The following is a 196,512-nucleotide window of genomic DNA, read 5'->3' on the forward strand; positions in this document are numbered from 1 at the left end:
ACCTCTAACACGCTGGCCTGTAAGCCGTTGTTCCGTGTCAGTGGAGGCGCAGTATAGGGATTTTCTGGCGGCTGACAAGTTTTTATTGCAAATAAATTACCGAGCGTCTTATTTTTAACCAAAAGAATAAAAAGAACACAACAGTCGATTAATAATCACCCAGATATAGCCAGAAAACAGCAGACGCCCATCACAAAATTGAGATACGGGATGCTATTCTTGCTGCACCGCAGGCAGATTTCTGCTGGCTTCCAATTAAAAAAGGACGACCAATGATAAAATCCGCGCGCAGTATGGCCGGACTTCCGTGGATCGCCGCCATGGCGTTCTTTATGCAGGCGCTTGATGCCACCATTCTCAACACCGCTCTGCCCGCTATCGCCCATAGCCTGAACCGTTCACCGCTGGCCATGCAGTCAGCCGTTATCAGCTACACCTTAACCGTCGCCATGCTGATTCCCGTCAGCGGCTGGCTGGCCGATCGCTTCGGCACACGTAAAGTGTTTATCGTTGCCGTCTTCCTGTTCTCTTTTGGTTCCCTGGCCTGTGCGCTATCAAACTCGCTGGGCATACTGGTGATCTCTCGCGTTATCCAGGGCGTCGGCGGCGCGATGATGATGCCGGTGGCGCGGCTGGCCCTGCTGCGGGCCTATCCGCGCAGCGAACTGCTGCCGGTACTCAACTTTGTCACCATGCCCGGGTTGATTGGCCCGGTACTGGGCCCTCTGTTGGGCGGTGTATTGGTCACATGGGCAACCTGGCACTGGATATTTCTCATCAATATCCCGATTGGGATTCTCGGCATTATCTATGCGCGCAAATACATGCCGGACTTCACCACCCCAAAACGACGGTTCGACCTGCTGGGCTTTCTGCTGTTCGATCTTGGACTGGTTGGGATCTCAAGCGGCATCGAGCTGTTTGGCGAGCGGGTCGTCTCCAGCCTTATCGCATTGAGCGTACTGGTCGGGGGTATTCTCCTTCTTCTTCTATATATAGTGCACGCCCGCCGCCACCCTTCTCCGCTGCTGCCGCTGCCGATGTTTAAAACCCGCACGTTCTCCGTCGGCATCATTGGTAATATCGCCTCTCGTCTGGGAACCGGCTGTATTCCTTTTCTTATGCCGCTGATGTTACAGGTTGGCTTTGGCTATACCGCACTGATCGCCGGATGCATGATGGCCCCGACGGCGCTGGGATCGATTCTGGCAAAATCGCTGGTCACAAGAGTTCTGCGCTGGTTTGGTTATCGTAAAACGCTGGTCGGTATCAGTGTGATTATCGGCGTGTTGATTGCGTCGTTTTCCCTGCAATCAGCGAGCTGGAGCGTGCTGGCAATGTTAATCCCGCTGTTTATTCTCGGGATGGCGATGTCTACCCAGTTTACGGCGATGAACACCATCACCCTTGCGGATTTAACCGATGCCAATGCCAGCAGCGGCAATAGCATGCTGGCGGTAACGCAGCAGCTGGCGATTGGTTTTGGTGTAGCGGTTAGCGCGGCGGTCCTGCGCTTTTATGAAAACTTCGATGGCACAACCTTCCAGCACTTCCACGCCACCTTCCTGACGATGGGCGTCATTACCGTGATTTCCGCGCTGGTGTTCCTGCTGTTGAAACCAGGAGACGGCCGCAACCTGATCAGCGACCGCGATAAAAAGAAGAAGGCTTAGCGTTCCCCCACCGAGGCGCGCGCCATAAGTTCCGGTGTCAGTACCAGCAGCTGCTGGCTGGCATCGGGGCTACTCAGCCGGTGCAGCAGAGTATCAATCGCCAGCTCACCCAGCTCGTCTTTCGGCTGATGGATAGTGCTCAGAGGCGGGGTCATATAGCGCGCCAGCTCAATATCATCGTATCCCATCACCGCCATATCCTGCGGAATGGTCATCCCGGCCTGGAAGAGCGCCTGATAAACGCCAACGGCCATAGCATCATTACTGGTAAATACCGCCTGAGGTCGCGGGTCCAGGGTTAACAGCTGCTGCATGGCGTTGAAGCCACCTTCAAACTCAAAATCACCGTCAACAATATATCCGGGCAGGATCGGTAACTCCGCCGTGGCCATCGCTCGCTGATAGCCTTCAAGGCGCAGGCGCGCTGGCGTTTTATCCTGAGGGCCGGCAATACAGGCAATGCGGGTATAACCGCGGGAAATCAGATGCTGAGTGGCCATTTCACCGCCCAGCAACGAGTTGTCCTGAATAATGTCACTGCCGCCTTCAAACGGTGCCCAGTCCATCATGACCGAAGGAATAGAAGGATAGCGGCCAAGGATCTCTGCTGAAGGCAGATGGCTTTCGGTGCACATGATTAGCAAACCATCAACGCGCTTTTGCAGCAGCGTTTCCAGGCTCCGATCCATACGGTCCTTATCCCCTTCGGTATTACACAGAATCAGACTGTATCCGCGCTCATAGCAGCTGCGTTCAACGCCACGAACCACTTCCGCATAAAACGGGTTGCTGCTGGCGGTCAGCAGCATGCCGATGGTGCGGGTCTGATTCAGCTTCAGGCTGCGTGCCAGCGCCGACGGCGCATAGTTCAGCTCGCGGATTGCCGAAGTGACCTTCTCTCGGATCGTCTCGCTGACGAACCGATTGTTGTTAATCACGTGGGATACGGTAGAGGTTGAGACGCCCGCAAGCCGGGCGACATCTTTCATTGTGGCCACGTTTACCCCTGCGATTGCAAGAAGCTGTCGATCTCTTCACGCCAGGGTACTGAAGGCTGAGCACCGTGGCGCGTGACGGCAATAGCCGCAGCAGCATGAGCAAAGCGCACCGACTCGGCCATCGGCTTTTTCTCCAGCAGTGCGGTAATCAGCGCACCGTTAAACGTATCGCCGGCAGCAATCGTATCCACCGCCTCTACGCGGAATCCTGGAATACGCTGGCCGTTGCCCTGCTCGCTCAGCCACACACCGCGGCTACCGAGGGTGATCAATACCGATTCAATCCCTTTAGCATGCAGCACTGCCGCAGCCTTCGCCGCATCCTCATCGGTTTTTACAGACACGCCAGTCAGGATCTGCGCTTCTGTTTCATTTGGGGTAATCATATCCACCAGCGACAGCAGTTCATCGGAAAGCGCCGTTGCCGGGGCCGGATTCAAAATAACCCGGGTCTGATTCTGATGGGCAATGCGCGCAGCGGCCAGCACGCTGTCCAGCGGCGACTCAAGCTGCATCAATAATGCGTCAGCGCCGGCAATCACCTGCTGATGCTGAGCCACACGCTCCGGCGTCAACGCCGCATTCGCACCGGCATAAATGCCGATGGTGTTTTCACCTTCGCCATTGACAAAAATCAGCGCCACGCCGGTAGACTCACCCTCAACGGCAATAACCGGAGCCACATCAATACGATCGTCCGCCAGCTGCCTGCGGATACGTTCACCAATATCGTCATGCCCCACGCAGGCAATAAAGGAAATATCCGCGCCGCTACGTCCGGCAGCAACGGCCTGGTTCGCCCCTTTTCCACCAAATGCGACCTGATACTGCTTCCCGATCACCGTTTCACCCGGGCGCGGGAACTGCGCCAGATTAAGAATGTGATCTGCGTTGATGCTGCCAAGAACAGCCAGTTTTCCGGTATTTTTCATAGGGGGAATCGTCCAGATAAGTGCGCCACCCGAGGGTGGCGCGTGCCATGCTTTTCTTTGATTTATTTGGTAACCAGCTTCAGGTCTACCGGATTTACCGCGTCGACTTTCTGACCTTTCAGCACTTTATCAGCGGTTTCTACACCGATAGAGCCGATCTGCTCCGGCAGCTGAGCAACGGTCGCGGCCAGTTTGCCGCCTTCAACAGCCTTCACCCCATCAGGCGTGCCGTCGAAGCCCACAACCACCACACCAGATTTACCGGCAGTTTGCAATGCGCGTAATGCACCCAGCGCCATTTCATCATTCTGGGCAAACACCGCCTGTACATCTGGATGTGCGGTCAGCAGGTTCTGCATCACGTTCAGACCCTTGGTGCGGTCGAAATCGGCTGGCTGGCTGGCGAGGATATTAAATTTATGCGCATCGGCGGCCTGTTTGAAGCCTTCACCACGCTCACGCGCGGCTGACGTACCGGCAATTCCCTGCAGTTCGATAATTTTTGCGCCATCACCCAGCTTCTCAGCAATAAATTCACCGGCCTGCTTACCACCTGCGCGGTTGTCAGAAGCGATATGGCTGACAACCTTGCCCTGCGTCGCGACGCGGTCAAGGGTGATCACCGGGATGTTCGCCTGGTTAGCCATTTTCACCGCATTGCCCACCGCATCGGAATCGGTTGGGTTAATCAGCATAACCTTGGTGCCGCGAACGGTCAGGTCCTGCACGTTCGCCAGCTCTTTCGCCGGGTTATTCTGTGAATCCAGCACCACCAGGTTATAGCCCAGCTTATCGGCTTCTTTCTGCGCCCCATCTTTCAGCGAGACAAAGAAGGGGTTGTTCAGCGTGGATACCACCAGCGCGATAGTGTCTTTTGCCAGCGCATTGGTGCTCAGGGTCGCGCCTAACAGTAAGGCCAGTGCAGTCAGTTTTTTCATGTTCTTAATCCTGTAGGGTAATCAGTTATTTACTGCTTTTGTTGTCTACCAGCACCGCCAGTAAAATCACTACAGCTTTGACGATCATTTGGTAGTAAGAAGAAACACCGAGCAGGTTCAGCCCGTTGTTGAGGAAACCAAGGATCAGCGCACCGATCAGCGTTCCCATAATACGTCCTTTGCCACCAGCGAGGCTGGTCCCGCCGAGTACAACGGCCGCAATCGCATCCAGCTCATAGCCGGTTCCCGCCGTTGGCTGTGCGGAAGAAAGGCGCGCGACTTCAATGGTTCCGGCTAGCGCGGCCAGCATGCCGCACAGTGCATAAACGGTGATTTTTACCCGATTCACGCTGATGCCTGAAAGACGGGTCGCCGCTTCGTTACCACCCAGCGCATAGATATAACGACCCAGACGGGTGTGATGCAGCATGTACCATGCGGCAAAGAAGACAATTGCCATCAGCCAGACCGGCGTTGGGATACCCAGCGGGCGGCCAATACCGAACCAGCCAAACAGATCCGCATTGTCGCTAAAGCCGGTATTCACCGGGCTGCCGTTGGTGTACACCATGGTCACCCCGCGCAGCAGCAGCATCATTACCAGCGTGGCGATAAACGCCTGAACCTTGCCTTTCGCGACAATCGTACCGGTAATACCGCCGATCAGGGCGCCCAGCGCCAGCGAAGCGGCAACCGCCACCAGCGCATTCACTTCCAGGCCAACGATCGATGCCGCCACCGCGCCGGTCAGCGCCAGCAGCGAACCAACGGACAGATCGATGCCCGAGGTCAGGATAACCAGCGTCATCCCCACGGCCATAATGGCGTTAACCGAGGTCTGTTGCAGAATATTGAACAGGTTCGCCACGGTGAAAAAGTTCGGGCTCATGCTGGAGACAATGGCGATCAGCACCAGCAGTGCAATCAGCGATTTCTGTTCAAGCAGCCATGCCTTACTGATCAGGCGGCGTGAAGGGATTGTTTGCGTACTCATAGTTATGCCAGCTCCGCGCTGTATTGTTTGCCTACTGCCGCCGCCATCAGAATTTCCTGCGAGGCGTGTTCAATCGGGAAGTCACCGCTCAGGCGACCTTCGTGCATCACCAGCACGCGGTCGCTCATGCCCAGCACTTCCGGCATTTCAGAAGAGACGAGGATGATACTCAGCCCCTCTTCTTTAAACTGGTTAATTAGCTGATAAATCTCTTTCTTCGCGCCAACGTCCACGCCGCGAGTCGGTTCATCCAGGATCAGCACCTTAGGTCGGGTCATCAGGCCACGGGCGATAGCCACCTTCTGCTGATTCCCGCCGGAAAGCAGGCCGATAGGCTGATTCATCGAAGGGGTTTTAACGTTAAACAGCTTGATAAAGTCCCCGACGGCCAGCTGCTCTTCACCGTGCTTCAGACGACCGCCGGTATGGCTGAAATACTTCAGGGCGGTCAGCGACATGTTCTCTTTTACCGACATCCCCAGCACCAGACCATCGCGCTTGCGGTCCTCAGAGATATAGACGATACCGCTAAGCAGCCCTTCTTCTGGCGAACGCGCTACTACCGCTTTGCCGTCCAGGGTTACGGTTCCGGCTGAACGCGGCAGCGCGCCGTACAGCACTTTCATTAATTCGGTACGGCCAGCGCCCATCAAGCCCGCCACGCCAAGGATCTCTCCTTTACGCAGAGTAAAGCTGACATCATCAACGCCGGAACCGCTCAGGTTTTCCACCTTCAGGCGAATATCACCCGGTGCTTTGTCCAGGCGCGGATACTGCTCTTCGAGCTTGCGGCCGACCATCATTTCGATCAGCGACTCTTCGCTTAACGAGTTGACCTCCCGCTCGGCAATAAACTGACCATCGCGGAAAATAGTCACGTCATCGCAGATCTCAAAAATCTCTTTCATGCGGTGGGAGATATACACAATGCCGCAGCCCTGCGCCTTCAGCTCGTTGATCACGCGAAACAGCGAGGCGGTTTCCGTATCGGTCAGCGCATCCGTTGGCTCGTCCATAATGATGACTTTAGATTCAAAGCTCAGCACTTTGGCAATCTCAACCATCTGCTGATCGCCGATCGACAGATCGCCCACCAGTTTGTGGCTGCTGAACCGCAGGTTCAGACGTTTCAGCAACGCGTCCGCCTTCTCGTGCATCGCTTTCCACTGAATACGGCCAAAGCGGTTAACGAACTCGCGACCGAGGAAAATATTCTCCGCAATACTTAGCTGCGGGATCAGATTAAGTTCCTGGTGGATAATGCCGATACCCGCTTCCTGCGACGCCTTCGGCCCGTTGAACGTTGTTTCTTTACCCAACCACTCAAAGCTACCGGCATCGCGAGCGTAGATCCCGGTCAGGACTTTCATCATGGTGGATTTACCTGCACCGTTCTCCCCCACCAGCGCCATGACGCGGCCAGGATAAACGGCAAGTGCAGCCCCCGACAGCGCTTTCACGCCGGGGAAGGATTTCTCAATGCCTTTCAGTTGCAGTAAAGGTTGCATAACGGCCTCAGAAGGTCACGCCAGCGTTAAGGATGATATTCGCATACGGAGAGCACTCCCCGCTGCGAATAACAGCCTTACTACGTTGTGTTTGTTGTTTGAACTGTTCGTGACTGATGTAGCTGATACTAATGGTATTACCCTGGTGTTGTTGCAAGGATTCAAGCAGGGCGATCAGTTCACTGTGGAGCTGCGGATTGTGCTGCAAAATCTCCTCCGCAAGGATGGCACTCTCAACCTGCATTTCTTCAGTGACCGTTTTGGTTACCTGCAAAAAACTGGGAATACCGTGAGTCAGCGCAAGATCGATGCGCTGCGGGCCATGCGGGACAGGCAGGCCAGCATCGCCGATGGTCAGGCTATCAGTATGTCCCAGGCGGGAAACCACGGACGAAATATCAGAATTCAGTAAGGTGCCTTTTTTCATCTTTCACTCCAGAGCGAAACGTTTCGCTGACTGCAGTTTAAGCAACGGCCAGGGGAAAACAATCGCCAGATCGTGAAAATGTGATCGCCATCGAAACGTTTCGCTGTCGTTGCACAAAGATGAATTTACGGCGTCAAAGAGGCTTCAGAAAGAAAGTTAGGGGGATTTTGATATGAATGATTGCCTTGCGGAACAGCGCGAGATAATCCTCCAGCAAACAGCATTATCCGCCGATGCTGGAAGAATAGTTTATCGCTCGCACTGCCGGGAATGAGTCAGCCTTACTGACTGAGTTTTCTGATCTGCTTCACATCCAGCTCAAGGGAGTTAAAGTCTTTATCCAACTTGCCCTGAAGTTCGACATTATCTTTCGGGCCGACGGTCTGGCCTTCCCAGCGCTTGTGGTCAATCTCTACCGTCATAGTGCCGGTGGCATCGCGAAACAGATAGTCTTCATCCCCGATACGCTTTTCGATATTGCCGCGCATCGTTACCCAGGCGTCGTCTTTCATATCCTGCGCCTGTTTTACGGTCACCATCGTACCATTTGGCCCGCTAAAGCCCCCTTTCTGTAGGACGGAGGTCGGCGCATTCGGGTCGACAAAGCCGCCTCCCTGTACGGCCAGAACCGGGGTAGAAATCAGAGCGGTAATCGCCAGTAATGCAGCTGTTTTTTTCATGTTCATCTTTATCACCTTTCTTCCTGAACGGAGGCAGCGTTCTACTGCCGGAGGGTCTCTGAACGTGATTAAAACAAACGCTTCTTAACAGGATCTTAAGGGACTTCAGCTGATGAGTTTATTTCTGCTTATTGCGTAAATTCAGGCAATTTCGCCGATTGTCCCTGTACAAGCGGCATCCTCATTCCGTATAAATCGCTAACAGCCAAGGATAAGCCGATGAGAATTTTACTGATTGAAGACGATCGCCTGATTGGCGACGGGATAAAAGCCGGACTGGGCAAGCTGGGGTTTAGCGTTGACTGGTTTACTGAGGGAAATGATGGCCTGCTCGCCCTCAGCGCAGCACCCTACGATGCCGTGGTGCTGGACCTCAGCCTGCCGGGGATCGATGGCCTGGAGATCCTGCGCCAGTGGCGCCAGGAGGGCCGCGATGAGCCGGTGCTGATCCTGACCGCCCGCGATGCCCTTGAGCAGCGGGTCGAAGGCCTGCAGCAGGGGGCAGACGACTATCTGTGCAAGCCTTTTGCCCTCACCGAAGTGGCGGCACGGTTGCAGGCACTGATCCGCCGACGTCACGGCCAGCTACAGCCTACGCTCCAGCACGGCGGTGTGATCATGGAACCCGCTTCCCACAGCGTCACCCTGGACGGCAAACCGCTGGAGCTGAAAGCGCGCGAGCTGGCGCTGCTGGAGCTGTTTCTGCTCAACCCGGGTCGAGTGCTGACCCGCGCCCGGCTGGAAGAGAAGCTCTACGGCTGGGATGAAGATGTCTCAAGCAATGCGGTAGAGGTGCATATCCATCACCTGCGCAAAAAGCTGGGCAGCGAATTTATCCGTACCGTTCACGGCGTTGGCTACACGCTGGGGGCGCTATGAAAAAAAGAAGCCTGCGCCTGCGCCTGCGCCTGACGGTCGGTTTTCTACTACTGAGTATTCTGTGCTGGGGAGCGGCCGCAGTGGGCGGCTGGTGGCAAACGCGGCACAACATCAACCAGCTGTTTGATACCCAGCAGATGCTGTTTGCTAAACGACTGGCGGCGATTAATCCTGAACGACTGAGTAACGATCCCCTCACCCTGCCAAAAACTAAAAAGCTGCTGCGCCATCATCGCGGCGATCAGGAAGATGATGCGCTGGCCTTCGCCGTGTTCAGCCGCGAAGGGAAAATGCTGCTCAATGACGGTGATAATGGCAAAGATTTCCCCTTTAGCTATCAGCGCGACGGCTTTACCGACGGCAGATTAAAAGATGATGACGATATGTGGCGGCTGGTGTGGCTCACCACGGCGGACGGCCGCTATATCGTGGCAGTGGGCCAGGAGTGGGAATACCGCGATGATATGACTCGCGATCTGGTTCACGCCAGCCTCAGCCCCTGGCTGCTGGCGCTGCCGGTGATGCTGCTACTGATGCTTTGGCTGGTCAGCCACGAACTTAAACCCCTCAAGTACATCGCGCAACAGCTCCGCCAGCGGGCGGCGGATGATGCCGCACCGCTCGAAGCTGAGCGCGTCCCACAGGAAGTTCGTCCCCTGCTGGACGAGCTTAACCAGCTGTTTGCCCGCATCGGTGCGATGCTGCTGCGCGAGCGGCGCTTTACCTCCGATGCCGCCCACGAACTACGCAGCCCGCTGGCGGCGCTAAAGGTCCAGACCGAAGTGGCACAGCTGGCCCACGACGATACCGCTGCGCTCAGCCACGCACTGAGTAATCTGGATATCGGTATCGATCGCGCCACGCGGCTGGTGGATCAGTTGCTGATCCTCTCGCGGCTGGATAATGGCCAGGATCTGCAAAAACAGTCGCTGGAAATGCAGTCTCTATTGCAGCAGGCCGTGGTCGAGCACTATGAACAGGCGCGGGAAAAAGGAATCGATCTCAGTCTGGATGCACCGGAAGAACCGCTCAGACGACTGGCAAACCCGCTGCTGCTGGCTCTGCTGGTGCGCAATCTGCTGGATAACGCTATCCGCTATGCGCCAGAGGGTAGCCAGGTGGCACTGGCGCTAACAGAGAACAGCCTGACGATAAGCGATAACGGCCCGGGTATTCCGGCAGATCTGCTGCCGCGCATCGGGGAGCGTTTCTATCGTCCTCCCGGTCAGCAGCAGTCCGGCAGCGGCCTGGGATTATCGATCGTTCATCATATTGCCCGGCTGCACGGTATGGGGGTTACGCTGAAGAATTGGGATGAGGGTGGATTAGTCGTGACGGTGTGGCTGTAGGGCGCGGTCATGTTCAGACCGCGCCCGTTCATCATATTTCGACCTGCGTACCCAGCTCAATCACCCGGTTAGGCGGGATTTCAAACTGATCCGGCGCGCGCAGGGCGTTCTTTTGCAGCATCAGGAACAGCTTACCGCGCAGCCGCAGATACCACGGTCGTTTACCGATAATCAGCGATTCGTGGGACATAAAGAACGAGGTTTCCATCATCCGGCAGCTCAGCCCTTCCAGACCGCAGCGGTGGAAGATCTCCTCGACGTTTGGCGTTTCGCGCCAGCCGTAGCTGGCCACCACGCGCCAGAAGGTCGGGGAAAGCTGCTCAATGGTCACGCGTTTCACATTATGCACGTACGGCGCATCTTCGGTACGCAGCGTCAGCAGCACCACGCGTTCATGCAGTACCTTGTTATGCTTAAGATTATGCAGCATGGCAAAGGGGATCACGTTCAGCGCGCGCGACATATACACTGCGGTTCCTGGCACCCTGACCGGCGGCGATTTCTCCAGCGAGGCGATCATCGCCTCCAGCGAATTGCCGTGCTCATGCATACGGCGCAGCAGGCGGAAGCGTTCGCTTTTCCAGGTGGTCATAATTACAAACATCACCAGCGCCAGCGCCAGCGGCAGCCAGCCGCCGGAGAAAACCTTCACCAGGTTGGCCGAGAACAGTGACACATCAATACACAGCATGGCCACGAGGATTAGCAGCGCCAGATAGCGATTCCAGTGCCAGTTCTTGATCGCCACTGTTGTACACAAAATGGCCGTCAGCACCATGGTACCCGTCACCGCAATACCGTAGGCCGCAGCGAGGTTGCTTGAGTGCTTAAAGCCGATAATCACGATGACCACGGCAACAAACAGCAGCCAGTTGATCACCGGAATATAGATCTGGCCAGATTCCTGCTCTGAGGTGTAAACAATACGCATCGGCGGTAGATAGCCCAGACGCACGGCCTGACGCGTGAGTGAGAATACCCCGGAAATCACCGCCTGAGAGGCGATCACCGTGGCCAGAGTCGCCAGCAGCAGCAGCGGGATCAGCGCCCAGTCAGGTGCCAGCAGGAAGAACGGGTTTTTGATGGCTTCAGGATGTGCCAACAGCAGCGCACCCTGGCCGAAATAGTTCAGCACCAGCGAAGGCAGCACCACAATAAACCACGCCAGTCGGATAGGGAATTTGCCAAAGTGGCCCATATCAGCATACAGCGCTTCCACCCCGGTAATCGCCAGCACCACGGCACCCAGCGCAAAGAAGGACACGGTTTTATATTCAATAAAGAAGTGAACCGCCCAGTAAGGATTCATCGCCTGCAATACGTCAGGGTGATTGATAATACTGCGGGCACCCAGCACCGCCAGTACGATAAACCACACCAGCATCACTGGCGCAAACAGCTTACCCACAATGCCTGTACCGTGTTTCTGAATCACAAACAGCAGAGTCAGCACCGCGATGGCCAGCGGGACGATATAGCTGTCGAGCGACGGCGCGGCAATCTCCAGCCCTTCTATCGCCGACAGTACCGATACCGCCGGGGTTATCACCACTTCGCCATAGAAGAAGCTGCCGCCAATCAGGCCCATAATCAGCAGGATTGCGGTTGCCCGCCCGCCGGTATTGCGCCCGGCCAGCGACATCAGCGTCAGAATACCGCCCTCACCGGCGTTATCCGCGCGCATGACGTAGGTGATGTACTTGAGGGATACCGTCAGGATCAACAGCCAGAAGATCAGGGAGAGGAAACCAAATACCGCATCGCGCTCTACGCCAAAGCCGAACTGTCCCGACAGACATTCGCGCAGGGTATACAGCGGGCTGGTACCGATATCACCGTAGACCACGCCGATTGCGGCAAGAGTAACGGCACCAAGGGACTGCTTTTTGTCAGAGCTCATAGGTTAATCTTTTGTTGCAGCCGGCCAGCGCGGGATTGCGCACAGTTTACCTGGCTATCAAAAAGCGCACAGTATGCATGATTCATCACGAATGCCTATTGTTTATTGACGGGATATCGCCCAAACGGAACTCACTTCAATGGCCAGTGTCACCCTTTGATAATAAAAAAGCTGACTGCTATCAACTCTTTCAAGCATCATAGTCAGTAGTGTTTGCGCTCGCCAGCCACGATGCTGGCCTGACCGTAGAAAAAGGATGGATGTTTGATTATGGCCCAGTCTCACTTACTGGCGGAGCGTATTTCCCGCCTGAGCAATGCGTTAGAGAAAGGACTTTACGAACGCCATCACGCGATTCGGCTCTGCCTTCTTGCCGCGCTATGTGGCGAAAGCGTTTTTTTACTCGGGCCGCCGGGCATCGCCAAGAGCCTGATCGCCCGACGCCTGAAGTTTGCTTTTCAGCATTCCCGCGCCTTTGAGTATCTGATGACCCGCTTCTCAACGCCGGAAGAGGTGTTTGGCCCGCTGTCCATTCAGGCATTGAAGGATGAAGGCCGCTATCAGCGCCTGACCAAAGGCTACTTGCCCGATGCGGAAATCGTCTTCCTGGATGAGATCTGGAAAGCCGGCCCGGCAATCCTGAATACTCTGCTGACCGCCATTAACGAACGCCGTTTCCGCAACGGCGACAACGAAGAAAAAATCCCGATGCGGCTGCTGGTGACCGCCTCTAACGAACTGCCGGAGGCGGACAGCGGGCTGGAAGCGCTGTATGACCGCATGCTGATCCGCCTGTGGCTGGATAACGTCCACGAGAAGCAGAATTTCCGCAGCCTGCTGACCCACCAGCAGGATGAAAATCAGAATCCGGTGGCGGAATCACTGTGCATCAGCGACGAGGAGTATCTGGCCTGGCAGCAGGGCATTACCAAAGTTAACCTGCCGGATGATGTCTTCGAGCTGATCTTCCAACTGCGCCAGCAGTTAGAAAATCAGCCAGAAGCGCCGTATATCTCCGACCGCCGCTGGAAAAAAGCCATTCATCTGCTGCAGGCCAGCGCCTTTTACAGCGGGCGCAATTCTATCGCGCCGATCGATCTGATCCTGCTGAAAGACTGCCTGTGGCATGACGTGAATTCGATGAAACTGCTGGATCGCGAAATTGATAATCTGCTGACCCAGCAGGCGTGGCAGCAGCAACCGATCCTGATCAAACTCCAGCAGATTAACACCCGCCGCCTGGCGCTTCAGCAGCAGCAGAGCGTGGAGCAGGCCATTCGCCTGGAGAAACACGGCGGGATGTTCAGCCGCAAGCCGCATTTCGAGCTGCCCGCCGCGCTGTCGGCCGATGAGCTGACCCTGATGCTGCAAAAGCCGCTGACGCTGCATGATATGCAGGTTACGCACGTGACTCTGGCCCGCGAGGCGCTGCATCACTGGCTGCAAAAAGGGGGAGAGGTACGCGGCAAGCTGAATGGCATCGGCTTTGCGCAGATGTTGGATCTGCACGTGGATGCTCAGGAGTGTCTGACGCTGCGTGATATCAGTCTGCAAAGCACGCGGCTGATGCTGCCCGGTAAACTCCAGCAGGCGCTGCCGGAAGAGATTATTCAGGCGCTGGATGAGCTGGATACCCAACTTCGTGCCCAGCGCACGCTGTTCAGTCAGCACCACCGCTGTCTGTTTATCAGCGATGACTGGCTGGCTCGCGTTGAGGACAGCCTGCAGCAGGTGGCCGAACAGCTGAAGCAGGCGCGGCAGTGATCTCACTCGATACGCTGAGTATGTTGCTGACCATCAGCGAAAACGAGCTGATCGAAGAAGTGGCCATCGCCATGCTGGCCTCGCCAAAGCTGGCCGCTTTTTTCAAAAAATTCCCGGGGCTGAAAAATGCCCTGACTCGCGATTTGCCCAACTGGAAAGCAGGCGTGCTGCAACAGCTCAAATCGACCCCGGTTCCCGACGACGTGGCCGAAGAGTTCAGCCGCTTCCAGCACTTCAAGACGCTTAACTCCCACGAATTCAGCGCGCAGCTGCCCGCTTTGTTACAGTGGCTGGATGCCAACCACTCGCCCTTTGCAGAGAAAGCCCGTCACCTGGTGGAGCATACGGAGATCGGTCATCTGAGCCCGGCTCAGCAGACGCTGTTTCTCCAGCGCTGGCGGCTGAGCCTGACCCTGCAAACCCTGTCGCTGAACCAACAGCTGCTGGATCAGGAGCGCGACAAGCTGCTGGCCGAGCTACAGCATCGAATGGCGATGAGCGGCCAGCTGGCCCCGGTGCTGGCCAGCGATGATGACGCGGCGGCTGGCAGGCTGTGGGATCTCACCCGCAGCTCGCTACAGCGTGAGGATTATCAGCTGATTGTGCAGTACGGTGATTTTCTGGCGGGGCAGCCCGAGCTGATGAAACTGGCCGAACAGCTTGGCCGCAGCCGCGAAGCCAAAGCCGTGCAGGCGGAAGAGGCGCCGCTGGAAGCCTTCCACCAGCTGGTGCGCGAACCGGAAAGCGTACCGGAAGAGGTCAACGGACTGCATCAAAGCGATGATATCCTGCGCCTGCTGCCGCCGGAGCTGGCTACCCTCGGCATCAGCGAACTGGAATTCGAGTTTTACCGGCGGCTGGTGGAAAAGCGCCTGCTGACCTATCGCCTGCAGGGCGAGAGCTGGCACGATAAGATCACCGAGCGGCCCGTCGTTCATCAGCATCATGATGAGCAACCGCGAGGACCCTTTATTGTCTGCGTCGATACATCCGGATCGATGGGTGGATTTAACGAGCGCTGTGCAAAAGCCTTCTGTCTGGCGCTGCTGAAAGTGGCGCTGGCGGACAACCGCCGCTGCTACATTATGCTGTTCGCGCATGAAGTCATCGGCTATGAACTCACCGCCGGAGACGGTATCAGCCAGGCGATCCGTTTTCTCAGCCAGCGCTTTCGCGGCGGCACCGATCTCGCCGCCTGCATGGACGAAGTATTAAAAAAACTCAGCAGCAGCCCGTGGCAGGATGCCGATGCGGTGATCCTCTCCGATTTTATCGCCCAGCGCCTGCCGGAAGAGCTGGTTAAACGCGTTCGCGATCATCAAAATCGCCAGCAGCAGCGTTTTCATGCCGTTGCCATGTCCGATCATGGAAAACCGGCCATCATGCGCATCTTCAACCATATCTGGCGTTTTGACACCGGACTAAAAAGCCGCCTTCTGCGCCGCTGGCAGCGCTAGTCCTCTTCCCTCAGCCCTTTGCGCAAAATACGGCAAACCTTATTTGCTATAGTCATATATCGGCTTTAGCCAATCGGCAGATGGGAGCATTACGTGACAGCACAACAACAGCATCAGAGCGGGCTTCCCGCACCAACCCGCACGCTACTTCTTGACGGCAGCGACCCGGAACAAAAACGCCAGCAGCTGCTCGCTTACTTCCGCCAGACCTGGGAACTCTACGAGCGCCTGTTTGACTGCCTGGCCGATGAACGGGCGTATTACAACAAAGCGATCCCGCTGCGCCATCCGCTGATCTTCTATTTTGGCCATACCGCCACCTTCTACATTAATAAACTGATGGCAGGCAGGCTGATTGACGCCCGAGTTGATGACCGGATCGAAGCCATGATGGCGATCGGCGTTGATGAAATGAGTTGGGACGATCTGGATAACAGCCACTACAGCTGGCCGTCGGTCAGCGAACTGCGTGACTATCGCGGTAAGGTTCGTAGCCGGGTAGAGCAGTTTATTGCAGAGATGCCGCTGTCGCTGCCAATTGGCTGGGAAAGCCCGGCGTGGGTGATCCTGATGGGGATTGAACACGAGCGCATCCATCTGGAAACGTCCAGCGTACTGATTCGCCAGCTGCCGATCGAATGGGTTAAACCACAGCCCCACTGGCCCGCCTGCCCCGAAGCCCGCCACGATCGTCTGGCGGTGCCGGAAAATTCGCTTATTGCCGTCGCCGGTGGCCGCGTCACCCAGGGCAAAACCGACCCGACCTACGGCTGGGACAACGAATACGGCACGCAGGTCAGTGAAGTGAAGCCCTTCCGCGCCAGTAAAATGCTGGTCAGCAACGCCGAGTTCTTCACCTTCGTCGCGGCAGGGGGCTACCAGCAGTCGCGCTGGTGGGATGAAGAGGGCGAAGGCTGGAGGGCGTTTTCCAAAGCCACGATGCCGACGTTTTGGGTCGGCAGCGCCGGGCAGCCGGATAACCTGCGTCTGCGGTTGATGACGGAAGAAGTGCCGATGCCGTGGGACTGGCCCGCCGAAGTGAACCAGCTGGAGGCCGCGGCCTTCTGTCGCTGGAAAGCAGAGGAAACCGGTAAGTCCATCCAGCTTCCGGCAGAAAGTGAGTGGATGCTGCTGCGCGAACAGGTCGCCGGCGATCAGCCCGACTGGGACACGGCGCCGGGCAATATTAATCTGGCCTACTGGGCCTCTTCCTGCCCGGTCGATCGCTTCAGCCAGGGGGATTTCTTCGACCCGATCGGCAACGTCTGGCAGTGGACCACCACGCCGATTAACGGCTTTGAAGGGTTTCGCGTGCATCCGCTGTACGACGATTTCTCCACGCCAACCTTTGACGGCAAACATGCGCTGATCAAAGGCGGCAGCTGGATCTCCACCGGTAACGAGGCGCTGAAATCTGCGCGTTATGCCTTCCGCCGCCACTTCTTCCAGCATGCGGGATTCCGCTACGTCGTCTCCAGTCATCAGGAAACCATGGCGCAAAACCCGTACGAAACCGACACCATGGTATCGCAGTATCTGGATTTCCAGTACGGTCCGGAATATTTCGGCGTGGCCAACTATGCACGCGCGCTGGTGGAAATCGCCTGCGGGCTGACGGATAAACGGCAGCGCGCGCTGGATCTCGGCTGTGCCACAGGACGCGCCAGCTTTGAACTGGCACGCCATTTCGAGCAGGTGGTGGGCATGGACTACTCGGCGCGTTTTATTGACGTCGCGCTGCAGCTGACCGGTGGTGAAGACTTCCGCTATGTCACCCAGGAAGAGGGCGATCTGGTGGAGTATCGCCAGGTCAGGCTGAAAGACTTTGGTCTGGACACTCAGCAGGCCAGCCGCATTCAGTTCGTACAGGGCGATGCCTGCAATCTGAAGCCGCAGCCGGAACACTACGATCTGGTCCTGGCCTCTAACCTGATCGACCGGTTACGCCAGCCCAAACGCTTCCTGCAGGATATCAGCGGCATGATCCGCAGCGGCGGCATACTGATGCTCTCCTCACCCTATACCTGGCTGGAGGAGTATACGCCGAAGGAAAACTGGCTTGGAGGAGTCCGTGAGAACGGGGAAGCCCTGACCACTTACCAGGCACTGCAACGACTGCTGGCGGCGGATTTTGAAGAGATCGCACCCGCACAGGACATTCCGTTTGTCATTCGCGAAACGGCGCGTAAATACCAGCATACGCTGGCGCAGCTGACGCTGTGGCGTAAACGCTGATCTCCCCTACCCCGCAGGCATCCCACTGCCTGCGGTTTATTTCAATCGATTGCCATCGCCTTCACGATCCCGCACAGTAACGCTATTCCAGGCACCCGCTAATAACTATGGAGCCACTATGCCCGAAAACATGCAGCCCGATAATCTCGATCGCGGCATTCTGATCGCCCTGATGGACAACGCCCGTACCGCCTACGCCGAGCTGGCAAAACAGTTCAACGTCAGCCCAGGAACCATCCACGTGCGCGTAGAAAAGATGAAGCAAGCGGGGATCATTAAAGGCACGCGGGTTGAAATCGATCCGAAGCAGCTGGGCTACGACGTCTGCTGTTTTATCGGCATTATTCTCAAAAGCGCGAAGGATTATCCTTCTGCACTTGCCCGTCTTGAAGCGCTTGATGAAGTGGTGGAAGCTTATTACACCACCGGACATTACAGTATTTTTATCAAGGTGATGTGCCGATCTATTGATGCGTTACAGCAGGTACTGATCAACAAGATCCAGACGATTGATGAAATTCAGTCCACGGAAACGCTGATCTCGCTACAGAACCCAATCATGAGGGCAATTAAGCCCTGATCGGGCGCTTATCCTCCCTCCCCGCGGCAACTTCCGGGCGATCCTGTGAATCATTTTATGCACAGATGTTTTCCTGAGTGCTTAATGTGGTATCCGCATAATATCCCTACTTACCCACAGGTAGATCCCAGCCTGATCACAGAGTACAATGCCCACCTTTGTGACTCAGGGACCCATCATGGCCGACATTACCTTAATCAGTGGCAGCACCCTAGGCAGCGCGGAATACGTTGCCGATCATCTGGCAGAGAAGCTGAACGAGGCCGGTTATACCACCGAGACGCTGTATGGTCCGGAACTGGATGAAGTGAAGCCTGAAGGGATCTGGCTGGTGGTGAGCTCTACCCACGGTGCAGGTGAACTGCCTGAAAATATCCAGCCGTTCTTCGATGCATTAAAAGAACAACAGCTGGATCTGAGTAACCTGCGTTACGGTGCAGTAGGCATTGGTAACCGTGAATACGATCTGTTTTGTGGTGCCATCGATCAGTTTGAGACGTTGCTAAGTTCTCTGGGCGCTAAGCGTATTGGCGATTGCCTGAAAATCGACGTCCTTGAGCACGAGATTCCGGAAGATCCTGCCGGTGTTTGGGTGGAAACCTGGAAAGAGTTGATCTAAATATCACCTCGATCGGGCTGAGATCGACGGTTAGATCCGTCCGATCGGCGTTTTTCAGCCCGTGAGTTTTGTAAATTATGTGCTTTTTCGCCTGGTTTATCAGCATTCATCTGTGGATAAACATGCTTAAATCACGGTAATAACCGGTTGTTATCCCAAGAACAACTTCATACCTTGCCTGGGGCTGTGCATAACATAGTATTTTGATCCCAGCTTATACGGATCGGGATCACCGATCATTCACAGCTAATGATCCTTCCTAATCGATTGATCGTTATCAGCAAAAAGCGCTTATCCACAGACCAGGACGATCCTAATAGAAGATCTAATAAAGAGATCTTTAAATAAAAAAGATCTTCTTTTTAATACGTGAAGATCCCGCCGCTTTCCCCATCGTCTAAAGTTGAGTAGAATTCACGCCCCAGGCAACGATCCCTTAATCGCACAAACCGCGAGGTGCAGTACCATGTTTTATCCAGATCCCTTTGACGTCATCATCATCGGTGGTGGTCATGCGGGAACCGAAGCTGCAATGGCGGCTGCCCGTATGGGTCAACAAACCCTGTTATTAACCCACAACATCGATACGCTCGGGCAGATGTCCTGCAATCCGGCGATCGGGGGTATCGGGAAAGGACATCTGGTTAAAGAAGTGGATGCACTGGGTGGGCTGATGGCCCATGCCATTGACCAGGCCGGTATTCAGTTTAGGATACTAAACGCCAGCAAAGGGCCAGCCGTCAGGGCAACCCGCGCTCAGGCCGATCGCGTGCTGTATCGGCAGGCGGTTCGCACTGCGCTGGAGAACCAGCCAAACCTGATGATCTTCCAGCAGGCGGTTGAGGATCTGATTGTTGAAAACGATCGCGTCGTCGGTGCCGTTACCCAGATGGGCCTGAAGTTCCGTGCGAAAGCCGTGGTGCTGACCGTCGGGACATTCCTCGATGGCAAAATCCATATCGGACTGGATAACTACAGCGGTGGCCGTGCCGGCGATCCGCCATCCATTCCGCTGGCGCGCCGCCTGCGTGAGCTGCCGCTGCGCGTTAACCGTTTAAAAACCGGCACGCCTCCGCGTATTGATGCCCGCACGATAGATTTTTCAGTGCTGGCAACCCAGCACGGTGATACGCCGATGCCGGTCTTCTCGTTCATGGGCAATGTGGCTCAGCATCCGCAGCAGGTGCCGTGCTACATCACCTACACCAATGAGAAAACCCACGATGTGATCCGTAACAACCTCGATCGCAGCCCGATGTATGCCGGGATCATCGAAGGGATCGGTCCTCGTTACTGTCCGTCGATCGAAGACAAAGTGATGCGCTTTGCCGATCGTAACGCGCATCAGATCTTCCTGGAACCTGAAGGCCTGACCAGTAATGAAATCTATCCAAACGGCATCTCCACCAGCCTGCCGTTCGACGTACAGATGCAGATCGTCCGTTCCATGCAGGGGATGGAAAATGCCAAAATCGTGCGTCCTGGCTATGCCATCGAGTACGATTTCTTTGACCCGCGCGATCTGAAACCGTCGCTGGAAAGTAAATATATTCAGGGCCTGTTCTTTGCCGGACAGATTAACGGCACCACCGGTTATGAAGAAGCAGCCGCTCAGGGACTGCTGGCAGGTCTGAATGCCGGTCGCTTCTCTGCGGATAAAGAGAGCTGGGCACCGCGCCGCGATCAGGCTTACCTTGGTGTGCTGGTTGACGATCTCTGCACGCTGGGTACCAAAGAACCGTACCGCATGTTTACCTCTCGTGCTGAATACCGCCTGATGCTGCGTGAAGACAACGCCGATCTGCGTTTGACCGCTGCCGGTCGCGAGCTGGGACTGGTTGATGACGCCCGCTGGGCGCGCTTCAATGAAAAACTGGAGCGCATCGAACTGGAACGTCAGCGCCTGCGTGATATCTGGGTTCACCCGAAATCCGCGACCGTTGATGAGATCAATACGGTTATCAGCGCGCCTCTGACCAAAGAGGCCAGCGGAGAAGATCTGCTGCGTCGCCCGGAAATGACTTATCAACAGCTGATGACGCTGAGCACTTTCGCCCCGGCGCTCAGCGATGAGCAGGCCGCAGAGCAGGTTGAAATTCAGGTTAAATACGAAGGCTATATTGCACGTCAGCAGGAAGAGATCGACAGACAGCAGCGTAACGAAAACACGTTGCTGCCGGTGGAGCTGGATTATCGCCAGGTCAGCGGTCTGTCCAACGAAGTGATCGCCAAGCTCAACGATCACAAACCGGGATCGATCGGTCAGGCTTCGCGTATTTCCGGCGTCACGCCTGCGGCGATTTCCATTCTGCTTATTTATCTTAAAAAGCAGGGACTGCTGCGTAAAAGCGCGTAACGACATAAACAGGGGCGGATGCCATCCGCCCCTGCCCGGCATTTCTGCTGCCGTAAATCTTAATTTTCTGGACCATCGCCTGTGATCAACAAACTTTCCGCCCTGCTTAAGAGCGCCAACATTTCACTGACCGATCTGCAAAAACAACAGCTGATTGGCTACGTGGACATGCTGCACAAATGGAATAAGGCCTATAACCTGACCTCCGTCCGCGATCCTGAACAGATGCTGGTCCGCCATATCCTCGACAGTATCGTGGTAGAACCGCATCTGAAAGGTGAACGTTTTATCGATGTGGGTACCGGCCCCGGGCTTCCCGGCGTTCCGCTGGCTATTGTGCGTCCTCAGGCTCATTTCACCCTGTTGGACAGCCTGGGTAAACGCGTGCGTTTTTTGCGTCAGGTGCAGCATGAACTGAAACTGGAGAATATTACTCCGGTTCAGAGCCGGGTTGAAGATTTTCCTGCTGAACCCCCGTTTGATGGCGTGATTAGTCGCGCATTCGCATCGTTGAACGATATGGTCAGCTGGTGTCATCATCTGCCTGGCTCTGAGGGGCGTTTCTATGCGCTGAAAGGCCTGCTACCCGAGGATGAAATCGCTGCGCTACCGGTGGGATTCGTTGTCGAAAAAATCGCTTCCCTTGCCGTTCCTGAACTGGAAGGCGAGCGCCATCTGGTGGTCATTTCGCCAAAGGGCTGACTTTTTAAGTGAAAAAAACCGCCACTTTTGATGCTGGCGGTTTTTTTTTCGCCATTTTTACCCTTTTGAGAGACGCATATTCAGGGTACTATCAGTTAATAACCACTGGTTTTGTATGATTTTTTTGTGCATTTGAGGGGATACGCTCGTCGCTGAGTTTTAGCCGGTCATCTTTTTTTATTTTTTTCGGACCAATCAGCCTGGACGGAGCTGTTGCTATAGCGTTAAATCAGAGCGCGGAAACGCACTGACAACTTCGTTTACATTTAACGCCCTGTTCACAATTTATTATCACAACGATCACCTTATCCATGGCATTTTAGATAGAGAATAGTCACGTGAGAAAATATATCTTCTTAATAAATTCTCGTAAGTAATGGCTTTGAAGTTGTTAAATATTTGCTGGCGATGTCAATAAGCGGTTTTAATCAAGATAACAGACTGTTTTACTAATAGATCTATTGTAAATTATTGATGTTTAATGTTTTGTTTGGGTTGGTGTAATAATTATTAGCATCAATCTTGTTTCTATATCCTAAATGATATTACTAATTTGTGATCTTCCGCACGCTTTGTGAGCAAAATAGCTCCTGTATTTCAGAAAAATGGACGAATCAGGTGGAAGTCATTTGTTTTGGAAAATAGGCCGCTGGAAAGAATTTTAAATAATTGTTCACCTTTTCTCTACTTATCCATTGAAATCACAGGTGCGCCCCGTATAATTTGCACGTTTTTTGCTGCTTGACTCAAATGAGTAAAGGCAGTTTTATACGACACGCGACATAGCCCGAGCGGGGCAGGAGAATTTCAGCGTCATGTCAGTGTCCCTTTACAGAGTAAAATTTGCCCGAACCGTGCTGATGTTACAGCTGGTGACATTCGTCTTAATCGGTGCGCTGTTTGCCCTTAAAGATTTGACCTGGGGCGTGTCCGCTCTGTTAGGTGGACTGGCAGCCTGGCTGCCAAACATGCTGTTTATGATTTTTGCCTGGCGCCACCAGGCGGGACATGAAGTAACAGGTCGGCTTGCCTGGACGTTCGTCTTCGGCGAGGCGCTGAAAGTGGTCGTTACTATTCTCATGCTAATCGTGGCGCTGGGTGTGTTTAAGGCGGTGTTTACGCCGCTGGGACTGGCCTGGTTATCGGTGCTGATTGTGCAAATCGTCGCACCGGCTGTAATCAACAACAAAGGGTAAGGGCATCATGGCTGCAGGAGAAATCTCTACGCCGCAAGAATACATAGGTCACCACCTGACGCACCTTCAGTTGGACCTGCGTACCTTCGAGCTAGTGAATCCGCACGACGCTCCGGCGACGTTCTGGTTATTAAATATCGACTCCATGTTTTTCTCTGTGGTGCTGGGACTGGTATTCCTGGTGCTGTTTCGCCAAGTCGCGAAGTCAGCCACCAGCGGTGTACCGGGCAAGTTACAGGCCGCTATCGAGTTAGTTGTTGGCTTTGTTGACGACAACGTTCGCGATATGTACCACGGCAAAAGCAAACTTATCGCTCCGCTGGCCCTGACGATTTTCGTCTGGGTATTCCTGATGAACTTCATGGATCTGCTGCCAATCGATCTGTTGCCATACATTGGTGAACATGTCTTTGGGCTGCCAGCATTGCGTGTGGTGCCTTCCGCAGACGTGAACGTTACGCTGTCGATGGCGCTTGGCGTATTTATTTTGATTCTGTTCTACAGCATCAAGATGAAAGGCATTGGCGGCTTTAGTAAAGAGCTGACTCTGCAACCCTTCAACCACCCCGTCTTTATTCCGGTCAACCTGATTCTGGAAGGTGTGAGCCTGCTGTCCAAGCCTGTTTCTCTGGGTCTGCGACTGTTCGGAAACATGTACGCGGGTGAATTGATTTTTATCCTGATTGCCGGCCTGCTGCCGTGGTGGTCACAGTGGGTTCTGAATGTGCCTTGGGCCATTTTCCACATCCTGATCATTTCGCTGCAAGCTTTCATTTTCATGGTCTTAACGATTGTCTATCTGTCGATGGCATCTGAAGAACACTGATTTTTTTCTCAACACTACTGCGTTTTAACTGAAACAAACTGGAGACTGTCATGGAAAACCTGAATATGGATCTGCTGTACATGGCTGCCGCTGTGATGATGGGCCTGGCGGCAATCGGTGCTGCGATCGGTATCGGCATCCTCGGAGGCAAATTCCTGGAAGGCGCCGCACGCCAACCGGATCTGATTCCTCTGCTGCGTACGCAGTTCTTTGTTGTAATGGGTCTGGTGGATGCAATCCCAATGATCGCCGTTGGTCTGGGTCTGTACGTGATGTTTGCTGTCGCGTAAATAACCGATTGTTTATCGCCGGCGCAGGTCAGCGATAAACGGCTTCTGCCGCTGTAAAGGCGGCAGAAAAAGTTAACTTAATAAGAGGCATTGTGCTGTGAACATTAATGCAACAATCCTCGGCCAGGCCATCGCGTTCATCCTGTTTGTCCTGTTCTGCATGAAGTACGTATGGCCGCCGCTGATGGCCGCTATCGAAAAGCGCCAGAAAGAAGTATCTGAAGGCCTTGCTTCCGCTGAACGTGCCAAAAAAGATTTGGATCTCGCGCAGGCTAATGCGACCGACCAGCTGAAAAAAGCGAAAGAAGACGCTCAGGTAATCATTGAGCAGGCGAACAAACGCCGTGCGCAGATCCTGGACGAAGCGAAAGCCGAGGCTGAACAGGAACGTAACAAGATCGTCACCCAGGCGCAGGCTGAAATCGACGCCGAGCGTAAACGTGCACGTGAAGAGTTGCGTAAGCAGGTCGCGATGCTGGCTGTTGCCGGCGCCGAGAAAATCATTGAACGTTCCGTGGATGAAGCTGCTAACAGCGACATCGTAGATAAACTGGTCGCTGAACTGTAAGGGAGGGGCTGATGTCTGAATTTACTACCGTAGCTCGCCCCTACGCTAAAGCCGCTTTTGACTTTGCGGTTGAGCATCAAAGTGTCGATCGCTGGCAGCAGATGCTGGCGTTTGCCGCCGAAGTGGCTGGCAATGAACAGGTATCAGAACTTCTTTCCGGCGCTCTGGCGCCGGAAGCGTTGTCTGGCGCGTTCATCGCAATCTGTGGTGACCAACTCGACGAAGCCGGCCAGAACCTGATTAAGGTTATGGCTGAAAACAAACGTTTGCCAGCACTTGCCGATGTATTGGATCAGTTCATCCAACTGCGTGCCGCACATGATGCGACCGCCGAGGTTGAAGTTATCTCTTCTTCTACATTGAGTGACGCGCAGCTGACCAAAATCAGCGCAGCGATGGAAAAACGTCTGTCACGCAAAGTTAAGCTGAATTGCAAAATTGATAAGTCTGTAATGGCAGGCGTAATCATCCGTGCGGGTGATATGGTCATTGATGGCAGCGTACGCGGCCGTCTTGAGCGCCTTACCGACGTCTTGCAGTCTTAAGGGGACTGGAGCATATGCAACTGAATTCCACCGAAATCAGCGAACTGATCAAGCAGCGCATTGCTCAGTTCAATGTAGTGAGCGAAGCTCACAACGAAGGTACTATTGTTTCTGTAAGTGACGGTATCATCCGCGTCAACGGCCTGGCCGATGTGATGCAGGGTGAGATGATTGCCCTGCCGGGTAGCCGTTACGCTATCGCACTGAACCTGGAGCGCGACTCCGTTGGTGCAGTAGTGATGGGCCCATACGCTGACCTCGCCGAAGGCATGAAGGTTAAGTGTACTGGCCGTATCCTGGAAGTTCCGGTAGGCCGTGGCCTGCTGGGCCGCGTGGTGAACACCCTGGGTGCACCAATCGACGGTAAAGGCGCTATCGACAACGACGGCTTCTCGCCGATCGAAGTGATTGCACCTGGCGTTATCGATCGTCAGTCCGTTGACCAGCCTGTACAGACCGGTTACAAATCTGTCGATGCGATGATTCCAATCGGCCGTGGCCAGCGTGAGCTGATCATCGGTGACCGTCAGACCGGTAAAACCGCAATGGCGATCGATGCGATCATCAACCAGCGCGATTCCGGCATCAAATGCGTTTACGTTGCTATCGGTCAGAAAGCTTCTACCATCGCTAACGTGGTGCGTAAGCTGGAAGAACACAACGCGCTGGCTAACACCATCGTTGTTGTTGCAACCGCATCTGAGTCTGCTGCTCTGCAATACCTGGCACCCTACGCCGGTTGTGCGATGGGCGAATACTTCCGTGACCGCGGTGAAGACGCGCTGATCGTATACGATGACCTGTCTAAACAGGCCGTTGCTTACCGTCAGGTTTCCCTGCTGCTGCGCCGTCCACCGGGCCGTGAAGCATTCCCAGGCGACGTGTTCTACCTCCACTCCCGTCTGCTGGAGCGTGCTTCCCGCGTGAGCGCCGACTACGTTGAGCGTTTCACCAACGGTGAAGTGAAAGGTAAAACCGGTTCTCTGACCGCGCTGCCAATCATCGAAACCCAGGCGGGTGACGTTTCTGCGTTCGTTCCGACCAACGTAATCTCGATTACCGATGGTCAGATCTTCCTGGAAACCAACCTGTTTAACTCTGGTATTCGTCCAGCGGTTAACCCGGGTATCTCTGTATCCCGTGTTGGTGGTGCAGCGCAAACCAAGATCATCAAGAAACTGTCCGGTGGTATCCGTACCGCTCTGGCACAGTATCGTGAACTGGCTGCGTTCTCTCAGTTCGCATCCGATCTGGACGAAGCAACCCGCAAACAGCTGAGCCACGGTCAGAAAGTGACCGAGCTGCTGAAACAGAAACAGTATGCGCCGATGTCCGTAGCGCAGCAGGGTCTGGTGCTGTTTGCTGCCGAGCGCGGCTTCCTGAATGACGTCGAACTGGCGAAAATCGGTAGCTTCGAAGCGGCACTGCTGGCCTTCGCGGATCGCGATCACGCTGAGCTGATGGCTGATATCAACCAGTCTGGTAACTATAACGGCGAAATCGAAGAGAAGCTGAAAGGCCTCCTCGAGACGTTTAAAGCAACCCAGTCCTGGTAATGTCTGGCGGCTTGTCCCTTAGGGGGCAGGCCGCAAGGCTTTGAGGAGAAGCTTATGGCCGGCGCAAAAGAGATACGTAGTAAGATCGGCAGCGTGCAAAACACGCAGAAGATCACCAAAGCGATGGAAATGGTCGCCGCCTCCAAAATGCGTAAATCGCAAGAACGCATGGCGGCCAGCCGTCCTTATGCAGAAACCATGCGCAAAGTGATTGGTCACATTGCGTTAGGTAATCTGGAATACAAGCACCCTTACCTGGAAGAGCGCGCCGTTAAACGCGTTGGCTATCTGGTCGTATCTACCGACCGCGGGCTTTGTGGTGGTTTGAACATTAACCTGTTCAAAAGATTGCTGGCGGATATGAAAGGCTGGGCGGATAAAGGCGTTGAGAGCGATCTCGCCATTATCGGTTCCAAAGGCCTGTCATTCTTCAGTTCTGTCGGTGGCAACGTGGTTGCTCAGGTAACCGGAATGGGCGACAAACCTGCCCTCTCCGACCTGATTGGCCCGGTCAAAGTGATGCTGCAAGCATACGATGAAGGCCGTCTGGACAAGCTGTTTATTGTCAGCAACAAATTTATCAACACCATGTCTCAGTCTCCACAGATCGAACAGCTGCTGCCGTTACCTGCAGCCGATGATTCGGAAGGCGTTGTGAAGAAGAGCACCTGGGACTATCTGTATGAGCCCGATCCGAAAGCGCTGCTGGACACGTTACTGCGTCGCTATGTCGAATCTCAGGTTTACCAGGGTGTTGTAGAAAACCTGGCCAGCGAGCAGGCCGCGCGAATGGTGGCGATGAAAGCCGCAACCGACAACGGCGGAAACCTGATCAAAGAGCTGCAGTTGGTATACAACAAGGCTCGTCAGGCCAGCATCACCCAGGAACTTACCGAGATCGTCTCGGGGGCCTCCGCGGTTTAACCAGGTATACCCTGCTGCGTTTCGAACCGGTGGGGTATAAACGAATTAGGTAGAGGATTCAAGATGGCTACTGGAAAGATTGTCCAGGTAATCGGCGCCGTAGTTGACGTCGAATTCCCTCAGGACGCAGTACCACAAGTGTACAGCGCCCTTGAGGTTAAAAATGGTGATGCTCGTCTGGTGCTGGAAGTTCAGCAGCAGCTGGGTGGTGGCGTGGTTCGTACCATCGCTATGGGTTCTTCAGACGGCCTGAAGCGCGGTCTGGAAACCGTTGACCTTGAGCACCCGATCGAAGTACCGGTAGGTACTGCAACACTTGGCCGTATCATGAACGTGCTGGGTGAGCCAATCGATATGAAAGGCGATATCGGCGAAGAAGAGCGCTGGGCGATTCACCGCGCGGCACCTTCATACGAAGACCAGTCAAACTCTCAGGAGCTGCTGGAAACCGGTATCAAAGTTATCGACCTGATGTGTCCGTTCGCTAAGGGCGGTAAAGTGGGTCTGTTCGGTGGTGCGGGTGTAGGTAAAACCGTAAACATGATGGAGCTGATCCGTAACATTGCGGCTGAGCACTCAGGTTTCTCCGTATTTGCCGGTGTGGGTGAGCGTACTCGTGAGGGTAACGACTTCTACCACGAGATGACCGACTCTAACGTTATCGACAAAGTATCACTGGTTTATGGCCAGATGAACGAGCCACCAGGAAACCGTCTGCGCGTTGCGCTGACCGGTCTGACCATGGCTGAGAAGTTCCGTGACGAAGGTCGTGACGTACTGCTGTTCATCGATAACATCTACCGTTATACCCTGGCCGGTACTGAAGTATCAGCACTGCTGGGTCGTATGCCTTCTGCGGTAGGTTATCAGCCAACGCTGGCGGAAGAGATGGGCGTTCTGCAGGAACGTATCACCTCTACCAAGACCGGTTCAATCACTTCCGTACAGGCCGTTTACGTTCCTGCGGATGACTTGACTGACCCATCACCAGCCACCACCTTTGCGCACCTTGACGCAACCGTGGTACTGAGCCGTCAGATCGCTTCCCTGGGTATCTACCCGGCGGTTGACCCACTGGATTCTACCAGCCGTCAGCTGGATCCACTGGTTGTTGGTCAGGAACACTATGACACTGCGCGTGGCGTTCAGTCACTGCTGCAGCGTTATCAGGAACTGAAAGACATCATCGCCATCCTGGGTATGGACGAACTGTCAGAAGAAGACAAACTGGTGGTAGCACGCTCTCGTAAGATGCAGCGTTTCCTGTCCCAGCCATTCTTCGTGGCAGAAGTATTCACCGGTTCTCCGGGTAAATACGTGTCGCTGAAAGATACCATCCGTGGCTTTAAAGGCATTATGGAAGGCGAGTTCGACCATCTGCCAGAGCAGGCTTTCTACATGGTTGGTTCCATCGAAGAAGCCGTGGAAAAAGCGAAGAAACTGTAATTTTTACCCTGAGTCATTCAGGCTGCAGCAATGCGGCCTGAAGTATGACGGGTTAGTTTCTCAGGAGGTTAATTATGGCTATGACTTTTCACCTGGACGTTGTCAGCGCAGAACTGCAAATGTTCTCCGGTCTGGTACAAAGCATCCAGGTATCAGGTAGCGAAGGTGAGCTGGGTATTCGCCCAAACCACGCCCCGCTCCTGACTGCCATTAAGCCTGGTATGGTTCGCATCGTTAAGCAGCACGGTGACGAAGAGGTGATTTACCTCTCCGGCGGCGTGCTGGAAGTGCAGCCTGGCGCGGTTACCGTGCTGGCTGACACCGCGATCCGTGGTACCGACCTTGATGAAGCGCGCGCGCTGGAAGCGAAACGCAAAGCTGAAGAGCATATGAACAGCTCTCACGGCGATGTTGACTTCGCGATCGCGTCGGCAGAACTGGCGAAAGCCATTGCTAAGCTGCGCGTCATTGAGTTGACCAAGAAAGCGATGTAACTCAGGTTTAAGCTGCAGAATGCCAGTCAGGAAACTGACTGGCATTTTTTTTGCCTGCCGTTTGAGATTTCCACCGTTCTGAAAGCTAATTTCGGGCCAAGAAAAATGTAGTATTCTTAGCGCTAAACCGCTTTACTTTCCTCATCAAAACAAGAATCAGGATGTCTATGTCTACCAGCCCGATGAGCGTGGTGATCCTTGCCGCTGGCAAAGGAACCCGCATGTACTCCGACCTGCCAAAAGTGCTGCACCTGCTGGCCGGAAAACCGATGGTTCAGCACGTTATTGATGCCGCTAAGGTGTTAAACGCGCAGCAGATTAATCTGGTTTACGGTCACGGTGGCGATCTGCTGAAAAGCACGCTGGATGATGCCTCGCTGAACTGGGTGCTCCAGGCCGAGCAGCTGGGAACCGGGCACGCGATGCAGCAGGCTGCACCTCATTTTGCCGATGATGAAGATATTCTGATGCTGTACGGCGACGTGCCGCTGATCTCGGTGGATACCCTGCGCCGCCTGCAGTCGGCTAAACCCGAAGGCGGCATTGGCCTGCTGACGGTGATCCTGGATAACCCGACGGGATACGGTCGTATCATCCGGGAAGGTGGCAATGTGGTTGGCATTATCGAGCAAAAAGATGCCGCGCCGGAACAGCTGCAGATCAATGAAATCAACACTGGTATCCTGATCGCCAATGGTGCCGACCTCAAGCGCTGGCTGAGCAAGCTCACCAATAACAACGCCCAGGGTGAATACTACATCACCGATATCATTGCGCTGGCGCATCAGGAAGGCCGCCATATTGAAGCGGTGCACCCTGCCCGCACCACGGAAACCGACGGCGTCAACAATCGCCTGCAGCTGGCTACGCTGGAACGCGTTTATCAGGCCGAGCAGGCGGAAAAGCTGCTGCTGGCCGGGGTGATGCTGCTTGATCCGGCACGCTTCGATCTGCGCGGTACGCTGGAGCACGGGCGTGATGTAGTAATTGATACCAACGTAATTATTGAAGGCCACGTTACCCTGGGTAACCGGGTTAAAATCGGCAGCGGCTGCGTGATTAAAAACAGCGTTATCGCCGACGACAGTATTATCAGCCCGTACACCGTCATTGAAGACGCGCAGCTGGCCGAAGCCTGCACCGTCGGGCCATTCGCCCGCCTGCGTCCGGGAAGCGAGCTGGCAGAAGGTGCCCATGTCGGTAACTTTGTTGAGATGAAAAAAGCACGCCTCGGCAAAGGCTCCAAGGCGGGTCATCTGAGCTATCTGGGCGATGCCGAGATTGGTACAAACGTCAATATTGGAGCAGGTACAATCACCTGCAATTATGACGGCGTAAATAAGTCGAAAACTATCATCGGTGATGATGTGTTTGTCGGCTCGGATACCCAGCTTATCGCTCCGGTTACAGTCGCTGACGGCGCCACTATCGCTGCCGGAACGACTATTATGAAAGACGTGCCCGCAGCGGGACTGGTCTACAATCGGAAAGAGCAGCAGCTGAACGCCAGCTGGCAGCGCCCGGTAAAGAAAAAATAGGTTTTCAACGGGCTGGGGTTCTCCTCTGCCCGATATAAAAAGCAGTAAACATAAAAATAATCCCCACTCTCTACAAGGCTCGGGGAACCGGTATACACCGGAAAATCAGGTCAGAAGACAACGCTGATGGCATACGAAATGCCATTAAGTCAGGAAAATTTACTATGTGTGGAATTGTTGGTGCTGTAGCGCAGCGTGATATTGCAGAAATCCTGCTTGAAGGCCTGCGTCGCCTGGAGTATCGCGGTTATGACTCCGCCGGTCTGGCCGTTGTTGACCAGCAGGGGCATGTGACCCGTCTGCGTCGTTTAGGTAAGGTCGTTAACCTGGCCGAAGCGGCGGAAGAAACGCCGCTGGTGGGGGGAACCGGTATTGCTCATACCCGCTGGGCAACTCACGGAGAGCCGTCGGAGGCCAATGCGCATCCGCATATTTCCGACCATATCATCATTGTTCACAACGGTATTATCGAGAATCACGAACCGCTGCGCGAGCTGTTGATCGAGCGCGGCTACACGTTTGCTTCCGAAACCGACACGGAGGTGGTTGCCCATCTGGTTCACTGGGAGCAGAAACAGGGCGGATCGCTGCGCGAGGTGGTGCTGCGCACCATTCCTCAACTGCGCGGTGCCTACGGCATGGTCATTATGGACAGCCGCGATCCGTCTACGCTGGTAGCGGCACGCTCCGGTAGTCCACTGGTGATTGGTCGCGGTGTGGGTGAGAACTTCATCGCCTCCGATCAGCTGGCGCTGCTGCCGGTCACTCGCCGCTTTGTTTATCTGGAAGAAGGCGATATTGCTGAAATCACCCGCCGTGACGTGATCATCATCGATCGCGACGGCAATACGGTGAAACGTGCGGAAATTGAATCCAACGTGCAATATGACGCCGGTGATAAAGGGATTTATCGACACTATATGCAGAAAGAAATTTATGAACAGCCCGTCGCGATCAAAAACACCCTGAGCGGGCGTTTCAGTCACGGCGAGGTGGATCTCTCCGAGCTGGGGCCAAATGCCGATGCGCTGCTGGCCAACGTTGAGCATATCCAGATTGTAGCCTGCGGCACCTCCTATAACTCCGGTATGGTGTCACGCTACTGGTTTGAATCGCTGGCTAACGTACCGTGCGACGTGGAGATCGCTTCTGAGTTCCGCTACCGCAAATCGGCGGTGCGTAAAAACAGCCTGCTGATCACCCTGTCGCAGTCCGGTGAAACCGCCGATACGCTGGCGGCGCTGCGTCTGTCAAAAGAGCTGGGCTACCTGGGATCGCTGGCCATCTGCAACGTGGCGGGTTCTTCACTGGTTCGCGAGTCGGATCTGGCGCTGATGACCAAAGCCGGTACTGAAATTGGCGTGGCCTCCACCAAAGCGTTCACCACCCAGCTGACCGTGCTGCTGATGCTGGTGGCGCGCGTGGGCCGCCTGAAAGGTATCGACCCGCAGGTTGAGCACGATATCGTGCATGCCCTGCAGGCGCTGCCGAGCCGCATTGAGCAGATGCTGTCGCAGGATGAGCTGATTGCCGAGCTGGCGGAAGATTTCTCTGATAAACAGCATGCGCTGTTCCTCGGCCGTGGCGATCAGTATCCGATCGCCATGGAAGGGGCACTCAAGCTGAAAGAGATCTCCTACATTCATGCGGAAGCCTATGCGGCGGGCGAGCTGAAGCACGGCCCGCTGGCGCTGATTGACGCCGACATGCCGGTGATCGTGGTGGCGCCAAACAACGAACTGCTGGAAAAGCTGAAGTCGAACATTGAAGAAGTTCGTGCGCGCGGCGGGTTGCTGTACGTGTTTGCCGATGTGGATGCCGGGTTTGCCAGCAGCGAAGGGATGCGGATTATTCCGCTGCCGCACGTTGAGGAGGTGATTGCACCGATCTTCTACACCGTACCGCTACAGCTGCTCTCGTATCACGTGGCCTTGATTAAGGGCACCGATGTCGATCAGCCGCGTAACCTGGCGAAATCCGTCACCGTAGAATAATTTCTGTTCCGCCGTCTCTGTTTACAGATCCCGGCTAAAATATAATCCAGCCTGCTGACCCTCAGCCGGCTGGATTTTTTTTATCTTTCGGCAGCGGGATTATTCGGACGGGTTGCAGGAGCAGGACATGTTACTGAAAAAGTTGATGGCGATACTGATGGGGCTGGGCGGGCTGTTAGGCCTCTCTGGCGGCGTACAGGCAGCGCGTCCACCGCAGCCTGCAATGGATGCACCGGGGGAGTGTCGAGACAGCGCCTTTTTACAGCAGCATCCGCTGACGGAAACTCTGCGTGCCGAGCCTTTTGTTATTTTCTACACCCGCAGCGGCGACAATGCGCCACCGCTGGAGGACACCACCGGCAGCGGCACGCCGGACTACGTCAAAAACGTGGCGATCCAGCTGCTGGCCGCCAATCAGTATTACCAGCAGATGCTGCGGTTAACCCCACCGCTGGAACAACCGCGCTACAGACTGGCTAAAGCGATCCACGTTTATCTGTTTAATTTGCCGCGCGGTAACGGTATGGCCTTTGACGAGGTGACCAGAGTAAAAGGGGAAGATGGCAACTGGCTGCCGTGTGCATTAACGATCCGCATCAGCTCTAAGCTCAATCAACCGCTCAATCCTACCCCGGCCCACGAACTGTTTCACCTCTATCAGTACGGCTACACCCAGTTTAAAGTCGGCTGGCTGCTGGAGGGCATGACGCGCTGGATCGAATCCGCGTTTAACGGCGAGATTATCATGTCGAAAAAACTACAGGCGCGGCCGCCGCTGAAAGGCGCTGAACTTTATGCCCTGCGCTACTCCGCCTGGCCTTTCTGGCAGCGCCTGGCCAGGGAGAAATACGGCACGGTCACGCTATCGCCGGAACTTGAGGCGGTACGCTATCTTGACGGCAATCCGGTCTTTCGCACCACCACGCTGCCCGGCGGAGAGGCGCTGGAGCCTTTGCTTACCCGACTTCAGGAGTTAAGTCAGGAACAGTCGCGACAGGCGAATCTGCCCTACTATCAGTGGCCGGAAAAACTTCAGCAGTCACACCAGTTTGACGATGTTATCTGCCAGGCTATGGAAGGCATTGAGTGTTCTCAGCCGTAATAAACGTGAATGTCCCTTCGCGCAATATCTCATCAGGTATTGCGCGTTAATTCAGCGCCGCTGATTTAAACTCCGTTCGTAACGCCTCAGGGTGTATGTCATAAAAGTGTCATATTTCGTACATTTTACTGTCACCAAACTGTCCTATTTTGCCTCCAGCAGCAAACATTAATCAGATAAACACAGCACTGGCCTGACTTTTAATCCCGTGGAGGGAACATGACACTGATGCACAAAACCCTGGCTCAATTCGTCGCCGTAACCCTGTCTCTGAGCGCGGTTTCTGCCATGGCAGCCACCAACCTGACCGGCGCTGGCGGTACTTTCCCGGCTCCGGTTTATAACAAGTGGGCTGCGGAGTACAACACCGCAACAGGTACTCAGGTTAACTATCAGGGGATCGGTTCCTCCGGCGGCGTTAAGCAGATCATTGCTAAAACCGTAGATTTCGGTGCGTCTGATGCGCCGATGAAAGACGAAGACCTTGATAAAAATGGTCTGTTCCAGTTTCCGACAGTTATTGGCGGCGTGGTACTGGCGGTTAATATTCCTGGTATCAAATCTGGCCAGCTGATCCTTGACGGCAAAACTGTTGGCGACATCTACCTGGGCAACATCAAAAAGTGGAACGACGCGGCGATCACCAAGCTGAACCCGGGCGTGAAACTGCCGGACTCTGACATCAACGTGGTTCGCCGCGCTGACGGTTCCGGTACCTCTTTCGTGTTCACCAGCTACCTGTCTAAAGTGAACAGCGACTGGAACAGCAAAATCGGTAAAGGCAGCACCGTTAACTGGCCGGTAGGTCTGGGCGGTAAAGGCAACGACGGCGTAGCTGCATTCGTACAGCGTCTGCCGGGTTCAATCGGTTACGTAGAATACGCTTACGCCAAGCAAAACAGCCTGGCGTACACCAAGCTGGTGGATGCGGATGGTAAAGCAATCGAGCCAGGCGAGAAGAGCTTTAGCGATGCTGCTAAAGGCGCAGACTGGAGCAAATCGTTCGCTCAGGATCTGACCTTCCAGAAAGGCGACAACGCGTGGCCAATCACCTCTACCACCTTTATCCTGGTGCACAAAGAGCAGGCTAACGCTGAGAAAGGCGCAGCCGTACTGAAGTTCTTCGACTGGGCTTACAAAAACGGCAGCAAAACCACCGCTGGCCTGGACTACGCTTCACTGCCTGAGTCAGTGGTCACGCAGATCCGCGCAGCATGGAAAGCGAACGTGAAAGACAGCTCCGGTAAAGCTCTGTACTAAGCTTCGGCTGACTATCCCAGGGGTCAGGTTCGCCTGACCCGATACTTATCCGCAGTATCAAAATCGAGAAGACTATGGCTGCAACCAAGCCGACATTCAAAGCCCCCGGCAAACAGGGTGACATTATTTTCGGTGCGCTGGTAAAACTGTCCGCGCTGATTGTTCTGCTCCTCCTCGGTGGCATTATTGTTTCCCTGATATTTTCCTCCTGGCCCAGCATCCATAAATTTGGTTTCTCCTTCCTGTGGACCAAAGAGTGGGATGCGCCTAACGAACAATTCGGTGCGCTGGTTCCGATTTACGGCACCATCGTCACCTCTGTTATTGCCCTGATCATTGCTGTTCCGGTGAGCTTTGGTATTGCACTGTTCTTGACCGAGCTGGCTCCAAACTGGCTGCGCCGCCCTCTTGGCGTGGCAATTGAACTCCTGGCGGCAATCCCAAGTATCGTTTACGGCATGTGGGGCCTGTTTATTTTCGCGCCGCTGTTCGCGAAATACTTCCAGCAGCCGGTCGGTGATGTTCTGTCCAACATCCCGATTGTGGGTGCGCTGTTCTCCGGCCCGGCATTCGGTATCGGTATCCTGGCGGCGGGTATCATCCTGGCGATCATGATCATTCCGTATATCGCCTCGGTGATGCGCGACGTCTTCGAGCAGACGCCGGTGATGATGAAAGAGTCCGCCTACGGCATCGGTTGTACCACCTGGGAAGTCATCTGGCGCGTCGTCCTGCCGTTCACCAAAAATGGCGTGATCGGCGGCGTGATGCTGGGTCTGGGGCGTGCGCTGGGCGAAACGATGGCGGTGACCTTTATTATCGGTAACACCTACCAGCTCGACAGCGCCTCGCTGTTTATGCCGGGCAACAGTATTACCTCGGCACTGGCTAACGAATTTGCTGAAGCCGAGTCCGGCGTGCATACCGCTGCGCTGATGGAGCTGGGGCTGATTCTGTTTGTGATTACCTTCATCGTACTGGCCTGTTCCAAGATGATGATTATGCGTCTGGCGAAAAGTGAAGGAGCGCGCTCATGACCACGATGGAAATGCAGGCTCGCGCTGAGCTGGAAGCGTCGCGCCGTAAAATGCAGTCCTGGCGTCGGACCAAGAACCGTATCGCCCTTACCCTGTCGCTGCTGACCATGGCATTTGGCCTGTTCTGGCTGGTGTGGATCCTGTTCGCCACAGTGACACGCGGCATCGACGGCATGTCTCTGTCGCTGTTTACCGAAAACACCCCTCCGCCAAACACGGCGGGTGGCGGCCTGGCTAACGCCCTGGCGGGCAGCGGCCTGTTGATTTTCTGGTCAACCGCGTTCGGCACACCGTTGGGCATTATGGCGGGGATTTATCTGGCCGAGTACGGCCGTAAGTCCTGGCTGGCTGAAATTATCCGCTTTATTAACGATATCCTGCTCTCAGCACCGTCGATTGTGGTGGGCCTGTTCGTCTACACCATCGTGGTGGCGCAGATGCAGCACTTCTCCGGCTGGGCCGGTGTGGTTGCGCTGGCGCTGTTGCAGATCCCTATCGTTATCCGTACAACGGAAAACATGCTCAAGCTGGTTCCTGACAGCCTGCGTGAAGCGTCCTACGCGCTGGGTACGCCAAAGTGGAAGATGATTTCGGCGATTACGCTTAAAGCGTCAATCTCCGGCATCCTGACCGGCGTGCTACTGGCGATTGCCCGTATTGCCGGGGAAACCGCCCCGCTGCTGTTTACATCACTGTCGAACCAGTTCTGGAGTACCGACATGATGCAGCCGCTGGCGAACCTGCCGGTGACCATCTTTAAGTTCGCTATGAGTCCGTTTGCCGAATGGCAAAGCCTGGCCTGGGCGGGTGTGTTGATTATTACGCTGTGCGTACTGTTACTTAACATCCTGGCACGCGTAGTTTTCGCCAAGAGTAAACATTAATTAAGCAGCGCGGCTGCGGCGGCGCGGACTAAGTGAGAGCAAAATGATTAATACTTCCGCTAAGATGATTCAGGTTCGCGATTTGAACTTCTATTACGGAAAATTCCACGCGCTGAAGAACATCAACCTGGATATTGCGAAAAACCAGGTTACCGCGTTTATCGGTCCGTCCGGCTGTGGTAAATCCACCCTGCTGCGTACCTTTAACAAGATGTTTTCTCTTTACCCGGAGCAGCGTGCGGAAGGCGAAATCCTGCTGGATGGCGACAACATTCTGAATGCCAGCCAGGATATCGCCCTGCTGCGTGCCCGTGTTGGGATGGTGTTCCAGAAGCCAACGCCGTTCCCGATGTCCATCTATGACAACATCGCCTTCGGCGTGCGCCTGTTCGAAAAGCTGTCGCGTGCCGATATGGATGAGCGCGTGCAGTGGGCACTGACCAAAGCCGCGCTGTGGACGGAAACCAAAGACAAGCTGCATCAGAGCGGTTACAGTCTGTCCGGCGGCCAGCAGCAGCGCCTGTGTATCGCGCGCGGCATCGCGATTCGCCCGGAAGTCCTGCTGCTTGATGAGCCTTGCTCAGCGCTGGACCCGATCTCAACCGGCCGCGTTGAAGAGCTGATTACCGAGCTGAAACAGGACTACACCGTGGTGATCGTGACCCACAACATGCAGCAGGCCGCACGCTGCTCCGATCACACTGCGTTTATGTACCTGGGTGAACTGATTGAATTCAGCGATACCGATACGCTGTTTACCAAGCCGGCCCAGAAGCAAACAGAAGATTACATTACCGGCCGCTACGGCTGAAAACAGGCAGTTACCCTTGCCAATTTGCGGTGGCGGACGGTCCGCCCCCAAACTGACTGCGTTCTTAACGCCTGTTTTAAACAGGTCTGGAGTTTGAGATGGAAAGCTTAAATCTGAACAAACACATCTCCGGCCAGTTCAACGCCGAGCTGGAGCATATTCGTACCCAGGTGATGACCATGGGAGGAATGGTGGAGCAGCAGCTGACTGACGCCATTACCGCCATGCATAACCAGGATGGCGAGCTGGCCAACAAAGTGATTGAAGGCGATCACAAGGTCAACATGATGGAAGTGGCGATCGATGAAGCCTGCGTGCGTATCATCGCCAAACGTCAGCCGACCGCCAGCGACCTGCGCCTGGTCATGGCGATCATCAAAACCATCTCCGAGCTGGAACGCATCGGTGACGTGGCGGAGAAGATCAGCCGTACCGCGCTGGAGAAATTTACCCAGCAGCAGCAGCCGCTGCTGGTGAGCCTGGAATCACTGGGCCACCACACCATTGAGATGCTGCACGACGTGCTGGATGCCTTTGCGCGTATGGATCTGAATGCGGCAATTGAAATTTATCGCGAAGATAAGAAGGTTGACCAGGAATATGAGGGCATCGTGCGCCAGCTGATGACCTATATGATGGAAGACCCACGCACCATCCCAAGCGTGCTGACCGCACTGTTCTGCGCGCGCGCCATCGAGCGTATCGGTGACCGCTGCCAGAATATCTGCGAAATCATCTTCTACTTCGTGAAGGGCCAGGATTTCCGCCACGTCGGCGGCGACCAGCTGGATAAACTGCTGGCCGGTGACGACAGCGGCAGCAATCCTGCCTGATAATCAGCGGGGCCGCCAATCGCGGCCTCGCTTTTCCTCTGCTCGCATCTTCATACTGCCGATCTGGTTTTTTTCCGCTGCCGACATTCTCCCCGGCTGTTCTTTTTTTGTTCTACACCTTGTCTGCGACGGCCTCACTGAAGTTTCATTTCTCCGCCAAAGCGTAACCGACGACAACGCTTTTGCCCCACCCGCTGCCCGGCAGATGCAACCGGATTTATTTCAGGTATATACTTGGCGCACAATTTGAACGATATGGCTTTGAAATAATGTCTTCTTCTCCTTCTGCTAAACGTGGCGTGACGCCGGGTAAAGCGATGGTTGCCGCGGTCAGCGGCTATGCAATGGATGGTTTTGACCTGCTGATCCTCGGCTTTATGCTGCCGGCGATCAGCGCCTCGCTGGTGCTTAACGCGTCTCAGGCGGGGTCTCTGGTGACCTGGACGCTAATCGGTGCGGTGATCGGTGGAATTGTCTTTGGTCACCTCAGTGACCGGCTGGGTCGTATACGCGTACTGACCTTCACCATTCTGATGTTCTCGGTGTTTACCGGACTTTGCGCCGTGGCGCAGGGTTACTGGGATCTGCTGGCGTATCGCACCCTGGCCGGTATGGGGCTGGGCGGTGAGTTCGGCATCGGTATGGCGCTGATCGCCGAGGCCTGGCCCGCCAACAAACGTAACCGCGCCTCGGCGTGGGTGGGTATGGGCTGGCAGCTCGGCGTACTGCTGGCGGCGTTTATCACCCCATTCCTGCTGGACATTATCGGCTGGCGCGGCATGTTCCTTGTCGGCTTGCTGCCTGCGCTGGCCTCATTTGCCATCCGTCGCGGCATGGGCGAACCGGAAGCCTTTACGAAGCATGTGGACGTAAACCAGGGGCTGTCGTTCCCGGCGCGCATCCGGCTGCTGTTTGCCGACAGAGCCACTTCGAAAGCCAGTATCGGTATTTTTATCCTCTGTTCGGTGCAAAACTTCGGCTACTACGGGCTGATGATCTGGATGCCGAGCTACCTCTCCTCCAGCTTCGGCTTCTCGCTGACCAAATCTGGCCTGTGGACGGCGGTGACCGTGGTGGGCATGACCTTCGGCATCTGGCTGTTTGGCCTGCTGGCGGATCGCTTCGCGCGCTGGAAAATTTTCCTGATTTATCAGGTTGGCGCAGTGGTGATGGTGGTGGTTTATGCCCAGCTGCGCGATCCGACGGTGATGCTGTTTACCGGCGCGCTGATGGGGATGTTCGTCAACGGTATGATTGGCGGCTACGGCGCGCTGATCTCTGACACCTATCCGGTGAAGGTGCGTGCAACCGCGCAGAACGTCCTGTTCAATCTGGGCCGTGGCGTCGGCGGCTTTGGTCCGCTGGTAATCGGCCTGCTGGTGGGCCAGTGGTCGTTTACCGCCGCGATTACTCTGCTGGCGCTGATCTACCTGCTGGATATCTTCGCCACCCTGTTCCTGCTGCCGAAAAAGCAGGGCAGCGAGGATGTGCTGGGAGCGATTGGCTGATACTGGCCTGGCCCGGATGCGATGACCGTCCGGGCCGAGCGGGTCTGTCGCGTAGAGATCCGCGTTTCACACGGCTGCAGCAGTTCCCCGCTCAGATTGCAGACTCTCACTCCCTTGCTGTTCCGTTAGCGTACGTATTTACATGATGCATAACGTTTCCCTTCAGATTTAATGGGCTGCCGACGATGCGACCAGCCGCTGAAAGGCGCGGCCCTGGCTGTCGAACAGGTAGCAGCACTCTACCGGCAGGCCAACGCCAACGGTATCTCCCACCCGGATCGTTGAGCGTTCGGGATTGCGCACGACCCAGGGTTCACTGACGTTGCCGTTATCCAGATAAAGGTAGGTTTCGTTGCCCATATGCTCAACAAACATCACTTCGCCCTGATATTCACACTGCGCCAGGTTGCCACCGCGGATATGTTCCGGGCGAATACCGATATTGACGCTTTGCCCCTCGGCTTCGGGCGGCGTCGCGATGGGCAGCACCAGTGATTTACCGTTATCCAGCTCCACCACGCTCTGCTGTTCTCCGGCGCGGCGCAGAACCGCCGGGATCAGATTCATTTTCGGTGAGCCAATAAACTGGGCGACAAATTCGTTGGCCGGATGGTCGTACAGCTCCAGCGGCGTGCCAACCTGTTCAATATTTCCCTTATTCAGCACGACGATGCGGTCGGCCAGGGTCATGGCTTCCACCTGATCGTGGGTGACATAAATAATCGTCGAGCCAAGCCGCTTGTGCAGCGAGGCGACCTCCATCCGCATCTGCACGCGCAGTGAGGCATCGAGGTTAGAGAGCGGTTCATCGAACAAAAACAGCCGGGGTTCGCGCACAATCGCCCGGCCAATCGCCACGCGCTGGCGCTGACCGCCGGAGAGATCCTTCGGTCGCCGCTCCAGCAGCGGTTCCAGCTGCAGGATTCCGGCGGTTTCATGCACTCTGCGCGCGATGTCATCCGCCGGATGGCCCGCCAGCTCCAGCGCGAAGGCCATATTCTTGTACACGCTCATATGCGGATAGAGCGCATAGGATTGGAAGACCATGCCGATGCCGCGTTCTGAAGGGCTGTCGTCGTTCACGTAGCTACCGTCGATGTACATGCCGCCGCCGCTGATCTCCTCCAGGCCAGCGATCATGCGCAGCAGCGTGGACTTGCCGCAGCCGGAAGGCCCGACCACCACCATGAACTCGCCGCTGTTAATCTGAAGATCCAGTGACTTAATGACTTCCGCTTTGTTGCCGTAGCGTTTTTGCAGGTTTTTCAGCGTTAATTGCGCCATATTCTCTCCACTCAGCATTTGCGATGGCTAGACGGAGCGCCGCGGCGCCCCGTCCAGGGCTTATTTCAGGTAATCAAGCCACGGGCTTTGACGCGATATCATCACGTTCACCAGTTCAGGAATGGCGCGGCACTTGTCGTTAACCGAATCCACCAGCAGCGCCTGAATCACCAGATCGCGCGAGCCGTTAAGAATTGCCTCTGCGGTCAGATCGTGGATACCAATCTGGTTGCACAGCAGCCCGGCGATGCCGGACGGAACCTCAACCGGAATGCCATGGATGCCTTTACGATCGATAATCGCCGGGACTTCCACCGCGATAAATTCCGGCAGCTGTTTGATAAAGCCACGGTTGGGAATATTGACCGCGGCCTCTTCGTAACCGGAATCGTTGATAATCCCCTCCATGATTGCCACCACCCGCTCTTTCATCTTTAGTTCGATCGATGGCTGAACGTGGCCGAGGTAGTTACGGTAGAAGGTATAGAAGTCGAGGATACCCCGATGATCGCTGACCTCGCTGGCCCAGCGAATGTACTCGCCGAAGTGGCTGTCGCTGGTGATCGGCAGATAATTAAACTTCTGCAAAATTTCCTTAAACAGCGTGCGGTCCGCCCACTCCCAGGCGCTGTCCCGGCCGCCCAGCGCGGCGCGTTCGGTAGCGCCTTCCGTTTCCAGCACTTTTCCGTGGATGCGGGTGTAGGCCAGGATATCGCTGTAGCCCGGCAGGCGGGAGAAATAATCCGGCGCTTTCGCACGAACATCGGCATAGGCATCCTCGCCGCTGTCCTTGTAGCGCGCTTCCAGCAGCACGCTGAAGTGGTTAAGCCCCCCCGCTCGCAGGCTGAGATTATCAAAGGATGTTCCTAACATTTCCGGCAGATAGCGCTCCAGCGAGGCGATTTCGTGGCACATGCCGACAAAGTTCAGCTCCGGGAAGCGGCGATTTACGGTGGTACAAATGCGGCTCATCGGGTTGGAGTAGTTAAATACCCAGGCCTGCGGGCAGATATCGGCAATATCGGCGCAGATATCCAGAATCGGCGGGATGATGCGCAGCGAGTGGAACAGGCCGCCGGGGCCGCCGTTTTCGCCGTACACCTGCTGAATGCCGTACTGCTGCGGGATCTGCCAGTCGAGATCCCACAGCGCGAAGCGATCGCCCACTTCAATAGAGATAATCACAAACTCCGCGCCGCGCAGGGCTTCCCGGCGGTCGGTGGTGGCGCTGATGATAAAGGGCAGATCTTCATGGGCAATAAAATCACGTGCGGTTTTTTCCGTCACCGCCAGCGCGGCAGGATTGATATCGAGCAGCACGATCTCGCTGCCGTACAGCGTGGTACTCTGGAAAATATCCCCGAGCGTGCCGTAGCCGAACTGTGCACTGCCCGCACCCACTAAAACGATTTTTGTAGCCATTTGCTTATCTCCTTGAGGTAAATCGACATTAGCCTTTAACTGCGCCGTTAGTTAATCCGCTGACGATGCGGCGCTGGAACAGCAGCACCAGTCCGACGATCGGCAGCGTGACGATGACCGAGGCCGCCATGATGGTGCCCCACGGAAGTTCATATTGAGAGGCACCCTGTAGCATGCCGATAGCGACGGGCACGGTGCGTTTGCCGCTGGAAATTACGAAGGTCAGCGCGAACATGAACTCATTCCATGCGCCGATAAACGCCAGCAGCCCGGTGGTAACCAGCGACGGCCCCATAATGGGGGCGAAAACGCGGGTGATAATGGTCCAGGTACTGGCACCGTCGACGATTGCCGCCTCTTCCAGCTCCACCGGGATAGCGCGCATAAAGGTGGTCAGCACCCAGACGGTAAACGGCAGCGAGAAGGTGGTGTAAGAGAGCACCAGCGCGCCCAGTGAGTCGTACAGGCCCATAAAGCGCACCAGCTCGAACATGCCGGAAAGCACTGCCACCTGCGGAAACATCGAAACGCAGAGGATGGTAAACAGCAGGTATTTGCGGCCGCGAAAGCGGATGCGCGCCAGCGCAAACGCGGCGGTGATGGAAACCAGCAGGCACAGGCCTACCGTCAGGGTCGCCACCGTTATCGAGTTCAGCAGGCTGCGGGCAATGCCGCTTTCCATCAGTGCATTCAGGTAGTTGCCCCAGTTCAGCCCGTCCGGCAGATAGCTGACGCGAAACAGGTCTTTCCCCTCGCGCAGCGAGGTGACAATGGCGTAATAAAACGGGAACAGGCAGAGAATACTGGCCAGCGCCGCGCCGGAAAAAATCAGCGCCTTATGGCCCATTCGCTGCTGGTGACGGCTCAGTTTCATTTGTCTTCTCCGTTATTGAAGCGGCCCGCCGCCAGGAAGCAGGCGGCGATACCCGCGACCATCATGAACACCAGTACCGAGGCGGCAGAGCCGGAACCCATCTGCTGATAGCTGACCATCAGATCGCGGGCATAGCCGGAGACCGATACCGTGGCTTCGCTGTTGGAGGTCAGGACGTAAATCAGGTCAAACACCCGCAGCGCATCCATCACGCGGAAAATCAGCGCAACGATCATCGCGGGCATAATCAGCGGCAGCGTAATGCGGCGGAAACGCTGCCAGGCGTTGGCCCCGTCAACCCGGGCGGCTTCATACAGATCGCCGGGGATCAGCTGCAGCGCGGCCAGCAGCATCAGCGCCATAAACGGCGTGGTTTTCCATACGTCGGCGATAATCACCGCCCACATCGACAGATTCGGTTCTGCCACCCAGGCCAGCGGCGTACTGATAACGCCCAGTTTCAGCAGCAGGTCGTTCACCACGCCGTACTGATCGTGGAACATCCAGCCCCACATCTTGGCGGAGACGATCGTCGGGATAGCCCAGGGAACCAGAATGGCGGTGCGCACCAGGCCCTGACCGCGAAACTTCTGGTTCATCAGCAGCGCCAGCAACATGCCGAACACCAGCTCCAGCGATACCGAAATCAGGCTGAAGCGCAGCGTATTGCCCACCGCCAGCCACCACTGCGGATCGGCCAGGATGCCGAAGCGATGGCCGCCGTCGGCGAAGTCGAGGTAGTTAGCGAAGCCGACGAAACGATAATCGTCCGGCGTATCCAGCATGGCATCGGTGAAGCTGTAGAACAGGGTGCGTAACAGCGGCCATCCTGCCACTGTCGCCAGCAGCAGCATAGCGGGTGCCACCAGCAGCCAGGCCACGCGGCTGCGACGCTGTTGATGATTCAGTTTGCTGCGTTTCGCCGAGGTTACCGCGTGCGGCTCCGGCGTTGCCGTCAGGGATAAGGAACGCGTTTCATCTTTCATCGTGCAGGCTCCGGTAGGTTTACAGGGCGATATCAGCGCCACTCTCTGGCTTTGATTCTTTCCAGGCGCTGCTGCAGACCAGCGACTGCCGTTGCGCCATCGCTGCTGCCGCGAAGCACATTAAAGGTGGCGTTGTAGATCGCCCGGGAAACCTGGGCGTACTGGCGTTTGGTCTGGGTGGCCGGGCGCGGAATGGCCCTGGCGATTATCTCCTTAAAGCTGGCCAGATAGGGCACCTGGGCCAGCACCTGCGGATCGTCATACAGTGCGATGCGCGACGGCGGCCAGCCCATCAGCGTCAGCCCTTCGCGCTGCGATTTGGCATCGCTGACGATTTTCAGCAGTTCGAAGGCGGCATCGGGGTTTTTGGTGTAGGCGCTGATCGCCCACTGCCAGCCGCCAAGTGTACTGAGTGAACGACCTTCATCGCCTGCGGGCAGCGGCATCAGGCCCACTTTGCCCTTGATTGCGCTGCTGCTGTCCTGGGTCAGAACCCAGGCGTACAGCCAGTTGCGCATAAACAGCGCATCGCCGTTCTGGAATACCGCGCGTGACTCCTCTTCCATGTAGCCCAGCGCGCCGCGCGGCACGATGTTGCCGATCCAGCCCGCGGCTTTATCGAGCGCCTGCGCCGCCTGCGGGTTATTGATGGTGATCGCGCCGTCCTGGGTAATGAAGTCGCCACCGCTCTGCGAAGCCACCCACTCCAGCGCGTTGCAGGTCAGCCCCTCGTAGGATTTGCCCTGAAACACCAGGCCCCAAAAGTTTTTATGCCCGGCCTCGCGTTCCTGCTGCTGAATGCGCGTGCTGATGCGGGCCATCTCATCCCAGGTTTTTGGCGGCTGTTCGCCGTAGCGCTCAAGCAGGTCTTTGCGGTAATAGAGCGCGCCGGTATCCAGAAAAGCGGGTACGGCTTTGACCCGACCGTTAACCACGTTGTTTTGCCAGGCGGAGGGGAAGAAATCGTCGCGCATCGAGCCGACGCGATCGGTGAGATCCAGCAGGTGCTTGTTCAGTACGCCGATCCACACGGTATCCGCCTGAAACAGGTCGATGGCGCTGCTGTCTTTCGCCGCAAACAGCTGTTGAAACAGCGACAGCTTTTCATCCGAGGCGCGGGGGAGATCGATAAATTCCAGCGTATGGCCGGTTTGCGCTTCAAAGCGCTGCTTGATGTCATTACAGAACTGGCGGCCTTCCCTGCTGGGTGGGCACTCCATACGCAGGGTATCGGCCAGGGTGGGAGCGGATAGCAGCGCCGCCGCGCAGACAAGCAGGCTCGGAATCACTTTTCTCATGACGTCCTCTCAGTTAGCGGCCGGGTGCCGTTACCGGACAAGCTAGCGAAAGCGGATCATTGAAGGAAATCGATTTAATTGGCTATGCTATAGAAAATATCTATGTCACTTGCGGAAAATATGATCGTGGACAAAATTTTACGTCAGTTTATCGAAGTCGCGATGTTGGGAAATGTGAGCCATGCGGCAAACAAACTTTGCCTGAGTCAGCCCACGCTGACCCATAACATGAAGAAACTGGAAGAGAATTTAGGCGTGCAGCTGCTGGAGCGCACCTCAACCGGGGTGAATACCACGGAATTTGGTGAGCTGCTGCTGGAGCAGGCCCAGATGATGCAGCGCATCTACGATAACACCCTGATTAAGCTGGCTTCGATAAAAGCCCGACAGGGGCAGAGCCTGCGGATGGGGGCGGGACATGCCTGGTGGTATATGTTCGTTCGCGACAGCTTTAACGCCTATCGCACCCTGCATCCCACGGTCAATATTCATATCGATCTCGGCAATCACCTGCGCCTGATGGATCTGCTGCTGGGGGGCGATATCGATCTGTTTATCGGCCATGAAATCAAAGGATTGAATCCGAAGGCGGGCATCAGTTTTCTGCCGCTGTTCAGCACGCGCGATAGCATGTTTGTCCGCGGCGGGCATCCGCTGCTGGGCAGGCCGGTGGAGGAGTACGAGCTGCTGGGATACCCCTATGTGGAGCTGACGCCGGACGAGAGCCGCTACCAGCATATGATGGATGATATGCAGCACAAAAGGCAGGCGCGTAATCGTCTGCACCTGGCCGAACGGGTGATCTGGTCTACCAGCTCAATGATGTCGGCGGTGGATATGATTAACGACTCTGACGCAATGATGCTGAACTACCCTTCCTGCATGGCGGGGTATTTTGCCCGGTATGGTCTTGAGCCTTTGCAGCTGGCAGAAGAAAGCCAGCCGTGTACGGTCGGCATCTATTTGATGCGGGAAAAGGCCGATGCGCCCCATGTGGTGCAAATGCAGGAGCTGTTACATCAGTTCCTTGAACCGGTTCGCCATCTGGTGTCGTAGCTACTTTTCACCGACCAGCTCGATCAGCGCCTGATACAGCGGCCGCGCCTGGCCCGGCCCCATCACCAGCTGGAACTCAGTAAGCTGCGGGGCAAGGGTGACCTCCAGCAGCGCTCTGACCGGGGGCTGCTGCTCAATCAGCTGCCGGTCAATTTGGGTGTTATCGTGCAGTTTTAACCGAACGCGGCTGGCGCAGTAGCGCAGTGCGGCGACGTTATCCGCGCCGCCGAGTGCCGCAAGTACGGCGGTAGCAAGTCGTTGGTTTTCCATATTCTCTCCTGGCCGATGCCTTTGCTGTAGCAGCATAGGGTCAGGGAGGGGATGAAGTGAAATTGATTTATTCCGGCCGGATATAGACAGTTTCTATATCCGGCGCTGGCCCGGCCGCTAGCGCGTCAGCTGCCAGCCTTTTTCACGCCACAGGGCGGGAAGCTGCGCCATATCGGTAAATACGGTGACCAGCGGATGGTCGATAGCGGGATTGTGCGCGTCCGCGCAGTAGTAAAATACCGGAATACCGGCGGCGATCCCGGCATTTGCCCCGGCTTCGGAGTCATCCACCAGGATGCAATGCTCAATCGGGATGCCCATCTGCTGCGCGGCGTGGTGCATCAGCTCCGGCTCGGGCTTCCAGTGCTGGATATCGTAGCCGCTGTAGAGGCGATCGCTGAAAAACGGCAGCAGCCCGGTCAGGCCCAGCGAGTGCTGCATTTTCGGTACCGTACCGTTGGATACGACACACATTGGCACCTGAATGCTTTCGACCAGCGCTTTAGCGCCGGGGATCGCCTTCAGTTCCCGATCGAACAGTCTTGCTACTTCGGCGCGATAGGCCGGTTCAAGCACCTCAACCGGGGTGGTCAGGCCATGCTGTTCGCAGACATCGGCCACGATGTCATACAGTTTTACGCCTTTATATTTCTCGAACATCTCCTGCAGCGAAAGCGTAACGCCAAACTGCGCAAAGGTATTCACATAGCCCTGGGTACAGAGCACTTCGCTGTCTACCAGCGTTCCATCACAATCAAAAAATACACACTCCACTGACATCTGTGCGTCCTTCAGGTCGGTTAGGCTTTCTTTTCTACTTTACGCGACTGTAGCAGGATTGCGACTGCAAATGTCAATTACGGTTAATGGTAGTGATACGACGGCGAAAACAGCGCAATCGGTTGCGAAAAAACCGGTTACCCCCCATCCAAAACGCATCATTATGGGGTAGGATAGCCGTCGACATTTTTCTCCGTTTCTGGAAACACATAATGACTAATCCCGGTTTGTTACAACGGATTTTTAAATTGCAGGAGCATGGCACCACAGCACGCACTGAGGTGATTGCCGGCTTCACCACGTTTCTGACGATGGTGTACATCGTTTTTGTTAACCCGCAGATTCTCGGCGTGGCCGGCATGGATACGCAGGCGGTGTTTGTCACCACCTGCCTGATCGCCGCAGCCGGTAGCATCCTGATGGGGCTGGTGGCTAATCTGCCGGTTGCGCTGGCACCGGCAATGGGCCTGAACGCCTTCTTTGCCTTCGTGGTGGTGGGTGCGATGGGCATCTCCTGGCAGGTCGGTATGGGTGCGATCTTCTGGGGCGCGACCGGCCTGCTGCTGCTGACCATTTTCCGCGTGCGCTACTGGATGATCTCGAATATCCCGGTCAGCCTGCGTGTGGGCATCACCGCCGGTATCGGGCTGTTTATCGCGATGATGGGCCTGAAAAATGCCGGGATCATCGTGCCTAACGAAGCCACGCTGGTCAGCGTCGGCAATCTGACCTCGCACAGTGTGCTGCTGGGTGCGCTGGGCTTCTTTATCATCGCGATTCTGGCATCCCGCAATATTCACGCGGCGGTACTGGTGTCCATCGTGGTGACCACCGGGATTGGCCTGGCGATTGGTGATGTGAAATACACCGATATTTTCTCTGCGCCGCCGCCGGTTACGTCGGTGCTGGGCCAGGTGGATCTCGCTGGCTCACTGAATATCGGTATGGCCGGGATTATCTTCTCCTTTATGCTGGTCAACCTGTTTGACTCCTCCGGCACGCTGATCGGCGTTACCGATAAGGCCGGTCTGACCGATGAAAAAGGCACATTCCCACGCATGAAGCAGGCGCTGTACGTTGACAGCATCAGCTCGGTAGCCGGTTCATTTATCGGTACTTCCTCCGTGACTGCCTACATCGAAAGCTCTTCCGGCGTGTCCGTCGGCGGGCGCACGGGGCTGATGGCGGTCGTCACCGGAATTCTGTTCCTGCTGGTGATGTTCCTGTCTCCGCTGGCCGGCATGGTGCCCGCCTATGCGGCAGCCGGTGCGCTGATTTACGTTGGCGTACTGATGACGTCCAGCCTTGCACGCGTGAAGTGGGACGATCTGACCGAAGCCGTCCCGGCCTTTGTCACCGCCGCGATGATGCCGTTCAGCTTCTCGATTACCGAAGGGATCGCGCTGGGCTTTATCTCTTACTGCGTGATGAAGCTGGGAACCGGCCGCTGGCGTGAAATCAGCCCGTGCGTGGTCGTGGTGGCGCTGCTGTTCGTGCTGAAGATTGTCTTCGTAGACGCACATTAAGCGCTCTGCAACAGCAGGGTGGCCTTGTGCCACCCTGCTATCAGGAATAGTAGTGCTGCTTCTCGGCGGGCAGACTGGTTAAACGCAGTGCCCGTGGCCCCATATTTAACGAATAGACGTTAATACTCTGCAGTGAATTCCACCCTTCAGTATCGTCATACTCCCACAGCTGTAGCCGATCGGTTCCCGGAGAGAGCGCGCAGGACCAGACCATCAGCGCTTCCACATCACAGATAGCCTGAATATCGGCCAGCGTTGAAGAACGCAGCCTTCCCGAAGCGGGATGCAGGCGCAGGGCATCAAAACCACCGTTACCTTCTCCGGTCATCTTCAGAATACTTTGGCGTAGAGTCCAAATCTGGGTACAGGCTTCAGACGGATCGTTCTGGGCGTTAATCCAGGCTTTTTCACCGGATGAAAAAGAGTGCAGGTACTGCTCTAAAGTCTGGCGGCTGTGCGCGCGAACAATTTCCATATCCAGACCGGCGCGGCAGCCCTCTTCCGCCAGCAGAACACCCACCACATTACCGGCATAGGAGATGCTGAAATCAGGAAGGTCGGGATCGGAAAAACAAGGGCGCCCGCCCTCAGCAAGGCGGATATCAGGGAGCTGGGGGATGCCGTAGACCCGCAGCATCAGTTCCGCCAGCAGCGTTCTGGCCGCGAGGTAGCGGCGTCGACGTCTCTCCGCCAGACTGGCTGAATGCTCTACCAGCTGCAGCGGAAGTCGGTGAACCTGTGCTTTCGTCTGGACAAGTGTCCATCGTGCAAAATGACTTGCCATCTGTCACTCCATGAAAATGGTCGGGTAATCATCAACTCTATTGTAAGAATAATCCTACGAATTTTCACCCGCGATTCCCTTAACGGGGCGAAATTCGGATTAATATTATTTCTCCTGGGGTTAAACCGAGAAGATCAATACGTAATAGGAAAACAGCCAGATAATCATCGCTTTTAATGCCATTTTCACAGCATAAACACCACAAACCCGCTAAATCTTGATCATTCCCCGCTATATCCTTCCGTTGAACACCTGCTGCTGCATTTGCAGCATCTAAACAACATTTATGCTGCAAATGCAGCATTTTCTCTCAGGGTTTTTAAGTCTAATTAACTGAATTAAAAGGAAAATAACCATTTCCAACTTTGGCACGCATTCTGCTTACGTTCTTATAACTTAAAGGTTGGTTTGTATATTTATAAATTGCAAATAGTTATATGAGAAAGCGGCAAAGCGATCGAAAGCGCTGCTGACCAGGAGAGAAATATGTCGTTATCAGAACTATCCCCGACCTCGCTGGCGGCACTGCGACAATCGCCGTTAGCGGGTTACTCAGCCGAAACGGCCAGAGCCAGAAAGCCGGGCGCATCGCTACAGCTTTCTGGTATTTCGCTCTCATTTGGCGGGGTTAAGGCCTTAAGTGACGTCTCGCTGCGGGCGGAACCTTCATCGTTAATGGCGATTATCGGCCCGAATGGCGCGGGGAAAAGCACCCTGCTGAATGTGATTTCCGGTATTTACCGGCCCGATCGCGGCGAGATCGGTCTTGATGAGCATCGTTTTCGTTCAATTCGCCCGGAAAAGCTCGCCAGTGCGGGCGTGTCTCGGACCTTCCAGAATCTTGCGCTGTTTAGCGGCCTTTCAGTGGTCGATAACATTTTGCAGGGGCTGGCACACCGTCGGGAAACATCTCTGCTGAGCGAGGTTTTCGGACTGCGGCGCGCACGGCATGAGAGTGCCAGTCAGCTTCAACAGGCGCAGGCGGTGATGAATTTTTTCGGTCTGGATGCGGTGGCATCGCGCCTGACGACCAGTTTGTCCTACGGCATGCAAAAACGCGTTGAGCTGGCGAGAGCGCTGGTTGCCCACCCTCGCCTGTTGCTGCTCGACGAACCGATGGCGGGAATGACGCTGGCGGATAAACAGCAGCTTAGCGAGCTTATTCGCGAGATACGCCGCCATTTCGGCACCACCATTTTGCTGATCGAGCACGATATTGCGGTGGTGATGAGCCTGTCCGATCGCGTTGTGGTACTGGAGTACGGGCGTAATATCGCGACGGGAACGCCGGATGAGATCCGGCAAAATCCGGCGGTGATTGCCGCCTATCTGGGTTCAGCGGCGGAAACTACCGCACCGGGAGCCCGAGGATGAATATTGACTGGCTGTTCCTGATTGAAGTTAGCGTCGGTGGCCTGCTGTCGGGGGTGATGTATTCACTGGTCGCGCTGGGGTTTGTGCTGGTCTACAAAAGCTCCGGCGTCTTCAACTTTGCCCAGGGTTCGATGCTGCTGTTCTCGGCACTCACCTTCGTTTGCCTGATCGAACGCGGCTGGACGGTATGGGCGGTGCTTCCCATTACCCTGGTGGCGATTTCGCTGCTCGGCATGCTGATTGAATTCTCCGTGCTGCGGCCGTTAGTGAATCAGCCGCCGATCGTGCTGTTCGTTGCCACGCTTGGCGTGTCGTACATCATCGAGGGTGCTGCACAGCTGTTGTGGGGAACGCAGGTTCACGCACTGGACCTGGGCATCGACGACACGCCGTTTGAAGTTGGCGGCGTGCTGATCAGCCAGTTCGATCTGTTTGCCGCCGGCGTTGCCGGGTTGATGGTACTGCTGCTGAGCCTGTTCTTTCGCTATACGCACACCGGACTGGCGTTCCGTGCGGTGGCGGATGACACCTTTGCCGGGCTGGCGGTAGGCCTGAATATTGGCCGCCTGTGGGCGGTGGTCTGGGCGGCGGCAGGGATTGTCGCGCTGGTTGCCGGGCTGCTGTGGGGGGCAAGGCTGGGCGTACAGTTCTCACTGTCTCTGGTGGTTCTGAAAGCGCTGCCGGTTCTGGTACTGGGCGGATTTGATTCGGTGGCCGGGGTGATCGTTGCCGGGCTGCTGGTTGGCCTGATCGAAAAGCTGGGATCGGTGTATCTCGGTCCGCTGCTGGGCGGCGGAATCGACAGCTGGATCGCCTACGCCGTAGCGCTGCTATTCCTGCTGATCCGTCCTGCGGGCCTGTTTGGCTCCCACCGCTTATCGAGGCTGTAACGATGTTGACTCTCTCACCGGACGTTCGTCGTACCCTGCCTCGCCTCAGTGCTGGCGGGATTATTCTACCCGCCGTGGCGTTTATTCTGCTGCCGCTGATCGGTAACGAATACCTGTTTGATGCGGTACTCACGCCGTTCCTCGCGCTGTCGCTGGCTGCGCTGGGGCTGAACGTGCTGGCAGGCTATACCGGGCAGATCTCCCTCGGCAGCGCCGCCTTTATGGCGGTGGGTGCCTACGCCGCGCTGAATCTGATTGGTCGCCTGGACCTGCCGCTGCCGTTGGTGTTACTGCTGGCAGGCGGTATCAGTGCACTGCTGGGACTGATCTTCGGCCTGCCGAGCCTGCGGCTCAGCAGTTTTTATCTGGCGATTTCTACCCTGGCGACGCAGTTCTTTGTCCAGTGGGCGCTGAACAACTTTAGCTGGTTTTCGATGAACAGCGCGTCCGGCGTGGTATCGGTGGCTCCGCTGCACCTGGGTGCGTGGATCATCGACAGCTCCGAGCGTCGCTATCTGTTTACCCTGACGGTGGTCAGTTTGTTGACCTGGCTGGTCTGGCGGCTGGTTAACAGCTCGGCCGGGCGCAACTTTATCGCCGTACGTGACAACCCGCTGGCGGCGAGAGCGATCGGTGTACCGGTGCTGCGAACCCGGATGATCGCCTTCGGCTTCTCCTCTTTTATTATCGGCATTGCCGGCGTGCTGTGGTCATTCACCTATCTGCGCAACGTCGAACCGGCGGGTTTCAATCTGGATCGCTCATTCCAGCTGCTGTTTATCATCATTATCGGGGGATTAGGCACGGTTCGCGGCGCGTTTCTTGGCGCGGCGCTGCTGACGCTGTTTCCGCTGCTGCTTTCCCGGCTTGGCGCATGGCTGTTTGGCCAGCAGGTGGATTCCGGCGTGCTGGAGCTGGTGCAGAACATCATTGTCGGCGTTTTGCTGATCGGGTTCCTGATTGCCGAACCAAAAGGGCTGGCGGCGCTGACGCAGCGGCTGGCGTCGTACTTCACCTCGCGGAGAACATCATGACTGACCGTAACGCGCTGCTTGAGGTAGCGCACCTCAGCGCCCGCTATCAGCGCCATATCGTGGCACTGGAGGATATTTCGCTCACCGTTGGCGAAGGGGAAATTGTGGCGCTGCTCGGGCGCAACGGCGTAGGGAAATCGACCACCCTGCAGGCGATCTCACACCTGCTGCCCGCGCGTCGCGGTGAGGTCAGCGCGGGCCGCGTGCTGTGGCGCGGCGCGGATATTACCGCCGAAGCCCCGCACCGGCTGGTGAAGCGCGGCATCGTCCCGGTACTGGAAGGGCGGCACTGCTTTGTGTCACTGACCCTGGAAGAAAACCTGATCGCCGGGGCGCTGGCACGTTCGGCCTCCCGGGCGGAGATACGCCAGGGACTGGAGGAGATCTATCAGATTTTTCCACGGCTGAAGGACAAACGACAGCTAGCCGCCGGGCTGGCTTCCGGCGGCGAACAGCAGATGGCGGCCATCGGCCGCGCGCTGATGGCGAAACCCCAGCTGCTGCTGCTGGACGAACCCTCAATGGGCCTGGCTCCGCTGATTGTTGAAGAGATTTTTGCGGTGCTGACCCGCCTTAACCAGCAGCAAAAGCTATCGATTCTGGTAGCGGAACAGAATTCCACGGTGGCCTTACGCCATGCCCATCGCGCTTATGTGCTGGATACCGGCAGCGTGGCGCTTTCCGGTGATGCGCAGGCACTAAGCCAGCAGGAAGACGTACAGAGAATTTATCTGGGATTTTCAGCATAACTTTTATACAGGAGAATACCGATGAGTACGCTTCAGACCGAAGACGCAGTAACCGCCTCTCAGCCACATCCTACCAATACTACACCGCGTGGCGTGCCGGGCTATCCGCGCCCGGCGCAGCCCGCGCATATTATTCAGAGTGATGAAGAGGCGATCCGCGTGGCTACCGAACTGGCCGCGCAGTTTGTTCTCACCGCCGCCGAGCGCGATCGCGACCGCATCCTGCCGATTACCGAGCTGAACGCGTTTTCTCAGAGCGGGCTGTGGTCGATCAATGTGCCGAAGCGCTTCGGCGGCCCGGAGGTCTCCTACGCCACGCTGGCGAAGGTGGTGCAGATCATTGCCGCCGCCGATCCGTCCATTTCGCAGATTTCCCAGAACCATCTTGGCGTGGTGGCGGCGATCCGCACGGTCAGCGATGAAGCACAGCAGCGCGAACTGTTTGCTCAGGTGCTGAGCGGCGTGCGCTTTGGCAACGCCTTCTCTGAGTTTGGCAGCAAGCGCGCGGCGGATTTCGAAACGCGCTTTGTTGATGACGGCGATCATGTGCTGGTGAGCGGCAAGAAATTCTACTCCAGCGGTGCGCTGCTGGCGCATCTGGTGCCGATCGTGGCGCTCGATGACCAGGGCCGGGCGTGGTACGCCATTGCCGACCGCGATGCGCCGGGGCTGACGGTAATCGACGACTGGTCTGCCTTCGGCCAGCGCACCACCGCCAGCGGCACCGTGCTGCTGGATAACGTGCGGGTGCCGAAAACCCATCTGGTTCCCGGCTATAAAGGCTATGAAGCGCCCAGCGCCGACGGCGCGATTTTCCAGATTGTGCAGGTGGCGATTGACTCCGGTATCGCCGAGGCGGCCATTAACGAAACCATCCGCTTCGTGCGCGAGAAATCACGCCCGTGGGTGGACAGCGGGTTGGATCGCGCCTCCGACGATCCTTACACCATTCAGCGCGTCGGCGATCTGACGCTGCGGCTGCACGCCGCCGAGGCGCTACAGGAAAAAGCGGGCCTGTGGATCGATCGCGCGGTGGCAGAACCGACGGCGGATAACGTGGCAAAAGCGCAGATTGCCGTGGCGGAAGCCAAGGTGCTGAGCACGGAAATCGCCATTGAAGCAACCAACCGCCTGTTCGAACTGGCGGGCACGCGTTCCACGCTTGCCGAGCACAACCTCGATCGTCACTGGCGCAACGCCCGTACCCATACGCTGCACGATCCGGTGCGCTGGAAGTACGCCATCCTCGGCAACTACGCGCTGAACGGGGTCAATCCACCGCTGCACGCCTGGAGCTGACGGTTTCGCCGGGCAAAAATAATTCTACTAATAACAGGGCATGAAAATGGTGAAAATGAAGGTGATATCGCTTACCCGGCTTCTCGTCGGGGTTACGCTGCTGCTGGCGCAGCTCTCGCTCGGCGCCAGGGCGGATGAACAGTATTTCCCGTTACAGAGCTATCGCGTCGGGCCTTATGCCGCCGCGGGCAGCGGCTTCTTTGGCGGGTTTATTGACTACTTACAGCTGATTAATCAGCGTGACGGCGGAGTTAACGGCGTCAAGCTTACCTGGGACGAGTGTGAAACCCAGTATGAAGTGGAGCGTGGCGTTGAGTGTTATAAACGCCAAAAAAGTAAGCCCGGCGTTGCCGCCTGGAACCCGCTTTCCGTGGGTATTGCCTATGCGATGATCGATGACGTCACCCGCGATAAAACGCCGCTGATCACTATCGATCATGGCCGCACCGATTCGACCGATGGCCGCGTCTTCCCGTATGTTTTCCCGCTGCTGCTTAACCCGTACAGCGAAACGTCGGGGATCATCAAATTTATCGGCACCCGTCTCGGCGGCCTGGACAAACTGCAGGGTAAAAAAATTGTCGTGCTGTACCACGGTTCGCCGTACGGCAAGGAAACCATCCCGATTTTTGAGCTGCTGGCGAAAAAATACGGCTTTGAAGTACAGCAGATCGAAGTGCCGCATCCGGGCAACGAACAGCAATCACAGTGGCTGACCATTCGCCGTGCGAAACCGGATTACGTGGTGCTGCGTGGCTTTGGCGTGATGAACCCGGTGGCGCTGAAAACCGCACAGAAGGTTGGTTACCCGGCGGATCACATTATCGGCAACGTCTGGTCGAACTCCGAAGAGGACGTGATCCCGGCCGGGAATGCGGCGAAGGGCTATATCGCACTGACCACCCAGGCATCCGGCTCGGTGTATCCGGTGGTGAAAGAGATTATTGATAAGGTCTACGGTGCCGGTAAAGGGAATCTGCAGGATCGTAAACGCATCGGCAGCGTCTATCATAACCTCGGCATCGTTAACGGCATTCTGAACGTTGAGGCGATTCGTATCGCGCAGCAGAAGTTTGGCCACCGCACGCTGACCGGCGATGAAATCCGCTGGGGCTTCGAGCATCTGCAGCTTGATCCTGCCCGTGTGGAAGCGCTGGGTGCCAAAGGCCTGTTCCACTCGATTAACGTGACCTGTGAGGATCACGAAGGCCAGGGCCGCGTGACCTTCCAGCAGTGGGACGGCAGCCAGTGGAAAGTGATTAGCGACTGGATTTCACCGGACTGGGCGCTGCTGCGTCCGATCATCGAGAAATCCGCCAGCGCCTACGCGAAGGAAAACAATATTACCCCGCGTAACTGCCAGGCTGAGAATTAATTATTGATAAAAACCTGCATTAACAGTCCGTTAATGCAGGTCAGTAAATGCTCACTTTGGGATGTAACTTACACGCTATAGCGGGTGAACTAAATCTTAACGGCTATAGCGTGTAATTTTTGTATTCTATTAATTACTTACCAATACAGAAGCTGGAGAATATCCGCCCCAGCAGGTCATCGGAGCTGAATTCCCCGGTGATTTCACTCAGGCTTTGCTGCGCCAGACGCAGTTCTTCCGCCAACAGTTCCCCTGCCCAGGCCCCAAGCAGCTGATGTTTGCCCTGCTGCAGATGTTCTGCCGCCAGCTCCAGCGCCTGAAGATGACGGCGACGAGCGAGGAATCCGCCTTCCATATTGCCCGAAAAGCCCATACTGGCCTTCAGATGCTCGCGCAGCACGTCCACCCCTTCGCCGGTGCGGGCGGAAAGGCGAATAAGTGAGTGACCGTTTACTTCTGTAATTCCCAACGTCTCACCGGTCTTATCGGCTTTATTACGTACCACGGTGATCGGCAGCGCGTCCGGCAGGCGGGCAATAAAGTCCGGCCAGATCTCGCCCGGTTCCGTTGCATCCGTGGTGGTGCCGTCGACCATAAACAGCACGCGATCGGCCTGTTCGATCTCTTTCCACGCACGTTCGATGCCGATGCGCTCAACTTCGTCGCTGGCTTCACGCAGGCCCGCAGTATCAATGATATGCAACGGCATGCCGTCGATATGAATATGCTCGCGCAGCACGTCACGCGTGGTGCCGGCGATATCGGTGACGATGGCGGCATCGCGACCGGCCAGCGCATTAAGCAGGCTTGATTTACCGGCGTTGGGGCGGCCGGCGATCACCACCTTCATCCCTTCGCGCAGCAGACTGCCCTGGCGCGCTTCGGCGCGTACGCCGTCGAGATCGGCAATCACCTTGTGCAGCAGCGCTTCAATTTTACCGTCGGAGAGGAAGTCGATCTCTTCATCCGGGAAGTCGATGGCCGCTTCCACGTAGATCCGCAGGTGAGTAAGTGCTTCCACAAGGTTGTTCACGCGGGTGGAGAAAACGCCCTGCAGCGAGTTAACGGCCGAGCGTGCTGCCTGCTCGGAGCTGGCGTCGATCAGGTCGGCAATCGCTTCCGCCTGGGCCAGGTCCAGCTTGTCGTTGAGGAAAGCACGTTCGGAGAACTCACCCGGATTGGCAATGCGCAGTCCGGGCAGCGCCACGATGCGTTTCAGCAGAAGGTCGAGGATCACCGGGCCGCCGTGGCCCTGCAGTTCCAGCACATCTTCGCCGGTAAAGGAGTTAGGGCCGGGGAACCACAGCGCGATACCCTGATCCAGGGTGCTACCGTCGGCGTCGCGAAACGGCAGATAGTCGGCATAGCGCGGCTTGGGCAGCTTGCCCAGCAGCAGCTGTGCCACTTCCGCCGCTTTGCTACCGGAAACGCGCAGAATACCTACGCCGCCGCGTCCTGGCGGGGTTGCCTGGGCAACAATCGTATCGCTATGGCTCATGGTTAACTCTCTTTTGATGCAAAAAAATAAGGCGGTCTGAGTGACCGCCTTAGTGTAAACAGTGTGTTCGTTATTGGCACGCGGCAACCGTAAAAAGGCTGCCCCGTGTTTTTACTCTTACGCTTTCTTCTTGTCGCGGCTGTGCAGGCCGCGTTTTTCCAGGCCGCGATAAATCAGCTGCTGCTGGATAATGGTCACCAGGTTACTGACGATGTAGTACAGCACCAGACCTGAAGGGAACCACAGGAAGAACACGGTGAAGATGACCGGCATAAAGGTCATGATCTTCTGCTGCATCGGATCGGTCACGGTGGTCGGCGACATCTTCTGGATGAAGAACATCGTGATACCCATCAGGATCGGCAGGATGTAGTACGGGTCCTGCGCTGACAGATCGTGTATCCACAGTGCAAACGGCGCATGACGCAGTTCTACCGAGCCCATCAGCATGTAGTACAGGGCCAGGAAGATTGGCATCTGGATAACCAGAGGCAGACAGCCGCCCAGCGGGTTAACCTTCTCAGACTTATACAGCGCCATCATTTCCTGACTCATGCGCTGTTTGTCATCGCCTAAACGCTCACGCATCGCCTGAATCTTCGGCTGCAGCATGCGCATTTTCGCCATGGAGGTGTACTGCGCTTTAGTCAGCGGGTACATGATGCCACGAACGATAAAGGTGATAACGATAATCGAGAAGCCCCAGTTACCGATGAAGCTGTGCAGGAATTTCAGCAGCTTAAACAGTGGCTGAGAGATAAACCACAGCCAGCCGTAGTCTACGGTCAGATCCAGGTGTGGGGCAATCGCCGCCATTTTGTCCTGAATTTCCGGGCCAACCCACAGCGTGGCTTTCAGCTCTTGCTGAGAACCTGCCGCGATAGTCACCGGTGCAGACTTGAAGCCAACTGCCGCTACGCCGTTACCCAGGTTGCTGGTGTACAGCGTGTTGCTGCCAGCGGTCTGCGGTACCCAGGCCGTTGCGAAGTACTGCTGCAGCATCGCCACCCAACCGTTGGTGGTGGTGGTGCTCAGGTTTTCGTTTTCGCTGATCTTATCGAATTTATACTTCTCGTAGTTGGTCTCACTGCTGGAGTAAGCCGCGCCACGGAAAGTATGCAGAGCAAAGTTGTTGCTGCCGGTATCACGATGCTTAGGCAGATCGATAGTCTGTTTCAGCTGACCGAACATCGACACTTCCAGCGGCTGCTGGCTGGCGTTGTTGATCTGATAATCGACGCCTATAGCGTATTCACCGCGTTTCAGCACGAAGGTCTTGGTGTAGACCGCGCCGTTTTCAGCGGTAAAGGTCAGTGGGATACGCAGTTCGTTCTGACCATCGGCCAGTTCGAAGCTATCCTGAGAAGCCGTGTAAAGAGGACGACCGCCGTTTGCCGGATTATCCGGGCCGTTACGACCGGTCAGGCCGCTCTGCGCCTGGTACAGGAAATCAGGGGTGTTTTCCAGCAGCAGGAAAGGCTTATCGGAACCCAGTGAGTCCGGATAGGTCAGCAGCTGTGCCTGGTCAATATCACCACCGCGAGTATTAATGCTTAAAGACAGGACATCGGTCTTAACGGTGATCGTTTTGCCCTGGCCGCTGGCAGGAACACCCTGATTAGCGACATCACCCGCTGCTGTCGTGGTCTGCGTGGTCTGGGTTTGCAATGGCTGAGGATTATTATCCGTCTGCCAGGCTTGCCAGATCATAAAAGACACGAACAGAAAAGCGATGAGAAAGAGATTGCGTTGCGAATCCATCGTTAATGTTCTCTGGTATCAATGGTTGTTTGGCGGTACCGGATCGTCGCCACCTGGGTTCAAAGGGTGGCATTTTAATATGCGTTTCATCGTCAACCAACTCCCTTTTATCACCCCAAACCTGCGCAATGCCTCAATTCCGTATTGCGAACAGGTAGGATGAAATCGGCAGTGAGGTCCCAGTAACGGGCTGATTACGCGCTGATAGACGCGAATCAGCGCGATTAGGAACCGCGAGCCAGGCGACAATGGCGGCGCCATAATTTCTCCAACGCTTCCGTCAATGCCTTATTATCCAGGTCAGCGACCCCTTTCTTCGCCACAATCACAAAATCCATTGCGGGAAGTTCATGCTGGCGCAGGCGAAAGCTTTCACGGGTCAATCGCTTGATCCGATTACGCTCGTGCGCACGCTTAACATGTTTTTTTGCGACGGTAAGACCGATGCGGGGATGCCCCAGCGTGTTCAGGCGGCCGAGAATGGTGATTTGCGGCGTGCCAGCCCGTTGTGGCTGCTGGAAGACGAAAGTGAAATGAGTGGGAGTTAACAAACGTAACTCCCTGGGAAATGCGAGCTTAACCACTCAGCGGTTAGCTTTTATTACTTAGAAACGGTCAGACGAGAACGGCCTTTAGCACGACGACGTGCCAGAACCTGACGACCATTTTTATTTGCCATACGAGCACGGAAACCGTGTGAACGGTTACGCTTCAGTACGGACGGTTGAAAAGTGCGTTTCATGGCGATTTCTACCTAAACTTGAATAATTTCACTTAGTGACGCGTTAACTGGCCCGAAAAACCGACCGACGCCTCAGTGTATCTTTAATAAAGAGGCGGGATTGTAATAATTGTACAGTCCAGAGTCAATTTACTTCGCGTGAAAACCGCGCCCTGATTGCCCGTTTTGACCCGCAAAAACAGCCATAAGGGCCACGGCGCAGCACGCCGGGGCAAGAATTATACGGCCTCCGTTAAAAAGCGCAAGGATCGTGCAGGATCATCTCGCGATCCCGTTACATTGTTTTTGCGGCAATAACGTGATGGCACCATTAAATTTCACTGAATGCAGACGATCCTGAATGTCTTTTGCGCAAGGTGGCGTAAACTAATCTGCGTTGTATGCGCCTGTGGATAAATTGGATCAAAACTGTGTAGAAAGTGAAGATCTCTGCGACGGTTTACGCTATGATCCGCCGTTCCGCTAACGATCCTTCGGGTCGTCTTGCTAACCGCATGCTTCCAGGATGCCGGGCTAGAGTGGAGTAACCGTAGATAACGGTTCGCATGCGTCTCATCGGCATGCGTCAACAATGATGAAATTATCGCTTCAGCGCCCTTATTTTTTCTTATCGAATTTTTTTTCGAGTGGAGTCCGCCGTGTCACTTACGCTTTGGCAACAGTGTCTTGCCCGTTTGCAGGATGAGCTACCTGCCACAGAATTCAGCATGTGGATACGCCCCTTGCAGGCCGAACTGAATGACAACACGCTGGCATTATATGCACCAAATCGGTTTGTACTCGACTGGGTTCGGGATAAATACCTGAATAATATCAATGCACTGCTAAATGACTTCTGTGGGCCGAACGTTCCGCTGTTGCGTTTTGAAGTGGGCAGCAAACCGGCGGTACAACCTGTCAGTCAGCCGGTCATGGCCAGCGCGCACGCCAGTGCGCCGGGTACAAGCAGCCGCGCGGCTCCGGTTCGCCCAAGCTGGGACAGCGTACCTGCACCGGCGGAACTGTCATACCGCTCTAACGTCAATACCAAGCACAACTTCGACAATTTCGTTGAGGGTAAATCAAACCAGCTGGCGCGCGCGGCGGCGCGTCAGGTGGCCGATAACCCCGGCGGCGCATACAACCCGTTATTTCTGTACGGCGGTACGGGCTTAGGTAAAACGCACCTGCTGCATGCGGTCGGCAACGGCATTATGGCGCGCAAGCCCAATGCCAAAGTGGTGTATATGCACTCCGAGCGTTTCGTACAGGACATGGTAAAAGCATTACAAAACAATGCGATAGAAGAATTTAAGCGTTACTACCGTTCGGTCGATGCGCTGCTGATCGATGATATCCAGTTCTTTGCCAACAAAGAGCGCTCTCAGGAAGAGTTCTTCCATACCTTTAATGCGCTGCTGGAAGGTAATCAGCAGATCATTTTGACCTCGGATCGCTATCCGAAAGAGATCAATGGGGTAGAAGATCGTCTTAAATCCCGCTTTGGCTGGGGCCTGACGGTGGCGATCGAGCCGCCTGAGCTGGAAACCCGCGTGGCGATTCTGATGAAAAAAGCAGATGAGAATGACATCCGCCTGCCGGGTGAAGTGGCATTCTTTATTGCCAAGCGTCTGCGCTCTAACGTCCGCGAGCTGGAAGGGGCGCTGAACCGCGTTATCGCCAATGCCAACTTTACCGGGCGTGCCATCACCATCGACTTCGTCCGTGAAGCGCTGCGTGACCTGCTGGCGTTACAGGAAAAGCTGGTCACTATCGACAACATTCAAAAGACGGTTGCCGAATACTACAAAATTAAAGTGGCCGATCTGCTGTCTAAACGGCGATCCCGCTCGGTAGCCCGCCCGCGCCAGATGGCGATGGCGATGGCGAAAGAGCTGACCAACCACAGTCTGCCGGAGATCGGCGACGCTTTCGGGGGTCGTGACCATACCACCGTGCTACATGCCTGCCGTAAAATTGAGCAGCTGCGTGAAGAGAGTCACGACATTAAAGAAGATTTCTCAAATCTAATCAGAACATTATCTTCCTGACTATGAAATTTATTGTAGAACGTGAGCGTTTGCTTAAACCATTACAGCAGGTCAGCAGCCCGTTAGGCGGCCGCCCTACTCTGCCGATCCTTGGTAACCTGCTGCTGCAGGTCGATGAAGGCACCCTGCGGCTGACCGGTACCGATCTTGAGATGGAAATGGTCGCGCGCGTGGCGCTGACTCAGGATCATCAGCCTGGCGCCACGACGGTTCCGGCACGTAAATTCTTTGATATCTGCCGTGGCCTGCCCGAAGGCGCGGAGATCACCGTGATTCTGGAAGGTGACAGAATGCTGGTGCGCTCCGGCCGCAGCCGCTTCTCACTTTCAACTCTGCCCGCCAGCGACTTCCCGAACCTGGACGACTGGCAGATTGATGTCGAATTCACCCTGCCGCAGGCGACCATGAAGCGCCTGATCGAAGCCACGCAGTTTTCGATGGCGCATCAGGACGTTCGCTACTACCTGAACGGTATGCTGTTTGAAACCGAAGGCGAAGAGCTGCGCACCGTAGCCACCGACGGACACCGTCTGGCGGTCTGTTCAATGCCGGTGGGTCAGTCTTTGCCAAACCATTCGGTGATCGTGCCGCGTAAAGGGGTGATTGAACTGGTTCGTCTGCTCGACGGTGGCGATACGCCATTACAGGTGCAGATCGGTAGCAACAATATCCGCGCGCACGTTGGTGACTTCATCTTCACCTCGAAGCTGGTTGACGGCCGTTTCCCTGACTATCGCCGCGTACTGCCGAAAAATCCGGACAAAACCCTGGATGCCAGCTGCGATCTGCTGAAGCAGGCATTTTCCCGTGCGGCGATTCTTTCCAACGAAAAGTTCCGTGGCGTGCGTCTGTATATCAGTGAAAACCAGCTGAAAATCACTGCCAACAACCCTGAACAGGAAGAAGCAGAAGAGATTCTGGACGTGAGCTACGGCGGCACCGATCTCGAAATCGGCTTCAACGTCAGCTACGTGCTGGACGTTCTGAACGCGCTGAAGTGCGAGAACGTGCGTCTGCTGCTGACGGATTCGGTTTCCAGCGTGCAGATTGAAGATGCAGCAAGCCAGAGTGCGGCCTACGTTGTTATGCCGATGAGATTATAGAGAATATCGGCCTGGCTTACTTGCCATTCTGGTCCCGTGCAGTGCTCGCCCTTGGTCACATACTTCAGTATGCTCCCAAGTTCTGTGCGCTGGCCGTAACCAGACTGGCTGCGCCGCCGACGGCCTGGATCGAATATGTCAGGTAAAATCCCCTTCACGCTGGATTCGTTATGGCTTTAACCCGCCTTCTTATTAAAGATTTTCGTAATATCGAAAATGCGGATCTGACGCTGGCCCCGGGGTTTAATTTCCTTGTGGGCCCCAACGGCAGCGGCAAAACCAGCGTGCTGGAAGCGATCTATACCCTTGGCCACGGTCGTGCGTTTCGCAGCCTGCAGGCCGGGCGGGTGATCCGCCACGATCAGGACGCCTATGTGCTGCACGGCCGTATTGCTGGCGCTGAACGCGAGATCTCGGTTGGCCTGACCAAAAATCGTGCCGGCGACAGTAAAGTCCGTATTGACGGTAGCGACGGCCATAAAGTGGCCGAGCTGGCGCAGATGCTGCCGATGCAGCTGATCACGCCGGAGGGGTTTACCCTGCTGAACGGCGGGCCGAAATTTCGCCGCGCCTACATCGACTGGGGCTGCTTCCACAACGAGCCGGGCTTTTTTAATGCCTGGAACAACCTTCGCAGGCTGTTAAAGCAGCGCAACGCCGCGCTGCGCCAGGTGACGCGCTACCAGCAGATTCAGGCATGGGACCGTGAACTGGCCCCGCTTGCCGAGCAGATAAGCGCATGGCGTTCGGCCTACAGCGAAGCGATTGCCGCCGATATCAATACAACCTGTGCGCAGTTTTTACCCGAGTTCGAACTGAGTTTCTCTTTCCAGCGCGGCTGGGATAAAGAGAGCGACTACGCGGAACTGCTCGAACGTCAGTTCGAGCGCGATCGCGCACTGACCTATACCGCCACCGGCCCGCACAAAGCGGATTTCCGCATTCGTGCCGAAGGGACGCCGGTGGAAGATTTACTCTCACGCGGCCAGCTAAAGCTGCTGATGTGCGCCCTGAGGCTGGCGCAGGGTGAGTTTCTCACCCGACAGAGCGGGCGTCGTTGCCTGTATCTGATAGATGATTTTGCCTCTGAGCTGGATGAGACGCGTCGACAGCTGCTGGCGTCGCGTTTGAAAGCCACTCAGGCCCAGGTTTTCGTTAGTGCCATTGGTAGTGAACATGTGTTCGATATGGCTGACGAAAAGGGCAAGATGTTCCACGTGGAACAGGGTAAAATAGCGGTTCAACCTGAAGATTAAATGAGCGAGAAACGTTGATGTCGAATTCTTATGACTCCTCAAGTATTAAAGTTCTTAAAGGACTTGATGCTGTACGCAAGCGCCCTGGTATGTATATCGGCGATACGGATGACGGTACCGGTCTGCATCACATGGTCTTCGAGGTCGTGGATAACGCCATTGACGAAGCACTCGCCGGCTACTGCTCCGATATTGTTGTTACCATTCATGCCGATAACTCTGTTTCCGTGCAGGATGATGGCCGCGGGATCCCGACCGGCATTCACCCGGAGGAAGGGGTTTCCGCTGCCGAAGTGATCATGACCGTGCTGCACGCAGGCGGTAAATTTGATGACAACTCTTATAAAGTTTCCGGCGGTCTTCACGGCGTGGGTGTCTCAGTGGTTAACGCCCTGTCTGAAAAGCTGGAGCTGACCATCCGTCGTGACGGTAAGGTTCACCAGCAGATCTACGTGCACGGTGAGCCGCAGGCTCCGCTGAGCGTCACCGGCGAAACCGAACTCACCGGTACTCGCGTGCGCTTCTGGCCAAGCCACCAGACCTTTACCAACGTTACCGATTTCGAATATGAGATCCTGGCTAAACGCCTGCGTGAGCTCTCCTTCCTGAACTCTGGCGTGTCGATCAGGCTGGAAGATAAGCGTGACGATAAGAAAGATCACTACCACTACGACGGCGGTATTAAGGCGTTTGTGGAGTATCTGAACAAGAACAAAACCCCGATTCACCCAAATGTGTTCTATTTCTCTACTGAGAAAGATGGCATTGGCGTGGAAGTGGCGCTGCAGTGGAACGACGGTTTCCAGGAAAACATTTACTGTTTCACTAACAACATTCCACAGCGCGACGGCGGTACACACCTGGCCGGCTTCCGTGCGGCGATGACCCGTACGCTGAATGCCTACATGGATAAAGAAGGCTACAGCAAGAAAGCCAAAGTCAGCGCCACCGGTGACGATGCGCGTGAAGGCCTGATTGCGGTCGTGTCGGTGAAAGTGCCGGACCCTAAATTCTCCTCGCAGACCAAAGACAAGCTGGTTTCCTCCGAGGTTAAATCGGCGGTTGAACAGCAGATGAACGAACTGCTGAGCGAATATCTGCTGGAAAATCCGGGCGATGCGAAAATCGTCGTCGGTAAGATTATTGATGCTGCGCGTGCGCGTGAAGCCGCACGCCGTGCCCGTGAGATGACCCGTCGTAAGGGCGCGCTGGATCTGGCAGGCCTGCCGGGCAAACTGGCCGACTGTCAGGAGCGCGACCCGGCGCTGTCTGAAATTTACCTGGTGGAGGGTGATTCTGCGGGCGGTTCAGCCAAGCAGGGTCGTAACCGTAAAAACCAGGCGATTCTGCCGCTGAAAGGTAAAATCCTTAACGTGGAAAAGGCGCGCTTCGACAAGATGCTCTCTTCGCAGGAAGTCGCGACGCTGATCACCGCGCTGGGCTGCGGCATTGGTCGCGATGAATATAACCCGGACAAACTGCGCTATCACAGCATCATCATCATGACCGATGCCGACGTCGATGGTTCGCATATCCGTACGCTGTTGCTGACTTTCTTCTACCGTCAGATGCCGGAAATCATCGAGCGTGGCCACGTGTATATCGCACAGCCGCCGCTGTATAAGGTGAAAAAAGGCAAGCAGGAACAGTACATCAAAGACGACGAAGCCATGGACCAGTACCAGATCGCTATCGCTCTTGATGGCGCCACGCTGCACACCAACGCCAATGCGCCTGCGCTGGGCGGTGAGCCGCTGGAGTCGCTGGTGGCTGAATTCAACAGCACGCGCAAAATGATCAAGCGTATGGAGCGCCGCTATCCGGTAGCGCTGCTGAATGCGCTGATCTACAACCCAACGCTGAGCGATCTCTCTGCGGAAGCGGCGGTGCAAAGCTGGCTGGATACCCTGGTGACCTGGCTGAACGAGAAAGAGCAGCACGGCAGCAGCTACGTTGGTGTGGTGCGTGAAAACCGTGAGCTGCATATCTTTGAGCCGGTGGTTCGCATCCGTACTCACGGTGTGGATACCGATTATCCGCTGGATACGGAATTTATGCTGGGCGCGGAATACCGCAAAATCTGTACGCTGGGTGAAAAACTTCGCGGCCTGATTGAAGAAGATGCCTACATTGAGCGCGGCGAGCGCCGCCAGCCGGTTGCCAGCTTCGAGCAGGCAATGGACTGGCTGGTGAAAGAGTCACGTCGTGGCCTGTCCGTACAGCGTTATAAAGGTCTGGGTGAAATGAACCCGGAACAGCTGTGGGAAACCACCATGGACCCGGACAGCCGTCGTATGCTGCGCGTGACGGTGAAAGATGCGATTGCGGCCGATCAACTGTTCACCACGCTGATGGGTGATGCGGTTGAGCCACGTCGCGCCTTTATCGAAGAAAACGCCCTGCGGGCGGCAAACATCGATATCTAAGAACCGACGCAGGGGCGGCTTGTTTCAGGCCGCCCCTGAATAACCGTTCTGCCTCTGCCTTAATTCTTTTTCTGCAATTTTCAACCATTCGCTGCATCCAAACACGTCCGTCAGCGTTCGCCATTTTTTCCGCAATTCACCGTGCCGGTAACTAACTGTGTAACCTGCTGGAGATCGCCAGCTGAATCGCGCTAGCATGGAACAAAACAGAAGCTAAGGAGTGTGGCATGGCGATTAAATTAATAGCGATTGATATCGATGGGACGCTGCTTAACCCGCAGCACGAAGTGACCCCCCGGGTGAAGGCGGCGATTGAAGCGGTGCGTGATAAAGGCGTGGCGGTGGTGCTGGCAACCGGGCGACCGTTCCTCGGCGTACAGCGCTACCTGCGCGAGCTGGGCCTGGAGCAAGAAGGCCAGTACTGCATCACCAACAACGGCGCACTGGTGCAAAAAGCGAACGATGCCAGCTGCGTGGCTGAAGTGCCGGTGACCTTCGATGACTACCTCTACTATGAGCAGATGTCCCGCGAGCTGGGGGTAAACTTCCAGGCGCTGACCCAGAGCCACCTCTATACCGCCAACAAAGATATCAGCCGCTATACCGTTCACGAAGCGGGCCTCACTGGCATGCCGCTGCGCTACCGTACCGTGGAAGAGATGGACCCAACGCTTATCTTCCCGAAAATCATGATGATCGATGAGCCTGAACTGCTGGACGCGGCGATTGCCCGCATTCCTGCTGAAGCTTACGAACGTAACACCATCATGAAAAGCGCGCCGTTCTTCCTGGAAATCCTCAATAAAGAGGTGAACAAAGGGGCCGGCGTTAAGCTGCTGGCGGAGCTTCTTGGCTTGCAGCGCGACGAACTGATGGCGCTGGGCGATCAGGAAAACGACCTGGCGATGCTGGAATTTGTCGGTACGGGCGTGGCGATGGGCAATGCGATTCCGGTGGTGAAAGAGATCGCCCAGTTCGTAACGACATCCAATCGTGAAGACGGTGTCGCCGTGGCGATTGAGAAATTTGTTCTGTAAAAGGGCTGCCCGATGAGTGAACAACAGATCACCTTCGCCCCCCGGCATCATCAGCTGACCAACATAAACGTCTGGACCGCCGACAGTCAGTGGCTGGTCTATGACGTGCGCCCTTCCGGGGCGTCTTTTACCGGCCTGACTATTGAGCGGGTCAACGTCAGCAGCGGCGCGGTGGAGGTGCTGTATCAGGCGCGGGACGGTGCGCACGTTGGCGTGGTAACCGCCAGTCCTGATCTTCCGCCGCGCTACGTCTGTATTCACGGGCCGGAGCATCCTGACAGCCTGTGGAAATATGATTTTCATCATCGGCGTGGGGTGATTATTCAGCACGGCGTGGCGGAGAATCTGGACGCCTGCGATATTACGCCACCCTTCACGCCCGGCGCGCTGCGCGGCGGTTCTCACGTCCATGTGTTCAGCCCGGACGGCAGCCGCTTAAGTTTTACCTACAACGATCACGTGATGCATGAGTGGGACAAAACCCAGGATTTACGCAATGTTGGCGTTGCCGTACCGCTGCATGCGGTGTGCCCGCCGAAGCGTCACCCGCGTGAATACGACGGCAGCCACTACTGCGTGCTGGTCAGTCAGACCACGCCAACGCCGCAGCCGGGCAGCGATGAGATCAATCGCGCTTATGAAGAGGGATGGATTGGCTCCCGGGGTTATCAGCGGGGCGCGCAGCGGCAGCGCTGGGCGCTGGCCTTTATTGGCGATACGCTGGCGGCAAACGGTGAGAAGGTGGCGGAAGTGTTCGTCGTCGATCTGCCGGAGGATAACGCTGATTTTGCCGTTCCGGGGGCCTTTCCGCTGGAAGGTACAGCAACGCGGCTGCCTGCTCCGCCTGAGAGCGTACAGCAGCGGCGCGTCACCTTTACCCATCATCGCCGCTATCCCGGTCTGGTCAGTACGCCGAGGCACTGGCTGCGCAGCTCACCGGATGGCAGCGTGATTGCCTTCCTGATGAAGGATGATGACGGTGTGGTTCAGCTATGGACGATTTCGCCGTTGGGCGGTGAGCCGCGACAGGTGACTCGAGCGGAGACCGATATTCAGTCGGCCTTCAGCTGGCACCCTGACGGCGGTAGCCTGGCATTTATCTGCGATAACAGCGTAACGCTCTGTTCGCTGGAAACGGGAAAACTGCGCCGTATTACCCCGCGCAGTGAAACCGCACCCTCAGCGGATGCGGTAGTATTTTCCCCCGACGGGCAGCGCGTAGCTTACCTGCGCAGCCGCGACGGGTATCAGCAGATCTTTATGGCGTCGGTGAGTTAGCGGCCATCGGGGCCGCCTGCGACAGTCCGTCGGCGGTCCTGTTTTGCTGTTCGCTACGGCGCACGCGCTCACGCGGGGAGTCCGTATCATCGGTACGATAGTAATCCCACGGCAGCAACAGCGTATCCATCACCGCAGAAAACGGTAAATCAATCGCCGCCAGCGGCTTCATCGCCCAGCTGCTGTCATCATCGGTCAGCACGCTGGCGCTGGCGCGGGTGCCGGGGTAGTAGCCCTGGCTGGGGCCGGTATGGGTCATGACGCTGGAGCAGCCGCTGGTTGCGCCAAGCGAGGCGCAGGTAAGCAATCCTGCAGCGGTATACTTCTTTAATGCCTTCATCATTTACTATCCCTTCAGTCGTTGCAGCCTGCTGAGATCTGTCGTCAAACGCGGGGGGATACCGGTCCACTCTTACGGTGGCTGGCACAAAGGCCGACGAACTCATCCCTGAGTGTATGACATTCAGTGCGATCGGGTTAAAAAAATTGCAACTTACCCTTGAAAGCGTCACCCATGTCACCATTTTACTACTACGGTCAGTGAAGTACCTGCGCCGACAGGGCGGTACTTACTGAGCCAGCGACTCGTCCATAGTGGAGAGTCGATATCTTAATAACTCGCTGTATATCAGGAGCTTAAACATGCGTAATTTCGACCTTGCCCCACTGTATCGTTCATCTATCGGCTTTGACCGTCTGATCAACCTGCTGGAAACCAGCCAGGGTCAGGGGAACAACGGCGGCTACCCTCCCTACAACGTGGAGCTGGTGGCGGAAAACCACTATCGTATTACGATTGCCGTGGCCGGTTTTGCGGAAAGCGAGCTGGAGATCACCTCCCACGACAATTTACTGACTGTTCGCGGCTCGCATCCTGAAGAGCAGGAACAGCGCACCTATCTGTATCAGGGCATCGCGGAACGTAACTTTGAGCGTAAATTCCAGCTGGCGGAGCACGTCCACGTGCGGGATGCTCGCCTGGAGAATGGTCTGCTGTACATCGACCTGGAACGCGTGGTGCCGGAAGCCAATAAACCGCGCCGCATTGAAATTCTGAAATAATGCTGATGCAGGGGCCGCCGTTAAGCGGCCCCTGTTGTTTATGCTTCGCTTCTCGCTCGCTCTATCTCTTCCGCCAGAATCGCCACGCCCCGCTCAATCACTTCGCTATCCGGAACGTAGTTCATGCGCATGCACTGATGCGTGTGAGGCCACTCAGCCTCCAGCCCCGGGAAGAAGAAATGCCCCGGTACCATCAGCACGCCGCGCTGCTTCAGCCGCTGATAGAGAACCTCAGTCGAAATCGGCAGGTCCTTAAACCACAGCCAGAGGAAAATCGCGCCTTCAGGTTTATGGATCAGGCAGCGATCTTCAGGCAGATAGCGGCGAATAACCGCGATCGTCTGCTTAACGCGTTCCTGATAGAAGGGCTTAATCACTTCTTCCGACAGCCGCAGCAGATCGCCACGTTGAATCATCTCATGCGCCATGGCCGGGCCAATACTGCCGGGGGCGAGGCTGATAATCCCGTTCATATTGCTGATGGCCGAGATCACCTTCTCATCGGCGATGATGATGCCGCAGCGCGAGCCCGGCAGCCCCAGCTTGGACAGACTCATACACAGAATGATGTTCGGATTCCACAGCGGGCGCGCTTCACTGAAGATAATGCCCGGGAAAGGAACGCCGTAAGCATTATCAATCAGCAGTGGAATATCGTGCTGCTGCGCCAGTGCGTCCAGTTTCAGCAACTCGTCATCGGTAATCACGTTACCGGTGGGATTGGTGGGTCGGGAGACGCAGATCAGGCCGGTATCTTCGCCGATATGCAGATGTTCAAAGTCCACGTGATACTTGAACTGGCCTTCCGGCAGCATTTCGATATTCGGTCGAGCGGAGACAAACAGGTCCTCATCCAGACCGGCATCGGCATAGCCAAGATATTCTGGAGCCAGCGGGAAAAGTACGCGCTTTTTCTGGCCGTCAGTGCGATGCCCGGCATACAGGTTAAACAGGTAGAAAAAGGCGCTCTGGCTGCCGTTGGTCAGGGCAATATTTTTCGGCGAAATCTGCCAGCCCTGCTCTTTACTGAGCAGCTCCGCCAGAGAGTTCAGCAGGGTACTTTTACCCTGCGGGCCGTCGTAGTTGCACAGCGCATCCGTCAGCTTGCCTTCATCGTGCATCTGCTGCAAAAGCTGATGGAAATAGTCATTCATTGCGGGGATCTGCGCGGGATTACCGCCGCCTAACATCACCGTACCCGGCGTGCGTAAACCCTCACCCATATCTTCCATCAGGCGCGTAATGCCTGAGTGGCGCGTAAATTTGTCACCGAAAGCCGAGAAGCTCATACCCTGTTAATCACTTGTTATTCACTAAGGGTGACCACCTTAACGCTGGCACTGGTGTGATGCAATATTCGTGCATCAGGGACCGCACGCGGGTGGGATAGCCCATGTCCAAATCATGATTTTCCACTGGTCCTGAAAGAATTGGCTGAATCGTTAAGTCTGAAGCGATGGGGGATTTGCTCTGTGTCGCAGTAATTAATGATAAACCGGACGCCTGATACAATTTTTAGTGAGTAATAGCACGTTTATCCGACTAAAATTGACCAAAAGTCCATGCGGTGATGATTGTCACATTTTTCTCCCGCGCTGGTTTGTAGTCTTGACGCGGTCAAAGCTAAATCAATTCAGCAAAAGGGATAATACGATGAAGAAAAGACTTCTGGCAGGGGTAATTACGGCGTTAATCTGCGGTCAGGCATCGGCGCAAAGCTGGCTGCTGACGGATGCTGAAACCAGTGTGGAAAAGGGAAACTGGCAGGTAAACAGCCAGCAGCTGAAGCTATCCGGTGAGAACTTCAGCATTCAGCAAAAAGTCCTGCACGGCGGCAAGCAGGAAGGCTCGAAAGTGCTGACCATTACCAGCAAAAACGGCCTGACCATCGCCCTCAGCCCGACGCGAGGCATGGATCTGCTGCATGTTAACGGTCACGGCGTGCGCCTTGGCTGGGATTCCCCGGTCGATGAGGTCGTCAATCCGGCTTACATCAATCTGGAAAGCCGCAACGGTCTGGGCTGGCTGGAAGGGTTCAACGAAATGATGGTGCGCTGTGGCTTTGAGTGGACCGGCCACCCGGTCACCAAAGATGGCGTGATTTACACGCTGCACGGCAAAGCGGGTAATACCCCGGCTTCAAAAGTTGAAGTGATCGTCGATGAAAAAGCACCGCATGAAATCCGTATTCGCGGTCTGCTGAAAGAAACCACCTTCAAAAAAGCGAAGCTCGAAACCTGGACCGAGCTGCGTTACGTGCCCGGCTCTGACTCCTTTACCGTGCACGATGTGCTGACCAACCACGCGGACTATCCGCACGATTACCAGATTATCTACCACAGCAACTTCGGTACGCCGATCCTTGAGAAAGACGCACGCTTTATCGCGCCGCTGAAGTCGGTTTCACCGTTTAACGACTACGCGAAGAAAGGTCTGAACGACTGGAATGTTTACGGCGCGCCGACCAAAGATTTCGACGAGATGGTGTTTAACCTCACGCCGAAAGCCGACGAAAACGGTAAAACCGTGGCCGCAGTGATTAACAGTAAGGGCGATAAGGGCGCATCAATTGAGTTCGATATCAAACAGCTGCCGCTGCTGACCATGTGGAAAAACACCGATACGCAGAAGCAGGGTTACGTGACCGGGATTGAGCCGGGTACCAACTATGCCTATCCGGTGACGATTGAGAAAGAGCAGGGTCGCGTGAAGCAGTTGCAGCCAGGGCAAAGTACCGAGTTTACGCTGACCTATTCTCTGCTGAAGGATGCCAGCGCGGTGCAGCAGGTTGAGCAGCGGGTGCAGAAAATCCAGGGTGATGAAACCGTAGCGATTAGCGAGACGCCGATCGCGACAGAGTGATGAGTTTGTAGCGTTACGGGGCATCTTGTCGCTTCACGTTTAGCGCATCGGTTAACGCGACGAGAGTCCTCTCTCGCTTCAGGATTTGTGCATCGGTTAACGTGACGAGATGCTTTCATCGCTTCTGGATCGGAGCATCGGCGACCGTTACGGGGCATAACGCCGGGACGTCGTGAACCCAGTCCCTGGGGACTTGGATGCCGCGTCCCTGCGGCATACACCCGGCTTATCTGCCCCGCAACGTTCTCCTTTCAAGCGAATTGATTGCTGCTTTCTCGTCACGTTTACCGTTAAGGTTTTGGTGTTGCTGCTTTCTCGTCACGTTTACCGTTAAGGTTTTGGTGTTGCAGTTTTCTCATCATGTTTACCTTTCAGGCGATGATGCAGCAGCTTTTCAGAGCATTAGCTTCTCAGGCTAATCTGTTGTGGTACAGCCGAACATAATCATACTGAGCACTTTTCCTTCATTTATCAGCCAGCGTGATACCGGGTGATCTCTTCGCAATTTCAACCAGAAAAACAAAGCTTTGAAGCTGGAAGAAACAGACTTTAAAACAGCAACACCTTAGTTTACGGGCAATCGGGGATGGACGGGTTAGCGGACCGTCCGAGCACAGGGAAGTACGAGGCCGAGCGCACATGGACGTGGCAGCGGGTCCGCGTTCCGGCCAGCCCCGATACGCCAGGCACTAAAACCTGACGCGACCTGAACAGCAACACCTCAGTAAACAGGCAATCGGGGTTATCCGGACAAGCGGACCGTCCGAGCACAGGGAAGTGCGAGGCCGAGCGCACATGGATGTGACAGCGGGTCCGCGTTCCGGATATCCCCGATAAGCCATGCGCAGAACGTGCAGCAACTCGAACCCACCCGCGATCTGGACCCATCCGCAGCCCGATCCCCCACCCCCTATTCACTAAATATCATCAGTATCGCCCCGGAAAAAATCACCACCCCGACAAAAAACAACACAATCGCCACCGCTGAATGATCCTTCTTCATCTTATCCTCCTCAGAACCACTGGCCGAAACGACGGATATAAAGACGCTTCATGCCCTGTGCAACCAGGCAGTAGCCCAGCAGCGTGGCCAGCAGCCATGGGAAGTAGCTCCACGGCAGCGGCACCAGCCCGACGGCGTGGCCCAGCGGCGAGAACGGGATCAAAATCCCGGCAACCATCACCAGCCCGGTCGCCAGCATCACCGGCAGCGCGGCGCGGCTCTGAATAAACGGAATTTTGCGCGTGCGCAGCATATGTACCACCAGCGTCTGCGACAGCAGCCCCTCAACGAACCAGCCGGACTGGAACAGCGCCTGGCTTTCCACGCTGTTAGCGGCGAACACTGTCCACATCAGCCAGAAGGTGGTGATATCGAAAATGGATGACGTTGGCCCAATCCACAGCATAAACCGGCCGATATTCTTCGCATCCCAGCGGCGCGGCTTGCGCAGAAACTCTTTGTCCATTTTGTCCCACGGCAGCGCCAGCTGGGACAGGTCATACATCAGGTTTTGCAGCAGCAGATGGATCGCCATCATCGGTAAAAACGGAATAAACGCGCTGGCCACCAGCACCGAAAAGACGTTGCCGAAGTTAGAACTGGCGGTCATGTTCAGGTATTTGATAATGTTGCCGAAGGTTTCGCGCCCGGTCATCACGCCCTGTTCCAGCACCAGCAGGCTTTTTTCCAGCAGGATGATATCCGCGGATTCTTTGGCAATATCCGTGGCGGTATCCACGGAGATGCCGATATCCGCCGCCCGCAGTGCCGGCGCATCATTAATACCGTCGCCGAGGAAGCCCACCGTATGTCCGTTGTGCTGCAATGCCTGCAGTACGCGGGTTTTTTGCTGCGGCGTCAGGCGGCAGAACAGCGTACGCTGCTCAACCAGCAGGTAGAGTTCATCATCGCTGAGCTGGGCGATTTCACTGCCGCACAGCGGTTCACCCGGCTCCAGACCCACGTCCCGGCACACTTTGCTGGTAATAATCGCGTTATCGCCGGTCAGTACTTTCACCGTCACGCCGTTTTCGTGCAGGGCAGCAATGGCTTCTGCCGCGCTTTCCTTCGGTGGATCGAGGAAAGTCAAAACGCCGCTGATAATCAGTTCGCGCTCGTCATGGATACTTAGCGGCAGTGAGATCGGGCTGCCTTCAATAGCCCGCCAGCCGACCACCAGTACGCGGAAGCCCTGCTGGTTATAGTTCTCTGCCTGATCGCGAATGCGTTGACGCGCGGCCTCATCCAGCGGGCGGATTTCGTCGCCGTCGCGCCAGTAGCTGGAAACCGCCAGCATTTCGTCCACCGCGCCTTTGCAGACCAGCATCTGCTGCTGGTTCTGGTCCGCCAGCAGAATCGACAGGCGGCGGCGTTCAAAATCGAACGGCAGCTCGTCAATTTTGCGATAGCGCCACAGGTCGTTGACCGCCATATTGCCCTGGCTGAAGGCCAGAACGGCCTTGTCCATCAGATTTTTCACGCCGGTCTGATGGCGGCTGTTCAGCCACGCCAGCTGTAGTACGCGTTCGTCGCTGCGGTCGTGCAAATCCAGGTGGTGAGACAGAATGATGCGATCCTGAGTCAGCGTGCCGGTTTTATCGCTGCACAGCACGTCCATTGCGCCGAAGTTCTGGATGGCATTGAGCCTTTTCACCACCACTTTCCGCCGCGACAGGGCAATCGCGCCTTTCGCGAGGTTAGAGCTAACGATCATCGGCAGCATTTCCGGGGTCAGCCCCACCGCAACCGCCAGAGCAAACAGCAGCGCATCGCTCCAGTCACCTTTGCTGTAGCCGTTGAGCAGCAGGACGATCGGCACCATGACCAGCATAAAGCGGATCAGCAGCCAGCTGACGCTGTTGACCCCGCGATCGAACGCCGTTTGCGGGCGCTTACCCAGCAGTGAAGTTGCCAGTGAACCAAACCAGGTATGGCCGCCGGTAGCTACCACCACCGCCGTTGCGCTACCGCTGGCCACGCTGGTGCCCATCAGGCAGATACCGGGCAGGCTGAGCAGCTCCTGTTCACTGAGCGGTCCGGCAACGTTCGGGCTGCTTTGGGTGTCATATTTCTCAATCGGTAACGCTTCACCGCTCAGCGCCGCCTGGCTGACAAACAGGTCGCGCGAGGCCAGCAGGCGCACGTCGGCCGGGATCATATCGCCCGCCGACAGCCGTACGATATCGCCCGGTACGACCTGCTGTAGTGGGATTTCCATCTCCATCGCTTCACTGTGCGCATGGCTGCGTCGAATCACCGTGGCAGTCGTGCGCACCAGGGATTTCAGCGCTTCCGCCGCTTTGTTCGTGCGGTATTCCTGCCAGAAACGCAGTAAGCCGCTGAGGCTGACCATCACCAGCACAATGATCACGCCGGTCAGGTCGGTATCTTCACCGCGATTCAGAGGCAGCACATAATCGGTAACAAAACTGATGGCCGCCAGCGCGGTCAGCACCCAGATAAACGGATTATTGAACGCCTGCACCAGCTGTATTGCTGCTGCCGGGGCTTTTTCGCTGGCAACCTGGTTGGTGCCAAAGTGTTCCAGGCGTTCTGCGGCATCCTCAAAGGTCAGCCCGTGGCGTTGAGTATTAAGTTGAGCGAGGGTGTGTTCCTGGCTCCGGCTGGCTGCGCTGGCGATCGCCAGATCGCGTGCCTTTTTCAGATCGGCGTGATGCATTTTCATCTGCCTGCTCCTTGAATGACGTTTTTTTTACGTGCAGGAGAATGCCCCTGCAAACGAGGTTTTTTCAGTAAATTCAGGGAAGGAGGCGTGGCAGGCAGACGGAAAGGAGAAGAAACGTTAGTGCGTTATCCTCCCGTGTTCATCCTGCCATCGCCTCTCTCGTGACGGAGGTTCTTTCATCGTGTGCTCCTGGGTTAATCTGCCGCGCAGCGAAAATCGCTGGTACAGCAGAGGGATGCTCTGATAGCCAGGCACGCAGCTATGCCGCTGGCGAAGACCAGATCGAATGAAATTGATTTACGGGATGAAACAGCTCGGAAGAGAGTTGCAGCATGGCCCGCCGTTTTTACGGCAGGCACACATTAAACGGAGTGGACCTGCCTTCAGTAATGTTCAGGTAAAGGGTGACTGTCCAATGAAATGCAGGCTCCGTTAGTAATTTGCCGAGATTCTAATCGCCGGGCTACGTAATGTAAACCCGGAGATTAATTACGGGAAGTAATAAAAATTATAAAAATAACATGATGATTTTAAGGTAAAAAAATTAATTTAGCGTAAAAAAAGGGCCGATTTTTTCCTAAACTGTTTATCAACGAATGTACAAAACGTCATTTTATGACGTAGATGAAGGGTAAATCGTCCGCATCCAGTTTTCATCCGGGCGATCGGGATAACTGATTAATGCCTCCCGCCTGACCGACCTGGAAACGGTGGTCAGCCATCCGCCATCACGCCAGACAAACGCTTCCTGGACGGCACACCAGCTGGCTGAAAAATGCAGGTAGCGGCCTGCGATGCGCAGGTCATCATCGCTGAAGGGCTGCGGCGATTTGCCGCTTCGCTGCCGTTTACCCTGCTCGCGGGCGAATTCGCAGAGTGGTACCAGCTCCGGCGGCAGGCTGAATTCGGGATCGTCTTCATCGATATTTGCCAGCATCACACCGGCCTCCTGCGCGGCATCCACCATCACCCGCAGTGCGAGCTTCGCCCAGTCGTTACTCAGACGACGGCGAAAAACTACAGCCGCCCCCACCCGTTTGCGTGCAAGCCCTTCCTGACTGGGAGGCAGCCATTCGTCATGCCAGCTCTCAACCTTCATCTTTCCACTGTTCAGCAGCGGCTTCAACGCTGGATTACCCTGCAAAATTCGCATATTTTCATTGGCCTGCCGTACAACATCGGCCATCTCGTCCGGAGTTTCGGCAGGTAAGTAAGTGAACTCCGGCTGGCTGAGGAACTGGTGCTCTTCTTCCTGCGGATTGTAGCCCCCGCCAATATCCGAGTGCGCGCCGGGGAGAATCAGCTCGGGATACTCAGGCGCAATGCTTTGCAGGCAGAAGTTGTAGCGATACTCATGTGCTGCCGCAATTTGAAAGACCCGGTGCGCAATGCCAGGGGGTAATGACAGTTTCAGACTCCCGTCGTGCGGGCTGTGGGGATCGAATGCGTTGGCCATATTCGCAATACCGGCCACACCGTCGAACAGTCCGATAAAGCGAGTCTCGATCGCCGGGAGAGCGCGATCTCCCCGCTCTTTTAAGCCTTCAACAATAGCTGCGGTCAGTAGCGGATCTCGCCCTGCAACACGATTAGCAAAGTGGCGCGCCGACGCCGCACCACGGCTGAAGCCGAAAAGGTCGAATGTCAGCCGGGTAATCTGCCCTTTTTCTTTATCCTGGCGTATTATTTTCTTTAGCTCAGCAGAGAGTGCGGCAATCGCCTCATCCGTTTTGGCAATAATGCCACTTTTCCCTTCACCAATCGCAAAACCGCTAATACTGTCCGCATCACCGGAATGTGTACCGGTCCCACTGATATATAAACCTGCCTGAGATTCAGCCTGGTCGCCCCTGGAAGATTTATAGAGAGTAAACAGCCGATAAATATTGGTGTAATACTTATCATAACTGCTGCGTGAGATATCACCGGGTCTTGCCCCGTTAATTGTCTGCGAAAAGCAAGATTCATCATGGGTATGTTTACTGTATATATCCATGCGTTTCATGGTGTTATAAGCGTTATTCCCGCTGCCGTCGAAAAAGATCCCTATCGAAAGCACTCTGCTGCGATGTTTATCGGATAGGGCGGAATGCGCGCTGTTCAGGACAGAAGTATCACTGCGAGTAATTTTATCCATAATAACCTTTCCCTGGTGATTGTTGATATTTACTACAGATTTTTTATGCCGTCGGAGAATGTATTTTAATTAAAAGCGGATCGGCATTAATTGACTTAAATTATAAATAAGCCATCTGCATAGAAAAGAGACGGTGAATGTGAGGTGAGAAGTAGTCAAAAACCCTGGATAAAGGTCACTTTTTGGCCAAAGAGGGGCGTTTATCACTGGTTCCTAACTTTTATTTGCCATTTTTTGGTGATTAACTCTAAAAAACATTTCATTTTCCCTGACATGTTCTCGCAAATATCGCATATTAAACATTATCCTCTTTTCCCGTAGGATCTATAAACTCACTGCGCACTTTCACCATTGAATGCGATTAAACCTCTGCGTAAGATTCTTTTTCGTTTATTAGAATAAAGAAACAATTATGCAAGCCTCCATCGCTCCATCTATCGCCGCTGAAGACGCTGCACCCGTAAACTCCCGTAGTAAAGTGGTGGTTGCTTCTCTGGTCGGTACGGCTATCGAATTCTTCGATTTCTATATTTATGCTACTGCGGCGGTGATCGTCTTCCCGCATATTTTCTTCCCGCAGGGTGATGCCACCGTGGCCACGCTACAGTCGCTGGCGACCTTTGCTATCGCTTTTGTGGCCCGCCCGATCGGCTCTGCGCTCTTCGGTCACTTCGGTGACCGCGTTGGCCGTAAAGCCACGCTGGTGGCCTCGCTGCTGACTATGGGGATCTCTACCGTCATCATCGGCCTGCTGCCGAGCTACAATAGCATTGGCGTGTTTGCTCCCATGCTGCTGGCGCTGGCGCGTTTTGGTCAGGGTCTCGGCCTGGGCGGCGAGTGGGGCGGTGCTGCTCTGCTGGCTACTGAAAATGCGCCTGCGAAAAAACGCGCGCTTTACGGCTCATTCCCACAGCTCGGCGCACCGATCGGCTTCTTCTTTGCCAACGGCACCTTCCTGCTGCTTTCCTGGCTGCTGACCGATGAGCAGTTTATGAACTGGGGCTGGCGCGTACCGTTCGTACTCTCTGCCGTGCTGGTACTGATTGGTCTGTACGTTCGCGTCTCGCTGCATGAGTCGCCGGTGTTTGCCAAAGTCCAGAAAGAGAAAAAGCAGGTTAAAGTGCCAATCGGTACGCTGCTGAGCAAGCATCTGGGTGCGACCGTGCTGGGCACCTTTATCATGCTGGCGACCTACACCCTGTTCTACATTATGACCGTGTACTCCATGACCTATGGCACAACACCGGCTCCAAACGGCCTGGGTATTCCGCGTAATACCTTCCTGTGGATGCTGATGGTTGCGGTGATTGGTTTTGGCGTGATGGTGCCGATTGCCGGTATGCTGGCCGACCGCTTTGGTCGTCGTAAGACGATGATTGTGATTACCCTGATGATTATCGCTTTCGCGCTGATCTTCCCTTCCATGCTGGGTTCAGGTAATCAGGCGCTGGTGATGGCGTTCCTGCTGTGCGGTCTGAGCATTATGGGCCTGACTTTCGGCCCGATGGGTGCGCTGCTGCCGGAGCTGTTCCCGACCGAAGTACGCTATACCGGAGCCTCGTTCTCCTACAATTTGTCGTCAATTTTAGGGGCATCCGTAGCGCCGTATATCGCCACCTGGTTAGCACACACCTATGGCCTGTTCTACGTTGGCGTTTACCTGGCTTCCATGGCGTTCCTGACGCTGCTCGCGCTGATTAAATGCCGCGAAACCCGTCACGAATCACTGTTTGATTAAATCTTCCTGGCGGTTATGCCGCCTGAAGCACGCATCAACCGTCTTCGCCGCCACTTGACCGTGGCGGCGATTTTTTTCGCTTTTTGTCCGCAGCCTTCCTTGCTTCCTCTGACTAAAACGCGTCACGCTGCATTGGCTATTTCCCCTTCATCTGCCCAAGGACCTTCGTACACTGATTCTGATCGTTCTCGCTGGGGGAAATGAGCGCCAGCAGCGCCGCAGCCGGAGCGACCACTGCACCCAGCGCTACCGCAGCAGCACCGCGAGCAATCAACGGGCCTGCTTTCACCCCCGCATCAGGATTTTTAAAGGTGCCGCGCACGTACAGCGGCGAGCGCAGGGTGATAATACGGATGCCTTTACTTTCCGGATCGATTGACAGATCCAGGCGTTCGTTAGCGAAGTTGGTGGTGCCGGTAATATTGATTACCGCATTTTCGGTATCGAAGACAAACAGCCGCGATGAGGCCAGCCCGTTTCTCACCTGCAAATTCGCCGCCGCGCAGTTGATCTTCACTTCATCATCGCCAAACAGTTTGCCCACCACGTAGTTGCCGACGTTAAGCCCGACAATTTCCATCAGGCTGCGGCTGATCAGACCATCGTTCATCAGCAGCTTCAGATCGCCGTTACTGGTGGCCAGCAGGTCGGCCACCGAATTTCCCCGTCCGCTCAGCGTGGCATCACCGTTCAGCTGCCCCAGCGCGCTTTGCATCGCCTGCACGTCAGGGAACAATTGACGTAGCTTGAGGCTGCGGGCATGCACATCGGCCCGCCCCTGTAGCGGCGTTTTATCCCCTTCCAGATGGATGGTTGAGTTTATCGTGCCGCCCGCCATGCCGAAGCGCAGCGGATCGAGGCGCAGATCGCCGTTTTTCAGCTTCAGGTGGGTAGACAGATCGCTGAGCGGCAGCGAGCTGCCGTGTTCGATGCGTTTGCCGCTGAAGCGCACATCCGCATCCATCACGCTCCAGCTTTTACTGTCGAACTTATCATGCGGCAGAACGCGATCGGCGGGCTGCGTGGAGGCTTCGCCGCGTTTCTTTTTCGCCTGCTCGGTTTTCTCACTGCCTTTACCCGAGTTCACGCCGATTAACGGACCCAGGTCGGCCATCCGCAGCTGGCGCGATTCCAGTTCACCCTCCAGTTTTGGCCGCGGCTTCGTCTGGCTGTAGGTGAGCGAGCCACGAATATCACTGTCGCCGATATGACCATTAAAGTTCTGATAGCGGAACACCGCACCGCCTTTCTCGCGGAAACGGGCGCTGAGGTGGCCGTCGGTCTCATACGGCGGGGTATCCGGCAGCAGCACGCCGGTCAGGCCGTAGAGGTTCGCCAGCGTGTCGCCGGAGAAGCGCAGCCGAAGGTCAACGCCGCCGGGAGACATTGGATTCTGGATGGTTCCCGCCAGGCGAACCCGGGTTGTTCCGCTGCGTACGTCGGCCTGCACCGGGAACGGCGTTGTCTGGCTGCGCAGTGAGAGCATGCCGCCAATCTTGCCTTCGCCGGTCAGTTTTTCCCTGTTATAGGTGCCGCTGGCCTGCCAGCCAAAGACAAAGTCGGCCGCGCCCTTCTGTTTGTCATCGCCTCCCGCCAGCTGGGCGTAGGGCACGGGTTTACCCAGCGGATCGACCGTTACCTTAACGTCGGCTTTGTTAATCGCGTCGCGGTAGCCGATGGTTCCCTGGTCAAAAACGATATTGTCCAGACGGAATGACCAGGCGGAAGGCGGCTGATTCGGGTCTTTGCTTTCGTTGCCGGCCAGGTTAAAGGTCCAGTTGTTCTTGCCGTCAGCGGTTTGTACCAGCTTCGCCTGCGGCTGCTGTAGCTTGATCCACGGTAGCCACACTTCTTTTCCCAGCAGCGCCAGTGGCGAAATCGACGCATCAACGCGCTCAAGATGCGCCATGGTCAGATCGGGGATTTCCGGCGGGTTGCCCAGCATAATGTCCTGAGCATGAATATGTGGCCACGGTACCCAGCTGCGCCAGCCCGGCTCGCTGCGGTTGCGTTCCCAGGCGACGCCCAGATCGCCACGGATGGCGAACGGACGGTTAATTTCCTGCGAAACCTTGCGGTTGATCGTCGGCTTTAAACGGTTCCAGTCGAACGTGGCAATCAGCACTACCAGAGCCACCAGTAGTACGACCAGCACGCCGATGGCCCAGCTGATTATTTTCCCGGTACGCGACATTCGCTTCTCCTTCCCTTTTTTAGGCTTATGTAAAGATAGCCCAGGGGGGAGGATCTGGCATCCGTGGGAGCGGCGGCACGCGTGAACGCAATAATTAAACTGATATCACAATAAAAATAAAACATCGTTTTAAATATTGACTGGGCAGCTGCGGGCGGCGAGACTGGATAAAAAATTTCCTACGGGCCGAGAAAAATGACGCAACAGAAAATTGCCGTAATAGGCGAATGCATGATTGAGCTTTCCCAGCGCGGCAGCGATATGAGCCGGGGTTTCGGCGGCGATACGCTGAATACGGCAGTCTATGTCGCCCGCCAGGTACAACCCCAGGCGCTGCGCGTGGACTATGTCACCGCGTTAGGGAAAGACAGCTTCAGCAATGAAATGATTGACGCGTGGCAGAGCGAAGGATTGCACACCGACTTGATCCAGCGGCTGGAGAACAAGCTGCCGGGACTGTACGTGATTGAAACCGATGCCCAAGGCGAGCGCACCTTCTGGTACTGGCGCAACGATGCCGCCGCCCGCTTCTGGCTGGATGGCGAGCAAGCCGATGCGATCTGCCAGCAGCTGGCGCACTATGACTACCTCTATCTGAGCGGCGTCAGCCTGGCGATCCTCAGCTCGCAGAGCCGCGAAAAACTGTATGCCCTGCTGGCTGCCTGCCGCGCTAACGGTGGCAAAATTATCTTCGATAACAACTATCGCCCGCGCCTGTGGCAAAGCCAGGAAGAGGCACAGTCGGCCTGGCAGGCAATGCTGGCCCATACCGATATCGCGTTCCTGACGCTGGATGATGAAACGCTGCTGTGGGGTGAGGCTGATAGCGCCGAAGTGATTCGCCGTACCCGCGCTGCGGGAGTGCAGGAAATCGTGATTAAACGCGGGGCCGATGCGTGCCTGGTGGATACGGGCGTGGAGCCGCTGCTGGAGATACCTGCAGTGCGGTTGTCGGCCGATAGCGTAGTGGATACCACCGCCGCAGGGGACTCGTTCAGCGCGGGCTATCTGGCGGTGCGCCTGACCGGCGGCAGCGCAGAAGAGGCTGCTAAGCGCGGACATCTGACGGCCAGCACGGTGATCCAGCATCGCGGTGCGATTATTCCTCGCGACGCGATGCCGGTAGGAACGCAGGGTAATTAACTAAACCGGCTGCCCACCATTCCACCGTTCAGCAGGCAGTACCGACGGGGTTATCACCTGAACCGTCGGGTGCGGAAGGCGATCTCGATTGCAGTGAAGCCCGTCAGCGGCTGTAGGCGGGCACTGCCAGCAGCCAGCTGGCTCGCAGGGCATCGAGCGTTGCACCGCGGGCGGCACCGGTTCCGGGCAGCGCCCAGTCAGCCCGTTCGATTTGCTGCCGGTAGCGCTGGCTTTGCAGCTGGTTATCCGCCTGTACCAGCAGCGGAATCAGCCTCACGCCAATATGATCGAGGCTGGGGTAAGGCCAGTGCTTCGCGCCGTCGCTCCAGGGTGCCATAAAGTCCAGCGCGGTTAACAGCCCGGAACCCTGCGGCGTCCGGTAGCGCCATAAATCCCCCGACCCGTTCTTACCGACAACGGTCGCCAGCGCGCTCAGCGCCTGCAGGTTAAACCAGCTGTAGTGAAACGAGCGTGCGCGCGCCAGTTCCAGAGGCTGACGGCCGTCGGCGGTCAGCTGACCGGCCATCCGCCTCTGCGCCTGCTGGAACATCTGGCGGATGACGTCAGGTCGCTGAACGTACCAGGCAATGCCTGCCACCTGCGCGCTGTACCAGCTGCCGTGGTTATTCTTCGCCGCCGCCTCGCCCCGGCCCTCGCGGCTGGTCAGCAGCCACTGGAGATAATCGTTCATCCAGCGCTGCATCTGCTGTTCGTCCTTTTCCTGCCACCCCGGAGCCTGCCGCAGCATGATTAGCGAGTCAACAATGCGGGTGGCGAAGTAGCGGCCGTCCAGCACGCCGGTGTGCCGCCCGTCGGCGATGCCCGGCACGCCCTGGGCATACTCCAGATTGGGGTTCATGCGCGTTGCCGGGTTAATAAACCAGTGGCGCATCAGCGCGATGGCTTTATCCGCATAACGCCGGTCGCCGGAGAAATACCAGGCGAGGGTCAGCGTTTGAACACTGGCGGTAAACGACGCCAGCCGCACGCCGTCGCTTTGCTCATTTTTACTTGCCGGATTAACGTGACCATCGCGCCTGACCCAGGGCAACCCGTCCGGTTTATTGCCGTCCGGCCACCAGTAGGCGCTGAGGCTCAGGTAGTCATGTTTTGACCCGCTGGGCGGAGTCATCCCTTTATCGGTGACGCTGAGCAGCGGTTGCTTCAGCGCTTTATCTGCCGCGCGATGCAGCGCCTGCCAGGCGGCGAGCGTCGGTTCGGGTGCCTGTTGCTGTAATAAACGCTGGCGGTTCAGTACCAGGTCGCTGTCGTTAATGAAGGCATATTCCTGTGCGCAAAGCGCGGGGGAGAACGCTGAGAGGATGAGCAGCAGGAACGGAATCGCCCCGCGTAAAGAAAAAGGGCGGCCCTGAAAGGCCGCCCTGCGGTTACTGCGCTGGCGCATCCGTTGCTACCGCCGGGTCGGCTGGCGTTGCGGGGGCCTGAGGCGCGGCGTCAATCGGCTTCATAATTTTCTGCCAGCTTTCCTGTAGCTGCCCGGCATTAATTTCCGGTTCGCCCTGCGGCTGCATCAGCATCATGGTGATATCCTGGGTCAGCTGCTGGCGCAGTTCCTGGTTCAACATGTCCAGCGTCAGGCCGGAGAGAAACGCCTGGCGCAGCTTCTGGTACTGTTCCGGAGCGATATCCACCACCGCATTCTGCTGCGAGCGCAGGCGCTGGCTCATCAGCACGTCGGTATCGGTGCGGGCATAGGTGGCAAACAGCTTGTTCAGCTCGGTATTTTTCTGCGCCATCAGCGTATCAAATTCCTGCTGCGTCAGGCCGTTGTCACGCACGTTAGCCATCTCTTTGGCGATCAGGTCCAGGTTGCTACTGAGTGCCGCGTTGTCCGAATCAATATTGATGGCGCACTGGGCGCGCTGATACAGCACGCGGCAGTCAAAGCCGACCTGTACACCCTGAGCTTTATTCTCGCTTAGCACGCGCTGAACGTGCCAGAACAGCGCTTCGCGCGCCAGATCGCCCTGCCAGTAGCGCTGTAAATTCTGCGATTCCCGGATTGGCATCCAGGGATTATCCCAGACCAGAGACAGGCGGTCCTGGCCGAGTGCCGGATTGACCAGATTTACCGGCTGCGGCGGCAGTGGAGAAAGCGTTGGCAGCGGAGCGGGCTGCTCACGTTTGCCTTCCAGCGGCGAAAACACTTTGTTGATCTGCTCGGCCAGGCTGCGGCTGTCAACGTTGCCGACAACAAACAGGGTCATCGCATCCGGGGTATACCACTGTTTATAGAATGCATTGAGCTGGGCCAGATCGACTGGCACCTTCACCGCTGACGCCGGGTCGTGGCCGAGCAGCGTGGAGCCTTTCAGCCGGTAGCGCCACCAGACATCCTGAGTATTACCGGGCCAGGTACCGATGGGATCGTCGGCATTCAGCGCCGTATTCACCACCTCAGTATTGATGGTCATTTTATCCACGGTCGCGGCCAGCCAGTTCAGGGCCTCTTTCACCATTTCCGGGCGGTTATTAGGCAGACTGAGATTATAAACCGTGTAGTTATACGAGGTGATGGCTGGAGGGAGTGGATGCTGTGGATCGATGCTTTGCTGCCAGAGAGAACGCTGCTGAGCGGGTTCAAGAGCGGCGTTGTGCACCAGCGCCAGACGTGGCAAAAGGTGGCTGTAGCCGATTTGCTGGGCGCTTTCAACCAGCGATCCGGTATTCACCAACAGGCGAATTTCAATACGATCGCTTGGTCGCTGAGGTGTTGTTAATAACTGCCAGCTGAAACCGTTATCCAGTTTTCCCTGCTGCCAGGCGGGATCGGGTTGGAGAGTTTCAGCCTGTACCGTGCAGCTGGCCGCTGCCAGTACTACCCCACCAATCAAAAGACGAATTTTGGTGCCCTGCATGTGAACCCCTACTCAATCACAAACCAAAAAGAATCACTGGTGATCTGTTACCTGCTGCCCGCGACGTTTCAGCCGGTCAAAAACCCCTGGGAAGCCGCTGTATTTTAAAGGAACAGCTTGTTAGACCACGCATCGGCGAGGATGTCACACAGCGTAGAAAAAAATCATAAAAAAAGCATTGGAGGTTATTATGCAAATGCCCGCCGCGAGGGCAAGTCGCGGTGGGCATTTCAGTGAAATTTTAATAAATTAAGTGCTTAATTAGCGCTATCAGAGAGATTTTTTTGACTCTTACCGGCGTTAAGCGTCGATTTAAGCTGTTTCTCATCCAGCTGGCCGACCCATTTTGCCACCACTACGGTGGCCACACCGTTACCCACCAGGTTGGTTAAGGCGCGGGCTTCCGACATAAAGCGGTCGATGCCGAGGATAAGCGCCAGACCGGCGACCGGAAGATGCCCTACTGCGGATAGCGTTGCTGCCAGCACGATAAAGCCGCTGCCGGTCACGCCTGCGGCGCCTTTGGAAGAGAGCAGCAGCACCACCAGCAGGGTAATCTGATGGAAAATATCCATATGACTGTTGGTGGCCTGGGCAATAAATACCGCCGCCATGGTCAGATAGATCGATGTCCCGTCCAGGTTGAACGAGTAGCCGGTGGGGATCACCAGCCCAACGACGGATTTTTTACAGCCAAGCTTCTCCATTTTATCGAGCATGCGCGGCAGCGCCGATTCAGAGGAGGAGGTACCCAGTACGATCAGCAGTTCTTCTTTGATATAGGCAATAAACTTGAAGATATTAAAGCCGACCACGCGGGCAATTAAGCCCAGCACGATGACCACAAACAGCACGCAGGTGATATAGAAACAAACGATCAGCTGGCCCAGCTGTACCAGCGAACCGACGCCATATTTACCGATGGTAAAGGCCATTGCGCCGAATGCGCCAATTGGGGCGAGGCGCATAATCATATTGATGATGCCGAAAATAACCCGCGAGAAGCTGTCAATAAAGTTGAATACCAGCGTACCTTTATCGCCCAGGCGATGGAGTGCAAAGCCAAACAGCACGGCGAACAGCAGAACCTGCAGAATATTACCGCTGGCAAATGCGCCAATAACGCTACCGGGTATCACATCCAGCAGGAAGGCAACAATGCCCTGCTGTTCTGCCTGCTGGGCATAGACCGCCACGGCTTTCGCATCCAGTGTGGAAGGATCAACGTTCATCCCGGCACCTGGCTGCATCACGTTGACGACGATCAGACCGATGATAAGAGCGATAGTGCTGACCACTTCAAAGTAGAGCAGCGCGACCGCGCCGGTGCGGCCCACGGCTTTCATGCTTTCCATACCGGCAATACCGGTTACCACGGTACAGAAGATCACCGGAGCAATAATCATCTTAATAAGCTTAACGAAGCCGTCACCCAGGGGCTTCATTTGCGCACCCAGTTCGGGATAGTAATGGCCCAGCAAAACGCCGATAGCAATGGCGGTCAGTACCTGAAAATACAGGCTTTTAAACAGGGAAAGTTTCATAAAATATCCGTTATCGGCGGGAATTCGATAGGGCGAAAATAACACCCGGGTAACGGGATTGATATAACCGGAGGGAATACGGGGTCAGCCATAACGCAAATTTATGAACTGAATCACTTCAGCAGAAGATTCCTATAACCTCAGGTAAATTAACATTCTTCACGGTGATTTATCACTTTTCCAAGGGAAAAATAATAACGGTCGAACTGGCCTCGCGGTAAAGGTTCCGAATAGAGATAACCCTGACCGATATAGATATCACGCGCCAGCAGCCAGTCACGCTGTGCTTCGGTTTCTATCCCTTCCGCCACCACTTCCAGCTTGCTGATAGCGGCTATCGACGCCACAATTCGCACCATCGTGTCATCATCCGGCAGCGCAGACACAAAGCTGCGGTCGATTTTAATTTTGCTGATCGGCAGGGATTTAAACTGATTCAGCCAGTTCAGATTGGCATAGCCCATACCAAAATCATCCAGCGCGACGGAAATCCCCGCCTCATGCAGCGCCTGTAACAGATGCAGCGCGTGGTCAGACTCGCCTACCTGTGCGGTTTCGGTGATTTCCAGCACCAGGCTGCCGGGAGTAATGTTATGCCGATCGATATGTTCGCGCAGATGGGTAACCATATCGGCATCGCGCAGCTGAATCGGCGACAGATTAACGCTCAGTGTCAGCTCTATGCCCCGGTGCTGCCAGTCTGCCAGCAGGCGACAGGACTCCTCAAAGACCCAGCGCCCAAGGGCATTAATCACGCCGATCTCTTCTGCATTAACAATCAGGTCGCTCGGCAGGCACCAGCTGCCGTCCGGCTGCTGCATGCGCAGCAGGGCTTCTGCACCAATCACTTCGCCGCTGCGCATATCGATCTGCGGCTGGAGCCAGAGGGCAAACTTACCCTCTTCGATCCCTTGCAGAATGTCGAATTCCTGGGTCAGGCGCTTCTCGGCTTTTTCCGCCAGCTCAGAATCAAAGAACAGGATCTGATTTTTGCCCTGATGGCGGGCGGACATCATTGCAGAGACGGCACGCCCCATCAGCTCAGTGGCGTTCTGCCGGGTTTCCGCTCGCTGCGCCATACCGATGCTGACGTTGGGCCTCAGCTGCATATGCTGAAGACTGACCGGTTGATTAAGTGTTTGTAACAGGCTGTTCGCCAGCCGCAGCGCGCGGAACGGGTTATCCGCCTGTTTGACCAATAAAGCGAAGTCACAGTTGGACAGCTGCGCCAGCACCGTTTGTTCATCAATGCAGCCGCGGATTTTATCCACCAGCGTAAGCGTTAGCACATCCCGTTCGCTGTCGCTGACGATGCCGTTGGCGTCCAGCAGCGTCTCAATGCGCAGCACCAGTACGGTGAAGACACCACCGCCTTTCACCGATCGCAAATGCTGTTCCAGCAGCGCCAGGAACAGGGTTTTATTCGGCAGATCGGTGAGCGAATAATGCGTGCTCAGTCGGCTGATGTCCTCGTTCATCGCCCCCAGCGTTAGCTGGTTACGGTTGTAATTGCGGATCAGCAGGCCGATTTCATCGTTGCGGTGGTAGCGTGGCAGCGCCAGCTGGTGGTTCAGCAGTTCCTGCGGCGTGAGGTCCTGTAGATCCTGGGCGATTTTACGCACCGGGCGAACGATCAGGCGATTGATACACCAGCTGATAGCGACAGAGAGGATCAGGGCCAGCAGCAGGAAGGTGGTGACCATGGTTGCAACGGCGCTGAGGATAAACTGATACACCCGCCAGGAGTCGGCCTGCAGGATCAGCAGCGCCAGCGGTTTAGGATTCGCCGGTTCCACGGAGTAGAGCGGCACGGTGATCTGCACCGGCAGTTCAAACAGAGTAGCGATAAACTGCGGTACCGGTTTTTCCGGCTCGAAATCGGTATGCAGCGCCTGCAGGCCGTTGGGCAGCACCACTTCGGCACGCGCCAGGATTCCCGCCGGTCGCAGGGAGTTGAGGATGAATTCAGCCTGGGGGATATCCGCTTTCAGCACCGCCTGAGACAGCGGCTGGCGCACCGTATGGGCAACATTTTCCATTTGCTGGGCGTAGTCAATTCTGCGCTGCTGCACAAAGTGGAAAAGCTGTATAACGATAAAGATGCAGATGGTGACGACCGCAACGCCCGACACCGTTGCCATTTGCTTAATCGTTAGTGAACGACTGACGCGCAAGCCTGTTCTCCAAAGCCTGAATCCCCGGATTCATGGCGCATAAGGCAAAAAACTGCCCTGAGTATATCCTATGGCAACCGCTTGTTAAGCTATCACGCTCTGCGACTATCGGTTTAAGCGTTTTCCGATCGTTTTCCTCTCCGTCGCGGAAAGGCGACTGGCTCCTGAGAGCCAGTTACTGCTGCTGTTGCAGAAATGCCAGCCAGGTCAGCAGATGCAGGCTGGAGGAGTAGTAATCTTCGTTACTGCTCAGCGCATCGTTGAGATAACCGGTTTCATTCAGCGTTAAATCGCGCACCGACAGCAGGCCACCGGCCATATTGTACGGGGCTTTCTCGCCGCTTAACACATCGATCCATGCCGGTGTTTGCAGACGCTGGAAACCACCCCAGAAGCGCTGGAATGGGACCAGTTGAGGATTCTGCGCGTCGTACCAGTGCAGATAGAGCGGGATGCGGATGGCATCATAGCTAAAGCGCGGCGGCCAGGCTGCGGCCGGGGCAAAGGTGCCGTCGGCGTTCAGTGCTACCCAGTCCAGCGGCAGATTCGTATCGCCAAACCGCATTTGCGCCAGCAGCTCCATCCCGTCACTAATCAGCTGATTCCACACCTGAAGATGGCTGCGCCGCGCAAAGTCACGCCATGCCGGAAACACAAAGTAGGAAGGATTCAGGATCACGTAGCTGTTTTTATTGAAGCCCTGCGCGCCCGGCAGCATCACCGTGTAGCCGCCAAACGGGATAACGTTCTGTGCCAGAATGGCCCGCTGAATGGCGTCTGACGCTTTCAGGTAGGCCTGAACGTGCCATTTTTCCCCTGCCTGCTGTAGCGCCCACGCAATAAGCACATCACCATCGGAGGCATTGTTTTTATCCGCCACCGGGTCAGCCTGGGTCGGAATATAGCGCCAGTAGAACAGGCCATTGTTCGGGTTTTTTAGCGTGTTTTGCGTCCAGTTCCACAGCTTGTCAAAACTGGTGCGGTCGTTGTATTGCACGGCCATCAGCATGGCGTAGCCCTGCCCTTCCGTGTGGCTGACGTTTTTGTTACCGGTGTCCTGAATGCGACCATCACTGGTCATAAAGCGTGTCTTAAAACTGCCCCAGCCGTCCGCAGCAAAGGCCTGGGTACATCCCAGTGCCATTACCAGCATAATTACCGTCGCCCTCAACATCGCAATCATCGTATCACTCAGGCCTTATAGCGGAAGCGGAGTGAAACATCGCTGGTCGCTTCCACGCTCAGTGAAACGCGATCGTATCCTCCCTGCTCACGCAGCCAGCGGGCGTACAATCCGGTCAATACTGCGCTCAGAGCAAGATGCCACTGATGCAGCGGCAGTGCGCCATCTGCTACAGGCAGCGCCAGATGTTCAATAATCATTGCGCTTTCGGAAGGCTGAATGTCGATAAAGCCCCAGTTAAAGCGCGCCAGCACCTGGTTAATCTGCTTTTCCAAATCGCCAACGGTCGCCGCTTTACCCAGCGGGTAACGGCCCGCGAGGCTGTCCCCCATCTGCTGCAGGAAAGCCTGGCTTTCACGCTCGCCGGCATTGCCCATCATGCCGCCGATCATCACGCTCAGCAGGTCAAACCAGCCTGGCTGACACTGCTGCTGACGATAATATTGCAGGGTACGATCCTGTAACTGGCTCATGCTTATTGACTACCTCCCAGCATGTAACGGAAATAAAGTTGCGCCGTGCTTTCGTTATATTCACCAAAGGTGTCATAACCCAGCTGACCACCGACGGTGATATTTTTATTAATCTTGTAATCCGCACCCGCATGAAGATTATAGCCAACTCCGCTCTTACTGCCGCCGGAATAGTAGGCTTCTTTCGCAAAACCAGCAGTAACTGCTGATTCCAGCGCGGATTGCCACTCAGGATTGTTCGGATAATAGGCGCTGCGATCCTGGGTATAGGCCTGATAACCCGCCGAACCGCCGATGCGCACGCTCAGATCGTCATAGCTTTGCGAGTAGTCGATCGGGAAGGCAACGCTGACGAAGTTTTGCGGGCTGAAGTAGCCGCCCTGACCGTAGCTGTAGTAGCTCAGGTTCTTTTTGAAGTCCATCCAGCTCAGGCTGATACCGGTTTTCAGTTCGCGATCGTCGTAATGGTACGGACGAACGTAGGCACCGGCGTTGGCGACCAGGCTCTGGTTGCTGGCCACGTTTTCACCCAGATAGCTGTATGCCCCTGCACCGACGTAGAATCCGGCATCGCCGTCGTCATAGCTTAACAGGGCGTTACCGCCGTTTTTGGTCACCCGCCCCCAGTTGCTGCCGGAGAGCTTATCCTGCACGCCCACATAGGAGAGCAGACTGTCGGTGACGGCACGACGTTCCCCGGTCAGGATCAGCGTCAGGTAGTCGGTCAGCTTCGGTGCCCACTTCACGCCACCGACCATGGTGCTCAAGTCCTGGCCCAGCGGGGTACTGCCGAGGTCGATCTTATAGCTGGTGCCGGTCAGCGCCAGGTTCAGCTCAACGCCGCTGGCGTTCTGCGAGTCGCTGGTGCCGGTACTGGCACTGTCAACGCTCGGTTTACGCGTGGAGGCGATGAGATAGTTTTTCAGCGCCGTGTTGTTGTTCAGGCTGGTCAGGTTTTTCAACCCGGTGGCAGTCAGCGGGTTTAAATCTTCGAATTTCACACCATCCAGCGCGGTCAGCGCGGTGGCAACGCCCGGATTGGTGGTATTGAACGTCGCCAGGTCGGTCGCGTTTAAGCCACTGAGATAGGTCTGCTCGCTCTCAATCGTGCTGACCAGGTTACCGATAGCCTGTTCGGTTGCGCCGGAGCCGAGGCGACGATAGGCATCGCCGCTGGCGCTGCCTGCGCTGAGATTAATCGGCGTAACGGTAAAGTCAAAGTGCGCATCGCCCAGCGGTGAACTGGTCCAGGTCAGCGGCGCTTTGGCTTCGGTCAATTTACTGAGACCATTCTCGCCGTCGCGGCTGCGGATCTGTACCCCGGCCTGCATCCAGGTTCCGGTGTCTTTTTCCAGATCGGCCATCATGGTATCAATCTGGGCCAGCGTCTGGTTTTCTCTTAACAGCGGTGCATTACCCATGGTGAAGGTGGCGCCCGGAATATCGCGGTAATCACGATAGGTCGGCGACAGCTGCCACGGCATGGTTTTACCGTAGGTAGACGGTGAAGGACGCGGCGACAGCGTGGTGCGGTTGATAAACGGGTTGTCTGACATCGCCAGACCGCCAATCCCCGCGCTGCTGCCGGTATCGGCGCCCGAAAGCCCGATCACCTTGCCACGTGCGGTGCGCAGGTAGCTCAGCGCTTCGTTATGGTCGCCGTCGGCATTCGCCACGCGAGCCAGCAGCAGCAGGCGCTCAGGTGACTGCTGACCGCGCAGGCCGGTACTCAGTGAGCGCGCGCGTGGGACATCGTTCAGCGCCAGCGCCACGTTGATAGCGCCTTCACGCGCATCCTGATTCGGCGTATCGCGCGTCATCAGGTAGTCATAGACCACGCCGGCTTCTTTGTTCATTTTGCCGGACTGATAGAGCCGCGCCATGGCAAACATCAGGTCGGTGTTCTGCGGATCTTTCTGCAGGGCGGTAATCAGTTTGTCGTAGGCCGCAGCGTACTGTTTTTGCTCGCGCAGGCGGTCGACTTCATTGATCACGCCGCCGTTGCGAATACCGGCCAGCTGAGTTGGCGTACTGCGCGACTGGATTTCCGGGCTGCTGAGGAAGCTCTGCGCCTCGGCACCTAATCCTGCCTGCTCAAGTACGGCGGCCTGTGCGGCATAGTCCCCGGCATTGCCCTGCACGCCACGGCGCATGTTGCCGCGTACTACCGACACGGCGGTGCTCATATCGCCCGCCTGGGCCAGGGCTTTCGCCAGATTACCAGCATCGGACGGGCTGGACGGCGGGTTGGCTGCCAGCACTTTCAGCGTATTGGCGGCGGCGGCACTGTTGCCCTGCGCCAGGTACTGTTTTGCCACATCCATCTGCTGATTAAAGCTGGCCCGCTGTGCCAGCGTGCGCATATCGGCGTTCTGGCTGCGGGCCGGAATACGCGACAGCAGGCTGTTGGCCTGTGCCCACGATCCCGTTTCGCTGGCAAACAGCGCGGCGGCGTAAACTTCGTTGCTGGAGGCACCGTTGCGGTAAGCGGGCTGCATGACGCCTGCGGCCTGAGCCGAATTGCCCTGCTGCTCATAGATACGCGCCAGATCGAGGCGCAGCCACGGATCTGACGGGAAGCGCTGCATCCCCTGCTGGAGGATCGACACCGCACGCTGCGGGTTACCCGCGGCCAGCGCCTGCTTAGCCTCGTTACGCACCGGATCGCTGGTGGCGACCGGGCGCGGCGTGACCGCAGCGCGAACGCTGGCTGGCAGTGAGGCCAACAGCGTATTGGCTTCCGCCGTACGATTCTGCTGACGCAGCACGTAGAACAGGCCTTCTTTCGCCGGGCGGTTGTCAGGCTCGGTTGCCAGCACGCTGCGGAAGGTCTGTTCCGCCTGATCGAGCTGGTTGCTGCGGCGCAGCGCATCGCCACGGAACAGTTTGGCGGAAACGCCTTTTTCACCGGCGGCCTGAGTCAGTGGCTCACTGAGCGACAGCGCCTGTGCGGTATTGCCGGATTTCAGCGCCTGCTGGGCGGTAGCCAGCTGACCATAGAAGCGGGCATCATCCGCCTGCTGCTGACGCTGCTGGCTGTTATTGCCGCCCAGTTTGGCCGCACGCTCAAGGTAGTCGGCGGCCTGAGTATAATTGCCGTTGCGCTGGGCAACGTAGCCCAGACCGGCCAGCGCATCCGCATCTTCCGGGTTAACCTGAAGTACCTGGTCGAATGCGTTTTGCGCGCCGGAAACGTCGCCGCTGTTCAGTGCGTTAAAGCCCTGACCTTTGGTTTCTCCACCGACGTTTTTACGGTAGTAGGCCATCACCGCCGTATCCTGCGGATGGCGCTGCTGGTAGTTCTGATACAGCGCATCATCGGTCGGTTTCGGGCCCAGCCACAGCAGCGCCTGGCGCAGCGAGCGGTCGGCATCCGGATTCGCCGGAGCCATCGTTTCCAGCGACTGCAGGCCTTCACGACGGGTGGATTCCTGATAGGTCAGAGCTTTGGCCAGCGCCAGTTTGGCGGCGTTGTCCTGTGGGTTCTGGGCGCTGAACTGGCGCAGGTTATCGATCGCCTGCGGCAGCATGTTACGGTCACCGGCCATCGTCAGATAGTATTCCGCCGCCACGCTGGCAGGCGGCTGGTTGCCGCTGAACGTGTTGCGCCAGGTTTGCAGCGCGGCGGCGGTGTTGCCGGTGCGCGCCTGCTGGCGGGCCAGCGACAGCTGTGCTGCCGGAATCGACTGCATCTGGCGGGCGTTATCCAGCTCAACCAGACGCGGGTCCTGCGGCGACACTTCACTCAGCCTGGTACGCCATTTGGTCATGCCTGCGGTGTCGCCGTTCTGCTGCGACCACAGGGCCATCAGATACATCGCCTGGGTGTTATTGCCGTCCACCATCAGCACTTTCTGTAACGCTTCACGCGCCAGATTGTCGTGCGATTTCTGATGCCAGTAGTTTGCCTGGTCAAAAAGCGCCTGAACGGCCGGGTTGTTATCAGCCGCCATCAGCGGGAAGGAGATGACCGACAGCGCAAGGCTGCCGCCGATCATCCAGCGATGGCGAATTCTGGCGCTTAACTGTGTGAGTTGTGTTTTCATCATTCTTTTTTCTCGCCAGAGGAACGGGATGATTTCGGTGGATGCAGGCGACGCCATGAGTGGCGTTTCAGCAGCACGTAGGTACTTAATCCCACTAATGTCGAACACAGCAGTGCCACAAGGGCCATCAGAACGGAGTGCTGGTTGGCATACCAGACCACCATCATGTACCACGGCATTTGTCCGCTGGGGAACTGGGCGCCAACGCGGAAGCTGCGCACACCGGTTTCATCCGTAATGATAGCCGTATCGCCGCGAATACCGGCGTTGATGCGCTGCAAGGTTAAATCGTTGCTCAGGCGGTTCAGCTGATCGTCGTCGGTCGCGATGGTCATCACCACCAGACGGCTGCCGTTCCACGGCGAGCGATAGCTGACAAACCCACGCCAGTCTTCGTTAGAAGACAGATAGCGGTCGGCATCCAGTGATTGCCGTGACCAGTCGCCGGTCAGCCAGCTGCGCAGTTTTTCCAGCGTTCCCTGCACTTTCACGCCCAGCGTATGGCCGTGAACTTCATACGGTGAAGCGGCCAGAATCGACTCGTTGAAAGCAGTTTGACCGAGCGTGGACACCGCCAGGACATCGCTGTTTTCCAGACGTTCGCGCATGGCTCCGCCGCCAGGTACGCCGAACACCACGTTGTTGTAGGCCAGCGCTACGCCGGTGGCATTACCGGAACGTCCGGCCATGTTTAACAGCGCGCTGATTTCGGCATTAGCCGGCTTCTCAGGCAGCATCAGTACGGTCTGAGAATAGTCAGCCAGACGCGAGAACGGGAACGAGGCACCGACGAAGTAGGAGAGGTTCGGCAGCATCGCGAAGTGGCGCGTGTGGCTCAGATCGATCGAGGAGTCTTCTTCGATTCGGCTCTTAATATTGTTGTTGGTCAGAACGCTACAAGGTGCGTTGGCCTTCGGTTTGATATTGAAATAGAGCTGCAGCTGGTTATCACCGTAAATCAGATACGGGTCCAGTTTCAGCGTGTATTTCTCCTGGCGTGCGTCGCCGCCCAGGCGGTGCCAGATATTTTCCAACAGCCCGAGTTTATTGACCGTCAGATTACGCAGGAAGGTGCCGTTCAGGGTGACGTTAAGAACGGAGTTATCTTCATCAATCCAGTTTTCAGACGGGAAACGATAGTTCAGCTGCAGCGGCAGCGTATCGCCGTCCCACAGGAACAGATCCGGTGCCGCGCGGAAGTTAACCCGCAGCGCGTCATGCCAGATGCCGTTGGCAGTCAGGTTCTGATCCTGGCGCAGCAGCTCGCTCAGGCGAACCGGGCGCTCGGTATTAATCCAGCGCGGAGCGTCATAAGGTTTACGCAGCGGCAGCGTTTGCTGACCTACTTCCAGCTGGGCGCTGTCTACCTTCATTGGCTGTAACAGACGGGTTGCCGCCTGGCGCAGTTGCAGGTCGTCTTTACCGACGACCAGCAGCAGCTTGTAGACCGGGTTGTCCGGGTTATCGACGATTTTCACCAGCGGCACGCTGGTTTCCGGCAGCGTCAGGCTGGAAATCACTTCACCCGGGTGGCCGAACACCACGCCGTTTTTCTCCGGCAGCTGGCCGCGCAGCACCGGGAAGGTAATCCCACGGTAGTCCGCCTGAATGCCCAGCCACGACGCCAGGATTGCCGCCGCGCTGACTTCGCCCGGCTGAATATTTTCGCCAAACGCCATAGCGACGCTGGAGGAGTTCATCCGCAGCGGATCGAGGAACGGCCGCGGGAAATTGCTCAGACTGGTGCCGATGTTCAGCTGCTGACCTTCCAGCGACAGCGTGGTCGTTGGCAGGATCGTCACCTGGTACTGATCTTCGCTGTCGCGCTCGCACAGGAGCTGGTCAGCATCGTTAATTTTGAAGCTCAGGTTGTTGTTTGAGACCACCATCGCCGCGGGGATATCCAACTGATAGTCTTCACTTTCTTTATCCGACGCGCTCAGCGGCAGTGTACCCAGAGGCTGACCGTTCATCATCAGCTGCAGCGAGGTATTACGCGCCGCCAGCGCGGAAGAGACCTTCAGCGACAGATTCAGACGCGCATTGGTGATCACTTCATCGCCCGGCAGCGTAAAGGTGATACCGGACTGCAGCTGGCCACCGGTCAGCAGCACGCCCTGCGGCTGGCCCATCTGTGCAACCGTCACCGTGCTGGAGAGCGGCTGATTCAGGGAGACCATCGGTGAGGTATTAGCAGGCGGTGCAGGAAGCGGAGGCAGCCCCGGCAGCTCGGCCACCGATCCCGGCGGCAGCGCAGGTTCGTTGCCCGCAGGCAAGCCGTTTTCCGCGCCCGTTGCCGGTGCTGGATTGTCTGATGCCGCAGCGGGCTGATCGTTCTCTTCAGCTTCTGCGCCGTTACCCTGGTTGGCAGGAACAAAGTTATTCAGTAAGTTGCCAAACTGCGAATTGTTGTTGGCCGTATCTGCGGCGTTGAGGTTGCTCAGTGTCAGCGCAGTACTCAGGCACAGTGCGCGAAGTATCAATTGCTTCATGCCACTCCATCCTTCTCAGCATGCATACGGCGCTTTTTATTCGCGCGGCGATCTTTCCAGGTCAGCCAGAACAGTTCGAATACTGTACGAATGATATTCACCAGCGAGCGCAGCGGATTATCTTTTGGCCCTTCCGGTTTCAGCCAGGCATCGGCGCGGGACAGCACCACGCGCACCAGCTCACGGCGGCGCGACAGCGGAATATCCTTAAACTGGAAGCGCAGCACGCCGGAATCAGCGCTGATCAGATGAACCGGAATCGAGATAGCGCCGGAGTGCAGCATCAGTTCGATCTCTTCAATTTCATCATTCTCGAAGCGCTGATCCGGAGCGGTCAGCTGTGCGCCGCCCATCGACAGGTTGATGGTGTGGCAGCGTGAGGAGATACCGCTGGCATAGTGCACAATTGCCGGGATATTCACGTCGATACGAATGGTTTTACGTACCTGCTTGGTTTCGCGCGCCACGGCAATCGCCGCCATCAGTATCACCAGGCTGAAGGTGGCCCAGCCGACGTTCAGCGCAATAACGTAAGGGTCTACGCCGAAGTAGTCGTGAGCGGTGGCGCGTACGATGCCGCTGATCACCCCGGCTGCCAGCAGCAGGGCACAGATCACGTGTGGGCGTACGATGTTGAAGTCGAAGAAGCCGACGTCCAGCAGGCCGCCTTTATCCGTTACGTTAAACTTACCGTGCTTCGGCGAAATCATCGTCAGCAACGTCGGGATCACCAGGTGGAATGCCATCACCGTTTCGTAAATTTCACCCCAGAAGGTGGCGCGGAAACGGCCATTCATACGGGAGTTCACGTACAGCGACAGCACCAGGTGCGGCAGCACGTAGGCGAAGATCAGGCTGGCCGATGAGTGAATAATGTTCAGGTTAAACAGCAGGTAGGCCAGCGGCGCCGTCAGGAACACCACGCGCGGCAGACCGAACTGGAAGTGCAGCATGGCGTTGAGGTAGCACAGGCGCTGCTGCCACTTCAGGCCACGGCCCAGCAGCGGGTTGTCCACGCGGAAAATCTGCGTCATGCCGCGCGCCCAGCGGGTACGCTGAACGATATGCAGACCCAGGCGCTCGGTAGCCAGACCGGCGGCCAGCGGGATGGCCAGAAACGCGGAACCCCAGCCCAGTCGCTGCATTTTTAATGCGGTGTGCGCATCTTCGGTCACGGTTTCCACCGCAAAACCATTGATCTCTTCCAGCGCGGAACGACGAATAACGGCACAGGAACCGCAGAAGAACGTTGCGTTCCAGTTATCGTTACCCTGCTGTACCGGGCCGTAGAACAGCGCGCCTTCGTTAGGGATTTCGCGAGCGGCTTTCAGGTTACGTTCAAACGGGTCCGGCGAGTAGAAATAGTGCGGCGTTTGCAGCAGCGCCAGCTTGTCATCTTTCAGGAAGGCACCCACGGTGGCCTGCAGGAAGGTGCGGGTGGCTACGTGGTCACAGTCAAAGACGGTAATCAGTTCACCCTTGGTGATTTTCATCGCGTGGTTCAGGTTACCGGCCTTGGCGTGGCGGTTGTCGTCGCGGGTGATATAACCCACGCCGACGTCGGCGGCGAAGCGGGCAAATTCGCTGCGCTTGCCGTCATCCAGTAGGTAGATCTTCAGCTTGTCGCGCGGGTAGTCGATACACTGTGCGGCCAGCACGGTGTCGCGAACCACATCAAGGCTTTCGTTATAGCTGGGAACGTAAACGTCCACCGTCGGCCAGAGTGAAATATCATCGGGCAGCGGTTCAATCGTGCGTTTAAGCGGCCAGGAGGTCTGCAGGTAGCCGAGAATTAAAATCAGCCAGACGTAGAGTTCGGCGATAAACAGGCCGATACCCAGAATCGCTTCCACTTCGGAATTGAAGTGCAGGGTTTCGGTAGCGCGCCAGTATATATAGCGGGTCGACATGATCGCGGAAAGAAATACCATGATCAGCGAGACCGGCTTGCTCTTAATAAAGCCCAGCAGGAACACAATACCGATGGAAATCAGACCAAAGGTATATTGTTTCTGGCTATCCATCGGGGTGATAACGATTACCGCCGCAACGGGCAGTAAGATGAGTAAGAGCAGATAAAACAGGACTTTATTCATAAGTCATCCTGAACACGTGTGGGTATAATTCTTCGTGGCGCATTTCACCACGCGTCTTCAGGCATCCGTGCCAGGTTCCTGTGACCCGCTCTAGCGAGACTGAAGCGGCGCATGCATCTCGCCGTCGCCGACTTTAATATCAAGCAGCGCGGAAAGACGTTTACCGATCAGCTCGATATCGAATGCGGCAGCGGATACGGAACTGAAATCAAAAATAGACTGCTGTGAGGCGTTGGCTTCAGCCACGCTTTCATCACGGTTTACTACACCGATAAGCCTGTCGCCCAGGCGCTGCTGCATAAACAGCGTCACATCGCGGCTGATATTGCGGCGACTGTCGCTCTGGTTCAGCACAAAATAGTGGCCTTTACGATGATTCAGGGCGCTGCCAATCAGTTTTTCATTTTCCACCTGCGGCAGCAGCGACAGCGAAGCCGTGTCGGCCAGCATCACCACCAGGTGCATATCGGCCAGTGCCGCCATGGCTTTCAGCGCCGGGCCAGGGCCCGGAGGGAAATCAGCGATAATCACCAGACCGGGATAGTTCAGTACGGTGTTCAGGCCCCGGATAATAAAGTTCGGATCGTGGGTCAGATTATCTTCGAACTGCATACGCTGCTGTTCGGTTACATCACCGTAAGGCAGAACAAAGATGTTCCCGCCGGTGGTGAGAATGGACTGGCTCCAGTCGGAAGATTCGGCAGATTTGGCAACAAAGCCGCGTCCGTCCGACAGCGGTACACCAAAATGCAGACGCAGCGCATTCTGCACGTCAAAATCGATCGCCAGCACTTTGCTACCGTTGCGGGCAAGCGCGTGTGCAAGGTTGGCTGCCATGGTGGTTTTACCCACACCGCCTTTAGGGGAACAGACGCAAACTAACGGCATGAGGCAATTTTCTCCAGCAGGGATTGTAATGGCATCTCTTTAGAAACGATCTGTTCAGCCGAGCCGTGTGCCGGGCTGAATAACTGTTTATAGCTGATATTTGAAGATGTTGCCGCAGGCTGCGCGTGCGGCTGTATCGCCTGGCTACTGGCAAAAAGCGGCGAGGTTGCTGGCGGCTGCGACTGATACAGCGGTTGCGGCGAAACCTGCTGGGACGCATAGTACGGCTGCTGCACAACCTGCTGTGGCTGATACTGTGGCGGCACCTGCTGCGGATGCGGCTGATACTGCGGTGCGGCAACCTGCTGAGGCGGTGGCGCTACCGGCGGCGACTGCAGCAGTGCATTCAGCTGTGGCTGTACAGGCGGAGGCGGCAGCGGGAAGCCTGATTGCAGCAGGGGCTGAGCGTTCGGCTGTGTTGGCTCCGGCTGCTGTTGTAACAGCGCGTTGAGCTGCGGCGCAGTGGGCTGCTCAAGCGGAGCATCAGGCTTTTTCTGCGCAGTGTTTGGCTGTGACTTCGCCAGCTGATCGAACAGCGAGCCTGACGCCTGAGCAACAGACTCCGGACGCAGATCGGCGACTTTGGTCAGCTGTACCGCTGGTTTCGCTGGTGCAACAGGCGGAACTTCCGGCTGCGGCGTAACGGGTGCGGATGCTTCAGGCGGCGTGCCTGGCTTCAGCGATGATGAAATGCTATCGAATAACGATGCGCCCACCGATGGCGTGCGGTCCTCCAACGCGGAGAATGACGGCAACGGTTGTGCGGGCGCAGCGGCTACCGGCGGAGCCAGCAGCACCGACGGATCGATAGGCTGAGGTGCAACAACATCAATCCTCTGACTCTTATCCAGCACCGGGTCGGTACCATCACTGAGCAACTGCTTGATAATGGCCCAGTTTGAGCTGTCAGAATGGAGTGACTGCTCGGACATATCTTTGAATTCGATGTGGTTTGTTTGCGTCTTTTCTTTAAAACGCTGCAAGTCATCATAACTTTTCATAGAAGCGATCGCGCAGAAGGAGGATTTCCCGGCAATATAACACACTCTTTTTGAAATCGTCAGATTAATCTCAGCGCGCAGTTTACTGATTTTCAATCAGTAAATTAACGGGTTACTAGCAAAATTATTTATTGCCAACGTCACTTATCATAATAGTGACTATGTTATTAAACTGGATAATTTTACTGGATTAAGGGCTTTCATTTCACAAACTTGAAATAGCTTAAAAATAGTTATTAACTTCTTTTCCTTAATTTTCCTTTGGATTATTAAGGTTATCCGTTAACTCGTTCTCAGTATTGGAAAAAAAAGAGACTTCCGATTAAACGACTCTTTTACTTATCTTAAGTGTTTAAGGTGGGTACAGTTTCAGCGTTGTTAAAAAGAAAGCGGAGCTAATCTCCGCTTTTGCATTATGACCGTTTTCAGGCAGCCGGTTCGCTCTCATCCTGTTCAACGGCGAAGCAGGCGACCTGCTGACCGCCCCAGGATTTTAGCTGCGGCTGTAGCTGGGTGCAGGTGCCAAGCCGCCGACGGCAGCGGGCGTTAAACGCACATCCCGGCGGTGGATTCAGCGGGCTGGGCAGCTCGCCGGTCAGTTTGATACGCTCGCGCCGATCGTCCGGGTTAAGACGCGGCGTGGCGGAAAGCAGCGCCTGAGTATAAGGATGCCGCGGATTAGCGAAAATCTCCTCTTTGGTTCCCTTCTCTACGCAGCGTCCCAGATACATCACCATTACTTCATCGGCGATGTGCTCTACCACCGACAGATCGTGAGAGATAAAGATGTAGGAAAGCCCCAGCTCCTGCTGCAGGTCCATCATCAGATTCAGGACCTGCGCGCGGACCGACACATCCAGCGCGGAGACCGGTTCATCGGCAATCAGCACGTCCGGGTCAAGCATCAGGCCACGGGCAATAGCAATACGCTGGCGCTGGCCGCCCGAGAACATATGCGGATAGCGATCGTAGTGCTCCGTTTTCAAGCCCACTTTCGCCATCATCGCCAGGGTTTTCTCCCGGCGCTCGGCTTTAGTCAGGTTGGTATTGATTACCAGCGGCTCTTCCAGGATCTGGCTGACTTTTTTACGCGGGTTGAGCGAGCCATACGGGTTCTGGAAGACAATTTGAATCTTCTGCCGCCGCATCTGCTGCGCCTGCGGGTCGTGCTTCAGCAGGTCCTGTCCCTGATAGAACAGCTGGCCTTCGGTCGGCGTTTCAATCATCGTCAGAAGGCGGCCCAGGGTGGATTTACCACAGCCGGACTCCCCCACCACCGCCAGCGTTTTACCGCGTTCGAGGTTAAACGATACGCCGTCCAGCGCTTTCACCAGTCGTTCCTGGCCAAACAGGCCTTTTTTAACCGGGTAATGTTTCTTCAGATCGATCGCCTGCATCAGCAGGGTCGGATTCGTTCCTTCAGGCTTCATAAGTAGGTCTCCCGGCATCATCCAGTGGGAAATGGCATTTGGACTGACGCCCTGCAAGATCGCGCAGCGGCGGTTCTTCCGATCGGCAGCGGTTGGTGGCGTACGGGCAGCGTGGATTCAGCAGACAGCCGTTGGGCCGGTCATATTTACCCGGCACGACGCCCGGCAGCGAGGCCAGTCTTGCCTTGTCGGTGGAAAATTCCGGCAGTGCGCGCAGCAAAGCCTGGGTGTAGGGATGGCGCGGTGCTTTAAAGATATCCACCGCTTTACCGGTTTCCACCACCTGCCCGGCATACATCACAATGATGTGCTGCGCGGCTTCGGCGACCAGCGCCAGATCGTGGGTGATGAGGATCAGCGCCATATTTTCCTGGCGCTGCAGATCCAGCAGCAGCTCGATGATCTGCGCCTGAATGGTCACATCCAGCGCGGTAGTCGGTTCATCGGCAATCAGCAGCTTAGGTCGACAGGCAATCGCCATCGCGATCATCACGCGTTGACTCATGCCGCCCGACAACTGATGTGGATAGACATCCAGCCTGGAGGCCGGATCGGGGATACCCACCTGGTTCAGCAGATCGATCGCGCGCTGGCGGCGGGTACGGCGATTACCGCCCTGATGCACCTTTATGGCTTCCATAATCTGGTAGCCCACGGTGTAGCAGGGGTTCAGGCTGGTCATCGGGTCCTGGAAGATCATCGCGACCTCCGAACCCACCAGCTGGCGGCGCTCTTTCTCGGAAATCTGCTGCAGGTTGCGCTGATCGAAGACCAGCTGATCTGCCATGACCTTACCGGGATAGTCGATCAGCCCCATGATTGCCAGTGAACTGACGGATTTACCGGAGCCGGACTCGCCGACGATACCGACCACCTGCCCCTGTTCAACCTGGTAGCTGATGCGGTCTACGGCGCGGAACGGTGCTTTTTCGTCACCGAAATGCACCGAGAGTTTATCTACAGTTAATAGTGCCATCTCGCTGCCTACTGTTTGAGTTTCGGGTCAAGAGCGTCGCGTAAACCGTCGCCCATCAGGTTGAATGCCAGTACCGTCAGCAGAATGGCAACACCGGGGAAGGTGACCACCCACCAGGCACTTTGCGCATACTGCAGTACGTCGGAGAGCATGGTGCCCCACTCCGGCGTAGGCGGTTGCGCCCCCATACCCAGGAAACCCAGCGCGGCCATATCGAGGATCGCGTTGGAAAAGCCAAGAGACGCCTGTACGATCAGCGGTGCCAGGCAGTTCGGTAAGATATTGATAAACATCTGGCGCATCGCCCCTGCCCCCGCCACGCGCGAGGCGGTAACGTAGTCACGGGTCACTTCCACCAGTACCGCCGCGCGGGTCAGGCGGATATAGTGCGGCAGGGCGACAAAGGTCAGCGCCAGCGAGGCGTTGACAATTGACGGGCCAAAGATCGCCACCAGCACCAGCGCCAGCAGCAGGCTTGGCAGTGCCAGCATGATATCGACCAGGCGCATAATCGCCGCATCAATCGCACCGCCGACGTAGCCGGCAATCAGGCCGAAGACCACGCCCATAATCAATGACAGAACCACCACCAGGCAGCCGACCAGCAGCGACAGGCGTGCGCCGTACATCAGGCGGGAAAGAACATCGCGGCCAACATCATCCGTACCAAGAAGGTACTGCCAGCTACCGCCTTCCTGCCAGGCCGGCGGGCGCAGCAGCGCGTCGCGGAACTGCTCTGCCGGTGCATGCGGTGCCAGAACGTTGGCAAAAATAGCGATTAAAATCATTACGACGACGTAAACCAGGCCGATCACCGCGCCTTTGTTACGCTTAAAGTAGTGCCAGAATTCCTGTAACGGGGTCATCGGCTTGGGTGCAGCAGGGACGCTGCCCGGATCTACAACAGACATAGTGGCCCCTTATTTCTTGTGGCGTATGCGTGGATTGACCACGCCGTAAAGCACGTCGACCAGCAGGTTAACGAGGATAATCAGCGTGGCAACCATCAGCACGCCGCCCTGGACGACCGGATAATCGCGGCGCTGGAGTGCGTCGATCAACCAGCGACCCAGGCCTGGCCAGGAGAAGATGGTTTCGGTCAGGATTGCACCGGCCAGCAGCGTGCCGACCTGCAGGCCGATCACCGTGACCACCGGCAGCATCGCGTTGCGCAGCGCGTGGACGATAATCACCCGCATCGGGGTCAGCCCTTTGGCGCGCGCGGTGCGGATATAATCCTCGCCCAGCACTTCCAGCATCGCCGAACGGGTCATACGCACAATCACCGCCAGCGGAATGGTGCCCAGCACCACGGCAGGCAGGATCATATGCATCACGGCATCAATAAAGTCGCCCGGCTCGCCCCAGATCAGGGTGTCGATCAGCATAAAGCCGGTCAGCGGCAGCGTGTCGTCGAGGAAGACCGTATCGCTGATGCGCCCGGACACCGGGGTCAGGTTGAGCTGCACCGAAACCAGCATGATCAGCATCATGCCCCACCAGAAAATCGGCATGGAATAACCGGTCAGGGAGATACCCACCGCGGTATGATCGAAAATTGAACCGCGTTTAACCGCGGCCAGCACGCCAACGGGGATACCAACGATCACCGCAAACAGCATGGCGCAGATGCCCAGTTCCATTGTCGCTTTGAAGCGCGGAACAAATTCGTCCCATACCGGAATGCGGCTTTTCAGCGACATACCTAAATCGCCGTGCAGCACGTTCCAGACATAGGTGAAGTATTGCTGCCAGAGTGGCTTATCCAGACCAAGCTGGGCCAGCAGCTGAGCGTGACGTTCAGCGGAGATCCCGCGTTCACCTGCCATAATCAGCACCGGGTCGCCGGGGATCATGTGGACAAACGCGAAAGTTAACAGGGTGATACCAATAAACGTTGGGATAACGAGTCCCAGCCGTCGGAGTATGAACTGCAGCATATTCCGTACTCTCTTCTGTTTCCCGCCGGTCTTAGCCTGCGGGATTATTATTGCTCACATCTTGTAGCCGGGTAGACCCGGCCACGACGCAGCGAACTGCGCCTTGACCTGAATAAACAAGGATTAAGCGGGCTTCGAAACATCGAAAGGGGTTGAACAGCCACCGATGCGGCTCTTCAACCCCTCATCGGGTTCGTTACTCGGCGATATCAACCTGGGCAAAGTAGTGTCCGCCCAGTGGATCAACCACGTAGTTGGACACTTTTTTGCTCACTGGCTCATACACGGTTGAGTGGGCAATGATCAGTGCCGGAGCCTGGTCATGCATCACCACCTGAGCCTGCTTGTACAGTTCGATACGCTTGTTGTGATCCTCAGTCGCACGGGCAGGCTGAATCAAATCTTCAAACGATTTGTCACACCAGCGTGAATAGTTCGAACCGTCTTTGGCTGCCGCACAGCTGAACAGGGTGGCAAAGAAGTTATCCGGATCTCCGTTATCACCGGTCCAGCCCATCATCACGGTCTGGTGTTCACCGGCTTTCGCGCGCTTCAGATACTCGCCCCACTCATAGGTGACGATCTTGGCCTTCACGCCAATCTTCGCCCAGTCGCTCTGGATCATTTCCGCCATGCGGCGAGCGTTCGGGTTATATGGACGCTGTACCGGCATTGCCCACAGATCGATGGCAAAGCCATCGGCCATGCCAGCTTCTTTCAGCAGCGCTTTGGCTTTTTCCGGGTCGTAGGCGTAGTCCTTCACGGCGTCGTTGTAGCCCCACATGGTTGGTGGGATCAGGTTTTTCGCCGCCTGTCCTGCACCCTGGTAAACCGCGTCGATGATCGCCTGCTTGTTCACCGCCATGGTCAGCGCCTGGCGAACTTTCAGGTTATCCAGCGGCTTTTTCTCAACGTTAAACGACAGATAGCCGACGTTCAGACCCGGCTGCTCCATCAGGTTGATTTTGGTGTCCTTCTTCATGCTGGCGATGTCAGCAGGATTTGGATACGGCATCACCTGGCATTCGCCTTTCTGCAGCTTGGCGTAGCGCACCGATGCATCAGGGGTGATGGAGAACACCAGGCGGTCAATCTTCGGCTTCTCGCCCCAGTATTCCGCGTTGGCTTTATAGAGAATGCGTGAATCTTTCTGGTACTGCTGCAGCTGGAACGGACCGGTACCGACCGGGTTAAGATCGACTTTTTCCGGCGTGCCCGCTTTCAGCATGTTGTCGGCATATTCCGCAGACAGAATAGAGGCAAAGTCCATTCCCAGGTCGGCGAGGAACGGCGATTCGGGGCGGGTCAGAACGAAACGTACGGTGTTGTCATCAACCTACTCAATTTTGCTGATCAGGTTAGGCATATCCATGCCTTCAAAGTATTCGTAGCTGCCGCCGGAAACGCCGTGATACTTGTTGTTTTTATCCAGCTGGCGTTCGAATGTGAAGACCACATCGTCGGCGTTAAAGTCACGCGTCGGCTTAAAGTCTTTGGTCGTTTGCCACTTCACGCCCTTACGCAGATGGAAGGTATAAGTTTTGCCATCTTCACTGACATCCCATTTTTCCGCCAGAGCCGGGTGCAGTTCGGTGGTACCGATGGTGAATTCCACCAGACGGTTATAAATCTGGCGCGAGCTGGCATCGTAGGTGGTACCGGAAGTAAACAGCTGAGGGTTAAACCCTTCCGGCGATCCTTCAGAACAATAAACCAGGGTTTTCGCCTGTACGCTGGCGGCCATCATTAGTGCGATCGCGCTGAAACCGACCTTCAGCATCCCGGATTTAGTCAGGGAAATACTCATGCTTAGCTCCAATAGTGATGTGATGTTGTGTGTTGCGTGCCGACCGATAATTTTTTTGTGTGGTCTGGCGTAATGCCTTGCGGCGTCAGTCCTGGGAGCGGAGTTTGCGGTTTCCATACGATTGAGAAACCTTCAGACAAATCTCCTTACCTTTTGTGCTGGGGTTTCAATTTGTCAACAGTTTCAAGGAACGTCAATACAATCGTAGTGTATTTACGCAGAGTGTGAGAAACCGCATGCAAATATTAAAAAAACAATTAGCTCTATTTTGCGGATTAAAAACTTATGACTTCGTCACAAAACCAGATTAATCGCTAAATACGATGCTGATATCCAGCGGATCGCGTTGAGAAAAAACCTTTAAAATAAACCGAATAACCCCGTCTGTGGCGCGATAAAATTATCCATATGGCTATCTTATAGATAAATATGCTGCAACGGCCCGGTGAAAAATCGTCGTTTAACGTGAATCGGACATCAACATAATTCGTCGCGAATTAAGCTTTTATTTTTATGTATAACATGATGTTAGGTTGTTTTTATGTCGGACTTAATGCGGGTTGAAACGGTGGATAATTTTGCAACAGTAGAGTTTTATGTTGGGGGTGGGGAGATTGTCGGTGACTTCTTGCCTGTAACGGTAGTGGCGTTCGCGGGCGGGTCCCGGCTCTGATCGGCTGGTCCTCGCGCCACGCGCTGCGTGGTTCCCTCACGCCGTTCGTCAGCCTGTCGGACCGCCGCAGACGGGCCGTCCTGGCCCGGCTGCGGCTTTTGGCCGCGTCCATGCGGCCAAATCCTGGCTTCCTCGCTTCGTTCAGCGCTGTGGATTGCCGGTTCAGAGCCGGAACCCGCCCGCTCTGCGGATTTAGCGTCGTTTGTTTTAAATGTCGGCCTGGTATTTGAATTGGGGGTGGCGTACTGGGGGAAAGGTCGATCTGGCGGTTTTACTGGCAGGGTATTCAGGTGTGGGGGTAGTAACGGGCAGGATGTTCTCCTACCCGATTAAGCTGCAAATCGATGAAAGCCAGCACCACGCCGGTCCGTCGACGTGATTGAGTTTTGGGTAACCTAAGCCAGAGGGGCTTATTTTGCCGTACTGCCCTCTGCTACTGCTTTCGGGTCGGCACACCAGTTATTCGCCTGCTTAATACCGCCGTTGGGTGAGGTATAGCCCAGGCAACCCATAATGGTATCGAACAGCTCTACATGGCGATGCGTTTTGCCCGCGTGTTGCTGCTCCTGCAGGCGTTCAAATGCACTTTTGTTGTTGGCATCAGCCAGATACTTGTCCGACGCCCAGACAATCATCGGCACGCGGAACTGCTCCGGTGGGGCCATATTGCGCGGCGTGCCGTGCAGGTGCATGTTGTCGCTGATGGATTCACCGTGATCCGAGGCGTAAAACACGATGGCTTTCTTATCGCGCAGCTGGTCGAACACGCTGTCCAGTACCGTATCGGTATACAGCACCGAGTTGTCGAAAGCGTTAATCAGCATGGCTTTACTGCATGTGTCATCCACCCCCATGCATTCCGGCTGATAGCGCGCGTACTCACGTGGGTAACGCTGCGAGTAAAGATAATGGGAGCCTTTGGTGTGCAGCACCACCAGATGTTTCCCCTGTGGATGGCGATCGATTGATGCCTTCAGCTCCGGGATCAGCAGCATGTCATCCACCGACTTGCCCTGATTACGCTGCTCGGAGCCAATCTGCTCGCGGAAAACATAGTTGTCGGCGTCGGTATTGTTGTAGAACCATACCTCACTCTGCATAGCGAACAGCTCAGAGCTGAATCCTAACTCTTTCAGCACGGCGAAGACGTTCTGTTCTTTCAGCGTGCGTCCCGGGTTATCCATGGTACCGCCCTCGCGAACGAACATGCAGCGCAGGGAAAGCTTGGTGGCGGTATCACAGGATTCGCCACGGAAGGCGACCAGATTTTTTTCATGGGAGAGTTTCGGTGTGGTATCTCGCTCATAGCCCAACAGGCCCATGTGGTCCCAGCGCGTGGTTTCACCGATCACAAATACCACGTAGGTGTCGTCCAGACCCGCAGGCGGCGCAACGTAGCTAAACTTCTTCGCCGGATCGAGCAGGTCATCATGCTCCATCTTTTCATCGTAGCTGGTATAGGCAAACAGCCCCAGCGCGGAAAGCCAGTTTGACGGCAGATAAGAGTGAGCCACGACGCCACCGTAGCTTGGCAGGTCAATATTGGTCAGTTTCTCGTTGGCGCTTTGCAGCTTATCGAAATAGCGAATCGGCAGCCAGACCAGAGCGACGGCCAGCAGCAGCGCCAGCAGCGGTTTAATACGCTGGCCTGGGGTTTTGATTTGTTCCAGCAGCGTCATTCGTTGTTTATTGGTCCAGATCAGCACCAGCGGCACGATGCTGACCAGCACCATCCACAGAATAAAGTGATATCCCACGACCTCTTTCGACAAATCAACGTCGGTAGTCATGACCGACGCGACAATCCCATAACCAATAACCACGTTGAAGAAGGTCATGTAATAGCTGGCCGAAACGGATATCAGCACCAGCAGGGTCGCGGTAACGCGATAGAACCATTTCCCACCCAGCGACAGCAGGCGCATCAGGAAGAAAGTGAGCAGAACCGCTGCGGTCACTTCCGCCAGTGCGGAGAGCCACTGCATGGGTTTAAAACTGGAGAACAGAGGATCAAAGCGTCGGTAAAATACTGAAATATTTAAGAAAATACCGATATAAACGGCCAGCATCAGAGATGACTTTTGCTGGGTAAGCATTCTAATATAATTCATTGGGATTTTAGTCCTGGCATGACCTAAACAATTTCTATACACATTCTGAACATTTATCAGACCCTGGTGCTGTCAGAGAGTTCGGAAAAAACCTATAAACCTAAATTCCCTTTTATAAACAAACTATTCTTACAGCATAAATGCCGATACAGATGACCATGGCCGATCGTTAATCATGCTGAGTGATGGCATTCTGTTAACTAACAATTCAGCCGATACAATCGCCTCTTTCGAAGTCAATCGGGGAAAATCACCATGCATACACTCGAAGAACGTGCCCGGCGGTATGCCACTAAAGCGCATGCGGCGGCTGGACAGAGACGCAAGTATACCGATGAACCCTATATCGTCCACCCCGAAGCGGTAGTGGAACTGGTTCGCAGCGTCAGTGATGATGAAGAAATGCTGGCTGCCGCCTGGCTGCATGATACCGTTGAAGATACTCCCGGCACACTCGGTGATATTAAAGCGCGTTTTGGTGAACGGGTCGCTTCTCTGGTTTCTATGCTCACAAACAGCGGAAATATTCCCGGCCAGAACCGTGCCGCGCGAAAAGTCGCTCACTTTCGTCATACGGCTGAGGCGTCACCGGATGCCCAGACGATTAAGCTGGCCGACATTATCGACAATACTCGTTCTATTATTCATTTCGATCCGCATTTCGCCCGTATCTATCTGGTTGAAAAGCGCGTGCAGATAGCCTTACTGACCGCTGGAGATCAAACGCTATGGCAGTCCGCCAATCGAATTATTGAACAGGGTATCCATCAGCTCGGCCAGCCACCTTACAATGTTTCCGACGACTGGTTTGCTCTTCAGGAAGCGAAATATCGATAAGTATTGATAACCAGCGGACACAGATTCCGTTTCTAAGCAGGCGGCTACCCTGGCATTCTGTGCGATTGTATGGTCCACGGCATAGAATGCCAGGAATTCTGATTTCACATCTCTATAATTGCCCGCAGCTTAGTTTACCGGGGGCAATAATGTCTGAAGATCTGCTTACAATTAGAAATAAAATTGGTGTTTTTTTTATCTTTGCAGCATTTCTTAGTGCGATGATGGGATTAGTATTTATTGATGTGGTCTGGATGAGTGATGAGATGCATGAAGCTTCATTTACGGAAATCACTCAGGAATTAATACTGGGTGCGATTGTATTTTTGTTTATTCTTCATGCCAGAGATTCTGTGGATCAGCAGCCGATACGAATTCTGGTCGCTGGCTTTTTCGCCTGTATGTTGATTCGTGAGCTGGATTTTTTGTTTGATAAAATCAGCCATGGAAGTTGGTTTTGGTTTGCTCTGGCAGTTACGGTTGTTTCACTTATCGCTGCGCTCAGGCACCCTCGTTACCTGATTTCGGGCCTGGCTGATTTTATGCGACATCCTGCCTGGGGAATGATGGTGGCCGGCATGCTCACTATCCTGGTGTTTTCACGCCTGTTTGGTATGAATGAGTTATGGCGGCATCTGATGCCAGATGGTTATAACCGCACGGTGAAAAACATGGCAGAAGAAGGGAGTGAACTGCTGGGATATACCCTGTGTCTTTTTGCTACGTTCGGGTATTTATTCACCGAAAAGAAAAAGTAAAAGAAAGATTGATCGCGCAATTAAGATGGCTTTTTAAACATGATGCTTGTTAAATGTGCGATCAATTATATCGACTGTACTGTATCAGAGTAAACTGTATTGTTTTGTCCTGTAATTATCAAAAAATCATATTGGTTATTTTTTTTAATAACATTAAACTATAAAATATCCATGGGTTTCAACAAATAATAAGGTAGGTTGATTTTTATGTTGCAAGCTGCGGAATATTCGCAACGCATTCACCTTTAGTCTGGTGATAGATACCTGATTGAGTCTTTACTTTTGATATTTTTTCAGCTTTACCTGCAATTCTGACCTCCTCAACCTTGATCTGATGGCATAAGCGGCGCGTACCCTGAGCTTTTACCTTTCTTGTCTGGCAGATTATGACGTCTGTCTTACGTAAAATATAAGACAGCTGGAAGGATGCCCTGCGCTCGGTAATAGCAAAGACGTCAGAAACTTGTTTATGTCCAATCCACGTTTTCTGCATCAGACCCCATAATGCGATAAGAACATATAAAGGCTGGTCGGCATGCTCACTTAATTCCGCAGGCACACGGCCACCGTCATGATTGCTCTGTTTTACCACCTTGGTTGTTCCCTTATCGGGAGAAATAACGTTTTCGTCTTTACTCATAATCATGTCGTCCCTGTTTGATAAGAAATGTACACTACCGATGAGATTCAAGGCTCATTTTTTCACGTGAAAATGGGAAAAATGGGCAAAGAGTATTTGCCCAACCCGCAGTGACACAGAAAAAATAACTATACGCAGCTAAAAAAATAGTTCCCCATTGCTAAAGTTAGCAATGGGGAGAGGGTTTACCAGGAATAATTCACGCCCACGTTTGCCTGCCATGGACGCTCAAGGTTGTCGCCAGTGGTATAGTTGAAGCTGGCATAACCGCCGACATTTTTCATCAGTTGAACTTCAGCACCGCCGCCAATCTGGAATGCAGCACCATCGATGCTGTTATTCATATTAACGTTGTTCAGTCTCACTTCATTGCTATCAGCAAATTCGTTGAGCGCTGCCATGTGCAGGTAAGGTTTGATATAGCCTTGATTCAGTTCGAATGTATAACCCACATCCGTACCGATTTCGCCTACCATTGATTTGAAATCGTCGCCATTTACAACCATGCCGTTATTCATGGTGTAGTGTGCGCCATCAATGGCACGACCGGTCGCTTTCACATACGGTTCAGCAAAGTAACCGCTGTCTTCCCAGGCATAACCCAGTTTCATACCCAGGCCATAGCCGTTGGTAGAGAAGTCAGAACGTGAACGTTGACCATCCAGAGTACGGGCATCGCCGCTGTTACTGAAATGATTGTACTGCGCGGACGTATCAACAAAGATGCCATTTTCGAAGCGACGAGACAGATAGAACTGTGCGCCGTAGCTATCGAGATCGCCGCTGCTGTTCATCACGTCAAGATCGGAACGCGCTGACGAGAACGCCACACCGGCTAACCAGCTGCCGCCATTCTTCGCATCAAACAGGTTATCAACGCCCAGCATAACGCCGTTGGTATTTAACTTATACCCAGCACCGGCTGACGTTGTATTGTGGTTTTCTCCACCAAAGTAAGAGATCCATACACCACCGTCATCCCTGGCGTGGCGTGAAGCATTCATATGCTGGTTAAGTGCATCCGACTCCATGCTGGCAACATTCACCTGCGCGGCCGCCATGCTTAATGCTGTTGCCGCGCTGTTTGACAGGTGGCCATTATTTTTAAAATAAACGTTACGTTCGTCGTGCACTTTGTCATTCAGAATGTCCTGAACGTCATACTGGTAAACACCCAGCTCGGTGCGGCCAATGAAGTGCGCATCGCTGCCTTTATCCAGATAGTTGACGAAGCTGTGAGGATTCACGCCATTAACGCGGTCGCGATCGGCAACGTAGCCGTCTTTGACATAAGGTTCTACGCCAGAGTTAGCGATTTCCAGACGGTACTCACCCTTTGCTGTGCCTTTAACCTGAACTGAACCATAGGTGTAATCACCACCAATGTTGAGCAGCGGCTCGGCTACGGCTTTACCCACGGTGATAACCGAAGTCTGATAATGGCCAGCACTGTCTTTGTCCTGGTTCAGATTACCATGAACGATAACGCGTGCAGCGCCCAGGTCTTCATAACGGCCGCGATCGCCCAGCGTTGCAGTGTCGTCTGCCAGGTTGATCAAATTCAATGATGAGGCAGAAAGGTTCATGTCATGAACGTCGCTGATTGCCAGACCGCCATCAGCCGTTGCAGCGGCATTCCACACTGCGCCGTTTTTAACGTTCATGTCCGGGTTCCATGAAGATACCAGGGTATCGTCAGGACGAGAAATGTTAGTAATACCGCCGACTTTACCATTCAGCGTACTGTGGTTCAGGTTAACGGTAACCGGCGTCCACGCATTGCTGGCATTCACCAGAATGGTATTGCTGACGCTGCTGACGGCGTTTTTATAGATGGAAGACGCAGACAGTGAAGCATCAATTGCCCCCTGTGCCAGAACCACCGGCGCTTTCGCATCGGTCACGTCGGTCAGTTGAACAACGTAGCCAGTGGCACCGCGAGCGGTGATGTCACCGTTTACCACGGTATTGTTGGTCAGATTCAGCGTGGTGCCGTTGTGTTCACGATCCATAACCTGCGTATTAGTAATGCTGGCACCGCTTGCAACATAGTCGCCGGTCTTCGCATCACGCACTACGGTTACGTTGATCGTTGGCGTATAGCCGTCGTGGGTCAGATTCACGTTGCCATTCAGCGTTGAGCTATTCACATCCACGCGGTTAGCATGACCGGACATGTCCAGTGCTGAACCTGCGTTGTTTACCCCAGCGGACAGCGTTGAATTGTTGGTCACGGAGACAAATAAACCAGAACCGGAGATGGCTACCGCAGTGGATTTGCTGTCGGCATCGCGGCTGTAGTTGCCGTTATTTTTATGGCTACCGTCGTAGTTATCATCCTCACGAACCGCAGCGATATTTTTTGCCGTGATCTGAGCGTTATCTAAAACAACGTTTGGCGTTTTAGCAACCTGATGGGTCAGCGTCTGATTCGCAGCAATATGGTTACCGCTGCTGTCAACCGCGTAATTCATGCTGCTACTGTTAATGCTCAGGCCGGTCGCTGAAGGACGCATGGTATAGACATGCTCTTCACCTTGAACATTTCCTGAAGGATTAACCGGCACGGAATCCGTATTAAGCGTGTTATCGATAGTGGTATTTTTAATCACCAGAGCATCGCGAGCGCGATCGTGCGTAGCGGTTTCCTGCAGATTACCGTCTACGGCGACTGCTGCGACGCTTTGATTCAGGCTTTTCACCTGAGAATATACAGCTGCGTTTTGCAGGCCAAAAACACCGCCGGTGCGATCGACCGGGCTGATATAAACGTCAGAGTTACGATCGAGCGCGATAACTTTGCTGACGGTTAAAGGAATTTTATTTCCTGCAGTATCAAGTTCAAATGTGCCGTCGGCTTTTTTCTGATACTGAATAGCGCCGCTGGCATCACGTTGATAAAGCGTTACGCTCTGTGTTTTTTGATAGCGATTATTCGCGGTGCCCATTTTCAGGCCATCAACGACACCAACCGGAACAGAATAACCGTCCGCTGCTGTGGCTTTTGCCAGACGCTCACCATGTACGGCACGCTGGTAATCTTCGAAAATAATGTAGTTGGCATCGCCTGGCAGGCTTGGAACGGCCGAGTTCAAATAGTCTTTGTAACCGCTGCTGTTTACCAGAGCGTGAAAACCCTGAGTATTCGTATTAATGGCAACCCATTCACTACCGGTAAGGGTGTTATTGACAATCGGAAGGTCGCTTCCGCCAATAAATACGACACCGCCGCCAGTATATTGACCCTGGGCATCATGGCTTAACGCAGCCTTGTCTTTTACTGCGACAGAAGATGACGTGGTGGCGGAAAACGCTGGGGTACTAAGGCTGACGATAACTGAAGCCGCCAGAACACTCAGCTTGAAACTTTTTTTTCTCATCACTGCAATTCCTTTTATAATAAACAATTGAACAGTTCGCCTCACTGGCTCCTGTTTTATTTCATTAATTTTTAAGCATAAAACCTCACACCAGAAATAAAAAATTATCTCAGCGGAAAACTAATTACAGATTTAACTCAGAAGAAAATATATCCCTTCAAATTATCCTCCATGAAAATTAACAGAATATTACGAATCGTGTTGATTGCAGCTAACAACTGTAAAGAAAAAAATAGTAATCATGTTGATAAATATCTCTCATCGACAGCGCAATGAAAATGATATTAAAAAATCAACCTAAAAAACCTTAATTACAGGATAGGGATGAAAATAACACTTAAGTCTCATTGTTAATCGACTGGTAGAGTTAAATGTCGTTTTTAAATCTGAAATAAGTTTTATTTGTTACTTTCAAGCTTGGAATTTGAGTGGATATTAATTGATTGATCGTTAAATTCACGTGTAGATAAGGGTATGTATTAAAAGAATTATAAATGGAAAAGGTTTTTTTATGAGCTTGAAACGGTGAAAATGTCGGAGAGCTATTAAACTCTCCGGCGGCGGAATTTTATCTGAAATTATTAGAAGTTCAGTTCCAGCGTGGTTCCAATTGCGCGTTCGCGAAGCGTAATTGGCGTATTTCTGTCATTCGAACTAATACTCAAACTGTGATCGTTATCAAATAAGTTCTGCGCATACAGCGTTGCACGACCATATTTGAAGGTATAAGCCAGCTGCGCATTAGAAACCCAGTATGGAGAAATGCGGCCACGATTATCATTATCATAGGCTGAATAATAAGATCCGCTGAACTTCACGTTACCGCTCAGCTCAACGCCCGGCAGCAGCATATATTTCGCGCCCACGTTAGCCGTATAGCCCGGTGCTCGTGGCAGAACATTGCCTTCGTTGGTGCTGCCGTTAAACTCTTTGATCTTGGTTTTCAGCAAGCCAACGGAGGTATTCATTTCAAAATCAATGCTCGGCTTCCAGATAGCGCCAAACTCTGCACCATAGGTCACCACTTTGTCCGCATTGTCGATAATCGATGAGCCTGATGACAGCGTATACGGCAGCTGCATATTTTTGTAATCGTTATAGAACACGTTACTGGTCAGATCGAGGTCGGCCGCATCAATGTGGTGACGGGTATACAGTTCATAGTTCCAGACGTATTCCGGATCGTAGGTGTAGGTGACCACCGGCGTGGCGAAGGTGATGCCCGCACCACCGGCGTTATAACCGCGAGCGATTTTGGCACCGAAGGTCTGGCCTTCGATCGGCTTCCATGCCACGTCCAGTTTCGGCAGGAAAACGTTGTAGGTTTCATCGAAATTCACTGCGGATGCACCACCGCTACCAACGCGGCGGCGATGTTCGCGTTCCAGGCGGCTGGAGGCGGTGACATCAACCTGTTCGGTCAGCGCATAGGTCAGTTCGGCGAAGGCCGATGAGGTTTTGGTTTCATCCTTGAAGAAGCTGCCGCCGTAAAGGTACACATCCTCATCCTGGCTGGCGGTGAAGTAGTTCAGTCCGGCCAGACCGCGCCAGACGTTATCTTCGGTGGCAAAGTTCACCAGTGGCGACATCTGGAATTCATGGCCATCGACGTTAGCACTGACGTTGCTGGCGTAGGTATGGCGATGCTGATTGAACGCGGTATACAGCGCTTTGTTCGACAGACGCAGCTGTTCCGACTGATCCCAGGAGATATCCCAGATCGTGCTGTTGTACTGGTTCTGGAAGACCGGACGGCGGCGATCGTAGCGGGCAACGGTGTTGGTTTCCGGGCTGAGCGCTTCGTTCTGTGGTGCGATGCTGTCAAAGTGGTTGACCGTCAGCTTGGTGCTCAGTTCGCGTAGCGATGACGGGTTATACAACAGCTTCATACGCGCGGTGTTGGTTTCAACCTGCTTCACTTTCCCCGGATAGGGATCGTAATCAATCAGGTCGACGGTACTCTGGCGGCGCTGGCGATCGAGGCTGACGCGGAAGGCCAGTTCATCTTCGATCAGTGGACCGGAAACCATGGCGGCTGTTTGCGAGGCGTGTTGATTACCGATACCGCCTTTTACCGCACTTTCCCATTCAAACGACGGATCGCGCGTGGTCATTACCACCGCACCAGCAATGGCGTTACGTCCCTGCACATAGCTCTGTGGGCCGAGGAAAACTTCGGTACGGTCCACATCCCACAGCGACTGGCTGCCGAATGCCATTTCGTTATAGCTCAGCGAACGGCCATCGACGGACATGTTGATACGCGGGCGTGAACCGGTGAAGAATGCGGTCGCACCAGTTGCCGGACCGGAACCGTCTAAACCGCGAATGGTGGGCAGATCGTTACCCGGGCCGACATCGGTAATGTTCGGGATCATCTGCATGATGTCGCGAATTTCCACTGCGTGCGGCAGGGAATCGATTGCGTCCTTGTCGTAGACTTTGACGCTGGAGCCGGTGTCATAGATGGAGCGGTTGGTCTTCTCACCGGTGACGATCATCGTGTTATCAACGGCGGTTTCGGTAACGTTCTCTTCAGCTGCTGCTGCATTCCCTGCGCCTGAGACGCATAAGCCAATTAACAGCGATGAAAATGTCCGTTTGAAAACCCGTCCTGCCACAAGTTGGTATTGAGCCTGAGTCTGCTCGGCCATGTGTCTTTCTCCTTTCCCAGATGCGCACTGCTTTTATTGTTTTTACGAGGGTGAAACGACAATAACATTCACATTACTAATGACTTTATCGGCCATCCTGGCTTTTGGTTATGTAATATCTACACTGACTTTCTGCGAAAATAATAGTCACTCTGGTAAATTATGCTTTTTAACCATGATGTTAACGCGCCATCAAGCGATGTGGCTGAGAAGTGACCACTATGAGGTAAGTAATACCGCGCTAAAAAATCGTCAAAAATAATAATGATTTGCATATGTTAATGCAAATCATTATCAAATGTAACAAAAGTAAATTTTGGTTTTATATGCCGGGGAATGATTCTGTTGCAGTGATTTGTACTGAATATGGTTTAGATTTGTCGGGTGCGGGTCAGCAGCCAAAGCAAATAGATCCCGCCAATAATTCCGGTCATGCGTCCAACGGGAACGGTGATCCCTACAGGCATTATCTGGGTGAAGAGATCGGCCAGAATCAGCAGGCAGGCACCCATTAATGCGGCCCCCATCACCGGCACTCCCCGCCCGGCTGTCAGGCGAACCACCAGTTGCGGAGCAGCCAGCGCCACAAAGGCTATCGGTCCGGTAGCACTGGTTGCCACTGCCGCCAGCATTACGCCGGCAAACAGCATCAGTAAGCGCATACGTTCAACCGGAACGCCTAACTGACGGGCCAGGTCATCGCCCATCTCCATTAAATTCAGACGGTGTGCCCCAAGCAGGACCAGCGGCAGTAGTACGATCACACCGACAATCACCGGAATAGCATGATCCCAGCTGCGTGCGGCGGTAGTACCTGAAAGCCACAGATTTGCCATGATGGAATTATCGAGATCGCCTTTAACCAGCAGTAATCCGTTGAATGCACTGAGGATCGCGCCTACACCGATGCCGGTAAGAATCAGCCGGTAGCCCCGTACCGCGCCTCCCTGGCGTGCCAGCAGGTAGACCAGCAGTGCCGTCAGCATGCCGCCCGCCAGCGACCAGATCACGACCTGTAGCGTTCCGCCATCAAACAGCACAATCTGCATGATGGCCCCGCTGGCTGCCCCCGTGGTAAAGCCGATAATGTCAGGGGAACCCAGCACATTACGCGAAATTGACTGGAAAATTGCCCCGGAAACACCGAGTGCCGCCCCGACAAATAGCGCCACCAGCACTCTCGGCAGGCGAATATTGCGGATAACGTGGCCGAAAATCCCCTCCTCCACGCTGCCGGACAGTGCAGCAAGCACCTGCGGAATGCCAATCGGCAGGCGGCCGACGGTCATGGCATAACAGCCCAGTATGAGCGCCAGCACCAGCAGGCAACAGCACACCAGCAGATTGCGCAGTGACAGGCGAAGTGAAAATTGCCGCCACTGCCAGACGCGACCTGTGATCGGCAGATCCTGATTCTTCATGCCTGTACCCTCTTCCAGCGTCTTACCAGCCAGATAAATACCGGTCCGCCAAGCAGCGCGACCATAATGCCTACGCTGACTTCTCCGGGATATCCCACCAGACGCCCAAGCGTATCTGCCGCCATCACCAGAATGGCCGAAATCAGCATCGCCCAGGGCAGCAGCCAGCGGTGATCCGCGCCGGAAAATGCCCGGGCGAAGTGCGGCGCGGTCAGTCCGATAAACCCGATCGGTCCGGCGGCGGCGGTTGCCGATCCTGCCAACAGCACAATCGACAGCGCCGCCAGCAGCCAGATGCGCAGCGGATTCACTCCGAGGGATTTGCCCAGATCGAGGCCGAGAGCCAGCGTATCCAGTGCCGTCGCAAGGATAAGCGCCAGCACCACGCCGGTTAAAACCAGCAGCGACACTGGCAGCAGCACCGCATAGCCTCGCCCTTGTAGTGAGCCGACAACCCAGTGGCGAAACTGGTCAAACACGGCTTCATCGCTGTTAACGGTAATCAGCTGAGTCAGTGCCAGCATCACAATCGACAGCGCAGCCCCGGCCAGCACCATCCGCACCGGGTTGTTGCCGCGCAGGCCACCCAGTGCACATACCGCACCGCCGGTCAGTGCAGCACCTCCCAGGGCGAACCAGATGTACTGATTGATATCGGACAGCCCGAGAAAGGCGATCGCCATAACGCTGGCGAGCGTGGCGCCGGCATTCACGCCGAGGAGACCCGGGTCGGCCAGCGGATTGCGGGTTAGCGCCTGCATTACCGCACCGGCCGCGCCCAGCGCCACACCAACAACCAGCCCGAGCAGCGTGCGCGGTACCCGTAAATAGTGCACCAGCAGATGTTCACTATTACGTGGATCAAAATGTACCAGCGCCTGCCAGGTGGTCGCAGGTGAAATCGCCCGGGTACCGATAAACATGCTGCTGATGGTCAGCAAAACCAGCAGCAGCATGCCCCAGAGCAAACCGCTGCGGCGAAAAGCCGGACTGAAAAGTTGATTCATTGCCCGCTGGCTGCCGGGGTTTTTGCGAAGTTTTTCACCACGTCACGCACGATCTCACTGGCACTGTAGTAGTCAATACGGAAGGAGTTGATCCCCAGACTGTAAACCCGCTTCGTTTGCACCGAAGGCAGATTCGCCAGCATCGGATCGCGAAGAAAAGCATCGACCCGCTCCTGCGGCGCGCGCAGCAGGAAGGTGGTGGCCGCAGTCAGCTGGGTCAGATTCTCGTAGGTTGCCCAGACAAAATCATTCTGCGCTTTGACCGTGGTTTGCCAGGCCGGGTTCGGATCTTCCATTTTAAAGCCGAGTGATGCCAGCAGGCTGCTGTGCACGCCTCTTGCCGTAGCGATCGGGTTAGGGATACCGGGGCCGTTATAGCTGATGATATTGGCCTGTCCCGGTGGGACGGTAATTTTTTCCCGCGCCTGCTTTACGAGGCCGTCAAATTCGGTAATGCGCGCACTGGCTTCTTTTTCCAGTCCGCCCGCATCGCCCAACAGCGTCGCCAGTTCCTGCCAGGTTTGTCCACCGTAGTCAACGACGATCGTTGGTGCAATCTGGCGGAAGTCCGCCAGCTGCGCCTTGGCGGAATCCGCTCCGCCGGTGGAAACCACAATCAGATCCGGGGTGACTGCGTACGCCTGTTCAAGATCGACGGTACCCGCCGACCACAGTTTTTCCAGCTTGCGCTCTGCCGCTACCGTTTGCCACTGCGCGTACCAGTCGCCGTTCACGCCGGTGGCGCTGCCCGCCAGCGGCGCATCAATGGCCAGCAGCGTGCCGGTCACGGTGACCGATGTGGAAAGAATACGCTTGGGTTTCGCCGGGATGGTCGTGGTCGTGCCATCCGCATTGTGGAACTGGCGCGGCCAGCCTTTTTCACCTTCAGCCTGGCTGGAAAAAGCCGTTATCAACAGCACCAGAGATAATAAGTATCGCAAATTTAGTTTAATTTTTTTCATATATCCCTTCACTTGTAAGGACTATTTTGCACAGCACACGCTGCCCTGCGCCATTGCGTATTCATAAAACGACGGGCAGTATATTCCGCACGCACATCTACAACAACATCAGTAAATGCAAGGATATAAGGAGAATGGAGTGAATAATAACAGGCAGCTCTGCGTCGGGTTATCGCTTGCTGTAACCTGGCTAACCGGCAATGGATGGCGCCGAAATGACAGTGACGTAGAGTCAATTTACTCAAGCGAATTTTATGTTGATATCGCCCGGCGCGCCGAAGCAGCAAAGCTCGATTTCCTGTTCCGCCCCGATGCGATGTGGCTATCACGCCAGGCGGTGGTTGAATCTCCAGCCTTCAGCAGCGTTGATCCTACTCTGCTGATGGCATCCATTGCCGCGCACACCAGCCGTATCGGGCTGGTTTCCACCGCCTCAACGACGTTCATGCCGCCCTACGTGGTGGCGCGCCAGTTCCAGTCGCTGAACCAGCTCAGCCGGGGCCGCGCAGGATGGAACGTGGTGACCTCACTGGCCGGGAATCTGAATTTTGGCCTCAGCGAAATGCCTCCGTCGGCGCAGCGCTATGCTCAGGCGCTGGAATTCACCGAGGTGGTGCGCAAACTTTGGCGCAGCTATCCGGCAGAGGCGCTGCGCATCGATCGTGAAGCGGGCGTGTATGCCGATTTCGATAAAGTGGTGCCGATCGATCATCAGGGTGAGCACTTCAGCGTTCAGGGCCCGCTTAACGTGCCCGAATGGGACGGCCCGCGCATTCCGCTGTTCCAGGCGGGGGCTTCCGATTCCGGCCGTGACTTTGCAGCCCGCACCGCCGATGCCATTTTTGCCGCCACGCCTGATATCGCTGCGGGCGTAGAGCTGCGCAACGATCTGCGGCGCAGGGCGGTGGCGCACGGGCGCAGCGCTGATGATATCCGCCTGATGCCGGGCGTCAGTCTGTATCTGGGCAATACCCGGGAGGAGGCGCAGGAACTTTACCGCGCCACGCAGGAAGGGCTGGACCCGGAGCGCAAATTCGCCCGCGCCAGCGAGCTGCTCGGCATTAACCTGCGCGAGCTGTCGCCGGATACCCGCATTACGCCGGACATGCTGCCACCGCCGGGGAAAGTATTCAGCCAGACACACGCCAATCTGCTGCGGCGGCTGATCGAGCGCGAGCAGCCGCTGTTGCGCGATCTGATGACGCGACCGGAGGTGGTTGGTTCCGCCTACTGGCAGGTTATCGGCACGGTGGAAGATGCGGTACGTGAAATCCGTGAACGCTTCGAGGCCGGTGCGCTGGACGGTATCATCGCTATTCCGGGCGGTTCGCCGGGCTGCATGGATCTCACCCTCAGCCAGCTGATGCCGCGCCTGAGTGAAGAGGGCCTGCTGCGCCGCGAGTATTCATCCACAACGCTGGCCGGGCATCTTGGGATTGGTTGAGTGTTATCGGACTGTCGCTTCCCGGCAGTCCGTTTTTTGTCGTATAAACGTCACGTTTCGGCAATAAAAACGTCATTCCGCACGGCGAGGATAGGGCTCTTATTTATTGCCTGGATCTGCTGCACGATGTCCCTTAAAACGTTGCCAAATCCGCTTTCCCAGCCGCAGCGGTTGGCGCTGGGCGAGGCTGGAATTCTTTACCAGCCCCCTGCCTTACGCTCGCCTGGCCCCGCCGACAGCACCCTGCGATTTGGCTTGATTGCCGATCCTCAGTATGCGGATGCCGATCCCGATGTGGAAAATAACCTCTATTACCGCCATGGGCTGTGTAAGCTTTCCTCGGCCATTAGCGCGCTGAACGATCTGTCACTCGATTTTGTTGCCACCCTGGGCGACCTGGTCGATCGCCAGTGGTCAAGCTACAGCGAGCTGCTGCCGCGCTATGATGCACTGCACCATCCGCATGTCGCGGTGATCGGCAATCATGATGCACAGGTGATTTCCGAGCATCTGGCCGCGCACACTCCGCCGCTGGGCCTGCCGAAAAGCTATTACCACTTCCGCCTCAGCGGCTATCGCTTTCTGGTCATCGATGGCAACGACATCAGCCTTTACTGCAACGCGGGCAACGGTGACGACCTGCAGCAGGCTCGTGAACAGCTTGATGAACTGATTGCGCAGCAGCAACCGCAGGCCCAGCGCTGGAACGGTGCGGTCGGCGAGAAGCAGCTGGCGTGGATTGAGCAGAACCTGCAACAGGCGCAGGCGCTGGGGGAAACGGTTATTGTGTTTGGTCACTATCCGCTGGCTCCGCTGAAAAAACACATTTTGTGGAACGGTGAAGCGGTGGCGGATCTGCTGTGCCGCTATCAGGTTCGCGCCTACTTCGCCGGTCACGATCACCGTGGCGGCTATTACCGGCGCGGGAATACTGATTTTATTACTCTGAAAGGGATGCTCGACGGCCCGGATAACGTGCCTTTTGCCGTTGCCGAACTCAACGGGAACAGGCTTATCATCACCGGTTTTGGTGGTGAAATCAGCCGTATCCTGCTACTAAGCCACAGCGAGCCGCTGCACGAGGTGGATAGCGAGAGCCGTCTGTAAAATCCGGGTCAATTATGTGATAGCCTGTCACGAACTTAACCCGGAATATTATCGTCATGAAAGAATTACCGCCTGCCGTGCAGCCGCTGATGGCCGGTTCCCGTGAAGGATTACAGGCCCGCATCGCGGAAGATCTCGCACTGCTGCTGCGGGTGTTGGAAATTTACGATCGACGGACCGTTGCCGAGCATTTGCAATCGGTTGGCGGTGACGGCTGGACGCGTGAGTCGGTAAGCCGCTGGATAAGCGGAAAATCCGCCGCACAGGCATTAACCGCAGCGGAAGTCAGCGCGCTTGAGGCCATGCTGCCGCAGCCACCGTCGCATCATCCCCACTATCCGTTCCGCTTTATCGATCTCTTCGCCGGTATCGGGGGCATTCGTAGCGGCTTTGAGGCGATTGGCGGTCAGTGTGTGTTCACCAGCGAGTGGAATCCGCACGCGGTAAGAACCTACCGGGCTAACTGGTTTAACGATGAGCACGAGCACACGTTTAATACCGATATCCGTAAGGTCACGCTGAGCGATAAACCCGAGGTGGCCGAAGCGGAAGCCTATGCCCATATCGATCGGCAGATCCCCCAGCACGATGTCCTGTTAGCGGGCTTTCCCTGCCAGCCGTTTAGCCTGGCGGGCGTCAGCAAAAAGAATTCCCTCGGCCGTGCGCACGGTTTTGAATGTGATACGCAGGGCACACTGTTCTTTGATGTGGCGCGAATTATCGCCGTCAAAAAACCGGTAATCTTCGTGCTGGAGAACGTAAAAAACCTGAAAAGCCACGATAAAGGCAAAACGTTTCGCGTGATTATGCAAACGCTGGATGAGCTGGGCTACGACGTCGCTGATGCTGATGTTAACGGTGCGACCGATCCCAAAATCATCGACGGCAAACATTTTTTACCGCAGCACCGCGAGCGTATTGTGCTGGTGGGATTCCGCCGCGATCTTGGCCTGGCAAAAGGCTTTACCCTGCGCGATATTGCGAAGTTCTATCCGCCGCAGCGCCCCGCCTTTGCCGATCTGCTGGATAAACAGGTTGAGAGCAAATACATCCTGACGGTAAAGCTGTGGGAGTACCTCTACAACTACGCCAAGAAGCACCAGGCTAAAGGTAATGGTTTTGGTTACGGACTGGTGTCACCCGCCGATCGGCAGGTTGTTTCGCGCACCCTTTCCGCGCGTTACCACAAAGATGGTTCTGAGATCCTGATCGACCGGGGGTGGGATAAAGCGCTGGGCGAGAAAGCGTTCCACGATGCGGCCAACCTTGAACACCGCCCGCGCAGGTTAACGCCGCGTGAGTGCGCTCGCCTGATGGGCTTCGAAAAGCCGGGGGAAAAGACGTTTCGTATTCCGGTGTCGGATACCCAGTCCTATCGTCAGTTTGGGAATTCGGTGGTGGTGCCCGCTTTCGCTGCCGTGGCCCGGCTGCTGGAGCCGGTGATTTTGCAGGCGGTGAAGAAAACTCGCGCTGCGGAGAAAACGGCGGGATAAACGGCCGGAAAGCGGATCTGTAACGGCGCGGAAAGCGGATATGTCCCCTTTCCGGCCATGTTCTTACCTCTCCGCCGTTTTTGACGTTACTCCTTCCGCGGCGATGGTGCTTACTGCCAGGTAAGGTAGTTACGCTGAATGGCAATCTGGTCAGCGATATATTTGGCGTCGTGCCATACGCCCCAGATAAATGACGAACCGCGCCTGGAGAGCCACGGTAAACCGAGGAAATAAACCCCGGGTTCCGATGATACGCCGCGCTGATGCTGCGGTTTGCCCTGTGCATCACAGGCATTAACGTTCAGCCAGCGATAATCCGAGGTAAAGCCCGTCGCCCAGATAATCGTGGTGATGTTGTTTGCGGCCAGATTCAGCTGGAGTTCCGGTGAGGTCATACAGGCAGGCGCCGGGCGAATGATCCGCGCCTGCGGCTCTTCCGGCAAATCCTGACCGTTGCGTGTGACCCACTCATCTGCGGCATCGAGCAGGGAGAGGTAGTTTTCATCCCCGCGCACGATGTTCTGCGCCAGATCGTTTTCAAATTCCACCACACCGTTGGCAAAACGCTTCGTGCGGCCTACCAGCCTGACCCCTTCCTCCGCCAGCTTGCGGAAATCAACCGTATGGCCGCCGTTAGCGCCGCTGACGGCGATCGTCACATGTTCTTTGCCCGGCTCCGTGGTCGCTTTATCCCACAGGCCAAGCACCCCTAACCACCAGCAAAAATCGCGCCCGCGATAGCTGCGCGGCGGCCGGTCGTGCGGACCAACGGAAAGATAGACTTCTTTCCCGGCGCGATTCAGTTCCTCGGCGATCTGCACACCGGATGAACCCGCACCGACAATCATCACGGCTCCCTCCGGGAGCTGCGCGGGGTTGCGATAATGTGCCGAATGCAGCTGCGTCAGTTCTGCGGTCTGCGGTGCAATGGGCGGAATGGCCGGGCACTGGAACGGGCCGGTAGCCACCACCAGATGGCGGGCTTCAAACACGCCGGCGGAGGTTTCTACACGAAAGCCGGGTTTGCTAATGTTGCGATCGACACGCCGCACCTCTACACCGGTGCGAATGGGGGCATTGAAGCGGCTGGCGTAGGCTTCCATATAGTCCGCCACGCGCTCTTTAGGTACAAAGCCATCAGGGCTGATACCGGAAAACTCCATGCCGGGAAAGCGGTCGTGCCAGGCGGGGCCATTGGCGACCAGTGAATCCCATCGGCCGGTGCGCCAGGCTTCAGCAATACGATTTTTTTCTAACACAATGTGGGGGATGTCCAGCCGCGTCAGGTGTTCGCTCATTGCCACACCTGCCTGACCGGCACCGACAACCAGCGTATCAATGAAGGTTATTTCTGGCGTCATCTCTCTATCCTCAGGCTTATGGAATCGTCAAATGCAGCCTAGGGAGCGAATCAGAGACGGTAAAATATTATTAAGTTCATCATTGACGATAAATTAACGATTCAGGCAGCGGGAGTTCGTTTCTGCTCAATGTTATCCATATGTCTCAAGTGTTGAAATTTCGTTAAATCACCACTGGTTTGCCCTGCCAAGTTTTTTCATTCTCTCTGACCATAAACTTACTAATTTACCCGTCGAAAAAAGAGTGCGCATTATCGCCTCAATAAAAAAACGATGCGTCGACGCCTCGAAATCCCCTGCACTTTCTGACATTGGAGCCTGCTATGTCGCCAACAGAAACATCGCCCCCGCTGATTGAGAAACACACCATCGGTTATGTTCCCCCGGCCGATCGTCACGGTAAAACCCGCGATCTGTTTACCCTGTGGTTTGGCGGAAATATCGCTCCGCTGCCGATTGTCACCGGCGCACTGGCCGTTCAGCTTTTTCATCTGAACTTGCTGTGGGGCGTGGTGGCCATTCTGGTCGGCCATCTCGCTGGCGGTGCGCTGATGGCGCTGCACTCCGCACAGGGGCCGCAGATGGGGATTCCGCAAATGATTCAGAGCCGTGCGCAGTTCGGCTCGCTGGGTTCTTTGCTGGTGGTGTCGATTGCCGGAGTGATGTACGTCGGTTTTTTTACCTCGAATATCGTCCTGGCCGGTGAGTCGCTGCACGGCATCGCTCCCGGCGTACCGCTGACGGTCGGGATTATCATTGGTGCCGTGGGGTCCGGGATAATCGGCATTATCGGCTACCGGTTTATCCACGTGCTGAACCGCATCGGGACCTGGGTGCTGGGGATCGGTATCGTGCTGGGCTTCGGCTATATCTTTAGCCATATCCATACGGCGGATTTCCTGACGCGCGGCGGATTTTCACTTTACGGCTGGCTGGCAACGGTATCGCTGGCGGCGCTGTGGCAGATCGCTTTTGCCCCCTATGTTTCCGATTATTCCCGCTATTTGCCGGAAAATGTGTCCGTAGCAGGTACGTTCTGGGCGACTTACTGGGGATCGACGCTCGGCTCCAGCCTGTCATTTATCTTTGGTGCCGTGGCGGTACTGGCGACCCCGCCGGGCCTGCAAACCATGGACGCCGTCAGGGCTGCCACCGGTGCGATTGGGCCACTGATGCTGGTGCTGTTTTTGCTGAGCGTGATCAGCCATAACGCCCTTAACCTGTACGGCGCGGTGATGTCGTTAATTACCCTGGTGCAAACCTTTTTCTGGCGCTGGATACCCGGCAGTAAAAGCCGGGCCGTGCTGTCGGCAATCGCCCTGGTGATCTGCTCGGTGGCGGCGATCTTTGCCTCGGCGGATTTCATCAGCCACTTTGTGGATCTGGTACTGGCTCTGTTGGTGGTGCTGGTGCCCTGGACTGCGATCAACCTGATCGATTTTTATGCCATCCACAAAGGCAACTACGACATTAGCTCCATTTTCCAGGTGGATGGTGGGATTTATGGCCGCTATAACCCGCAGGCACTGCTGGCTTACGGCATCGGCATTGTGGTGCAGATCCCCTTTATGAATACCCCGCTCTATGTTGGCCCCGTTTCCGCGTGGATTAATGGTGCGGACCTCTCCTGGCTGATCGGCCTGCTGGTGACCTCACCGCTTTATTACTGGCTGGCCAGCCGCAACAGCGCGTATCGCCGCAGGCAGCAAAGCTACTGCCGACCCGCCTGAATTTTCCACCGGCCGCGTTATGCGGCTTCATTTACCCGTTTTACAGGAGTTAAAAGATGAGCAAACCGACGCATACCCGTATTCGCATGTTCAATACCAAAGTGACCTATCCGAATCAGAGCCTGGATAACGATCTGTGCCAGGCGGTGCGTGCAGGTAATACCGTTTACGTGCGTGGCCAGGTAGGTACCGATTTTTCCGGGGCGCTGGTGGGGCTGGGCGATCCGCGCGCGCAGGCGGAGCAGGCGATGAAAAACGTGAAACAGCTGCTGGAAGAGGCGGGAAGCGATCTGTCGCACATCGTCAAAACGACCACGTATCTTATCGATCCCCGCTACCGTGAGCCGGTCTATCAGGAAGTTGGAAAGTGGCTGAAGGGCGTTTTCCCTATCTCTACCGGACTGGTGGTATCTGCACTGGCGCAGCCGCAGTGGCTGATGGAAATTGATGTCATAGCCGTTATTCCGGATGAGGAGGCGCTGTGACCTTTTCAATCGCGGCGCGCTGTAGTGAAACCGGGCAGTTTGGCGTGGCCGTCAGCTCCTCCAGCATGGCGGTGGGCGCTCGCTGTCCGTGGGTACTGAGCGGGGTCGGTGCAGTATCCAGCCAGAACATCACCCTGCCCGCTCTTGGCCCGGAAATCCTCGCGGCACTGGATCAGGGGGCGACCGTGTCTGGAGCGTTAGATGATGCACTGGCCCGTGACGCACACTGCCAGTATCGCCAGGTGACGGTGATTGGGCGCGATGGCCACACCGCCATATTTAGCGGCAGCCAGACGCTGGGTGTGCATCATGCGGTTCAGGGGAAAGCGTGCGTGGCGGCGGGAAATATGCTGGCAGGGAAACAGGTGATCGTCGCTATGGTCAGCGCATTTGAGAAAAGCCAGGGTTCACTGGCAGAGCGCCTTATCCTCGCGATGGAAGCGGGGCTGGCGGCGGGAGGAGAAGCTGGCCCGGTCCATTCCGCCGCGCTGAAAGTGGTGGGCGATCAAAGCTGGCCGCTGGTTGACCTCAGAGTTGACTGGGCGGATGCTGCTCCATTGGCCCGGCTGAACGATCTCTGGCGCGCCTGGCAACCTCAGGCGCAGGACTATCTGACGCGCGCACTCGATCCGCGCCAGGCCCCCGGCTATGGGGTTCCCGGCGATGAGTAGCCCGGTACGCGATTTACTGGCGCAGCTGCTGGCGTTCGATACCACCAGCCGTGAATCCAATCTTGCGCTGATTCACTTTGTTCAGAGCTGGCTGGCGGAACACGGCGTGGCGTCCCGGCTGCTGCATAATGACAGCGGCAGCAAGGCGAATCTCTACGCGGTGATTGGCCCCGATACAGCGGGTGGCGTGATGCTCTCCGGCCATACCGATGTGGTGCCGGTCGAGGGTCAGACGTGGAACGTGCCGCCGTTTGCGCTGACGGAACAGGAAGGCCGCTATTACGGGCGCGGCAGCACCGATATGAAGGGATTCCTCGCCTGCGTGCTGGCCTCGGTACCGGCATTTGTTGCCGAACCGCTGCGACTGCCGTTGCACCTGGCATTCTCCTACGACGAAGAGGTCGGCTGCCTGGGCGTGCGCAGCCTGACGGACCTGCTGGCTGATGCGGCCAGTAAACCGGCGTTGTGCATTATTGGCGAACCCACTGAAATGCGGCCGGTTTACGGCCATAAGGGCAAAGTGGCGATGCGCTGCGACGTGCGCGGCCACGCCTGTCATTCCGCCTATGCACCGCAGGGGGTGAATGCGATTGAGTATGCTACCCGGCTGATTACCCGGCTGATGGATGAGGGTGACCAGCTGGCCGAGGTGCAGGACAGCCGTTTCGATCCAGCCTTCAGCACCCTGCAGGTTGGTACGATTTCCGGCGGCACAGCGTTAAATATCGTGCCGCAGTCCTGCCAGTTTGACTTTGAAATCCGCCATCTGCCCGATGCCCCGGCTGACGCGGTCATTGAGCGGATCGCACAGTATGCGCAGTGCGAGCTGTTACCCGCTATGCGGCAAAAAGCCGACGGCTGTAGCATCACCTTTCAGCCGCTCAGCCAGTATCCCGGTTTGCTGACTGATCCCACGTGTCGGTTCGCCAGCCTGCTGGCCGAATGGTGCGGCTGCGACCGTTTCAGTACCGTTGCTTTTGGCACGGAAGGCGGATTATTTCATCAGGCGGGTATGACTACGCTGGTTTGCGGTCCGGGTAGTATGGAACAGGGGCATAAACCGGATGAGTTCATCAGCGTGGAACAGATCGATGCCTGTATGAAAATGCTGGGTAATCTGACCCAATGGCTGCGCGCCTGAACGGCGCGCTGTCCCGTTTACAGCATGCCCGGTAGTTCGGCTTTGCAGTATTCCACGAACAGTCCGGCGGGTTTGGTCAGCCGATCGCCAGCCAGCCAGGCGGCGGCCAGCCCGGAACCCTCCACCTCATCTTTCAGCTCCACCATGGCCAGCGGCTTCCCGTCGTAGCTGGACTTGCCACTCGGGCGGGTTACCAGCACGGCAAAACCAAAACCGTGGCCAACCATACCGCGCACCATTTCAATCGATGGCGAGCTAAAGACAATATCCGGCGTGATGCCTGCGCGGGTAAACAGGCTGATAAAGTAGTTACGGCTGGGCTGTACATCCAGCAGGATCATCGGTTCATCGGCCAGTTCAGACAGGGAAACCGCACTCTGCTGCGCCAGTCGGTGCGCCGCAGGCAGCAGAATGTACGGTTTCCTTGGTGCGACCAGCGGTTCCACGCTCAGGCTGTTGTCGAGATCGTGCTGATAGAGCAGCGCCACGTCGAAGCGGCCTGCGGCCAGCCCCTGCAACAGTTCGTGCTGCTCGCCGTCGCGGATCATAATCTCCACGCCGGGATACAGAGCCTTAAAGCCGTGGATCAGCTTTGGCAGAATCAGTGGAGCGACCGTTTCAAAGCAGCCGATATCGATTTTACCCGCCACAATGTCCGTATCGGCCAGCGCATTTTGCTCAAACTCATGGGCCATTCGCAGCAGCCTGACCGCCTTACGATGAAAACGGGTACCGGAAGGCGTTAGCGACACGCCCTGTGCGTGATGGCGAATAAAAAGCTGTACGCCGAAGCTCTCTTCCAGAATCTTTATTGCCGTTGAGATCGACGGCTGTGCGATAAATAATTTGCGGGAAGCTTCCGCCACGCTGCCACATTCAACCGTCGTGACGAAATACTTCAGCTGGCGCAATGTGTAGTTTGCCATAGACCATCCTTATTCGTTCTCAGGATCATATCCGGCAAAATGGCGGCGATAAAGCGTTTATCTGTGTTGAACTTCACGTATTTTGCAGTCAGTTTTAGCGATTTGTATGAGTGCGTGATTGTCAAGGACAACTCCTGACATTGCGGCGGCGGCGACATTATTGTTATCTGATAAGCGGATAAATCATGCCCGGGACCGGGCATTTAACTTGTGCAAAGAGACTCAATGAACGCTGAAATAACCCTGCCCCTGCGGCAGCAGAATAGCAATATTCTTCGCCTTGCCACCGCTCAGGCGCTGGCGGGTGCGAATGCGGTGGTGTTCTATACGACGGGGGCGATTGTCGGTAATAGCATTGCACCGGACAGCACGCTGGCTACCCTGCCGCTGACGATTTTTGTGCTGGGGATGGCCGCCTGTATTTTACCTCTCGGCGCGTTTGCCCGTCGGCATGGCCGCAGAGCGGCCTTTCTGCTGGGCACCGGTACCGGAGTGATCACCGGCCTGGCTGCCGCACTGGCGGTGGTCATAGGTTCGTTCTCTCTGTTTTGCCTTGCTGCGTTTATGGGCGGGGCCTATGCGGCGGTAGGGCTGTCATTTCGTTTTGCGGCCACCGATGGCGTGGGCAAAGAACGGCGGGCACGGGCGCTTTCGCTGGTGATGGGCGGCGGCGTGGCGGCGGGCGTTATCGGCCCGATGCTGGTGACCGGCACGATGGATCTCTGGCCGCCGCATACCTTCGCGGTGACCTTCATTGCCCAGGCGCTGGTGGCTGCGATTTCCGCCCTGGTGCTCTCCGGCGTGAAGTCGGCCGAGCCGGTGGCGCAGAATAAAGCTGGGGCCGCTGGTCGCCCGCTGGCTGAAATTATTCGCCAGCCGGGTTTCACCCGCGTGGTGTTTACCGGCGCGGTTGCCTATATGGTGATGAACTTTCTGATGACCGCTGCGCCGCTGGCGATGCATATGCACGGCATCTCGCAGGAGGCCTCCAACCTGGGCATCCAGTGGCACGTGATTGCCATGTACGCGCCGGGTTTCTTTACCGGCGGGCTGATTAGCCGCTTCGGTGCTTCTCGCGTTGCCGCCGCCGGGCTGGTGATTACGGCTCTTTCTGTGCTGGCCGGGCTGGCCGGAACGGAGATTGGTCATTACTGGGTGTCGCTGATCCTGCTGGGCGTTGGCTGGAACTTTGGCTTTACCGGTGCTTCCGCGCAGATCGTTGATTTCCATCGCCCCGAAGAGAAAACTCAGGTGCAGTCGCTGAATGATTTCATCGTTTTTGGCGTGATGATTATTGGTTCATTTTCTTCCGGTGCGCTGCTGCATCTTTTCGGCTGGAATGCCGTGCTGTGGGGATCGCTGGTGCCGGTAATAGTGGCGCTGCTGACGCTGATATCGATAAAAAAACGCGGATAACCAGGAAAACACGGATAACGATTAAGTTGCAGACAGGCAGACAGGCAGACAGGCAGACAGGCAGACAGGCAGACAGGCAAGCAAGGCAGGCAACCGCTCAGCAGCGGACAGGCTGAGCGCCTGCCCGCTGGCGAACGTGAGTGTTACCAGATGCCCACGATTTTCATCCATGCGCCGCCGGCCAGCAGCCAGATGGCGATAGACACGATCGATACCAGGAAGCTGACGCCCCACCACTGGCCGGTAGAGTTATAGCCGGAGCCGAACAGTGCCGGGCCGGGGCCGCCGGAGTACTGGGTCAGCCCCATCGACAGATTGGAGGTGTAGCCCAGCGTCAGCGCGGCCAGCAACGGCGGCACGCCGACCGAAACGGACACCGCCAGGAAGGCCAGATACATCGCGGAAATATGTGCCATCGCCGAGGCAAAGAAATAGCGGGTGTAGAAATAAACCAGAATCAGCACCAGGAACACCAGCAGCCAGTCAAAGTGGCCGATATAACCGACGATGCCCTTGGAGATCCAGGCAATCATGCCGTATTTGTTCAGGGCGTTGGCCATCATCACCAGCACAGCGAACCAGAACATCGTATCCCACGCCGTTTTCTCTTCAATAATGTTCTTCCACGACATGATATTGGAGAGCAGCAGGATAACCAGGCCAATAAAGGCCGACAGCGTGGCGGGGATCTGGAAGAAGATATCGCCCGCGGTCCACAGCACGATCAGCAGCACGAAGTCGAACGCCAGAATTTTTTCGGCAAGGGACATCGGACCCATTTTGCGCAGTTCTTCCCGTGCGATGCCCGGTATTTCCGGCGTTTTTTTCAGTTCCGGTGGATAAATATAATAGAGGCACAGAGGAATAATCAGCAGCGTCAGCAGACCGGGTACGATGGCACCTAAGAACCAGATCCCCCAGTTAACCTGAATCCCCTGGCTGGCAGCCAGCTCGGCAATCAGCGGGTTCCCGGCCATCGCCGTCAGGAACATTGCGCAGATAATGGCATCAATCTGCGACACACAGATCATCAGAAACGCCCCGGCCTTTCTGGCCGTTGGCCCTGGCTCGGACTGGTATGCGGTGGCAATCGACTGGGTGATGGGATACATAATGCCGCCGCCACGCGCTGAGGCGGAAGGAATGCCCGGGCCGAGTACCATATCGGACAGCGCCAGACCGTAAGCCACGCCGAGCATGCTGTGTCCGCATTTCGAGATAAACCACAGCGCGATGCGCCTGCCCAGCCCGGTTTTAATCACCGCGCGGGAGATAAACATGGCGATACCGATCAGCCAGATCGTGCCGTTGGCAAAGCCGGACAGCGCGGCTACCTTGCCGTTGCCGCCGCCGGAGATCGGCGTGAGCCCGGTCATAGCCGAGACGACCAGCGCCACCATGGTTACCGCGCCCATCGGCATCACTTTTAAAATAATCGCCAGGATGGTCGCGGCGAAGACCGCAAACATATGCCACGCAACAATATCCAGCCCGGTGGGCGGTGGCATAAACCAGATTAGCAGGCCCACAAAGAGCGTGAAAACGCCCTTCCACAGTGGAAATGCCAGTTTTACCTGCACTTGTTCAGTCATCATTATTTCCCTTTATTTTCCCCTACCTCCTTTTTGAACAAAAACAGGCATGCACATCTTGATGGATATCAAGAATGGTAATTAATCCATCTTAATTTACTTATTACGGGGGGAGGTGAAGCTTATCCTGCCCCGGCGGGAGCAGGATAACGGGGTTTATGCAACGCTCAGATTCTGCGTTTTATAGCGCTGCAGCTTATACAGCGTGGCTGCCGCCGCGACCAGCGCCGGTACGCTGAGGAACATCAGGATACTGTCGGCCTGCCACTGCTGAGAAAGCAGCTGGGCACTCATCATGGTGCCTGCCACGCCGCCAAAGCGCCCGACGCCCTGCATCCACGCAATTCCCGTTGCGCGGCAGTGGGTTGGATAAAAGGTGGCCGCCAGGGTTTGCAGGCCCGACTGTGCGCCGTTCATGGTAATGCCCATCAGGAAGATCAGCCCGCCGAACAGGACGATATGGTTGTTCTCAAAGCCCAGCGCCAGCGCAAACAGCATGGTCAGAGCAAAACCGGTCATCACCACCTTGTGTGCTTCCCATCTGTCCATCATCCAGCCCGCCAGCAGGATCCCCGCCGTGCCGCCGAAGGTAAACAGCGAGGTCAGCCAGGCCGATTCCGCCAGTGGATAGCCCATCCCCAGCATCAGCGTCGGCATCCAGCTCAGCAGCACGTAATAGATCACCAGTCCCATAAAATAGGTCATCCACAGCATCAGCGTACCGGTCAGCCACGGCTGACTGAACAGCTGTGCCACGCTGCCTTTTTTGCCGGTGGTACGTTCTTCATCGAGATAAAAATGTGTCACCTGCGCCAGACTCCCGGCAATAAACCGCTGGGCAATGCGCCGGATTTGCACAATGTCTTTACCGCGATGCACCAGGAATTTGACCGACTCCGGCAGGAACAGAACCAGCAACACGGTGAGCGCCAGCGGCGCAATCGCTCCGGCCAGCAGCACACTGTGCCAGCCATAGTTAGGGATCAGCCAGGACGAAATCGCCCCGCCGCCCGCCGCACCCAGCGGAAAGCCACAGTACATGGTGTTGATTGCCATAGAACGACAGCGCTTCGGGGCAAACTCAGAGACGAGCGTAATCGCATTCGGCATTGCTGCACCCAGCCCGAGGCCGGTCAGAAAGCGCCACAGCGTCAGCGTATTCAGCGTCTGCGCATAGGCGGTTCCCAGGCTGGCAAGCCCGAAGAACAGGCAGGAGAAAACCAGCACCTTTTTACGCCCCAGACGGTCCGAGGCCGGCCCGGCGATCAGTGCGCCGATGGAAAGCCCGAGCAGCGCGGCGCTTAATACCGGCCCGAGGTCCTGCCTTTTAATTCCCCAGTCGCTGGACAGCGTGGGGGCGATATAGCCCATCGCCGCCGTGTCGAACCCGTCGATGGCGAGGATCAGAAATCCCAGGATGATAATCACCCAGTGAAAGCGTGAAACCGGTGCTTCGTCGATTGCCTGCTGGATATTCACTTTACCCGAATAAACCATGTAACCCCCGCCCGTTGTGATGTTGCCAGTGTATGTCTTCTGTTCATGTACTTTCCTGTATATACATTTGCAATCGGCACAAAAAATTGTCAAATCGACTTAGCGTAAGTGTTAAGTAGTCGTTGTTTTTGGATGAAAAATGGACGGTTGATGAGGCTGGGTAGATTCGTATGATCCGGATTGACAGACCAGCAGAATTTACAGTGTATTCAAAGAGAGGCGATTTTTAGGCGATATAAAACATGCGGTTAGAACTATTTTTTGCTCATTCCTTCCCACTCGGACAAACCGGCAATATCCTTCTCGCCCTCTGCTTCTTTTAAACGGCGCTGTTGATCAGAAAAGTGAACGTATTCTTGCCGGGCTTTTTCATCTGCCTGTTTCTTCGTCATTGCACCTGTGCCTTGTAATATGTCACGGTCGTTAAACTGCAGGAACTGATCCAGTTTTTCCTGCCAGTCCTGCAAGAATACCTGCTGCCGACGACGAGCCTGATCTTCAGCAAAATCCAGCCACATATTGACCACCCGATTGAGTTCGCTGACTTCTGTCTGGCTCAGGTAATTTTTTGCCACAGTTACATCACTCTTACGAACTTCATCGCCTTTGAAGCTGGTTAATCCCATATGCGGTTGGCTGGAATCAGAACGCAGATGGATAAGTTCAGCCGCAGTAAAACCGGTGCAGGCAAAATGCAGCTTGTTCTGAATGGTTTGAAAAAAATGAGCGGTTTCTTTGTGAGACGGTTGGTAGTCGGCAGCTAACGAAAATATTTCCCTGACTCGCAGATAAACCCGGCGTTCACTGGCGCGAATATCACGGATGCGTTCCAGCATCTCATCGAAATAGTCGGGTACGGTGGAAGTGCCGATGGATGGATTTTTCAGCCGCTCATCATCCATAACAAACCCTTTTATCAGGTATTCCTGGAGGGTTTGCGTGGCCCACTGACGGAACTGCTTACCACGAGTAGAGCGAACGCGATAACCGACGGCGAGTATCGCGTCAAGATTGTAGTGTTCTAACTCTCTGGCTACTCGCCGGTTTCCTTCCTGTCGAACTATCCGGTATTTCCGGATGGTTGAATTTCGGTCAATCTCGCTTTCAGTAAACAGATTAACTAAATGCTCGTTAATGGTGCGCACATCTTTGCCGTACAGTTCAGCTATCGCTGCTTGCGTTAGCCAGAGCGTATCGGACTCAAAGCGACATTCAACACGCAAGCGCCCATCGCTGCTGGCGAAGATCAAAAATTCGCCTGCAGGAGAGTGTGTGATGGGATCGTTGCTCATGTCGCCTCCGCTACGCTGAAAAATGTCTGATTAGAGGGTTAGTATGCCAGAGATGCTGACCGAAAATTACCGTACGAGCGTATCCATTTTGCGCGAGGCCTCCCAGCCAGGAGATGCAATACCGCGTTGGTTACATTGCGGCCAAGCGGAAAGATGTGCTAACCGGGAAAGTGGTATTACTGAGATAACAGGCGGGTTTAAGAGATACGGATTGGCGGAAGATCACAGGAGTCGAACCTGCCCGGGACCGCTGGCGGCCCCAACTGGATTTGAAGTCCAGCCGCCTCACCGGAGACGACGATCTTCCTTTTAATACAGAAGCGCGGCGAGTATACCATCGGTGATACCCTTATAAAAACCATGGTTTCATTAAATAAGATGTCTGATGTCCCGCAGCGGCAGCAACGTGTCCGTTTCTGACCTTCTTTCCCCCGCTTATCCTTGCCATCATAGGGTTATTCCCCTCAGGCAAGGAGTCCGAAAATGACCGATACCGTTTTACTGGTAATTGACGCGCAGCAGTCGTTCTATCATCGTGGCTATCAGCAAACCCCGGAAACGCCCGCGTTTGAACAGGCGCTGAGCAGGCTCATTGCGGGCTGTCAGCAGAAAGAAATTCCGGTGGTGGACGTGCTGCATGTGGAAACCGAAGGCCCGTTTTCACCGGCGTCCGGCCTGGTGGTTCGCCTGCCGTTTCTGACCCATCAGGCGGCGCACGCCGTGAAAAAGACGGTACATAATGCGCTGACGGAATCCGGTCTGCTACAGTGGCTGGAGCAGCGGCAGGTAAAGCACGTGATCGTGAGCGGTATCCGTACCGAGCAGTGCTGTGAAACCACCGCGCGCGTGGCGTCGGACCTCGGCTACCGCGTGACGTTTGTGACGGAAGCGACGCTGACGTTCCCCATTACCCATAACGGCATTACGCTCAGCGTGGCGGATTTGCGCCACCGTACCGAAAGCGTGCTGATCGATCGCTTCGCCGCGATCCGCACGGTGGAGGAGTGCCTGCAGGAGCTTGCATAATATGACGATTCCGGTGTGGTTTCTGACCCTGCCCGGTGTGATGACCCTCGATCTGACCGGCCCGGCGGAGACGCTGAAGCTGGCCGACGGGGCCTTCAGCCTGCACTATATTGGCCCCGATGAAACCGTGCTGAGCTCAACGGATATGGCCATCAGCCGCATCCAACCGCTGCCGGAAACGTTACCCCCCGGCAGCCTGTTGGTGGTGCCGGGCGTGCAGGACTCTTCGGTATGGTTTGACACCCCGCAGGCGATTGCCGCTCGTAACTGGCTGATGCGCATCCAGCCCGCGATTCACGCCCGGCATATTACCCTGATCTGCGTCTGCTCCGGCTCGCTGCTTGCCGCCCGCGCCGGGCTGATGCACGGTGTGGAATGCACCACCCATCATGAAGTGATCGCACGTCTCAAAAACGCCGAACCTGCCGCTATCGTGCGGGAAAATCGCATCTTTATCGAAGATCGCGGCATCTGGACCAGCGCGGGGATTACCGCCGGTATCGATCTGTCGCTGCATCTGATTAACCGCCTGTGTGGCTCGCAGATGGCGCTGAACGTGGCGCGGGAAATGGTGGTCTACTTCCGCCGCTCGGGGGATGATCCGCAGCTCTCGCCGTGGCTGCGCTACCGCAACCATATGCATCCGGCCATTCACCGCACCCAGGATCTGCTGATCCAGCAGCCGGAGCAGGAGTGGTCGCTGGATGATATCGCCGAGCGAGTCCACGTCAGCGCGCGCCATCTGACGCGGCTGTTCCGCCAGCATCTCGGCATCAGCGTACGTGAGTATCACGAGCAGCTGCGACTGGCGATTGTCCAGCAGCGTCGCCAGCAGGGCGAAGGCAACGAGCAGGCGGCGCTGGCGGCAGGATTTTCCTCCTCCCGCCAGCTACGCCGCGCGCAGCAGCGCTGGCAGGCGGACTAGCTTACAAGGTGATGTTTATCGATGCGCTGCAGGCCAATGGCCAGCAGCAGACTGCCGCCGAGGGTGATGGCAAACACCAGCGGGATGTCGATCAACGGATAGTCGGTATTATCCAGCCCGTGGGTGCGCATATAGTGGATAAACAGCGCGTGGAAGCCGTAAATCGGCAATGAATAGCGCGAAATGGTGGCTAAAATCGGCAAAGGACGGTCGTTTAGCGTGTTTTTAAACAGCACCAGCAGACTGACGGCGGCAATAAACACCGCCGGGCCGCAGTAGAGATACCAGGTGTCGGCGAAGGCGCCGTTAATGGCGAACTGGCGTTTGGTGCCGAAGGCAATCACCAGCACGCAGACAATGAAGGTTATCGCCGCCAGCCAGCTTACGCCCCGCCTGTCGGTTTTCATCGTGCCGATGGCCCGACCGGTCAGCGCGTACAGCAGATAGTAGATGGAATCCCCGTTGATATAGAGGTTTACCGGCAGCCAGTGAAAGCGGGCGATCGAACCGTCGACGGTATTCGGGTTTGCCAGTACCGCCAGCACCAGAATGACAATCGCCATATAGCCCGCGCTAACCGGTTTCACCTGAATCAGCGGTGAAAACATATAGATGGCGATAATCGCGAAGAAAAACCACAGATGGTAAAAGATCGGTTTTTGCAGCAGGTTTTTCACCGAGGTGACTTCATTAATTGGCGTCAGCAGGGTGATATAGGCCAGCGCAATCGCGCTGTAGAACAGCAGGCACAGCACTACGCGCAGGAAATGGCGCTTCTGCGCGCTGCGCTCGCCGAAAAACAGGTAGCCGGAGATCATAAAGAAGATCGGCACGCACACCCGGGATGCCGAGTTCAGCAGATTTGAGAGATCCCAGCTGTGTTCGCCGACCGACATCCCGGTGGTCACGTACCAGGTGGTGGTGTGGATCATTATCACCATCAAACACGCTACCGCGCGTAAATTATCTATCCAGCCAATTTTCTGCATTATTTCAATCCTGTTTGCCGGGAAAAAATCCGTATCGATGCCCGCTAAGCCTGGCCAGGGGAACGGACTTCAACAACCCGACGAGCAAAAACTCGGAACAGGACGAACAAAATGTGTGGCATCGCCGACAAAAGCAGCGAATTCGATTAAATCACCGCCGTTATCATTACCATTTTGGTAATCAACCCGGTCAAAGGGTATACTGACGCCCACTTTTTTAACCACTCGTATCGCGTGCGAAATCAACATGCAAAAGTTTGATACCAAGACTTTCCAGGGCCTGATCCTGACCTTACAGGATTACTGGGCGCGCCAGGGCTGCACCATCATCCAACCGCTGGATATGGAAGTGGGCGCTGGTACTTCTCACCCGATGACCTGCCTGCGGGCGCTGGGGCCAGAGCCAACGGCGGTGGCCTACGTGCAGCCGTCGCGCCGCCCTACCGACGGCCGCTACGGTGAAAACCCGAACCGCTTACAGCACTACTACCAGTTCCAGGTGATCATCAAGCCGTCACCGGACAACATTCAGGAGCTGTACCTTGGCTCGCTGAAAGAGCTGGGCATGGACCCGACCATCCACGATATCCGCTTCGTGGAAGATAACTGGGAAAACCCAACGCTGGGTGCCTGGGGTCTGGGCTGGGAAGTGTGGCTGAACGGCATGGAAGTGACGCAGTTCACCTACTTCCAGCAGGTTGGCGGCCTGGAGTGCAAACCGGTTACCGGCGAAATCACCTACGGTCTGGAGCGCCTGGCTATGTACATCCAGGGCGTGGACAGCGTTTACGATCTGGTGTGGAGCGACGGTCCGCTGGGTAAAACCACCTATGGTGACGTGTTCCATCAGAACGAAGTGGAGCAGTCCACCTATAACTTCGAATACGCCGACGTCGATTTCCTCTTCGCCTGCTTCGAGCAGTACGAGAAAGAGGCGCAGAGCCTGCTGGCGCTGGAAAAACCGCTGCCGCTGCCTGCCTACGAGCGTATTCTGAAAGCCGCACACAGCTTTAACCTGCTGGATGCCCGTAAAGCCATCTCCGTCACCGAGCGTCAGCGTTATATTCTGCGTATCCGCACCCTGACGAAATCCGTGGCCGAAGCTTACTACGCCTCCCGCGAGGCGCTGGGCTTCCCGATGTGCAATAACAAGAAATAAGAGGCAGCCATGACTGAAAAAACCTTCCTGGTGGAAATCGGCACCGAAGAGCTGCCTCCGAAAGCCCTGCGCAGCCTGGCGGAGTCCTTCGCGGCTAACTTTACCGCTGAACTGGATGCCGCAGGCCTGGCCCATGGCGACGTGAAGTGGTTCGCCGCACCGCGCCGCCTGGCGCTGAAAGTCGCCAGCCTGAGCGCCGCGCAGCCGGATCGTGAAGTGGAAAAACGTGGCCCGGCGATTGCCGCCGCGTTTGATGCCAACGGCGTGGCCACCAAGGCTGCCGAAGGCTGGGCACGCGGCTGCGGTATCACCGTCGATCAGGCCGAGCGCCTGAGCACCGACAAAGGTGAATGGCTGGTGTACCGCGCGAAAGTGACCGGTGAAAGCGCGCAGGCGCTGCTGCCGGCGATGATCGCTACTTCACTGGCTAAGCTGCCGATTCCGAAACTGATGCGCTGGGGCGCGTCTGACGTGCAGTTCGTGCGTCCGGTGCATACCGTGACCATCCTGCTCGGCGATGAGCTGATCCCGGCCACCATTCTGGGTATCGATTCGGCGCGCACTATTCGCGGCCACCGCTTTATGGGCGAGCCGGAATTCACCATCGATAACGCCGACCAGTATCCGGCGATCCTGCTGGAGCGCGGTAAAGTGCAGGCGGATTTCGAAGCCCGTAAAGCGACGATTAAAGCCGATGCAGAAGAAGCTGCCCGTAAAATCGGCGGCGTTGCCGATCTGAGCGAAAGCCTGCTGGAAGAAGTCACCTCCCTGGTGGAGTGGCCGGTGGTGCTGACGGCGAAGTTTGAAGAGAAGTTCCTCGCGGTTCCGGCTGAAGCGCTGGTGTACACCATGAAGGGCGACCAGAAGTATTTCCCGGTGTACGACAACGCAGGCAAGCTGCTGCCAAACTTCATTTTCGTGTCGAACATTATTTCGAAAGATCCGCAGCAGATTATCTCCGGTAACGAGAAGGTGGTGCGTCCACGCCTCGCCGACGCCGAGTTCTTCTTCAACAGCGATCGTAAGCGTCGTCTGGAAGATAACCTGCCGCGTCTGGAAACCGTGCTGTTCCAGAAAGAGCTGGGCACCCTGCGCGATAAAACCGACCGCATTCAGGCGCTGGCCGGCTGGATTGCTGCCCAGATCGGCGCGGATGTGAATCATGCGACCCGCGCTGGCCTGCTGTCCAAGTGCGATCTGATGACCAACATGGTGTTCGAATTTACCGACACCCAGGGCGTGATGGGCATGCACTATGCGCGTCACGATGGCGAAGCCGAAGACGTTGCGGTCGCGCTGAACGAGCAGTATCAGCCGCGCTTTGCCGGTGACGAGCTGCCGTCTAACCCAATTGCCTGCGCGCTGGCGATTGCCGATAAGATGGATACTCTGGCCGGGATTTTCGGCATTGGTCAGCATCCGAAAGGCGACAAAGACCCGTTCGCTCTGCGCCGTGCCGCGCTTGGCGTGCTGCGTATTATCGTCGAGAAAAACCTGCCGCTGGATCTGCAAACCCTGACGGAAGAAGCGGTGCGCCTGTACGGCAGCAAGCTGTCTAACGCTAAGGTCGTGGACGAAGTGATCGACTTTATGCTGGGGCGTTTCCGTACCTGGTATCAGGAAGAAGGCCACAGCGTGGATACCATCCAGGCCGTGCTGGCGCGTCGTCCGACCCGTCCGGCGGATTTCGATGCCCGCATGAAGGCAGTGTCTCACTTCCGTACGCTGGAAGCCGCAGCCACGCTGGCCGCCGCCAACAAGCGCGTCTCTAACATTCTTGCCAAGTCCAGCGAACCGCTGAACGACAGCGTGCAGGCCGTGCTGCTGAAAGAGAATGAAGAGATCAAGCTGGCGACCTACGTGTCTGCATTGAGCAGCAAGCTGCAGCCTTACTTTGCAGAAGGCCGCTATCAGGAAGCGCTGATCGAGCTGGCTGAGCTGCGCGAGACGGTGGATAACTTCTTCGACAAGGTGATGGTGAATGCCGACGATCAGGCGGTGCGTATTAACCGTCTGACCCTGCTGGCTAAGCTGCGCGAGCTGTTCCTGCAGGTTGCGGATATCTCCCTGCTGCAGTAAGTCGCTACCCTAAGAGGCGGGCCATCGGTCCGCCTTTTTTATCGCACAGACACCCCGCCTTACAATTCCACCTTGCCCCTGAGGCTCCATTTCCTTACCCTGTGCGGTTTTTGCCATTCAGGTTAAGACAGTTATGCAATCCTTTGGATACGCTGCCAAAGCAGCCAACACCCCTCTCGAACCCTACGAATTCAAGCGCCGCGACCTGCAGGCTGGTGATGTCCATATCGACATCCACTACTGCGGCGTCTGCCACTCGGACCTGCATATGGCGCGTAACGAATGGGGCGTCAGCCAGTTCCCGCTGGTGCCGGGACACGAAATCGTTGGGCGCGTTGTCGCCACCGGCAGCGACGTTACCGCGTTTAAAGCGGGCGATTTGGTGGGGGTGGGCGTGATGGTCGACTCCTGCGGCCACTGCGCTCAGTGCCACGGTGGTGAAGAGCAGTACTGCGAAGAAGGCTTTACCGCAACCTATAACAGTGAAGAGAAAACCATCGGCGGTATGACCTTCGGCGGTTACTCCGACAGTATCGTGGTCGACAGTAAATTTGTCGTCTCCGTTCCGGATAACCTGGAACTGAGCGCGGTAGCACCGCTGCTGTGCGCCGGTGTGACCACGTGGTCACCGCTTCAGCACTGGAACGTGCAGCCGGGCCAGCGTGTGGGAATTATCGGGCTGGGTGGTCTGGGCCATATGGCGGTGAAGCTGGCGAGCGCGCTGGGTGCCGAAGTGGTGTTGTTTACCACCTCACCGGCGAAAGGTGCCGATGCGCTGCGCCTGGGTGCCAGCCAGGTGGTGGTGTCGAAAGATGCAGAGCAGATGGAGAGCGTGAAGAACAGTCTGGATATGATCCTCGATTGCGTAGCCGCACCGCACGATCTGGACCCCTACCTCAATGCGCTGAAAACTAACGGCCATCTGGTTCTGGTCGGCATTCCTGACTCCCCGCATAAGTCACCCAACGTCACACCCATTGTGTTCAAACGCCTGAGTATTTCCGGCACTTCGATCGGCAGCATCAAGGAAACCCAGCAGATGCTAGATTTCTGCGGCCAGCACAATATCGTGTCGGATGTGGAGGTGATTTGCCTGGATCAGGTGGAGGAGGCGTTTGAGCGGATGCTGAAGGGTGATGTGAAGTACCGTTTTGTCATTGATATGAAAGCGGGACGCTAAGACTCTCCTGCATAAAACCCGCCCTGTGGCGGGTTTGTTTTTTCGTTCTTTTATCTTTCCAGCAACTGTCGTCCCAGATACGGATTCGAATGAATCAACTGCATCAGCTTCTGTGCGCTGCCTGACGGTTTGGTGCGTTGTGATTCCCAGCTTTTTACTGATGAAACGCTGACGCCCATCGCCAGGGCAAACTCATCAATCTGCATGCCGCTGATTTCCCTGATCCGTCTCGGTTCCGGCATCGCTGCTTCACTTTCTGTCATCGCGCCAGCCCGCACCACATCACGCGTTAACACGATTTGTTCCAGGCTGGAGAGTAATTCAAGCATTGGATCTTTTGTTTCCATAAGCACACACCTCATTAAACTCACTTAATGTGAACAACCAGAGGAGTAGAGCCTCAAGCTCAGGCTCAGAATACTGGCGGACATCAACCGCTGGAAAACTGCAGGGCAGCACAGGGAAACGCCAGGAGCTTAAGTATTAGACTAATCCTGGTGATTCAGGTCATATTTTTTAATTATTTTTTTGTTTTGCTTTGCAAAAAATGAAAGGCGTTAACTCCGTTTTGTTAGTTGTCATTGGCTTAGGTCGCATAAGCCGGGCTTACCTGTCACAGTCTTGCCAATCAGCCAATCAGCCAATCAGCCAATCAGCCAATCAGCCAATCAGCCAATCTGCATCGGCAATGATTGATACTCGGCGGTCACATCAACGATCGCGCTATCCTTCGAAAACGAGTTCGACTATCCTTCATTCAGGATTTATCTTCTTCACAACCCGCAAGATAGTTAACAGGAGTTTTTTCCATGACCAAAGGACCTGCACGCATCTGGATGCGTTTGCTGGTGCCGTTTATGGCGCTGTTTCTGGTGCTGCAGCTGACCGGCTGCGGTGATAAAGAAGCCGACCAACGCAAGGCGTTTATCGATTTTCTGCAAAATACGGTGATGCGCAGTGGTGAGCACCTGCCTTCGCTGAGCGAAGATCAGAAGCAGAAGTTCGGCAACTACGTTAGCGACTACGCCATCATCTACGGTTTTTCTCAGCAGGTGAACAAGGCGGTTGATTCCGGGCTAAAACCGGTGGTGGATGAGCTTTCGGCCATTCGTACTCCGCAGGACTATCTGACCCGCCGCGATTCACTGCGCCAGGCCAGCGGCTCTCTGGGCGTATTGAATCAGCAGATCCAGACCGCTAAAACCCAGGCCGACAGCAGCAAAGCCACGCTGAAACAGCCGGAAGATCTGAAAACCGTCTATGACAATGTCTTTAATAAAGTGGTGACGCAGCCGGCGGACGCATTAATGCCTCTGCTGCCTACCCTACAAACGCTGAGCCAGGATGTGATCCAGGTCGGTGATTTCCTGCAGCAGCAGGGAACGCGCGTCAGTTTTAACGGCTCGGCGGTGCAGTTCCCCACGCAGGAGCAGGCATCCGATTACAACACGTTAATGAGCAATCTGAGCATGAATGCGCAGGCACTTAATCAGGCGCAAAGTGTACTAAACAGCGTTCAGTAATAGATGAGGTAGGGGAATCGTCCTGCCCCGCTTAATTTTATTCTTCACGATATGAAAAAGGCCACATTGCTGTGGCCTCGATTTTTACCCATTCACGGGAATATAGTGAATGTTACCAGCAGCCGTTTGCCCATGCGTTAGCTGTTTCTTTACCACCGGCACCCTGGTCGTCAACAATTTTGATCGGTGCTCTGCATACGCTTGGCTCTGTCGCAGCAACCATACGATAATCCATACCGCGATATCGTGGGTCGACCTGGGAATAAAGCCTGGCAACTTCCATCAATGACTGAAGATGCGTTGCTGTTGCGCGCTCTTCATGCATGCCTAAAACGCCGCATCCTGCACCGCTAACCTGTGAAAGTTCTGAAGTGGTTAGTTCACGAAGGCTCATTTTTTTAATCTCCCTATTTCTATTTTTTTTCGATATTAGCGCTGACTTGAAGTCAACGCGCCAATATTAAAATTAATTTATATAAATAGCATCGCATCCATAATTGGATGGAGTTAATGACTGACTTTTATTAAAAATGGATAGAAGTTTCATAGCGGTTAATATCTAAATGTTAATGGAAATATTATGCGCCTTATGGCACTAATTAGATTATTTAAAAAACGAGACTCATATTTTCAGATCGGGATTAGCGTTTTCCTTTCAACATATCAAGGCACGATATTACCGTTTGCGGCGCTGTTTGCTACAGACCTGACTCCGGTCCTGATGAGCTAAGCTTTTAAGTCGGAATAAGGGATTTTCGCAAAAAAAATTTCTTGTGATCTAAATCACACTTTGGAAACAAATATGGCTTTTAACTATGTGATGAAAATCACATTTTTTAGCCGATTAAGGCTTTTAAGTGAGCCGTGCTCTTTTTTTACACAGTAAAAATGTGATCATTATCACTAAATAAACCCCTATCCCCATTCATTTATAGTGATCTTGATCACATATTATTGTGCGACTACGCAGCGTCATATTCGCGTGATAGAGTCCGCTTGCATACAGTGATACTGACGGCTTTTTCGCCGTAACCGTCTTCAAACAACATCAGCGCGCTCTCTTACATGGTCAGCGCGTACCAATAAGAGGTGTGCTTTTATGTCCTCATCAGATATCAAGATCAAGGTTCAGAACTTTGGTCGCTTTCTGAGTAATATGGTAATGCCAAATATCGGGGCATTTATTGCCTGGGGTATTATCACCGCGCTGTTTATTCCAACCGGATGGCTGCCAAACGAAACGCTGGCCAAGCTGGTTGGCCCAATGATTACCTATCTGCTGCCATTGCTGATCGGTTATACCGGTGGACGCCTGGTCGGTGGCGATCGCGGTGGTGTGGTTGGTGCCATTACGACTATGGGCGTGATCGTTGGTGCTGATATGCCAATGTTCCTCGGCTCAATGATTGCCGGCCCGCTGGGCGGCTGGGCAATCAAAACCTTCGACCGTCAGGTTGATGGTAAGATTAAAAGTGGCTTTGAAATGCTGGTTAACAACTTCTCTGCCGGTATTATCGGCATGCTGTTGGCGATCCTGGCATTCCTGGCTATTGGCCCATTGGTTGAAGGCCTGTCGCATATCCTTGCCGCCGGCGTGAATCTGATGGTGCAGAATAACCTGCTGCCGCTGACCTCTATCTTTGTTGAACCGGCAAAAATCCTCTTCCTGAACAATGCGATTAACCACGGTATCTTCTCGCCGCTGGGTATCCAGCAGGCCAGCGAAGCCGGTAAGTCCATCTTCTTCCTGATTGAAGCGAACCCGGGCCCGGGCATGGGCGTGCTGATGGCCTATATGTTCTTCGGCCGGGGCAACGCAAAACAGTCTGCCGGTGGCGCTGCGATTATCCACTTCCTGGGTGGTATTCATGAGATTTACTTCCCGTATGTGCTGATGAATCCACGCCTGATCCTGGCCGTTATTCTTGGCGGTATGACTGGTGTCTTTACCCTGACCCTGCTGAACGGTGGGCTGGTTTCACCGGCATCTCCGGGTTCAATCCTTGCCGTACTGGCGATGACGCCTAAAGGGGCCTACTTCGCTAATATCGCGGCGATTGTAGCTGCCTTCGCCGTGTCCTTTGTGGTTTCAGCCGTTCTGCTGAAAACCAGCAAGGTTAAAGAAGAAGACGACATCGAAGCGGCAACACGTCGTATGCAGGAAATGAAAGCCGAATCAAAAGGCCAGTCAGCAACTGTCACCGGTGCCGATGCACTGCACTCTGATTTATCCCACGTGCGCAAAATCATCGTTGCCTGTGATGCGGGTATGGGTTCCAGCGCGATGGGTGCGGGCGTACTGCGTAAGAAAGTGAACGATGCGGGTCTGAGTAATATCTCGGTGACCAATACGGCGATTAACAGTCTGCCGGGTGACGTCGATCTGGTGATTACTCATCGCGATCTGACGGAACGTGCGATGCGCCAGGCGCCTCATGCGCAGCATATTTCCCTGACTAACTTCCTCGACAGCGGCCTGTATAACGATCTGACCGCACGTCTGGTTGAAGCCAACCGCAGCGCTGAACATCGCGAGAAAGTGAGCACCACCCTCAGCGACAGTTTTGATGAAGGCCAGGAGCATCTGTTCCAGCTGACCGCCAGCAACGTGTTTCTCGGCAACCGTGCCAGCGACAAAGAGCAGGCCATTCGCTTTGCCGGCGAGCAGCTGGTGAAAGGCGGTTACGTTGAGCCGGAATACGTTGAAGCGATGCTGGAACGTGAAAAACTGACGCCAACCTACCTGGGTGAGTCGATTGCCGTGCCGCACGGTACCATTGCCGCTAAAGACCGCGTGCTGAAAACCGGCGTGGTATTTTGCCAGTATCCGGAAGGCGTACGCTTCGGTGAGGAAGAAGACGACATCGCTCGCCTGGTGATTGGTATTGCTGCCCGTAACAATGAGCATATCCAGGTAATTACCAGCCTGACCAATGCCCTTGACGATGACAGCGTGATTGCCCGACTGGCGACCACGACCAGCGTGCAGGAAGTGTTGGATCTGCTGTCCGGTAAGACCAGCGCCTGATTCAGCGAGTGGTGATGTATTTCCGTAAGGGCCGGGCATGCCCGGCCTTTTTTGGATCGATTCCTGAATAATTTAAGTGGGTAATATCATGAAAGCTTTACATTTTGGCGCGGGTAACATTGGCCGGGGATTTATTGGTAAGCTGCTGGCCGACGCCGGTATTCAGCTGACGTTTGCTGATGTAAACCAGGTTGTACTGGACGCAATTAATGCTCGCCATGAGTACCCGGTTCACGTGGTGGGTGAACAGGCACAGGTTGAGGTAGTAAAAGGTGTGAATGCAGTTAACAGCACCAGCGACGATATTGTCGACCTGGTGGCTGAGGTTGATATCGTTACCACGGCGGTTGGTCCACAGATCCTCGAACGCATTGCCGGCGGCATCGCAAAAGGGTTGGCCAAACGCAGTGATAACGCTAATTCCCGTCCTCTGAATATTATCGCCTGCGAAAACATGGTTCGCGGTACTACACAGTTAAAAGGCCACGTGCTGAAAGCGCTACCCGAGCAGTATCATGCCTGGGTTGAAGCGAACGTGGGCTTTGTGGATTCCGCCGTTGACCGCATCGTTCCGCCTTCTGAAGCGGGCAGCAGCGATCCGCTTGAAGTGACGGTAGAAACCTTCAGCGAATGGATTGTCGATCAAACCCAGTTTAAAGGACCACTGCCTGCTATCCCGGGTATGGAGTTGACTGACAATCTGATGGCATTTGTTGAACGTAAACTGTTCACGCTCAATACGGGGCATGCCATTACCGCTTACCTTGGACAGCTGGCGGGGCATAACACCATTCGTGAAGCGATTCTTGACCCACAGGTGCGTACGGTGGTTAAAGGTGCAATGGAAGAAAGCGGTGCGGTGCTGATCAAGCGTTACGGATTTGAAGCGGATAAGCACGCGGCATATATCCAGAAAATCCTGGGCCGTTTTGAAAACCCCTACCTGAAAGATGACGTTGAGCGGGTGGGTCGCCAGCCGCTGCGTAAACTCAGCGCCGGGGATCGCCTGATTAAGCCAACGCTGGGTACGCTGGAATATCAGCTTCCTCATGATAACCTGGTAACCGGAATTGCCGCCGCGCTGCGTTATCACAGTGAGCAGGACCCGCAGGCGCAGGAACTGGCAGAGCTCCTTGCGAAGCAGGATGTCGCGGCCACGCTGGCGCAGATCTCTGGCCTTGATGCCAATAGTGATGTGGTTAAGGCCGTAGTGAAAGTCTGGAGCGCTATGGCATAATGCCGGTGAACGCGCTCCTCAGGGACGAACAATCAGGGCACAGCTCCACCGCTGTGCCCGCGCTGGCACTACTCCGTCATACGATGAATGATATGCAGGCACTCATGGAACAACCTCAGGCTTTTGAAAACAGAGTGCTGGAGCGCCTTAACGCCGGGCGATCGGTAAGAAGTTTTTTGATCGCTGCCGTCGAATTGCTGGCAGAGGCGATTAATATTCTGGTTATCCAGGTGTTCCGTAAAGATGACTATGCCGTAAAGTACGCGGTAGAGCCGCTGTTACACGGCGATGGCCCGCTCGGTGAGCTGTCTGTTCGTCTTAAGCTGATTTATGGCTTAGGGATGATTAATCGTAGTGAATATGAAGACTGTGAGCTGCTCATGGCGCTGCGTGAGGAGCTGAACTATGATGGCCATGAATACCGTTTCACTGATGATGAAATTCTGGGTCCTTTTGGTGAACTGCACTGCGTAACCCCTCTTCCTCCTCGCCCTGACTTCGCCATCGAAGATGCGGAACTACGCAATATGCAGCAGTTGCGCTACCAGCAGGTGGTGCGCTCAACTATGGTCCTGTCGCTCACCGCGTTGATTTCGTTGATAAGCCAGAAACAGGCCTTCAAAAAATAACCTCTCTTTACCCGCTTTACACCGGTTTGGTGTATCCTTTGCAGCAATGAATCATTGTTACGGTTAATCGTTATGAAAGAACAAGTACAGTCAGAAATTAAAATCCTTAGTGACAAGCTGGATGCTCTTAATCACAAAGAACCTGGCCTGCTGGCATCGGGCGACAGCGAAAAACTGGGTGAACTACTGAATGAGAAAGACAAACTGACCGCTGAGATCGAACGTCTGCGTAATGTGCGGGCAGAGAAGCTGAGTAAAGAAGCTCAGCAGTTGAAAAAGCTGCCCTTCAGCCGGGCTATCACCAAGAAAGAGCAGGCTAATATGGGGGCGCTGAAAAAGAGCGTACGTGGCCTGATTGTCGTACATCCCACTACTGCTTTGGGCCGCGAAATGGGCCTTAAAGAGATGACAGGGTTTGCGAAGTCTGAGTTTTAAGAACACTGCCCGGACTTAGCTCCGGGTATCTTAAGTCAACGGTTTTTTCATCTAAAACAATTGGTTGATGAAATCAAACTTCCTTAAATATCCTCATAAACTCTCACCTTTTGCGCTTTTGTATTAAAAAATTTCCTCATTAGCCCATTTTTTCTCAAAAACCAGTTTCATTATCTGTTAACGGTGTTTCCCATAGTGCTAAATTCTGCTAAACGTCATCTGTACGGTTAAAGGACATCGCAAATTAAATGCATAAAAGAGACTAAATCCGAAATTATTATTTCGTTTTTAAAGTTCCAGAGATATATATCGAATTCTGGTGAATGTATTTTTTCTCTTCAAATGAAGAACTGGATTTGCAATAATTCTTTTCAACGAGCAACCACTGGTGGTTATTTATCCGTGACTATAGATGTCATGTAATATTAGTCATGCATAGGTTCGTTAAATATTTTCTCTGAAAGAATTCAGTGCAAGATGTTCTTTTGCATTCTTGAAAACGGACAAAAGATATCTTCATATCAATAAAGGAATAGTGTAATGGAACTGAAAAAAATCGTACTTGGCGTTGCTTTAGCTATGGGTGCTGCTACTTTTGCTCAGGCTGCTGAAGAGCCAGTAACTCCAACCGACCAGGGTAGCGGTACTGTAACCTTTAAAGGTTCTATTATTGATGCACCTTGTTCTATCGTTGGTAATAAAGATCAGTCTGTTGAAATGGGACAGATCTCTAACTCAGCGCTGGCTAATGGCGGTACTTCAGTCCCTGCGAGCTTCAAAATCGAACTGGCAAACTGTAATCTGGCAGATAAATATAAAACTGTTAGCGTTACCTTTACCGGTGCCGAAGGTAAAATTGAAAACTCTCTGGGTATGAGCAAAGCGACTGGTGCCAGCATCATTATGCAAGATGGCGCGAGTAACAAAATCAAGCTGGGTACCCCTACTGCACTGCAGACTCTGGCAAACGGTTCTAACACCCTGGCCTTCTCCGCTTATGTACAGGGCAACCCGGGTGAAACCGTTCAGCTGGGTCAGTTCGATAGTATCGCTAGCTTCACCCTCGCTTATCAGTAATATTCATTATTGATGAAGAGTACATGTGGGGGATAACTCCACATGTACTGATTTAATCTGCGATTATTGGATTTCCTCTATGTTCAAGAAAATAAGCATTTTAGTTTTATTGTTGAACATGAGTGCTGTCAGCCAGACTTGGTCCTCTGATATGGGATCTGGGCGCGTAAAGATGGCTGGTAGCATCATTGATACGGCCTGTGAAATTGATATTAACAGTATCGATCAAACACTTGATATGGGCGTAGTCCCGATTGGCCGAATTATTCGAGATGGTTATAGCTTAAAAAAAAGCATCACTATAAATCTGGTAAAATGCATTTTAAATAAAAATGATGAAAATTTAAATCAGTGGAAATATTTCACGATAACTTTCGATGGTATGAATGATGAAGGATTATTTAACATCGAGGGCGATGCAAAAGGTATTGCATTAAGAATAATTGACAGTGATGGAAACGTTGCAAAGCCAGGAGCGCCGCTTCCTTCTGGTGAGCTTAAGTCGGGAAAGATGTCACTTAACTATTCTATTCAGCTTGTGAGCAACCATAAAGCACTGCACGCTGGTGAGTACAATTCCATAGTTAAATATAAAATGGACTACTACTAATCCGCGTTATCCTTTCGATAAATTAATCCTTTGCTGAAATGAATATTCGGCATGGCGCAGAACCATTGATGTAGATGACTCTATGGCGCTGAATGGAATAAAAAAGGTCAGGGAATGATGACGCCATATTATTTTAGGTCTTTTTCTACACGCCCGCATATTCTGGGATTAATCATTAGTTGCATCATCAGCGGCGCTGTCTTTCCCGCTAAATCCCAGGACTTCAATTTTAACGTCGATGTACTCGATGTTGACGATCGTAAAAATATCGACCTCAATCAGTTTTCCCGTGCTGGTTTCGTTATGCCGGGTGATTACATCATGTCCGTCAATATTAACAAGCAGCAGCTGAGAGAACAGCCAGTTAGCTTTTATGCTCCGGATAACGATCCTAAAGGCAGTGAAGCCTGTATTACACCAGAGCTGGTAGAGCAAATTGGCCTGAAGCCACCAATGAAGAACAAACTGACCTGGTGGCACAATGGACGCTGCCTGGTTGCTGACAGTCTGAAAGGAACGGTGGTTAAAAGCGATCTGTCCGTATCGACGGTTTATCTCAGCATTCCGCAGGCTTACCTGGAATATACCTCTGATGACTGGGACCCGCCCTCGCGCTGGGACAATGGTATTCCAGGGCTGTTGTTCGACTATAACGTCAATGCTCAGGGACAACGCCAAAGTAAGGGCGGAGAAAAGAGTTATGATGTTAGTGGCAATGGTACCGTAGGTGCCAACTTTGACGTATGGCGTTTTCGTGCCGATTGGCAAAGCCGTTACAATCATCAGTCAGGTAATGGAGCATCTAACAAGATGACCTGGGACTGGAGTCGTTATTACGCCTACAGGACCATAGCTCGTCTTGGAGCAAAACTGACGTTGGGTGAGAACTACCTCAACTCTGATATTTTTGACAGCTTCCGTTTTACCGGCGCTTCGCTGGCAACCGATGATGCGATGCTGCCGCCCAATCTACGTGGCTATGCGCCAGAAGTTACCGGCGTAGCGAAAACTAACGCAAAAGTCATTATCACTCAGCAAGGGCGTGTGTTACAGCAAACTCAGGTCGCATCTGGTCCATTCCGTATTCAGGATATTAACGATGCGGTTACCGGTAAATTAGATGTACGCGTTGAAGAGCAGGATGGAAGCGTGCAGGAATTTTCGATCAATACGGCGAACATTCCTTATCTGACTCGTCCAGGAACAATCCGTTACAAAATTGCATCTGGTCGCCCTACAGACTGGCGACATCATGCTAATGGACCGATGTTTGGTTCCGGAGAGTTCTCTTGGGGTATTAATAACGGCTGGTCTTTATATGGCGGTGGTGTATCCGACGGCAGATATAATGCTCTTGCATTAGGTATTGGTCGCGATCTGTTATTCCTTGGCGCTCTTTCATTTGACGCAACGCAATCCAGGGCAAAATTGCCTCATAGTGATGAGCTATACTCGGGCGGTTCATATCGCTTGAGCTATTCGAAGCGCTTTGATGACTACGATAATCAGGTGACCTTTGCGGGATATCGCTTCTCGCAGAAAAACTACATGAGCATGAGTGAATATCTCGATGCCAGAATAACCGGAGTCCGCACGCAAAACAGTAAAGAGATGTATACCATCTCCTTTAACCAGCAGTTCCGTGATACTGGCGTTAGTGCGTACCTTAATTATAACCATCAGACATATTGGGACAGACCAGATAACGATCGCTACGATATGACAGTGTCAAGCTATTTTGACTTAGGTCGCTTAAAAAACTTAAGTCTGTCATTAACTGCTTTCCGAAATAAATATAACGGTCATACTGATGACGGGATGTACTTGTCGCTATCATTACCGATCGGCACCGATGCCAGCCTGAGCTATAACGGCAGTTGGGGGCGTTCTGAAAATACAAATAAAGCGAGCTATTACAGACGGATCGATGAACATAACAACTATCAGGTCAGTAGTGGACTATCACACAGTAAGGCGCTGGCAAGTGGTTATTATACTCATGAAGGTGATATTGCCCAGATTGATGCTAATGCCACTTATCAGGAAGGAGAATACAGCTCGGTCGGATTGAGCGTCCAGGGTGGGGCAACTGCAACACTGAAAGGTGCAGCATTGCACAGAACCAGTATTATTGGGGGAACCCGTATTCTTCTGGATACCGATGGTGTGGCGGATGTTCCAGTTAGTGGTTATGGCGCAACGAGCTCGTCTAACCGCTTCGGAAAAGTTGTAATAGCTGACGTGAGTAATTATTACCGAAACAAACTTAGAATCGATCTCAATAAGTTACCAAAGAATTCTGAAGCTATTCGTTCTGTCACTCAGGCGACCCTGACTGAAGGCGCAATTGGTTATCGTAAATTCGAAGTTATTTCTGGGGAAAAAGCGATGGCGGTACTCCGTCTGGCAGATGGGTCTACACCGCCATTTGGTGCCACCGTCAGAAATAGCAGAAATCAGAGCGTCGGGATTGTTAATGATGGCGGTAGCGTATATCTGTCTGGCATTAAAGCAGGTGAAACCATGAAAGTATTCTGGGATGGCAAAGAAAAATGTGAATTGTCACTGCCTAAGAATCTGTTAATCAGCGAAGAGACAAATTTACTGTTGCCATGCCACATGGTGGCTGGTAACAAAAAATAGATGAGATGAGAAAATGAAACAAAAAATTATTATGGGGCTGGTACTGGCTCCATTGATGATCCAGTCTGCATTTGCGGCTATTGCGTTAGATCGTACCCGCATTGTATTTGACGGTGGCCAAAAATCGGTGAGTCTTAGCGTCAGTAACGAAAATAAACAGCTGCCCTATCTGGCTCAGGCATGGCTTGAAGATGAGAAAGGTAACAAAGTTTCTTCGCCATTAACTGTATTACCACCAGTTCAGCGCATTGAGCCTGGTGCTCAAAGCCAGGTTAGGATTCAGTCGGTAGGCGCAGAAAAGAGCCTGCCCCAGGAACGCGAATCGCTGTTCTATTTTAACCTGCGAGAGATTCCACCACGCAGCGATAAGCCAAATACACTGCAAATCGCACTCCAGACACGTGTAAAACTCTTTTACCGTCCTGCTGCGCTGATGATTCAGGGCAACAGCACACCGTGGCAGGAAAAACTCACGCTGACTCGCCAGGGAGATCGTTATGTGGTTAATAATCCGACGCCATACTATGTCACTCTCGTCGATGCCAGTAGTCGCGTGAAGGGACCGTCTGCAAAAGACTTTGAAGCCGTAATGATTGCTCCAAATGGCCAGGCTCCGATTAAATCAGGTGCAGCAGTATTAGGCGATAGTCCGGTATTAACTTATATCAATGACTACGGTGGGCGCCCTCAGCTGAAATTTACCTGTAGTGGCATTACCTGCAAGGCGACGCCGATTAAATCTTAATAACGGATCTAAAGAATAAACTGCGGGATAAGGAGATCAGGTGTGCAAAAACAGCAGAGAAAAATAAATTGCAGCCCGTTGGTACAGAATGAAAGGCCCTCTCATTCAATCAGGTGCGCCGTTGCGTCTGCAATTTTTGCTGCATGTACTTTATATCATCCTGCCATTCTGGCCGCGGATAACTGGGAGGTAGATGGTGCACATGGCGAAATACACGTTCACGGTTCGCTAACGGAAAGTGCCTGCCGTTTGGCTACCAGCTCTGCCTGGCAAGATATCTCCATGGGAAATATAGGAACTGCACAGCTACGACATATCGGTGAACGTGGTAAAGCCGTGAGGTTTGAGATAAAGCTGGAGGATTGTGCATCTTCTGCTTCAAGAGTGAGCGATAGCTTCACGGGCAACGTCAACTGGAGCAACAGGCAACCATCCGTTTCCATTAGCTTTAAGGCTCCTTTGGACCCTGATAATCCGGAGTTGATTCAGGTCAACGGAGCCAGCGGATTGGCATTACGACTTAAGGATATGCTCGGAAGAGATGTCCGTGTTGGTGGCCATGCCACTCCTTTACAACTCACACCGGGGAATAATCAGTTAGTCTATATAATCGCCCCCGAGCGTACGCGTGCAAGCTTAGTTGCCGGTAACTGGTGGTCACTGATTAATGTTGGACTGGATTACCAATAATCAGATAACAAGGAAAGTAATGATGAATTTATTGAAAAATGGCACCGCATTCGCACTGGCTATTTTATTATGTAATCAGGTTAACGCTGCAGATAATTTGAAGTTTACCGGAACGTTAGTTATTCCACCACAATGTACTATTGGTGTGGATGAAACCGGATCACAGATCGTTATTGCGTTCCCAGGTCGTATGCCTATTAGTAAAATCGATGGGGTTAATTTTATGCAGCCTGTTCCTTATAAACTAAAATGTGGTAACGGTACTTCAGGTTTGGATCTGCAGTTAACGCTGGTTGGGAGCGGTGCCTACGGTGATGGTGTCATCAAAACCAATCTTGGCGATCTTGGAATTCAAATTTATTATGGTAGTGGTGGTTCGAAGACTAAATTTAGCCTGAACAAACCTATTGATATTAATTATAATAGTCAACCGGAAATATGGGCGGTTCCTGTGAATAAATCTGGAGGGACATTAACGGATGGTAATTTTGAAGCAACGGCTACATTAAAGGCTGAATATCACTAACAGGAGCTGGCTGGATGAAAAGATATCTCAGACTTAGCCGATCTTTTTTATATACCAGCCTGCTGATATCGACCTTATCAGCTGGTTCATCTGCATATTCTGTAGAGGATAGTAGCGGTGCAGACAATCTGCGCTTTTCGGGGCAGTTAGTTGCTCAGCCCTGTATCATAGATCAGGGTAATGAGTCGCTTAGTCTTAATTTTGATTCAGTTATTGAAAAGTCACTTTATATTTACGGGCGATCATACTCTCGCCAATTCAGTCTATTACTGTCTGAGTGCGATTTGAGCGTAGGCAAGAATGTAAGAATATCTTTCGATGGACAGAGAAGCACTGCACTGCCTAACCTCCTTGCGATAACGGAAGGGGGGAAAACATCAGGTATTGCGGTTGGGCTTGAAACGGCTGATGGTTCATCTCTTCCGCTCGGTAAAAAGACTTCGGATTACCAGCTGAAAGAGGGAAGCAATGAAATTTACTTTAAAGCATACGTTCAGGCGGAACCGGAAGCCATAAATAAAAAAAACATTGTTTTGGGGCCATTTACCGCTGTTGCAACATTTTATCTTGAATATGAATAATCCAATTGACCAATGATTTTGGTAATGACATGACAGTAGAAATGAAATCCCTTCTGCATTAATTATTCTTTCCAAGTTGTGTGTTGGCTGAGTGTCTTGACATTGATTTTTAAAAACATTAAAAAGATGCTCAGCAACACTTTCCTTTTTCACAGTTGATTTTTCTAGTTAAAACAGTAGGTTTCACTCAGTATCCACAGATGGACTTTTACTTAAAAATATGTCATTAAGTAAGAAATTAAATTCCGCCATTAAAATAAAAAATAACCTCTTGCGACGCTCTAAACCATCAATAAAATATGTGCGATATATTATATCGCAGTTTATGTATTAATGACGGCTTGCTTTTTTTATTAAATTCTCTGAGATACAATCCCAACGATTGCCATCAGGAGATAGCAGGGTGGTTGTTGAGATTAAATAACAACTTCTCGGGTTAGGGATAACATCAGGATCTATTTATGAAAAGAAACCATTTAACAGTTGTCATCAATGACCTTAATCGCTTTTTTGCTGAAGGGCTAATGAATTGCATCAGTGATAATTCATCATCAATGGGGCTGAATGTAGAGTTTACCGACTGCGTTTTTAACAGTCGGGCCAAACTAATATTTTTGTCTGCGGACACAGTATCGGTTGCGAATCTTCACTATTTGAATCGTAGATTGGCTTCTCGCGCATTAAGCGTGTTTATCATTCATGATGCCACATCGAATAATACAGCAAGCACATTGAAAATCAGTAAGTTAAATCAGTATACTTCGTTATACAGAGATCAGGCCGTTGATGATTTTGCTAAAGCTATCCGTAATTACCTTGAGCCACAATCTGATTTGCGCAACATTTTAATACCGCCTTGTTCAGTACGTTCTAAAAACAATCTTACCAGGCGTGAGACGGAGATACTGCGTTATCTCGCTCGTGGTATTAGTAATGGTGCGGTGGCCCGTTTTCTTCACATCAGTGAAAAAACAGTAAGTGCCCATAAACGAAATATTATGTCTAAGCTGAACATGATTCGTCCTGCCGAGCTGAACTATTGGCTTCTTCAGGAAGGGTGGTGTGAATCATGGCGTTCCCGTGAAAAATAACTGAGATATTCATGATTAAAACATCTTCCAATTTATTTTTGTATGCAAGAAATAATGTAATATTATTTTTTGCATTTTTTTTATTGGGTTGTCAGACCACATCAAACGCAGGTAAATCGATGGTCCGTTCATCATCCAATACTGCACAAGTGCAATCTGCCACCGCTGGTGCTACATCTGCTTCCTCTGCTAGTGATAGCGGAAAGCCGGTGCTTGCCCGGCAGAATAGCAATGCGGAGACGCACAGCGAAAAATATCAGACGGAAAGTGAAAAGCTACAGCAGTGCCAGTCTCAGTTGGATGCACTGAAAGTGATGAGCCCGGCGCAGTACACGCGTATGCGTAATTCTTTCGACTACCTGATGAATGGCGCTGCTCAATACGCTAACCTCCGCCAAAAGATTAATGCCGATACGCAGGACACGGTAGATGCGTTATATCGATATCGCGCTAATCTGCTGTGTGCCCAGATCGCTCAAACTCTATTGGATGGACTGACGCGCCGAGGTGAGGCCCGCCGATGAACCGTAAGCCAGGCGCATTCCCTTTCGTTCATTCCCAGATTGCGTTGCTCATATTCAGTTTGATGGTTGTTGGCCGTCCAGCCTATGCCGAGCCGAATGAAGCACCAGCGGTTCTTCAGTTTGCGCGTAAGTATAAACAAGAACAGGTCGATACTCCGCGGTACAAACCCGCCAAAAAAGCGCCTAAACCGAAGCGTAATCGGTCGTCTGTGCCTAAAAAACCTGTACTTGCACCCGTAGTCAATCAGGCTCTGATGACTGAGTCTGAACGGCGTCAGCTATTACAGTTGAAAGCGCATGTTGCCCAAAAAGAGCACGAGATTGCGGCGCAAAGTCAGACTATTCAAAAACTCGAAAAGCAACTTTCGACACTCCAGCAGGCTTCTGATAAAGCGTCTGCTGCAGCCGCTGCTATTCCAGTGGCTTCACCGCAAGATCTGAAGATGGCTCAAAATATGATTGAGAGCCTCTACAGGGCATTTACTTTACGTCCCGCATCTGACGCTCTTGCTGAAAATCTGAAGCAGGCTAATCAACGGGCGGCAGATGCCCAACTTGCAGAATCTACGATGCAAGAAAAGCAAAAAGAGTTGAAATTACAGCTTGATGATTTACAGAGTAAAATCGTGGTTCTCAAGAAGAACAATGCTCAGATGCAGGACGTACGTGAAACATCGCTGAATGCCAGGCTTGAAAAGCTTAACAAGCAAAACGATCTGCTGGAATCGGACCTTGCTGCAAGCCGTCAGAAATCATCACAGGCGTTGGCACAGGTTCAACAACTTGAAGCTTCCATGCGCAAGTTAGAGAGCGAGAATAAGCAGTATGCTGACGATAATAAACAGCTTATGTCGCAGATCTCCAACCATGGCAGTGTGAGTGATACGCTTGAAGGATTCAAAAAACAGCAGAATAAACTACAGGAGGAGTTGGCTTCCCGGCAGCAGCAACTCGCCGGTTTAGAAAATGAAAAGCAACAACTGCTGCAACAGCTGGCGGCTGCTCCTACGCCTGCCCAATTTTCCGATAGTCAGCAGCAGGTTACTAAGCTGAAAAATCAGTTGGATGTCAATGTCCAGCGACTTCAGGAACAAGAGCGCAGCGCGACTGAACAGGCTAAATCAAGCAGCGAAATGCTAATCGCTGAGAAAAAAGTAGCGGATGATAAGATCAAAGCTCTACAGGAGAAACTTGCCGCATCCCAAATTCAGCAAGCGACTCTGGAATCAGAGCGGAAACAACTTCAGCAAAAGCTGCAAAACAGTCTGCTTAGTGAAGAGGCAAATAGCGCAGCGATCGCCGTGCAGCTTAAAGAGCTGCAGGATAAATTGACCACCGCCCAGCAGCAGCAAACGGTTTTGTTGGCAGATAAAGAAAAACTTCAGCGTCAGCTTGAACATGCCCCCACCTCTGCGCAGTTGGCCGACAGCCAGCAGAAGGTGAAAGCCCTGCAAGGTGAGCTGGATGCCAGCGCTATACAGCTTCAGAAAAAGGAAATCAGCGCCAGCCAACAGGTGAAAGCTAGCAATGTCATTCTGCTGGCAGAGAAGCAATTGGCTGATAATACAATTAAGGCGCTTCAGGAAAAACTGGATGCATTACAGGTTCAGCAGACGGCTCTGCTTGCTGAAAAACAGGAATTCCAGCAGAAGCTACAAAGCGATCTTAAGGGGAATGAGGCAAGTCATGCCGCTCTTGTTATGCAATTAAAAGAGCTGCAGGGCAAACTGGTTTCAGCCCGGAAACAGCAAAGCGCTATTCAGTCAGAGAAAGATAAATTACAGCACCAGTTAGATAACGCACCTGGTGCGGCTCAATTGGCTGACAGTCAGCTTAAAATAAAAGCCCTTCAGGGACAGTTAGATACTGCGTTGATGCTGCAGAAAAAAGCTGTTACGACCGGCGGAGAGGCGGCCAAAAATGATGATTCAAAACTCACCGCAGAGAACAAGGTGGCAGAGAATAAGATTAAGGAGCTGCAGCTAAAACTGGATGCAACTCAGGCCGAGCTTACCGAAGCGACAAAACAGAGTGTTTCATCCAAAGCTAAAGGCTTGCTGGAGATTAACTCTGAAACGCTGAAGAAGAAATCAACCCGTGAGGCATATGCAATAGGTGTTTCTCTTGGAACAGAGATTCTCCAGCTCCAGGCCGAAAACCGTAACTGGGCATCAACGGATAGCGATAAACCGAGCGTTCTTGCTGGGATCATCGATTCCTTCCAGGGGAAGGAAAAGCTTCCTCCAGCTGAGTTGCATAAGGCATTAATGAACATCAGCGAACGGGTGAAATCGGGTCGTGAGAAGTACATGGGCGATTTAGACAAGTCGACTAAAAACTTCATGGCTAATTTTACCAAACAGAAGAATGTCAAAAAAAGTGAATCTGGTTTTTGGTATCGTCTCGGGTATACGGGAGATACGCCTATTCCTTCGGGCGCAACAATTGATGTCGTTGTAAAAGAGAGTCTGGCCAATGGCATGGTTATTGAGGATATGGATGCTAAAGGTATTGTGCTGACTCAGCCGATATCAGCATTCCCGCCGGTATTCCGCGAAGCGTTGTCAAAGCTTAAAAACCATGGGTCTATTACCATTGTTGTTCCGCCTGCGCTGGCGTATGGTGATAAAGGATATCCGCCTAAAGTACCGCCTAATGCAACTATGGTTTATGATCTGCGCGTTTCAGATGTTTATCCAGAAAATGCGAAAAAGTAATGTTGGTGCAGATTTTTTAATTGGGTATATAAAAACGCATTCAGTAGAACTGAATGCGTCATTTTGTTTTGAGTTAACCCGTGAATGAGTCGGTTTTATTCCAGTAAAGACTCTTCCGCTGTTTAACGGAAGTAATAACGCCTTCTTTTTCCAGCTTGATTAAAATATGCCGTGCATTATAGATGCTGAGTTCAGATCTGTCGGCGATATCTCTGGTACTGGCATATGCCGTGACATCATCATTTGAATCACTTTCTTTAAAAAAATCATGAAGTGCATTGATAACACGTTCTACGGATGTTGCTCTTTGAAAACCCCTGGTGGATTCAATCATTTTATAACTCCTTCTTAGTAAACCCGGCTCCTGCCGATTAATAAAAAACAAACCCCCTGATAATCAAGTAGTTCAATGATAACTTTTGTTTTCATAAATCAAAACTTAATATCAATTAGTTAAAAATTACATAACAATAATCCAATTTTTTAATTTATTTCAGCATTATATTCTGTCTTTTGGTTAAAAATGTAATTTATTAAGAACATTAGCTCGCAAAATTAAGATGTGGCATTACTTAAAAACCTAATGATTAAATGAATGATCCTTATAAGTAAGGCGTTAAGAATGTCAGGTGAGATTGTTTTGGTCCTGAAAGAAATGATACTCATGAATATATCAATGAACCCTCACATACAGATACCTAATGAAATACTCAATAAATAATTTGGTGGAGTTTGATGCTTGCGCTGGAATGCTGATTCTGTTAGGGGAAGAAAATATCCCAGTACAGCTTTCAAAACCTGGCTGCAGGCTTTTAAATGAACTGGTTACTCATTCGGGTATTACGTTAACACGTGATGAGTTACTACAAAATGTTTGGGGAAATCACGGATTGAGCCCCTCCAGTAACAATCTTAGTAATCATATCAGCTTTCTGAGAAAGATTTTTTCACAGCTGGGGATGGAGGATATCATCATTACCTCCCCAAGAGAGGGGTTCAGGCTTGAAGCTGAGGTTCTGATAGTCATCGACAGTCAGTGTAGGCAAGAAGAAAGAATTGAAGAGGAGGAGGAGGAAGATAGTTTTACGGAATTAAAGCCTGATACCAGAGAAGGTAAAATAAAAAGATTTCAACGCTTCATAAATATTTTCATTAGACGAGAAATTTTTAATATCAATTTCATTATTCTGGCAGTCATTTTATTCTCGTTGGTTATTATAACGTCCCGTTTCCCGAATGGTTTTTTCTCCAGAGATAAAAGCGCATTTTCTTCAGTTGGGCTGTGCCATGTTTTTGATTTAGAATCAGGTAGGGAAATTGTCGATAAGAATAAAATGGATATCGTTAAGAAAATCATCAATCAAAAAAACATTAACTGCGTTAATAAAAAAAGTCACATTTATCTCAAGACGACTCAATTTACAAATGATGCAGAGCATAATCAGCAGGCGGCTTTTCTTGTGCAATGCTTCTCTGACCAGAGAGAAAATAAATCGAAGTGTGAGAACTATCTTTCACTAACCATACATAAACCATGAAGAAAATACTTTTTTTCTGCTTCGCTGCTCTATGTTTAATTGCGGGAGGCATTATCATCCCGGGCAAAAAAAATACCTATTTTGCTAATAATAAGCTGGTGCTTTCCTGTAGCGCGAAGGTGGATATTGAGATAAGACAGCCTGATGCATTGGCACATATGGAGGGGCGTCTGAGCCTGACCACGTTGGGCAGCAAAAGGCTGGCATTACTGTATACCGGTCGTCTGGTTGCACCTGAGGGGCGCTTCATATTGAGCAGAACACTGCTAATGGATTACCGTTATCATCCTGAAAACCACGTACTGGAACTGTCCTGGGGCCAGAGTATTGTCAGTGAGACAGATACGGTTCCGGATGAGGTTTTTTATCGTAACCTGATGAAGAGCCGATCTTTTATCCTGTATCTGACGCGATTTAATCAACATGCATGGCTGGTTTCGGGGCTGACTACCCCGCTGTATGTTTGTAATGATGAATGAAAAAACGGTTTACTGCGCAAGGCATATAAACCGTTTTATTCTGGCCAGGGTGGGTCCGTCAGTCGCTACTGCCGACGCTGAACGTAGGTTATCGCCAGCGCAACCGCCAGCACCAGGCCTTTAATAATATCCATGGCATAGTAGGGAACGGACAGCATCACCAGGCCGTTTTGCAGCACGCCGAGGATTACCGCTCCAAGCAGGGTTCCCAGCGCGTTTGGCTTCCCGGCACCGGCCAGAGAAAGCCCAATCCACGCTGCGGCAACGGCATCCATTAAGTATCCACCGCCGGCGTTAACCTGCGAAGAACCGATACGGGAAGCCAGCAGAATGCCACCCAGCCCGGCCAGCAGCGAGGCGATAACGTACGCTACCACGCGATAACGGTTGGTACGAATACCGGACAGGCGTGCAGCCTCCGGATTACCACCGATGGCGTACATACGGCGTCCGTGCTTGGTAAGGGAGAGCAGCAGCTGCGCCAGCACCGTCACCACCAACATTACGATAACGATAATTGGTACCTGGCCCAGCAGCGAGAACACCGCCGGAATGGTGCCTTCGGCCATATCACCGCTTGGTAACACCATGTTTTCGGTAATGGAGCCGCCAAAGCTGTAGGTCATCGCCACACCCTGCACCACAAACAGACTGGCGAGCGTGGCCAGCATGTCAGGGATCTTCAGCACGACGATCATAAAGGCGTTAAACAGGCCAACCAGCGTACAAAGCAGCAGCGTCAGTGCAATCGCCGCCGTGGGGCCGAATCCGTACCAGACGAAAAAGGAGATCACCAGCGAGTTGGCCAGCGATGCGGTTGAGCCGACGGAGAGGTCAAAACCGCCGATAGTCAGCGATATCGATACGCCAATCGCAATCACCGTCACGATAGCGATAGATCGCAGAATATTGATGATGTTACTCGGTTCCAGGAAACTGTCTGACGCCAGGCCAAAACCGATAATCAGCGCCGCTACCGTCAGCAACATTCCCCACTTATAGAGAAAATCAAACAGCTGGTGCCGGACAGATGCTGTCGGCTTGAGGGAAATTTCTTTGCTGCTCACGCAGGTGTTCCTCCGGTGGAATAAAGTAAAAGTGTTTCTTCATCGGTTTCACTGGCGGCCATTTCGGCCACAATGCGCCCGTCCCACAGTACGCAGATGCGGTCGCACAGTCCGACCAGTTCGGCAAATTCGCCGGAGGCATAAATCACCCCTCTACCCTGGCGAGCCAGTCCGTCGATCAGTTCAAACAGGTCTGTTTTTGCTTTGATATCAACGCCCTTTGTCGGCTCGTCGAAAATCAGCACGTCGGCATCGTTTCGCAGCCATTTACCAATCGCCACTTTCTGCTGGTTACCGCCGGACAGGCGGCGCAGCGTTTGTCGCGGGCCGGTGGTGCGAATACCCAGCCTGTTGATGACCTCTTCCGCACAGCGCCATGCCTGGCGATGGCCGAACAGGCTCCAGCGGGAAAAGCTGTTGTCGGCGCTGACGCTAAGATTCATCACCACCGATTCATCAACAAAGATGCCCTCTTTGCGCCGCTCCTCGGGGATCAGCGCCATGCCCTTTTCAACGGCGGCATGGGGCGTTGAAGGCTTCCATGGCCTGCCGTGCAGCTCGCCGCGCGTAACCCGGCTGGCGCTGGCACCGAACAGTGCCTTGCACAGCTCGGTTTTCCCTGCGCCCGCCAGTCCGGCAATGCCCAGGATCTCGCCCTTACGCAGCGTCAGCGTAATATCCTTCAGCAGCTGTTCATCGTGCAGACCGTCAATATGCAGCAGGATCTCCTCGCTGAACGGTGGGCGGCGCGGTGGATAGATGTCGTCCAACTGGTGGCCAAGCATTTTTTCCACAATCTGTTCGCCGCTCAGATCCTGCATGGGTCCGCTTTCAATCAGCTCGCCATCGCGCAGCACCGTCAGGCGATCGCAGATCGCTTTCAGTTCGTGGATGCGGTGCGAGATAAACACCACGCCAATCCCGCTGTCCTGTAGCCGACGAACCACCGCAAACAGACGTTCACTTTCGTGCTGGTCGAGCGGTGCCGTTGGTTCGTCCAGAATCAGGAAGCGGCAATGATGCGATAGCGCACGGGCCAGTAAAATCTGCTGTTTTTCCGCCAGCGTGCAGTGCTCAACCTTACGGCGGACATCAATCTGCACATCCAGCTGTTCCAGTAGCGCGCGAGCCTGGCGGCGCATTGCGCCCCAGCGATACAGCTGGCCGCCTTCGGCCAGCCGGTCCAGCATGATGTTTTCCGCCACGCTCAGGCCGGGGACCAGCGCCACGTCCACTTCCTGCTGAACCAGGTGAATGCCCAGCTGTTTGGCATCGCGTGGGGATCGAATGGTTACCGGTTGCCCATCGAGCAGAATTTCACCGGTAAAGTGATCGTAGGCTCCTGACAGGACGGCCATCAGCGTTGATTTACCGGCCCCGTTTGCACCGGTCAGTGCATGAACAGAGTGTCCCTCGAGGGTCAGGTCGACGGATTTGAGTGCCATAAAGCCGCCAAAAGCGATGGAGATATGGCGCATTTCAAGGCGATTTTGCGCGGTCACAGGCGTGTATTCTCTGGCTAATCAATGAGGGTGCGCTGCATTTTTTAATGAATTATCACGGCAGGCAACAAACGAAAGAGCATAAGCTAACACAAAATCCTATTAGCCATCCAGATGTCCATATATAACGGAGTTAAGCGCTGACCGATGGATGATTATCAGTATGTAAAATCAGATAAATGCAATTAACCAGCATTTTTATATTTTTGCGTGCGGAGGGATGAAGGTAAACTGACGGGAAGCAGGCTAAACATCGGCAAAAAAAACCGGCAACGCATCGCGTCACCGGCTTTTATCACGCCTGCGGCAAATTACTTCGCAGCAGCGAACAGGGCAGCAGCCTGATCCCAGTTAACCACATCCCAGAATGCTTTGATGTAGTCAGGGCGTTTGTTCTGATATTTCAGGTAGTAAGCGTGTTCCCACACGTCCAGACCGATGATTGGCGTACCGGATGCACCGGAGATCGCTTCACCCATCAGCGGGCTGTCCTGGTTAGCAGTAGAAACGACCGCCAGCTTGTCACCTTTCTTAACCAGCCACGCCCAGCCTGAACCGAAACGGGTGGTTGCTGCTTTTTCGAATTCCGCTTTGAACGCGTCAACGCTGCCGAAATCTTTTTCGATAGCCGCTTTCAGATCGCCGCCCAGCGTGGTGCCGGTTTTCAGACCTTTCCAGAAGAAGCTGTGGTTAGAGTGGCCACCGGCGTTGTTACGCAGTGGGCCTTTCTTATCCGCTGGCAGCTGGTCCAGTTTAGCGATCAGTTCATCAACAGGCAGGTTAGCGAATTCAGTACCTTCCAGCGCAGCGTTAGCGTTGTTAACGTAGGCCTGGTGGTGTTTGGTGTGATGGATTTCCATCGTCTGCTTGTCGAAATGGGGTTCCAGCGCATCGTATGCGTAAGGCAGGGATGGTAGTGAATAACTCATGTTCATCATCTCCATTAATATCAGGGGGTGCCAGTACGGCACCGGGTAAGCAGTCGGATCATTATAGTTAAATAAATGATCGGGAAAAGGGTTATCAATGCCCCGAACAAAGTAAGGGTATCGTTCGCAGCCGCTAAGATGCACGGGTTATAGCATTTCGCCGCAGAGTTACAATGAAATGATCTAAGGGAAATTTAACCCGGCAGGCAGGGGATCTGGCCGGTTTGATCCGGCCAGCAGAGCGGTAAACTAACGGGCGAGCGCCGCCAGCGACTTGTCCAGCGCACCGACCAGCCAGTCGATGTCGCTTTCCTGAAATGCCAACGGTGGGCGCAGCTTCAGCACATTGCCGTAAGGCCCGGCTACTGAAGTCAGAACATGGTTGTCGCGCAGCATTTCGGTAACGTCCAGCGCCAGCGGCTTGTTCGGGGTTTTGCTGGCTTTATCCGTCACCAGCTCAAAACCGATAAACAGCCCGGCACCACGCACGTCGCCCACGCACTCGTACTTCTCTTTCAGCGTTAACAGTTCCGCTAACAGTTTCGCGCCCACCACACGGCTGTGTTCCTGTAGCTTTTCTTCTTCAATCACCTTCAGCACCGCCTGCGCTGCGGCCATCGCTACCGGGTTGCCGCCAAAGGTATTGAAGTAAGGAATATCGTCACTGAACGCGGCCAGCACATCACTTTTGGCCAGCAGGCCGGAAACCGGAATGCCGTTACCCATCGGTTTACCGGTGGTGATCACATCCGGCACCACGTCATGGCGGGCGAAGCCCCAGAAGGTGTCCCCGGTACGGGCAAAGCCGGGCTGGACCTCATCGGCAATAAAGATACCGCCGTTCTTATGCACCACGTCAACGGCCTGCTTCAGGAAGCCTCTCGGCCCTGGCAGCACGCCGTCGGAGGAGAAGATGGAATCGGCAAGGAAGCCGGCGAACTTGATGCCGTGCGCGGCCATATCGTCGATCTGCTTCTGAATTTCAGCGGCGAACCAGGCACCGAGATCGGGGCTATTAACGCGATAATGATCCGGCGGCGGCACCAGACGGGTGGTTGCTGCGAGCGGCTGCCCACTACCCAGCGCCGGAGAAGCGCCGGAAGTCAGATCGCTGGTACCGTGATAGGCTTCCTGACTGACGATAATGCCGGTTCCGCCGCTGTATGAACGCGCAATACGGATTGCCAGATCGTTGGCCTCCGAACCGGTACACATATACATGGCGCGGTCGACGGCGGCCGGTGCGGTGGCGAGCAGCTGTTCGGAGTAATCAAGGATCGATTCGTGCAGGTAACGGGTGTGGGTATTCAGCTGCTGCATCTGCTGATATACCGCATCAATCACCGCCGGGTGGCAGTGGCCAATGCTGGCAACGTTATTGTAAACGTCGAGATATTTGTTTCCCGCCGCATCCCACAGATACTGTCCCTTACCTTTCACCAGATGCACCGGCTTGCGGTAGAACAGGCGGTAGGATTCGCCCAGCACTTTGCTGCGCTTATCGGTCAGTTTACGCACGTCGGCATCCAGCCCGTCAGCGTGCTCGGCTCGAAAACTGTTGGTATCCATGATGGTTGAACGTGTAGCCATTGATTGCTCCCGTTACAAAAATGAGGTTTGCCCGGCGGCAGGCATTCAGTGATGTCTGGGGATTATCATGGCAACTTTTTCGACAAATGCAACAAAATACACAAACGCAATAAAATACACATGCAGAGTATCGCATTGTCAGTTAGGCTATGACGGTGAGTTATCGTCAGGAAATCAGAATTATGCTGCAGGAAACACGCTTACATCGCATCCGCGCGCTGCTCAGTACGCTGAATCAGGTAAGTACCGAGCGAATCATTAAAGAGCTGGGTATCTCCCGGGAAACGGCCCGTCGTGACATTATCGAGCTGGAAGCGCAGGGCATGGCGCGCCGGGTACACGGCGGTCTGGTCGCCCTGGACGCCGCACCGGAACCGCCGCTGACCGTGCGCAGTGCCTCCATGGCAAAAGAAAAGCGGGCGATTGCCCGAGCGGCAGTGCAGCTTTTACAGCCCGGGCAGACCCTGTTTATTGATGCGGGCAGCACCACCACCATGCTGGCCGAAGAACTGCGTTCGATGTCCGGCCTGACGATTATCACCAACAGCCTGAATGCCGCGCTAAAGCTCAGTGCAGCGGAAGAACACGAGACGCTGAACAACGAGGTGATCCTGCTGGGCGGCAGCATGCGGGCGGGGGCGCAGGAGACGCGCGGTGAGCTGACGGTCAGTGAAATTTATCGTTATCGTGCCGACCTGGCGCTGCTGTCGCCGGTGGGCGTGGACGCCAGGCAGGGGGCCAGCAGCTTCCATCCGCATGAGGCGGCCATCGCCAGAGCGATGACCGAACAGGCTGGCGGTCTGATCCTGCTGGCCGACCACACGAAAATCGGCATCAGCAGCCGTATAAATTACGCCAGCATCCAGCAGATCGGTACGCTAATCAGCGATCAGGGTGCCGCCGCACTGCCTGCACTGGCGGCCTTACAGCAGAAACTTCCGCAGGTTCTGCTGGTTTAACTCAGCCGCCGATCAGCCGCTGCGGGTGGGTATACACCATCGCGCGGCCGGGTTTGCTGAAGCCGACCAGCGTCAGATTGCTGCGCTGAGCCACTTCAACCGCCAGTCGGGTCGCGGCGGAGACGGCAAACAGGATCTCCACGCCGCACATTGCGGCCTTCTGCACCATCTCATAGCTGGCGCGGCTGGACACCAGCACTGCGCCCGCACCCCAGTCCGCCCGGCTGCGCAGGCCAAGCAGTTTATCCAGCGCCACGTGGCGGCCAACATCTTCACAACCGGCGGTTAAATTGCCGTCAGGCCGTATCCAGGCGGCAGCATGAGTGCAGCCGGTCAGCTGGCCGACCGGCTGGAAGTCACCCAACTGACGCAGGGCCGTATCAAGATGGTTGAGGTTAAAGGTCTGGCTGAACGGCAGAGCGTCGATGGGCTTGCCGATCGCTTCCAGCTGCTCCACGCCGCAGACGCCGCATCCGGTACGCCCGGCCATCGCCCGGCGGCGCTCTTTCAGCCCCATAAACCGGCGGCTGGACAGTTCAACGTGCACTTCAATCCCTTCGCAGGCGGGCTGAATATCGATGCCATAAATCTCCGTCGGGCTGCTGATAATCCCTTCTGATAACGAGAAACCTATGGCGAATGCTTCCAGATCTTTCGGCGTGGCCATCATCACGACGTGGGAGATGCCGTTATACACCAGCGCCACCGGAACCTCTTCCGCCAGCCAGTCCGAACGGGAGTGTTGCAGGCTGTCTCGCGGCCACACCTCAGCTAAACCGGCCCCGATAACCTCTGCCGATTTTGTGTCGATATTGTGCTGTTTTTCGCTCAATCTGTTTTATCCTTAACCAACAACCACACGGTTAATGTGGTAACATTGCGACCGTATGCGTTTAAACTGAGGCAATTGTGAACCTCTGAAGGAAGCGCCGCAAAAATAATTGAGCAACATCGATACAGGAAGAATGCGATGAATGTCAGCAGAAGACGTTTTTTTAAAATCTGCGCGGGAGGGATGGCAGGCACCACGGCTGCCGCTCTGGGATTTGTCCCGACTGCTGCGCTGGCGGAGAGCCGCCAGTACAAGCTGTTACGCGCTCGTGAAACCCGCAACACCTGCACCTACTGTTCCGTTGGCTGCGGCCTGCTAATTTACAGCATGGGCGATGGCGCAAAAAATGCCAAACAGTCAATATTTCACATTGAAGGTGACGCGGACCATCCGGTTAATCGCGGTGCGCTCTGCCCGAAAGGCGCTGGCCTGCTGGATTACATTCACAGCGACAGCCGCCTCAAATACCCCGAATATCGCGCACCCGGCTCCGACAGCTGGCAGCGCATCAGCTGGGATGAGGCCTACGATCGCATTGCTCGCCTGATGAAAGACGATCGCGATGCTAACTTTATTGCCCGCAATGAAGACGGCGTCACGGTTAACCGCTGGCTGAGTACCGGCATGCTGTGCGCTTCCGCCTCCAGCAATGAAACCGGCTATCTGACGCAGAAAATCACCCGTTCGCTCGGCATGCTTGCCGTCGATAACCAGGCGCGCGTCTGACACGGACCTACGGTAGCAAGTCTTGCTCCTACGTTCGGTCGCGGTGCGATGACCAATCACTGGGTCGACATCCGCAATGCGAATCTGATTATTGTCATGGGTGGCAACGCCGCTGAAGCGCATCCGGTGGGATTCCGCTGGGCGATGGAAGCCAAAATCCATAACAACGCCAAACTTATCGTTATCGATCCGCGCTTCACACGAACCGCGTCGGTCGCTGATTTCTATACGCCTATCCGTTCCGGCAGCGATATTACTTTCCTGTCCGGCGTTCTGCGTTACCTGATCGAACATGATACCGTCCAGCATGAATACGTCGCGTCCTACACCAATGCCAGCCTGCTGGTGCGGGAAGACTTCAGCTTTGAAGACGGCCTGTTCAGCGGCTATGACCCGGAAACGCGCATCTACGATAAGAGCAGCTGGAACTATCAGCTGGATGGCGAGGGCTATGCCCTGCGCGATCCTACGCTACAGCACCCCCGCTGCGTGTGGAACCTGCTGAAAACGCACGTCAGCCGCTATACGCCTGAAATCGTGGAGCGCATCTGCGGCACGCCGAAAGCGGATTTCCTGAAAGTCTGCCAAATGCTGGCCGAAACCAGCGTCCGCGATCGTACCGCGACCTTCCTCTATGCCCTGGGCTGGACGCAGCACTCGGTGGGTGCGCAGAACATCCGCACTATGGCGATGATCCAGCTGCTGCTTGGCAACATGGGTATGGCGGGCGGCGGCATTAACGCCCTGCGCGGCCACTCCAATATTCAGGGATTAACCGACCTTGGCCTGCTGTCGCAGAGCCTGACTGGCTATATGAACCTGCCTTCCGACAAACAGGCCACGCTGCCCGCTTATCTGGATGCCAACACGCCAAAAGCGCTGCTGCCGGGCCAGGTGAACTACTGGGGCAACTATCCCAAGTTCTTTATCAGCCTGATGAAGTCCTGGTGGGGCGATAAAGCGCAGGCGGAAAACAACTGGGGCTTTGACTGGCTGCCGAAGTGGGATAAAGGCTACGACGTGCTGCGCTACTTCGACATGATGCACCGTGGCGAAGTGAACGGCTATCTGTGCCAGGGCTTTAACCCGCTGGCCTCCTTCCCGCATAAAAAGAAAGTCAGCGAGTCGCTGTCGAAGCTGAAATTCCTGGTGGTTATCGATCCATTAAATACCGAAACCTCGACCTTCTGGCAGTCCCACGGCGAGTTTAACGATGTGCATCCGGCTGATATTCAGACGGAAGTGTTCCGCCTGCCGTCAACCTGCTTTGCAGAAGAAGACGGATCGATCGTCAACTCGGCGCGCTGGTTGCAGTGGCACTGGAAGGCGGCGGACGGTCCGGGCGAAGCGCACAACGATGGTGAAATCCTGGCCGGTATCTACTCGCGTCTGCGCAAGCTCTACGCCAGCGAAGGCGGCGCACTGCCGGAGGCGGTGCTGAACATGACCTGGGATTACCTGACGCCGGATTCACCGGCATCGGAAGAGGTCGCGCAGGAGAGCAACGGCCGCGCGCTGGTCGATCTGGTCGACGACAAAGGCACCGTGCTGGTGAAAAAAGGCCAGCAGCTCAGCAGCTTTGCACAGCTGCGTGCCGACGGCACCACGGCCAGCGGCTGTTGGATCTTTGCCGGCAGCTGGACGCCGGAAGGCAACCAGATGGCACGGCGCGATAACAGCGATCCGTCCGGTCTGGGCAATACGCCGAACTGGAGCTGGGCGTGGCCGCTTAACCGCCGCATCCTCTATAACCGTGCCTCTGCCGACCCGCAGGGGAAAGCGTGGGACCCTGAGCGCCAGCTACTGCACTGGGATGGCGCAAAATGGACCGGGCAGGACGTTGCCGACTACGGCACGGCTCCGCCGGGCAGCGAGGCCGGGCCGTTTATCATGCAGGCGGAAGGGCTGGGGCGTCTGTTTGCCCTCGACAAAATGGCCGAAGGGCCGTTCCCGGAACACTACGAGCCGTTTGAAACGCCGATCGGCACTAACCCGCTGCATCCTTCGGTGATTTCAAACCCGGCGGCACGCATCTTTGCCGACGACCTGAAGGCAATGGGCACGGCGGCGGAGTTCCCGTACGTCGGAACAACGTACCGCCTCACCGAGCATTTCCACTACTGGACCAAGCATGCGCGGCTTAACGCCATTGCGCAGCCGGAGCAGTTTATTGAAATCGGTGAAGTGCTGGCGGAGAAGCTGGGTATTGCCAAAGGGGACTGGGTGAAGGTCAGCTCTAACCGTGGCTACATCAAGGCCGTGGCTGTGGTGACCAAACGCCTGCGGCCGCTGATGGTCGACGGCAAAACGGTCGACACCATCGGTATCCCGTTGCACTGGGGCTTTACTGGCGTGGCGAAGAAGGGGTTCCTGGCGAATACCCTGACGCCATTCGTCGGTGATGCCAATACGCAAACGCCGGAATTTAAGGCGTTCCTTGTCAACGTGGAGAAGGTGTAAACGATGGCTTATCAATCTCAGGACATTGTCCGCCGCTCTGCCACCAACGACCTCACCCCCGCGCCGCGTGCGCGGGACCATCAGCAGGAAGTGGCCAAGCTGATCGACGTTACCACCTGTATCGGCTGCAAAGCCTGTCAGGTGGCCTGCTCCGAGTGGAACGATCTGCGTGATGAGGTGGGCAGCAACGTCGGGGTGTATGACAACCCTGCCGATCTGTCCGCGCAGTCATGGACGGTGATGCGTTTCGCGGAAGTGGAAGAGAATAACCGGCTGGAATGGCTGATCCGTAAGGACGGCTGCATGCACTGTGCCGATCCCGGCTGCCTGAAGGCCTGCCCGTCCGAGGGGGCGATTATTCAGTATGCCAACGGCATCGTCGATTTTCAGTCGGAGCAGTGCATTGGCTGTGGCTACTGCATTGCCGGCTGTCCGTTCAACGTGCCGCGCATCAACCCGAAGGACAACCGTGCCTACAAATGCACGCTTTGTGTCGACCGGGTTAACGTCGGGCAGGAGCCCGCCTGTGTGAAAACCTGCCCAACCGGCGCGATCCACTTTGGCAGCAAAGAAGATATGAAAACGCTGGCGGCCGAACGCGTGGGTGAGCTGCAGGGGCGCGGCTATCAGCACGCCGGGCTATACGACCCCGAAGGCGTGGGCGGTACGCACGTGATGTACGTGCTGCATCATGCCGACAGGCCGCAGCTTTATCACGGTTTGCCGCAGAACCCGGCGATCAGTCCGGCGGTGACTTTCTGGAAAGGCGTCTGGAAACCGCTGGCAGCGATTGGTTTTGCCGCCACCTTTGCCGCTTCGGTATTCCACTATGTCGGTATCGGACCTAACCGTGTTGAAGAAGATGATGATGAGGAGGAACAGCCATGAAAAAGCCGCAGCGAATTCAGCGCTACAGTGCCCCGGAGCGTATTAATCACTGGCTGGTGGCCTTCTGCTTTGTCCTGGCCGCGGTGAGCGGCCTGGGATTCTTCTTCCCGTCGTTTAACTGGTTGATGCAGATCATGGGCACGCCGCAGCTGGCGCGTATCCTGCATCCCTTTACTGGAGTAGTGATGTTTGTGGCTTTCCTGCTGATGTTTTTCCGCTACTGGCGGCACAATTTGCTGGAGCGAAACGACATCCTGTGGGCAAAAAACATCCATAAAATCGCCCAAAACGAAGAGGTGGGAGATACCGGGCGCTATAATTTTGGTCAGAAGTGCGTATTCTGGGCAGCGATCCTCAGTTTAGTGCTGCTGCTGTTAAGTGGCGTGGCGATCTGGCGTCCCTGGTTCGCCGGTTACTTCAGCATTCCGTTTATCCGGCTGGCGCTGGTGGTGCATTCTGTCTCGGCCGTTGTGCTGATCGTGGTGATTATGGTGCACATTTATGCGGCACTGTGGGTGAAAGGGACGATAACCGCCATGGTCGAAGGCTGGGTTAGCGTAAGCTGGGCCAAACGGCATCATCCGCGCTGGTATCGCTCACTACGCGAGCAGCAAAACCCACCGCGACAACACGAAAAAGGTCCCTGATGACGATTAGAATTATTCCGCAGGACCGGCTGGAGAAGGAAAAAAGCAACGCGGCGGGGGGCATTCCGCCGTTACTTTTCCCTCAGCTGAAACACCTGTACAGTCGCCGGGCTGCCCGTTTGCGGCAGCTGGCGGAGAAGAATCCACTGGGCGACTATCTGCGCTTTGCGGCGGTTATTGCCGCCGCGCAGGAAATCGTCCTTTACGATCATCCGCTGCGGATGGATTTGCAGGCGCGGCTGGAAGAGAGTGCCCGCCTCGGCAAACCGCCGCTGGATATCGCCACGCTGCCGCGCGATGCCCACTGGCAGCAGATGCTGCATTCGCTGATTGCCGAGCTGAAGCCGGAGATGAGTGGGCAGGCGCTGTCGGTACTGGAAAACCTGGAAAAAGCCTCCGCCAGCGAGCTGGAGCAAATGGCCGGGGCGCTGCTGGCTCACGACTTCGCCCTGGTGAGCAGCGATAAAGCGCCGTTTATCTGGGCGGCGCTATCGATCTACTGGGCGCAGATGGCGGCGCTGATCCCCGGTAAAGCCAGAGCCGAAGCGGGCGAGCAGCGCCAGTTTTGCCCGGTGTGTGCCAGCGTGCCGGTTGCCAGCGTAATCCATATGGGCAGCCACAAAGACGGCTTGCGCTATCTTCACTGCAACCTGTGCGAAAGCGAATGGCACGTGGTGCGGGCGAAGTGCAGCAACTGCGAGCAAACGCGGGATCTACACTACTGGTCGCTGGATAGCGAAACCGCCGCGATTAAAACCGAAAGCTGCGGTGACTGCGGGACCTACCTGAAAATGCTTTACCAGGAAAAAGATCCGGCCGTTGAGCCGGTTGCCGACGATCTCGCTTCGCTGATCCTTGACGCGCGGATGGAGCAGGAGGGTTTTGCCCGCAGTAGCCTGAATCCGTTCCTGTTTCCCGGGGAGTAAGCCATGAAGACGGCCGGCAATTTTTTTCCGCTCCCCCAGGGATGAGGTGACGACTAAACGTGAGTAATCTGTTCCATCAGCTTCCGTCCATAGACAGCCTGCTGCGCCAGTCCGCGATGCAGGCGCTTTCTGCGGAATGGGGGCACGTCAGGCTGGTCGCCATTCTGCGTGAGATGCAGCAAAGCGCGCGTGATCATATCCGGCAGCATCAGCAGCTTCCCGCCTGGAGCCAGGACTGGGCGAGCCATGCCCGCAGTCTGCTGCATCAGCACAGCCGCGGCGGGCTGCGCCCGGTGCTGAACCTCAGCGGTACGGTTTTGCACACCAACCTTGGCCGCGCGCAGCTGGCTGAAACCGCCGTTGCCGCCGCCACCCGGGCGATGCGATCCCCCGTGACCCTCGAATATTCGCTGGATGATGCGGGGCGCGGCCACCGTGACCGGGCGCTGGCCGATTTGCTATGCCAGCTTACCGGGGCGGAGGACGCCTGCATCGTCAATAACAATGCGGCGGCGGTGCTGCTGATGCTGGCCGCGCTGGCATCGGGTAAACAGGTGATCGTCTCACGCGGTGAGCTGGTGGAAATCGGCGGTGCTTTCCGCATCCCGGATGTGATGACTCAGGCGGGCTGTACTCTGCGCGAAGTGGGCACCACCAACCGCACCCATCTGAAAGATTACCGCCAGGCGATTGAGGAAGACACCGCGCTGCTGATGAAGGTGCACACCAGCAATTATCAGATTCAGGGCTTTACCAGGGCCGTCAGTGAAGCGGAACTGATCGCGCTCGGGGAGGAATCTGACCTGCCGGTGGTGGTTGATTTGGGCAGCGGTTCGCTGATCGATCTCAGCCAGTATGGCTTACCCGAAGAACCGATGCCGCAGCGGCTGATTGCGGCGGGTGCCAGCCTGGTCAGCTTTTCCGGCGATAAGCTGCTGGGCGGGCCGCAGGCCGGGATTATCATCGGCAAAAAAGCGCTCATCGAACGCTTGCAGCAGCATCCGCTGAAGCGCGCGCTGCGGGTGGATAAAGTCACCCTCGCCGCGCTGGAAGCCACGCTCCAGCTGTATCGTCAGCCGGATAAGCTGGCGGAACAGCTGCCCACGCTCAGATTCCTGACCCGCACCCGGCAGGATATTCATGCCCAGGGGCTGCGGCTACTGCCCGCTGTGGAAGCCGCCTGCGGGCAACAGTTCTGCGTGGCGCTGGCACCCTGCTCTTCGCAGATTGGCAGCGGCTCGCTGCCGATTGAGCGGCTGCCCGGTACGGCGCTGACTCTGACCTCTCGCGACGGCAGCGGCAGCACTCTGATGGCGCTCACCCGCAAACTGCGTGAGGGTGATGTGCCGGTGATCGGGCGCATTCACGACGGCTCTCTGTGGCTCGATCTGCGCACGCTGGAAGACGAAGAACTGTTTATCAGGATGATAAGTGCATGATTATTGCCACCGCCGGTCACGTTGACCACGGTAAGACCTCGCTGCTACAGGCGCTGACCGGCGTGAATGCCGACAGACTGCCGGAAGAAAAATCGCGCGGCATGACCATCGATCTTGGCTATGTCTACTGGCCGCAGCCGGATGGCGCGATCGTCGGATTTATTGACGTTCCCGGCCACGAAAAATTTCTCAGCAATATGCTCAGCGGCATTGGCGGCATCGATCATGCCCTGCTGGTGGTCGCAGCCGATGACGGTGTGATGCCGCAAACGCGCGAACATCTGGCGATCCTTCAGCTTGGCGGGCGGCCGCCGTTGACCGTGGCCATCACCAAAAGCGACAGCGTGGAACCCGAGCGGCTGGCTGACGTGGCGCAGCAGATCGAAGCCCTCACTCAGCAGATGGGCTGGCAGCAGGTCGCTCAGTTTCCTACCAGTACCCTGAATGGCGCAGGGATAGCGGCACTGGCGGATCATCTGCGCCAGCTGCCGGCCGGGAAGTCCCGTCGCGAGGGGCCGTTTCGTCTCGCTATCGATCGGGTGTTTAACGTCAAAGGGGCCGGGCTGGTAGTGACCGGCACCGCGCTGTCTGGCGAGATCGGCGTGGGCGATACGCTGTGGCTGAGCGGCGTGAATCAGGCAGTCCGCGTTCGCGGTTTGCACGTGCAGAATCAGCCGAGCCAGACGGCGCACGGCGGGCAGCGGGTGGCGCTGAATATTGCCGGTAGCGTGGAAAAATCAGCGATTTCGCGCGGCGACTGGCTGCTGCCTGCACTACCGGAAACGCCCTGCGAGCGGGTTATCGTCGCGTTGGAACAGCACCAGCCGCTGCGGCAGGGCCAGCCGCTGCATCTTCATCACGGTGCCCGCCATATCACCGGGCGGCTGTCGCTGCTGGCGGATAATCTGGCCGAGCTGCTGCTCGACGCACCGCTGTGGCTGGCCGATAACGATCGCCTGATCCTGCGTGATATCGGCGCGAAACACACGCTGGCAGCGGCGCGGGTGCTGCTGTTGGCATCGCCGAAACGCGGCAAGCGCCAGCCCGGGTTTCTCGCCTGGCTGCATCAGTTAGAGCAGGCGCGGGAGGATGCTGAGATCATCGCTCTGTATTTGCAGCAGCGTCCACGGCCAATGTCGGAACTGAGCTGGGCGCGTCAGCTGCATGAAGATGCGCTGGTTAATCTGGACTACCGCCTGCGTCCGGAGATTATCGCCGGGCATATGATATTGCCGCAGATGATTCAGGACTGGCAGCAGCGGCTGCTTGACGAGATGGCACACTATCACCGCAGCAATGGCGATCGTCCAGGCCTGGGGCGCGATCGCCTGCGGCGCATGGCGTTGCCCGACCGGCCTTCTGCGCTGGCAGGTAGTTTGATCGATGGACTGATCGGCAGTGGCAGGCTGGTGAATAGCCGGGGCTGGCTGCATTTGCCCGACTTTGCCATTCGCTTCGAGCCGCAGGAAGCCGCGCTCTGGCAGCGGGCTGAACCGCTGTTTACCGATAACGCCCGCTGGGTGCGGGACCTGGCCCTGGCGCTGAACTGCCCGGAGGATGCTATGCGGCAGGCGCTGCGCAAAGCGGCACAAAGCGGGCTGATCGTCGCCGTCGTGAAGGATCGTTATTACAGCCACAGCCAGATAACCCGTTTTGCCGACATTATTCGCCAGCGTGATGCTGAAGGACTGGGCAGCAGCGCCGCAGATTTTCGCGATCGCCTGGGCGTCGGCCGCAAGCTGGCGATACAGATTCTGGAATTTTTCGACCGTAGTGGTTTTACCCGCCGTAAAGGTAATGAACATCTGCTGCGTGATAGCGGAATGTTTCTGTAAATCGTACTTTACCGATTTTATATGCCGCTGCCGTAACGTCCCCCTGAGTTGATTGACCACAAAAAAACCATTCGCAAGCTGTGGGATAAAAGTAAGTGCGCTTACTTTTCAGTGCGCTGCACTGAGCCAATCAGTACTAACAGGGGAAGTTATGAATTATTTCAGGAAAGAGGGGCGGCTGAAGCGACTGTGCGGCTGGCGTGCGCTGATGCTGCTGGGCTTGGCCATCGGCCTGCTGTTGGTCGCCGGTGGTGTCACCGTGATGCATAAAACCAGCGATACGGCCTTCTGCGTTTCTTGCCACAGCATGGAAAGACCGCTGGCTGAGTATCAGGGCAGCGTTCATTTCGAAAACCACGCCGGTATCCGCGCCGAGTGTGCCGACTGCCATATCCCCACGGCCCCTGTCTCCTATATGCTGACCAAGATCGCCGCAGTTAAGGACGTTTATGGCGAAATTACCGGCAAAATAGATACCGAAGAGAAGTACAACGCCCATAAACTGGCGATGGCGGAATCGGTATGGAAGACCATGAAGGCCAACGACTCAGCCACCTGCCGCAGCTGCCACAGCTTTGAAGCGATGGATATTCTTGCTCAGCGGCCTGAAGCCCGTAAGGCGCATCCGGTAGCGATAAAAGAGAACCAGACCTGTATTGACTGCCATCGTGGTGTGGCACATATCCTGCCGGACATGACCTCAAGTAACGCGGCCGGTGCCAGCCAGCTTGCGGCCCTGACGACCGATGTCAAACCGGCGGACAGCCCGCTTTACAGCATTAAAACGCAGTCTTTTGTACTGGAGCCTGGCATCACCAACTCCGCCGGTACGCTGTTCCCGTCTGCACCCGTGATCCCGTTACGTCATCAGGGTTCGCTGACTGAAGCGCGCCTGGAAGGCTGGCAGCAGGACGGTGTAACCGGGGTGATCTATGGCGCTCCCGGCCGGCGAATTATTCGTGCGGTGCTGGATGAAAATAGTCAGCAGCGGTTGAAAACGCTGGGATCGCAAACCGACAGCCAGACCGATACGCAGTGGCATCATGTTGCTCTGACCGCCTGGTTCCCCTCCAGGGCGCTGATCGCAAACCAGCAAAAGATCTGGCAGTACGCCAGCGACTTGATGTCCGCTAACTGTACCGGCTGTCACGGCCTGACCGCACTGGATCACTTCACCGCAAATCAGTGGATTGGCGTGATGAAAGGTATGGCCTCGCGTACCGCGCTGAATGAGGAGCAGCTGCGCATTTTGACGCTGTACGCGCAAAACCACGCCAGCGATATGCCACCTGCCGGACAGCCCTCTGAACAAGGAAGCTCTCGTGAAAAATAATGTACTCTCCGGCCTGTCGCGCCGTCGTTTTCTGCAACTGGGCAGTACGCTGCTGGCCGCCAGCTCGTTAGATCTGCTGTTTTCTCCTTCCGCCGTGGCCCGCGCGGTAAGCCAGGCGATGCCGCTGTTTGCCGCGCTGCGCCCGGCGAAGAAAGGCATTTTGACCTCCGCTCACTGGGGGGCTTTTGAAGCCATTGTTGAGCAGGGAAAAATGGTGGGTGTGCAGCCGGTTCAGGACGATCCGGCACCCAATGAACTGATTGAGATGGCGCCGTGGCAGGTGCACGCCGCCAATCGGATTACCTCACCGGTCGTGCGTAAAAGCTGGCTGGAAAATGGCCCCGGCAGCTGCAACGACCTGCGCGGGCGCGATGAATGGGTGAAGGTCAGCTGGGAAAAAGCCATCCAGCTGGTTAGCGATGAAATCCGTCGATTGCAGTCGGCCTACGGCCCTTCCTCGATTTATGCCGGGTCCTGCGGCTGGAAAAGTACCGGCATGCTGCATAACTGCCGGGCGCTGCTGCATCGACTGATGAATCTGAGCGGCGGCTTTCTGAGCTACAGCGGCGACTACTCTACCGGTGCTGCGCAGGTGATTATGTCCCACGTTGTCGGTTCGACCGAGGTATACGATCAGCAAACGACCTGGCCCAACGTGATTGATAACAGCGAGCTGGTGGTGCTGTGGGGATGCAACCCCCGCACCACGCTGAAAAACAGCTGGAACGTGCCGGATCACGTCGGGCTGGAAGGCTTTGCCGCACTGGCGAAAAAAGGCACGCGGATTATCACCATCGACCCAATCAATAACCCCGGTTCAAAACAGCTGAACGCGGAGTGGATCGCGCCGCACGCCTACACCGATGCGGCGATGCTGCTGGGTATTGCGCATACGTTGCTGAGTGAAAAACTGCATGATGAAGCCTTCCTGCAGCGCTATACCACCGGCTTTGCTCAGTTCCGCGAAAGCCTGCTTGGCGAGCATGACGGCGTGGCTAAAACGGCGGAATGGGCCAGTACGATTTGTGGCGTTGAAGCGGAAACGCTGCGCCAGCTGGCGCGCGATATGGCGAAGAAGCGCACGATGATTATGGCGGGCTGGGGCATTCAGCGGCAGCATCACGGTGAACAGCCGCACTGGCTGCTGGTGACCGTGGCTGCCATGCTTGGTCAGATTGGCCTGCCGGGCGGCGGTTTTGGCTTTAGCTATCACTATTCTTCCGGCGGTAGTCCGTCGGCGAAAGGCGGTATTCTGTCCGGCATCAGCGCCGGAGAAGCGCCACAAAACTCACCCGTTCCGGTTCCGGTGGCCAGAATGGCCGACTGCCTGGCCAATCCGGGAAAAACCATTGATTACAACGGCCGCCAGGTCACCTATCCCGACGTTAAAATGGTCTACGTCGCCGGCGGTAACCCGCTGGTACACCAGCAGGATACCAATAATCTGCGGCAGGCCATGCAGCACCCGGAAACTATCATCGTGCATGAACCCTGGTGGACGTCCACGGCAAAATTCGCCGACATCGTCCTGCCGTGCACCACCAGCTATGAGCGCAACGATATGGATATGGGCGGCGACTATTCCCAGCGCTATGTTTTCCCAATGCACCAGTGCGTGCCGCCGCAGCACGAGTCGCGTAACGACTTCGATATTTTCCGCGATATTGCCGCGCGGCTTGGCGTTGAGCAGGCGTTTACCGAAGGGCGCGATGAAATGCTGTGGCTGAAAACGATGTACGACAATATGAAGACCCAGGCCCGTAATGCGGGCGTGCCGCTGCCGCCGTTCGATCAATTCTGGCAGTCGAACAATTACATCCGCTTCCCGGTACCGGAAGAGAATAAAAACTGGATACGCTTTGCCGATTTTCGTGCCGATCCACTGCTCAACCCGCTGGGTACACCGAGCGGACGTATCGAAATTTTCTCCCGCAGCGTGGCAAAAATGAATTACGACGACTGCCCGGGGCTGCCGGGCTGGTTCCCACCGCACGAATGGCACGGCAGCGACGTTGCACAGCGCTATCCGCTGTCGTTGAACTCCTCGCACCCGGCGCACCGCCTGCATTCGCAGCTGGATAATACGCCCCTGAGAGACAAATATGCGGTCAGCAATCGGGAGGCGATTCTGATCAATACCCAGGATGCTGCGGCCCGGCAGATCCAGCCTGGTGACCTGGTCCGCGCATTTAACGATCGCGGGCAGATTCTGGTCGGTGCAGAGGTCAGTGATGATATTCGCCCCGGTGTGGTTCGGGTGTGTGAAGGGGCCTGGTACGATCCGGCAGATTTGTCAGAGCCTAAAACGCTGTGCAAAAACGGCAGCGTTAACTGCCTGACCTTTGATATCGGCTCCTCCCGGTTAGCACAGGCTAACTGCGGCCATATGGCCCAGCTGGAGGTGGAAAAATATTGCGGTGAAGAGCAGAAAAACACCGCCCATTCGGTGCCTTTTGGCGCTTAAACGGTTAAATTCAGTACCCAACCCGTTAATAAGGAATGTTATCTATGCAACGCTGTGGCTGGGTATCTGAAGATCCGCTGTATATCGCCTATCACGACCGCGAGTGGGGCGTTCCCCATCATGACGCCCGTTCGCTGTTTGAAATGATTTGTCTGGAAGGCCAGGTTGCCGGGCTGTCCTGGCTGACCGTGCTGAAGAAAAGAGAAAACTATCGCCAGCATTTTCATCACTTTGACGTTCAGGCCGTTGCCCGGATGGATGAAGACGATATTGAACGGCTGATGCAGGAGAGCGGCATTATCCGCCACCGGGGAAAGATCAACGCAATTATCGCCAACGCCCGTGCGCTGCTGGCGATGGAAGCTGCCGGTGAATCGTTCAGAGACTTCGTCTGGAGCTTCGTTGATAACGAACAGCAAATTACCCGCTTCGGCCACTACCGAGAGGCACCGACCACCAATGCAGCCTCCGATGCACTCTCTAAAGCGCTGAAAAAGCGCGGATTTAAGTTTGTCGGCTCCACGACCTGCTACTCGTTTATGCAGGCCTGCGGATTAATCAGCGAACACACGACCGACTGTTTTTGCCACCCGGATAACATTAAATAGCTTTCGCTTACACTTTGAGAATTTGCCTGAGTATTTTCCTCACAATTGAGCGCCATAATTGGCGCTTACAGGCGACGTTGCCTGCGGTGAACGAAATGAAAGGAATACTCATGAAAAAAAGCGCTATCACTCTTTCCCTGATATTGAGCGGCACGCTTGCGCTGGCCGGTTGTACCACTAACCCTTACACCGGTGAACGTGAAGCAGGGAAGTCCGGTATTGGTGCGGGTATCGGTGCCGCGGTAGGCGCCGGGGTGGGTATGCTTTCTTCTTCGAAGAAAGATCGCGGCAAAGGCGCACTGATTGGTGCAGCCGCCGGTGCCGCTCTCGGCGGCGGCGCGGGTTATTACATGGACGTGCAGGAAGCGAAGCTGCGTGACAAAATGAAAGGTACCGGGGTCAGCGTGACCCGCAACGGCGACAATATCGTGCTGAATATGCCGAGCAACGTCACCTTTGACAGCAGCAGCAGCACGCTGAAACCTGCCGGCGCCAACACGCTGACCGGCGTGGCGATGGTACTAAAAGAGTACCCGAAAACCGCCGTAAACATTATCGGCTATACCGACAGCACCGGCAGCCGCCAGCTGAATATGTCGCTGTCGCAGCAGCGTGCGGACAGCGTCGGCAGTTCGCTGATTACCCAGGGCGTTGCCGCTAACCGCATTCGCACCAGCGGAATGGGGCCGGACAATCCCGTGGCGTCGAACACCACCGCCGAAGGGAAAGCTCAGAACCGCCGTGTAGAAATTACCCTCAGCCCGCTGCAGTAATCCCCCTGGCCCCGGCACACAGCGTGCCGGGGCCGTTATTCTCTTTTTTGGGAATAATCAGTCAGGGCCATAGTGACCATTAGCATTTTGTGCTACCCTGCGCAAAAACTGATCAGTATTCACACATCATGTCACTGAAAGATATTGCCTCCGCGCTGGGGCTCTCTGTTACCACCATCAGCCGCGCGCTCAACGGCTATGACGATGTGGCTGAGGAAACGCGCCTGCGCATTCAGCAGGAAGCCCGACGGCGAGGATATCGCCCTAACCCGGTCGCCCGCAGCCTGAAAACCGGAAAAACCAACGCCCTGGGTTTGCTCTTTCCCTCTTCACCTCTTCCTTTTAATGGTACCAGTTTTGTCGATGTCATCGGCGCTATCGCCCAGGTGCTGGCCGAGCGTGAAGTGGATCTGCTGATCGTCGCCGACACGCCTGAAAACGACCATCGTTCTTTGCAGCGGATGCTACGCTCGCGCTATGTCAGCGGGCTGATTGTGGCGCATACCGCAAGGCACGACAGTCGACTGGCCAAACTCCAGCAGCTGAATTTTCCGTTTCTGGCGCTGGGCCGCAGCGAACTGACAGACCCTTACGCCTGGTTCGACTTCGATCATCATACCGGGCCGCGCCTGGCCGTTGACCACTACGTTGCGCAGGGCCTGCACCGCATCGCCTGGCTTGGCAGCCACCTCGATCAGGCCTTTGTCAGCCAGCGGCGCGAAGGCTATCTGAGTGCGATGCAGCGGCACGGTTTCGACAGCGACCTCTGCTGGCAGACCGAGCCAAGTCGCCTTGAGGGGTACCGCGCAACCCGGCAGTTACTTGCTCTGCCGCAGCCACCGCAGGCGTTGATTGCCGATTCCAGCTCGCTGGGTGAAGGCGCGGCGATCGCCCTGCGCGAGATGGGCCGCCTGAGCGGGCCTGAACGTATCGAGTTGATGATCTACAACGGGCTGCCCGCCGATTCGGTGATCGATGTGCCCGTTGCCAGCATTGCTCAGGCCACCTGGCCTGCCATCGGGCAGCAGGTGGCAGAGATGGCGCTGCGGCTGATGGCAGGAGAGCCCGTGTCCTCGTTGCAGGTGCTGTGGCAGCCGGAACTGAAAACACCCTGATGCTGCCGCCGTCGGGCAGTTATGGTAGTCTCACGCCATTCACATCATCAGGGATAGCCATGAATAACAAGGCCGCTAAAGCTACCATCAGCGACGTCGCCAAAGAGGCGCGTACCGGGAAAACCAGCGTTTCGCGCTACCTGAACGGTGAATTCAGCGCGCTTTCTGACGATCTGAAGCAGCGCATTGAAGCCGCTATCAGCACGCTCAACTATCGCCCCAGCCAGATGGCGCGCGGCCTGAAGCGTGGGCGTACCCGACTGATTGGCCTGATTATCGCGGATATCACCAACCCCTATTCCGTTGATGTGCTGAGCGGCATTGAGTCCGCCTGCCGCAGCCACGGCTTCACGCTGCTGATGTGTAACACCAATAACGAAGTCGATCTCGAGCAGTACTACCTCAACCTGCTGAACAGCTACCAGGTGGAAGGCATTGTCGTCAACGCGGTGGGCATGCGTGAAGAGGCGCTGAGTCAGCTGCAAAAATCGCTGCTGCCGATGGTGCTGATCGACCGAAAAATACCGGACTTCGCCTGCGATGTCGTCGGGCTGGATAACCGCGCGGCGGCGCTGCAGGCCACTGAACATCTGCTGTCGCAGGGTTATCGTGCGCTGCTGTTTATCAGCGAGCCGCTTGGCCTGGTTAACACTCGTCTGGAGCGTATTCACGCGTTCCATGAACGCATGGCGCAGCAGCCCGATCTGATTGCCGAACACGCCGAAGTGAAACTGGATGATGAAACCCGTATGCAGCAGGTGCTGAGCGAGTTCTATCTGCGTCACCAGGGAGCGCCCTGCGCGGTGATGGCCGTCAACGGCGCGTTGACGCTACAGGTTGCCCGCGCCCTGCGTCGGCTGAATCTGAACTGGGGCGAGCAGCTGGGCCTGCTGGGCTTTGACGAACTGGAGTGGGCTGAGCTGGCGGGCGTTGGCATCACCACCCTGAAACAGCCGACCTGGCAGATTGGCTATGCTGCGCTGGAGCAGGTTATCAGCCGCATTGAGGGCGAAGATCGGCCGCTGCAAGAACAGGTATTCTCCGGGGAACTGGTGGTGCGGGGCTCAACGCAGCCGATTGTCCGCTAAGCACATGTCCTCGTAATAACCCGGGGCCGATCGCGCCCCTGCAAGACTTCACATCTCACCCTGCCGTTCCTCTATTTCACGCAGAAAAGCGTTCACTCCGTGAGCGCCGTCATAAAATACCGTTTTGGTACTTTTCTTTGGAACCGGTTCCATTTACCGTTTTCCCATCAAATCGGGTGAATTAACCGGAGAAATCATGAAAAGAGAAGTCATCGTTGTCACCGCGGCCTACGGCAATAAACAGGTGCGTGAGCTGGGGGGACAGCAGGCGCTGCTGCCGATTATTGCTGCCGCAGGTGCCGACGGCGTGGAGATCCGCCGCGAACTGCTGGAAGAACAGGAACTGGGCCAGCTTTCTGCGCTGGGCGCGGACATTGCTTCTAAAAAACTGATCGCTTTTTACTCGGTGCCGGAAGCGCTGTTTACCGAAGATGGCTCGCTCAACCCGCATCTGGACCAGCATTTTGCGGAAGCGGAACAGCTGAATGCCCAGCTGATTAAATATTCGCTGGGCCACTATCGTCACGATTTCGACAGCAGCGAACTGCGCAGCAAGCTTGCCGGTAAGAAAGTTCACCTGGTGGTGGAAAACGACCAGACCGAATACGGCCGTTTCGCCGCGCTGGATGCTTTTTTCCACGCCTGCGGCGAAAGCCGCATCTGCAACGGCATGACCTTTGATACCGGCAACTGGCTGTGGATCGGCGACCAGCCGCTTCCGGCGGCGGAAAGCCTGAGCCGCTACGTCAGCTATATCCACGTTAAAGCGGCGGTGCCGCACGGCGAAAGCTGGCGCGCTATCCCGCTGGATGAAGCCGATAACCTGTGGCGCGAGACGCTCGCCCTGCTGCCGTCTGACGTGCCGCGCGCTATTGAATTCCCACTGGAAGGCCCGGACCTGGTGGCGGTAACCCGTCACTATGTTGACCTGCTGCGCGAGGCATAAATCATGACGACCCATACTAACGGCACGCTGGATGTCGTCACGATTGGTGAAGCTATGGCGATGTTTGTCGCGGCAGAAAACGGCGACCTGGCTTCGGTTGAGAAATTTACCAAACGCATCGCCGGTGCCGAACTGAACGTGGCAATCGGCCTGGCGCGCTTGGGCCTGAAAGTGGGCTGGATCAGCCGCATCGGCGATGACTCATTTGGCCGCTTTACCTGCCAGCAGCTGGATCGTGAAGGCGTCGATCGCCAGCAGGTGACGCTGGACGCGCGCTTCCCTACCGGTTTTCAGCTGAAGTCGAAGGTGGACGATGGCTCCGATCCGCTGGTGGAGTATTTCCGTAAAGGCTCGGCCGCCAGCCATCTCTCCTGCGACGACTTTAACCGCGACTACTTCGGTGCCGCACGCCACCTGCACCTGAGCGGCGTGGCCGCTGCGCTTTCCGACAGCTCGCTGGCGCTGTCGAAACATGCCGCGAAGGAGATGAAGGCGATGGGAAAAACCATCTCCTTTGACCCTAATCTGCGCCCGGTGCTGTGGTCCAGTGAACGGGAAATGGTGACGCAACTGAACGAGCTGGCCTCCTATGCCGACTGGGTTCTGCCGGGCATCAAAGAAGGAAAAATCCTCACCGGCTTCGACCAGCCGGAAGCGATTGCCGACTTCTATCTGGCGATGGGCGTAAAAGCCGTGATTATCAAAACCGGCTGCGAAGGCGCGTGGTTCAAAACCGCCGACGGCATGAAAGATCGGGTCCCGGCAATCATGACCACTAACGTGGTGGATACCGTCGGTGCCGGAGATGGCTTTGCAGTCGGGACAATCAGCGCCCTGCTGGAAGGAAAATCGCTGCCTGCGGCCATCCGCCGCGGCAATAAAATCGGTTCCCTGGCGATACAGGCAATCGGTGACAGCGAAGGACTGCCAACCCGGGCGGCACTGGGCGATTTTTAACCCTGACGGCCGGTCGGAAACATAACATCACCACATCGTTCCCCTACAGAACAGAATGTGGCCCCTCAACAGAGGAAACACCATGAACGAGCAGACGAAGCAGACAATCGCGCCAAAACGCTGGTGGTACATCATGCCCATCGTGTTTATCACCTACAGCCTGGCGTATCTGGACAGGGCGAACTTCAGCTTCGCCTCCGCCGCAGGGATTAATGAGGATCTCGGCATCACCAAGGGAATTTCTTCCCTGCTCGGTGCGCTGTTCTTCCTTGGCTACTTCTTTTTCCAGATCCCCGGCGCGATCTATGCCGAACGCCGCAGCGTGAAAAAACTGGTGTTCTGGTGCCTGGTGCTGTGGGGCGGCTGCGCCTCGCTGACCGGAATGGTGAGCAATATTCCGATGCTGGCGATGATTCGCTTTACGCTCGGCGTGGTGGAAGCGGCGGTGATGCCCGCGATGCTGATTTATATCAGCAACTGGTTCACTAAGTCCGAACGTTCGCGCGCCAATACCTTCCTGATCCTCGGTAATCCGGTGACCGTGCTGTGGATGTCGGTGGTGTCCGGCTATCTGATCAACGCCTTCGGCTGGCGTGAAATGTTTATTATTGAAGGCTTCCCGGCAGTGATCTGGGCCGTAGCCTGGTGGTTCCTGGTGCAGGATAAACCGTCGCAGGCGAAGTGGCTGAGCGATGCCGAGAAAGCCGCATTGCAGGCCCAGCTGCAGAAAGAGCAGGAAAATCTGAAAGCGGTGCGTAACTACTCTGAGGCCTTTAAGTCGCGTAACGTTATCCTGCTGTGCGCACAGTATTTTGCCTGGAGCATCGGCGTGTACGGTTTTGTGCTGTGGCTGCCGTCCATTCTGCGTAACGGCACGCAGATGGGCATCGTTGAGGCCGGATGGCTGTCGGCGGTGCCGTATCTGGCAGCGACCATCGCGATGATCGTCGTTTCCTGGGCCTCTGATAAGTTACAAAACCGCAAATTGTTTGTCTGGCCGTTACTGTTGATTGGTGCATTAGCCTTTTTAGGCTCATATTTGGTGGGTTCCGACAATTTCTGGCTGTCTTATGCCCTGCTGGTGATTGCCGGTGCATCGATGTATGCACCGTACGGTCCCTTCTTCGCCATCATCCCGGAAATGCTGCCGCGCAACGTTGCCGGGGGCGCGATGGCGCTGATTAACTCGATGGGAGCGCTGGGTTCATTCCTCGGCTCCTGGGTGGTGGGATACCTCAACGGTGCCACCGGCAGTCCATCTGCATCCTATATCTTTATGGGGAGCGCATTACTGGTGGCCGTGTGGCTGACGCTGATCGTCAAGCCGTCGCAGGACCGGCAGGCTCCGCTGCCCCATGATGCAAAACATGCTTAAATTAAAACGGGTCAATGCTGGCCCGTTTCACTGTACTGAACAGGGAGAACCGTATGAAACCGTCTGTGGTGTTGTATAAGTCGTTACCTGAAGATCTGCGAGCGCGGCTGGATGCGCATTTCAACGTGACCGAAGTTAACGGCTTAACCCCAGAAAATATCGCTGCTCACGCCGAAGCTTTCCGTCAGGCGGAAGGCATCCTTGGCTCCGGCGGCAAAGTTGATGCTGAATTTCTGCAGCAGGCACCTAAGCTGCGTGCGGCCTCCACGATTTCCGTGGGCTATGACACCTTCGATGTGGCGGCGCTGAATGATAAAGGCATCGTACTGATGCATACCCCGACCGTGCTGACTGAAACCGTCGCGGATACCATGATGGCGCTGGTGCTGAGCAGCGCCCGCCGGGTGGTGGAACTGGCCGAGCGCGTGAAGGCCGGGGAGTGGCAGAAAAACATCGGCCCCGACTGGTTCGGCGTTGACGTGCACCATAAAAAGCTGGGCATCCTCGGCATGGGCCGCATTGGCCTGGCGCTGGCGCAGCGTGCTCACCTTGGCTTCAGCATGCCGATTCTCTATAACGCGCGTAAGCATCATCAGGAAGCGGAAGATCGTTTTGATGCGCAGTACTGCGATCTGGATACGCTGCTGGCAGAGTCAGATTTCCTCTGCATCAGCCTGCCGCTGACCGCCGAAACCCATCATCTGATTGGCCGCGAGCAGCTGGCGAAAATGAAGCCGAGCGCGATTCTGATTAACGCGGGTCGCGGGCCGGTGGTGGATGAGCAGGCGCTGGTTGATGCGCTGAAGGACGGGACTATTTTTGCTGCCGGTCTGGATGTGTTTGAGCAGGAGCCGCTGCCGGTGAATTCCGAGCTGCTGAAGCTGCGTAACGTGGTTCCGCTGCCGCATATCGGTTCCGCGACGCACGAGACGCGTTACGGGATGGCGCGCGATGCGGTGGATAATTTGATAGCCGCGTTGACCGGGAAGGTAGAGAAGAACTGCGTGAATCCGCAGGTATTGAACAAAGGCTGATTCTCGTTGCTTCACGTTTGGCTGCTGTGCTGCTGTTGAGTACAGATTGCTGCACGTTCTGCGCACGGCTTATCGGGGCTGGTCGGAACGCGGACCCGCTGTCACGTCCATGTCCGCTCGGCCTCGCACACCCCTGTGCTCGGACGGTCCGCTAACCCGTCCAGCCCCGATTGCCTGAAGACTTCGGTTTTGCTGCTGGAACAACTAATTTTATCTGGCAGCAACGCAATGATTTGAAAGGGGAACCGTTACGGGACAGGTTAGCCGGGTGTCTGCCGCAAGGATGCGGCAGCCAAGCCCC

General features: G+C 55.1%; 156 protein-coding genes, 1 tRNA gene and 3 pseudogenes. 95 read left to right on the forward strand and 65 right to left on the reverse strand.

Translation table 11 applies throughout. The features are described 5' to 3' along the window. The first annotated feature begins 272 nt into the window (after positions 1–272). Positions 273–1,673: a multidrug transporter subunit MdtD gene (gene mdtD, locus IBT46_RS11780; RefSeq protein ID WP_200545824.1), complete on the forward strand. Its 1,401-nt coding sequence runs from the start codon at positions 273–275 to the stop codon at positions 1,671–1,673. Here mdtD and rbsR read toward each other — a convergent pair. The 7 genes from rbsR to IBT46_RS11815 all read right to left on the reverse strand — a co-directional run bounded on the left by rbsR (position 1,670) and on the right by IBT46_RS11815 (position 8,150). Continuing rightward, complete coding sequence (gene rbsR / locus IBT46_RS11785; protein ID WP_200545825.1) at positions 1,670–2,671, reverse strand: ribose operon transcriptional repressor RbsR; 1,002 nt, start codon at positions 2,669–2,671, stop codon at positions 1,670–1,672. The genes mdtD and rbsR overlap by 4 nt on opposite strands. A 2-nt stretch (positions 2,672–2,673) precedes the next feature. Next, positions 2,674–3,603 carry a ribokinase gene (gene rbsK / locus IBT46_RS11790; protein WP_200545826.1) on the reverse strand — a complete coding sequence of 310 codons (930 nt, stop codon included), beginning with the start codon at positions 3,601–3,603 and terminating at the stop codon, positions 2,674–2,676. Between the two features lie 62 nt (positions 3,604–3,665). Continuing rightward, complete coding sequence (gene rbsB / locus IBT46_RS11795; RefSeq protein ID WP_105595269.1) at positions 3,666–4,541, reverse strand: ribose ABC transporter substrate-binding protein RbsB; 876 nt, start codon at positions 4,539–4,541, stop codon at positions 3,666–3,668. A gap of 25 nt (positions 4,542–4,566) precedes the next feature. Further along, positions 4,567–5,535: a ribose ABC transporter permease gene (rbsC, locus tag IBT46_RS11800; RefSeq protein WP_105595270.1), complete on the reverse strand. Its 969-nt coding sequence runs from the start codon at positions 5,533–5,535 to the stop codon at positions 4,567–4,569. A 2-nt stretch (positions 5,536–5,537) separates the two neighbouring features. Further along, on the reverse strand, positions 5,538–7,043 hold the full coding sequence (gene rbsA / locus IBT46_RS11805; protein ID WP_200545827.1) for a ribose ABC transporter ATP-binding protein RbsA: 1,506 nt from the start codon (positions 7,041–7,043) through the stop codon (positions 5,538–5,540). A 7-nt stretch (positions 7,044–7,050) separates the two neighbouring features. Then, positions 7,051–7,470, reverse strand: a complete 420-nt coding sequence (gene rbsD, locus IBT46_RS11810) for a D-ribose pyranase (protein ID WP_105595272.1) — start codon at positions 7,468–7,470, stop codon at positions 7,051–7,053. 281 nt (positions 7,471–7,751) lie between these two features. After that, positions 7,752–8,150, reverse strand: a complete 399-nt coding sequence (locus IBT46_RS11815) for a YgiW/YdeI family stress tolerance OB fold protein (protein WP_200545828.1) — start codon at positions 8,148–8,150, stop codon at positions 7,752–7,754. A 219-nt stretch (positions 8,151–8,369) separates the two neighbouring features. On the opposite strand from IBT46_RS11815, the gene qseB reads away from it, so the two are divergent. Beyond that, positions 8,370–9,029 carry a quorum sensing response regulator transcription factor QseB gene (gene qseB, locus IBT46_RS11820; RefSeq protein WP_200545829.1) on the forward strand — a complete coding sequence of 220 codons (660 nt, stop codon included), beginning with the start codon at positions 8,370–8,372 and terminating at the stop codon, positions 9,027–9,029. Further along, positions 9,026–10,378, forward strand: coding sequence for a quorum sensing histidine kinase QseC (gene qseC / locus IBT46_RS11825; RefSeq protein ID WP_200545830.1), 1,353 nt, complete (start codon positions 9,026–9,028; stop codon positions 10,376–10,378). The genes qseB and qseC overlap by 4 nt, the downstream gene beginning before the upstream one ends. Before the next feature lie 31 nt (positions 10,379–10,409). Here the strand turns inward: qseC and kup are convergent, their stop codons facing one another. Then, positions 10,410–12,278 (reverse strand): low affinity potassium transporter Kup, encoded by a 1,869-nt coding sequence (gene kup, locus IBT46_RS11830; protein WP_105595275.1) that lies wholly within the window; start codon positions 12,276–12,278, stop codon positions 10,410–10,412. 270 nt (positions 12,279–12,548) lie between these two features. On the opposite strand from kup, the gene ravA reads away from it, so the two are divergent. The 25 genes from ravA (at position 12,549) to IBT46_RS11955 (ending at position 40,803) form a co-directional block, all read left to right on the forward strand. After that, entirely contained in the window at positions 12,549–14,042 is a 1,494-nt protein-coding gene (gene ravA / locus IBT46_RS11835; protein ID WP_200545831.1) for an ATPase RavA, read from the forward strand. Beyond that, complete coding sequence (viaA, locus tag IBT46_RS11840; protein WP_200545832.1) at positions 14,039–15,499, forward strand: ATPase RavA stimulator ViaA; 1,461 nt, start codon at positions 14,039–14,041, stop codon at positions 15,497–15,499. Before ravA ends, viaA begins: the two co-directional genes overlap by 4 nt. Positions 15,500–15,571: 72 nt before the next feature. Beyond that, complete coding sequence (gene ovoA, locus IBT46_RS11845; RefSeq protein ID WP_200545936.1) at positions 15,572–17,734, forward strand: 5-histidylcysteine sulfoxide synthase; 2,163 nt, start codon at positions 15,572–15,574, stop codon at positions 17,732–17,734. 118 nt (positions 17,735–17,852) lie between these two features. Then, positions 17,853–18,314 (forward strand): transcriptional regulator AsnC, encoded by a 462-nt coding sequence (gene asnC, locus IBT46_RS11850; RefSeq protein ID WP_105595279.1) that lies wholly within the window; start codon positions 17,853–17,855, stop codon positions 18,312–18,314. A 178-nt stretch (positions 18,315–18,492) separates the two neighbouring features. Further along, positions 18,493–18,933 carry an FMN-binding protein MioC gene (gene mioC, locus IBT46_RS11855; RefSeq protein WP_200545833.1) on the forward strand — a complete coding sequence of 147 codons (441 nt, stop codon included), beginning with the start codon at positions 18,493–18,495 and terminating at the stop codon, positions 18,931–18,933. A gap of 466 nt (positions 18,934–19,399) precedes the next feature. Continuing rightward, on the forward strand, positions 19,400–21,289 hold the full coding sequence (gene mnmG / locus IBT46_RS11860) for a tRNA uridine-5-carboxymethylaminomethyl(34) synthesis enzyme MnmG (RefSeq protein WP_200545834.1): 1,890 nt from the start codon (positions 19,400–19,402) through the stop codon (positions 21,287–21,289). Between the two features lie 81 nt (positions 21,290–21,370). Further along, positions 21,371–21,991 carry a 16S rRNA (guanine(527)-N(7))-methyltransferase RsmG gene (gene rsmG, locus IBT46_RS11865; RefSeq protein ID WP_200545835.1) on the forward strand — a complete coding sequence of 207 codons (621 nt, stop codon included), beginning with the start codon at positions 21,371–21,373 and terminating at the stop codon, positions 21,989–21,991. Positions 21,992–22,806: 815 nt separating this feature from the next. Next, positions 22,807–23,187 carry a F0F1 ATP synthase subunit I gene (gene atpI, locus IBT46_RS11870; protein WP_123334656.1) on the forward strand — a complete coding sequence of 127 codons (381 nt, stop codon included), beginning with the start codon at positions 22,807–22,809 and terminating at the stop codon, positions 23,185–23,187. A 7-nt stretch (positions 23,188–23,194) separates the two neighbouring features. Continuing rightward, a complete protein-coding gene (atpB, locus tag IBT46_RS11875; RefSeq protein WP_105595284.1) occupies positions 23,195–24,013 on the forward strand; it encodes a F0F1 ATP synthase subunit A in 819 nt (272 codons plus the stop codon). A 50-nt stretch (positions 24,014–24,063) separates the two neighbouring features. After that, a complete protein-coding gene (atpE, locus tag IBT46_RS11880) occupies positions 24,064–24,303 on the forward strand; it encodes a F0F1 ATP synthase subunit C (protein WP_003849523.1) in 240 nt (79 codons plus the stop codon). Between the two features lie 97 nt (positions 24,304–24,400). Beyond that, positions 24,401–24,871 carry a F0F1 ATP synthase subunit B gene (gene atpF / locus IBT46_RS11885; RefSeq protein WP_105595285.1) on the forward strand — a complete coding sequence of 157 codons (471 nt, stop codon included), beginning with the start codon at positions 24,401–24,403 and terminating at the stop codon, positions 24,869–24,871. An 11-nt stretch (positions 24,872–24,882) separates the two neighbouring features. Beyond that, positions 24,883–25,416: a F0F1 ATP synthase subunit delta gene (gene atpH, locus IBT46_RS11890; RefSeq protein WP_200545836.1), complete on the forward strand. Its 534-nt coding sequence runs from the start codon at positions 24,883–24,885 to the stop codon at positions 25,414–25,416. 14 nt (positions 25,417–25,430) lie between these two features. Next, positions 25,431–26,972, forward strand: coding sequence for a F0F1 ATP synthase subunit alpha (gene atpA, locus IBT46_RS11895; protein WP_062744104.1), 1,542 nt, complete (start codon positions 25,431–25,433; stop codon positions 26,970–26,972). Positions 26,973–27,026: 54 nt separating this feature from the next. After that, the gene (gene atpG, locus IBT46_RS11900) at positions 27,027–27,896 is read left to right on the forward strand and encodes a F0F1 ATP synthase subunit gamma (protein WP_200545837.1); all 870 of its coding nucleotides are present in this window, start codon (positions 27,027–27,029) and stop codon (positions 27,894–27,896) included. Positions 27,897–27,959: 63 nt separating this feature from the next. Next, entirely contained in the window at positions 27,960–29,342 is a 1,383-nt protein-coding gene (atpD, locus tag IBT46_RS11905) for a F0F1 ATP synthase subunit beta (protein WP_105595289.1), read from the forward strand. A 74-nt stretch (positions 29,343–29,416) separates the two neighbouring features. Beyond that, positions 29,417–29,836, forward strand: coding sequence for a F0F1 ATP synthase subunit epsilon (locus tag IBT46_RS11910; RefSeq protein WP_105595290.1), 420 nt, complete (start codon positions 29,417–29,419; stop codon positions 29,834–29,836). Positions 29,837–30,003: 167 nt separating this feature from the next. Then, positions 30,004–31,374: a bifunctional UDP-N-acetylglucosamine diphosphorylase/glucosamine-1-phosphate N-acetyltransferase GlmU gene (gene glmU, locus IBT46_RS11915; RefSeq protein WP_200545838.1), complete on the forward strand. Its 1,371-nt coding sequence runs from the start codon at positions 30,004–30,006 to the stop codon at positions 31,372–31,374. 164 nt (positions 31,375–31,538) lie between these two features. Continuing rightward, entirely contained in the window at positions 31,539–33,368 is a 1,830-nt protein-coding gene (gene glmS / locus IBT46_RS11920; RefSeq protein ID WP_200545839.1) for a glutamine--fructose-6-phosphate transaminase (isomerizing), read from the forward strand. 127 nt (positions 33,369–33,495) lie between these two features. Continuing rightward, positions 33,496–34,470: a peptidase gene (locus IBT46_RS11925; protein WP_200545840.1), complete on the forward strand. Its 975-nt coding sequence runs from the start codon at positions 33,496–33,498 to the stop codon at positions 34,468–34,470. A 219-nt stretch (positions 34,471–34,689) separates the two neighbouring features. Further along, on the forward strand, positions 34,690–35,730 hold the full coding sequence (gene pstS / locus IBT46_RS11930; RefSeq protein WP_200545841.1) for a phosphate ABC transporter substrate-binding protein PstS: 1,041 nt from the start codon (positions 34,690–34,692) through the stop codon (positions 35,728–35,730). A 74-nt stretch (positions 35,731–35,804) separates the two neighbouring features. Then, complete coding sequence (pstC, locus tag IBT46_RS11935; protein WP_105595297.1) at positions 35,805–36,767, forward strand: phosphate ABC transporter permease PstC; 963 nt, start codon at positions 35,805–35,807, stop codon at positions 36,765–36,767. Continuing rightward, positions 36,764–37,651: a phosphate ABC transporter permease PstA gene (gene pstA, locus IBT46_RS11940; protein ID WP_200545842.1), complete on the forward strand. Its 888-nt coding sequence runs from the start codon at positions 36,764–36,766 to the stop codon at positions 37,649–37,651. The genes pstC and pstA overlap by 4 nt, the downstream gene beginning before the upstream one ends. 43 nt (positions 37,652–37,694) lie before the next feature. Continuing rightward, the gene (gene pstB, locus IBT46_RS11945; protein WP_105595299.1) at positions 37,695–38,462 is read left to right on the forward strand and encodes a phosphate ABC transporter ATP-binding protein PstB; all 768 of its coding nucleotides are present in this window, start codon (positions 37,695–37,697) and stop codon (positions 38,460–38,462) included. Between the two features lie 98 nt (positions 38,463–38,560). Next, positions 38,561–39,295, forward strand: coding sequence for a phosphate signaling complex protein PhoU (gene phoU, locus IBT46_RS11950; protein ID WP_105595300.1), 735 nt, complete (start codon positions 38,561–38,563; stop codon positions 39,293–39,295). A 269-nt stretch (positions 39,296–39,564) separates the two neighbouring features. Further along, positions 39,565–40,803 (forward strand): MFS transporter, encoded by a 1,239-nt coding sequence (locus IBT46_RS11955; protein ID WP_200545843.1) that lies wholly within the window; start codon positions 39,565–39,567, stop codon positions 40,801–40,803. 168 nt (positions 40,804–40,971) lie between these two features. Here IBT46_RS11955 and IBT46_RS11960 read toward each other — a convergent pair whose 3' ends face one another. The 5 genes from IBT46_RS11960 to IBT46_RS11980 are packed head-to-tail and all read right to left on the reverse strand — an operon-like array spanning position 40,972 to position 46,667. Next, positions 40,972–42,087, reverse strand: a complete 1,116-nt coding sequence (locus IBT46_RS11960) for an ABC transporter ATP-binding protein (RefSeq protein ID WP_200545844.1) — start codon at positions 42,085–42,087, stop codon at positions 40,972–40,974. Between the two features lie 60 nt (positions 42,088–42,147). Continuing rightward, a complete protein-coding gene (locus tag IBT46_RS11965) occupies positions 42,148–43,509 on the reverse strand; it encodes an alpha-glucosidase (RefSeq protein WP_200545845.1) in 1,362 nt (453 codons plus the stop codon). A gap of 28 nt (positions 43,510–43,537) precedes the next feature. Further along, a complete protein-coding gene (locus IBT46_RS11970) occupies positions 43,538–44,383 on the reverse strand; it encodes a carbohydrate ABC transporter permease (protein ID WP_105595304.1) in 846 nt (281 codons plus the stop codon). Beyond that, the gene (locus tag IBT46_RS11975) at positions 44,380–45,369 is read right to left on the reverse strand and encodes a carbohydrate ABC transporter permease (protein ID WP_105595305.1); all 990 of its coding nucleotides are present in this window, start codon (positions 45,367–45,369) and stop codon (positions 44,380–44,382) included. The genes IBT46_RS11970 and IBT46_RS11975 overlap by 4 nt, the downstream gene beginning before the upstream one ends. 32 nt (positions 45,370–45,401) lie before the next feature. Next, complete coding sequence (locus tag IBT46_RS11980; RefSeq protein WP_200545846.1) at positions 45,402–46,667, reverse strand: ABC transporter substrate-binding protein; 1,266 nt, start codon at positions 46,665–46,667, stop codon at positions 45,402–45,404. 120 nt (positions 46,668–46,787) lie between these two features. On the opposite strand from IBT46_RS11980, the gene IBT46_RS11985 reads away from it, so the two are divergent. Next, positions 46,788–47,723, forward strand: a complete 936-nt coding sequence (locus IBT46_RS11985) for a LysR family transcriptional regulator (protein ID WP_105595332.1) — start codon at positions 46,788–46,790, stop codon at positions 47,721–47,723. Here IBT46_RS11985 and IBT46_RS11990 read toward each other — a convergent pair whose 3' ends face one another. Both IBT46_RS11990 and yieH read right to left on the reverse strand, forming a co-directional pair. After that, on the reverse strand, positions 47,724–47,993 hold the full coding sequence (locus IBT46_RS11990; protein ID WP_200545847.1) for a PTS transporter subunit EIIB: 270 nt from the start codon (positions 47,991–47,993) through the stop codon (positions 47,724–47,726). Between the two features lie 117 nt (positions 47,994–48,110). After that, entirely contained in the window at positions 48,111–48,773 is a 663-nt protein-coding gene (gene yieH / locus IBT46_RS11995; RefSeq protein WP_200545848.1) for a 6-phosphogluconate phosphatase, read from the reverse strand. A gap of 212 nt (positions 48,774–48,985) precedes the next feature. On the opposite strand from yieH, the gene IBT46_RS12000 reads away from it, so the two are divergent. After that, a complete protein-coding gene (locus IBT46_RS12000) occupies positions 48,986–50,299 on the forward strand; it encodes an NCS2 family permease (protein WP_200545849.1) in 1,314 nt (437 codons plus the stop codon). A gap of 40 nt (positions 50,300–50,339) precedes the next feature. Here the strand turns inward: IBT46_RS12000 and IBT46_RS12005 are convergent, their stop codons facing one another. Then, positions 50,340–51,083 (reverse strand): 4'-phosphopantetheinyl transferase superfamily protein, encoded by a 744-nt coding sequence (locus IBT46_RS12005; protein ID WP_200545850.1) that lies wholly within the window; start codon positions 51,081–51,083, stop codon positions 50,340–50,342. 79 nt (positions 51,084–51,162) lie between these two features. Then, a complete protein-coding gene (locus IBT46_RS12010) occupies positions 51,163–51,387 on the reverse strand; it encodes a hypothetical protein (protein ID WP_200545851.1) in 225 nt (74 codons plus the stop codon). 182 nt (positions 51,388–51,569) lie between these two features. Between IBT46_RS12010 and IBT46_RS12015 the strand changes: the two genes are divergently transcribed. From IBT46_RS12015 to IBT46_RS12040, 6 genes are read left to right on the forward strand one after another with little or no spacing between them, the layout of a single operon-like run. After that, entirely contained in the window at positions 51,570–52,457 is an 888-nt protein-coding gene (locus IBT46_RS12015; protein WP_200545852.1) for an ABC transporter ATP-binding protein, read from the forward strand. Further along, positions 52,454–53,347, forward strand: coding sequence for a branched-chain amino acid ABC transporter permease (locus IBT46_RS12020; RefSeq protein WP_200545853.1), 894 nt, complete (start codon positions 52,454–52,456; stop codon positions 53,345–53,347). Before IBT46_RS12015 ends, IBT46_RS12020 begins: the two co-directional genes overlap by 4 nt. A 2-nt stretch (positions 53,348–53,349) precedes the next feature. After that, the gene (locus tag IBT46_RS12025) at positions 53,350–54,381 is read left to right on the forward strand and encodes a branched-chain amino acid ABC transporter permease (RefSeq protein ID WP_200545854.1); all 1,032 of its coding nucleotides are present in this window, start codon (positions 53,350–53,352) and stop codon (positions 54,379–54,381) included. Continuing rightward, entirely contained in the window at positions 54,378–55,130 is a 753-nt protein-coding gene (locus tag IBT46_RS12030) for an ABC transporter ATP-binding protein (protein ID WP_200545855.1), read from the forward strand. The genes IBT46_RS12025 and IBT46_RS12030 overlap by 4 nt, the downstream gene beginning before the upstream one ends. Before the next feature lie 21 nt (positions 55,131–55,151). Next, positions 55,152–56,429 (forward strand): SfnB family sulfur acquisition oxidoreductase, encoded by a 1,278-nt coding sequence (locus tag IBT46_RS12035; protein ID WP_200545856.1) that lies wholly within the window; start codon positions 55,152–55,154, stop codon positions 56,427–56,429. 46 nt (positions 56,430–56,475) lie between these two features. Continuing rightward, positions 56,476–57,804, forward strand: coding sequence for an ABC transporter substrate-binding protein (locus IBT46_RS12040; RefSeq protein ID WP_234480092.1), 1,329 nt, complete (start codon positions 56,476–56,478; stop codon positions 57,802–57,804). A gap of 133 nt (positions 57,805–57,937) precedes the next feature. On the opposite strand, the gene mnmE is transcribed toward IBT46_RS12040, so the two are convergent. The 5 genes and pseudogenes from mnmE to rpmH all read right to left on the reverse strand — a co-directional run bounded on the left by mnmE (position 57,938) and on the right by rpmH (position 61,805). Continuing rightward, a complete protein-coding gene (mnmE, locus tag IBT46_RS12045; RefSeq protein WP_200545858.1) occupies positions 57,938–59,302 on the reverse strand; it encodes a tRNA uridine-5-carboxymethylaminomethyl(34) synthesis GTPase MnmE in 1,365 nt (454 codons plus the stop codon). Between the two features lie 117 nt (positions 59,303–59,419). After that, positions 59,420–61,063: a membrane protein insertase YidC gene (gene yidC / locus IBT46_RS12050; RefSeq protein WP_105595318.1), complete on the reverse strand. Its 1,644-nt coding sequence runs from the start codon at positions 61,061–61,063 to the stop codon at positions 59,420–59,422. Between the two features lie 2 nt (positions 61,064–61,065). Beyond that, a pseudogene (gene yidD, locus IBT46_RS12055) lies at positions 61,066–61,324 on the reverse strand (membrane protein insertion efficiency factor YidD). After that, positions 61,288–61,647 (reverse strand): ribonuclease P protein component, encoded by a 360-nt coding sequence (gene rnpA, locus IBT46_RS12060; RefSeq protein WP_105595320.1) that lies wholly within the window; start codon positions 61,645–61,647, stop codon positions 61,288–61,290. The pseudogene yidD and the gene rnpA overlap by 37 nt, the downstream one beginning before the upstream one ends. Before the next feature lie 17 nt (positions 61,648–61,664). Continuing rightward, positions 61,665–61,805: a 50S ribosomal protein L34 gene (gene rpmH / locus IBT46_RS12065; protein ID WP_003023858.1), complete on the reverse strand. Its 141-nt coding sequence runs from the start codon at positions 61,803–61,805 to the stop codon at positions 61,665–61,667. Between the two features lie 638 nt (positions 61,806–62,443). Here rpmH and dnaA point away from each other — a divergent pair. From dnaA to IBT46_RS12095, 6 genes are all read left to right on the forward strand, one after another. Continuing rightward, complete coding sequence (gene dnaA / locus IBT46_RS12070; protein ID WP_200545859.1) at positions 62,444–63,835, forward strand: chromosomal replication initiator protein DnaA; 1,392 nt, start codon at positions 62,444–62,446, stop codon at positions 63,833–63,835. A gap of 2 nt (positions 63,836–63,837) precedes the next feature. Next, positions 63,838–64,938 (forward strand): DNA polymerase III subunit beta, encoded by a 1,101-nt coding sequence (gene dnaN, locus IBT46_RS12075; RefSeq protein WP_105595322.1) that lies wholly within the window; start codon positions 63,838–63,840, stop codon positions 64,936–64,938. 170 nt (positions 64,939–65,108) lie between these two features. After that, positions 65,109–66,194 (forward strand): DNA replication/repair protein RecF, encoded by a 1,086-nt coding sequence (recF, locus tag IBT46_RS12080; RefSeq protein ID WP_200545860.1) that lies wholly within the window; start codon positions 65,109–65,111, stop codon positions 66,192–66,194. A 17-nt stretch (positions 66,195–66,211) separates the two neighbouring features. Next, entirely contained in the window at positions 66,212–68,620 is a 2,409-nt protein-coding gene (gene gyrB, locus IBT46_RS12085) for a DNA topoisomerase (ATP-hydrolyzing) subunit B (RefSeq protein WP_200545861.1), read from the forward strand. A 227-nt stretch (positions 68,621–68,847) separates the two neighbouring features. After that, positions 68,848–69,657: a sugar-phosphatase gene (gene yidA / locus IBT46_RS12090; RefSeq protein WP_200545862.1), complete on the forward strand. Its 810-nt coding sequence runs from the start codon at positions 68,848–68,850 to the stop codon at positions 69,655–69,657. A 12-nt stretch (positions 69,658–69,669) separates the two neighbouring features. Next, entirely contained in the window at positions 69,670–70,935 is a 1,266-nt protein-coding gene (locus tag IBT46_RS12095) for a DUF3748 domain-containing protein (protein WP_200545863.1), read from the forward strand. On the opposite strand, the gene IBT46_RS12100 is transcribed toward IBT46_RS12095, so the two are convergent. Further along, complete coding sequence (locus IBT46_RS12100; protein WP_200545937.1) at positions 70,916–71,275, reverse strand: YceK/YidQ family lipoprotein; 360 nt, start codon at positions 71,273–71,275, stop codon at positions 70,916–70,918. The genes IBT46_RS12095 and IBT46_RS12100 overlap by 20 nt on opposite strands. A gap of 302 nt (positions 71,276–71,577) precedes the next feature. Between IBT46_RS12100 and ibpA the strand changes: the two genes are divergently transcribed. After that, positions 71,578–71,997: a small heat shock chaperone IbpA gene (ibpA, locus tag IBT46_RS12105; protein ID WP_105595327.1), complete on the forward strand. Its 420-nt coding sequence runs from the start codon at positions 71,578–71,580 to the stop codon at positions 71,995–71,997. Between the two features lie 38 nt (positions 71,998–72,035). Here the strand turns inward: ibpA and IBT46_RS12110 are convergent, their stop codons facing one another. Continuing rightward, on the reverse strand, positions 72,036–73,286 hold the full coding sequence (locus IBT46_RS12110; RefSeq protein WP_200545864.1) for a valine--pyruvate transaminase: 1,251 nt from the start codon (positions 73,284–73,286) through the stop codon (positions 72,036–72,038). 364 nt (positions 73,287–73,650) lie between these two features. Here IBT46_RS12110 and IBT46_RS12115 point away from each other — a divergent pair, with 364 nt between their 5' ends. Continuing rightward, positions 73,651–74,859 carry an aldose 1-epimerase family protein gene (locus IBT46_RS12115; protein WP_105595329.1) on the forward strand — a complete coding sequence of 403 codons (1,209 nt, stop codon included), beginning with the start codon at positions 73,651–73,653 and terminating at the stop codon, positions 74,857–74,859. Positions 74,860–75,872: 1,013 nt separating this feature from the next. Here IBT46_RS12115 and mgtA read toward each other — a convergent pair. Continuing rightward, positions 75,873–78,563, reverse strand: a pseudogene (gene mgtA, locus IBT46_RS12120) (magnesium-translocating P-type ATPase); the annotation flags it as partial. Positions 78,564–79,161: 598 nt separating this feature from the next. Further along, entirely contained in the window at positions 79,162–80,544 is a 1,383-nt protein-coding gene (locus tag IBT46_RS12125; RefSeq protein WP_234480093.1) for a DUF2235 domain-containing protein, read from the reverse strand. A gap of 553 nt (positions 80,545–81,097) precedes the next feature. On the opposite strand from IBT46_RS12125, the gene IBT46_RS12130 reads away from it, so the two are divergent. Beyond that, a complete protein-coding gene (locus IBT46_RS12130) occupies positions 81,098–82,423 on the forward strand; it encodes an MFS transporter (RefSeq protein ID WP_105593701.1) in 1,326 nt (441 codons plus the stop codon). Between the two features lie 136 nt (positions 82,424–82,559). Here the strand turns inward: IBT46_RS12130 and IBT46_RS12135 are convergent, their stop codons facing one another. Beyond that, positions 82,560–84,617, reverse strand: coding sequence for an AsmA family protein (locus tag IBT46_RS12135; protein ID WP_200545867.1), 2,058 nt, complete (start codon positions 84,615–84,617; stop codon positions 82,560–82,562). A 195-nt stretch (positions 84,618–84,812) separates the two neighbouring features. On the opposite strand from IBT46_RS12135, the gene IBT46_RS12140 reads away from it, so the two are divergent. Beyond that, positions 84,813–85,760 (forward strand): sugar kinase, encoded by a 948-nt coding sequence (locus tag IBT46_RS12140; protein ID WP_200545868.1) that lies wholly within the window; start codon positions 84,813–84,815, stop codon positions 85,758–85,760. Positions 85,761–85,863: 103 nt separating this feature from the next. Here the strand turns inward: IBT46_RS12140 and IBT46_RS12145 are convergent, their stop codons facing one another. The 17 genes and pseudogenes from IBT46_RS12145 to eptB form a co-directional block, all read right to left on the reverse strand. Next, complete coding sequence (locus IBT46_RS12145; RefSeq protein ID WP_200545869.1) at positions 85,864–87,165, reverse strand: alginate lyase family protein; 1,302 nt, start codon at positions 87,163–87,165, stop codon at positions 85,864–85,866. After that, positions 87,149–88,639 carry a pitrilysin family protein gene (locus IBT46_RS12150; protein ID WP_200545870.1) on the reverse strand — a complete coding sequence of 497 codons (1,491 nt, stop codon included), beginning with the start codon at positions 88,637–88,639 and terminating at the stop codon, positions 87,149–87,151. The genes IBT46_RS12145 and IBT46_RS12150 overlap by 17 nt, the downstream gene beginning before the upstream one ends. Before the next feature lie 257 nt (positions 88,640–88,896). Further along, the gene (locus IBT46_RS12155; RefSeq protein WP_200545871.1) at positions 88,897–90,183 is read right to left on the reverse strand and encodes a dicarboxylate/amino acid:cation symporter; all 1,287 of its coding nucleotides are present in this window, start codon (positions 90,181–90,183) and stop codon (positions 88,897–88,899) included. Between the two features lie 149 nt (positions 90,184–90,332). Next, positions 90,333–92,357 (reverse strand): biofilm formation regulator HmsP, encoded by a 2,025-nt coding sequence (gene hmsP, locus IBT46_RS12160; protein WP_200545872.1) that lies wholly within the window; start codon positions 92,355–92,357, stop codon positions 90,333–90,335. Positions 92,358–92,532: 175 nt separating this feature from the next. Continuing rightward, positions 92,533–93,540, reverse strand: a complete 1,008-nt coding sequence (locus IBT46_RS12165) for a glycosyl hydrolase family 8 (RefSeq protein WP_105593694.1) — start codon at positions 93,538–93,540, stop codon at positions 92,533–92,535. A gap of 8 nt (positions 93,541–93,548) precedes the next feature. Then, positions 93,549–94,013 carry a cellulose biosynthesis protein BcsD gene (gene bcsD, locus IBT46_RS12170; protein WP_200545873.1) on the reverse strand — a complete coding sequence of 155 codons (465 nt, stop codon included), beginning with the start codon at positions 94,011–94,013 and terminating at the stop codon, positions 93,549–93,551. Between the two features lie 2 nt (positions 94,014–94,015). Continuing rightward, positions 94,016–98,059 (reverse strand): cellulose biosynthesis protein BcsC, encoded by a 4,044-nt coding sequence (locus IBT46_RS12175; protein ID WP_200545938.1) that lies wholly within the window; start codon positions 98,057–98,059, stop codon positions 94,016–94,018. Beyond that, positions 98,059–100,551, reverse strand: coding sequence for a cellulose biosynthesis cyclic di-GMP-binding regulatory protein BcsB (bcsB, locus tag IBT46_RS12180; RefSeq protein ID WP_200545874.1), 2,493 nt, complete (start codon positions 100,549–100,551; stop codon positions 98,059–98,061). The genes IBT46_RS12175 and bcsB overlap by 1 nt, the downstream gene beginning before the upstream one ends. Beyond that, positions 100,548–102,647: a UDP-forming cellulose synthase catalytic subunit gene (gene bcsA, locus IBT46_RS12185; RefSeq protein WP_200545875.1), complete on the reverse strand. Its 2,100-nt coding sequence runs from the start codon at positions 102,645–102,647 to the stop codon at positions 100,548–100,550. The genes bcsB and bcsA overlap by 4 nt, the downstream gene beginning before the upstream one ends. Before the next feature lie 90 nt (positions 102,648–102,737). After that, positions 102,738–103,535 (reverse strand): cellulose biosynthesis protein BcsQ, encoded by a 798-nt coding sequence (gene bcsQ, locus IBT46_RS12190; RefSeq protein WP_105593690.1) that lies wholly within the window; start codon positions 103,533–103,535, stop codon positions 102,738–102,740. After that, on the reverse strand, positions 103,526–104,536 hold the full coding sequence (gene bcsO / locus IBT46_RS27295) for a cellulose biosynthesis protein BcsO (RefSeq protein WP_234480094.1): 1,011 nt from the start codon (positions 104,534–104,536) through the stop codon (positions 103,526–103,528). Before bcsO ends, bcsQ begins: the two co-directional genes overlap by 10 nt. A gap of 425 nt (positions 104,537–104,961) precedes the next feature. Then, positions 104,962–105,966 carry a dipeptide ABC transporter ATP-binding subunit DppF gene (gene dppF / locus IBT46_RS12200; RefSeq protein WP_123334543.1) on the reverse strand — a complete coding sequence of 335 codons (1,005 nt, stop codon included), beginning with the start codon at positions 105,964–105,966 and terminating at the stop codon, positions 104,962–104,964. After that, positions 105,956–106,942 carry a dipeptide ABC transporter ATP-binding protein gene (gene dppD, locus IBT46_RS12205; RefSeq protein ID WP_105593688.1) on the reverse strand — a complete coding sequence of 329 codons (987 nt, stop codon included), beginning with the start codon at positions 106,940–106,942 and terminating at the stop codon, positions 105,956–105,958. Before dppD ends, dppF begins: the two co-directional genes overlap by 11 nt. A gap of 8 nt (positions 106,943–106,950) precedes the next feature. Next, on the reverse strand, positions 106,951–107,853 hold the full coding sequence (gene dppC / locus IBT46_RS12210; protein ID WP_105593687.1) for a dipeptide ABC transporter permease DppC: 903 nt from the start codon (positions 107,851–107,853) through the stop codon (positions 106,951–106,953). A gap of 9 nt (positions 107,854–107,862) precedes the next feature. Then, positions 107,863–108,882: a dipeptide ABC transporter permease DppB gene (gene dppB, locus IBT46_RS12215; RefSeq protein ID WP_200545876.1), complete on the reverse strand. Its 1,020-nt coding sequence runs from the start codon at positions 108,880–108,882 to the stop codon at positions 107,863–107,865. Positions 108,883–109,078: 196 nt separating this feature from the next. Continuing rightward, positions 109,079–110,689 (reverse strand): annotated as a pseudogene (dppA, locus tag IBT46_RS12220) (dipeptide ABC transporter periplasmic-binding protein DppA). A 1,083-nt stretch (positions 110,690–111,772) separates the two neighbouring features. After that, on the reverse strand, positions 111,773–113,473 hold the full coding sequence (gene eptB, locus IBT46_RS12225; RefSeq protein WP_200545877.1) for a kdo(2)-lipid A phosphoethanolamine 7''-transferase: 1,701 nt from the start codon (positions 113,471–113,473) through the stop codon (positions 111,773–111,775). A gap of 255 nt (positions 113,474–113,728) precedes the next feature. On the opposite strand from eptB, the gene IBT46_RS12230 reads away from it, so the two are divergent. Further along, complete coding sequence (locus tag IBT46_RS12230; protein ID WP_200545878.1) at positions 113,729–114,310, forward strand: HD domain-containing protein; 582 nt, start codon at positions 113,729–113,731, stop codon at positions 114,308–114,310. 149 nt (positions 114,311–114,459) lie between these two features. Then, the gene (locus tag IBT46_RS12235; RefSeq protein WP_200545879.1) at positions 114,460–115,068 is read left to right on the forward strand and encodes a hypothetical protein; all 609 of its coding nucleotides are present in this window, start codon (positions 114,460–114,462) and stop codon (positions 115,066–115,068) included. A 205-nt stretch (positions 115,069–115,273) separates the two neighbouring features. Here IBT46_RS12235 and IBT46_RS12240 read toward each other — a convergent pair whose 3' ends face one another. The 6 genes from IBT46_RS12240 to fepB form a co-directional block, all read right to left on the reverse strand. Further along, a complete protein-coding gene (locus IBT46_RS12240) occupies positions 115,274–115,708 on the reverse strand; it encodes a CaiF/GrlA family transcriptional regulator (protein WP_200545880.1) in 435 nt (144 codons plus the stop codon). 185 nt (positions 115,709–115,893) lie between these two features. Next, entirely contained in the window at positions 115,894–119,088 is a 3,195-nt protein-coding gene (locus tag IBT46_RS12245) for an autotransporter outer membrane beta-barrel domain-containing protein (RefSeq protein ID WP_200545881.1), read from the reverse strand. Positions 119,089–119,669: 581 nt separating this feature from the next. After that, entirely contained in the window at positions 119,670–121,742 is a 2,073-nt protein-coding gene (locus IBT46_RS12250; protein WP_200545882.1) for a TonB-dependent receptor, read from the reverse strand. Between the two features lie 371 nt (positions 121,743–122,113). Further along, on the reverse strand, positions 122,114–123,163 hold the full coding sequence (locus IBT46_RS12255) for an iron chelate uptake ABC transporter family permease subunit (protein ID WP_200545883.1): 1,050 nt from the start codon (positions 123,161–123,163) through the stop codon (positions 122,114–122,116). Continuing rightward, positions 123,160–124,170 (reverse strand): iron ABC transporter permease, encoded by a 1,011-nt coding sequence (locus IBT46_RS12260; protein ID WP_200545884.1) that lies wholly within the window; start codon positions 124,168–124,170, stop codon positions 123,160–123,162. The genes IBT46_RS12255 and IBT46_RS12260 overlap by 4 nt, the downstream gene beginning before the upstream one ends. After that, on the reverse strand, positions 124,167–125,132 hold the full coding sequence (fepB, locus tag IBT46_RS12265) for a Fe2+-enterobactin ABC transporter substrate-binding protein (RefSeq protein WP_200545885.1): 966 nt from the start codon (positions 125,130–125,132) through the stop codon (positions 124,167–124,169). The genes IBT46_RS12260 and fepB overlap by 4 nt, the downstream gene beginning before the upstream one ends. 139 nt (positions 125,133–125,271) lie before the next feature. Between fepB and IBT46_RS12270 the strand changes: the two genes are divergently transcribed. The 3 genes from IBT46_RS12270 to IBT46_RS12280 all read left to right on the forward strand — a co-directional run bounded on the left by IBT46_RS12270 (position 125,272) and on the right by IBT46_RS12280 (position 129,176). Further along, positions 125,272–126,576 carry an NtaA/DmoA family FMN-dependent monooxygenase gene (locus tag IBT46_RS12270; RefSeq protein WP_105593675.1) on the forward strand — a complete coding sequence of 435 codons (1,305 nt, stop codon included), beginning with the start codon at positions 125,272–125,274 and terminating at the stop codon, positions 126,574–126,576. A gap of 126 nt (positions 126,577–126,702) precedes the next feature. Beyond that, the gene (locus IBT46_RS12275; RefSeq protein ID WP_200545886.1) at positions 126,703–127,683 is read left to right on the forward strand and encodes a metallophosphoesterase; all 981 of its coding nucleotides are present in this window, start codon (positions 126,703–126,705) and stop codon (positions 127,681–127,683) included. Positions 127,684–127,772: 89 nt separating this feature from the next. Next, on the forward strand, positions 127,773–129,176 hold the full coding sequence (locus IBT46_RS12280; protein WP_234480101.1) for a DNA cytosine methyltransferase: 1,404 nt from the start codon (positions 127,773–127,775) through the stop codon (positions 129,174–129,176). A gap of 110 nt (positions 129,177–129,286) precedes the next feature. On the opposite strand, the gene IBT46_RS12285 is transcribed toward IBT46_RS12280, so the two are convergent. Beyond that, the gene (locus IBT46_RS12285; protein WP_200545888.1) at positions 129,287–130,537 is read right to left on the reverse strand and encodes an NAD(P)/FAD-dependent oxidoreductase; all 1,251 of its coding nucleotides are present in this window, start codon (positions 130,535–130,537) and stop codon (positions 129,287–129,289) included. A gap of 323 nt (positions 130,538–130,860) precedes the next feature. Here IBT46_RS12285 and IBT46_RS12290 point away from each other — a divergent pair, with 323 nt between their 5' ends. The 4 genes from IBT46_RS12290 to argE are packed head-to-tail and all read left to right on the forward strand — an operon-like array spanning position 130,861 to position 134,564. Next, a complete protein-coding gene (locus IBT46_RS12290) occupies positions 130,861–132,267 on the forward strand; it encodes a cytosine permease (RefSeq protein ID WP_200545889.1) in 1,407 nt (468 codons plus the stop codon). Between the two features lie 56 nt (positions 132,268–132,323). After that, entirely contained in the window at positions 132,324–132,752 is a 429-nt protein-coding gene (locus tag IBT46_RS12295) for a RidA family protein (RefSeq protein WP_105593670.1), read from the forward strand. Beyond that, positions 132,749–133,423, forward strand: a complete 675-nt coding sequence (locus IBT46_RS12300) for a DUF1028 domain-containing protein (RefSeq protein ID WP_200545890.1) — start codon at positions 132,749–132,751, stop codon at positions 133,421–133,423. The genes IBT46_RS12295 and IBT46_RS12300 overlap by 4 nt, the downstream gene beginning before the upstream one ends. Beyond that, a complete protein-coding gene (gene argE / locus IBT46_RS12305; protein WP_200545891.1) occupies positions 133,416–134,564 on the forward strand; it encodes an acetylornithine deacetylase in 1,149 nt (382 codons plus the stop codon). Before IBT46_RS12300 ends, argE begins: the two co-directional genes overlap by 8 nt. Positions 134,565–134,581: 17 nt before the next feature. Here argE and IBT46_RS12310 read toward each other — a convergent pair whose 3' ends face one another. After that, entirely contained in the window at positions 134,582–135,490 is a 909-nt protein-coding gene (locus IBT46_RS12310) for a LysR family transcriptional regulator (protein ID WP_200545892.1), read from the reverse strand. Positions 135,491–135,715: 225 nt separating this feature from the next. On the opposite strand from IBT46_RS12310, the gene IBT46_RS12315 reads away from it, so the two are divergent. Further along, positions 135,716–136,906 carry an MFS transporter gene (locus tag IBT46_RS12315; protein ID WP_200545893.1) on the forward strand — a complete coding sequence of 397 codons (1,191 nt, stop codon included), beginning with the start codon at positions 135,716–135,718 and terminating at the stop codon, positions 136,904–136,906. A gap of 143 nt (positions 136,907–137,049) precedes the next feature. On the opposite strand, the gene IBT46_RS12320 is transcribed toward IBT46_RS12315, so the two are convergent. From IBT46_RS12320 to IBT46_RS12335, 4 genes are all read right to left on the reverse strand, one after another. Next, complete coding sequence (locus tag IBT46_RS12320) at positions 137,050–138,501, reverse strand: DASS family sodium-coupled anion symporter (protein ID WP_370569441.1); 1,452 nt, start codon at positions 138,499–138,501, stop codon at positions 137,050–137,052. Between the two features lie 153 nt (positions 138,502–138,654). Then, positions 138,655–139,995 (reverse strand): aromatic acid/H+ symport family MFS transporter, encoded by a 1,341-nt coding sequence (locus IBT46_RS12325; RefSeq protein ID WP_200545894.1) that lies wholly within the window; start codon positions 139,993–139,995, stop codon positions 138,655–138,657. Between the two features lie 254 nt (positions 139,996–140,249). Continuing rightward, entirely contained in the window at positions 140,250–141,287 is a 1,038-nt protein-coding gene (locus IBT46_RS12330; protein WP_200545895.1) for a virulence RhuM family protein, read from the reverse strand. Positions 141,288–141,499: 212 nt separating this feature from the next. Next, a tRNA-Sec gene (locus IBT46_RS12335) sits at positions 141,500–141,594 on the reverse strand. 176 nt (positions 141,595–141,770) lie between these two features. On the opposite strand from IBT46_RS12335, the gene IBT46_RS12340 reads away from it, so the two are divergent. Together IBT46_RS12340 and IBT46_RS12345 are read left to right on the forward strand one after the other, a co-directional pair. Then, entirely contained in the window at positions 141,771–142,313 is a 543-nt protein-coding gene (locus IBT46_RS12340; RefSeq protein WP_200545896.1) for a cysteine hydrolase family protein, read from the forward strand. Between the two features lies 1 nt (position 142,314). After that, the gene (locus IBT46_RS12345; protein WP_200545897.1) at positions 142,315–143,238 is read left to right on the forward strand and encodes a GlxA family transcriptional regulator; all 924 of its coding nucleotides are present in this window, start codon (positions 142,315–142,317) and stop codon (positions 143,236–143,238) included. Here the strand turns inward: IBT46_RS12345 and IBT46_RS12350 are convergent. Next, positions 143,235–144,230 carry an acyltransferase gene (locus IBT46_RS12350; protein WP_200545940.1) on the reverse strand — a complete coding sequence of 332 codons (996 nt, stop codon included), beginning with the start codon at positions 144,228–144,230 and terminating at the stop codon, positions 143,235–143,237. The two genes, IBT46_RS12345 and IBT46_RS12350, sit on opposite strands and share 4 nt — an antisense overlap. A gap of 244 nt (positions 144,231–144,474) precedes the next feature. Between IBT46_RS12350 and glyQ the strand changes: the two genes are divergently transcribed. The 3 genes from glyQ (at position 144,475) to IBT46_RS12365 (ending at position 148,645) form a co-directional block, all read left to right on the forward strand. Beyond that, complete coding sequence (gene glyQ, locus IBT46_RS12355; RefSeq protein WP_105593659.1) at positions 144,475–145,386, forward strand: glycine--tRNA ligase subunit alpha; 912 nt, start codon at positions 144,475–144,477, stop codon at positions 145,384–145,386. Positions 145,387–145,395: 9 nt separating this feature from the next. Beyond that, positions 145,396–147,465 carry a glycine--tRNA ligase subunit beta gene (gene glyS / locus IBT46_RS12360; protein WP_200545898.1) on the forward strand — a complete coding sequence of 690 codons (2,070 nt, stop codon included), beginning with the start codon at positions 145,396–145,398 and terminating at the stop codon, positions 147,463–147,465. A 133-nt stretch (positions 147,466–147,598) separates the two neighbouring features. Beyond that, the gene (locus IBT46_RS12365) at positions 147,599–148,645 is read left to right on the forward strand and encodes an NAD(P)-dependent alcohol dehydrogenase (protein WP_200545899.1); all 1,047 of its coding nucleotides are present in this window, start codon (positions 147,599–147,601) and stop codon (positions 148,643–148,645) included. Positions 148,646–148,695: 50 nt separating this feature from the next. Here the strand turns inward: IBT46_RS12365 and IBT46_RS12370 are convergent, their stop codons facing one another. Continuing rightward, the gene (locus IBT46_RS12370) at positions 148,696–148,992 is read right to left on the reverse strand and encodes an HTH-type transcriptional regulator (RefSeq protein ID WP_200545900.1); all 297 of its coding nucleotides are present in this window, start codon (positions 148,990–148,992) and stop codon (positions 148,696–148,698) included. A gap of 462 nt (positions 148,993–149,454) precedes the next feature. On the opposite strand from IBT46_RS12370, the gene IBT46_RS12375 reads away from it, so the two are divergent. Then, positions 149,455–150,168, forward strand: a complete 714-nt coding sequence (locus tag IBT46_RS12375; RefSeq protein ID WP_200545901.1) for a DUF3053 domain-containing protein — start codon at positions 149,455–149,457, stop codon at positions 150,166–150,168. A 112-nt stretch (positions 150,169–150,280) separates the two neighbouring features. Here IBT46_RS12375 and IBT46_RS12380 read toward each other — a convergent pair whose 3' ends face one another. After that, the gene (locus IBT46_RS12380) at positions 150,281–150,562 is read right to left on the reverse strand and encodes a hypothetical protein (RefSeq protein ID WP_200545902.1); all 282 of its coding nucleotides are present in this window, start codon (positions 150,560–150,562) and stop codon (positions 150,281–150,283) included. A gap of 705 nt (positions 150,563–151,267) precedes the next feature. On the opposite strand from IBT46_RS12380, the gene IBT46_RS12385 reads away from it, so the two are divergent. The 14 genes from IBT46_RS12385 (at position 151,268) to IBT46_RS12450 (ending at position 166,701) form a co-directional block, all read left to right on the forward strand. Further along, a complete protein-coding gene (locus IBT46_RS12385) occupies positions 151,268–153,196 on the forward strand; it encodes a PTS mannitol transporter subunit IICBA (RefSeq protein WP_200545903.1) in 1,929 nt (642 codons plus the stop codon). 88 nt (positions 153,197–153,284) lie between these two features. Next, positions 153,285–154,433 (forward strand): mannitol-1-phosphate 5-dehydrogenase, encoded by a 1,149-nt coding sequence (mtlD, locus tag IBT46_RS12390; protein ID WP_200545904.1) that lies wholly within the window; start codon positions 153,285–153,287, stop codon positions 154,431–154,433. Positions 154,434–154,516: 83 nt separating this feature from the next. Further along, positions 154,517–155,062, forward strand: a complete 546-nt coding sequence (gene mtlR / locus IBT46_RS12395) for a mannitol operon repressor MtlR (RefSeq protein WP_200545941.1) — start codon at positions 154,517–154,519, stop codon at positions 155,060–155,062. Positions 155,063–155,134: 72 nt separating this feature from the next. Continuing rightward, complete coding sequence (locus tag IBT46_RS12400) at positions 155,135–155,497, forward strand: YibL family ribosome-associated protein (RefSeq protein WP_200545905.1); 363 nt, start codon at positions 155,135–155,137, stop codon at positions 155,495–155,497. Positions 155,498–156,037: 540 nt separating this feature from the next. After that, positions 156,038–156,574, forward strand: coding sequence for a fimbrial protein (locus IBT46_RS12405; protein WP_200545906.1), 537 nt, complete (start codon positions 156,038–156,040; stop codon positions 156,572–156,574). Positions 156,575–156,653: 79 nt separating this feature from the next. Continuing rightward, on the forward strand, positions 156,654–157,184 hold the full coding sequence (locus tag IBT46_RS12410; RefSeq protein WP_200545907.1) for a fimbrial protein: 531 nt from the start codon (positions 156,654–156,656) through the stop codon (positions 157,182–157,184). Between the two features lie 117 nt (positions 157,185–157,301). Beyond that, on the forward strand, positions 157,302–159,827 hold the full coding sequence (locus IBT46_RS12415; RefSeq protein ID WP_200545942.1) for an outer membrane usher protein: 2,526 nt from the start codon (positions 157,302–157,304) through the stop codon (positions 159,825–159,827). 13 nt (positions 159,828–159,840) lie between these two features. Continuing rightward, the gene (locus IBT46_RS12420; RefSeq protein WP_200545908.1) at positions 159,841–160,572 is read left to right on the forward strand and encodes a fimbria/pilus periplasmic chaperone; all 732 of its coding nucleotides are present in this window, start codon (positions 159,841–159,843) and stop codon (positions 160,570–160,572) included. Positions 160,573–160,614: 42 nt separating this feature from the next. Further along, positions 160,615–161,262, forward strand: coding sequence for a fimbrial protein (locus tag IBT46_RS12425; RefSeq protein ID WP_264546343.1), 648 nt, complete (start codon positions 160,615–160,617; stop codon positions 161,260–161,262). Between the two features lie 19 nt (positions 161,263–161,281). Then, entirely contained in the window at positions 161,282–161,788 is a 507-nt protein-coding gene (locus IBT46_RS12430) for a fimbrial protein (RefSeq protein WP_200545909.1), read from the forward strand. Between the two features lie 14 nt (positions 161,789–161,802). After that, a complete protein-coding gene (locus IBT46_RS12435) occupies positions 161,803–162,369 on the forward strand; it encodes a fimbrial protein (protein ID WP_200545910.1) in 567 nt (188 codons plus the stop codon). Positions 162,370–162,830: 461 nt separating this feature from the next. Beyond that, entirely contained in the window at positions 162,831–163,460 is a 630-nt protein-coding gene (locus tag IBT46_RS12440) for a response regulator transcription factor (RefSeq protein ID WP_200545911.1), read from the forward strand. Between the two features lie 11 nt (positions 163,461–163,471). Beyond that, positions 163,472–163,984 (forward strand): hypothetical protein, encoded by a 513-nt coding sequence (locus IBT46_RS12445; protein WP_200545912.1) that lies wholly within the window; start codon positions 163,472–163,474, stop codon positions 163,982–163,984. Beyond that, positions 163,981–166,701: an FKBP-type peptidyl-prolyl cis-trans isomerase N-terminal domain-containing protein gene (locus IBT46_RS12450; RefSeq protein WP_200545913.1), complete on the forward strand. Its 2,721-nt coding sequence runs from the start codon at positions 163,981–163,983 to the stop codon at positions 166,699–166,701. Before IBT46_RS12445 ends, IBT46_RS12450 begins: the two co-directional genes overlap by 4 nt. 73 nt (positions 166,702–166,774) lie before the next feature. Here the strand turns inward: IBT46_RS12450 and IBT46_RS12455 are convergent, their stop codons facing one another. Continuing rightward, positions 166,775–167,035, reverse strand: a complete 261-nt coding sequence (locus IBT46_RS12455) for a FaeA/PapI family transcriptional regulator (protein ID WP_200545914.1) — start codon at positions 167,033–167,035, stop codon at positions 166,775–166,777. A 367-nt stretch (positions 167,036–167,402) separates the two neighbouring features. On the opposite strand from IBT46_RS12455, the gene IBT46_RS12460 reads away from it, so the two are divergent. Both IBT46_RS12460 and IBT46_RS12465 read left to right on the forward strand, forming a co-directional pair. Further along, positions 167,403–168,239 carry a winged helix-turn-helix domain-containing protein gene (locus tag IBT46_RS12460; protein ID WP_200545915.1) on the forward strand — a complete coding sequence of 279 codons (837 nt, stop codon included), beginning with the start codon at positions 167,403–167,405 and terminating at the stop codon, positions 168,237–168,239. Continuing rightward, on the forward strand, positions 168,236–168,718 hold the full coding sequence (locus IBT46_RS12465) for a hypothetical protein (protein ID WP_200545916.1): 483 nt from the start codon (positions 168,236–168,238) through the stop codon (positions 168,716–168,718). Before IBT46_RS12460 ends, IBT46_RS12465 begins: the two co-directional genes overlap by 4 nt. 65 nt (positions 168,719–168,783) lie before the next feature. On the opposite strand, the gene IBT46_RS12470 is transcribed toward IBT46_RS12465, so the two are convergent. The 4 genes from IBT46_RS12470 to IBT46_RS12485 all read right to left on the reverse strand — a co-directional run bounded on the left by IBT46_RS12470 (position 168,784) and on the right by IBT46_RS12485 (position 173,806). Further along, positions 168,784–169,785 carry an ABC transporter permease gene (locus tag IBT46_RS12470; RefSeq protein ID WP_105593636.1) on the reverse strand — a complete coding sequence of 334 codons (1,002 nt, stop codon included), beginning with the start codon at positions 169,783–169,785 and terminating at the stop codon, positions 168,784–168,786. Then, positions 169,782–171,287 carry a sugar ABC transporter ATP-binding protein gene (locus IBT46_RS12475; RefSeq protein WP_200545917.1) on the reverse strand — a complete coding sequence of 502 codons (1,506 nt, stop codon included), beginning with the start codon at positions 171,285–171,287 and terminating at the stop codon, positions 169,782–169,784. Before IBT46_RS12475 ends, IBT46_RS12470 begins: the two co-directional genes overlap by 4 nt. A 311-nt stretch (positions 171,288–171,598) precedes the next feature. Continuing rightward, a complete protein-coding gene (gene sodA, locus IBT46_RS12480; protein WP_105593634.1) occupies positions 171,599–172,216 on the reverse strand; it encodes a superoxide dismutase [Mn] in 618 nt (205 codons plus the stop codon). A gap of 249 nt (positions 172,217–172,465) precedes the next feature. Next, positions 172,466–173,806, reverse strand: coding sequence for an aspartate aminotransferase family protein (locus tag IBT46_RS12485; RefSeq protein WP_200545918.1), 1,341 nt, complete (start codon positions 173,804–173,806; stop codon positions 172,466–172,468). Between the two features lie 182 nt (positions 173,807–173,988). On the opposite strand from IBT46_RS12485, the gene IBT46_RS12490 reads away from it, so the two are divergent. Then, positions 173,989–174,765, forward strand: a complete 777-nt coding sequence (locus IBT46_RS12490; protein WP_200545919.1) for a DeoR/GlpR family DNA-binding transcription regulator — start codon at positions 173,989–173,991, stop codon at positions 174,763–174,765. Between the two features lies 1 nt (position 174,766). On the opposite strand, the gene fdhD is transcribed toward IBT46_RS12490, so the two are convergent. Beyond that, on the reverse strand, positions 174,767–175,552 hold the full coding sequence (gene fdhD / locus IBT46_RS12495) for a formate dehydrogenase accessory sulfurtransferase FdhD (protein WP_370569442.1): 786 nt from the start codon (positions 175,550–175,552) through the stop codon (positions 174,767–174,769). A 183-nt stretch (positions 175,553–175,735) separates the two neighbouring features. On the opposite strand from fdhD, the gene fdnG reads away from it, so the two are divergent. The 16 genes from fdnG to ghrB all read left to right on the forward strand — a co-directional run bounded on the left by fdnG (position 175,736) and on the right by ghrB (position 196,211). After that, the gene (fdnG, locus tag IBT46_RS12500) at positions 175,736–178,783 is read left to right on the forward strand and encodes a formate dehydrogenase-N subunit alpha (RefSeq protein ID WP_200545921.1); all 3,048 of its coding nucleotides are present in this window, start codon (positions 175,736–175,738) and stop codon (positions 178,781–178,783) included. 3 nt (positions 178,784–178,786) lie between these two features. Continuing rightward, complete coding sequence (gene fdxH / locus IBT46_RS12505; protein ID WP_200545922.1) at positions 178,787–179,671, forward strand: formate dehydrogenase subunit beta; 885 nt, start codon at positions 178,787–178,789, stop codon at positions 179,669–179,671. Further along, on the forward strand, positions 179,668–180,318 hold the full coding sequence (gene fdoI, locus IBT46_RS12510) for a formate dehydrogenase cytochrome b556 subunit (RefSeq protein WP_200545923.1): 651 nt from the start codon (positions 179,668–179,670) through the stop codon (positions 180,316–180,318). Before fdxH ends, fdoI begins: the two co-directional genes overlap by 4 nt. After that, positions 180,318–181,244 carry a formate dehydrogenase accessory protein FdhE gene (gene fdhE / locus IBT46_RS12515; RefSeq protein WP_200545924.1) on the forward strand — a complete coding sequence of 309 codons (927 nt, stop codon included), beginning with the start codon at positions 180,318–180,320 and terminating at the stop codon, positions 181,242–181,244. The genes fdoI and fdhE overlap by 1 nt, the downstream gene beginning before the upstream one ends. 59 nt (positions 181,245–181,303) lie before the next feature. Next, a complete protein-coding gene (selA, locus tag IBT46_RS12520; RefSeq protein ID WP_200545925.1) occupies positions 181,304–182,683 on the forward strand; it encodes an L-seryl-tRNA(Sec) selenium transferase in 1,380 nt (459 codons plus the stop codon). Continuing rightward, positions 182,680–184,518, forward strand: a complete 1,839-nt coding sequence (gene selB, locus IBT46_RS12525; protein ID WP_200545926.1) for a selenocysteine-specific translation elongation factor — start codon at positions 182,680–182,682, stop codon at positions 184,516–184,518. The genes selA and selB overlap by 4 nt, the downstream gene beginning before the upstream one ends. Positions 184,519–184,669: 151 nt before the next feature. Further along, the gene (locus IBT46_RS12530) at positions 184,670–185,851 is read left to right on the forward strand and encodes a NapC/NirT family cytochrome c (protein ID WP_234480097.1); all 1,182 of its coding nucleotides are present in this window, start codon (positions 184,670–184,672) and stop codon (positions 185,849–185,851) included. After that, positions 185,841–188,315, forward strand: coding sequence for a trimethylamine-N-oxide reductase TorA (gene torA / locus IBT46_RS12535; RefSeq protein ID WP_200545927.1), 2,475 nt, complete (start codon positions 185,841–185,843; stop codon positions 188,313–188,315). The genes IBT46_RS12530 and torA overlap by 11 nt, the downstream gene beginning before the upstream one ends. A gap of 44 nt (positions 188,316–188,359) precedes the next feature. Further along, a complete protein-coding gene (locus IBT46_RS12540; RefSeq protein WP_200545928.1) occupies positions 188,360–188,923 on the forward strand; it encodes a DNA-3-methyladenine glycosylase I in 564 nt (187 codons plus the stop codon). Between the two features lie 110 nt (positions 188,924–189,033). Further along, positions 189,034–189,696 carry an OmpA family lipoprotein gene (locus IBT46_RS12545; protein WP_200545929.1) on the forward strand — a complete coding sequence of 221 codons (663 nt, stop codon included), beginning with the start codon at positions 189,034–189,036 and terminating at the stop codon, positions 189,694–189,696. Positions 189,697–189,824: 128 nt separating this feature from the next. Then, a complete protein-coding gene (locus tag IBT46_RS12550; protein ID WP_200545930.1) occupies positions 189,825–190,811 on the forward strand; it encodes a LacI family DNA-binding transcriptional regulator in 987 nt (328 codons plus the stop codon). Positions 190,812–190,870: 59 nt separating this feature from the next. Further along, complete coding sequence (locus IBT46_RS12555) at positions 190,871–191,899, forward strand: LacI family DNA-binding transcriptional regulator (RefSeq protein WP_200545931.1); 1,029 nt, start codon at positions 190,871–190,873, stop codon at positions 191,897–191,899. Positions 191,900–192,095: 196 nt separating this feature from the next. Further along, positions 192,096–192,845 carry a sugar phosphate isomerase/epimerase gene (locus tag IBT46_RS12560; protein WP_200545932.1) on the forward strand — a complete coding sequence of 250 codons (750 nt, stop codon included), beginning with the start codon at positions 192,096–192,098 and terminating at the stop codon, positions 192,843–192,845. A 3-nt stretch (positions 192,846–192,848) separates the two neighbouring features. Next, positions 192,849–193,802 carry a sugar kinase gene (locus IBT46_RS12565; protein ID WP_200545933.1) on the forward strand — a complete coding sequence of 318 codons (954 nt, stop codon included), beginning with the start codon at positions 192,849–192,851 and terminating at the stop codon, positions 193,800–193,802. Between the two features lie 82 nt (positions 193,803–193,884). Continuing rightward, a complete protein-coding gene (locus IBT46_RS12570; protein ID WP_200545934.1) occupies positions 193,885–195,177 on the forward strand; it encodes an MFS transporter in 1,293 nt (430 codons plus the stop codon). 53 nt (positions 195,178–195,230) lie between these two features. Next, positions 195,231–196,211: a glyoxylate/hydroxypyruvate reductase GhrB gene (ghrB, locus tag IBT46_RS12575; RefSeq protein WP_200545935.1), complete on the forward strand. Its 981-nt coding sequence runs from the start codon at positions 195,231–195,233 to the stop codon at positions 196,209–196,211. The last annotated feature ends 301 nt before the right edge of the window (positions 196,212–196,512 follow it).

Origin of the sequence: Erwinia sp. S38, from assembly GCF_016624545.1 — a bacterium.
In the GTDB taxonomy this organism is placed as follows: Bacteria; Pseudomonadota; Gammaproteobacteria; order Enterobacterales; family Enterobacteriaceae; genus Erwinia; species Erwinia coffeiphila.

What these genes read in the sequence shown, in the direction of transcription:
- mdtD (WP_200545824.1), top strand. Translation starts at nt 273, where the DNA reads ATGATAAAATCCGCGCGCAGTATGGCCGGACTTCCGTGGATCGCCGCC.
- rbsK (WP_200545826.1), bottom strand. Translation starts at nt 3,603, where the DNA reads ATGAAAAATACCGGAAAACTGGCTGTTCTTGGCAGCATCAACGCAGAT.
- rbsB (WP_105595269.1), bottom strand. Translation starts at nt 4,541, where the DNA reads ATGAAAAAACTGACTGCACTGGCCTTACTGTTAGGCGCGACCCTGAGC.
- rbsC (WP_105595270.1), bottom strand. Translation starts at nt 5,535, where the DNA reads ATGAGTACGCAAACAATCCCTTCACGCCGCCTGATCAGTAAGGCATGG.
- rbsA (WP_200545827.1), bottom strand. Translation starts at nt 7,043, where the DNA reads ATGCAACCTTTACTGCAACTGAAAGGCATTGAGAAATCCTTCCCCGGC.
- rbsD (WP_105595272.1), bottom strand. Translation starts at nt 7,470, where the DNA reads ATGAAAAAAGGCACCTTACTGAATTCTGATATTTCGTCCGTGGTTTCC.
- IBT46_RS11815 (WP_200545828.1), bottom strand. Translation starts at nt 8,150, where the DNA reads ATGAAAAAAACAGCTGCATTACTGGCGATTACCGCTCTGATTTCTACC.
- qseB (WP_200545829.1), top strand. Translation starts at nt 8,370, where the DNA reads ATGAGAATTTTACTGATTGAAGACGATCGCCTGATTGGCGACGGGATA.
- qseC (WP_200545830.1), top strand. Translation starts at nt 9,026, where the DNA reads ATGAAAAAAAGAAGCCTGCGCCTGCGCCTGCGCCTGACGGTCGGTTTT.
- kup (WP_105595275.1), bottom strand. Translation starts at nt 12,278, where the DNA reads ATGAGCTCTGACAAAAAGCAGTCCCTTGGTGCCGTTACTCTTGCCGCA.
- ravA (WP_200545831.1), top strand. Translation starts at nt 12,549, where the DNA reads ATGGCCCAGTCTCACTTACTGGCGGAGCGTATTTCCCGCCTGAGCAAT.
- asnC (WP_105595279.1), top strand. Translation starts at nt 17,853, where the DNA reads ATGCCCGAAAACATGCAGCCCGATAATCTCGATCGCGGCATTCTGATC.
- mioC (WP_200545833.1), top strand. Translation starts at nt 18,493, where the DNA reads ATGGCCGACATTACCTTAATCAGTGGCAGCACCCTAGGCAGCGCGGAA.
- mnmG (WP_200545834.1), top strand. Translation starts at nt 19,400, where the DNA reads ATGTTTTATCCAGATCCCTTTGACGTCATCATCATCGGTGGTGGTCAT.
- atpI (WP_123334656.1), top strand. Translation starts at nt 22,807, where the DNA reads ATGTCAGTGTCCCTTTACAGAGTAAAATTTGCCCGAACCGTGCTGATG.
- atpB (WP_105595284.1), top strand. Translation starts at nt 23,195, where the DNA reads ATGGCTGCAGGAGAAATCTCTACGCCGCAAGAATACATAGGTCACCAC.
- atpE (WP_003849523.1), top strand. Translation starts at nt 24,064, where the DNA reads ATGGAAAACCTGAATATGGATCTGCTGTACATGGCTGCCGCTGTGATG.
- atpH (WP_200545836.1), top strand. Translation starts at nt 24,883, where the DNA reads ATGTCTGAATTTACTACCGTAGCTCGCCCCTACGCTAAAGCCGCTTTT.
- atpA (WP_062744104.1), top strand. Translation starts at nt 25,431, where the DNA reads ATGCAACTGAATTCCACCGAAATCAGCGAACTGATCAAGCAGCGCATT.
- atpG (WP_200545837.1), top strand. Translation starts at nt 27,027, where the DNA reads ATGGCCGGCGCAAAAGAGATACGTAGTAAGATCGGCAGCGTGCAAAAC.
- atpD (WP_105595289.1), top strand. Translation starts at nt 27,960, where the DNA reads ATGGCTACTGGAAAGATTGTCCAGGTAATCGGCGCCGTAGTTGACGTC.
- IBT46_RS11910 (WP_105595290.1), top strand. Translation starts at nt 29,417, where the DNA reads ATGGCTATGACTTTTCACCTGGACGTTGTCAGCGCAGAACTGCAAATG.
- glmU (WP_200545838.1), top strand. Translation starts at nt 30,004, where the DNA reads ATGTCTACCAGCCCGATGAGCGTGGTGATCCTTGCCGCTGGCAAAGGA.
- glmS (WP_200545839.1), top strand. Translation starts at nt 31,539, where the DNA reads ATGTGTGGAATTGTTGGTGCTGTAGCGCAGCGTGATATTGCAGAAATC.
- IBT46_RS11925 (WP_200545840.1), top strand. Translation starts at nt 33,496, where the DNA reads ATGTTACTGAAAAAGTTGATGGCGATACTGATGGGGCTGGGCGGGCTG.
- pstS (WP_200545841.1), top strand. Translation starts at nt 34,690, where the DNA reads ATGACACTGATGCACAAAACCCTGGCTCAATTCGTCGCCGTAACCCTG.
- pstC (WP_105595297.1), top strand. Translation starts at nt 35,805, where the DNA reads ATGGCTGCAACCAAGCCGACATTCAAAGCCCCCGGCAAACAGGGTGAC.
- pstA (WP_200545842.1), top strand. Translation starts at nt 36,764, where the DNA reads ATGACCACGATGGAAATGCAGGCTCGCGCTGAGCTGGAAGCGTCGCGC.
- pstB (WP_105595299.1), top strand. Translation starts at nt 37,695, where the DNA reads ATGATTAATACTTCCGCTAAGATGATTCAGGTTCGCGATTTGAACTTC.
- phoU (WP_105595300.1), top strand. Translation starts at nt 38,561, where the DNA reads ATGGAAAGCTTAAATCTGAACAAACACATCTCCGGCCAGTTCAACGCC.
- IBT46_RS11955 (WP_200545843.1), top strand. Translation starts at nt 39,565, where the DNA reads ATGTCTTCTTCTCCTTCTGCTAAACGTGGCGTGACGCCGGGTAAAGCG.
- IBT46_RS11960 (WP_200545844.1), bottom strand. Translation starts at nt 42,087, where the DNA reads ATGGCGCAATTAACGCTGAAAAACCTGCAAAAACGCTACGGCAACAAA.
- IBT46_RS11965 (WP_200545845.1), bottom strand. Translation starts at nt 43,509, where the DNA reads ATGGCTACAAAAATCGTTTTAGTGGGTGCGGGCAGTGCACAGTTCGGC.
- IBT46_RS11970 (WP_105595304.1), bottom strand. Translation starts at nt 44,383, where the DNA reads ATGAAACTGAGCCGTCACCAGCAGCGAATGGGCCATAAGGCGCTGATT.
- IBT46_RS11975 (WP_105595305.1), bottom strand. Translation starts at nt 45,369, where the DNA reads ATGAAAGATGAAACGCGTTCCTTATCCCTGACGGCAACGCCGGAGCCG.
- IBT46_RS11980 (WP_200545846.1), bottom strand. Translation starts at nt 46,667, where the DNA reads ATGAGAAAAGTGATTCCGAGCCTGCTTGTCTGCGCGGCGGCGCTGCTA.
- IBT46_RS11985 (WP_105595332.1), top strand. Translation starts at nt 46,788, where the DNA reads ATGATCGTGGACAAAATTTTACGTCAGTTTATCGAAGTCGCGATGTTG.
- IBT46_RS11990 (WP_200545847.1), bottom strand. Translation starts at nt 47,993, where the DNA reads ATGGAAAACCAACGACTTGCTACCGCCGTACTTGCGGCACTCGGCGGC.
- yieH (WP_200545848.1), bottom strand. Translation starts at nt 48,773, where the DNA reads ATGTCAGTGGAGTGTGTATTTTTTGATTGTGATGGAACGCTGGTAGAC.
- IBT46_RS12000 (WP_200545849.1), top strand. Translation starts at nt 48,986, where the DNA reads ATGACTAATCCCGGTTTGTTACAACGGATTTTTAAATTGCAGGAGCAT.
- IBT46_RS12005 (WP_200545850.1), bottom strand. Translation starts at nt 51,083, where the DNA reads ATGGCAAGTCATTTTGCACGATGGACACTTGTCCAGACGAAAGCACAG.
- IBT46_RS12010 (WP_200545851.1), bottom strand. Translation starts at nt 51,387, where the DNA reads ATGCTGCATTTGCAGCATAAATGTTGTTTAGATGCTGCAAATGCAGCA.
- IBT46_RS12015 (WP_200545852.1), top strand. Translation starts at nt 51,570, where the DNA reads ATGTCGTTATCAGAACTATCCCCGACCTCGCTGGCGGCACTGCGACAA.
- IBT46_RS12020 (WP_200545853.1), top strand. Translation starts at nt 52,454, where the DNA reads ATGAATATTGACTGGCTGTTCCTGATTGAAGTTAGCGTCGGTGGCCTG.
- IBT46_RS12025 (WP_200545854.1), top strand. Translation starts at nt 53,350, where the DNA reads ATGTTGACTCTCTCACCGGACGTTCGTCGTACCCTGCCTCGCCTCAGT.
- IBT46_RS12030 (WP_200545855.1), top strand. Translation starts at nt 54,378, where the DNA reads ATGACTGACCGTAACGCGCTGCTTGAGGTAGCGCACCTCAGCGCCCGC.
- IBT46_RS12035 (WP_200545856.1), top strand. Translation starts at nt 55,152, where the DNA reads ATGAGTACGCTTCAGACCGAAGACGCAGTAACCGCCTCTCAGCCACAT.
- IBT46_RS12040 (WP_234480092.1), top strand. Translation starts at nt 56,476, where the DNA reads ATGGTGAAAATGAAGGTGATATCGCTTACCCGGCTTCTCGTCGGGGTT.
- mnmE (WP_200545858.1), bottom strand. Translation starts at nt 59,302, where the DNA reads ATGAGCCATAGCGATACGATTGTTGCCCAGGCAACCCCGCCAGGACGC.
- yidC (WP_105595318.1), bottom strand. Translation starts at nt 61,063, where the DNA reads ATGGATTCGCAACGCAATCTCTTTCTCATCGCTTTTCTGTTCGTGTCT.
- rpmH (WP_003023858.1), bottom strand. Translation starts at nt 61,805, where the DNA reads ATGAAACGCACTTTTCAACCGTCCGTACTGAAGCGTAACCGTTCACAC.
- dnaN (WP_105595322.1), top strand. Translation starts at nt 63,838, where the DNA reads ATGAAATTTATTGTAGAACGTGAGCGTTTGCTTAAACCATTACAGCAG.
- recF (WP_200545860.1), top strand. Translation starts at nt 65,109, where the DNA reads ATGGCTTTAACCCGCCTTCTTATTAAAGATTTTCGTAATATCGAAAAT.
- gyrB (WP_200545861.1), top strand. Translation starts at nt 66,212, where the DNA reads ATGTCGAATTCTTATGACTCCTCAAGTATTAAAGTTCTTAAAGGACTT.
- yidA (WP_200545862.1), top strand. Translation starts at nt 68,848, where the DNA reads ATGGCGATTAAATTAATAGCGATTGATATCGATGGGACGCTGCTTAAC.
- IBT46_RS12095 (WP_200545863.1), top strand. Translation starts at nt 69,670, where the DNA reads ATGAGTGAACAACAGATCACCTTCGCCCCCCGGCATCATCAGCTGACC.
- IBT46_RS12100 (WP_200545937.1), bottom strand. Translation starts at nt 71,275, where the DNA reads ATGAAGGCATTAAAGAAGTATACCGCTGCAGGATTGCTTACCTGCGCC.
- ibpA (WP_105595327.1), top strand. Translation starts at nt 71,578, where the DNA reads ATGCGTAATTTCGACCTTGCCCCACTGTATCGTTCATCTATCGGCTTT.
- IBT46_RS12110 (WP_200545864.1), bottom strand. Translation starts at nt 73,286, where the DNA reads ATGAGCTTCTCGGCTTTCGGTGACAAATTTACGCGCCACTCAGGCATT.
- IBT46_RS12115 (WP_105595329.1), top strand. Translation starts at nt 73,651, where the DNA reads ATGAAGAAAAGACTTCTGGCAGGGGTAATTACGGCGTTAATCTGCGGT.
- IBT46_RS12125 (WP_234480093.1), bottom strand. Translation starts at nt 80,544, where the DNA reads ATGGATATATACAGTAAACATACCCATGATGAATCTTGCTTTTCGCAG.
- IBT46_RS12130 (WP_105593701.1), top strand. Translation starts at nt 81,098, where the DNA reads ATGCAAGCCTCCATCGCTCCATCTATCGCCGCTGAAGACGCTGCACCC.
- IBT46_RS12135 (WP_200545867.1), bottom strand. Translation starts at nt 84,617, where the DNA reads ATGTCGCGTACCGGGAAAATAATCAGCTGGGCCATCGGCGTGCTGGTC.
- IBT46_RS12140 (WP_200545868.1), top strand. Translation starts at nt 84,813, where the DNA reads ATGACGCAACAGAAAATTGCCGTAATAGGCGAATGCATGATTGAGCTT.
- IBT46_RS12145 (WP_200545869.1), bottom strand. Translation starts at nt 87,165, where the DNA reads ATGCGCCAGCGCAGTAACCGCAGGGCGGCCTTTCAGGGCCGCCCTTTT.
- IBT46_RS12150 (WP_200545870.1), bottom strand. Translation starts at nt 88,639, where the DNA reads ATGCAGGGCACCAAAATTCGTCTTTTGATTGGTGGGGTAGTACTGGCA.
- IBT46_RS12155 (WP_200545871.1), bottom strand. Translation starts at nt 90,183, where the DNA reads ATGAAACTTTCCCTGTTTAAAAGCCTGTATTTTCAGGTACTGACCGCC.
- IBT46_RS12165 (WP_105593694.1), bottom strand. Translation starts at nt 93,540, where the DNA reads ATGATTGCGATGTTGAGGGCGACGGTAATTATGCTGGTAATGGCACTG.
- bcsD (WP_200545873.1), bottom strand. Translation starts at nt 94,013, where the DNA reads ATGAGCCAGTTACAGGATCGTACCCTGCAATATTATCGTCAGCAGCAG.
- IBT46_RS12175 (WP_200545938.1), bottom strand. Translation starts at nt 98,059, where the DNA reads ATGAAAACACAACTCACACAGTTAAGCGCCAGAATTCGCCATCGCTGG.
- bcsB (WP_200545874.1), bottom strand. Translation starts at nt 100,551, where the DNA reads ATGAAGCAATTGATACTTCGCGCACTGTGCCTGAGTACTGCGCTGACA.
- bcsA (WP_200545875.1), bottom strand. Translation starts at nt 102,647, where the DNA reads ATGAATAAAGTCCTGTTTTATCTGCTCTTACTCATCTTACTGCCCGTT.
- bcsQ (WP_105593690.1), bottom strand. Translation starts at nt 103,535, where the DNA reads ATGCCGTTAGTTTGCGTCTGTTCCCCTAAAGGCGGTGTGGGTAAAACC.
- bcsO (WP_234480094.1), bottom strand. Translation starts at nt 104,536, where the DNA reads ATGAAAAGTTATGATGACTTGCAGCGTTTTAAAGAAAAGACGCAAACA.
- dppF (WP_123334543.1), bottom strand. Translation starts at nt 105,966, where the DNA reads ATGAAGCCTGAAGGAACGAATCCGACCCTGCTGATGCAGGCGATCGAT.
- dppD (WP_105593688.1), bottom strand. Translation starts at nt 106,942, where the DNA reads ATGGCACTATTAACTGTAGATAAACTCTCGGTGCATTTCGGTGACGAA.
- dppC (WP_105593687.1), bottom strand. Translation starts at nt 107,853, where the DNA reads ATGTCTGTTGTAGATCCGGGCAGCGTCCCTGCTGCACCCAAGCCGATG.
- dppB (WP_200545876.1), bottom strand. Translation starts at nt 108,882, where the DNA reads ATGCTGCAGTTCATACTCCGACGGCTGGGACTCGTTATCCCAACGTTT.
- eptB (WP_200545877.1), bottom strand. Translation starts at nt 113,473, where the DNA reads ATGAATTATATTAGAATGCTTACCCAGCAAAAGTCATCTCTGATGCTG.
- IBT46_RS12230 (WP_200545878.1), top strand. Translation starts at nt 113,729, where the DNA reads ATGCATACACTCGAAGAACGTGCCCGGCGGTATGCCACTAAAGCGCAT.
- IBT46_RS12235 (WP_200545879.1), top strand. Translation starts at nt 114,460, where the DNA reads ATGTCTGAAGATCTGCTTACAATTAGAAATAAAATTGGTGTTTTTTTT.
- IBT46_RS12240 (WP_200545880.1), bottom strand. Translation starts at nt 115,708, where the DNA reads ATGAGTAAAGACGAAAACGTTATTTCTCCCGATAAGGGAACAACCAAG.
- IBT46_RS12245 (WP_200545881.1), bottom strand. Translation starts at nt 119,088, where the DNA reads ATGAGAAAAAAAAGTTTCAAGCTGAGTGTTCTGGCGGCTTCAGTTATC.
- IBT46_RS12250 (WP_200545882.1), bottom strand. Translation starts at nt 121,742, where the DNA reads ATGGCCGAGCAGACTCAGGCTCAATACCAACTTGTGGCAGGACGGGTT.
- IBT46_RS12255 (WP_200545883.1), bottom strand. Translation starts at nt 123,163, where the DNA reads ATGAAGAATCAGGATCTGCCGATCACAGGTCGCGTCTGGCAGTGGCGG.
- IBT46_RS12260 (WP_200545884.1), bottom strand. Translation starts at nt 124,170, where the DNA reads ATGAATCAACTTTTCAGTCCGGCTTTTCGCCGCAGCGGTTTGCTCTGG.
- fepB (WP_200545885.1), bottom strand. Translation starts at nt 125,132, where the DNA reads ATGAAAAAAATTAAACTAAATTTGCGATACTTATTATCTCTGGTGCTG.
- IBT46_RS12275 (WP_200545886.1), top strand. Translation starts at nt 126,703, where the DNA reads ATGTCCCTTAAAACGTTGCCAAATCCGCTTTCCCAGCCGCAGCGGTTG.
- IBT46_RS12280 (WP_234480101.1), top strand. Translation starts at nt 127,773, where the DNA reads ATGGCCGGTTCCCGTGAAGGATTACAGGCCCGCATCGCGGAAGATCTC.
- IBT46_RS12285 (WP_200545888.1), bottom strand. Translation starts at nt 130,537, where the DNA reads ATGACGCCAGAAATAACCTTCATTGATACGCTGGTTGTCGGTGCCGGT.
- IBT46_RS12290 (WP_200545889.1), top strand. Translation starts at nt 130,861, where the DNA reads ATGTCGCCAACAGAAACATCGCCCCCGCTGATTGAGAAACACACCATC.
- IBT46_RS12295 (WP_105593670.1), top strand. Translation starts at nt 132,324, where the DNA reads ATGAGCAAACCGACGCATACCCGTATTCGCATGTTCAATACCAAAGTG.
- argE (WP_200545891.1), top strand. Translation starts at nt 133,416, where the DNA reads ATGAGTAGCCCGGTACGCGATTTACTGGCGCAGCTGCTGGCGTTCGAT.
- IBT46_RS12310 (WP_200545892.1), bottom strand. Translation starts at nt 135,490, where the DNA reads ATGGCAAACTACACATTGCGCCAGCTGAAGTATTTCGTCACGACGGTT.
- IBT46_RS12315 (WP_200545893.1), top strand. Translation starts at nt 135,716, where the DNA reads ATGAACGCTGAAATAACCCTGCCCCTGCGGCAGCAGAATAGCAATATT.
- IBT46_RS12320 (WP_370569441.1), bottom strand. Translation starts at nt 138,501, where the DNA reads ATGATGACTGAACAAGTGCAGGTAAAACTGGCATTTCCACTGTGGAAG.
- IBT46_RS12325 (WP_200545894.1), bottom strand. Translation starts at nt 139,995, where the DNA reads ATGGTTTATTCGGGTAAAGTGAATATCCAGCAGGCAATCGACGAAGCA.
- IBT46_RS12330 (WP_200545895.1), bottom strand. Translation starts at nt 141,287, where the DNA reads ATGAGCAACGATCCCATCACACACTCTCCTGCAGGCGAATTTTTGATC.
- IBT46_RS12340 (WP_200545896.1), top strand. Translation starts at nt 141,771, where the DNA reads ATGACCGATACCGTTTTACTGGTAATTGACGCGCAGCAGTCGTTCTAT.
- IBT46_RS12345 (WP_200545897.1), top strand. Translation starts at nt 142,315, where the DNA reads ATGACGATTCCGGTGTGGTTTCTGACCCTGCCCGGTGTGATGACCCTC.
- glyQ (WP_105593659.1), top strand. Translation starts at nt 144,475, where the DNA reads ATGCAAAAGTTTGATACCAAGACTTTCCAGGGCCTGATCCTGACCTTA.
- glyS (WP_200545898.1), top strand. Translation starts at nt 145,396, where the DNA reads ATGACTGAAAAAACCTTCCTGGTGGAAATCGGCACCGAAGAGCTGCCT.
- IBT46_RS12365 (WP_200545899.1), top strand. Translation starts at nt 147,599, where the DNA reads ATGCAATCCTTTGGATACGCTGCCAAAGCAGCCAACACCCCTCTCGAA.
- IBT46_RS12370 (WP_200545900.1), bottom strand. Translation starts at nt 148,992, where the DNA reads ATGGAAACAAAAGATCCAATGCTTGAATTACTCTCCAGCCTGGAACAA.
- IBT46_RS12375 (WP_200545901.1), top strand. Translation starts at nt 149,455, where the DNA reads ATGACCAAAGGACCTGCACGCATCTGGATGCGTTTGCTGGTGCCGTTT.
- IBT46_RS12380 (WP_200545902.1), bottom strand. Translation starts at nt 150,562, where the DNA reads ATGAGCCTTCGTGAACTAACCACTTCAGAACTTTCACAGGTTAGCGGT.
- IBT46_RS12385 (WP_200545903.1), top strand. Translation starts at nt 151,268, where the DNA reads ATGTCCTCATCAGATATCAAGATCAAGGTTCAGAACTTTGGTCGCTTT.
- mtlD (WP_200545904.1), top strand. Translation starts at nt 153,285, where the DNA reads ATGAAAGCTTTACATTTTGGCGCGGGTAACATTGGCCGGGGATTTATT.
- mtlR (WP_200545941.1), top strand. Translation starts at nt 154,517, where the DNA reads ATGAATGATATGCAGGCACTCATGGAACAACCTCAGGCTTTTGAAAAC.
- IBT46_RS12400 (WP_200545905.1), top strand. Translation starts at nt 155,135, where the DNA reads ATGAAAGAACAAGTACAGTCAGAAATTAAAATCCTTAGTGACAAGCTG.
- IBT46_RS12405 (WP_200545906.1), top strand. Translation starts at nt 156,038, where the DNA reads ATGGAACTGAAAAAAATCGTACTTGGCGTTGCTTTAGCTATGGGTGCT.
- IBT46_RS12410 (WP_200545907.1), top strand. Translation starts at nt 156,654, where the DNA reads ATGTTCAAGAAAATAAGCATTTTAGTTTTATTGTTGAACATGAGTGCT.
- IBT46_RS12415 (WP_200545942.1), top strand. Translation starts at nt 157,302, where the DNA reads ATGACGCCATATTATTTTAGGTCTTTTTCTACACGCCCGCATATTCTG.
- IBT46_RS12420 (WP_200545908.1), top strand. Translation starts at nt 159,841, where the DNA reads ATGAAACAAAAAATTATTATGGGGCTGGTACTGGCTCCATTGATGATC.
- IBT46_RS12430 (WP_200545909.1), top strand. Translation starts at nt 161,282, where the DNA reads ATGATGAATTTATTGAAAAATGGCACCGCATTCGCACTGGCTATTTTA.
- IBT46_RS12435 (WP_200545910.1), top strand. Translation starts at nt 161,803, where the DNA reads ATGAAAAGATATCTCAGACTTAGCCGATCTTTTTTATATACCAGCCTG.
- IBT46_RS12440 (WP_200545911.1), top strand. Translation starts at nt 162,831, where the DNA reads ATGAAAAGAAACCATTTAACAGTTGTCATCAATGACCTTAATCGCTTT.
- IBT46_RS12445 (WP_200545912.1), top strand. Translation starts at nt 163,472, where the DNA reads ATGATTAAAACATCTTCCAATTTATTTTTGTATGCAAGAAATAATGTA.
- IBT46_RS12450 (WP_200545913.1), top strand. Translation starts at nt 163,981, where the DNA reads ATGAACCGTAAGCCAGGCGCATTCCCTTTCGTTCATTCCCAGATTGCG.
- IBT46_RS12455 (WP_200545914.1), bottom strand. Translation starts at nt 167,035, where the DNA reads ATGATTGAATCCACCAGGGGTTTTCAAAGAGCAACATCCGTAGAACGT.
- IBT46_RS12460 (WP_200545915.1), top strand. Translation starts at nt 167,403, where the DNA reads ATGAAATACTCAATAAATAATTTGGTGGAGTTTGATGCTTGCGCTGGA.
- IBT46_RS12465 (WP_200545916.1), top strand. Translation starts at nt 168,236, where the DNA reads ATGAAGAAAATACTTTTTTTCTGCTTCGCTGCTCTATGTTTAATTGCG.
- sodA (WP_105593634.1), bottom strand. Translation starts at nt 172,216, where the DNA reads ATGAGTTATTCACTACCATCCCTGCCTTACGCATACGATGCGCTGGAA.
- IBT46_RS12485 (WP_200545918.1), bottom strand. Translation starts at nt 173,806, where the DNA reads ATGGCTACACGTTCAACCATCATGGATACCAACAGTTTTCGAGCCGAG.
- IBT46_RS12490 (WP_200545919.1), top strand. Translation starts at nt 173,989, where the DNA reads ATGCTGCAGGAAACACGCTTACATCGCATCCGCGCGCTGCTCAGTACG.
- fdxH (WP_200545922.1), top strand. Translation starts at nt 178,787, where the DNA reads ATGGCTTATCAATCTCAGGACATTGTCCGCCGCTCTGCCACCAACGAC.
- fdoI (WP_200545923.1), top strand. Translation starts at nt 179,668, where the DNA reads ATGAAAAAGCCGCAGCGAATTCAGCGCTACAGTGCCCCGGAGCGTATT.
- fdhE (WP_200545924.1), top strand. Translation starts at nt 180,318, where the DNA reads ATGACGATTAGAATTATTCCGCAGGACCGGCTGGAGAAGGAAAAAAGC.
- selB (WP_200545926.1), top strand. Translation starts at nt 182,680, where the DNA reads ATGATTATTGCCACCGCCGGTCACGTTGACCACGGTAAGACCTCGCTG.
- IBT46_RS12530 (WP_234480097.1), top strand. Translation starts at nt 184,670, where the DNA reads ATGAATTATTTCAGGAAAGAGGGGCGGCTGAAGCGACTGTGCGGCTGG.
- IBT46_RS12540 (WP_200545928.1), top strand. Translation starts at nt 188,360, where the DNA reads ATGCAACGCTGTGGCTGGGTATCTGAAGATCCGCTGTATATCGCCTAT.
- IBT46_RS12545 (WP_200545929.1), top strand. Translation starts at nt 189,034, where the DNA reads ATGAAAAAAAGCGCTATCACTCTTTCCCTGATATTGAGCGGCACGCTT.
- IBT46_RS12550 (WP_200545930.1), top strand. Translation starts at nt 189,825, where the DNA reads ATGTCACTGAAAGATATTGCCTCCGCGCTGGGGCTCTCTGTTACCACC.
- IBT46_RS12555 (WP_200545931.1), top strand. Translation starts at nt 190,871, where the DNA reads ATGAATAACAAGGCCGCTAAAGCTACCATCAGCGACGTCGCCAAAGAG.
- IBT46_RS12560 (WP_200545932.1), top strand. Translation starts at nt 192,096, where the DNA reads ATGAAAAGAGAAGTCATCGTTGTCACCGCGGCCTACGGCAATAAACAG.
- IBT46_RS12565 (WP_200545933.1), top strand. Translation starts at nt 192,849, where the DNA reads ATGACGACCCATACTAACGGCACGCTGGATGTCGTCACGATTGGTGAA.
- IBT46_RS12570 (WP_200545934.1), top strand. Translation starts at nt 193,885, where the DNA reads ATGAACGAGCAGACGAAGCAGACAATCGCGCCAAAACGCTGGTGGTAC.
- ghrB (WP_200545935.1), top strand. Translation starts at nt 195,231, where the DNA reads ATGAAACCGTCTGTGGTGTTGTATAAGTCGTTACCTGAAGATCTGCGA.